At 66.1% G+C, this 230,686-nt stretch carries 187 protein-coding genes and 2 pseudogenes (1 of these 189 cut by a window edge); 94 read left to right on the forward strand and 95 right to left on the reverse strand.

Translation table 11 applies throughout. The features are described 5' to 3' along the window. Positions 1-256 (reverse strand): annotated as a pseudogene (locus tag E4P24_RS17005) (zinc-binding dehydrogenase); the annotation flags it as partial. Here E4P24_RS17005 and E4P24_RS19475 point away from each other — a divergent pair. Beyond that, positions 248-325 (forward strand): annotated as a pseudogene (locus E4P24_RS19475) (IS6 family transposase); the annotation flags it as partial. The pseudogenes E4P24_RS17005 and E4P24_RS19475 sit on opposite strands and share 9 nt — an antisense overlap. Positions 326-543: 218 nt before the next feature. Further along, positions 544-834, forward strand: a complete 291-nt coding sequence (locus E4P24_RS17010) for a hypothetical protein (RefSeq protein ID WP_188148908.1) — start codon at positions 544-546, stop codon at positions 832-834. 1,587 nt (positions 835-2,421) lie between these two features. Here the strand turns inward: E4P24_RS17010 and E4P24_RS17015 are convergent. After that, positions 2,422-2,574 carry a hypothetical protein gene (locus tag E4P24_RS17015; protein WP_162471306.1) on the reverse strand — a complete coding sequence of 51 codons (153 nt, stop codon included), beginning with the start codon at positions 2,572-2,574 and terminating at the stop codon, positions 2,422-2,424. A gap of 82 nt (positions 2,575-2,656) precedes the next feature. Beyond that, positions 2,657-3,292, reverse strand: coding sequence for a transcriptional regulator NarO (narO, locus tag E4P24_RS17020; RefSeq protein WP_004041376.1), 636 nt, complete (start codon positions 3,290-3,292; stop codon positions 2,657-2,659). 264 nt (positions 3,293-3,556) lie between these two features. Between narO and E4P24_RS17025 the strand changes: the two genes are divergently transcribed. From E4P24_RS17025 to E4P24_RS17080, 12 genes are all read left to right on the forward strand, one after another. Next, complete coding sequence (locus E4P24_RS17025; RefSeq protein WP_004041375.1) at positions 3,557-4,132, forward strand: hypothetical protein; 576 nt, start codon at positions 3,557-3,559, stop codon at positions 4,130-4,132. After that, complete coding sequence (locus tag E4P24_RS17030) at positions 4,132-4,785, forward strand: ubiquinol-cytochrome c reductase iron-sulfur subunit (RefSeq protein WP_004041374.1); 654 nt, start codon at positions 4,132-4,134, stop codon at positions 4,783-4,785. The genes E4P24_RS17025 and E4P24_RS17030 overlap by 1 nt, the downstream gene beginning before the upstream one ends. Continuing rightward, a complete protein-coding gene (locus tag E4P24_RS17035) occupies positions 4,785-6,233 on the forward strand; it encodes a cytochrome bc complex cytochrome b subunit (protein WP_004041373.1) in 1,449 nt (482 codons plus the stop codon). Before E4P24_RS17030 ends, E4P24_RS17035 begins: the two co-directional genes overlap by 1 nt. Continuing rightward, positions 6,226-6,438 carry a hypothetical protein gene (locus tag E4P24_RS17040; RefSeq protein ID WP_004041372.1) on the forward strand — a complete coding sequence of 71 codons (213 nt, stop codon included), beginning with the start codon at positions 6,226-6,228 and terminating at the stop codon, positions 6,436-6,438. The genes E4P24_RS17035 and E4P24_RS17040 overlap by 8 nt, the downstream gene beginning before the upstream one ends. Beyond that, complete coding sequence (locus E4P24_RS17045) at positions 6,435-9,386, forward strand: molybdopterin-dependent oxidoreductase (protein ID WP_188148909.1); 2,952 nt, start codon at positions 6,435-6,437, stop codon at positions 9,384-9,386. The genes E4P24_RS17040 and E4P24_RS17045 overlap by 4 nt, the downstream gene beginning before the upstream one ends. Then, complete coding sequence (locus tag E4P24_RS17050; RefSeq protein WP_188148910.1) at positions 9,383-10,453, forward strand: 4Fe-4S dicluster domain-containing protein; 1,071 nt, start codon at positions 9,383-9,385, stop codon at positions 10,451-10,453. The genes E4P24_RS17045 and E4P24_RS17050 overlap by 4 nt, the downstream gene beginning before the upstream one ends. A 57-nt stretch (positions 10,454-10,510) precedes the next feature. Continuing rightward, entirely contained in the window at positions 10,511-11,326 is an 816-nt protein-coding gene (locus tag E4P24_RS17055) for an ethylbenzene dehydrogenase-related protein (RefSeq protein WP_188148911.1), read from the forward strand. Positions 11,327-11,336: 10 nt separating this feature from the next. Then, positions 11,337-12,083: a molecular chaperone TorD family protein gene (locus tag E4P24_RS17060; protein ID WP_188148912.1), complete on the forward strand. Its 747-nt coding sequence runs from the start codon at positions 11,337-11,339 to the stop codon at positions 12,081-12,083. Then, entirely contained in the window at positions 12,080-12,979 is a 900-nt protein-coding gene (locus E4P24_RS17065) for a hypothetical protein (RefSeq protein WP_188148913.1), read from the forward strand. Before E4P24_RS17060 ends, E4P24_RS17065 begins: the two co-directional genes overlap by 4 nt. Further along, entirely contained in the window at positions 12,976-13,806 is an 831-nt protein-coding gene (locus E4P24_RS17070) for a HEAT repeat domain-containing protein (protein WP_188148914.1), read from the forward strand. The genes E4P24_RS17065 and E4P24_RS17070 overlap by 4 nt, the downstream gene beginning before the upstream one ends. 2 nt (positions 13,807-13,808) lie before the next feature. Then, on the forward strand, positions 13,809-15,107 hold the full coding sequence (locus tag E4P24_RS17075; protein ID WP_188148915.1) for a P-loop NTPase: 1,299 nt from the start codon (positions 13,809-13,811) through the stop codon (positions 15,105-15,107). Between the two features lie 276 nt (positions 15,108-15,383). Further along, positions 15,384-15,707, forward strand: coding sequence for a hypothetical protein (locus tag E4P24_RS17080; RefSeq protein WP_188148916.1), 324 nt, complete (start codon positions 15,384-15,386; stop codon positions 15,705-15,707). Here E4P24_RS17080 and E4P24_RS17085 read toward each other — a convergent pair whose 3' ends face one another. From E4P24_RS17085 to E4P24_RS17125, 9 genes are all read right to left on the reverse strand, one after another. Further along, on the reverse strand, positions 15,708-16,925 hold the full coding sequence (locus E4P24_RS17085; RefSeq protein WP_188148917.1) for an inorganic phosphate transporter: 1,218 nt from the start codon (positions 16,923-16,925) through the stop codon (positions 15,708-15,710). 956 nt (positions 16,926-17,881) lie between these two features. Beyond that, positions 17,882-19,870, reverse strand: a complete 1,989-nt coding sequence (locus E4P24_RS17090) for an archaea-specific SMC-related protein (protein WP_188148918.1) — start codon at positions 19,868-19,870, stop codon at positions 17,882-17,884. Between the two features lie 361 nt (positions 19,871-20,231). Then, positions 20,232-20,873, reverse strand: coding sequence for a rod-determining factor RdfA (rdfA, locus tag E4P24_RS17095; RefSeq protein ID WP_188148919.1), 642 nt, complete (start codon positions 20,871-20,873; stop codon positions 20,232-20,234). 120 nt (positions 20,874-20,993) lie between these two features. Continuing rightward, positions 20,994-22,250: a HAMP domain-containing sensor histidine kinase gene (locus E4P24_RS19405; protein WP_188148920.1), complete on the reverse strand. Its 1,257-nt coding sequence runs from the start codon at positions 22,248-22,250 to the stop codon at positions 20,994-20,996. Between the two features lie 236 nt (positions 22,251-22,486). Further along, entirely contained in the window at positions 22,487-23,446 is a 960-nt protein-coding gene (locus E4P24_RS17105) for an energy-coupling factor transporter transmembrane component T (protein WP_004062019.1), read from the reverse strand. After that, positions 23,443-25,284 (reverse strand): ABC transporter ATP-binding protein, encoded by a 1,842-nt coding sequence (locus E4P24_RS17110; RefSeq protein ID WP_188148921.1) that lies wholly within the window; start codon positions 25,282-25,284, stop codon positions 23,443-23,445. The genes E4P24_RS17105 and E4P24_RS17110 overlap by 4 nt, the downstream gene beginning before the upstream one ends. Before the next feature lie 18 nt (positions 25,285-25,302). Continuing rightward, the gene (locus tag E4P24_RS17115; protein WP_223174106.1) at positions 25,303-26,166 is read right to left on the reverse strand and encodes a hypothetical protein; all 864 of its coding nucleotides are present in this window, start codon (positions 26,164-26,166) and stop codon (positions 25,303-25,305) included. Positions 26,167-26,448: 282 nt separating this feature from the next. After that, positions 26,449-27,246, reverse strand: a complete 798-nt coding sequence (locus E4P24_RS17120; protein ID WP_188148922.1) for a sugar phosphate isomerase/epimerase — start codon at positions 27,244-27,246, stop codon at positions 26,449-26,451. Continuing rightward, entirely contained in the window at positions 27,239-27,976 is a 738-nt protein-coding gene (locus E4P24_RS17125; protein ID WP_006600132.1) for a 2-phosphosulfolactate phosphatase, read from the reverse strand. Before E4P24_RS17125 ends, E4P24_RS17120 begins: the two co-directional genes overlap by 8 nt. 693 nt (positions 27,977-28,669) lie before the next feature. Here E4P24_RS17125 and E4P24_RS17130 point away from each other — a divergent pair. From E4P24_RS17130 to E4P24_RS17155, 6 genes are all read left to right on the forward strand, one after another. After that, positions 28,670-29,113 (forward strand): DoxX family membrane protein, encoded by a 444-nt coding sequence (locus tag E4P24_RS17130; protein ID WP_004062010.1) that lies wholly within the window; start codon positions 28,670-28,672, stop codon positions 29,111-29,113. Positions 29,114-29,210: 97 nt separating this feature from the next. Further along, positions 29,211-30,185 (forward strand): deoxyhypusine synthase, encoded by a 975-nt coding sequence (locus E4P24_RS17135; RefSeq protein ID WP_004062009.1) that lies wholly within the window; start codon positions 29,211-29,213, stop codon positions 30,183-30,185. Between the two features lie 161 nt (positions 30,186-30,346). Beyond that, positions 30,347-31,450: an extracellular solute-binding protein gene (locus E4P24_RS17140; protein WP_004062008.1), complete on the forward strand. Its 1,104-nt coding sequence runs from the start codon at positions 30,347-30,349 to the stop codon at positions 31,448-31,450. A gap of 2 nt (positions 31,451-31,452) precedes the next feature. Continuing rightward, positions 31,453-32,391, forward strand: coding sequence for an ABC transporter permease (locus tag E4P24_RS17145; protein WP_115803367.1), 939 nt, complete (start codon positions 31,453-31,455; stop codon positions 32,389-32,391). Then, the gene (locus tag E4P24_RS17150; protein WP_188148923.1) at positions 32,388-33,287 is read left to right on the forward strand and encodes an ABC transporter permease; all 900 of its coding nucleotides are present in this window, start codon (positions 32,388-32,390) and stop codon (positions 33,285-33,287) included. The genes E4P24_RS17145 and E4P24_RS17150 overlap by 4 nt, the downstream gene beginning before the upstream one ends. Beyond that, positions 33,287-34,027 carry an ABC transporter ATP-binding protein gene (locus E4P24_RS17155; RefSeq protein WP_008605861.1) on the forward strand — a complete coding sequence of 247 codons (741 nt, stop codon included), beginning with the start codon at positions 33,287-33,289 and terminating at the stop codon, positions 34,025-34,027. The genes E4P24_RS17150 and E4P24_RS17155 overlap by 1 nt, the downstream gene beginning before the upstream one ends. Here E4P24_RS17155 and E4P24_RS17160 read toward each other — a convergent pair. After that, positions 33,949-35,253, reverse strand: a complete 1,305-nt coding sequence (locus E4P24_RS17160; protein WP_223174107.1) for a DUF6498-containing protein — start codon at positions 35,251-35,253, stop codon at positions 33,949-33,951. The genes E4P24_RS17155 and E4P24_RS17160 overlap by 79 nt on opposite strands. Before the next feature lie 151 nt (positions 35,254-35,404). On the opposite strand from E4P24_RS17160, the gene E4P24_RS17165 reads away from it, so the two are divergent. Further along, positions 35,405-36,832, forward strand: coding sequence for a DUF6498-containing protein (locus E4P24_RS17165; protein ID WP_188148924.1), 1,428 nt, complete (start codon positions 35,405-35,407; stop codon positions 36,830-36,832). 111 nt (positions 36,833-36,943) lie between these two features. Here E4P24_RS17165 and E4P24_RS17170 read toward each other — a convergent pair whose 3' ends face one another. The 3 genes from E4P24_RS17170 to E4P24_RS17180 all read right to left on the reverse strand — a co-directional run bounded on the left by E4P24_RS17170 (position 36,944) and on the right by E4P24_RS17180 (position 39,165). Beyond that, positions 36,944-37,255 (reverse strand): hypothetical protein, encoded by a 312-nt coding sequence (locus E4P24_RS17170; RefSeq protein ID WP_004041342.1) that lies wholly within the window; start codon positions 37,253-37,255, stop codon positions 36,944-36,946. 1 nt (position 37,256) lies between these two features. Next, complete coding sequence (locus E4P24_RS17175) at positions 37,257-37,628, reverse strand: helix-turn-helix domain-containing protein (RefSeq protein WP_004041341.1); 372 nt, start codon at positions 37,626-37,628, stop codon at positions 37,257-37,259. A gap of 352 nt (positions 37,629-37,980) precedes the next feature. Then, entirely contained in the window at positions 37,981-39,165 is a 1,185-nt protein-coding gene (locus E4P24_RS17180) for an outer membrane lipoprotein carrier protein LolA (RefSeq protein ID WP_188148925.1), read from the reverse strand. Between the two features lie 330 nt (positions 39,166-39,495). Between E4P24_RS17180 and E4P24_RS17185 the strand changes: the two genes are divergently transcribed. Beyond that, the gene (locus E4P24_RS17185) at positions 39,496-41,058 is read left to right on the forward strand and encodes a PAS domain-containing sensor histidine kinase (protein ID WP_188148926.1); all 1,563 of its coding nucleotides are present in this window, start codon (positions 39,496-39,498) and stop codon (positions 41,056-41,058) included. Positions 41,059-41,103: 45 nt separating this feature from the next. Here the strand turns inward: E4P24_RS17185 and E4P24_RS17190 are convergent, their stop codons facing one another. Together E4P24_RS17190 and E4P24_RS17195 are read right to left on the reverse strand one after the other, a co-directional pair. Further along, positions 41,104-42,216 carry an iron ABC transporter permease gene (locus E4P24_RS17190; protein WP_004041337.1) on the reverse strand — a complete coding sequence of 371 codons (1,113 nt, stop codon included), beginning with the start codon at positions 42,214-42,216 and terminating at the stop codon, positions 41,104-41,106. Between the two features lie 6 nt (positions 42,217-42,222). Then, complete coding sequence (locus E4P24_RS17195) at positions 42,223-43,419, reverse strand: ABC transporter substrate-binding protein (protein WP_008607371.1); 1,197 nt, start codon at positions 43,417-43,419, stop codon at positions 42,223-42,225. Positions 43,420-44,571: 1,152 nt separating this feature from the next. Here E4P24_RS17195 and E4P24_RS17200 point away from each other — a divergent pair. Next, positions 44,572-45,033, forward strand: coding sequence for a nucleoside deaminase (locus tag E4P24_RS17200; protein WP_255409753.1), 462 nt, complete (start codon positions 44,572-44,574; stop codon positions 45,031-45,033). An 862-nt stretch (positions 45,034-45,895) separates the two neighbouring features. Next, complete coding sequence (gene aceB / locus E4P24_RS17205; RefSeq protein ID WP_188148927.1) at positions 45,896-47,206, forward strand: malate synthase AceB; 1,311 nt, start codon at positions 45,896-45,898, stop codon at positions 47,204-47,206. Between the two features lie 80 nt (positions 47,207-47,286). Here the strand turns inward: aceB and E4P24_RS17210 are convergent, their stop codons facing one another. Together E4P24_RS17210 and E4P24_RS17215 are read right to left on the reverse strand one after the other, a co-directional pair. After that, complete coding sequence (locus tag E4P24_RS17210; RefSeq protein WP_004041333.1) at positions 47,287-48,051, reverse strand: IclR family transcriptional regulator; 765 nt, start codon at positions 48,049-48,051, stop codon at positions 47,287-47,289. A gap of 182 nt (positions 48,052-48,233) precedes the next feature. Continuing rightward, entirely contained in the window at positions 48,234-49,115 is an 882-nt protein-coding gene (locus tag E4P24_RS17215; protein ID WP_004041332.1) for a GAF domain-containing protein, read from the reverse strand. 153 nt (positions 49,116-49,268) lie between these two features. On the opposite strand from E4P24_RS17215, the gene E4P24_RS17220 reads away from it, so the two are divergent. Next, positions 49,269-52,295 carry an FAD-binding and (Fe-S)-binding domain-containing protein gene (locus tag E4P24_RS17220; protein WP_188148928.1) on the forward strand — a complete coding sequence of 1,009 codons (3,027 nt, stop codon included), beginning with the start codon at positions 49,269-49,271 and terminating at the stop codon, positions 52,293-52,295. A gap of 199 nt (positions 52,296-52,494) precedes the next feature. After that, positions 52,495-53,100, forward strand: coding sequence for a YqaA family protein (locus tag E4P24_RS17225; RefSeq protein WP_188148929.1), 606 nt, complete (start codon positions 52,495-52,497; stop codon positions 53,098-53,100). 16 nt (positions 53,101-53,116) lie between these two features. Here the strand turns inward: E4P24_RS17225 and E4P24_RS17230 are convergent, their stop codons facing one another. From E4P24_RS17230 to E4P24_RS17255, 6 genes are all read right to left on the reverse strand, one after another. Beyond that, positions 53,117-54,772, reverse strand: a complete 1,656-nt coding sequence (locus E4P24_RS17230) for a multicopper oxidase family protein (protein ID WP_115803684.1) — start codon at positions 54,770-54,772, stop codon at positions 53,117-53,119. 219 nt (positions 54,773-54,991) lie between these two features. Next, complete coding sequence (locus tag E4P24_RS17235; RefSeq protein ID WP_223174130.1) at positions 54,992-57,001, reverse strand: PGF-CTERM sorting domain-containing protein; 2,010 nt, start codon at positions 56,999-57,001, stop codon at positions 54,992-54,994. A gap of 451 nt (positions 57,002-57,452) precedes the next feature. Further along, complete coding sequence (locus E4P24_RS17240; protein WP_004041327.1) at positions 57,453-58,304, reverse strand: sugar phosphate isomerase/epimerase; 852 nt, start codon at positions 58,302-58,304, stop codon at positions 57,453-57,455. 95 nt (positions 58,305-58,399) lie between these two features. Then, entirely contained in the window at positions 58,400-59,362 is a 963-nt protein-coding gene (locus E4P24_RS17245) for a UbiA family prenyltransferase (RefSeq protein WP_188148930.1), read from the reverse strand. A 45-nt stretch (positions 59,363-59,407) separates the two neighbouring features. After that, a complete protein-coding gene (locus E4P24_RS17250) occupies positions 59,408-60,283 on the reverse strand; it encodes a sugar phosphate isomerase/epimerase (protein ID WP_188148931.1) in 876 nt (291 codons plus the stop codon). 3 nt (positions 60,284-60,286) lie between these two features. Then, entirely contained in the window at positions 60,287-61,066 is a 780-nt protein-coding gene (locus tag E4P24_RS17255; protein ID WP_006600115.1) for a TatD family hydrolase, read from the reverse strand. Between the two features lie 181 nt (positions 61,067-61,247). On the opposite strand from E4P24_RS17255, the gene E4P24_RS17260 reads away from it, so the two are divergent. The 3 genes from E4P24_RS17260 to E4P24_RS17270 all read left to right on the forward strand — a co-directional run bounded on the left by E4P24_RS17260 (position 61,248) and on the right by E4P24_RS17270 (position 64,132). Continuing rightward, positions 61,248-61,457 (forward strand): hydrogenase expression protein HypA/HybF, encoded by a 210-nt coding sequence (locus E4P24_RS17260; protein WP_115803354.1) that lies wholly within the window; start codon positions 61,248-61,250, stop codon positions 61,455-61,457. 81 nt (positions 61,458-61,538) lie between these two features. Then, positions 61,539-62,735 (forward strand): inositol-3-phosphate synthase, encoded by a 1,197-nt coding sequence (locus tag E4P24_RS17265; protein WP_081606137.1) that lies wholly within the window; start codon positions 61,539-61,541, stop codon positions 62,733-62,735. Beyond that, positions 62,732-64,132, forward strand: a complete 1,401-nt coding sequence (locus tag E4P24_RS17270) for a nucleotide pyrophosphatase/phosphodiesterase family protein (protein WP_188148932.1) — start codon at positions 62,732-62,734, stop codon at positions 64,130-64,132. Before E4P24_RS17265 ends, E4P24_RS17270 begins: the two co-directional genes overlap by 4 nt. Before the next feature lie 119 nt (positions 64,133-64,251). Here E4P24_RS17270 and E4P24_RS17275 read toward each other — a convergent pair whose 3' ends face one another. Continuing rightward, the gene (locus E4P24_RS17275) at positions 64,252-69,462 is read right to left on the reverse strand and encodes a PVC-type heme-binding CxxCH protein (RefSeq protein ID WP_188148933.1); all 5,211 of its coding nucleotides are present in this window, start codon (positions 69,460-69,462) and stop codon (positions 64,252-64,254) included. A 450-nt stretch (positions 69,463-69,912) separates the two neighbouring features. Here E4P24_RS17275 and E4P24_RS17280 point away from each other — a divergent pair, with 450 nt between their 5' ends. The 7 genes from E4P24_RS17280 (at position 69,913) to E4P24_RS17310 (ending at position 78,085) form a co-directional block, all read left to right on the forward strand. Continuing rightward, positions 69,913-71,124 carry a Tm-1-like ATP-binding domain-containing protein gene (locus E4P24_RS17280; protein ID WP_188148934.1) on the forward strand — a complete coding sequence of 404 codons (1,212 nt, stop codon included), beginning with the start codon at positions 69,913-69,915 and terminating at the stop codon, positions 71,122-71,124. 207 nt (positions 71,125-71,331) lie between these two features. Beyond that, complete coding sequence (locus E4P24_RS17285) at positions 71,332-72,762, forward strand: substrate-binding protein (protein WP_115803351.1); 1,431 nt, start codon at positions 71,332-71,334, stop codon at positions 72,760-72,762. Positions 72,763-73,044: 282 nt separating this feature from the next. Next, positions 73,045-73,986 (forward strand): branched-chain amino acid ABC transporter permease, encoded by a 942-nt coding sequence (locus E4P24_RS17290; RefSeq protein WP_004041317.1) that lies wholly within the window; start codon positions 73,045-73,047, stop codon positions 73,984-73,986. Beyond that, positions 73,983-75,137, forward strand: a complete 1,155-nt coding sequence (locus E4P24_RS17295; RefSeq protein ID WP_188148935.1) for a branched-chain amino acid ABC transporter permease — start codon at positions 73,983-73,985, stop codon at positions 75,135-75,137. The genes E4P24_RS17290 and E4P24_RS17295 overlap by 4 nt, the downstream gene beginning before the upstream one ends. Beyond that, positions 75,137-75,895 (forward strand): ABC transporter ATP-binding protein, encoded by a 759-nt coding sequence (locus E4P24_RS17300; protein WP_006600108.1) that lies wholly within the window; start codon positions 75,137-75,139, stop codon positions 75,893-75,895. The genes E4P24_RS17295 and E4P24_RS17300 overlap by 1 nt, the downstream gene beginning before the upstream one ends. Further along, the gene (locus tag E4P24_RS17305; RefSeq protein WP_006600107.1) at positions 75,892-76,635 is read left to right on the forward strand and encodes an ABC transporter ATP-binding protein; all 744 of its coding nucleotides are present in this window, start codon (positions 75,892-75,894) and stop codon (positions 76,633-76,635) included. Before E4P24_RS17300 ends, E4P24_RS17305 begins: the two co-directional genes overlap by 4 nt. A gap of 190 nt (positions 76,636-76,825) precedes the next feature. Further along, the gene (locus E4P24_RS17310) at positions 76,826-78,085 is read left to right on the forward strand and encodes a PQQ-binding-like beta-propeller repeat protein (RefSeq protein ID WP_115803349.1); all 1,260 of its coding nucleotides are present in this window, start codon (positions 76,826-76,828) and stop codon (positions 78,083-78,085) included. A 63-nt stretch (positions 78,086-78,148) separates the two neighbouring features. Here E4P24_RS17310 and E4P24_RS17315 read toward each other — a convergent pair whose 3' ends face one another. The 4 genes from E4P24_RS17315 to E4P24_RS17330 form a co-directional block, all read right to left on the reverse strand. Continuing rightward, entirely contained in the window at positions 78,149-78,982 is an 834-nt protein-coding gene (locus E4P24_RS17315; RefSeq protein ID WP_004041312.1) for a phosphoenolpyruvate hydrolase family protein, read from the reverse strand. Positions 78,983-79,102: 120 nt separating this feature from the next. Then, entirely contained in the window at positions 79,103-79,513 is a 411-nt protein-coding gene (locus E4P24_RS17320) for a cupin domain-containing protein (protein ID WP_004041311.1), read from the reverse strand. A 928-nt stretch (positions 79,514-80,441) separates the two neighbouring features. Next, on the reverse strand, positions 80,442-81,395 hold the full coding sequence (locus tag E4P24_RS17325) for an AEC family transporter (protein ID WP_188148936.1): 954 nt from the start codon (positions 81,393-81,395) through the stop codon (positions 80,442-80,444). 1,486 nt (positions 81,396-82,881) lie between these two features. After that, complete coding sequence (locus tag E4P24_RS17330) at positions 82,882-84,021, reverse strand: ABC transporter ATP-binding protein (protein WP_115803348.1); 1,140 nt, start codon at positions 84,019-84,021, stop codon at positions 82,882-82,884. Between the two features lie 210 nt (positions 84,022-84,231). Here E4P24_RS17330 and E4P24_RS17335 point away from each other — a divergent pair, with 210 nt between their 5' ends. The 4 genes from E4P24_RS17335 (at position 84,232) to E4P24_RS17350 (ending at position 88,134) form a co-directional block, all read left to right on the forward strand. Further along, entirely contained in the window at positions 84,232-85,611 is a 1,380-nt protein-coding gene (locus tag E4P24_RS17335) for an ABC transporter substrate-binding protein (protein ID WP_188148937.1), read from the forward strand. A gap of 63 nt (positions 85,612-85,674) precedes the next feature. Beyond that, on the forward strand, positions 85,675-86,550 hold the full coding sequence (locus E4P24_RS17340) for a carbohydrate ABC transporter permease (RefSeq protein WP_188149050.1): 876 nt from the start codon (positions 85,675-85,677) through the stop codon (positions 86,548-86,550). Next, entirely contained in the window at positions 86,543-87,418 is an 876-nt protein-coding gene (locus E4P24_RS17345; protein WP_008572806.1) for a carbohydrate ABC transporter permease, read from the forward strand. Before E4P24_RS17340 ends, E4P24_RS17345 begins: the two co-directional genes overlap by 8 nt. Beyond that, complete coding sequence (locus E4P24_RS17350; RefSeq protein ID WP_188148938.1) at positions 87,415-88,134, forward strand: hypothetical protein; 720 nt, start codon at positions 87,415-87,417, stop codon at positions 88,132-88,134. Before E4P24_RS17345 ends, E4P24_RS17350 begins: the two co-directional genes overlap by 4 nt. Positions 88,135-88,136: 2 nt before the next feature. On the opposite strand, the gene E4P24_RS17355 is transcribed toward E4P24_RS17350, so the two are convergent. The 5 genes from E4P24_RS17355 to E4P24_RS17375 form a co-directional block, all read right to left on the reverse strand. Beyond that, positions 88,137-89,471 carry a sialidase family protein gene (locus E4P24_RS17355; protein ID WP_188148939.1) on the reverse strand — a complete coding sequence of 445 codons (1,335 nt, stop codon included), beginning with the start codon at positions 89,469-89,471 and terminating at the stop codon, positions 88,137-88,139. A 78-nt stretch (positions 89,472-89,549) separates the two neighbouring features. Continuing rightward, entirely contained in the window at positions 89,550-91,085 is a 1,536-nt protein-coding gene (locus E4P24_RS17360) for an alpha-N-arabinofuranosidase (protein ID WP_188148940.1), read from the reverse strand. Between the two features lie 1,446 nt (positions 91,086-92,531). After that, positions 92,532-92,738: a hypothetical protein gene (locus E4P24_RS17365; RefSeq protein ID WP_008605919.1), complete on the reverse strand. Its 207-nt coding sequence runs from the start codon at positions 92,736-92,738 to the stop codon at positions 92,532-92,534. A 612-nt stretch (positions 92,739-93,350) separates the two neighbouring features. Next, a complete protein-coding gene (gene fdhF / locus E4P24_RS17370; protein ID WP_188148941.1) occupies positions 93,351-96,686 on the reverse strand; it encodes a formate dehydrogenase subunit alpha in 3,336 nt (1,111 codons plus the stop codon). Then, positions 96,683-98,107: an NADH-ubiquinone oxidoreductase-F iron-sulfur binding region domain-containing protein gene (locus tag E4P24_RS17375; RefSeq protein ID WP_188149051.1), complete on the reverse strand. Its 1,425-nt coding sequence runs from the start codon at positions 98,105-98,107 to the stop codon at positions 96,683-96,685. Before E4P24_RS17375 ends, fdhF begins: the two co-directional genes overlap by 4 nt. Positions 98,108-98,377: 270 nt before the next feature. On the opposite strand from E4P24_RS17375, the gene E4P24_RS17380 reads away from it, so the two are divergent. Beyond that, on the forward strand, positions 98,378-98,653 hold the full coding sequence (locus E4P24_RS17380; protein ID WP_188148942.1) for a hypothetical protein: 276 nt from the start codon (positions 98,378-98,380) through the stop codon (positions 98,651-98,653). Positions 98,654-98,768: 115 nt separating this feature from the next. Here the strand turns inward: E4P24_RS17380 and E4P24_RS17385 are convergent, their stop codons facing one another. Further along, positions 98,769-99,149: a Rid family detoxifying hydrolase gene (locus E4P24_RS17385; RefSeq protein ID WP_188148943.1), complete on the reverse strand. Its 381-nt coding sequence runs from the start codon at positions 99,147-99,149 to the stop codon at positions 98,769-98,771. A 395-nt stretch (positions 99,150-99,544) separates the two neighbouring features. Here E4P24_RS17385 and E4P24_RS17390 point away from each other — a divergent pair, with 395 nt between their 5' ends. Continuing rightward, positions 99,545-100,702, forward strand: coding sequence for a glutathione-independent formaldehyde dehydrogenase (locus tag E4P24_RS17390; protein WP_115861319.1), 1,158 nt, complete (start codon positions 99,545-99,547; stop codon positions 100,700-100,702). Positions 100,703-100,782: 80 nt separating this feature from the next. Beyond that, on the forward strand, positions 100,783-100,944 hold the full coding sequence (locus E4P24_RS17395) for a hypothetical protein (protein WP_004061967.1): 162 nt from the start codon (positions 100,783-100,785) through the stop codon (positions 100,942-100,944). Here the strand turns inward: E4P24_RS17395 and E4P24_RS17400 are convergent, their stop codons facing one another. Beyond that, the gene (locus E4P24_RS17400; protein ID WP_188148944.1) at positions 100,945-102,066 is read right to left on the reverse strand and encodes a GTP-binding protein; all 1,122 of its coding nucleotides are present in this window, start codon (positions 102,064-102,066) and stop codon (positions 100,945-100,947) included. It lies immediately after the preceding gene. A 279-nt stretch (positions 102,067-102,345) separates the two neighbouring features. Between E4P24_RS17400 and E4P24_RS17405 the strand changes: the two genes are divergently transcribed. Further along, positions 102,346-104,106, forward strand: a complete 1,761-nt coding sequence (locus tag E4P24_RS17405; protein ID WP_188148945.1) for an aldehyde ferredoxin oxidoreductase family protein — start codon at positions 102,346-102,348, stop codon at positions 104,104-104,106. Positions 104,107-104,157: 51 nt separating this feature from the next. Further along, positions 104,158-104,889, forward strand: coding sequence for a selenium cofactor biosynthesis protein YqeC (yqeC, locus tag E4P24_RS17410; RefSeq protein ID WP_115803339.1), 732 nt, complete (start codon positions 104,158-104,160; stop codon positions 104,887-104,889). Here the strand turns inward: yqeC and E4P24_RS17415 are convergent. After that, positions 104,886-105,497 carry a molybdenum cofactor guanylyltransferase gene (locus E4P24_RS17415; RefSeq protein ID WP_115803338.1) on the reverse strand — a complete coding sequence of 204 codons (612 nt, stop codon included), beginning with the start codon at positions 105,495-105,497 and terminating at the stop codon, positions 104,886-104,888. The two genes, yqeC and E4P24_RS17415, sit on opposite strands and share 4 nt — an antisense overlap. Positions 105,498-106,604: 1,107 nt before the next feature. Between E4P24_RS17415 and E4P24_RS17420 the strand changes: the two genes are divergently transcribed. From E4P24_RS17420 to E4P24_RS17435, 4 genes are all read left to right on the forward strand, one after another. Next, a complete protein-coding gene (locus tag E4P24_RS17420; RefSeq protein WP_004061954.1) occupies positions 106,605-107,369 on the forward strand; it encodes an SDR family oxidoreductase in 765 nt (254 codons plus the stop codon). Positions 107,370-108,437: 1,068 nt separating this feature from the next. Next, positions 108,438-109,673, forward strand: coding sequence for an MFS transporter (locus E4P24_RS17425; protein ID WP_223174111.1), 1,236 nt, complete (start codon positions 108,438-108,440; stop codon positions 109,671-109,673). A gap of 1,236 nt (positions 109,674-110,909) precedes the next feature. Further along, positions 110,910-111,713 carry an inositol monophosphatase gene (locus E4P24_RS17430; RefSeq protein WP_115861325.1) on the forward strand — a complete coding sequence of 268 codons (804 nt, stop codon included), beginning with the start codon at positions 110,910-110,912 and terminating at the stop codon, positions 111,711-111,713. 689 nt (positions 111,714-112,402) lie between these two features. After that, positions 112,403-113,200, forward strand: a complete 798-nt coding sequence (locus tag E4P24_RS17435) for an IclR family transcriptional regulator (RefSeq protein WP_188148946.1) — start codon at positions 112,403-112,405, stop codon at positions 113,198-113,200. A 64-nt stretch (positions 113,201-113,264) separates the two neighbouring features. Here E4P24_RS17435 and E4P24_RS17440 read toward each other — a convergent pair whose 3' ends face one another. After that, the gene (locus E4P24_RS17440) at positions 113,265-114,932 is read right to left on the reverse strand and encodes an aldehyde ferredoxin oxidoreductase family protein (protein WP_188148947.1); all 1,668 of its coding nucleotides are present in this window, start codon (positions 114,930-114,932) and stop codon (positions 113,265-113,267) included. A 158-nt stretch (positions 114,933-115,090) separates the two neighbouring features. On the opposite strand from E4P24_RS17440, the gene E4P24_RS17445 reads away from it, so the two are divergent. Both E4P24_RS17445 and E4P24_RS17450 read left to right on the forward strand, forming a co-directional pair. Continuing rightward, entirely contained in the window at positions 115,091-116,470 is a 1,380-nt protein-coding gene (locus E4P24_RS17445) for an aspartate aminotransferase family protein (protein WP_188148948.1), read from the forward strand. 15 nt (positions 116,471-116,485) lie between these two features. Beyond that, the gene (locus tag E4P24_RS17450; RefSeq protein ID WP_008097267.1) at positions 116,486-116,872 is read left to right on the forward strand and encodes a Rid family detoxifying hydrolase; all 387 of its coding nucleotides are present in this window, start codon (positions 116,486-116,488) and stop codon (positions 116,870-116,872) included. A 75-nt stretch (positions 116,873-116,947) separates the two neighbouring features. Here the strand turns inward: E4P24_RS17450 and E4P24_RS17455 are convergent, their stop codons facing one another. Further along, positions 116,948-117,601, reverse strand: coding sequence for a hypothetical protein (locus E4P24_RS17455; RefSeq protein ID WP_004041279.1), 654 nt, complete (start codon positions 117,599-117,601; stop codon positions 116,948-116,950). Positions 117,602-118,060: 459 nt separating this feature from the next. Between E4P24_RS17455 and E4P24_RS17460 the strand changes: the two genes are divergently transcribed. Then, entirely contained in the window at positions 118,061-119,695 is a 1,635-nt protein-coding gene (locus E4P24_RS17460) for a BCCT family transporter (protein ID WP_004061931.1), read from the forward strand. 181 nt (positions 119,696-119,876) lie between these two features. Next, entirely contained in the window at positions 119,877-121,241 is a 1,365-nt protein-coding gene (locus E4P24_RS17465) for an aminotransferase class III-fold pyridoxal phosphate-dependent enzyme (RefSeq protein WP_188148949.1), read from the forward strand. Positions 121,242-121,315: 74 nt separating this feature from the next. On the opposite strand, the gene E4P24_RS17470 is transcribed toward E4P24_RS17465, so the two are convergent. Together E4P24_RS17470 and E4P24_RS17475 are read right to left on the reverse strand one after the other, a co-directional pair. Further along, a complete protein-coding gene (locus E4P24_RS17470; RefSeq protein ID WP_188148950.1) occupies positions 121,316-122,611 on the reverse strand; it encodes a threonine/serine dehydratase in 1,296 nt (431 codons plus the stop codon). Then, positions 122,608-123,918, reverse strand: coding sequence for an amidohydrolase (locus E4P24_RS17475; protein ID WP_115803674.1), 1,311 nt, complete (start codon positions 123,916-123,918; stop codon positions 122,608-122,610). The genes E4P24_RS17470 and E4P24_RS17475 overlap by 4 nt, the downstream gene beginning before the upstream one ends. Before the next feature lie 129 nt (positions 123,919-124,047). Between E4P24_RS17475 and E4P24_RS17480 the strand changes: the two genes are divergently transcribed. Together E4P24_RS17480 and E4P24_RS17485 are read left to right on the forward strand one after the other, a co-directional pair. Next, on the forward strand, positions 124,048-125,016 hold the full coding sequence (locus tag E4P24_RS17480) for a D-2-hydroxyacid dehydrogenase (protein ID WP_188148951.1): 969 nt from the start codon (positions 124,048-124,050) through the stop codon (positions 125,014-125,016). Between the two features lie 6 nt (positions 125,017-125,022). Continuing rightward, positions 125,023-128,181 (forward strand): FAD-binding and (Fe-S)-binding domain-containing protein, encoded by a 3,159-nt coding sequence (locus E4P24_RS17485; RefSeq protein WP_188148952.1) that lies wholly within the window; start codon positions 125,023-125,025, stop codon positions 128,179-128,181. A 57-nt stretch (positions 128,182-128,238) separates the two neighbouring features. Here E4P24_RS17485 and gdhB read toward each other — a convergent pair whose 3' ends face one another. Together gdhB and E4P24_RS17495 are read right to left on the reverse strand one after the other, a co-directional pair. Then, on the reverse strand, positions 128,239-129,546 hold the full coding sequence (gdhB, locus tag E4P24_RS17490) for a glutamate dehydrogenase GdhB (protein ID WP_188148953.1): 1,308 nt from the start codon (positions 129,544-129,546) through the stop codon (positions 128,239-128,241). A 26-nt stretch (positions 129,547-129,572) separates the two neighbouring features. After that, on the reverse strand, positions 129,573-130,751 hold the full coding sequence (locus tag E4P24_RS17495; RefSeq protein WP_115861337.1) for a M24 family metallopeptidase: 1,179 nt from the start codon (positions 130,749-130,751) through the stop codon (positions 129,573-129,575). 345 nt (positions 130,752-131,096) lie between these two features. On the opposite strand from E4P24_RS17495, the gene E4P24_RS17500 reads away from it, so the two are divergent. Together E4P24_RS17500 and E4P24_RS17505 are read left to right on the forward strand one after the other, a co-directional pair. After that, entirely contained in the window at positions 131,097-132,119 is a 1,023-nt protein-coding gene (locus E4P24_RS17500) for an LLM class flavin-dependent oxidoreductase (protein ID WP_115803670.1), read from the forward strand. Between the two features lie 65 nt (positions 132,120-132,184). Next, positions 132,185-132,541, forward strand: a complete 357-nt coding sequence (locus tag E4P24_RS17505) for a hypothetical protein (protein WP_006600083.1) — start codon at positions 132,185-132,187, stop codon at positions 132,539-132,541. Between the two features lie 34 nt (positions 132,542-132,575). Here the strand turns inward: E4P24_RS17505 and E4P24_RS17510 are convergent, their stop codons facing one another. The 5 genes from E4P24_RS17510 to E4P24_RS17530 form a co-directional block, all read right to left on the reverse strand. Then, positions 132,576-134,453, reverse strand: coding sequence for a hypothetical protein (locus tag E4P24_RS17510; protein ID WP_188148954.1), 1,878 nt, complete (start codon positions 134,451-134,453; stop codon positions 132,576-132,578). A 7-nt stretch (positions 134,454-134,460) separates the two neighbouring features. After that, positions 134,461-135,285 carry a signal peptidase I gene (locus E4P24_RS17515; RefSeq protein WP_188148955.1) on the reverse strand — a complete coding sequence of 275 codons (825 nt, stop codon included), beginning with the start codon at positions 135,283-135,285 and terminating at the stop codon, positions 134,461-134,463. After that, positions 135,282-136,967 (reverse strand): TasA family protein, encoded by a 1,686-nt coding sequence (locus E4P24_RS17520; protein ID WP_188148956.1) that lies wholly within the window; start codon positions 136,965-136,967, stop codon positions 135,282-135,284. Before E4P24_RS17520 ends, E4P24_RS17515 begins: the two co-directional genes overlap by 4 nt. 153 nt (positions 136,968-137,120) lie before the next feature. Next, entirely contained in the window at positions 137,121-137,753 is a 633-nt protein-coding gene (locus E4P24_RS17525) for a TasA family protein (protein ID WP_004061909.1), read from the reverse strand. Between the two features lie 199 nt (positions 137,754-137,952). Further along, positions 137,953-139,941: a helix-turn-helix domain-containing protein gene (locus tag E4P24_RS17530; RefSeq protein ID WP_188148957.1), complete on the reverse strand. Its 1,989-nt coding sequence runs from the start codon at positions 139,939-139,941 to the stop codon at positions 137,953-137,955. A gap of 204 nt (positions 139,942-140,145) precedes the next feature. Between E4P24_RS17530 and E4P24_RS17535 the strand changes: the two genes are divergently transcribed. Genes E4P24_RS17535 through E4P24_RS17545 form a run of 3 tightly spaced genes read left to right on the forward strand, consistent with a single transcriptional unit; the run spans position 140,146 to position 142,670 of the window. Further along, on the forward strand, positions 140,146-141,852 hold the full coding sequence (locus tag E4P24_RS17535; RefSeq protein WP_188148958.1) for a histidine kinase N-terminal 7TM domain-containing protein: 1,707 nt from the start codon (positions 140,146-140,148) through the stop codon (positions 141,850-141,852). 57 nt (positions 141,853-141,909) lie between these two features. After that, a complete protein-coding gene (locus tag E4P24_RS17540; RefSeq protein ID WP_115803664.1) occupies positions 141,910-142,275 on the forward strand; it encodes a phosphatidate cytidylyltransferase in 366 nt (121 codons plus the stop codon). Beyond that, positions 142,272-142,670 (forward strand): hypothetical protein, encoded by a 399-nt coding sequence (locus E4P24_RS17545; RefSeq protein ID WP_188148959.1) that lies wholly within the window; start codon positions 142,272-142,274, stop codon positions 142,668-142,670. Before E4P24_RS17540 ends, E4P24_RS17545 begins: the two co-directional genes overlap by 4 nt. Before the next feature lie 266 nt (positions 142,671-142,936). On the opposite strand, the gene E4P24_RS17550 is transcribed toward E4P24_RS17545, so the two are convergent. Then, positions 142,937-143,908 (reverse strand): DMT family transporter, encoded by a 972-nt coding sequence (locus E4P24_RS17550; protein ID WP_006600075.1) that lies wholly within the window; start codon positions 143,906-143,908, stop codon positions 142,937-142,939. A 199-nt stretch (positions 143,909-144,107) separates the two neighbouring features. Here E4P24_RS17550 and E4P24_RS17555 point away from each other — a divergent pair, with 199 nt between their 5' ends. Next, on the forward strand, positions 144,108-144,896 hold the full coding sequence (locus tag E4P24_RS17555; protein ID WP_115803661.1) for a winged helix-turn-helix domain-containing protein: 789 nt from the start codon (positions 144,108-144,110) through the stop codon (positions 144,894-144,896). Between the two features lie 99 nt (positions 144,897-144,995). Here E4P24_RS17555 and E4P24_RS17560 read toward each other — a convergent pair whose 3' ends face one another. From E4P24_RS17560 to E4P24_RS17570, 3 genes are all read right to left on the reverse strand, one after another. Then, positions 144,996-145,157 (reverse strand): hypothetical protein, encoded by a 162-nt coding sequence (locus tag E4P24_RS17560; RefSeq protein WP_004041260.1) that lies wholly within the window; start codon positions 145,155-145,157, stop codon positions 144,996-144,998. A 67-nt stretch (positions 145,158-145,224) separates the two neighbouring features. Beyond that, on the reverse strand, positions 145,225-145,842 hold the full coding sequence (locus E4P24_RS17565; RefSeq protein WP_004061895.1) for a class I SAM-dependent methyltransferase: 618 nt from the start codon (positions 145,840-145,842) through the stop codon (positions 145,225-145,227). Between the two features lie 365 nt (positions 145,843-146,207). Further along, entirely contained in the window at positions 146,208-146,579 is a 372-nt protein-coding gene (locus E4P24_RS17570) for a hypothetical protein (protein WP_004061893.1), read from the reverse strand. 420 nt (positions 146,580-146,999) lie between these two features. Between E4P24_RS17570 and E4P24_RS17575 the strand changes: the two genes are divergently transcribed. The 4 genes from E4P24_RS17575 (at position 147,000) to E4P24_RS17590 (ending at position 151,083) form a co-directional block, all read left to right on the forward strand. Then, the gene (locus E4P24_RS17575; protein ID WP_188148960.1) at positions 147,000-148,589 is read left to right on the forward strand and encodes a MarR family transcriptional regulator; all 1,590 of its coding nucleotides are present in this window, start codon (positions 147,000-147,002) and stop codon (positions 148,587-148,589) included. A 113-nt stretch (positions 148,590-148,702) separates the two neighbouring features. Further along, positions 148,703-149,476 (forward strand): helix-turn-helix domain-containing protein, encoded by a 774-nt coding sequence (locus E4P24_RS17580; protein ID WP_004061890.1) that lies wholly within the window; start codon positions 148,703-148,705, stop codon positions 149,474-149,476. Between the two features lie 99 nt (positions 149,477-149,575). Further along, positions 149,576-149,878 carry a stress response translation initiation inhibitor YciH gene (gene yciH, locus E4P24_RS17585; protein ID WP_115803659.1) on the forward strand — a complete coding sequence of 101 codons (303 nt, stop codon included), beginning with the start codon at positions 149,576-149,578 and terminating at the stop codon, positions 149,876-149,878. 170 nt (positions 149,879-150,048) lie between these two features. After that, entirely contained in the window at positions 150,049-151,083 is a 1,035-nt protein-coding gene (locus tag E4P24_RS17590; RefSeq protein ID WP_004041254.1) for a transcription initiation factor IIB family protein, read from the forward strand. 141 nt (positions 151,084-151,224) lie between these two features. Here E4P24_RS17590 and E4P24_RS17595 read toward each other — a convergent pair whose 3' ends face one another. Both E4P24_RS17595 and E4P24_RS17600 read right to left on the reverse strand, forming a co-directional pair. Next, entirely contained in the window at positions 151,225-151,665 is a 441-nt protein-coding gene (locus tag E4P24_RS17595; protein ID WP_049896016.1) for a hypothetical protein, read from the reverse strand. Between the two features lie 93 nt (positions 151,666-151,758). Beyond that, entirely contained in the window at positions 151,759-152,277 is a 519-nt protein-coding gene (locus E4P24_RS17600) for a TRAM domain-containing protein (protein WP_004041252.1), read from the reverse strand. 149 nt (positions 152,278-152,426) lie between these two features. On the opposite strand from E4P24_RS17600, the gene E4P24_RS17605 reads away from it, so the two are divergent. Together E4P24_RS17605 and bioB are read left to right on the forward strand one after the other, a co-directional pair. Beyond that, positions 152,427-152,624: a hypothetical protein gene (locus E4P24_RS17605; protein WP_004041251.1), complete on the forward strand. Its 198-nt coding sequence runs from the start codon at positions 152,427-152,429 to the stop codon at positions 152,622-152,624. Positions 152,625-152,764: 140 nt separating this feature from the next. Continuing rightward, the gene (gene bioB / locus E4P24_RS17610; protein WP_188148961.1) at positions 152,765-153,823 is read left to right on the forward strand and encodes a biotin synthase BioB; all 1,059 of its coding nucleotides are present in this window, start codon (positions 152,765-152,767) and stop codon (positions 153,821-153,823) included. Positions 153,824-153,920: 97 nt separating this feature from the next. Here the strand turns inward: bioB and E4P24_RS17615 are convergent, their stop codons facing one another. After that, positions 153,921-154,685, reverse strand: coding sequence for an inositol monophosphatase family protein (locus E4P24_RS17615; protein ID WP_188148962.1), 765 nt, complete (start codon positions 154,683-154,685; stop codon positions 153,921-153,923). A gap of 114 nt (positions 154,686-154,799) precedes the next feature. On the opposite strand from E4P24_RS17615, the gene E4P24_RS17620 reads away from it, so the two are divergent. From E4P24_RS17620 to E4P24_RS17640, 5 genes are all read left to right on the forward strand, one after another. Beyond that, a complete protein-coding gene (locus E4P24_RS17620; RefSeq protein ID WP_115803656.1) occupies positions 154,800-155,477 on the forward strand; it encodes a glycerophosphodiester phosphodiesterase in 678 nt (225 codons plus the stop codon). A 131-nt stretch (positions 155,478-155,608) separates the two neighbouring features. Beyond that, positions 155,609-157,090: an ABC transporter substrate-binding protein gene (locus E4P24_RS17625; protein WP_115891533.1), complete on the forward strand. Its 1,482-nt coding sequence runs from the start codon at positions 155,609-155,611 to the stop codon at positions 157,088-157,090. A gap of 22 nt (positions 157,091-157,112) precedes the next feature. Continuing rightward, entirely contained in the window at positions 157,113-158,006 is an 894-nt protein-coding gene (locus E4P24_RS17630) for a carbohydrate ABC transporter permease (RefSeq protein ID WP_004041246.1), read from the forward strand. Positions 158,007-158,010: 4 nt separating this feature from the next. Then, a complete protein-coding gene (locus E4P24_RS17635) occupies positions 158,011-158,877 on the forward strand; it encodes a carbohydrate ABC transporter permease (protein WP_188148963.1) in 867 nt (288 codons plus the stop codon). Between the two features lie 10 nt (positions 158,878-158,887). Continuing rightward, entirely contained in the window at positions 158,888-160,021 is a 1,134-nt protein-coding gene (locus E4P24_RS17640; RefSeq protein ID WP_004041244.1) for an ABC transporter ATP-binding protein, read from the forward strand. Positions 160,022-160,068: 47 nt separating this feature from the next. Here the strand turns inward: E4P24_RS17640 and E4P24_RS17645 are convergent, their stop codons facing one another. The 9 genes from E4P24_RS17645 to E4P24_RS17685 form a co-directional block, all read right to left on the reverse strand. Further along, complete coding sequence (locus E4P24_RS17645) at positions 160,069-160,470, reverse strand: hypothetical protein (protein ID WP_004061875.1); 402 nt, start codon at positions 160,468-160,470, stop codon at positions 160,069-160,071. 111 nt (positions 160,471-160,581) lie between these two features. Then, positions 160,582-160,767 (reverse strand): hypothetical protein, encoded by a 186-nt coding sequence (locus tag E4P24_RS17650; protein ID WP_004041242.1) that lies wholly within the window; start codon positions 160,765-160,767, stop codon positions 160,582-160,584. 592 nt (positions 160,768-161,359) lie between these two features. Beyond that, entirely contained in the window at positions 161,360-161,710 is a 351-nt protein-coding gene (gene uraH / locus E4P24_RS17655; RefSeq protein WP_004061872.1) for a hydroxyisourate hydrolase, read from the reverse strand. Position 161,711: 1 nt separating this feature from the next. Further along, complete coding sequence (pucL, locus tag E4P24_RS17660) at positions 161,712-162,698, reverse strand: factor-independent urate hydroxylase (RefSeq protein WP_188148964.1); 987 nt, start codon at positions 162,696-162,698, stop codon at positions 161,712-161,714. Between the two features lie 97 nt (positions 162,699-162,795). Continuing rightward, positions 162,796-163,302: a 2-oxo-4-hydroxy-4-carboxy-5-ureidoimidazoline decarboxylase gene (gene uraD / locus E4P24_RS17665; protein ID WP_115803653.1), complete on the reverse strand. Its 507-nt coding sequence runs from the start codon at positions 163,300-163,302 to the stop codon at positions 162,796-162,798. 83 nt (positions 163,303-163,385) lie between these two features. Beyond that, positions 163,386-164,765: a dihydroorotase family protein gene (locus E4P24_RS17670; RefSeq protein ID WP_115861371.1), complete on the reverse strand. Its 1,380-nt coding sequence runs from the start codon at positions 164,763-164,765 to the stop codon at positions 163,386-163,388. Positions 164,766-164,851: 86 nt separating this feature from the next. Beyond that, positions 164,852-166,276 carry a uracil-xanthine permease family protein gene (locus E4P24_RS17675; RefSeq protein ID WP_115803651.1) on the reverse strand — a complete coding sequence of 475 codons (1,425 nt, stop codon included), beginning with the start codon at positions 166,274-166,276 and terminating at the stop codon, positions 164,852-164,854. Between the two features lie 359 nt (positions 166,277-166,635). Continuing rightward, positions 166,636-167,052: a DUF3830 family protein gene (locus tag E4P24_RS17680; RefSeq protein WP_004041235.1), complete on the reverse strand. Its 417-nt coding sequence runs from the start codon at positions 167,050-167,052 to the stop codon at positions 166,636-166,638. 26 nt (positions 167,053-167,078) lie between these two features. Next, positions 167,079-168,398 (reverse strand): Zn-dependent hydrolase, encoded by a 1,320-nt coding sequence (locus E4P24_RS17685; protein WP_008605993.1) that lies wholly within the window; start codon positions 168,396-168,398, stop codon positions 167,079-167,081. Between the two features lie 922 nt (positions 168,399-169,320). Between E4P24_RS17685 and E4P24_RS17690 the strand changes: the two genes are divergently transcribed. From E4P24_RS17690 to E4P24_RS17710, 5 genes are all read left to right on the forward strand, one after another. Then, complete coding sequence (locus E4P24_RS17690; RefSeq protein ID WP_115803648.1) at positions 169,321-169,797, forward strand: (2Fe-2S)-binding protein; 477 nt, start codon at positions 169,321-169,323, stop codon at positions 169,795-169,797. 1 nt (position 169,798) lies between these two features. Further along, complete coding sequence (locus E4P24_RS17695) at positions 169,799-172,162, forward strand: xanthine dehydrogenase family protein molybdopterin-binding subunit (RefSeq protein ID WP_188148965.1); 2,364 nt, start codon at positions 169,799-169,801, stop codon at positions 172,160-172,162. Beyond that, positions 172,159-173,028 (forward strand): xanthine dehydrogenase family protein subunit M, encoded by an 870-nt coding sequence (locus tag E4P24_RS17700; RefSeq protein ID WP_115891531.1) that lies wholly within the window; start codon positions 172,159-172,161, stop codon positions 173,026-173,028. Before E4P24_RS17695 ends, E4P24_RS17700 begins: the two co-directional genes overlap by 4 nt. A 116-nt stretch (positions 173,029-173,144) precedes the next feature. Next, on the forward strand, positions 173,145-174,287 hold the full coding sequence (locus E4P24_RS17705; protein WP_115861377.1) for an XdhC family protein: 1,143 nt from the start codon (positions 173,145-173,147) through the stop codon (positions 174,285-174,287). Next, positions 174,284-174,868 carry an NTP transferase domain-containing protein gene (locus E4P24_RS17710; protein WP_188148966.1) on the forward strand — a complete coding sequence of 195 codons (585 nt, stop codon included), beginning with the start codon at positions 174,284-174,286 and terminating at the stop codon, positions 174,866-174,868. The genes E4P24_RS17705 and E4P24_RS17710 overlap by 4 nt, the downstream gene beginning before the upstream one ends. 322 nt (positions 174,869-175,190) lie before the next feature. Here the strand turns inward: E4P24_RS17710 and E4P24_RS17715 are convergent, their stop codons facing one another. From E4P24_RS17715 to E4P24_RS17725, 3 genes are read right to left on the reverse strand one after another with little or no spacing between them, the layout of a single operon-like run. Continuing rightward, complete coding sequence (locus tag E4P24_RS17715; protein WP_008607967.1) at positions 175,191-176,183, reverse strand: ABC transporter permease; 993 nt, start codon at positions 176,181-176,183, stop codon at positions 175,191-175,193. Beyond that, positions 176,177-177,319 carry a glucose ABC transporter permease TsgB13 gene (tsgB13, locus tag E4P24_RS17720; RefSeq protein WP_188148967.1) on the reverse strand — a complete coding sequence of 381 codons (1,143 nt, stop codon included), beginning with the start codon at positions 177,317-177,319 and terminating at the stop codon, positions 176,177-176,179. The genes E4P24_RS17715 and tsgB13 overlap by 7 nt, the downstream gene beginning before the upstream one ends. After that, positions 177,316-178,944: an ABC transporter ATP-binding protein gene (locus E4P24_RS17725; RefSeq protein WP_115803643.1), complete on the reverse strand. Its 1,629-nt coding sequence runs from the start codon at positions 178,942-178,944 to the stop codon at positions 177,316-177,318. Before E4P24_RS17725 ends, tsgB13 begins: the two co-directional genes overlap by 4 nt. A 220-nt stretch (positions 178,945-179,164) precedes the next feature. Here E4P24_RS17725 and ade point away from each other — a divergent pair, with 220 nt between their 5' ends. The 3 genes from ade (at position 179,165) to E4P24_RS17740 (ending at position 183,317) form a co-directional block, all read left to right on the forward strand. Next, complete coding sequence (gene ade / locus E4P24_RS17730) at positions 179,165-180,844, forward strand: adenine deaminase (RefSeq protein WP_188148968.1); 1,680 nt, start codon at positions 179,165-179,167, stop codon at positions 180,842-180,844. 169 nt (positions 180,845-181,013) lie between these two features. Continuing rightward, on the forward strand, positions 181,014-182,189 hold the full coding sequence (locus tag E4P24_RS17735) for a BMP family ABC transporter substrate-binding protein (RefSeq protein ID WP_004041224.1): 1,176 nt from the start codon (positions 181,014-181,016) through the stop codon (positions 182,187-182,189). Positions 182,190-182,522: 333 nt separating this feature from the next. Next, a complete protein-coding gene (locus E4P24_RS17740; protein ID WP_008605613.1) occupies positions 182,523-183,317 on the forward strand; it encodes an IclR family transcriptional regulator in 795 nt (264 codons plus the stop codon). 387 nt (positions 183,318-183,704) lie between these two features. Here E4P24_RS17740 and E4P24_RS17745 read toward each other — a convergent pair whose 3' ends face one another. From E4P24_RS17745 to E4P24_RS17755, 3 genes are all read right to left on the reverse strand, one after another. Next, positions 183,705-184,472 carry an IclR family transcriptional regulator gene (locus E4P24_RS17745; protein WP_008605612.1) on the reverse strand — a complete coding sequence of 256 codons (768 nt, stop codon included), beginning with the start codon at positions 184,470-184,472 and terminating at the stop codon, positions 183,705-183,707. A gap of 109 nt (positions 184,473-184,581) precedes the next feature. Further along, positions 184,582-185,688: a Gfo/Idh/MocA family protein gene (locus tag E4P24_RS17750; RefSeq protein WP_008605611.1), complete on the reverse strand. Its 1,107-nt coding sequence runs from the start codon at positions 185,686-185,688 to the stop codon at positions 184,582-184,584. 84 nt (positions 185,689-185,772) lie between these two features. Further along, positions 185,773-187,887 (reverse strand): pectate lyase, encoded by a 2,115-nt coding sequence (locus E4P24_RS17755; RefSeq protein ID WP_188149052.1) that lies wholly within the window; start codon positions 187,885-187,887, stop codon positions 185,773-185,775. 377 nt (positions 187,888-188,264) lie between these two features. Between E4P24_RS17755 and E4P24_RS17760 the strand changes: the two genes are divergently transcribed. Both E4P24_RS17760 and E4P24_RS17765 read left to right on the forward strand, forming a co-directional pair. Continuing rightward, complete coding sequence (locus E4P24_RS17760; protein WP_188148969.1) at positions 188,265-189,413, forward strand: Gfo/Idh/MocA family protein; 1,149 nt, start codon at positions 188,265-188,267, stop codon at positions 189,411-189,413. Between the two features lie 23 nt (positions 189,414-189,436). Next, complete coding sequence (locus E4P24_RS17765) at positions 189,437-190,813, forward strand: DUF362 domain-containing protein (RefSeq protein ID WP_188148970.1); 1,377 nt, start codon at positions 189,437-189,439, stop codon at positions 190,811-190,813. A 46-nt stretch (positions 190,814-190,859) separates the two neighbouring features. Here the strand turns inward: E4P24_RS17765 and E4P24_RS17770 are convergent, their stop codons facing one another. From E4P24_RS17770 to E4P24_RS17780, 3 genes are all read right to left on the reverse strand, one after another. Next, positions 190,860-192,410 (reverse strand): glycoside hydrolase family 28 protein, encoded by a 1,551-nt coding sequence (locus E4P24_RS17770; RefSeq protein WP_115861390.1) that lies wholly within the window; start codon positions 192,408-192,410, stop codon positions 190,860-190,862. A 96-nt stretch (positions 192,411-192,506) separates the two neighbouring features. Beyond that, entirely contained in the window at positions 192,507-193,571 is a 1,065-nt protein-coding gene (locus E4P24_RS17775) for a S9 family peptidase (protein ID WP_115861392.1), read from the reverse strand. 566 nt (positions 193,572-194,137) lie between these two features. After that, complete coding sequence (locus E4P24_RS17780) at positions 194,138-194,380, reverse strand: hypothetical protein (protein ID WP_223174116.1); 243 nt, start codon at positions 194,378-194,380, stop codon at positions 194,138-194,140. 161 nt (positions 194,381-194,541) lie between these two features. Here E4P24_RS17780 and E4P24_RS17785 point away from each other — a divergent pair, with 161 nt between their 5' ends. Next, positions 194,542-196,632: an ABC transporter substrate-binding protein gene (locus E4P24_RS17785; protein ID WP_115803636.1), complete on the forward strand. Its 2,091-nt coding sequence runs from the start codon at positions 194,542-194,544 to the stop codon at positions 196,630-196,632. A gap of 205 nt (positions 196,633-196,837) precedes the next feature. Then, positions 196,838-198,964 carry an ABC transporter permease subunit gene (locus E4P24_RS17790; RefSeq protein ID WP_115803635.1) on the forward strand — a complete coding sequence of 709 codons (2,127 nt, stop codon included), beginning with the start codon at positions 196,838-196,840 and terminating at the stop codon, positions 198,962-198,964. A gap of 233 nt (positions 198,965-199,197) precedes the next feature. On the opposite strand, the gene E4P24_RS17795 is transcribed toward E4P24_RS17790, so the two are convergent. Next, positions 199,198-199,416, reverse strand: coding sequence for a hypothetical protein (locus E4P24_RS17795; protein WP_115803634.1), 219 nt, complete (start codon positions 199,414-199,416; stop codon positions 199,198-199,200). Positions 199,417-199,631: 215 nt separating this feature from the next. On the opposite strand from E4P24_RS17795, the gene E4P24_RS17800 reads away from it, so the two are divergent. Both E4P24_RS17800 and E4P24_RS17805 read left to right on the forward strand, forming a co-directional pair. Next, positions 199,632-200,693 carry an ABC transporter ATP-binding protein gene (locus tag E4P24_RS17800; protein ID WP_004041211.1) on the forward strand — a complete coding sequence of 354 codons (1,062 nt, stop codon included), beginning with the start codon at positions 199,632-199,634 and terminating at the stop codon, positions 200,691-200,693. Next, positions 200,690-201,805, forward strand: coding sequence for an ABC transporter ATP-binding protein (locus E4P24_RS17805; RefSeq protein ID WP_115861398.1), 1,116 nt, complete (start codon positions 200,690-200,692; stop codon positions 201,803-201,805). Before E4P24_RS17800 ends, E4P24_RS17805 begins: the two co-directional genes overlap by 4 nt. Before the next feature lie 137 nt (positions 201,806-201,942). Here E4P24_RS17805 and E4P24_RS17810 read toward each other — a convergent pair whose 3' ends face one another. The 6 genes from E4P24_RS17810 to E4P24_RS17835 all read right to left on the reverse strand — a co-directional run bounded on the left by E4P24_RS17810 (position 201,943) and on the right by E4P24_RS17835 (position 208,351). After that, positions 201,943-203,064, reverse strand: a complete 1,122-nt coding sequence (locus tag E4P24_RS17810) for a Gfo/Idh/MocA family protein (RefSeq protein WP_188148971.1) — start codon at positions 203,062-203,064, stop codon at positions 201,943-201,945. Positions 203,065-203,142: 78 nt separating this feature from the next. Further along, positions 203,143-204,177, reverse strand: a complete 1,035-nt coding sequence (locus tag E4P24_RS17815) for a Gfo/Idh/MocA family protein (protein WP_188148972.1) — start codon at positions 204,175-204,177, stop codon at positions 203,143-203,145. A 132-nt stretch (positions 204,178-204,309) separates the two neighbouring features. Further along, positions 204,310-205,494 carry an MFS transporter gene (locus tag E4P24_RS17820; protein ID WP_315851354.1) on the reverse strand — a complete coding sequence of 395 codons (1,185 nt, stop codon included), beginning with the start codon at positions 205,492-205,494 and terminating at the stop codon, positions 204,310-204,312. A gap of 147 nt (positions 205,495-205,641) precedes the next feature. Further along, on the reverse strand, positions 205,642-206,856 hold the full coding sequence (locus tag E4P24_RS17825; RefSeq protein WP_115803629.1) for a UxaA family hydrolase: 1,215 nt from the start codon (positions 206,854-206,856) through the stop codon (positions 205,642-205,644). Continuing rightward, the gene (locus E4P24_RS17830; RefSeq protein ID WP_008612426.1) at positions 206,853-207,164 is read right to left on the reverse strand and encodes a UxaA family hydrolase; all 312 of its coding nucleotides are present in this window, start codon (positions 207,162-207,164) and stop codon (positions 206,853-206,855) included. The genes E4P24_RS17825 and E4P24_RS17830 overlap by 4 nt, the downstream gene beginning before the upstream one ends. Beyond that, entirely contained in the window at positions 207,161-208,351 is a 1,191-nt protein-coding gene (locus E4P24_RS17835; RefSeq protein WP_115861404.1) for a UxaA family hydrolase, read from the reverse strand. Before E4P24_RS17835 ends, E4P24_RS17830 begins: the two co-directional genes overlap by 4 nt. A gap of 86 nt (positions 208,352-208,437) precedes the next feature. Here E4P24_RS17835 and E4P24_RS17840 point away from each other — a divergent pair, with 86 nt between their 5' ends. The 3 genes from E4P24_RS17840 (at position 208,438) to E4P24_RS17850 (ending at position 210,191) form a co-directional block, all read left to right on the forward strand. After that, entirely contained in the window at positions 208,438-209,121 is a 684-nt protein-coding gene (locus tag E4P24_RS17840; protein WP_115803626.1) for a carbohydrate-binding family 9-like protein, read from the forward strand. 100 nt (positions 209,122-209,221) lie between these two features. Further along, a complete protein-coding gene (locus E4P24_RS17845; protein WP_115803625.1) occupies positions 209,222-209,875 on the forward strand; it encodes a ThuA domain-containing protein in 654 nt (217 codons plus the stop codon). A gap of 70 nt (positions 209,876-209,945) precedes the next feature. Next, positions 209,946-210,191 (forward strand): hypothetical protein, encoded by a 246-nt coding sequence (locus tag E4P24_RS17850; RefSeq protein ID WP_115861406.1) that lies wholly within the window; start codon positions 209,946-209,948, stop codon positions 210,189-210,191. 57 nt (positions 210,192-210,248) lie between these two features. On the opposite strand, the gene E4P24_RS17855 is transcribed toward E4P24_RS17850, so the two are convergent. The 6 genes from E4P24_RS17855 to E4P24_RS17880 all read right to left on the reverse strand — a co-directional run bounded on the left by E4P24_RS17855 (position 210,249) and on the right by E4P24_RS17880 (position 217,108). Then, complete coding sequence (locus E4P24_RS17855; RefSeq protein ID WP_188148973.1) at positions 210,249-211,331, reverse strand: LLM class flavin-dependent oxidoreductase; 1,083 nt, start codon at positions 211,329-211,331, stop codon at positions 210,249-210,251. An 84-nt stretch (positions 211,332-211,415) separates the two neighbouring features. Continuing rightward, a complete protein-coding gene (locus E4P24_RS17860; protein WP_008608596.1) occupies positions 211,416-212,849 on the reverse strand; it encodes a hydrolytic enzyme lplD in 1,434 nt (477 codons plus the stop codon). A gap of 63 nt (positions 212,850-212,912) precedes the next feature. Continuing rightward, positions 212,913-213,362 carry a universal stress protein gene (locus tag E4P24_RS17865; protein WP_004041197.1) on the reverse strand — a complete coding sequence of 150 codons (450 nt, stop codon included), beginning with the start codon at positions 213,360-213,362 and terminating at the stop codon, positions 212,913-212,915. A 123-nt stretch (positions 213,363-213,485) separates the two neighbouring features. Continuing rightward, positions 213,486-214,622 carry a mandelate racemase/muconate lactonizing enzyme family protein gene (locus tag E4P24_RS17870; RefSeq protein ID WP_188148974.1) on the reverse strand — a complete coding sequence of 379 codons (1,137 nt, stop codon included), beginning with the start codon at positions 214,620-214,622 and terminating at the stop codon, positions 213,486-213,488. A 99-nt stretch (positions 214,623-214,721) separates the two neighbouring features. Further along, positions 214,722-215,963 carry a mandelate racemase/muconate lactonizing enzyme family protein gene (locus E4P24_RS17875; RefSeq protein WP_115891587.1) on the reverse strand — a complete coding sequence of 414 codons (1,242 nt, stop codon included), beginning with the start codon at positions 215,961-215,963 and terminating at the stop codon, positions 214,722-214,724. Positions 215,964-216,055: 92 nt separating this feature from the next. Then, positions 216,056-217,108, reverse strand: a complete 1,053-nt coding sequence (locus E4P24_RS17880; protein WP_115891586.1) for a Gfo/Idh/MocA family protein — start codon at positions 217,106-217,108, stop codon at positions 216,056-216,058. Positions 217,109-217,210: 102 nt separating this feature from the next. On the opposite strand from E4P24_RS17880, the gene E4P24_RS17885 reads away from it, so the two are divergent. The 3 genes from E4P24_RS17885 (at position 217,211) to E4P24_RS17895 (ending at position 221,525) form a co-directional block, all read left to right on the forward strand. Beyond that, positions 217,211-218,149, forward strand: coding sequence for a dihydrodipicolinate synthase family protein (locus tag E4P24_RS17885; RefSeq protein WP_188148975.1), 939 nt, complete (start codon positions 217,211-217,213; stop codon positions 218,147-218,149). 211 nt (positions 218,150-218,360) lie between these two features. Further along, a complete protein-coding gene (locus E4P24_RS17890) occupies positions 218,361-220,310 on the forward strand; it encodes a hypothetical protein (protein ID WP_188148976.1) in 1,950 nt (649 codons plus the stop codon). A 492-nt stretch (positions 220,311-220,802) separates the two neighbouring features. After that, a complete protein-coding gene (locus E4P24_RS17895; protein WP_115861415.1) occupies positions 220,803-221,525 on the forward strand; it encodes a ThuA domain-containing protein in 723 nt (240 codons plus the stop codon). Positions 221,526-221,727: 202 nt separating this feature from the next. Here the strand turns inward: E4P24_RS17895 and E4P24_RS17900 are convergent, their stop codons facing one another. After that, positions 221,728-222,153 carry a DUF5518 domain-containing protein gene (locus E4P24_RS17900; protein ID WP_115861417.1) on the reverse strand — a complete coding sequence of 142 codons (426 nt, stop codon included), beginning with the start codon at positions 222,151-222,153 and terminating at the stop codon, positions 221,728-221,730. Between the two features lie 252 nt (positions 222,154-222,405). On the opposite strand from E4P24_RS17900, the gene E4P24_RS17905 reads away from it, so the two are divergent. Further along, positions 222,406-222,759, forward strand: coding sequence for a hypothetical protein (locus E4P24_RS17905; protein WP_006600061.1), 354 nt, complete (start codon positions 222,406-222,408; stop codon positions 222,757-222,759). Positions 222,760-222,801: 42 nt separating this feature from the next. Continuing rightward, a complete protein-coding gene (locus E4P24_RS17910; protein WP_008608613.1) occupies positions 222,802-223,632 on the forward strand; it encodes a carbon-nitrogen hydrolase family protein in 831 nt (276 codons plus the stop codon). A 25-nt stretch (positions 223,633-223,657) separates the two neighbouring features. Here the strand turns inward: E4P24_RS17910 and E4P24_RS17915 are convergent, their stop codons facing one another. The 6 genes from E4P24_RS17915 to E4P24_RS17940 all read right to left on the reverse strand — a co-directional run. Beyond that, the gene (locus E4P24_RS17915; protein ID WP_115803614.1) at positions 223,658-225,961 is read right to left on the reverse strand and encodes a pentapeptide repeat-containing protein; all 2,304 of its coding nucleotides are present in this window, start codon (positions 225,959-225,961) and stop codon (positions 223,658-223,660) included. A gap of 237 nt (positions 225,962-226,198) precedes the next feature. Continuing rightward, positions 226,199-227,170, reverse strand: coding sequence for a hypothetical protein (locus E4P24_RS17920; RefSeq protein WP_115861421.1), 972 nt, complete (start codon positions 227,168-227,170; stop codon positions 226,199-226,201). Between the two features lie 16 nt (positions 227,171-227,186). After that, positions 227,187-227,711: a hypothetical protein gene (locus E4P24_RS17925; RefSeq protein ID WP_188148977.1), complete on the reverse strand. Its 525-nt coding sequence runs from the start codon at positions 227,709-227,711 to the stop codon at positions 227,187-227,189. Positions 227,712-227,717: 6 nt separating this feature from the next. After that, positions 227,718-229,544 carry a spermidine synthase gene (locus tag E4P24_RS17930; protein WP_006600058.1) on the reverse strand — a complete coding sequence of 609 codons (1,827 nt, stop codon included), beginning with the start codon at positions 229,542-229,544 and terminating at the stop codon, positions 227,718-227,720. A 69-nt stretch (positions 229,545-229,613) separates the two neighbouring features. Beyond that, entirely contained in the window at positions 229,614-230,339 is a 726-nt protein-coding gene (locus tag E4P24_RS17935; RefSeq protein ID WP_004041177.1) for a hypothetical protein, read from the reverse strand. A gap of 177 nt (positions 230,340-230,516) precedes the next feature. Next, positions 230,517-230,686 carry the final stretch of a hypothetical protein gene (locus tag E4P24_RS17940; protein WP_004041176.1) on the reverse strand. Its footprint extends 997 nt past the window's final position, so only the last 170 of its 1,167 coding nucleotides appear in the window; its start codon lies off the right edge, out of view; it ends in the stop codon at positions 230,517-230,519.

Here is a 230,686-nt window from a genome sequence, read left to right on the forward strand (position 1 = left end):
CGGCGGAGAACGAGAGGTTCTTGTAGAATATCGGCTGGAGGAAGTCGGCGGACTCGACGTGCGGGCCGCCCACGGCGCCGATGGAGCCGCCGGGACGGGCGACCTGTGCGGCGGTTTCGAGCGCCGACGCCGCGCCGCCGCATTCGAGGACGTGGTTCGCGCCGCCGTGGGTGAGTTCGAGGACTTCCTCGCCGGCCTCTTGGCCGCGGGACGAGAAGGTGTCGGTCGCGCCGCGTTCGCGGGCGACTTCCAAGCGGACTACAATTTTCAGAGACCACATCAAGCGCTCGATGGGCGAACACCGGTTGAGGAGGTCACTAACTAGACAGTGCCGGAGGGATCAATCCATTAAACACTGATTTGTCACCGAATGAAGAGCAATTCGTTGATACGATTTGGTATCAATATAATGGTGGAAGCTTAGCTGTCCCCACCAATATCGAACAAAGAATTGATTTTGGAAGTAAGTATCAAAAATCAAACCCTGCAGGGTTGAACGAACTATCTGAAGGGCAGTTTCGGTTACTGATTCGGGCAAGCAATATGCCACTTCGCTCAGATGAGATCCCTCTCCTTGGGAAACAACGTATCTCGCTTCCTGACGACCTCTTTGACGCAAAAGAATTCAATCCATATACGCAATCATTATTAGAGAAAGGACATGTCGCCTACGCATATGCAATAAGTCCTCACGACTGGGAACTCTACGTGCCTGAAGATTTTGACCTCCATAAATTAGCAAATATGCCCTTCTTGGACGAGGTACTATTTGACGAAGGGACTCTCGTTCCAGATTACAAGCGACCAGTACAGATACGGACCATTCAAAGTTAGCGAAACTCACTCCACGGAGAGTACGACTTGGTAGGACGAAGTCGACCCGTGTTTAAACGAGATTCTTACTTTTTCATATCCGCCTCGATCCCGTTGCCCAAGGGAAAATACAATTCTTACAGTGGACAACTTGAAACGCCGATGAAGCCGAACTCTGATGTGTGGATCTAGATTTACTCAACATCCAAGTCAATAGAATGTCGGCTTGCCAGAAATGACGCCGTTCGTCTGGCGAACGAAGTGAATCCAAAAGTACGACCTACTGACCATGCTGAAAATGTCTTGTACAGGCCCTCAGACACCTGAAATCTAGATCCCGTTCGTCCTCCGAACAAAAGCCCGTCGGGTCCGTTCGTTTTTCTGAACGGTGGTCGCCGCTGTACTGCGATTAGGTAGGATTCAAAGGAGGGAAATGGGTTTGTTAAGAGATGGTTTCGTGGGTGAGTTTCTCGACTTCATCCTTTTAAAGTGGAGACCTTAGCCAGTCAGATTGCTATTCAACAGGGCACTTTGAATTCGTCGTCGACAATCACACCCTCACTTTTCCACCTAAGCGAGGTTATCCGGACAACCACACCAATCAGCGATGTTCAGAAGCTCGTCACATCGGTTCAATGTCGTTCGTGTGAACGATCAGTGAACTCGACACTATCGCTCGGTGTATTCACTGCCGACTGAGCTAGAGAGCCGACAAACTGAGGACACAGAAGAAGTAGCACACAGAGGAAGACAGAGTGTTCTAAGGTCCCCCTTCGTTGGAATCACTAGTCGAGTCAACGGATACACCCTTGGCCAAAACTAGTGGAATTCTACATCCCTGAATTCGAGGGTGAACTAGATTCCGGGCTCTACACCCATGGTCTACAGGGGTGTACCCACGTCGATTTTCCGCAAGGGTGTACGCAGATCGGAACCAATCGAGGGTGAAAACGAATCACTATCGGCCCGATTTATTCGACAGTACTGATTTCTAATTTGCTTGTGTTTACCCACAGGAGTCCCGCTACTGCACGAATCTCATCCACATACAACACTGGCCAATGGAAACATCACCTCCTGTAATGCTCACCAAACACAACGTCAATACGCTAATTCGTCAGTACACCCTCTCGTTGGTGGGGTGTATCGACTGTATTCGATTGCCGTCAACGCCGAAATTGGGTGGGGGTTGACGACTGCTCGTATTGGGTTTTTCGACGACCACCCATCTTGTGCAATGGCGCTCCTGAGCGTACTCTGGGGGGCTTCTCGACGTGACACACGGGTTGTGTCTCTCGAATGGAGCGTGTGCTTTTGCTCGTTGATTTTGAGTTGCCCCAATTGAATCGACGAGTAGATTGTATTCCCGGGGGATTTCGAGGGTGTAGTTTGGTACTGTCGGACTCGGAGTTCCAACGAGGCTGGCTAGAGAGGATGAGCTGGCTTTGAGTTCAGCTGTCGACGAGACGGCGCGATGGTGCAAGCGCGTACGTGGTGAGTCCTCTCGAAGACCAAGGAATCGAGGCGGTGACTCTCGACCAAAGAATGAACGCGGCCACCGACAGAAATCCCCGTCGCCGTCCGCGAAGCGAGGGACGGCAGACCGGGTTACGACTTGCGCGGGTGCGGGTCGAATGCGTCCGTCTCGACTGGCGAGGCGCACAACACGCACCCGTCGTCCAGAATCCGCTCGCGGATGCCCGCGTCGACACACACCTCGACGCTGCACACCGGGCAGTCGAAGACGAACTGACCTGGCACGGCGATCACGACCGAAGCACAGACCCCAATCAGTATCTATCACACCCCATCATAGGGCGGGAATACATAGGCGAGTTATCAACTACACGTCGAGAATCGTATCGAGAAGCTTCGACTGGGCGGCCGAAAGGTGTTCGGTGAACGTCGAGCGGTTGATATCGAGCGCCGCGGCGACCTCCGTCGCGTTCGCCTCACGGGGGTGCTCGAAGTAACCCATCTCGTGGGCCGTCTCGAGGACTTCCCGCTGTCTCGCCGTCAGTTCGTCGCGGTCGACGAACACGAGCGAGCCGGTAGCGGAGTCCGGCTCTGACTGCGTGAGTCGCCGGAGTGACACGCCGTCGAACGCCGATTTGAGGTTGACGACGATGTCGCGGAACGACTCGAGGTCCGCGGCGACGAACGACAGCACGACCGCGCCGCAGTCCGCTTCGAGGTGGCGGACTGGACAGCCGTGACCCTCGATGAGTTCGCAGGCACACCGCGACTCCTCGGTGAAAGAGTGGGTGACGCGATAAATCGTCTTCTGTTCGTGGTGAAATATCTCGTCCGCGTCATCAATCGCGGCCGACGAGGGGGCGGTAAACTCGACTGCGGCGGTATCGCCGGTAGCGCCGACCGACCGCGAGACGGATTCGACTGCGGTCTCCTTCGACGCCTCCGACACCCGACAGATGGACGGGTCGGCCACGTGGATTTCACCGTGCACGCCCTCATTCATAGGCCGGCGTACGGTGGTGGTTCTGAAATATTCTTCGGCGAATCCGTTCGCAGTCACGCGGTTTCGCTTCGGATTCCCTCCGATTCCTCGACGAGGGCGGTATAAAGTCCCCGCACCCTATGGTTCGGGTGTTACTGGCCTCGGTGCAGATTTTCGAACGAATCGAAGTATGCTATATACGAGCTTGCTCGGGGCCAAACGGGTGAACGGATCGACGCCCGGTTGGAGTGTGAGGCGGCGCGTCGGTACGCGGGGTGAGTCACCGTGAGACGCGGGACGGTCGTCGTGTTGCTGCTCGTCGTCGCGGTGCTCCTGCCGACGTGGTACGTGGCGCTGCACGGCGAGCCGCCGAGCGAACAGATAGAAATCGACCAGAGCGTCACCGAGATGCGGCCGCTACAAGAGATCGTCGACACGCCGGAGAAGCTCGCGCCGAGTCAGGTGGGCGTCATCGTGTGGGTCGCGCTCTTCGCGCTCGTCGGCGTCCTCGCCGCAGTCCACCGGTTCATGGACACGGCGGTCAGAGCCGGCCCGAGCGACGAACCGACCGTCGCAGACGGTGGTCGGGTCGGGCTTCCGTGGTTCTGGACGGCGGACCGCTGGGTCGTCGAGTACGACGACGCCTCCGACGCTATCGAGGGAATCGTGGCGATGGGCGGGCTGACCATCCTCGCTATCGTCTTTGCGGCGCTGTTCACCGGCGAGTATCTGACGCTCGCGCGGACCCAGTACTTCGGCGTCTACGCCGCGGGGATGTTCACCGCGCTCGCTTTGCTCACCGTATCGTACTACGCGTGGTTCCTCCCCCACGTCGAGGTCGCAGAGCGGAGGGGACACTAATGAGACTCGACAATCAGCACGCATCGGACGACTGCGACGAGCACTGCGCTGACTGCGGGGACGACAGCAACCACCAGCCGAGTATCTTCTCCGACGACCGCGCCTCGCTCGCCCGCCGCGACTACGCGAAACTGCTCGCCAGCGTCGGGGGATTGACCGCCGTCGCGAGCCTCGCGGCACCGTTGGCGGGGCTGACTCGCGTCTTCGAGCGTTCGTACACCGGCCCCGTGTACTCGGACGGCATCTACCTCGTCGACGGCGACGGCGAGCGCATCGGCGAGAACGCCCTCAGTGAAGGTGAGAAGATGACCGTGTTCCCGGAGCCCCGGCCGGGCATCGAAAAGGCACCGACGCTGCTCGTGAGACACGCGGAGGACGCCTACGGTGGCGCAACGAACCTTGAGTACACGGTGTCGGGCTACGCCGCCTACTCGAAAGTCTGCACCCACGCCGGCTGCATGGTGTCGAACGAGGACGGAGCGACGCTCGTCTGCCCGTGTCACTTCGGCAAGTTCGACCCGACCGCCGGCGCGAAGGTGGTCGGTGGGCCGCCGTCGAGGGCGCTCCCGCAACTGCCAATCACGTTGTCGAGCGAGGGCAATCTCATCGCGACGGGCGACTTCAACGGGCCGGTCGGCCCGGGGGGCGAGTGATGTCTCGACTCGACCGCCTCGCCGACCGCGCCAACGACGCCGGCGACGAGGCGTACGACTGGGTAGACGAGCGGTTCGACCTCGACACCGGCCGCGCATTCCTCGGGAAGGCGTTCCCCGCCGAGGACTCCTTTCTCCTCGGCGAGGTGGCGCTGTTCTGCTTCCTGCTTCTCGTCCTCACCGGGATATTCCTCGGGATGTTCTTCGAGCCGTCGACGAGCGGCGTCGAATACGAGGGGAGCGTCGCGAAGTTCCAAGGCCAAGAGGTGCCCGAGGCGTTCGCGAGCGTCCTGCACATCACCTACGACATCCCCTTCGGCATGTTCATCCGGCGGATGCACCACTGGGCGGCTCACCTGTTCGTCGCGTCCATCGGGCTGCACATGCTCAGGGTGTTTTTCACCGGGGCGTACCGCAATCCGCGCGAGCCGAACTGGGTCGTCGGCACCGGCCTAGCGGGCCTCTCTATGGGCGCGGCCTACACGGGGTACGCGCTTCCCTTCGACGAGTTCGCCGCGACGGCAACCGGCATCGGCTACAACCTCGCCACGTCGATTCCGCTCGTCGGAGGCGTGGTCGGGAAGGCGTTCTTCGGCGGGGAGTTCCCGTCGAGCGCGACGATACCGCGGCTCTACTTCCTCCACGTCCTCGTCATTCCCGTGGCAATCGGGGGGCTCCTCGCCGTCCACATGGCGATTCTCGTCCGCCAAAAGCACACGGAGGCCCCCCGCGATGACGACGTGCGAGGACTCGAAAGCCGGGACCGACGCCCGGTCGAGGGGTCCCCGTCGAGCGACGGCGGCACCGAACAGACCGTCTCGAGAGACGACGACAGCGTCGTCGTCGGCCTCCCGGCGTTCCCCAATCAGGCGGCCGTGAGCGCGGTCGTGTTCTTCCTCACGCTGGCCACGCTGGCGATGCTGGCCGGGTTCCTCCCGGTCCACAACATCGCCGAGTACGGGCCGAACAACCCCGCTGGGACGCCGGAACTCATCATGCCCGACTGGTTCCTGATGTGGGTCTACGGCCTGCTGAAACTGCTCCCGTCGTGGATGGGATTCACCGTTCCGCTCACCGACATCCATGTCTCGACGGAGTTCGTCGGCGGCGTCCTGCTGCCGACGCTCGTGTTCGGCGCGGTGGCGGTGTGGCCGTTCGTCGACTACCACGACGAGTCGGTCCACTTCACGGCCGACCCACTCGACCGGCCGTGGCAGACCGCCGTCGGCGTCGCCGCGATTCAGTTCATCATGATTGCCTCCATCGCGGGCATGAACAACCTCCTCGGCCGGGCGCTCGGCGTCGGAACCGGCGTCGTCAATCCGATTTTGACCGTCGCGTTGTTCGTCGTCCCCATCGGCTCTGCAGCCCTCGTCTACCGCATGCTGGGCGACGACGCGGACGAGAGCCGAACCGGACGCGTTCCGGGGGAGGCCGGCGATGACTGACGCGAACACCGGCGGGGCTCCGCGGCGACGCATCGAACTCTCGCCTCGGACGTACCGACACCTCGACCGCGCGAGTAAGCTCCTCGGCGTGGCGCTCGTCGCCGTCGGCCTCGACGCGGGTGGTGACACGCTCGTGGGGATTTCGCTCGGCGTTCTGGGCGCCGGGCTGGCACTAACGACCGTCTTTTTACAGATAGATTCATGAACCGAACGAACACCTCGACCCCCGACGACGAGTCGGGAACGGACGAATCGCAAGCCGAACAGACGGACGACCCGCCGGCGGTCGGTGACCCGCCGGGAGAGCCGGCGACCGAGGGAACGAGCGTCTCCCGTCGTCGGTTCCTCGAAGGCGTCGGAATCGCCTCGCTTCTCGGCATCGGCCGGTCCGCTGCCGACGACGACCCGCTGTTCCAGATGGGCGGGCTGAACCCCGTCGACGACCCCATCGGGAACTACCCCTACCGGGACTGGGAGGACCTCTACCGCGAGCAATGGGACTGGGACTCGGTCTCTCGATCGACGCACAGCGTCAACTGTACCGGCAGCTGCTCGTGGAACGTCTACGTGAAAAACGGGCAGGTGTGGCGCGAGGAGCAGGCCGGCGACTACCCGCGGTTCGACGAGAGCCTGCCCGACCCGAACCCCCGCGGCTGTCAGAAAGGGGCGTGTTACACCGACTACGTCAACGCGGACGAGCGAATCAAACACCCGCTGAAGCGCGTTGGCGACCGCGGCGAGGGCAAGTGGAAGCGCATCTCGTGGGACGAGGCGCTCACCGAAATCGCCGAGCACGTCGTCGACGAGGTGCAGGCCGGTCGCTACGACGCCATCAGCGGCTTCACTCCCATCCCGGCGATGAGCCCCGTCTCGTTCGCCAGCGGGTCGCGGCTCATCAACCTCCTCGGCGGCGTCAGCCACTCGTTTTACGACTGGTACTCCGACCTGCCGCCGGGCCAGCCCATCACGTGGGGCACCCAGACCGACAACGCCGAGAGCGCCGACTGGTACAACGCCGACTACATCATCGCGTGGGGGTCGAACATCAACGTCACCCGCATCCCCGACGCGAAGTACTTCCTCGAATCGGGCTACAACGGGACGAAGCGCGTCGGCGTCTTCACCGACTACTCGCAGACGGCCATCCACACCGACGAGTGGCTCAGCCCCGATTCGGGCACCGACACCGCGCTCGCGCTCGGCATGGCCCGGACCATCGTCGACGAGGGACTGTACGACGAGGCCCACCTCAAAGAGCAGACCGACATGCCGCTTTTGGTCCGGCAGGACACCGGGAAGTTCCTCCGCGCGAGCGAGGTTCCCTCGGTCTCGACCGACGCCGACCGACCCGAGTGGATGTTGCTCATGCTCGACTCTGACGGACGCCTCCGCGAGGCACCGGGGTCGCTCGGTGAACGCGACGGCCAGAAAGACTACTCCAAGAGCATCGAACTCGACTTCGACCCGCAACTGGACGGCGAAACCACGGTCCGAACCGAAGACGGGCGCGTCCGCGTCCGGACCGTGTGGGCCGAACTGCGGGACGAACTCGATGACTGGGGCCCGGAGACCGTCCACGACGAGACCGGCGTCGGCGAAGAGACCTACCAGCGCGTCGCCCGCGAGTTCGCCGAGGCCGACAAGGCGAAGATAATCCAGGGCAAGGGCGTCAACGACTGGTATCACAACGACCTCGGGAACCGCGCGCTCCAGTTACTCGTCACGCTGACGGGCAACCTCGGCGAGCAGGGAACCGGCCTCGACCACTACGTCGGCCAAGAGAAGATATGGACGTTCCACGGTTGGAAGTCCCTGTCGTTCCCGACGGGCAACGTCCGCGGGGTGCCGACGACGCTGTGGACCTACTACCACGCGGGCATCCTCGACAACACCGACGCCGATACGGCCGCGAAGATACGGGAGTCCATCGACAAGGGGTGGATGCCGGTCTACCCCGAAGAACGCGACGATGGGTCTCGTCCCGACCCTTCGACGATGTTCGTCTGGCGCGGCAACTACTTCAACCAGGCAAAGGGGAACGTCGCCGTCGAGGAGGAGCTGTGGCCGAAGCTCGACCTCGTCGTCGACATCAATTTCCGAATGGACTCCACGGCGCTGTATTCGGATATCGTGTTGCCGACCGCGAGCCACTACGAGAAACACGACCTCTCGATGACGGACATGCACACCTACGTGCATCCGTTCACGCCCGCAGTCGAACCGCTCGGGGAGTCGAAGACCGACTGGCAGATATTCCGCGAACTCGCCGCGAAGATTCAGGAGGTCGCCACCGAGCGCGGCGTCGGACCGATTTCGGACCGGAAGTTCGACCGCGACATCGACCTCCAGTCAGTGTACGACGACTTCGTCCGCGACTGGGAGACCGGTGAGGCCGACGCGCTCGCCGAGGACCGCGCCGCCTGCGAGTACATCCTCGAACACTCCGAGGAGTCGAACCCGTCCGAGAGCGACGACCAGATAACGTTCGCCGACACGGTCGAACAACCCCAGCGGCTCTTGGCCGCCGGCGACCACTGGACCTCCGACATCGAGGACGGGGCGGCGTACACGCCGTGGAAGGACTTCGTCCAGGACAAAAACCCGTGGCCGACCGTCACCGGCAGACAGCAGTACTACATCGACCACGACTGGTTCCTCGAACTCGGCGAGCAGTTGCCGACGCACAAGGAGGGGCCGACGCAGACGGGCGGTGACTATCCGATGGAGTACAACACGCCCCACGGGCGGTGGTCTATCCACTCGACTTGGCGAGACAACGAAAAACTGCTCCGCCTCCAGCGCGGGGAGCCGGTGGTCTACCTCCATCCCGAGGACGCCGCCGAACGCGGCATCGAAGACGGCGATACCGTCGAGGTGTTCAACGACCTCGCATCGGTCGAACTGCAGGCGAAGCTCTACCCGAGCAGCCAGCGCGGCACGGCGCGGATGTACTTCGCCTGGGAGCGGTTCCAGTTCGACGGCGACACGAACTTCAATTCGCTCGTCCCGATGTACATGAAGCCGACGCAGTTGGTCCAGTATCCGGAAGACTCCGGCGAACACCTCTACTTCTTCCCCAACTACTGGGGGCCGACGGGGGTCAACAGCGACGTCCGCGTCGACGTGCGGAAAGGCGGGGGTGATGCCGAATGAGCACCGACGACGGGCCAGCAGCACAGACCGACGGCGACGGGGTCGACCTCGCCGACGGTGTCGACCATCAGGTCGCCATGGTGATGGACCTGAACAAGTGCATCGGCTGTCAGACCTGCACGGTCGCGTGCAAGTCGCTCTGGACGGAGGGCGGCGGCCGCGACTACATGTACTGGAACAACGTCGAGACGAAGCCCGGGAAGGGCTACCCGCGCGACTGGGAGGACTCCGGCGGCGGTTGGACGGACGCCGAACACACCGAGCGAAGCCCCGGCGACATCCCCGACCAAGCGGACTACGGTGACGCGTGGTCGTTCAACCACGAGGAGGTCATGTACAACGGCGGCGACCGGCCGCTGCGTCCCGACAGCGACCCCGAGTGGGGGCCGAACTGGGACGAAGACCAAGGCGCGGGCGAGTATCCGAACTCGTACTACTTCTACCTCCCGCGCATCTGCAACCACTGCACGCACCCGTCCTGCGTGGAGGCGTGCCCGCGGAAGGCCATCTACAAGCGCGAGGAGGACGGCATCGTCCTCATCGACCAGGAGCGCTGCCGCGGCTACCGCTACTGCGTCGAGGGTTGTCCGTACAAGAAGGTGTACTACAACGCGACGCAGAAGACCTCCGAGAAGTGCATCTTCTGTTACCCCCGCATCGAGGGCGAGGGCCCCGACGGCGAGACGTTCGCCCCCGCCTGCGCGGAGGACTGCCCGCCGCAGTTGCGACTCGTCGGGTTCCTCGACGACGAACAGGGGCCGATTCACAAGCTCGTCGAGGAGTACGAGGTCGCACTCCCGCTGCATCCGGAGTACCAGACGCAGCCGAACGTCTACTACATCCCGCCGTTCGCGCCGCCGCAGCACTCCGAAGACGGCGAGACGGTGGACGTGGACCGCATCCCGCGGAACTACCTCGAAGAGCTGTTCGGCGACCGCGTCCACGACGCGCTCGACACCATCGAGAAGGAACGCGACAAGGTCGACCGCGGCGGGGAAAGCGAACTGCTGGATATGCTGACCGACACCAACCCGGCCCGAAAGTACCGGTTGGAGGTGTTCGACTGATGCGAGCAACGCGAGCGAAGTCGGGCTCGCCGGGACTCGTTCCGGAGGTGTTCGACGATGAGTGAACGTCGAACGGCCGCAGTCGCCGCAGTCGCCGTCGTGGTGCTGCTCCTGCTCGTCGCGGTGGCCGGCCCCGCGGCGGTGTCCGCGCGCCCCGCGAACGAGATTCCCGTCCAATCGGTCGCTGCCGACGACCGACCCCAGCGGCCGACGAGCGAGGCGTGGGACACCGTTCCGTCGGTGAACGTCCCGCTGACGAGCGCGCCCAGTGGCGTTCCGAACGCGAGCGACACCTCCGTCGAATCGGTTCGCGTCCAGTCGGCCCAGACCGACGAGCGGTTGTATCTCCGACTCTCGTGGGCCGACGGAACCGCCGACCGCAACGCCACCAGTCCGAGGTCGTTCCTCGACGCGGCCGCGGTGCAGGTACCGGTCAACACCTCGGTCCGCCCCCCGATTTCGATGGGGAGCACGCGGAACCTCGTGAACGTCTGGTACTGGAGCGCCGACGGGGAGACCGAGGAACTGCTCGCCGGCGGCCCGGGGTCCACGACCGAGTTCGAACGGACGGCGGTGGAGACGACGGCGAGCCACGACGACGGCCGGTGGACGGTCGTCATGTCGCGCCCGCTCGATTCGGATGCCGCCAACCGGACCTCGTTCGCCACCGACAACGACGTGGACGTGGCGTTCGCGGTGTGGAACGGCTCCGAGATGGAGCGCTCCGGCCGGAAGTCGGTCAGCGAGTGGTATCACTTCCCGTTCGGCCCCGGACCGCAGGGGCCGCCGTACGAGTCGATACTGTGGACCGTCGCCGGCCTCGCCATCGTCGGCGTCGCGCTCGTGACTATCGAGGCGGTGCGGAAGAACTGAGGACACTGAGATGGACACGAACACCAACGCGGAGACGCGAACTGACGACACGAACCGCGACACCGACCGAGTCGATTCGAGCGGGGTCGACCGACCCGCGGCGGCGCGGGCGGCGATCTATACCGCGCTGGCGACGTTGCTCGACGAGCCAGACGAGCGACTCTACGAGCGGCTCGCCGCCGGCGAAGTCGACGAGACCGTCCGGGGGCTCCTCGATGCGACCGGACTCTCGGTCGCCCCGCCGGAACTGACCGTCGACGACGACTACGAGACGGCCTGCGCCCGGTTCAACGACCTGTTCACGGTGGGCTACGCGGAGTACGCGGACCGGACGGACGGCTCGCTCGACAGCGAGGGGCCGCGTATCTCGCTGTACGAGTCGTCGTACCGGCCGGACGCGGCGTGGAACGACGTGAATCTCGACCTCGCACGCGCCTACGACTACTTCGGGCTCGAAATCGACCGAGAGGCCCGCGACAACCACGACTACCTCCCGTACGAACTGGAGTTCGCGAGCTACCTCGCGCGGCTGGAGGCCGCGGCCGACCCGGGTGACGGGCGCGCCGACGACGCGGCGCGGGCACGGCTCGATTTCCACGACCGTCACCTCCACGTCGTCGCCGGGGGCTTGGCCGAACGAGCGGCCGACACGCCCGGGTCGGGTCTGTACAGCGAAGTCGCGAGCTTCCTCGACCGGTTCGTCGCCGCCGACCAGCGCGCGCTCGCCGCGCGGTTCGAGGGAGGTGACGAGCCGTGAGCGGCCGGGGCGTCGAGGACGCCGTCGGCTCGAACTCACGGCCGTCCGGAGTCGCCACGCTCCGATCTCGAGCATCCGACGGGGTGCTTCGAACACTCGCGGGCGTCCTCGCAGTCGTCCCGCTCGCCGCGGTGACGGCGTACCGGGTCGGCCACAACGTTCCCGGCGGTCTCCCGGCGGGCGTCACGACGCTCGCGGCCGACTGGTCGGCGCTGGCCGTGGTCGGTCCGGCGTTCGCGGGGCTGCTCCTCGCGGCGACCGCCGACAGTGGAATCGAGCGCGTGGGACTCGCCTTCGCCGGCGGGTTCGGAGTGCTGGCACTCGGGACGGCGACCGCGGCGTGGCAGCCTGCTGCAATCGGCGTTTCGGTCGGGGTCGCGGTCGTCGCGGCGGACCGGTTCGTCGCGCCCGGACGGAAACGAGAGTGGAACGGAGTCCGACGAGCCGCGCCGGTCGGCTTCGCCGCGGTCAGTGTGGTGACCTCGCTCGCGGCGGCCGCCGGCGTGTGGCCGGCGACGCTCCGACCGCTCGGCTCCGGGGTCGCGCTCGCCGCGGTCGGCGTCGTCCCACTCGCTGTCGGCTGGGATAGAATCAGTGCGCTAGCCGGCATAACCGCGGGACTTGCCACATTCGGAATCGTCGCAAGCGCCCCGTACGTCGCGGGTGCGGTACTGCTCGTCGGCGGCGGTGTCGTCGGCGTTCCGACGAGTCTCGTCGCCTTCGCCGCGGCCGGCGGAACCGCCGGCGCCGTCTCCGCGCTCCGCGACGGTCGGCCCGCCGTCGCGCTCGGAGCCGCGTTGTTCTGCGTGGCCGGCGTCCCCGCGACAGTGCTCCGAGCAACCGGGGTCGTCGTCGCGGCTGCGTTGGTCGCGTACGACGGGGGTGAGCGAGCGTGAGAGACGAAGAAGAGGCGACCGACGGGCCGCCGGACCCCCAACTCCACCCCGAACAGAGCCCCGGGTTCGGTGTCGACCCTGCGGGCCTCGAAGACATCGAGGTCGACCGCGACGTGACCATCGGCGAGGCGACGCTCTCCGACCTCGGCGCAAGCGACACGGAACCCGTCGAGGACCACCCGGTCTCTGACCTGCTTGCGTCGCTCGCCGGCGACGACGCGGTCGAGCGTCGGCGGGCCGCACTCGCGCTCGCCGAACGGGAGGGCGACAGGGTCGTCGTGGAGGCGCTGTCCCGCACGGCGACGACAGACGAGGACGCCGAAGTGCGGCAGTTCGCCGTGGAGGCGCTGGCGAAACACGGCGGCGACCTCGCGGCCGAGACCGCGCGGGCGCTGACCGACGACCCCGACCCGTGGGTTCGGGCCGAGGCCGTCGTCGCGCTCGACCGCCTGGACCGGGGAGAACACGAAGCGGTCATCGAAGCCGCACTTGACGACGAGCACCACGCAGTCCGGCGAAACGCGCTCGTCTCGCTTTTCAAACTCCGCGGGGAGGACGCGTGCGATGCGCTCGTTGCTGCCGCCGACGACCCGAGCGAGCGGGTGCGAGAGTGGGCGGCGCACCTGCTCGGCGGGGTCGAAACCGACCGGGCGGCCGAGGCGCTGTCCCAACTCGCGGACGACGAACAGAGCGTCGTGCGAGAAACGGCGGTCCGGTCCCAAGCGGTCGATTCCGGGAGCTTCCGACGCCAGTTCACGGGCGTCCTCGACGAGACCGACCGCACCCTGCCCGGCGAAGACGACCTCAATCGAACGCCGAACCTCTGACCATGAGCGAACACGAACCGACGAACCACGAACCGGCGAACGACGAGCCAGACACCGAGCCCGAGCTTCGAGACCGCGCCGAATCGGCGCTCCGAGCCGTCCGAGACCCCGATGCCGACCTCAACGTGTTCGAGGCCGGACTGGTCGAATCGATAACCGTCGACGGGGCGAGCGTGACCGTCCGCGCGGCCGTGACGGAGTTCGACGACGCGAACGCGACGCAGGTCATGCGCGCGATGGCGCAGGCGGTCCGCGACGTACCCGCGGTCGAGAGTGCGCACGTCGAACCCGTCTCGCCGTCGTCCGGCGGCGGTGCGACGGGCGTGGACGCGTTCGATACCGTCATCGCCGTCGCCAGTGCCAAGGGCGGCGTCGGGAAGTCGACCGTCTCGACCGGCTTGGCGTGCGCACTCGCCGGCGAGCACTCAGCCGGGCTGTTCGACGCGGACATCCACGGCCCGAACGTCCCGTCATTGCTCGACGTCGAAGGTCCCGTCCACTCGGACGACGAGGGCCACCCGCTTCCCGTCTCGGTGGCGGGGCCCGACGCCTCGCTCGACGTAATGAGCGTCGGATTGATGGAGTCGGGCGCGCCGCTGGCGTGGCGGGGCGCGATGGCGCACGACGCGCTGACCGAACTGTTCGCGGACACCGCTTGGAGCGCCGACGACACGCTCGTCTTGGACCTTCCGCCGGGGACCGGCGACGTGGTTCTGACGACGCTTCAAGAGATTTCCGTCGACGGCGTCGTCGTTGTGACGACGCCCTTCGAGTCAAGCCTGGAGGACACGGCGCGGAGCATCGAACTCTTCCGGGACAACGAGGTTCCGGTTCTCGGGGCGGTCGTCAATATGCGCGAGTTCGCCTGCCCCTCCTGCGGCGACACTCACCGGCTCTTTCCCGGTGAGGCCGCCAGCGAACGGCTTGACGCGACGATGCTCGCCGAGCTACCGTTCTCCCCGCAGTTTCAGGAGACACCCGCGCCCGGCGACGCCGCACCGGCGTTCGAGACACTCGCGGAGTCGGTCTCCGAGGCGGCGGCGACCGCGTGGGATGTCGACGCTCCCGACGGCGCACTCGACATCCGCGGGGACCCGCCGGAACGACGGAAGGAGCGGGTCGCAGAACGGTTCACCGCGCTGGCGAGCGGCGAAACGTTCGCACTCGTCAGCGACCGCGACCCGACGCCAGTCCGGCGGTTCCTCGGCGGGCTGACCGACCGCGCCCCCGCGGAAATCGACGGGTTCAGCGTCGAACGCCGAACGCCGAACGACTGGCTGTTGACTGCGACGAAACCGTAAGCGAGAGCCGATGGAACGACAGCCACCGGTGACCGGTATCGCGCTCGTCGCCGGCCTCTGTGCCGCGCTCGACGCGGAGAGGTGGATGACACACGCCCTGACCGGCATCCCCAGAACGTGGCCCATTTCCGTGTCTCGGAATCTATCCGGCTCCGACGAGTCCTCAGGCCCTCCGGTCCGACGAGGTGCGAACCGGACGCGGGGGCCGTGTGTCTCCTCGAACTGACGCCAGTGACTGGTCGTGGCTTTTACCCGCGTCGAGACGCCACCCCCGCTATGGAACTTCAGATTACCGAACTGGAGGACCTCGAAGAGAGAGTTGGGAGTGCGCTCACCCGAATTGGCGAACTGCAAGCAGGCACTTGGGTCCAGTCGGACGCCTTCTTCTCGCAGTCGTTCATGCGCGACCACACCGAGTTCGACTCGTTCGCCGGGTTCTGTGAGCAGAGTCCGTGGGAATTCGACGACATCGACGACGCCCAAGACATCTCGCGTGACCGCCTCAACGAGTATATCGTCGCCACGACCGATTTCGAGACGTGGGAGGGGATGAAAACGCAGGCCGCGGAGGAAGAGATTATCGACCAACTCGTCTCCTGACTACCCCACGACCGGGGCCGCGTTCAACAGGAGGTACAGGCCGTAGCTGATGACGCCCGCGCCCAGCATCGACCCGACCCACGACCCGATCGTGATGCCGACTTTCCGCGGTGAGACGCCGCTTCCGCCCGACGAACTGGCGGCGAGTCCGCTTCCGACGATACTCGCAATCATCACTTTGTTGAACGAGATTGGAATCCCAAGGACAATCGCGAGCTGTGCGATCAGAAAGGCGGGAATCAGGGCGGCTATCGACCGCCTCGGCCCGAGCGACGCGTATTCGTTCGAGACGGCTTGAACGAGTCGCGGCCCTCGAATCCACGCCCCGAGGAGGATGCCGCCGCCACCCAGCGCGAGCAGGTAAATCGACGAGAGCTGGAGGTCAGTCTCGAACACGGCTTCCAGCGGACCGGTCGCCAGGCCGACTTGCGTGCCGCCGCTCGTGAACACGACGACGAGCCCCAGCGCGACGAGGAACTGATTGATGCCCGCGGTCTCGTCGCGGTGGAGCAACGCCCGTGTCCCGACGAGCGCAACGAGCCCGCCGACCACGCTCACGACGACCATCCCGAGGGTGTACGAGCCGCCGACGACCGTCGGAAGGAACTGGTACGTGGTGGCGAGGTATCGGGCGACTGACCCCTGTGTACCGGCTGCGGTTGGAATGACCGTGAGCTGGATGTTGGCCAACGCGTAGCCGACCGCGCCACCGAGGACGGGAATCCCGACGGTTTCGGGGATGGCGTCGCTTCGAAGGCCGCGCGCGAGTCCGTACGCGAGGACGCCCTCGACGAGCGGAATCGCGAACCAGAACCCGAGGATGACGACGTACTCGTTGACGGCGAAGCCGCCGCCGAGGGCGAGACCGGCCCCGATCATCGCCCCCGTGACGGTGAACGCCGACGGGATTGGATAGCCGTAGGTGTTGCCGATTGTGATGAGCGTCGCGGCGGTCAGCAGGGCCGCCGCCGCCGCGAGCGGCGTAATCGACACGCCGGTGACGAGGTCCTTGCCGATGGTTTCCGAGATACTGCCACCTTGGAGAATCGCTCCGAGTCCGGCCACGATGCCGACGAGGAGGGCCGCTCGGAGAACCGAAAGAGCGTTCGCGCCGACGGCGGGCGCGACGGGTGCCGAGTTACTGTTTGCACCGACGGTGAACGACATAAACAGAGCCGCCAAGAGTGCGATTGCGAGAACGGCGATGACCGACGCCATGCTGTCAACGCCCCCTCCTCGGTCGCTGGCGGTAAGAGGGAGACTGCCACTGGCTACAACGACGTATGCCCATGTATGAGAAAACCGTGGTAGGGGACGGATGAACCCACCGAATTCGGGTATATCGACTGGTAATGAGCGAATCGTCTGGATAACTAATGCAGTTCATAGCGGGACTGACCCCGGCCGTCCGCGACGTGATTAGTCACTAAGAGTATTGATTACTAATAGCATTATTACCGGCGGGAGGAAACGTATGATATATTCTGAAAAATCTAAATAAGTTGGATAATTTGGATAAATACATATAGTTGTGTCTCAAACCGGATTTAAGCTTATATTTTGTGCTTTTGATGTACTACTACATCGGGTTATGAGATACTGATATATTCTCACTCCACCCGGGCCTATATTAGAAGTGCTAGTTATCCACATGACTGATGACAAACAGGCCCCCGTAGTAACCTCGCCTCGGCGTTTCTCTCGGTGTCAGTCGTTGACGGACTCAGCGCGCTGCACCGTCGGTACACGACGAATCATCTCTCACGCCATCGACGACGCTGGCCCGCACGGCAAAAGGAATACAATGGAACTACTACCAGCACGGGGAAAACGGAGGCAACGTCGTCGAGTTCCCCCACGTTCTCGGCCAAGAGTACGACCTGAAGGGGTCGTTCAGGTTCAGTAACACGGACCCCACGGCCTCGACGGGGGACAGATAAATTCTATTAATGGTGGAATCACACCGAGAAATCGGTAGCTACCGCAGTCGACACCGTTGCACGTGGGTTTGACTCTCGCTGCCGTCGTACCGATGAAGACCGGCCGTGCATAACAGACCCACCCGTGTACCCCCTGCGTGGCTTCGGGCTGCTCCCCGAGTACTTCGTTTGCAGCGGTTGTGATTACAGACATAGGCCTGTCAGGTCTGGCTCTTTCGAACCGGCAGTTCAGAGTCACAGAGCCCGAAGTCGTCGGTACGACTCGGAGAGCGCTCGCGCGCTCTCGCCGGACACATCAACGACGAGATAGTCGGTGTGCGGGCGGACGTAGTTGAGGAGTCGGCGGACGCGCTCGGCGTCGACGGCTTCCAGCGAGTCGAAAACGAGGAACGGAACGTCGTCGGACACCTCGTGGACGAGGTAGCCGGCGACGGCGAACACGAGGCCGACGAGTTCGCGCTCCGACTCCGAGAGGTGGTCGATAACGTCTTCGTAGGTCTTCCCGTCGTCAGTCCGGCGCTCGATGTGGAGGACGAACCGTCCGGTCGAGAGCGCGTCGTCGTCGCCGTCTCCGTCGTTCCGGTGTTCGACCCAGACACGGGCGAGTCGGTCGTGTTCGAGGGCGTCGAGAACGTCCGCCATGCGGTCGTTGAACGCCGACACCGTCGCGCGTTCGAGCCGTTCGATGCGGTCTCGGAGGCCGTCGATTCGGTCGTCGATTTCATTCTTCCGCGTTTCGAAGTCCGTCCGTCGGTCGAGTTCGGCGTCGAGGGCTTCGAGTTCGTCGACGACGGCGTCGCGTTCCTCGCGCCGCCGTTCCAACTCGAATTCGACGCGGTTGACCTCGCGGTGGGCGTCGAGGAGCGCGGCGCGGTCGCCCTCGCCCGCCTCGGCGTCCTCGGCGTCGCGTTGCAGGTCGACGATGTCCGATTCGACATCGTCGCGTCGGGCTTGAAGGTTTTCGACGCGGGACCGACGCTCGGCGCGCTCGCGGCGTAACTCCTCGCGTCGGGTTTCGAGGTCCCGTCGTCGCTCTCGCAGGGCTTCGAGTTCCGACCGGCGTTCTTGGAGCCGTTCGATGCGGTCTGCGAGTTCGGCACGCTCCTCGCGGCGGTCGTCGCGGAGCGCTCGGAGTTGGTCGAGCGTCGATTCGATGCTCGCTTCGGGAACCGACGTTCCGCACGTCCAACAGACGACGCTGTCGCCGTCGTCCGACTCGCCGTCACTTTCGTCGTTCTCGCTCTCGCTCTCGCGTTCGACCTCGCTCGCAGCGGCGACGGGCGATGTCTCCGACGTGAGGAACTGCTCGTTGAACTGGAGCGTCCGCTGCACGTCCGTGATGTCGGCATCCAGTCGTCGTTTTCGCGCCCGTGACTCCGCGAGTTCGGCGGTCAAGTCGTCGAGTTCGGCGGCCGGGTCGGCGGGACGCGAGTCCAGTTCCGATTCGATGTCGTCGATTTCTGCGTCGAGCGCGTCCAGCGACTCTCGCTCTGCTTCGAGTTCGAACTCGATGTCGTCGAGCGCCGCGTACAACTCCCGTCGCCGGCCCTGTCGCGCCTCTGCATCGGACCCGTTAGCGTCGGGTTCGGGGTTCGCCTCGGCGTCGGTGTCGCCGTCGACCGCCGCGGATTCGATTCCGTCGAGGGTCGCCTGCCGGTCCGCTAACTCGGCTTCGAGTCGCTCGATAGTCGCGTCGAGTTCGTCGCGGCGGTCGCGGAGCCCCGGCCGCTCGGGTTCGAGCGCCGCGAGCGCCTCGATTCGGTCGTCCAACTCGGCGCGTTCGGCGCGGAGGTCAGCGATTTCCTCGTTGACGGCGTCGATGTCGACCGAATGCACGACGAGTTTCCGTAGGTCGCGTTCGGCCGTGACCGCCTGTCGGGCCTCGTTCGAGCCGAGGAGGAAGGCGAACAGGTCGGCGGCCGCCGGGTCGTCGAGATACGGGTCGCCGGACGCGACGACTCGGTCGCCTTCTCCCGCGAACGTCCGCACGTACCGCTCGCCCTCGACGGCGAGTTCGACCCGGCTGTCGTCGGTATCGGCGTCGCAGTCGGGCGAGTGCTCGTCGCTTCCCAGCGCGGTCACGAGACCCCGAAGGAGCGACGTTCGGTCGGCGGCGTCCCCCGCCGTGAGGACGGTGACGCCGCGTTCGAACGCGACGGTGGTCTCGTCGAAGCCGCCGATTCCGGCGACGGTCAGGCGGGCCGGTCCGTTCGTCGTGGCCATACGGTGTCCACACCGGGGTCCGTGAAAACAGTTGGTGACGAGTCCGAAACCCGTTCCATAGATATCTTTGGAACGTGTTTCTCGCCCCGAGTTCGAATCCGCGTATCGGCGTCTTGAGACCGCGGTTTGAGCCGTCTCGGGAAGTCAATCGTCGATTCAGTCGTCGATTCGTCCGCGACGGCCTTCGTGCCATTCGTCTTTCTGCCTCGTATCTCCGTCTGACGGCGGTGGCATACAATCCGTTCCACAGACATCGGTGGAACGTGTTTCGAACCGCGGCGGGCTTCGGAACGGCTTTCGAACTCGGAACCCAGTCGCTTCGGGATGCTCGATATCGGGGAGGACGAAGCGCGAAGCGGCGTTAGTCGCAGTCGCAACCGCCGCGGTCGATGAGGGATTCGACGGTGTAGTGAGCGTTACAGTCCGGGCAGTGGACGCGAACGTCGACGTACACCTCGGCGGTCTCGGGGTCGACGTCGAGTTCGTCGGCGGCCGCGAGGTCGGACAGCGACTTCTCGGTGACGCGCTCGACGCGACCAAGCAGGCGTCGGATGGTTTCGGTGCGGTGCTCGCGGAGGTCGCCGTCGTCGCAGTCGGTCTCTGAGGGCGGCGTCACGCCGCGGTACGAGGTGAGATAGGTGCGCATCGCCCGATGCGAGACGAAGTCGGCCTCCAGTCGCTCGACGTCGACGCCGGTGCGTTCGAGTCGGTGGACCGCTTTCGTCCGCGCCCCGCTCGAAACGCCGTCGTCGGTGAGCACGCGGTACAGGGTCTCGATTTCGCCGTCGAGGGCGCGCTCGTTTCGCCCGTCGAGCGCCGCGCGGAGGAGCCGACGGTTGAACGCGTCAGCGAGGTCGCGGAGGCTCGACCGCGCGCCCGCCTCAGCGGTCCAGCGGCGTTCGAGCTCCGCGCCGAAGCCGTCGAAGCCGCGCTCGCGGAGCAGTCGGCTGACCTTGCTCTCGGGGCCGCGTTTCCCGCCCGGGGAGTCGTGTGAGTCGCTCACTACCGACTGCTATTCGGTGCGTGCACATATGCTTGACGCGGGGGGAGACGTGATTCCGGGCGAGGGTGCGAAGGTGGAGACGGAGGACGGCGGGTGCAAACGAGAAGCCGAGACGGAGCCTCAGTAGTTGGCGGCGTCGCCGCGACCGGCCGACGGGCCTCGGCCGGCCGACGATTCGCGGTCCGAATGTACGGCGGCGAAGTCGTCTCGGGCGTCCCCGCCGACGCTCGTCGCAGGCGACCCCGCGGGCGTCGATTCGGCGTCGCCGGCGTTCTCAGCGACCCGGTCGGTGGGAGACTCCGTCGCGTCCTCGGCGGTTCTGAGGGTGACTGCGACGGTCGTGCCGCCGTCGGGGTCGTTTTCGACCGCAATGCTCCCGCCGAACTGATCGACGAGCGCGGCGACGAGCGAGAGACCGGTTCGGGAGTCGGGCGTCTCCGCGACGGTCTCGCCCGCGTCGAGGCGGGCGTCCTCGGGGAACGACGCTCCGTCGTCGGAGATGCGGACGGTCACGGTCTCCGCGCCGCAATCGGCGCGCAGACGGACCTGCGGGCGCTCGGCGTCCGCCCGCTCGACCGCCGTGACGAGGAGGTTCCGAAAGACCGCGGAGAGCATGCTGTGGGCGAGGACGTTTACCTCGGGGAGGTCGCCGGCGACGACCACGTCGGCGTCGTACCCGGCGCGGACCTTCTGAAGCTCGGTCTCGACGGTTTCGACAAGCGGCTTCGGTTCGAGGTCGGCGGCGCGGTCCGAGGTGAGCACGTCGGTGAACTGCGCCGTGCTCTCGGTGAGGTCGATGATGCCGTTGCTCGCGGCGACGATGTTCTCCAGTCGCTCGTCGGCCCCTGACCCGGCCTCCTTCCGCACGACCGACGCCCACCCGCGGATGACCAGCGCGTCGTTGCGGATGTCGTGTTGGAGGACGCGGTTGAGGACGGCGAGCTGTTCGCGCTGTTGGCGGAGTTCTGTCTCCCGTCGCTGGCGCGCGACGGTCCACCGATAGAGGCCGAACACGAGGAGCACCGCGCCGACCGCCTGCGCGCCGTCTTCGAACAGGTAGCTGAACCAGACGGGCTGTTCGACGAACTCGTCGAGGAAGTCGGTCAGCGCGAACAGGTACGAGGCCGCGACGCCGCCTGCCAACGGATAGAAGACCGATGGGTCGCGGATTCGTCGCACCACGAACAGACACGCGAAGAGCACGGCGACGACGACGCCCTCGCCGACGAGGTCGAGCGCCGTCGTCGTCGGGTCCGGCGGGAGCGCCGCGAGCTGCGCGACGACCGGGATTGCCGACCCGGCGGCGACTGCCCACGGGAGGTATCGATGCGTGGCTCCGGCGGGTTCCTCGCTTGCCTCCGCTGATTCGTCGTCCACTCCTCGCGTCCGTGTTTCGGGTTTCATCTCGGTTCACCACACCCCGAGCGTCTCCCGCGTCCGACCGGCGGCGTCTGTCTCGCTTGCATACTCTCGTTGACGGCGATGTCCGATGAAGTGGTTGCTATGTGGATTGTCTGCCTCACTTTCCGTTCGGTAGCCGTCCCCCGTGTTCGGTAGTCGTACGGAGTCGAAAATAGTTCGCGGGTCGACGCGTGCCGACGCGTGCCGTCAGCTCAGGTAAACACCCAGACTGCGGCGACGAACAGCAGCGACCCGAAGACGAACGTGACGTCTCGGGTCCGCACCATCATGCCCTCGGTCCGGAGGGCTTGGCTCTGTTCGTCGCCCAGCGAGCGCGAGAACCCCTTCGTCTCCATCGCCTCGACGGTGACCCGCGAGCGCTTCGCCACGTTGAAAATCAGCGGGTAGAACGCCTTGACCGAGAGCGTCAGCAGGTAGGAGAAGTAGCGCCACCTGAACAGTCCCTGTTTTTCGGGAACCTTGCTCCGGAGGCGGAAGGAGTTGATGAGCGCGTGGTACTCCTCGACGAGAAGCGGCATCATCCGGTAGCCGTAGGCGATGGCGAACGTGAGCTGACGGGGGACGCCCAGACGCAACATCCCCTTGCTGAGCTTCTGCGGGCTCATCGCCGAGAAGACGGCGAGGCTGATGACCGAGATAATCGTGAGTTTGAGGAAGAACGGGACGAGCGCCCCGACGGCGTCGATTCCGACTTCCTGACTGGTCGTGGCGGTGTGGATACCCCGACCGACCGCGGCCGCGACGATAGTTCCGGTCTCGGCGAACACGCTCACATCACCCGTCGTGACGCCTTCGACGACCCGACCGGCGTTGTCACCCAGGTGGCCCACCGCTCGCATCGCCCCGCCGATGAGCGGGACCAACACCACGAAGAAGCCGACGTTGGTGACTTGGCCGAACAGGAGCAACGCGAGGAGGTATTTGCTGACCTGCGAGAGCGCGGCGAGCGCGAAGGCCGCCGCGAGCAGGATGGCCAGCGGGAGCGTGTCGTAGAACAGCCACGGAATAATCATGAACAGCACGGTCCACACGAGCACCACGCGCGGGTCGAAGCTGTTCAACAGGGCGTCCTCGTTGTCGTAGGCGGTCCGCATCAGGTCCACCTTGATGTCGGTGACCGAGATGTCGGTGAGCGCGTCGACGTACTTCATCGCGCCCCTCCGTCCGACTCGGCTTCGTCGTCGCTATCGCCGGCCTCACCGATGCCGCCGCCACCGCCAGCTTCGACCACGTCGTCACCGAGCGACCGAGCCAGCGTCTCGCACATCGCGTCGGTGCTGAGGGCGGGGGATTCCAGCCCGAGTCGCCGGCTCAGTTCGACCACCTGCGGCTGGCGCAGGTCGGTCTCGGCGAGGAGGTCCGGGTCGGAGAACACCGCCGCCGGCGGCGCGTCCGCGAGCACCTCGCCCTCGCCCATGACGAGGACGCGGTTGGCCCACGCCGCGACCAGTTGCAGGTCGTGCGAGGCGACGACGACGGTTTCGACGCGGCTCTCGGCCTTCCGGAGCATGCCGGTCACCTCGCGGCGGCTCTGGAGGTCGAGACTGCCCGTGGGTTCGTCCAGGAGGACGACCGTCGGGTCGGTCGCGAGCCCGATGCCGAGCGACGCGCGGCGCTGTTGGCCGAGGCTCATCAGGCGACCGTCACGGTCCGCGAGGTGTTCGAGGTCCAGATACGCGAGAATCTCGTCGACGCGGTCGTCCACGTTCGGGGCGTCGCGGTTCTCGAGGTAGTAGGCGATGTCCTTGCGGACGGTGTCCTCGACGAACATCTCCTCGGGGTTCTGGTGGATGTAGACGGTGTCGTCGGCCAACTGCTCGGGAAGCGTCTCGCTCGTGTCGCGCCCGAGAACCGTCACCGTCCCCCGGTTGGGGGACTCTAACCCCGTCAGCAACCGCAACAGCGTCGACTTCCCGGAGCCGTTGGCACCGACGAGGGCGACCCGGTCGCCCGCGTACAGTTCGAGGTCCAGCCCATCGAGGACGTGGTTGTACCCCTCTCGAAGCGTGGGGTAGCCGTGACCGACACCGCGCATCGTCACCAGCGCGTCCCTATCCTGTTCACCGTCGGTCGGCGCGCCGCCGGTGTCCGCGCCGGCTGTCGCCACCGCGCCGCCGTCGACCGCGGCCCGCGACCCGCGCGCCGTGGCGGGCTGAAACGCCGTTGCCGCCTCGTCGACGGTCACGGGATACCGACCGCTGGGTAGGGTGCCCACCTCGGTCGGCAGGCCGTCAGCGATTTGCGTGACCTGCGGCGGGTGGATGTCGTGGGCGAGCAGGTCGTCGAGCCTGTTGAGGCCGACTTCGACCGGTTCCTTCCAGGCGACGCCGCCGTCGGAGACGAGCACCATCTCGTCGCAGTAGTCGGCGATGAACTCGGAGTGGTGTTCGATGACGATGACCGTCTTGTCGCGCTCCTCGTTGAGTCGTCGGAGCTGTTCGTACGTCTCGCGGGCGTTTCGGGGGTCGAGCTGTGCGGCCGGCTCGTCGACGAAGATGAACTCGGGGTCCATCGCCAGCACCCCCGCGAGCGCGACGAGGTGTTGCTGGCCGCCGCTCAGCTCCCAGATGAACCGGTCTTCGAGGTGGTCGAGACCGAGGGTTTCGAGCGCGCGGGTCGCCCGCTCGGCGTAGTCGTCGAGCCCGTGGTTGAGGGGCGCGAACTCCACGTCGTCGCGGACCGTCTCCTGAACGAGTTGGTTCTCGAAGTCCTGAAAGACGTAGCCGACCGTCTTCGAGAGTTCGGCCACGTCCGACTCGCGGGTGTCGGTGCCGGCGACGCTGACGCGCCCGTCGAACGTCCCCTCGAAGAAGTGCGGGATGAGGCCGTTGAACGTCTTACACAGGGTCGTCTTGCCGCTGCCGTTGCCACCGACGACGGCCGTGAACTCGCCCGGCTCTATCGTCACGCTCGCGTCGCGCAGTACCGCCTCGTCGCCGCCGGGGTACTGAAACGTCAGGTCCTCGACGACGATGTTGTTGCTGCTCATGAAAACAAAAGATGGGGTTCAGTCCTGCAAGCCGTCGACCTTGCGCTGGCGGTAGGCGACGAGCCCGAACGAGATGACCGCCGCGATGGCAATCGGCACGAACAGGAACGCTTGGCCGTACGTTTCGACGAACTCCGGCGTGAACGTGACGAGCCCGCCGCTGGTCTCGCTCAGCGTCTCGAACGCGAACGCGACGGGTATCAGCGCCACCCACGCGATGAGTCGCTTCAGCGACGTGCGCGTGAACATCGGGCCGTCGCGGCCCTCGACGGGGCTCATGCCGAGCAGCGGTTCGATTTTCCCGCGGAGTCGCGGGTAGAGGAACAGCGTCGGAATCGCCCCGAAGACGACGCCGGCGATGATAATCTGAAGCAGCGCCCCGATTCCCTCGGTTGCCCACACGGTCTCGGGGAGCCACGAAATCGCTTCGAGCTCTTCGACGCCGACGTAGAACTTCCCGACGTCGATGAACCACGCCGCGGTCTCTTCCATCGCCTTCGCGAGGAAGCCCACCGCCGCGATTTGCTTGACGTTCTTCGGGTCCGTGATGAGCGACATCGCGAAGAACCACGACAGCGTGATGACGATGAGGCCCTCGACCGCGCCGAGCGCGCTGAAGTCACCGATGAGAATCTCTCCGAAGACGATGCCGCCGACCGGAATCGCGAGACAGGCCCAAAACGACCGGAAGAGGAGAACGACCGACATCGCGACGAACCAGAACGGTCCGATAGAGACGCCTAACCCGCCTATCGAGAACTCCGGCAGGAGTTCCGTAATCATGCTCTGCAAACCGTGCAGCGACATGACGAGGATGAACGCCATCATGTCCCTGTGGTCGAAACTGAACGCACTACTCGAGTTGTTGGACGTTGTCACCATCCGGGTGGTGGTCGTTAAGCGGATTGGTTAATCGTTGGTATGAGCACAGCGTACGACTGTATATCCGACTATACTCTGTGGAGTAATCGGTGGCAGTACATAGCAATCGCATCAGTATATCGCGCTCCGGACGCCGACCGGCCGCGGCGCTCGCGAACCGCTTCGGATGCGACTGCACGAACTGCTCGCGTCAAAAAAAAGAACGGCACGGAACCGGGAATCGAGCGGTGGCGATGCCGCCGACGCCGACACCGACGCTGACGCCGATACCGACCCCGACCGTCAGGTGTCGGTCCCGCTCACGCAGCGCTCAACGTCAGCGCGGGACTTCATCTCCAAGACGTTGTACGGGGCGTCGATGTCCGCGGCGACCGACCGGAACGACGGGAGCGGTTCGTGCGCGTCTTCGGTGCCGTCGTTGTCGTGGAGGTGCGCGACCTGAATGCGGTCGCCGAACCGCTCGACGAACCGCTCGTAATCGACGCCGGTCGCCTTCGCGTGCCCCACGTCGAGCGTCAGCTTCAGGAACTCGTCGCCGACGCCGACGTCGTCGAGGAACGCGGCGAGTCGGTCCGGAGTCGCCGTGTGCCGACGCGTGCCCGGTTTGTCGCGCTGGTTTTCGAGGCAGACCGGGACGCCCACTTCGGCGGCGAACTCGGCGCACTCGCGGAGCGTTCGAACCGCCTGCTCGCGGGTGTGCTCGCGGACGTGGTCGGGGTAGCGCGTCCGAACCGACCCCCCGTGGACGATGACGCCGCCGGCGTCGATTGCCGCGGCGAGCTCGATTGCCTCTTTGGTCGCCGCGACCGCGGCGTTCCGAAGGCGCTCGTTGACGTTCCCGGGCGCGACGTCGAGGTGCGGGCCGTGGACCGTGTAGCTCACGTCGAACTCCTCGGCGACCGCCCGCAGGCGCTCGGCGTCTCGCTCGCCCGGTTGCACGTCCAGATACCCCGCGCGGAGTTCGACGTGGTTCAGGTCGAACCGCCGGAGGAACCCGGCGAACGAGGCCACCTCGTCGGCGTAGCGGATGTCCATCGACGCACCGAACCGCGGTCGCTGGACGGGCGTCGCCTCAGACATCGACCCGGCTCGCGGGGACGAGTCGGTCGCCGCGGAGGACCGGCACGACCGACCGGGAGTCGATAGCCGTCTCGAACTCGTGGAGGTCGCGCCGCCGAATCTCGTGTTTCTGCTCGTATCGCGGCCCCTTCGCGGTCACGAGGAGGCGCGCGTACCGCTCGCGGTCGCGGTCGGTGAGGCCGTCGCCGTGGAGGCACTCGTCGATGAGCGCCGCGCCGAGGGTGTCGTCGGGCGTCGGCTGGCCGCTCGACCCGCTGGCGACGATAGTGACCGGCCGCCCGCGAGCTTCGAGCAGGTCCGCGACCGCCGCGGCGTTCGTGTAGCCGCCGACGAACACCTCGACGTCGGACCCGCCGCGCTCGCGGAGCGTCGAGACGGCGCGCCCGCCGTTCGTGGAGGTCATCGCGGTCGGTCGCCCGTCGAGGTCCAACTGCTGGACGTAGCTCGGCGAGTTGAAGAAGTCGTAGCCGGGGTTCGGCTCGTAGTCGTCGGTCTTGCCGCCGCCGATGAGACAGTCGGGGTGGTCCTCCTGGTACGCCGGTTCGTCGCCGCGCTCGTCGGTCACGTGGACGTACTCCGCACCGAGCGCGAGCAGTTCCGCGACGGTCGCCGAGAAGTGGGTCACGTCCACCACCACGTAGTCGCCCGGCGTCGGCTCCGCCGGGATGTTCTCACAGCCCTCTATCAACGTCTCTACGAACGGCTCTGTCTGTCGTCCATCTGCGGACATAGCCCAGGCTCTCGACAACACCCACAAGTCAGTTGCTAGTAGCGATATATATCCGACCGTACTATCCGTAGTTCGGACGCCGCGTTCGACGACGCCGAATTCGCGGCGAATACTCGGAAAACAAACTATTTTCTACTAGATATTATGATAGTTCTCCCTCGCCGGTCGCGGTCCCGACCGCGGCTTGGAACGACGACGTTCCTCCGACGAATCGTCTGTCTCACCCCCTGTCGATTCGGGGGCGTACAGCGCCACACTCGGCGTTTCTTCGTTCGAACGAGCCGAGCAGTCGGGAACGTCCCACCTCGGTCGTGATTTGGACGCGTTCCCGAACTGTTGGATGCCCCGAAACGCACCCGCTCCACCGCGGCGCGTGCGACCGCGCTCACACCGCCACGAAGATATCACCGTAACACTCTCAATCGCCCGAATCTCACCTGTTCGTGGCAAACGACGCCGTCGTCGTGGGTGGGGCTATCGACGCGGGAGTCCCGTGGTCGGCTCCCAGCCCGCCGGCGGTTTGCCCCGACTTCGGTCGCTTCGGCCACGAGACGGACGGACGAAATTATCAGTATATCTACTGTCTTACTGTTTGATTAGTGAGCTTCGAAAGCGTCCGTGGCCGCCGTGTCGTTGCCGCCGCGTCGTTGCCGCCGACAGCGTCTTCCACCGCCGGCCCAACGTCGATTCGAGATGACTCTCGCCACCGAACGACTCCGCCGATTCAAGACGCCGCTCCGGTACGCGATGGGTTGCCTCTACGTCCTCGCCGGCGTGATGCACTTCGTCGTGCCGAACGCGTACGCGCAGGTCGTTCCGCCCGTCTTCCCGGCGGCGCTCGCGCTCGTCTACGTCTCCGGCGTCGTCGAAATCGCCCTCGGCGTCGGCGTCGTCGTCCGCCGCACTCAGCGCGTCGCCGCGTGGGGGCTCATCGCACTGCTGATTGCGGTCTTCCCCGCGAACGTCTACATGGCGACGAGCGACATCGTGCTCGACGGCGTTCCGGCGGCGTTTCGGGAGCCCTCGGACGCCGCGCTGTGGCTTCGCCTGCCGCTTCAGGGCGTACTCGTCGCGTGGGCGTGGTGGTACACTCGCCCCGAGTCCGTCGAGGCCGACGAGTCGCGTTCGGTGCGGTGACTGTCTCCGAGCGAATTGGTGTGAATCACCACGCTGTCACGCGGTTTTTCGCGTCCAAACGGAACTGATTCAAGCGCGCCGGTGCGAGCCGTACCCGATGACCGAAGATGACACTCACGACCGCGTCGTCCCCGGAAGCGACGAGGCCATCGACTCGGCCGACGTTCGGGGCTACGACTTCGACGGCGCGTTCGACTTCGACGAGTTCCTCGACGCGTACGCGACGACCGGCTTTCAGGCGACGCAGCTCGCCGAGGCCATCGACATCGCGGAGGAGATGCAGGAGGCGGACGCGACCGTCTACCTGACGTTCACCTCGAACATCGTCTCGTCGGGCCTGCGCGAGGCCGTCGCCTACCTCGTCCGCGAGGGGTTCGTCGACGTGCTCATCACGACCTCTGGGTCGCTGACCGAGGACGTCATCAAGACCGCCAAGCCGTTCAAGATGGGCTCGTGGGACGCCGACGAGGGCGAACTCCGAGAGCGCGGCATCAACCGCCTCGGCAACATCTACGTCCCCTCCGACCGGTACGTCTGGCTCGAACAGTACCTCTACGACTTCTTCGAGGACTTCTTCGCGGAGGAGAAAGTGCGGACGCCGACGGCGTTCGCCCGCGAACTGGGCGCGACGCTCGACGACGAGCACTCGGTGTTGAAGCAGGCGGCCGACAACGACGTGCCGGTCTACTGCCCGGCGCTCACCGACGCCGAGGTCGGTAACTTCCTCTACTACTACCGGCAGGGCTACGACAAGGAGGTCGGTATCGAGATTCTCGACGACTACGACTCGCTCATCCAGGACGGCCTCCTCGCGGACGAAACCGGTCTCATCGCCGTCGGCGGCGGCGTCCCCAAGCACCACGCCATCATGACGAACCTCTTCCGCGGCGGCGCGGACTACGTCGTCTACATCTCGACGGGGATGGAGGGCGACGGATCGCTGTCGGGTGCGCCCCCGAACGAAGCCGTATCGTGGGGGAAAATCAAGGACCACGACACGAACTACACGCAGGTCGAAGCCGAGGCGACGCTGGTCTTCCCGCTCCTCGTCGCCGGCGCGTTCAAGAACTAGCGCGCCGCCGCACCCTATTGTTCCCTTCGGAGCGCTATGTAGGTGTCCCAACCGTCGAAACGGCTACGTTAGGCTCATAGCAATCCCCTTTAACGGACAGTCATGTTGACCGGGTGATGGTATCAACCAGGAGAAGTTTCATCGGAGGTTCTGCCGCGGCGGTGGCGGGTCTCGCCGGCTGTCTGACGACGAGCAGTTCCGAGAGTGACGCCGACGCGACGGGGTCCGGTGGCGGCGACGCGGAAACGTACGAGGTCGGCTATCGGGACTTCCAGACGAACATCGAGGCCACCGCGTTCCCCGATATGCTGTACTTCTACTGCGTCCAGTCCGGGTGGATGAACTGGCCGTCGCTGATGCAGTCGTTCGAGGACTCCTACGGCGTGGCCGTCCACGACGACGACCGCTCGTCGGGCGAGGCGCTCCAGCACATGCGCTCGCACTCGAACAACATGACCCACTCGGGGTACAACGGCGGCTACACCTACGGCATCGTCGCCCGGAACGAGGGCTTCACCCAGGCGTACAAGCCGCAGGGGTGGGACAAGGTGCCTGACTCGCTCAAGACCGACGACGGCCACGTCACGGCGACCCGTCGAGTGACGACGGCCGTGACCTATCGGAAGGACATCTACGAGGAACGCGGCCTCGACGAGCCGACCACGTGGGAGGACCTGCTCCAGCCCGAACTCATGCAGGACCTCGCGCTCCAGACCCCGCAGGCGGCGGTCGGACTCGCGGCGGCGCTGTCGATTAACAACGCCCGCGGCGGTAGCATGAACGACCTCCAGCCCGTCATCGACTACTACGAGCGGATTCAGGAGGGCGGCGCGGAGTTCACCGACAACTTCCTCGCGCAGTTCTCCCGCGGGGAGTACGCCACGTTCATCCGGTACGACTACTCCGGCCTCGACCTCAAGTACAACAACGACGAGGTCGCGGAAGAGAACGTCGGCGTCGCGCTCTTGGGCGGCGAAAACGGGAACAAAGGCGCGCTCAACATGCCGTACGGCTACGCGCTCTTGGAGGGCGCGCCGAACCCGGCGGCCGGCAAACTGTTCATGGACTACGTCCTCTCGCTGGAGGGCCAACAGCAGTTCCTCGACGCCTACGTCAGGCCGATTCGCTCCTCGGAGCTGGAGCTTCCCGAGGAGTTCATCGACCCGGCAGAGTACGACCGGACGGAGTTCCAAGTCGACTACGGCCAGTTGGTCGACCAGCAGGAGGACATCATCCAAGAGATAACGCGCGGCGCGAACATCTGAGGATGTCCGACCGACACGCCGAGAACAGCTCGCTCTCGACAGTCCGGGCGCTCACGGCGCGAGTCGTCGGCGCGGTCGAGACCGTCGCGAACCCCGTCACCGAACGGGAGCGCGAGTACCGCCGCATCGTCGCGCTGTGCGCGCCGTTTGCCGCGTTGGTGGTCGTCGCGGGGCTGTATCCCCTCTCCGAAGTCGTTCGCATCAGCGTCTCGACCGCCCAGTATCGGTCGGTCGGGTTCTCGCTCGACGCCTACGCGACGCTGTTCGGGGACCCCTATTACCGCCGGGTGGCGTTCGACTCTCTGTGGCTGACCACGGGAACGACGCTCGTCTCGGTCGGGCTCGCCGTCCCCATCGCGCACGCCCTCGAAAAGTACGACCTCCCCGGCGAGGACCTCCTCGTCACGCTCGTCTCGTTTCCCATCAGCCTCCCCGGCATCGTCGCCGCGTTCATGATTCTGGTGCTGTTCGGAAACAACGGCGTCGTCACCGCGGTCGCGGCCGCCCTCACCGGGAGCCGCCCTACCGACCTCGCCTTTGCGGTCAGCGTCCCGGGGCTGTTCGTCGCCTTCGTGTACTCGATGGTGCCGCGCGCGACGCTCATCCTCCGCGGGACGTACGCCGAGGTCGATTCGGCAGCCGAGGAGGCCGCCCAAGCCCTCGGCGCGACGCCGTTCGAGACGTTTCGGTACGTCACGCTCCCGCAGATTCGACCGGGCATCACCGGCGCGCTGATTCTCACGTTCCGGACAGGGCTGGCGATTTTCGGGACGCTCGTCGTCATCCAGACGCTCGTCGTCTGGACGCTCCAACTCTCGCGGGAACTCGGCGTCGGCTACGACGTGCAGGTCGCCGGTGCGATGGCGACCGTCTACTTCGCGTTCACGTTCCTGTTCACCGTCCTCGGGCTTCGGTACACCAGCGCGGAGGTCGGCATATGAGGCCGTCCCCGTCCCCGTCCCCGTCCCTCTCGCGTCGGCTCGGGCGGTCTGTCGTGGCGCTGACCCTGTTCGCGACGGTCGCGTTCCTCATCGCGCCCATCGTCCTCACCGTCGTCGCCTCGTTCGCCGCGAGTTGGACCGGCGTTCTCCCCTCGGGCTTCGTCACCTTCGAGAACTGGCGGGCGGTGCTGGGGCTCGCGGACACGATTGGTTCCCAGCGCAGTATGGGATGGAGCCCGCTGTTCAGGCTCCCGCTCGGCGGCGAGACGCTGACGGTGTTGGTCCCGGCGGAGTTGGCGTTCAGCATCGGGCTGGCGCTCAGCGGCGTCCTCATCAACCTCGTCGTCGGCGTCCCCATCGCGTACGCGGTCGCTCGATACGAGTTCCCGGGCAGAGAGTGGGTCAACGCCGTCTCGGTGCTCCCGCTCGTGCCGGGCGTCATCCTGGGCGTCGCGTTCCTCCGGGCGTATCCGGACCTCTCGGCGACGAGTTTCGGGCTCATCGTCGGCTACTCCCTGTTGAAAGCGCCGTTCATGGTGATGGCAGTCCAAAGCGAGTTCGAGTCGATGCCGCTCCGGCAACTGGAGGAATCGGCGCGCTCGCTGGGCGCGTCGTGGCCGCGGACGTTCCTGACGGTCATCGTGCCGAACGCCCGCTCGGGCATCGTCTCGGGAGCCATCATCTGCTGGGCGCTCGCGGCCGCGGAGTTCAACTTCTCGTACATCGTCTGGGCGAACGGCACCCAACCGCTCGCGCTCTTCTTGCAGCGACACATCTCGAACAGCTCGTTCACCAAGGCGGCGGCCGCCGTGTCGATGTTCTTTTTCATCATCGTCGCGGTCACCCTCCTCTTGCAGCGGGTCGGTCGCCGCGGCTTCGACATCAGGGGTGGCTAATGGCAGACGTGACACTAGACGCGGTTCGGAAGGACTACGACGACACGACGGCGCTGGACGGCGTTTCGCTCACCGTCTCGGACGGCGAGATTCTGGGCGTCCTCGGCCCCTCGGGGTGCGGGAAGACGACGACCCTGCGAACCGTCGCCGGCTTCGAGACGCCGACCGACGGGACGGTCAGGTTCGACGGCGAGGACGTGACGAACGTCCCCCCGGAGAACCGCAACGTCGGGTTGGTGTTCCAGGAGTACGCCCTGTTCGACAACATGACGGTCACCGAGAACGTCGCGTTCGGGCTGAAGATGCGGGGCGTCGGGAAGCGCGAGCGACGGAACCGGGCCGCAGAACTGCTCGACATGCTCGACATCGACGAGATGGGCGACCGCGACCCGACGACGCTCTCCGGCGGCCAACAACAGCGCGTCGGGCTGGCGCGCGCGCTCGCCATCGAGCCGAACGTCCTCCTGTTGGACGAGCCGATGACGGGACTCGACGCCCAACTGAAGGCGCGCCTGCGGACCGAAGTCGGCGCGCTCCTCGCCGAGTTGGACGTCACCGGCCTCTACGTCACCCACGACCAAGCGGAGGCGATGGTGATGTGCGACCGCGTCGCCGTGTTGAACGAGGGTCGCGTCGAACAGGTCGGCACGCCCCGAGAGATCTACGAATCGCCGGCGACCGAGTTCGTCTCGGAGTTCGTCGCGCTCGACGCGCCCGACCTCCCGTTCGTCAGCTGGTGACTCGGCCGTAGCGGCGCGAGTGCGACGGCGTCCGAGGAGAGGTGCGGCAGTCGGTACACGCGGTCATCGCGTTCGAGGCGGAGCGTCTCGGTTCCGAACAGGCGGTCGGTGACGCTTCGGACGCGCTCCAGTTCGGCGCGCGACTCGGAGGCGAGTCGCCACTGCGGCCCGAACAGGCGGTCGTAGCCGACGACTCGCCCGGGGTCGGCGTCCGCGTCGTCCGCGTCGTCGACGCGGTACTCCATCGCCAGATACCGGAACGACCAGTCGAAGACGCCCAGCGCGGTGAACGCTCCGGCGACGACCACCGCTCCCCCGAGCAGTTCGACCGCGACGCCGGGGGTCGTCGCGGTGCTGAGCAGGCCAAGCAGCGTCAACGAGGCCACCAGCAAGACCGAGAGCGGAGAGCTAAGCCCGCGGACGACCCCGCCAACGACGACCGCCGACGGCTTCGGACGGACGATTTCGGACCCGTCCCGCGAACTCTCGATTCGCTCCCACTCGGGGGTGTCGGGAGCGAACCCGAGTTCGACCGACGTGCGCTCGTCGAACGCCTCCAGTCGGTCGCGGTAGACGTCGACGATATCGGCGAGCAGTTTCACCGCGAGGACGAACGCAAGCACGAACGGCGGCGGGGCACCCGAGATGACGAACCCGCCGCCGACGAGGAGCGCCGAACCGGTTCCGGCCATGGACGTGAGCGCCGACCGAAGCGGCTGCTGCGGCGGGACCGACGCGTGGGTTCCGCCGAGCAAGTACCGACCCACGTCGACGGCGCGGCCGAAGATGACGGCGAGCACGCCCAAGCCGACGGAGAGCGATTCGGCGTCGGTCATCGTCGCGCCCGTGGTCTCCCCGACGCCGCCGACCCCGATTGCGCCGAAAAGGGCCCAACCGACGCTGCCGACGGCAAGGGTCATCATGATGGCCGGGAGGTTCGCGACCTGAATCGACAGCGGCAGGACGGGAAGGCTGATGCGGCCGCGCTTTTCCGACAGGGCACCGAACACGAGCCACGAAAAGCCGTTCGCCTCGTAGGTCGGCTTACCCTCCGCGAACAGCGCCTTCACCGCGGCACCGACGAGGCACGCGCCGAGTTCGACCCAGTAGACCGCCAACAGCGCCACGAGCGACCAGTCGAGCGCGAGCACGCCGACGAGCGGCACGGCGTTGACCGCCAGCAACACCGCCACTTTCGCTCGCCGCCTCTCGCTGGGAGTGAGCATTGTCGATACAGGGACAGTTCACTCGGGACAGTTAGGTGGTCTGACTCGCGTCGGGCGTCGGAGTCGCTTCCCGAGTCGTCGCGCGCCGCCGGGCCGATTCGAGCGCGGGTTTCAGCAGTTATATGATTGGATGCGTAAAACGACGCATCCGATGGCCCCTCCACGGTACGGTGACGCCTCACCGTCGTCTCTCCCCGCCGGCATCGGGTTTCTCCCGGTGCTCTCCGCGAACCTTCTCCCCCTCGTCGGCGTGCTGTGGTTCGGCTGGAACCCCGAAACCCTCCTCGCGGTCTACGCGCTCGAACTGCTGTTGTTGTTCCCGCTTTCGGGTGTGAAAGCGCTGTTCGCCGGCCGACCGCCGACCTTGTCCCGCGAGGGCGGCGTGCTCAGCCGGTCCGAAAGCGACCTCGTGGATAAGCGCGGGAGCGTCACTATTCACGACCGACTCCCGCCGGTGTATCCCCGCAACGTCCCCTTCGCGACGGCCGTCGTCGGCGGCGGCGCGTGGGTCGGCGTCTTCCTCCTCGCGCCGCTCTCGGAGGTCGTCTCGGTGCTCGACGTGCTCGCCCGCCCGGAGGCGGTCGTCAGCGTCGCCGCGCTCGTCGTCGGGCAGGTCGGCGAGACGGCGGCCGCGTTCCTCCGCGGCGACCGATACGCGGAGCGCTCGCCGTACGCCCTCGTCGAAATCCCCGCCCGGCAGGCGATGTTCCTCGCGTGTTTCCTGTTCGTCGTCGTCCTCGGCGGCGCGACGGTCACCCTCGCGGCGTTCGTGCTCGTGAAACTCCTCTTCGAGTGGTCCGGCTTCCGCGCGGACCGGGGCGGCGGCGGTCGGCTGACTGGCTGGCTCGCCGGCCCCGACAGCGAGGCGACCCGCGAGGTGCTCGACGTTCCCGACGGCCGACCCGCGGCCGAAATCGACGTGGACCGCCGTGCGGTCGTCGCGGCCGCGGTCTGGCGCGCGGTCACGACGACGGGTCCGTTCTACGTCACCATGGCCGCGATGGTCTGGATTGGCGGGACCGCCTTCGTCGCCGAGGAAGCCTCGCTCGCGGTCTGGGTCGGATTCGGCCTCTTCGGACTCGCCCTCCTCGGGTTCATGCTCGCCGGCGACGTGGTCGAGGACACGCTCGCGAGCGGGTGGCTGACCTACCGGCGGTTCGGCGGCCGACTCGTCGCTCACGACCGCTTGACCGGCAAACCGCAGTGGGCGGCGGCGGTCGGTGACTTCCGCGACGCCGAGGTCGTGGCGACCCGTCCCACAGACCGCTATCTCGGAACGCGAACCATCGCGGCGACGGTCGGCCGGGGCGACGACGAGACGGAGCGCGCGTTCGGGCCGGTCGCGGACGCCGAGAGAGTCGTCGAGGCGTTCGATCTACCGGTCGAGTCCACGACGCTCCCGCCGCTCGACCGGCGCTTCGTCTGGGCCGCCGTCGCTTCGGTCGTCCTCACGGCGGTCGGCGTCGTCACCGTGGTGGTCACCCCGCTCGGCCCGTCCACGAGTTGGCTGCTCGCGTTGTTCCTGTTCCCGGCGTTCGCCATCGTTCCCAAGGGGTTCTGGACGCTCGCGCACTCGTGAGGTGAGACGACCAGAGCGGTGTTTGTGACGAACGAAAAGATGAGAAGCAGAAAGCGCGTGAGTGAACGAGTAGCGTCACGACGAGGTCGCCCGCGACGGCCCGCGGACGGACTACCCTCGCGAATGTAACGAGTAGGCGATGAGCACCACGCCGCAGAACTGGAACAGCCGCGTGACGAGCGTGAGCGGCTGTTGGTACTGGAGGCCGATATAGCCCTGACGCAGGAGCACCGAGCCGACGAATGCGACGCCGAACGCGACGGCCGTGAGGAGGAACAGGCCCGCGGACAGCGCCCGCATCGTCCGGCTGTCGTGACGGCGGTAGCCGCGATAGGCCTGATAGCCGACGTAGCTCCCGACGAGCGTCGACCCGAGGGCGAGCGAGACGATAAGCCAGTCGAGGACGGCCGACAGCGTCGCCATCTCAGAGGTCCTCCCACATCCGTTTGAAGCGGTCGGCGGTGTCGGATTCCCCCTCGCCGGGGAACGACTCGTCGTCGGTACGCGTCAGCGACGCCTCGAACGACCCGTCGTCTAGCGCCACGGAGAACTCGGAGAGCGTGGCGGTGTAGACGCTGTAATGGTTGTTACTGGTTCGAATCTCGGTCTGCTCGTCGAGGAGTCCGTACGCTTGTAATCGTTCCACCCGGCGGTAGACCGTCGGTTTGGACATCTCACACTCGTCGGCAAGCTCTTGTGCGGACATTGGTTTGGTACTCGTCGCTGCGAGGATGTCTCGGGCGTACTCGTCGCTGAGGAGGTCGAGAATATCGCCCAGCGCCGGATCCTCACTCACGGTGGTCGAATGACTGCTCGTCGGATTAATAGGCCCACGGGTTTCCACCCCTGTTGGTCGCGGCGACCGAGTTGGAGTCCGAATCGGGGCTGGAGCACGGCGGGGCTGTCGAGAGAGCACGATGGTACGGGTTAGTGCGTCGATACTGCGGGGTAGTACGGCGATGCTGTGGAGGGGCTGCTGCGTCAGCGATGACCGCGATGGGCGCCGGGGTGCTGTCAGAGGGCACAGTCCGGTACTGCTCGGGAGGGCAGTCCGGCGTCAGTTCGGCGGGGCCCATCGCAGTTCGACCGACGCGCCGTTAGCCCATATAAAACGGGGGCCAGTTTCTGACCCAGAAACTCGCCCGTTTTCAGGCGGGACAGCCGACCGAGCGACCGACTTCGACGAGGCGGTCCGTCTCGACGCCGGTCCCGCGGACGGTGTACCCGTAGCCGTCGCAGTTCCACGACACCGAGGTGGTCGGTCCGTAGTCGATAGTCGCCGGCCGGCCGCCGACCGTCGCGTCGCGCTCGTCGGCGTCGATGTCGAGGGTGTAGTTGAACTTCGCGACCGTGAGTTCGCGGCCGCCGGCGGCGTAGCGGAGTCCGACCCCGTCGATGCGGCCGGTGGTCCGCGTGGCGTAGACCAGTTCGTACGCGGACGGAACCGTCGGCTCGGGAACCGAAATCGAACTCCGCGCCACCAAGTCGGCCCTGCTCCGGAACCACGACGTGTTCGGCGTCTCCTGACGCTCGACGGTCGTGCCGGCGCCGATGTCCGGGCGGAACGTGTCGGCCGACACCGCCGCGTCGAACGTCACGTTCGTGTACGTCGTCGTCACCGACCGCCGAGTCCCGTCGGCCGTCCACGCCGTCTGCTTGCGAAGCGGGTAGAACCGCTCGGTGTCGAGCCACAACCGCTGGCGGTAGCCCGCCTCGCTCCGGTTCGTCTCGGGTACGATGTCGAGGACGTACGCCTCGCGCCCGCCGACGGTGTCGGTCTCGACGAACTCGACGGTGTAGCTACGGTTCGCGTCGGCTCCGGGGGCGACGCCGGCGTGCCGCGGTACGACGGGGAGCGGTGACACGCCGATGGACTGCGGACGACCGGCGTCGTCGGTCAGCCCCGCGGCCGCGACGAGCAGTTGGAGCCGTTCGGCCGTCCTCGACTCGGTCGGCGGCCCCGTCAGTTCGATGACGGTCACCGCATCCCTGTCTGTCTCGTGAAGCCAGAGCGTCGACCCGTTCGAGACCTGCCGGTCGTACTGTCGATTCGCGGCGTTCCGGAAGTTCACGCGCTTTCGCTCCGTCTCCGGGACGAGCGTCACGTCGGCGACGGTCCGAGACGTAACCGTGTCGTCGGCTCGGACCTCGACCGTCTGTGTTCCGGTGAGCGCGTCGATGCCGCGGTAGCGCTCGGTCACGTTCGCGTCGACTGCGGGGCTCGCGTCGCCTATCGCGCCCCCCGTCGTCCAGAGGACCGCGGAGAGCGCGACGGCGACAAGCACGAACGCGGCGAGCGTGCGTCGGTTGAGTCGGAGTGGAGGGCGGGTCATACTGGAAGCACTCTGGCGGAAGTTCGACTGCGTGTCGGAGTGCCGACGGCTAAATACTTCTGGACGCCGGGCCGAGCGCCCACCGGACCGATAGCTACACGCGCAAGGCGCGAGACGAGTCTGATATGTCGCCCTCCACGACGCCTTCGACGCGAACGCGGGCGTTGGTCTGCGCCCTCCAGTGGGTCTGGTGCAGACGTTCGTCGCCGAGACGACGCTCGTTGCTCGACTCGCTGACGGGTGACTCGACGACCGGTCGACGGCGCTTCCGACCGTACACGCCTCGAACGCCGGGGAGTTTATGCGCGTGCGGATGGTACTCAACCAATAATGTCAAGCGAGCGGAGAGAGCTGTTCGAACACATCGAATCCGATCTCATCCTACGAGAGTTCTTTCAGGAGGTAACTGAATACGCGATATTTCTCCTCGATGCGGACGGATACGTCGCAACGTGGAACGAGGGCGCGAGACGAATCAAAGGCTACGAGCGCGACGAGATTCTCGGCCGCCATCTGTCGGTGTTTTACCCCGACAGCGACGACGGTACGTCGCCCGAGACGGTGCTCGCAGTCGCCGAAGCGGAGGGGAGCTACGAGGAAAAGGGGTGGCGCGTCCGGAAAGACGGGTCGCGGATTCTCGCGCACGTCACGGTTCGCGCGTTGACCAACGACCGCGGGGAGCTCCGCGGGTTCACGAAAATCGTCCGGGACATCACCGAGACCTACGAGTACCGACAAGAGCTGGAACGGAATCGAGACCGGCTCGAACGCACCGAACAACTGGCCGATATCGGGGGGTGGGAAGTCGATTACGGGACCAACGACTTACAGCTGACCGACGGGACGAAACGACTGGTGGATCTCCCGCCCGACACGGAACTGACGCTCGAAGAGCTCAGACAGTTCTTTCACGAGGACGACCGGACGATTATCAATGAGGCTATCGAGAGCGCGCGGGCCGACGGCGAGTCGTTCGACATCGAGATGCGGGTGATTACGGCTTCGGGTCGAACGCGGTGGGTTCAAATCCGAGGCGAGGCAGCGGATGACGGCATGAGCGTCCGCGGCGCGGTGCGCGACATCTCGAACCGAAAAGAGCGCGAAGAGCGACTCATGGTGCTGAATCGGGTGCTTCGGCACAACCTGCGGAACAATCTTAATATCGTCAGCGGGTACGCACGAGAATTGCGCCGAGACCTCGACGCAGTCGACCTCCCGACGGAGAAGGGCGACTACGACCAGTTGGCCGAGACGGTGACGAACCTCAGCGAGACGACCAGCGGTATCGATGCCGAACTTCGAGCGCTCGACGAGATAGTCACCGCGGCGAGTCAGTTTTCGGTCGAGGCGATGGTCTCGAAGACGGACCGAATCATCGAGAACGCCGACGACCTCATGTCGACCGGCGAGAAGGCCCGGCGGTTCGAGAACGTCGTGGAGGAATCCACCGACAAGCAGCCGGTCCGCGTCGACGACGTGTTGTCGGATATCAAGCGGACGTACGAGCGGCGATATCCCGATGCGACGATTCGACTCCGGCCGGGCGAGCAGACCGTGCTCGCGAGCGCGCACTCGCTTTCCCTCGCGCTCGACGAACTCGTGCAGAACGCCATCGTCCACAACGACGAGGATGACCCCGTGGTCACCGTCGCGTCGCGCCGCATCTCGGGCGAGCGAGTCGAAATTACGGTCGAAGACAACGGGCCGGGAATCCCGCAGACGGAACGCGAAATCTTGGAACGCGGGGAGGAAACGCCGCTGTCGCACGGGAGCGGGATGGGACTGTGGACCGTCTCCTGGTTCGTCACGCAGTTCGACGGCGAGGTTTCTATCGTCGACCGCGCCGGCGGTGGGTCGACGGTCGAAGTCAGGCTCCCCACGCCGGAGCACTGACGCGGCTGTATCGGCCTCGCCGCCCGAGAACGCGGGGCGACGGCCTCAGACCGACCCGATGTCCTCTTTTTTCCGCATGAGGTAGAGGAAGTACGGTCCCCCGACGAGGCCGGTGATGATGCCGACCGGGAGCTGAATCGGACTCAGCGCGAGTCGCGCGCCCACGTCGGCACCGACGAGGAGCGCCGGCCCGAGGAACGCACAGCCGATGAGGAGCCGCTTCGAGTTGCTACCGACGAGGTTCCGGACCATATGCGGGACGATGAGGCCGACGAAGCCGACCAGTCCCGCGACGGCTATCGCCGCCGCCGTCGAGAGGATGGCGATACCGGCGACGGCGAAGCGGACCTTCTCGACGGGCATGCCGAGCGACTGCGCGGTCTCCTCGCCGAGGAGCAGCACGTCGAGTTCCTTGGTGACCGCGAGCGCGAGTCCGAGCGCGACGATGGTGAACGGGAGCGCGATACGCACCTGCGCCCAGTCGGTTCCGAGCAGCGACCCGGACAGCCACGCCTGCGCGGACATCACGACGCCGAGGTCGTTGATGAAAAAGAACATCGCGCGCTGGACGGAGCCGAAGACCGTCCCGACGACGACGCCCGCAAGGACGAGTCTGACCGGCGAGGTGCCGTTCTTCCACGCGATGAGGTAGACGAGGAGGAACGCGATTGCGCCTCCGACGGCGGCGAGCACCGGCATGAGCGGGAGCAGTCCCGACAGGAACGTCAGCGTGACGAGCACGACGAGCCCCGCGCCGTCGCTGATGCCGAGGACGTACGGACTCGCCAGTTCGTTTCGGGTGACGACCTGGAAGATTGCGCCCGAGACCGCGAGGTTGGCACCGACGAGGACGCCGACGAGAACCCGCGGCAGGCGAATGTTCCAGACGACGAACTGGCGCTGGGTGAACCATTCGGGGATGTCGCCGCCGAGCAGGAACGCACGCCACACGTCGGCGTCGAACACGACCGCCGAGTCGAAGACAGCACCCCACGCTTCGGAGAGGGTGAGGGGGTACGCGCCGAAGCTCACCTGTAAGAGCGTCGCCCCGAGGAGGACCGCGAGGCTGCCGACGATGACGAGGGCGAGCATCGAGTCGGCGTACCGGTCGCGCCACTCCGCGCGAACCGCACCGACCGCGTCTGTAACCTTGCTCATCGGGCGTCAGAAGTTCCCGTTGACGATGTCGACGAGGCGCTCGCGGTCGAACAGCTGTTCGTCTTCGGGCACGTCTCCGACCGCACCCGGCCACTCACCGAACTGGTCGGGATACACCATCTTGGCGACGGCTTCCGTCGAGAACATATCGACGATTGGGCCCATGTACTGCCCGGCGCTTCGGATGAGGTTGCCCTCCTGAACGGCCGTGAGCCGCTGTCCGCTCTCGTTGTTCTCGAACGGCTCAACGACGGTGTCGACGAACTCCTCGTGGGTCGAGGAGGTGAGCGCGCCCACCGCGCCGATGTAGTCGGGGTCGACGTTGATGAGCTCCTCGTAGCCGATGGGTCCCTCGGGGTAGCGTCCCTCGAAGGCGTCTTTCATGCCGACCCGGAAGTACGACTTGGTGTTGTTGCCGAGGCGGTGGAGGGGCGCGACGCGGAACTGGCCGGAGTCGGGGCTGACGCCGCGCCAGATGGCGGCGACGGTGGGGCGTTCGTCCTCCGGCGGGAGACCGGCTTCGATAGTGCTCATGAGGTCGTCGTGGAACGACTGCCACGCCTGGAACTGCTGTCGGCGCTGGAACACCGTTGCGACCTTCTCGAACGCCTCGTAGAGCGTGTACGGATTCGGCTCGTTGCTGACGGCGGCCGTCGGGGCGAACCGGAGAGTCGTACCGAGGAAGGGTCCGGTCTGGGATTCGACTTCCTCGTAGTCCGAGGCGTCCCAACTGACGTAGCGGCCGAGCGTGGCGCGGGCGATGAGCCACACGTCGGCGTCGGCGGCGTAGAAGTTCTCCTTGTCGAAGCCGGATTCCGCACCGCTCGCGAGCTTGGTGATTCGACTCTCGTCGAATTCGAGCCCGAGGAGGTCGTAGAACTTGAGCGGCGCGCGTTCGAGGCCGGTGGTCGCACTCGGATGGATGCCGAGCGCCATCCCCATATCGAGGAAGGGCCCGGAGGCGACGCCGTACGTCTCCGGCACTGCTTCGAACGTGTACGGGTCGTTCGGTTCTATCTCGACGGTGTACTGCCCGGCGCTCTCGGTCGTCTGTTCGGTCGTCGTCGACTCGGTGGCGGCCTCGGTTTCGGATTCCGCGGCGGCCGTCGACTCGGAATCCGCGCTCCCGCCCGCGGTACAGCCAGCGAGAGCCGATGCGAAGAGTCCTGCACTTCCTGCGAGTATCTGTCGTCTTCGAACCATATTATTTAGGCCTGCCTAAAGACAGATAACCGTTTCGAAGTTTAGGCAAACCTAATAACAGGATATCGCACGACAATGTCGGGCCACACGCATATTTCGACCGTAGACATAATGATTATAACTGTGGTATCACCCATCTCTAATCCGGGTTGTCCAGCTAGCGAATATCCAAATTATCAGATGGGGTTACTAACACTCTCGCGTCGGTTTTCGACGCTCGCGTCCGCGGTGACGGGCGTTCGGTCGTGTTACGTCGTGCTGTCGCGTCGAATGGCTCGTCCCCTCCCGGGAGTTAGCCGGTGGACCGGTCGCAAACTGCTGTCGAAGTTGGGCTAATCCGTTCTCGCGTTTGTCGTCACCGCGCCGCCGTCCAGTCCAGCGCGACACGGTGCCAGTCTCAACCCTCCCCACGGAGTGTATTCGACCGACCACATCCACCCTATCTGAGTAATTCGAATAATTTGAATTTCCCGAACTACCTCGATTTGTGAATTATGTGGATTGTCTGGAGTACTTCGGTAGTGTCGGTACTGTCGATACGGTGCCCCATCGGGTCGATGCATAATTCGACAACAGGCCATTATCGACCAACTTTACAGTATTTAGATACTCTATCTAAGCCACATACTTCACATTATCTGAATTACACACAGTCTCGAAGTGTATCACCGCGGCCGCGGATTCGGGCGCGCGGAGTCAGCTGCCTAAACGTGCGTAATAAGGATATTGTAGATAACCTAAATTATCTATATTCGTCGAGTAATTCAATTAACTGCAATTCTGTGGCTCGTTCGTCGTCGTCGCAGTATCCACCCAGATGAGAGGAGATACATAATCTGTCTACTTCGGCTTATCATTATACGTCTCGTTATTCAGATTATTTCGCTATCGTCGGTTACCTCGATGGCCCACAGTCGAGATACTGTTCCACATCCAGATACTGTAAATTATTTAAATTACCAGAATTGCTCGGATGTCCCCCGGAACTGCACATCGTTGAGGAATCCGGTGGCGTTCGATTTTCCGGAAAATCCTACTAGCTCAGAATATCGAAAGAATCCACGGAATCAGAATAATTTAGATAACTCGACAAACCCGAATTACGACCCGCCGTTCGATTTAACTCGGTCTCGGGAGTGAGCACAGGCGACCGTGACGACGCACTTCGACGACTTCGACCACGAGAGACACATGCGCGAGAGTTTCGAACTCGCCCGAAAGGCGGCCGCTCGCGGCGACGAACCGTTCGGGTCCGTACTCGTCCGCGACGACGAGGTCATCATGCGCGACTCGAACCGAATCGTGACGGAGTCCGATATCCGACGCCATCCCGAGTTACAACTCGCCTATCAGGCGTGTCGGGAGTACGACGCCGACGAGCGAGCGGCGATGGTGATGTACACCAGCACGGAGCCCTGTCCCATGTGCGCCGGCGGAATGGCGACCGCCGGGTTCGCGCGCGTCGTGTACGGTGTCGGCGGCGACGAAATCGGGGAGTTCACGGGTTCGAATCCCGGCGTTCGGTCGGCCGCAGTTCTCGACGGCGTCACCGAGGTCGTCGGCCCCGTGCTGAACGACGAGGCCCGGCGGGTTCACCGGGAGTACGAGTGGTAGGAGCTAGCCAACCACCGCGACGAACGCCGACTCAACCGGAGCGCGAACGCCCGGAGCATCGGGCGTTTCGAACAGTCAGAAATTCAATAGTTCATTCGAATACCCGTATCAAATATCAATCACAGCTACATTCACAGGTCGACACCGTATCGACGAGCGTTCGGGCCCACTCGCTGAATCTGAATGTCGATACCGGCGGCGTATCTCCTCTAGCTGTATATTCACGGCTGACGAGGGCGCGTTCGAATCGAGCGACGTGTTCGGAACCGCTCCATCTCGTCTCCGAATCTCTCATTCGTGCACCAAACGCTGTTTGTGCTCTGTAATGGGTGTACTACTCAGTTCGGCGGTCGATGAGGTACGTTCGACGACGGCCGTCGTTCGCAATCCGAGCCTCCTGTATCTGACTATCTAATTGTTCTCTTAGTAATATTGAAAATTGATACGAACGGGCAACTCGGTGAAGCCACGTCAAGCTACGGACCGACCCGTCGTCGGCCGGTATCGAGACGAGACGTTGCGCTTGGACTGAGCGACAACGAGTATTTACATAATTCGAACGATGGTCTACCTCACGGCGAACCACCGCAAAGCATTACAACCATATGCTTGTAATCAATTTTCACTTAATCCCATATATCTGTATAATGTGCACACATGACATCATACACATTTACATAATGTAAGTTAGTGATGATAGTGGTGATGAGGCGGTGCGGTGACCGAACGGTGGGGTGTATCGTCGGTCGCACTCGTCGGGTGAGCTCAGGAACGAAATCACGGCGAACCGCCCGAGTTCGACTCGAAGTTGGGCGAGTCTAAATATTTAATATGTTTCGCAAGAGACGTTTCGACTGTCGATATGAGTAGCGACAGAAACTACGAACGAGAGTTCGTACGGACGTTTTTCACCTCGCCGACGGCGGTCAGCGGCGAGAACTCGGCGAAGATGTTGCAGAGCGCGGCCCAACTTCGGGGGATGCAGGCCCCCGACACATGGATTCCGGACAACGAGGACGCCACGGCACCGACGATGCGGGCCGAGGGCGTCCAGAACCTCGTCGAGGTCGTCTCCGAACACGGAGCCGACTTCCCCGGCGAGATTCACCCCCGCGTCGTCTGGCACCGCGACGACCCCTCGACCCGCTACGAGGGCTTCAAGCAGATGCTCGAAATCACCGACCCCGAAAACGGTGCGGTCGAGCACATCGACGGGTTCGTCATCCCCGAGGTCGGTGACCTCGACGACTGGAAGAAGGCAGACGAGTTCATCACCATCATCGAGAACGAACACGGTCTCGACGAGGGAAGCCTCTCGATGTCGGTCATCATCGAGAGCGGCGAGGCCGAACTCGCGATGAGCGACCTCCGCGCGGAGAAGGGCAAGCCCTCCAACAACCTCGAACGGCTGTTCCTCCTCGTCGACGGGCAGGTCGACTACACGAAGGACATGCGCGCCATGACGCCGACCGGCGAGCTTCCGGCGTGGGCCGAACTGCGGCACAACACCTCGCGCGGGGCCAGCGCCGCCGGCTGTATCGCCGTGGACGGCCCCTACGACGACATCCGCGACGTGGAGGGCTACCGCGAACGCATGGTCGAGAACCGCGCCATGGGGATGACGGGTATCTGGGCGCTCACGCCCGGGCAGGTCGTCACCGCCAACGAGGCACCGCTGCCGCCGAAGACCGGCAGTTGGCTCCTCGAACTCGACGACGACGAAATCGAACTCGACGCCGAGGACGGTCGACAGGTGTACGACGGCGACGAACTCTCGCTCGAACAGGTCGGCGACGACAGCTACGTGCTCCGCGTCGACGGCGACGAACAGGAACTCGACGGCGGGGAACTCCACGAGGAGCTGTTGGGCCTGACCACCTACGTCCCGAGCATGGACGACATCGTCGACTCCATGGAGGAGTTCGAGGCGGCCAAGGAGGCCGGCAAGGGCGCGATTGCGATGACGCAGGCGACGACGCTCGTCATCGACGGCGTCGAAGTCGACATCGCCAAGGACCGCATGTGGGACGAGGCGACCTATCAGGCCGCGATGACGCCCGTCGCCCTGTTCCAAGACGTGTACGAGCACCGCCCGGACCAACACGACGCCCTCGAGGAGATGTACGGCGAGGGCATCGTCGAGCGCGCGATGGCCGTCGGGACGGACGACTAACGACCAGCAGTCAGCCTGACAACGCCAGCCAACCCGCACCCGCCATTTTCGCGGTTGGTACCTGAGACGGCGGTGTTTGCCTACGAGAGCGCCGCTTCCAGCGACTCGACGGCGTTCAGCAGTTCGTCGGCGAATTCGCGTTCGAGTCGCGTCATATCCACCTGATACTTCGGGCCGCCGACGCTGAGGCCGCCGACGATACGCCCGTCGCCGTCGTGGACCGGCGCGCCGACGGCGATGAGATTCGGCGCGAACTCCTCGTCGACGACGGCGTACTCCTGAGTCGCGATTTCGTCCAACGCGTCGAACAGCCGGTCGGCGTTCGTAATCGTACCCTCCGACTCCCGCGGCAGGCCCCAGTGGTCGACTATCGACGCCACCTCGTCGCGGTCCAGTTCCGAGAGGATGGCTTTCCCCGCGGCCGTGTTGTGCAGATGGTACTCCGACCGGTAGCGGATGCCGTTCGCGTCCCGTCCCTCGTCGGTCGACGAGCCGTAACACATGAGCAGCCGACCGTGTTCGAAGATAGTGAAGTTCGCCTCTTGGCCGGTCGCGTCGGCCAGTTCGTCGACGACCCGCTCGACGACCTCGTCGCTCGGATACCGATGTCGGGCGCGCTCGCCCAACAGCGCCACCCTGAAACTGACGCGGTAGACGCCGTCGCGCTTGACCAGATACCGACTCTCCAAGAGCGTGTTGAGGTGACTACAAATGGAGCTTTTCGAACTGTCGACCATCGTGTCCAGTTCAGCGAGTGTGAGACCGTCGTGTTCCAGAATGAGGCTGAGAATCTCCAGCGAGGCCTGGGTCGTCTTGAGCCGTCGCCCGGTCACGTTCTCAATCATACACCAATTATTATCATGATGGTTCATAACTGTTGCCATAATGTAAATCAGCTGAACTGCCCCGCCAGCCCGGTCAATCCGGGCATGTTTCTCTCGTATTCCCGCGGGAACAAACGAAATAGAACGGTGGGATGCGTCGAACGCTGTTCGGTTCGCGTGCGTCGTGGCTGTTCGGTCGGCCGTCAAATCGCCCGCGACCGTTTCACCCAGCCGATTCGCGTGATTGCCTCCGCGCCGAGTTGGCCGAGGAGGCCCGCGGCTTCGAGGTCGTGTTCCTCGAACGCGTCGACGACCACGTCGCCGGCGCTGAGCACGCCGTGGCTCCCGATGGGGACGTACAGCCCCGATTGGAGCGCGCCCCGACTGTGGTCGTCTTCGGTGTGCTCGTGGTTCGCGTGGATGACCGGCTCGCCCGTCCGGTACGTCCGCGCGGCCGGCGTGTCCTCGCTGACCGAGTAGTTCGGCCGGTCGCCGGCGCGTTCCAGACACTCCTCGGTCGCTTCGATGGTTTGGAGCATGTTCCGGTTCTCGTCGACCAACCGGACGGTCGTGTTGACGAGGCCGAGGACGTTCTTCGCCGCGTCGGCCAGTATCTCCGCCACCTCCGCCTTCGAACTCGCGTTCCGTAACTCCTGGCTCGTCCGGCGAAGAATCTCGATGCGCTGTTCCTGACGCTTCGTGTCCGTCACGTCCCGCACGACACCGTAGAGCGTGACCGTCTGACCGTCCTCTACCAGCGGGTCGCACGAAAGCCGTATCGACCGCTCGGTCGTTCGCTCGCTCGCGTACCGCACGTCGATAGCAAAGGGCTCGCCGTGTTCGATAGCGTCGCCGAGGCGAACCAACACGCCGTCTTGGTCGCCTTCGGCGTACTGCTCGACGACGTCCGAGACGGTCGGCGTCGCCGCCGCGTCGAACCCGTGTATTCGCTTTGCCTCGTCGCTCCACCACAGTTCGTCGCGCGACACGTCGTAGGACCACACGCCGATACCGGTCAGTCGCTGGAGGCTCGCGAGCAGTTGGTCGACCTCCGTCTTGGACGCCGTCGGGATGGCGCGCGCCACGTCAGTTTGATTCCAGTTCGGTGACCTGACCATGAATGAAGATACGTACCGAGGACGCGACTATAAATCCCCACGTCGGTCGTGAGAGCCGTTCGGGGGACGAGAACGTGTCGCAACACCAGAGGATTTAATCCGTGCGTATGTGTATCATTGATGATGGCAGTTGAAGACGTGCTCGACTCCCCACGGGGAGGAGAGACATCGGCGACGACGCTCGACGTGGACCGTCCGGACGCGACGGCCTACACCGCACTGGCGACGGAGTTACGGGACCGCGTCGACGGCGACGTGAAGTTCGACGAGTACGCGCAGGTGCTGTACGCGACCGACGGCAGCATCTATCAGGCGCGACCCGCGGGGGTCGTCCTGCCGAGGGACGCCGACGACGTTCGCGCCACCGTGGAGACCGCGGCAAACCACGGCGTCCCCGTTCTGCCACGCGGAACGGGCTCCTCGCTGGGCGGTCAGACCGTCGGACGGGGCTGCGTCGTCATCGATTTCACGAAGTACATGGACGATATCGTCGATATCGACCCGCAGGCGAGGCGTGCCACCGTCCAGCCGGGGTGCGTTCAGGACCACCTCGACGCCGCGCTCGCGGACCACGGCCTCAAGTTCGCGCCGGACCCCGCCTCCTCGAATCGCTCGACCGTGGGCGGCGGCATCGGCAACAACTCCACGGGCGCGCACTCGGTCCGCTACGGCATCACCGACGCCTACACCGAGGAGTTGGAAGTGATTCTGGCCGACGGCTCGCTGATTCACACCCGCGAGGTCGTCCTCGACAGCGACGAGTACGACTCGATTCTCGCCCAAGACGACCTGGAGGCGAACATCTACCGGACGGTCCGGACGCTCGTCGAGAACCACGAGTCGGAAATAGAGAACAAGTATCCGAGCCTCAAGCGCTCGGTGTCGGGGTATAACCTCCAGAAAGTCATCTACGAGAACGACGACGGAGAGGCGGTCATCAACCTCTCGAAGCTGTTCGTCGGCGCGGAGGGCACCCTCGGCGTCATCGTCGAGGCGACCGTCTCGCTCGTCACCAAGCCGGACGAGACGGCGCTCGCGCTGTACTGCTTCGACGACCTCGTGGACGCGATGGAGGCCGTCCCGGAGGCGCTCGAATTCCCCGTCAGCGCCGTCGAACTCATGGACGACGAGGTGTTCCGCCTCGCCCGCGAGTCGGAGGGCTACGCCGAGTACGCCGAACCCATCCCCGAGGGCGCGAAGGCGGCGCTGATGCTGGAGTGGGACGACGAACTCGTCGACGACTTCGAGGCCGCGGTCGCGGACACGAACGCCCACTTCGTCGACTCCGGCGCGGCGTTCGACGTGCTCGAAGCCTACTCCGAGGAGAGCCAAGGCCGACTGTGGAAGCTCCGCAAGGCGGCGATTCCGCTGTTGATGAGCCTCGAAGGCGACCCGAAGCCGTACCCGTTCATCGAGGACGCGACCGTCCCGCCCGAAGAACTCGCGGAGTACGTCCAGAAGTTCGAGGACGTCCTTGAGAACCACGGCACGTCGGCCGCGTACTTCGCCCACGCCGGGTCGGGGACGCTCCACATCCGCCCGATTCTGAACCTCAAGGAGAACGAGGGCATCGAGAAGATGCACTCCATCACCGACGACGTGACCGACCTCGTCGTCGAACACCACGGGGCCTTCTCGGGCGAGCACGGCGACGGGATGGCCCGGACCGAGTTCAACCCGAAGATGTACGGACCCGAACTCTGGGGCGCGTTCAAGGAACTGAAGACGGCGTTCGACCCCGACTGGCTGTTCAACCCCGGAAACGTCGTCTACCGCGACGGACCCTCGGACCCCGGCCCGGACAGCGACCGGGGCGTCGGCGCGGACATGCGCGAGAACCTCCGCTACGGTCCTGACTACCAGTCCGTCGAGCCCCAGACCGACCTCGACTTCGACGACGAGGGCGGCTTCTCGCACCTCGTCGAACTCTGTAACGGCTGTGGCACTTGCCGGCAGACCGACTCGAACACCATGTGCCCGACCTACCGCGCCTCGAAGGAGGAAGTCCAGACGACCCGCGGGCGCGCAAACATGCTCCGGGCCGCCATCTCGGGTGAACTCCCCGAGGACGAACTGTACTCCGAGCGCTTCCAGACCGAGGTGATGGACCTCTGTGTCGGCTGTAAGGGCTGTCAGAGCGACTGTCCGACCGGCGTCGACATGGCGAAGCTGAAATCCGAGGTGAAACACCAGTACCACCAGAAAGAAGGCACCAGCCTCCGCTCGCGGGTGTTCGCCAACGTCGACACGCTGTCGAAACTCGGGAGCAAACTCGCCCCGCTTTCGAACGTCGCCGCGGAGCTTCCGGGGAGCCGTCTCCTGCTGGAGAAGGTTCTCGGCATCGCCAGCGAGCGCGACCTGCCGAGTTTCAGCAGCGAGTCGCTGGAGGAGTGGTTCGAGGCCCGCGGCGGGTCGTCGGTGCCGCCCGCCGAGGCCCGCGGGAAGGTGCTTCTGTTCCCCGACACCTACACCAACTACAACTACCCCGAACCCGGCAAGGCCGCGGTCGAGGTCCTCGAAGCCGCGAACGTCCACGTTCGGATTCCGAGCGACCTCGAATCGAGCGGTCGCGCCGCGTTCTCGATGGGGATGCTCGACACGGCCCGCGACCGAGCGCGACACAACGTCGGGCGACTTCGCCCCTACGTCGACGACGGCTGGTCGGTCGTCTTCGTCGAGCCCTCCGACGCGGTGATGTTCCAAGACGAGTATCTCGACCTCCTCGACGGGACGGCCGTCGAACTCGTCTCGGGGTCGGCCTACGGCGTCATGGAGTACCTCGACGCCGCGCGCGCCGACGACCACCTCGACTTCGACGCCCCCGCCGAGACGCTGACGTACCACGGCCACTGCAACCAGAAGGCGACGAACAAGGACCACCACGCCGTGGGCGTCCTGCGACGCTCCGGCTACGCCGTCGACCCGCTCGACTCCAGTTGCTGCGGGATGGCCGGGTCGTTCGGCTACGAGGAAGAGCACTACGAACTCTCGAAGGGCATCGGCGAAATCCTGTTCGGACAGGTCGACGACAGCCCCGGCGACGTCGTCACGGCACCCGGCGCGTCGTGTCGCTCCCAACTCGGCGACAGACCCGGCGAGTCCCGCCCGCCCCACCCCATCGAGAAGATGGCCGAAGCCCTCGACTGACCACGCCACCGACAGCCGACAGCCGATAGCCTGACGCGCTCCCCCCGGACCAGCCAGCCTGACGCGGTTCACGAACCAGCACCGAACTCGCCGCCTTGCACCCGCGGCGACGTTTCGTGCCGCCGGTTCCCACCCGCGGAGCCGACGTTCACGGCCGGCGATACTTATTACTGACAGCAGCGGCTGCGTAGAGACGACGATGCTAGACGTACTGGAGACCGTCGAACTCTCGACCGCGTTTTTCGCCTCGCTCGGCGCGCCGGGGCTGCTGCTCGTGGCGTTTCTCGAATTCTTCTTGCTACCCGTCCCGCCGGACTTGGTGCTGGTCCCGCTGTCGGCGACGAACCCCGGGTTCGCGCTCCCGTACGCAGTCGTTGCGACCGTCGGGTCGGTGTCGGCGGGGCTGGTCGGCTTCCTCATGGGCAAGAAAGGAGGCCGGCGCGCGCTGGACTCGCGATTCGCGGGCGAGCGGATTCACAAGGTGGAGCGCTACTTCGAACGCTCGGGGTTCGTGACGGTCGCGTTCGGGGCGTTCGCGCCGATTCCCGAGGGGTACGAACTGCTCTCCATCGGGTCGGGCGTGTTCGACCTCGACCTCCGGACGTACCTCGCGGCGTCGGTGCTCGGCCGCGGCGGGCGGTACGCGCTCGAAGCGATACTGGCGGTCTACCTCGGTGAAGCCGCCCGGTCGCTCACCGAGGTCGACGTGTACTCGATTATCGGCGTCGCCACCGCGGTCGTCCTCGTCGCGTACGTCGTCCGCAATCGGTGGTTCTCGGACCGCTCGGCCGAGCCGGTGCAGTAAGTCGGCGGAACCGCGGTCAGGCGACTTCGTCGCCGCTTCGCCACTGGTCGATGACTTCGAGCAGCACCTCGGTTTCGAGGGTTTCGTTGCGCCAGTCACCGACCGCGTCGGTCAGCCCCGTCGCGTCGACGACGTTCTCCTCGTTCGCGTAGTCCGCGACGGGGTTCTCGACGACGAACGGAATCATCATCTTGTTGTCCTCGTGTTCGAGCATGTGGCAGTGCCACGGGAACTGTCCGGTGTAGCCCTCGAACGTCACGAGTATCCGCACGCGTTCGCCGGGGTCGACGCGGACGGTGTCTTTCGGCCCAAGTTCGTTGGGGTCCGGCGGTTGCGTCCCGTCGGGTCCGCGGCCGATGACTCTGAACGTGACCAGATGCAGGTGAATCGGGTGTCGCCCGCCCGACTCGTTTTGCAGTTCCCATATCTCGGTCGATCCGAGTTGCGGGTAGACCGGCGCGTCCTCGTCGCCGAAGACGTGGCCGTTCAGCGTGTGCGTGATGAGGCCGTTTCGAACCTCGGTCCCGAGCGTCATCTCGCGGGTCACCCGCGCGTCGCTCTCGTCGTACGAGGCCGGCGTCGGAAGCGACAGACTCGTCGGGTCGGCGCTCGCGTCCTCCGGCGGCGTCGACGGGTCCGAGACGCGGAACTCGACGAGGTCGGTCAGTTCGGGACCCATGTCGGCCCCGTTGGCGAGCGTGAGCGTCTCGCCCGCGTGGTCGGAGAAGTCGACGACGAGTTCGCCGCGCTCGAACGGCGTGAGCAGCAGGGAGTCGAGGTCGCCGTTCGGGCCGATGGGGACGACCGATTCGAGGAAGCCGTGACCGGGGGCGAACTGGTACATCGTCGGGACGCCCGACCCGCCTTCGCTCTCCAGTTGCAGGTCGAACGAGCGGTGATTCGCGCCGTTCAGGATGCGGAACCGGTACCGCCGCGGTTCGACCTCGACGTACGGCCACACGGCCCCGTTGACGACGGCGGTATCGCCGAGGAACGCCGAGACGAACTCCTCGGGGTAGTGCAGCGAGCCGTCGTCGTTGAACTCCTTGTCTTGCAGCAACAGCGGGATGTCGTAGTCGCCCGACGGCAGGCCGAGTTCGCGCTCCGCGTCGGTCGTAATCGAGTAGAGACCGAGAAGCCCGGCGTAGGCGTTGAGTCGCGTGATGCCCAGCGTGTGGTCGTGGTACGTCGACGTCGTTCGCCCCTGTTCCATCGGAAGCTCCTGCCACGCCGAGTCGAACCGCGGTCCCTCGACCCCGCCCGGCGAGGTCCACATATCGGACTGCCCGTCGTTCGCGGGGTCGAGTTCGAGGCCGTGGAAGTGCGTGACGGTCCGAACCTCCGGCACGGGACCGTCGTAGCCGGGGTGGTTCTCCGCGGTCGTGCCGCCGAGTCGGTCGTCGACGGGAAAGAGGTGTTCGCTCGGGAGGCCGCTGTTGTCGAAGCGAACGTGGACCGGGCTCCCGGCGTCCGCCTCGATGGTCGGGCCGGGATACGACCCGTCGAACCCCCAGACCGTCGTCTCCGGCAGGTCCGGGTGAAGCTGTTGGGTGAACTCGGTGACCGCTATCTCGTACGCGTCCGCGCCGTCTCGCTGTCCGTCGGGCTCTCGAACCGACGGAATCGGAAGCGGTTGGACGAACTTCTCCAACGTCGGTGACGCCGCCGACACCTCCGTCGTCGTCTGCGGGAGCGTTCCGGCGATGCCGAGGGCTGCGCCTGTCTGTAAGAACCGCCGCCTAGACCAGTCTGTCATGATGGACCCTGAACTACGACTTGGGAGTTATTATATTAAATCTTCTGAATGTCCGAATCAGGCCCGAGAACGGGCGTCGAGAGCGTGGCTGACCGCGGCGATTCGAGTGCGAGACGGGCGGGCCGTCTCGCTTCGCTAGGTCGCTCGCCGGCGCGCGAGGAGGACCGAGCCGATTACCAGCGCGGCGAGCGCGACCGAGACGCCGAACCCGGGGACGGGCGTGTCGGTCGTGGTCGTCGCGGGCGTGTTATCGTCGGTCGTCGTCTCCGGAGTCCCTCCCGAGTCGCCGTCCGACCCGTCGGAATCGTCGCCTGCGTCGTCACCGTCGTTCGAGTCGTCGCTGTCGCCCGAGTCGTCATCGCCGTCGTTCGAGTCGTCGCTGTCGCCCGAGTCGTCATCGCCGTCGTTCGAGTCGTCGCTGTCGTCACCAGTGTCGTCATCGTCGCCGTCGTCCGGGGAGTCCGTGGACTCGGGCGTATCGGAGTTCTCGTCGTCCGTATCGTCATCATCACTCTCGTCGTTATCGTCGTCATCTCTATCGTCGTCGTCATCGTCACCGCCGCCGCCGCCACCACCACCGCCGCCACCGGCGTCGTCGTCGGAACCGACCGCGAGCGTCTCGACGCCGTCGACGCTCATCTCCTTGCCGTCGGCGTCGAACTGGGTGAACCCGTTGAGCCGGTACGAGGCGTCTTCGTCCACGTCCTCGCCGGCGGTCACGCGATACTGGAGCGTGACGTTCTCGCGGTCGCCGTAAGTGGCGAACAGTTCGTCGTTGGCGTCGCGCACCCCGGAGAAGTCCGCGCCGTCGGCGTCGACGATTTCGACCGACGCGAAGCCGGGGTTGAACTCCTCGACGACGGTGAAGTTCGTCGCCTCGTCGCCGGTGATTTCGACCGAGACGACGGCCGATTCGCCGGGGTCGAGCGTCTCGTCGTCGACCGACCGGGTGAGGTCCCAGTTGTCGTCGTCGTCGGACCCGCTTTGGACGTTGAGCTCGTCCGTCCCGCCGGTCGTCGCCTCGGAGCCGTTGACGTCGGCGAAGCCGTCGAACTGATAGGCCGTTCCGGCGTCCGCGTCGTCGGCCGCTGTCACCTCGTAGACGAGCGAGACCGTCTCGCGGTCGCCGTAGGTCGCGAACAGTTCGTCGTTGGCGTCACGGACGCCGGAGAAGTCCGCGCCGTCGGCGTCGACGATTGCCACCGAGTCGAACGCGGGGGTGAACGCCTCGACCAGCGTGAAGTTCGCCGCCCGGTCGCGGTTGACCTCGACGCGGACGGTCGTCGATTCGCCCGGCGCGAGCGTCTCGTCGTCGACCGACCGAACCGCACCGGCCTCGTCGCCGTCCGACGGCTGCACGCTGATTTCGTCGGTGCCGCCGGTCAGCGATTCAGAGCCGTTGACGTCGGTGAAGCCGTCGAACTCGTAGACCGTGCTAGTCGTCGCGTTATCGGCCGCGGTCACCTCGTAGACGAGGGTGACGGCCTTCCGGTCGCCGTAGGTGGCGAACAGTTCGTCGTTAGCGTCACGGACGCCGGAGAAGTCCGCGCCGTCGGCGTCGACGATTTCGACCGAACCGAACGCCGGGGTGAACTCCTCGACGACGGTGAAGTTCGCCGCCGCGTCCCGTTCGACATCGACCCAGACGGTCGCCGGTTCGCCCGGTTCGAGCGTCGCCTCGTCGACCGACCGGACCACGCTCGCGCCGGCGTCGGACGAGACGCTAATCTCCTCGTCGCCGGTCGTCGAGGCGCGAATATCTTCGAGCCCGAAGTCGCCGTAGCCGGTGAGGTCGTGGGTCGTCGCGGTCGCGTTATCGGCCGCGGTCACCTCGTAGACGAGGGTGACGTTCTCGCGGTCGCCGTAGGTCGCGAACAGCTCGTCGTTGCCGTCGCGCACCCCGGAGAAGTCCGCGCCGTCGGCGTCGACGATTTCGACCGACGCGAAGCCCGGACTCAGCTCTTCGACCACCGTGAAGTTCCCCCGTTCGGAGGCGTTTATCGCCACCGTGACCGTCGTCGACTCGCCGGGCGCGAGCGACGACTCGTCGACCGTCCGAGTGAGCGTCCCGCCGTGGGCGTCCGCGGCGACCGGCGCGATAGCCGCCCCCAGCCCGAGCGACCCGACCACCAGAAGGGCCGCCATCACGACGACGGGGAGCGCACGTCGCACCTCCGACGACAGCCTCGGGCGTGAACTGTCCGGTCTCATGGTGAGCGAGCGGGGTTCGGTCCCGACGGGTCACTCGTTCCGCGAGCGACGTGCGAAGCGGCCGTCGGGGGCTTCGATTCGCCCCGGCGGGTCGCGGTCGTGTGACGGGTCGCGGCCGCCGGCGGTGTCTGTTCGACTCGTCGGTCTGGAGACGGGCGTCTCGGGCGCGCGCTACCTCTGAACGCCGATAGCTGGCTCTCGCTGGAACGCATGCAATCAGCGTGTGAATCGAAATCGGCATGCAAATAGTTAACGATTATCTGACTCAGTCCCGCGCTCGGCGGGCCGCGACGCCACTCGCGGGACGCCGCTCGTCGGAGTCCGAGCCCCATTCGGGGCGATATTCGGTGAGTCGCGCCGCGAATCCGCGCCCGTTTTCGGCGTTTCAGCGGACGTAGTCGGCCAGTTCGTCTCGCGCGCGCCGGGCCGCGTCGTCGGGGTCGTCGGGGTAGGTGTACAGTTCGAACGTGGCGAAGCCGTCGTACCCGATGTCGTCGAGCGCGCCGAAGACGGGGTCGAACTCGATGTCACCTTCGCCGGGGACGAGGTGGTAGTGTTTCCCGCCGCGGCCGCCCGCGATGTCTTCGAGGTGGACGCCCGTGATGCGGCCGGCGCACTGCCGGATGCTCTCGGCCGGGTCCTCGCCGCAGACGGCCGCGTGGCCGACGTCGAAGTTGACGCCGAGCGCGTCGCTCCCCACGTCGTCGATGAGGGTGAGCACCTCCTCGGTGTCCTCGACGAGTAGTTCGGGTTCGAACTCGATGCCGAGGTCGACGCCGACGCGTTCGGCGTAGTCGGTGAGTTCGTCGAGCGAGTCGAGCAGGTGGTCGTAGGCCTCGTCCGGCGGCGTTCCGGGGAGCGCCGACCCGCTCGCGACGCACGCCGCGGGCGCGCCGACCAGCGCCGCGAAGTCGAGCGCGGCCTTCGTGTAGTCGATGCGCCACCGGCGGTCCTCCTCGTCGCCCGAGATGAGCGTCGGGTCGAAGAACGCCGAGGGCGGCGCGTCGTCGTAGTAGCCGCGGGTCGTGTTCGCGTTGACGTTCGACACGGAGAGGCCGGTCTCGTCAAGCGCGGTCAAGACGCGCTCGCGGTCGCGCTCGTCGAAGTCCGCGAGGAACGCGTGCGGCACGTCCGCCAGTATTTCGACCCCGTCGTAGCCGTGGTCTGCGATTCGTCTGATTGCCTCCGGCAGGTCGAAACGCGTGTACGCGTTCGTGGAGAAGGCTAACTGTACCATACGTCGTGGTACAGTCACACATGAATAATTGTTTTGGTACTGTCACTCATTCGGGCCGAAAAACGTGAAGCGAGCCGCCGAGAGAGCCCGTCGGTTCACGACACGTCGAACGCCGACGAGAGGCCGGCCGCCGGGACGACGAACGCCGCCGCGACGACGCCCCACACGGGAGTCAGCAGTCCGGAAAGCGCCCCGTTGAGGACGACGAGACCGAGGACGCACGCGCCGACGGCGGGGCCGATAGTGCTCGGTCGAGGGTCGGCGTAGGCGGTCAGGAGGTCGCGGCCGGTCCACGCCGCGAACCAGCAGAGCAAGCCACCGGCCACGACGACCGTCGCGGTATCGCTCGGGCCGACGCCGACCGCCGCGCCGGCCGCGACCACCGACCCGGCGGCGAGTCCGACACCGGCCATTCCGACCAGCACCGCCCGCGAGTCGCCCGCACCGGTCTCGCGCTCGGCCATGTACGTGACGCCGGCGATGTAGAGCGCGACGACGACCGGCACGAAGAACACCCACGCCGGGAGCGTCAGGGTCGTCGGGGCGGAGGGCGACCCAGCGACGACCGCCATGCCGAGGGCGACGTTCGCCCCCCGACAGCCACCCATGGCGGCGAAGCCCAGCGGCGTGCCCTTGAGCGCGCCGTCGTAGAGCGCGATGAACGAACCGAGGACGGCGGCGACGATTCCGGCGGTCGGTCCCCCGGCGGCCGCGGCGACGACGACCCCGGCACCGAGCAGCGCGATGCCGAGATTTCTCGCTCGCGTGCGCGACACGTCTCCCGACGGAATCGGTCGCTCCGGGCGGAGCCGGGCGTCCTCGTCGGCGTCGGCGTAGTCGTTGAGCGTCGTGCCGGCCGCGTAGAGCAGCACCGAGGCGAGCGCGGTGCCGGCGAGCGACGAGAGCGGAACCGCTGGGCGGCCGCCGCTGACCAGCACCGCCCCGAGGATAACGTCGGGCGGCGCGGTGAACAGGTTCGGGACGCGGACGAGTCTGGCGAGGCTCGAAAGCGAGCGTCGAAGACCGCCGGTCGCGGGTGTCGCGTTCGTTCGGTTCATCGTCGGCCAGTCGCTGGGTTGGGTGCTCGCGTTCGAGCGAGGCGGTCAGGTCCACCCATGGGCTTCGAGGTACTCCATCGCGGTTCGGGCCGTCTCCGCCGCAGTCTCCTGATAGGGGTACAGTTCGACCGTGACGTGGCCGTCGTAGCCGGTCGCCTCGACCGCGTCGAGGAAGCCGTCGATGTCCATCGCCCCCTCACCGAGTTGGGTGTGTTCGTGGGTGCGGTCCGCGGGGATGTCTTCGAGGTGATAATGTGGCGTGTGGGGTTCGAGCGTCTCCACCAGTTCGACCGGGTCCTCGCCGACCGAGTAGAAGTGTCCCGCGTCGAAGTTACAGCCGATTCGGGGCGAGTCGACCCGGTCGACGAGGTCGAGGAAGTCCTCGGAGGTCTCGATGAGCAGGTGCGGTTCGGGTTCGACCAGCACGTCGACGCCGAGTTTCTCCGCGGTGTCAGCGACCTCGCGGAGCCCTCGGACGAAGGCGTCGAGCGCGTCCGCCCGCGTCATGCGCTCCGGGACGGGGCCGCCCGGCGGGACCGAGATGCTGTCCGCGCCGAGCGCGGCCGCGGTGGCGAGCGCGTTCTGCGTGTGCTCGACCCGCGCCTGTCGGTCCTCGGCCGCGAGTTCGACGAACGAGGGGTGGTGAAACGCCTCGGTGTCGCGGTTGAACGTCGCCGCCCGACTCGCCGCGGAGGGCTCGATGGCGCTGAGCATGAACGCGTTACAGTTGCTGACTTCGATGCCGCAGTCGTCGAGAAGCGTCCGAACGCGTTCGAAATCGTCGCCGTCGGCCGTCCCCGGGAACAGATGCGGGTCGTCGAGCAGGATTTCGACGCCGTCGTAGCCGGCGTCGGCGATTGCCTCGACCCCCTCGGTGAGAGTTCGCTGGCGGAACGCGTTCATCGAGAAGCCGAACTCCATCGGTCACACCTCGTAGTGGAAGTTCGGTGACTGGCCGAAGAACTCCCGGGGGTTGTCGTAGACGACCTTCCGGACCTCGTCTCGGTCCCAGCCCCGGTCGAGCATCTTGTCTCGGGCCTTCGGGACCGCGAGCGGGTCCGAGGGGTCCCAGTCGGCGGCGCTGTTGAGCAGCATCCTGTCGGTGCCGTACTCTTCGAGGATGTCGATGGTCGTCTCGGCATCTATCTTTCCGGGGTAGAGGGTGAAGCCGAGCCAGCAGTCGGTTTGCAGCGAGATGTCGACCGTGTTCTCGGTGTTGTGGTCGATGACGATTCGCTCCTCGGTCACGTCCTCGTCTTGAATCATCTCGACGAGTCGCTCGGTCCCCTCGGGCTTCTGGGTGTGCGGGGTGTGGATGATGACCGGCAGTTCGCGCTCCTCCGCCATCCTGAGTTGGCGTCTGAACGCGTACTCCTCGGCCTCGGTCCCCTGGTCGAGCCCGATTTCACCGAGTCCGACGACGTGCTCGCGGTCGAGGTACTCGGGGAGGCCGTCCATCACGGCCTCGGCCATCTCGGGGTAGTTCGCCTCCTTCGGTTCGAGGCCGACCGTGACGTAGTGGTCGATGCCCGCCGCCCGCTCCGCGCGGTCGGTCTCGAACTCGATTATCTGCTCGAAATAGTCGAAGAACGACGCCGCGTGCTGCTTGTCCGTCCCGCTCCAGAACGCCGGTTCGACGCAGCATTCCACGCCCGCGAGTCGGGCGCGCTCGTAGTCGCTCGTCGAGCGAGACACCATGTGCATGTGCGGGTCGATAATTGGTATCGACATGTGACCTACCTCTCTGATGGTAGTTAATCATTGTTTCGGTGGATTCGGTGACGGCCGGGGGGCGGGGGCGCCACGGCCGCGCAACGCCCGGCCGACGCGGCCGCGAGCGACGGCGGAGACAGCTATTTACTCGTCCGCGCCGACGCCGTAGTCGATGCCGGAACACTGTCCGTTCTGCGGCGAGCCGATAGAATCGACCCGCGTCACGCCCGAGGACGGTCGCCCCTACGAGGAGTGGCGCTGCGCCGACTGCGACGAGACGTGGCGACACCCCGAGGAGACGGTTCTCGACCGGTCTCTCGATTTCAGCAAGCACGGCGACCAACTCGACAGGCGGGACGTCGACACCGACCTCGACTGGTGAGCGGTCGCCCGCCGGTACCGACGCGGAAACAATCATGATTGACGGACAAGGTTATGTATCGGCCACCGCAATCGTGAGTCGATGACAGTCGGAGTGTGGATTATCGGAGCCAGAGGTAACGTCGCGAGCGTCTCGATGACCGGCGCGCGCGCAATCGCTCGCGGAGTCGCGGACACGACCGGGATGGTGACGGCCCGCGAGCCGGTGGCCGCGCTGGACCTCCCCGCCGTCGACGACCTCGTGTTCGGGGGCCACGACATCCGGTCCCAGCGAATCGAGGAGACCGCCGAGGAGATGGCGGGCCACGGCGGCGTCGTGGCACCAGACACCCTCGACGCGGTCCGCGAGGACCTCCGCGAAATCGACGAGCGCGTCGAACTCGGGACCGCCCGGCGGTGCGGCGAGGCGGTCGAAGGGATGTCCTCGGAGACGACGGGAGAGGACGTGTCGGTTGCCGACATCGTCGAGGAGATACGGGCCGACTACGCCGCCTTCGCGGACTCGCAGGGCGTCGACCGGTTGGTCGTCGTGAACGCCGCGTCGACCGAGCCGCCGATTCCGACGCCCGGCGACTACGACACGCTGGCGGCGTTCGAGACGGCGGTCGAGCGCGACGACCCGAACCTCCCCGCGAGCGCCTTGTACGCCTACGCTGCGCTCCTCGACGGCCACCCGTACGTGAACTTCACCCCCAGTACCGGCTCCTCGCTCGGCGGCCTCCGCGAACTCGCGGAGCGAAACGAGGTGCCGCACATGGGCCGCGACGGGAAGACCGGCGAGACGCTGATGAAGTCCGCGCTCGGGCCGATGTTCGCGGGGCGGAACCTGCGGGTCCTCTCGTGGGAGGGCCACAACATCCTCGGCAACAGCGACGGACTCGTCCTCGAAGACGACGCGAACAAGGCGGGGAAGATAGAGAGCAAGGGGAGCCTGCTGGACGACATCCTCGGCTACGAGACCCACAACGCCGTCCGCATCGACTACACGCCGTCGCTCGGTGACTGGAAGACCGCGTGGGACCACGTCCACTTCGAGGGCTTCCTCGGGACGGAGATGAAGATGCAGTTCACGTGGGAGGGGGCTGACTCGGCGCTCGCGGCCCCGCTCGTTCTCGACTTGGTTCGGCTGGCCGCCTTTGCCGACGAGCGCGGAGAGGGCGGGACGATGTCCCACCTCGCGTCCTTCTTCAAGTCGCCCGAGGGCGTCGACCGCCACGAACTCTCCGAGCAGTTCCGCCTCCTCTACGACTACGCGGAGCGCCACGCGGAGGGAGCGTGACGACTCGCGACCCCTCAGCCGCGGGCGCGTCCGGTGCCGGGCGCGTCGTCGTCCTCGATATCGTCGGCCTCCAACAAACGCACCTCGAGGAAGGGCTGGCACCGAACGTCGCCGACTTGCTGGCCGGCAAGCCGTCCGGCCCGCTCGAACCCTCGTTTCCGAGCGTCACGGTGCCCGCGCAGACGACGCTCTCGACCGGGCAGTCGCCCGCGGCCCACGGCGACGTGTCCAGCGGCGAGTTCGACCGCGAGCGACAGGTCGCCGAGTTCTGGGAGCGCGACCGAGGAGGCCGAACCCGGCTGTGGGAGGTCGCGAGCGACGAGGCGGGCCTCACCACGGGCGCGCTGTTCTTCCAGCACCTCATCGGCACGAGCGCCGACGTGGCCGTCACGCCGTCGCCCATCGAAGACGAGGACAACACCCTCATCGAGATGGACTGCTGGACGACCCCCGACGGCTTCTACGACGACCTCCGCGAGGAGTACGGCCACTTCCCGCTGCACAACTACTGGGGGCCGGTCGCCGACGAGCGGAGCAGCGAGTGGATTCTCGCGGCCGCGCGGGAGTCGATAGCGCGGTACGACCCGGACCTGCTGTGGGTGTACGTGCCGCACCTCGACTACGACGCCCAGCGGCACGGCCCCGACTCGCCGGAACTCCGGGAGGCCGTCGGCGTCGTCGACGACCTCGTCGGGGAGTTCCTCGACCGGCTCGAAACGACGCCCCGCTGGGCCGAGACGGCGGTCGGCGTCGTCAACGAGTACGGCTTCAACGCGGTCGACACCCCGGTGTTTCCGAACCGGGCGCTCCACGAGGCGGGCCTGCTCGCCGTGCGCGACGACGACGCGGGCGGCGAGGAAGTCGATATCGCCGGGTCGTCGGCGTTCGCCATGGTCGATCACCAAATCGCGCATGTCTACACCGACCGCCCGACGGCCGCCCGAAAGGTGCTCGAATCGCTCCCCGGCGTCGACGCGGTGCTCGAAGGGGAGGCCCGGGGCGACGCGGACCACCCGAACGCCGGCGACCTCGTCGTCGTCGCGGACGCGGACGCGTGGTTCCAGTACTACTGGTGGACCGACGACGCCGACGCGCCGTCGTACGCGACGGAGATGGACATCCACGCCAAGCCCGGCTTCGACCCGTGCGAACTGTTCCTCGGCGACGAGGGACTCGTGACGCTCGACCCGACGAAGGTGTCGGGGTCGCACGGCCGCATCGACCCAGACACGCGCGGCTTCTACGGCTTCGGCGGGCCGGCGGCACCCGACGGCCCGTCCGACCGAATCGTCGATGCGCGGCGGTTCGCGCCGACGGTCGCGGACCTCCTCGGCATCGCAGAGGACGTGTCGCTCGCGTTCGAGCGCCCGTCGCTGTTCGCCGGGCCACAGGCGTAGGTTCGGCACTACCGCGACGCGCTCGAAGTACTGATTTTCCGCGTCGCTCGGTTCGAGTTCGAGAGTACGATACAAAAGAAAAGCCGCCGCGGACCGCGGTCGGAACGCGTCTCGCCCGCTCAGTTCCCGCCCGAACTCGCGATTTCGATGGTGCCGCGCATCCGTAGCTGGTGGGCGCGACAGACGTACTCCGCCATCGCGTCGGTGACGGTGAACGTGACGGTCTGTGACTCGCCCTGCGTCGAGAGGTACGACGTGGAGATGTCGTTGACGGTGGAGTCGTCGCCGTTGACGATTTCGAAGTTGTGGGGCGCGCCGTTGCGGTTCGTCCACGTGAGCGTGTACTCGCCGCCGGCTTCGAGGGTGAGCGTCGGATTCGTCGCGTCCGCGATTCCGGACGGCGCGACGCCGGTCCAGCCCTCGTTGCTCTCGGCTTCGAGTTCGATGGTCGAGCCCGACGGGACGACATCGCTCCCGTCGTCGTCGCTGCCGCCGTCGTCGCCGCCGCCGCTCGTCGCCTCGACGTGCGCAGTGACGCGGTCGTAGACGAGCTCCAGCCCGTTGCCGGAGCCGCCGATGCGCGTCAGTTCGGTGTCGTCGAACCAGACGGTGCCGGTGGCGTCGCCCCAGCCGCCGAACAGCAGGTTAAGCTGGAACTCGCCGGGCGACGCCCCGGTCGAGAACGTCGTTTCGAGCAGTTGCCAGCCCTCGACGGGCTCCGTGTAGTAGTCGGTGACAGAGCCCTGTCCGAGTGAGTGGACGTTGATGGTGACGCCGTAGGAGCTTCCGATTTCCCCGGTTCCGTCCTCGGAGTTGCTGAAGTCGTCCGAGGTCCTGACCCACGCCCGGAAGCGGTACTCCGAGTTCGGTTCGAGGTCGTCGCGGTACTGGGTCCACGACGCATCCGCACCCTCCGTGGAGTCGACGCGGACGCTGTACTCGCCCGTCCGCGAAACGTCCGAGGTGTAGGTGAACTCGGCCGTGCCGCCGTAGGTGATACCCTCCCAGTTCGCCGGAGTCTCGGGGTCCGACGGGGAGTCGGTTCCCGCTCCCTCCTCGAACGACGCGTTCGGCAGGAGGTTGTTCCCGTCGGGGTCGGTCAGCGAGACGTTGTCGAACCACGCCGTCCCGGTGGCCGTGCCGTAGCCGCCGAACAGGCAGTTAATCTGGACCGTCGTGGTGTCCGCGCCCGTGGTGAACGTGGTACTCACCTCCGTCCAGTCGTTCGTCCCGGTCAGCGGCTCCGTCTCGAAGTCCGTGCTGTGGACGTTGAACAGCGCGCCGCGGGCAGAGTCGCTCGCCTGCACGTTCTCGGTCCGTATCCAGCCGCTGAGGGTGTACTCCGTCTCGGGCTGGACCGAGATGCCGTCGACGAGCCAGACCGCGTCCGCGCCCTCGGTGGACGAGATTTGGACGCTCTGACTGCCGTCTTGGCCCGCGTCCGCGTAGGTGTACTCGGCGGTGCCCGTGAACGTGTTCGTCGACCAGTCGGCGGGCATCGCCGGCTCGCTGCTGCCGGTGCTCTCTTCGAAGGAACCGTTCGAGAGCACGTCGGTGCCGTCCGGGTCGGTCAACGAGACGCTGTCGAACCACGCCGTCCCCGTCGCCTCGCCGTAGCCGCCGAACAGGCAGTTAATCTGGAGCTCTTCGAGGTCGCCGCTGTCGATGGTGGTGCTCAGTTCCGTCCAGTCGTTGGTGCCGGTCAGTCCGGACGGGATGGTGTCCCACTGCGTGCCCGAGTCCGTGTTCGCTATCTGCTCGACGTTGATGGTCGCGCCGAGCGGTCCCTCACCGATTGCGGTCCCGTCGACGAGTTCGAGGCCGTCGGTCCTGACGTACGCGGAGAGGGCGTACTCGGTGTTCGGGTCGACCGCGACGGTCGTGTTCCACGAGGCGTCCGCGCCCTCGGAGGACGACACCTGGACGCTCCGGTCGCCCTCGTAGCCCGTCTCGGCGTACGAGAACTCGGGCGACCCGGAGTAGTCCGTGTTCGACCAGCCGGCGGGCATCGCGTCGGCGTCGCCGGTGTCGCCGCCGGCGGGCGTCTCGAACGAGGGGTTTTCGAGGAGGTTCGGCAGGTCGTCGCCGCCGTCGCCGCCGTCGCTCGTGTCCTCGTTTGCCTCGTACGCCGGGATGAAGCCGTCGGCGTGGGTCGCGCCGGCGAGCGACGCCGCGTCGACGAGAACCGTGTCCCGGTAGTTCGACTCGTCGCTAATCATCTGGTAGACCGCCTCGCCGGACGCGTCGTCGGCCGGCGTCTGCGCGAGCGCGACGAGCGCCCACATGGCGACTCGCCCGTCTTCGTCGTCGAGGAGGCCGTTGTCGAGAATCGCCCCCCGCGTCTCCGCCGTCGACGGGAGGACGCGGAGCGCGGTGAGCCTGACGCCCGCCGAGGAGTGGGTCAGCGCGCCGAGCGCGGCCTGAATCGCGGTCGCGTTTCCGGCGTCGGCGTCGAGCGCGCCGAGGCCGTGCATCGTCCACAGCGCGTGAATCGCCGCCGGGTCGAGGCCGGTTTCGTCGAGCGTCTCCGTCGCGACGAGGTCGACGAGCGCCGAGAGCGCGCCGGTCTCGTTCCGTTCGACCAACAGCCGTTGGGCCGTCTGCCGCCAGAACATGTTCGTGTTCGACAGCGCCGCCACGAGTTCTGAGACGCTCGCGTCCGAGAGGTCGGTCGGCTCGTAGCCGTCGTCGTCGCCGTAGACGACGCGGAAGAGCCGGGCGGTCGCGTGGTCGCGAACCTCGGACATGTACGCGTTTCCGGGGCCGTTCTCGAAGCCGTCGGGTGTCGGGTTGTGCTGGTAGATGTAGTTGTACCAGTCGATGAACCAGAGCATGCCGTCCGGGCCGACGGAGGAGTACGACGGTGCGAACCACGCATCTGTCGCGGCCGCGATGTTGTGGGCGTAATGGTTGGTGTAGCCCGCGCCGTCCTGCGAGAGGAAGAACGTCCCGAGCAGGTTACCCGTTCCGCCGCCGACGAAGCCGGTGTTGTTCCAGTACTTCTCGGGATATTCACGCGCCGTGTAGATGGTGTGACCGGTCGCCGCGGTGTAGCCACCGTGGAGGTCGACCTGCCGGACGCGGTCCGTGACCGGAAGGAATCGGTTCGTGTCGGACGCCGCGCCGAAGTCGTTCGGCCCGGTCCCCTCGATGAGGTCGTAGTACTGATGCGGGATGGCGAAGTAGTTGCTCGGTCGCCCGGAGGTCGCCGCCGAGCCGAAGGCGAGGCCCTCCTCGGTGAAGCCGAGGCCGGCCTGGTTCCCCGGGAGCGTGCCGACGATTTCGAAGTCCGTGACTGAGCCGTCTTCCAGCTTGAATCGGAAGACTGAGGAGCTGAAGTTTCGCTCCTCGCCGGCGACGGTGCCGCTGAAGCCGGAGTAGCCGACCTGTCCCCAAATCCAGTTGTCGATGCCGTGGGCCAGTTCGTTGGGGCCGGCGTGGGTGTCGCCGTTGCCGAACCCGGAGAACAGGACCGTCCGCTCGTCGGCCTCTCCGTCGCCGTCCGTGTCAGCGAGGTGGACCATCTTCCCGCTCTCGCCGGGGTCGTCGAGGTCCGCAACGACGACGCCGTCGTCGACGACCACCATGCTCGTCGGAATCGAGAGGCCGTCCGCGAAGACGGTGAACTCGTCGGCCTCGCCGTCGCCGTCGGTGTCCTCGCAGACGACGATTTTGTCGCGGTTCTGCCCGAGTTCGTTCGGGTAGTCGCGGGTGACAGACAGCCAGACGCGACCCCGCGCGTCGAACTTCGCGTCGAGGATGTTCCCCCGCGCGTCGTCCGGCAGGTCGGCCTCGGTGACGAACGGTTCGAGGTCGAACCCCTCCGGCGTAATCGTCCGCCGGACCGTCTCGCTGGGGTTCAGCGCCCGCTGCATCCTGTTCCAACTCGTCCCGCTGCCGACCTCCTCGGGGACCTCCGGCGTCAGGAGGCTCCCCTCCGGCGGCGGATAGTACGGGATGTCGGCGTCGATGAACTCCAAGTCGTTGAGAACCGTGGTGTCGTCGGCGATGGTATCTTCGTTCTTCGTGACCCAGCGAATCGCGTTCTCGATGAGCGCCTTGAAGCCGTCGGTCGCCCACGGCGCTCTGCCGTGACCCCACGCGGTGTAGAAGACGCGGCCGTCGCCCTGAGTGCGGGTCCACGACCACGGTTCGCCTTGGTCGCGTCCCTCGTCGTACTCGGGGATGCTGTCGCCCTCGGGGAACTGCGCGTAGGCGAGTACGTCGATGTCGTCGTTGAGGTTCGTGTGGCGATACGTCTCGTCTTCGACCGTGATGGGGTCGAGGGTCGACAGGATGGGGTGGCTCGGCTGGGCGAAGTTCGTCGTCATCTCGCCGTAGTTGTGGGCGGCGAACTCGCCGCCGACGAGGTTCATGTAAGCGTCCGAGCCGGTGAAACAGGCCGAAGCGCTGTGAATCGGGATGAAGCCGCCGCCGTTCTCGACGAACTCGACGATGGACTGCTCCTGTTCCGCGGTCAGCGATTGACCGTAGTTCGCGCCGCGGTTGTCTATCATAACCCACGCGTCGTAGCGGTGGAGCACGTCGGGTTCGAGGTCTTCGAGTCGGTCGGTGTACTGGACCTCGATACCGCGGTTCAGCATGTACTCGGTGAGCTGGACCTGCCGTGCGGGCGCGTTGTGACTGCCGCCCTGCGGGCCGCCCATCATGAGGACGCTGATGGTGTCCTTGGCCGGCGGCGGCGTTATCTCGACGCTTCCCCGCATCTGCTCGGGGTGTTCCTCGGCGTAGTACATCGCCATCGACGACTCGGCGGTGAAGCTGACCGTCTCCGAGTCGCCGGAGCCCTCCATCGTGGAGAACGACTCCATCACCTCGCCGGTCGGGTCCGCGAGCATGAACGTGATGTCCTCGTCCATGGCGTTCGAGAGCTCGATTTCGTACTCCTCGCCCTCGTGCATGACGAGCGTCGGATTGGCCGTGTCCGCCATCTCGTCTGGCTCGGTCGCGACCCACGAAAACGAGTCCGCCGCGGTCTCGATTTCCGTCCCGTTTCGCCAGCTGTTGATGCCCGTCAACAGGGAGTTGGTCGTCAGGTCGCCCTCGCGCCAGTCGGATATCGCGTCCGCGAGACCCGACCCCTCGATGACGGACTCCTCGTTCGTGTACGCCGCGAGGACGTCGCCCTCCGTCGCCACGAGGCGAATCGTGTCGTCGGCGGTGAGCTGTTGCGCCTGCGCGACGCCGCTGGCCCCGAGGAAGTTCGCCGCCCCCGCGCCGCTTACCTTCATGAAGTCGCGTCTGTTGATGTTCAGTCGGTCGCCGTCGTCGTCCGGGTTCGATTCCCGTGTCGTGTCGTCGTGTGTCATAGTGTTGCGTCGGTCGCTGTCGTCGGTTACCGTTCGATTCAGGGTTGCGCTGCTCTCGGGGAGCGCACCCCGGCCGCGTCCCCCGCCAACGGGCCGAGCGGACAGACGGCTCTCCCCCCGCGCGCTCGCCCGAACCGCTCGACGAGGTGTGACGGGTGTATCGCCGTTACGTCCGCAGGCTCATTGTGGTGGGCTACCGAATTTCATGAACTAACATTACTTGAATGTACTGTCCGGCGGCAAGGAGCGACCGCCCGGTTCACCGCCTCAGTCGCCGGTGAACGTTGGCCTAACCCCAATGTTAATTATTGTCTGTCGTGTTGCTTCAGTTGCACGTATGAACCGCGCACACACACAGTCTGTCGTACCGGCGGCGACGCCAAGGGGCGTCGCGGGTTCGAACCACGGGGGCGGACCGACCGGGCGCGAGCGGCCCGAAGCGGGTGGCCGATGAGCGTCGTCATCGTCGGCACACTCGACACCAAAGGCGAGGAAATCGGGTTCGCCCGCGACGTGCTCGAAGAACAGGGCGTCGAAGTCCATCTCGTCGACGTGGGCGTGCTGGGCGAGCCGGAAATCGAACCGGACACCGACGCCGCGGCCGTCTCCGAGGCGGGCGGGAGCACCCTCGAAACGCTTCGGGAGGCCGGCGACCGGGGCAAGGCCATCGAAATCATGGGCGACGGTGCCGCCGTCGTCGTGTCCCGACTCCACAGCGAGGGCCGACTCGACGGCATCCTCGGGCTGGGCGGCGGGGGGAACACGTCGGTCGCGACGGCCGCGATGCGCGCGCTGCCGATGGGCGTTCCCAAACTGATGCTGTCGACGATGGCGTCGGGCGACACGGAGCCGTACATCGGCTACCACGACATCGCCATGATGTACTCCGTCGCGGACATCGAGGGGCTCAATCAACTCTCGCGGACCGTCATCTCCAACGCGGCGCTCGCGATGGTCGGCATGGTGTCGAACGAACCGGACGTGGAGACCGAGGAGAAGCCCACCATCGGCATCACGATGTTCGGCGTCACCACGCCGTGCGTCCAGAGGGCGCGCGACTGGCTCGAAGCGCGCGGCTACGAGACCATCGTCTTCCACGCGACCGGGACCGGCGGTCGGGCGATGGAGTCGCTCATCGAGGAGGGCGTCATCGACGGCGTCCTCGACGTCACGACGACCGAGTGGGCCGACGAACTGGTCGGCGGCGTCCTCGCGGCGGGGCCCGGCCGACTCGACGCCGCGGCCGAGCGCGGCATCCCGCAGGTCGTCTCGACCGGCGCGCTCGACATGGTCAACTTCGGGCCGAAAGACTCCATCTCAGACGAGTTCGACGGCCGGCAGTTCCACGTCCACAATCCGCAAGTGACGCTGATGCGGACGACGCCCGAGGAGAACGCCGAACTCGGCCGCATCATCGCGGAGAAACTCAACGCCGCGACCGGGCCGACCACGCTCGCGCTCCCGCTCGGCGGCGTCTCGATGCTCGACGCGGAGGGCGAGGCGTTCTACGACCCCGAGGCCGACGACGCGCTGTTCGACGCGCTCCGCGAACACCTCGACGACGACGTCGAAGTCATCGAATCGCCGGCGAACATCAACGACGACGAGTTCGCGCTCACCCTCGCGGAAGCTATCGACCGCCGGATGCGGGCGGCGGCGTGAGACGACCGACGTCGACGTGAGGCCGCCTTCGACGACCCAATAGCTCCACCGAGACGGCCGCGTGTCGCCCCGCGAGCAGCGACGCTCGAAACACCGACCGGCGGAATTTCCCGCTCGCAGTCGGTCGTTCGACCTGTTTTCTACCTGTATAATCACAAAGTTTAACTATACCATGCCACCATGTCACTACCAGCGTTCCGAAGAAACATGACTGATCAACCAGCGCTAACTGACGAATCCAGGCGACGCTATCTGAAAGCAATCGGGACGGCCGGACTCACCGCCGGTCTCGCGGGCTGTTCCGGCGGGGGCGGCGGTAACGGCGGCGGCGGTGACGGCGGCGGAGATTCTGACGGCGAGAACAACGCCGGGGGCGGCGGGGGTGACGACTCCTCCGGCGGCGGCGAAGACTACGAGGCAATCGGGAACTTCCCGCCCGAGGGGAACTCCGTGAGCATCGGTTTCAACGGGCCGACCTCCGGCGCGTTGGGTCCCGACGGCCAAGACCAGGAGAAGGGCTTCGACCTCGCGGTGAAGCACCTGAACGAGGGCGGCGGCCTCGTCGACTACTGGGACCGACTGAGCGGCGACGGCATCATGGGCCACCAGGTCGAGCCGACGAAGGCCGACACCGCCGGCAGCGCCGACACGGCACAGGACAACATCGAGCGGATGATTCAGCGGGACAACATCCAGTTCTGGACGGGCGGGATGTCCAGCACGGTGACGATGGCGATGCAGAACGTCGCCCAGCGGGAGAAGGTCCCGTTCATGGGCGGCAACTCCACGTCCGCCGGCATCTCCGGCGAGAACTGCTCGCGGTACTACTTCCACCCGACGTTCCATGCGGAGATTATCGGGATGGCGATGGGCGAGGCCGCGCCCTCGGTCCTCGGCGAGGACCGCTCGCTGTTCCACATCTACATGGACTACTCCTACGGGCAGTCGAACCGCGACGCCGCCCGGAAGTACCTCACCGAACAGGGGCCGTGGGAGGACGTCGGCGGTGCCGCCATCGCGGAGGGCGAGACCGACCACAGCTCGCAGATTCAGGCGCTCGAAGACTCGGGAGCCGACACGCTGTACTTCTCCAGCTTCGGCAACTTCGCCGCCAGCGGCCTCGCGCAACTGCGAGACGCCGGCCTGACCGACGACATCGACGTCATCATCCCGCACGTCAGCGCGTTCACCCTCGACCCGCTCGGCGCGGACGCCGAAGGCGTCCTCGGCATGGAGCCGTGGAACCCGAACGCCGACAACGAGGCGAGCCAAGCGTTCGTCGAGTCCTACCAGGCGGAGTACGACGAGACGCCGAATCAGAGTTCGCTGCACACCTACGAGTCGATGATGGTGTACGCCGCCGCCGTCGAGGAGGCCGGCACGTTCCACCCGCCGACCGTGGTCCGAACGCTCGAAGACTTCGAGTGGAGCCTCGCGTGGGGCGACTCCGCGTTCCGGACGTGCGACCACCAGGTCGAACGCCCGTGGTACATGGTGCAGGGCGTCGGCGACGAGCGCGCCGAGGAGCTCGGTATCCGAACCGAAATCGTCGAGACGACCGACCCGCTCGTCTACGAGTGCAGCGAGTTCCCGGCGTCCAACTGCGCCATGGGCGACAACGAGTACGGAGACGAGTGACAGCCTGACAGCGCCTCGATACGAATACAACGTACCAACTCCATTTTGGGCAGTCGAGGCTCCCTCCGCGGTCAGTTCACCCGCGTTCGACTGCTCGAACGCCGCTTTTTCTCGGTCGCACGGACCTCGCGTTGACGCCCGGAGACGACCCGCGCCGCACCCGGAGAGCGGGCCGCTGCCGTGTCAAAAGTCAGCGAAACGCAAGATTAACATACTGAAGAATTCATGAATAATCGTGCACACCATGAACTGCTTACTCACAGCTGTACCGAGGTGGCTGCGATGAACGTCGACGGCGTCGTCGGATTCCTCTTCATCGCGCTGAGCGTCGCGTCGCTGTATCTGCTCGTCGCGGTCGGACTGTCTATCGTGTTCGGGTCGCTCAAGTACGTGAACATGGCCCACGGCGTCCTCTACCTGAGCGGCGCGTACATCGGCCTACTCATCGCGTCGAGCGAACAGTACGGCGGGCTGTTGAGCGACTTCGGGCAGGTCGGCCTCGACTGGGGGTTCGTCCCCGCGCTCGTGTTGACGCCGGTGGTTATCTTCGTCGTCGGCGTCGCGATGGAGCGCTGGATTGCGAAACCGTTCTACGAACGAGAACTCCTCGACCAACTGCTCGTCACGTTCGGCATCCTCATCGCCGCCCAAGAGCTGGTCGCCATCCTCTTCGGCCGAACGGGGACCATCTACCCGCGCCCGGAGTGGCTCACGGGCGCGATATCCCTTCCCGTCATCGGAACGCCGCCGGGGATGAGCGCGGCTTCGACGATACGCGTCCTCGTCGTCGCGCTCACGCTGTTGCTCGTCGCCGGTATCTTCGCGTTCTTCAAGTACACCGATTACGGCCTCGCCGTCCGGGCGGGGACCGAAGACTCCGAGATGACGCAGATGCTCGGCATCCGTATCGGGCGGCCGTTCCTCCTGATATTCGCCGTCGGAGCCGCGTACGCCGGGCTCGCGGGCGTTCTCGGCGGGTCGCTTTTCAACGTGACCTCCGAAATCGGCATGGAGATAATCATCCCGTCGCTGGTCATCGTCATCATGGGCGGCGTCGGCAGTTTGCGCGGGACCGTCGTCGGCGCGCTCCTCGCCGGGCTCACCTTCGCGGTGGCGACGGAACTCGAACCGAGCATGACGCAGGCCAGCATCTACCTGCTCGCCATCGTGGTGCTGACGATTAGGCCGAGCGGTATCTTCCCCTCGGCGGAGATCGGACAATGAGCACGGACAACATCCACAAGACCGTAGCCGAAGCATCGTCGTTGATTAGCTGGGACACCTGGGACCGAATCAAACACACCGAGTCGTTCGTCCTCCTATCGTCGGTGCTTTTCGTCCTCCTGTTCTCGTACGCATTCGGCCGCGCGCCGGTCGTCTCGGACGTCTTCCAGGGCTATCACGGGCTGGCGATTACCATCCTCATCTGGTCGATATTCGCGCTCGGATTCAACCTCCTTTTAGGACAGACCGGCCTCCTCTCGTTCGGCCACGCCATGTTCTTCGGGACCGCGAGCTACGCCGCGGCGCTGTTTGCGATTCACGTGTACAACGACCCGCTGGCGGTCATCGTCGTCGGGACGCTGGCCGCGGTCGCCCTCGGGGCGGTCGCGGCGCTGATTCTCCTGCGCCTCCACACGGTGTACTTCTCCATCGTGGCGCTCGCCATCGGGCAGTTCCTCTACTTCCTCGCCCGCGAGCCGCTCGTGGAAATCACGAAGGGGATAAACGGCCTCGAAGTGCCGCGGTCGGCCGTTCTCGGGGTCTTCGAGCTGGAACACCAGTACGGCGGCCTCCTCGGGGAACTCGTCGTGAACAACCTCTATCTCTTCGTCGGCGTCTTCTTCGTCGCCGTCGTCGCCTCCATCACGCGCATCCGCAAGTCGCCCTACGGGCTCATCTTCAAGGCGATTCGCGAGAACGAGACGCGGACGGCGTTCGTCGGTCTCGACGTCTGGCGCTACAAGTTCGCGGCGTTTCTCCTCTCTGCGGCCATCGTCGGCCTCGCCGGCGGACTGATGGCCGTCAACACCCAGTTCGCGGGCGTCGAGCGCCTCTACTGGTCCGTCAGCGGCGACGTGGTCGTCATGACCGTCCTCGGCGGCCTCGGGACGCTCGCCGGCCCGGTCATCGGGACGTTCGTGTTCTTCTACTTCAAGGGCATCGTCAACGGCTTCCCGACGCTCGGCAACTACTGGCTGCTCCTGCTGTCGCTTTCCTTTACCACGGTCGTGTGGGTCTACCGCGACGGCATCTGGGGGATGATTACCGCGCTCACCGGCGCGCTCCGCGACCCCCGAGAGCTGGTCGCCGCGATCACGGCCCGAGTCACGGGCGGCGACTCGACCGGCGACGCCCCGGGAGGTGAGGACTGATGGCGCTGCTCGAAACCCGCGGACTCACCAAGGAGTTCGGCGGGCTCACGGCGCTCGACGACGTCGACATCGACGTCGAAGAAGGCGAACTCGTCTCGCTCATCGGCCCCAACGGAGCGGGTAAATCCACGCTCATCAACACGATTACCGGACGCCTGCACCCGACCGAGGGCCAAGTGTCCTACGCCGGCACCGAGCTCGTCGGGATGAAACCGTTCGAAATCGCACAGCTCGGGGTCGGCCGGTCGTTCCAGACCGCGTCGATTCTCCCCGAACTCACGGTACGCGAGAACGTGCAAGTCGCGTCGTTCGCGGCCGAACACGGCTCCTTTCGGGTCAACTTCTTCCGCCGACGGGACTCCTTCGACGAGGTCCAATCGCGAACGAACGACATCCTCGACACCATCGGCCTCGACTCGAAGGCCCGGATGGAAGCCGGCTCGCTCCCGTACGGCGACAAGCGGCGCTTGGAGGTCGCCATCGGGCTGGCGACCGACCCCGACCTGCTGTTCATGGACGAGCCGACCGCCGGCATGTCCCCGACGGAGACGCAGATGACGGTGAACCTCATCCACGACCTGCTGGCCGACTGGGGGATGACCATCTTCCTCGTCGAACACGACATGGACATCGTCTTCGACGTGTCCGACCGCATCTTCACGCTCCACCAAGGACGGCTCATCGCGCAGGGGACTCCCGAGGAGATTCGGGAGAATCCGGCCGTCCGCGAGGCCTACCTCGGAGGTGGGGAGCAATGAGCCTGCTCGAACTGGACGGCGTGCACGCCTACTACGGGCCGAGCCACATTCTCCGCGGCGTCTCGCTTGATATCGACGAGGGCGAGGTCGTCACGCTCCTCGGCCGCAACGGCGCGGGGAAGACGACGACGGTCCGCAGCATCGCCGGGACCGAACCGCCGGCGATTCGGTCAGGGTCGATTCGGTTCGACGGCGACGACATCACGGACTGGCCGGCCGACAACATCGCCATGGGCGGCATCGGCGTCGTCCCCGAGGGGCGGCGGCTGTTCACCGAACTGACGGTCGAGGAGAACCTCGAAATGTCGAAAATCACCCGCGGTTGGTGGAACACCATCCGCCGGGGCGGCCTCGGCGGCGGCGAGAGCACGATGTCGATAGACGAGTTGTACGACCTGTTCCCGCGACTCGACGAGCGTCGCACCCAACAGGCGGGGACGCTCTCGGGCGGCGAACAGCAGATGCTCTCCATCGCGCGGACGCTCAGGCTGCCGAACCTGAAACTGCTGTTGCTGGACGAGCCGACCGAGGGACTGGCCCCGCAAATCGTCAAGGCGGTGGGCGACTCCATCACGGAGATTGCCGACCAAGGGCTGACGGTGCTTCTCATCGAGCAGAACGTCCGCGAGGCGCTCCGCATCGCGGACCGCGGCTACGTGCTCGACCAGGGCGACATCGTCTACGGAGGCACCGTGGACGAACTCGAATCCGAAGACCTCGACGAGTACCTCGTCGTCTGACCGCGCCGGCCTCGCGCTCCTCGGCGCGACCGACCGCGCTCCGTTCTATCCCACCTCGATTCCGTTTCGGTCCGTTCTCGTTCCGACTCCTACCTCGGCGCTCAGTCTCGAATTTCGAAGTCGGAACCCAACCCGCAGCCGCCATCAATCAGTCGACAATATTATTTTGTGACACTCGAACACACGGGACATGAAACGGACCAATCGACGACGGTTTCTCGCCGCGTTCTCCTCGTCGGCGTTCGCGTTCACCGCGGGATGTCAACGCCCGGTGGCGTCCGCGTCCGAGCGCCACCCCGTGTCCGAGCCCGTCACCTCGTGGCCGACGTTCCGCGGAGGGCGCTACAACACCGGCTACATCGGCGACGTGTCACCCCTCGATTCGGAGCCCTCGGTAGAGTGGACGTTCGAGGCGGGCGACGCGTTCTGGGGGAGCCCAATCGTCGCCGACGGCACCGTCTACATCGGGAGCGCTGACAGCGCGCTGTACGCGCTCGACGCCGAGACCGGCGAGGAGCGCTGGTCGTTCGAGGCCGGACACCGAATCGAGGGAACGCCGGCCTACGCCGACGGCGTCGTCTACGTCGGGTCGTACGACAAACATCTGTACGCGCTCGACGCCGAGACCGGCGAGGAGCGCTGGTCCCGTGGGTTCGGCGGCCTGATTCGGGGGAGCCCGACGGTCTGGGACGGCACGGTCTACACCGGCGTCGGGTGTCACAACCTCGCGTGCGCGTGGTACGCCGAGGAGGCCAACGTCTCGGAGACCGGCTGGGTGTACGCCCTCGACGCCGAGACGGGGGAGACAGAGTGGCGGTACGAAGTCGGTGACGAGGTCGTCAGCACGCCGGCCGTTACGAACAACCGCGTGTACGTCGGCACCTCCGACGAGGCACTGTACGCGCTGTCGCGGTCGACCGGCGAGGTCGAGTGGACCTACGAGACCCGCGACATGATATGGTCGAGCCCGGCGGTCGCCTACGGCTCCGTCTACTTCACCGACTGGAACGGGAACGTCCACGCCGCCGACGCGGCGACGGGCGAACAGGAGTGGCTCGCGGACACGGCGGGCCGATACATCTCGGGGTCAGTCGCCGTCGGCGAGGAGGCCGTCTACGTCGGTCACACGCCGTACAACACCCTCGACGACCCGACGACCAACCACGCGAAGGTGTTCCGCTTCGACCGCGAGAGCGGCGCTGAGAACTGGAGTTTCGAGACGCCCGCGCTGGAGGTCGGAAGCAGTCCCGTCCTGACTGAAGACGTGCTCTACGTCGGAACGCACCGGCAGTCAGACGGCGACGGCGTCGGCGTCCACGCCATCACGACGGACGGGCAAGAAGAGTGGTTCATGGAAATCGACGGGCGCGGCGTCGGGTCGAGTCCGGCGCTCGTCGACGGGCGACTGTACTTCGGCGGGACGGACGCGAAGGTGTACGCAGTCGAGTAGCTTGACGGCGCGGGACAGCCCTCACGACGGCCCGTATTCGGTAGCTGTGGCTTGGAGACCCCTCTAGAACTCGATTTCCTTGAACTCGCGCGCCTGATTCTCGATGGCCTCCTCGGTGGCGAGGCGCTCGATGCTCGACGCGCCGAAGAAGCCGACGACGCCCTCGGTGTTGTTGAGGACGTACGCCGCGTCGTCGGGCCACGCGATGGGGCCGCCGTGGCAGATGACGTGTACGTCGTCGCGGACCGCCTTGGCGGCGTCGTGGTGCGCCTGCACGCGCTCGGCCGCGTCGTCGAGGTCGAGCGCCGTCTCCGCGCCGATGTCGCCCGAAGTCGTCAGCCCCATGTGCGAGACGATGACGTCCGCGCCGGCCTCGGTCATCGCCGCGGCCTGTTCTTCGGTGAAGACGTACGGACACGTCAGCATCCCCTGCTCGCTCGCCTCGCGAATCATCTCGACTTCCTTATCGTAGCCCATCCCGGTCTCTTCGAGGTTCTTCCGGTAGCTGCTGTCCTCGTCGATGAGTCCGACCGTCGGGAAGTTTTGGACGCCCGAGAACCCGCGGCGACGCAGGTCTTCGATGAACACGCTCATGTCGCGGAAGGGGTCGGTGCCGTTGACGCCGGCGAGCACCGGCGTGTCCTCGACGACCGGAATGACCTCGTGACCCATCTCGACCACGATTTCGTTGGCGTCGCCGTACGGCAGGAGGCCGGCGAGGGAGCCGCGACCGTTCATCCGGTAGCGTCCCGAGTTGTAGATGATGAGGAGGTCGACGCCGCCGCGCTCCGCGAACTTGGCGGAGATGCCGGTACCGGCACCGGCACCGATGACCGGGTCACCGGCTTCAATCGTGGCTTCGATACGGTCGAGTGATTCAGCACGTGTATACTTCATCCGGGTTGACAGGCCATCGCGTGCGACTTTAATATTTCGGAAGAATCGACCGGCAGCCGAATGTCCGGCGAGCGACCCGGCCGCGACGAAGTTCGGTACGAGGGCGCTCGACCGCGCGAATCAGTTGCCCGGGAACTCGCCGGGCGGGAAGACCGTCGCGTCGTCGTCCGCGCGGATTTCGGCTTCCGGGCCGGGCGGGCAGTAGACCGCGAGGAACCGAAGCGGCTCCCACGAGGTGTTGATAGTGCTGTGTTCGACGCCGCTCGGGATGTGAACCATGTCGCCCGCGCCGACCGTCCGGGTCTCGTCTTCGATGGTCTGTTCGCCCTCGCCGCCGAGGAAGTACAGTATCTCCTCGCTGTCGGGATGGGTGTGTCGCTCGTGGCCCTTCCCGGGTTCGAGCAACACGACGCCGGCGCTGAACCCCTCGGAGCCGGTGACCTCGGGGGCGTTCATCCACTTCAGCGTGCCCCAGTCTAATCGAATCGTCTCCACGTCGTCCGGCTGGACGAACCGCTTTTCGGATACCATGACGTGTTGAGTCAAACAGTATCAATTATTAAATATTTTGGTGGGCCGAACGCGCTTGCCGGACCCGCAGAGCGGCCGTGGCCGAGCCGCGGTTTTCGAGAGGGAAACAGTGGCTCGGAGCAGCAGGTCGTGGATTTTTGCCACTGAACCGATGGAAGAGCGGTTCAAACCCCGGTTCGTCCCCAGTCGACCAGTCGGCACTCGCGTCGGCGGCTGCTCCGTTCTCGTGTTGTAAATTATTAATACAGAGGTACATTCGAGGGCGACGCGAGCGCGAATCAGTCGGTGACTGACAGAGAAACGCCGCCGAAGCGAGGGTACCGTGCCGACATCGGCGGACTGTCCCGCCTCGTCGACCCGAACGATTTTCGCCTCGCGCGGCAGATGCGGATTCCGACCGCCACGAACAGCGTCGCTCGCGTGTCGAACGCGAGTCGCGTGAGGGGTCGAGGGCGACTCCTCGAACACGGATTTTCATATCGAAAATGAGGTGAGCAGGCGCGCGGGTTGCTCGGCGTCGTGTCAGTACTCGCCCGCACCTTCGGTCGGCATTACTGACGTACGTTCGTCACACAACCATTACAAGCATATGTCTGTAATTACTACACCGTTACCAAGCGTTTACGAGACGAGGAGGGGTCAGTCGTGGTCGCCAGTCGAGTTCCGTTCTGTGCGTCCGCCGCGCGTGAGCGCTGAGCGATGTCGTGACGGTGGTACGCCGGCAGTACTCCGAATACCCGCAAGACGTGGCGACCGCTTGGGCCCACCCCGTTTACGAGAACACAACCAGCACCGACTCCGCGTCGGGTGACGAGACGCGTATCCGAGAGTGCACGAGATGCAAGCAGCGCACCACAGAGGACGTTTTCGAGACGTGAATCGGCGCGGTCCGACGGCGACGGCCCGAATACGGCCGTCGCGAGTCGGTTCAGAACAGCGCACCGGCTTGGAGGACCGCCACGAGGACGGTCAGGACGCCGACGCTGGCGACGGTGGTGGTGAAGATGGTCGTACTGAGGTACTCGGGTGCAGTGATGCCGTCGACCGTCGTCTCGTCGGCGTACTCGATGGTGAGCGCCAGCGGGATGACCGCGGCGGGCGTGGCGCATTCGAGGACGAACACCTTTGCGACTGTCGGGTCACCGAAGCCCAACGCGAGCGCGAGGCCGAACCCGACGAGCGGCGCGACGACGAGCTTCAGCGCCGACGGGGCGACCGACCGCGATATCGCGGACACGTCGGTCTCGGCCAGTTGGATGCCGAGGATGAGCAACATCACCGGAATCGACGCGTCGCCGACGAGGCCGACGGTCTCCATGAGCGCCGCGTCGGCCGGCGGGACGACCCCGAGCGCGCGGGCGATGACGCCGGCGACGATGGCGTACAGCAGCGGGAGACGGAATATCTCGGTGACGGCGTCGAGTGCGCCCGCGTCGGAGCCGTTGGACGCGATGTAGACGCCGAGCGTGTAGACCACGACGTTCTGGATGGTGAGGTAGATAACGGCGGTCGTCCGTCCGACCTCGCCGAAGGCGAATCCGGAAAGCGGGATGCCGACGAAGCCCGAGTTCGGGAACGCCGCCGCCAGCATGAGCGCGCCGAGGAGCGGGCCCGATTCGCCCGCGAGTCGGCCGACGCCCCACGCGATGACGATCATGAGAAGGGAGTAGCCGACGACGCCGAGGCCGAGTTTGAGGACCTCCCCGCCGCCGAGGGTCGTCGTGGCGATGCTGTGGAACGCCAACGCCGGGATGAGCACGTACAGCCCGAGCGTGTTTATCGGTTCGACATCGATGTCCGTCGTTCGCGCCAGGAGATAGCCGACGACGGCGACGCCGAGTATCGGGAGAATCGCGTTCGTGAACGCCCCCGTCAACGACATGGTCGGTCTCCCGGGGAAAGTCGCTTCGGCGGTCGAACGGGTTCAACTGAGACTCTACGCTGTCGCTGTGGGCCCATGTCAGTCCAATATCGCTTCTGGTATAAATAGTATCGGAGACGGTTACGTGCGGGTCAAAACCCGTTGCCGACGAGAGTGACCGCCATAGCGATGCACCCGGTCTTTCCCCTTCGGAAACCTCGTGGCCATGCATGTATTATGCAATGATACTATCGGAAAATCAAAGGACAGAGAGAAACGACAGCCCACAATCCTGATTTTCTCAAAGATTATCCATGAGAGCGTACTGAAAGGAGTATCGCAGGTCCATAGCTACCACAGAACAACCAGTATTTTAAATTATTCAAATAATACACAGTATTCGCAACATTTGGATTTCTTCACAGACCAGTGCTATTTCAGTAGAGTCGCAATATAAAGTACCGAAACCTGTTCGGGAACGACACCGCGATTCGCTGAGCGGGGGATGCGACCATGACCATGGCAGGACGACTATCGGCTTCACCTCCGGTCGAGTGGAGGCGTACGCGGCAAACGTCGTCGAGAGCGGAGTTGTGAGTCGTGAGGCCATTACGGGAACTACGACAGTTCGACGACACGCTCTCCCGGTTCGTATCCGAAGTTTGACCGACGTCGACCCCGCGGCCTGCGTAGCCACCTCTCACTCCACGTCGACTCGCAACCGGACCACTCCTTCGGGGGGTACGTCCGGTGGGACGCTCGTCGGACGGTGGCGGACCGGTATGGATACGGAAGTATATTCCGAATTAGAGAACAGCTTCGAGAGATAGGACTTTCAGCCTTCTATGGCCTCTTCAGTGCCAACCGAGAGGGCAAAGATGAATTAGATTACAACGTTATGAGTGTAATGAGATTGCGCTGAACGGACTTACTGATGACCGAGAGGAGAAACACAGCGTGAGTATGGAAACTACTTTCTGAGAGTAAGAACACTGTGGAGACTGTGCTCATCGGCGTACCGCTCGATGGTCAGGAGTCGAACCGACGGAGACAGTCGGCCGTAATACGACCACCGGTCTCGTGCCACCCACCGGAGAAAGGGAGTGTGTATAGTCGTTCTTACACTATCTTCGGTTTCGTGTCTATGCACGTACAGTGTAGCCATCGTTCACCGGAGTAACCGACGGCTTCTACTAGTTCGTTGCAGGCGGTCCCGCCGGGTCAGTCCGGGCGGAGTCTATTCTGTATTTCAGAATGCAGTTGTTCGTCCCAAGACTACGGGGCGGGCATGGGCGGTTCAGTCATCCACGGGTTGTATCGGCGGCGATTCGGGAGGCGTCGATAGCGTCGCCGCACCTCGCCGGAGACGAACCGCAGTGCCGACTACGGCCTTCACCGACGAATCGAACCGACGCGTCGCTCGCGTCTCCCCTCCGATAAAACTAGCTCCAAGTATCAGCCGTGGCTCTCCGACAAACCGGGTTCGTTGCGTTTCACAGGGCCGCTATCAGGTGTTCTGCCCAGCCGTCGCCTCTAACGGTGGTTCTTCTTGTGCGAGAATGTTGATGCCGTCAGACTGCCGAAAGAGATGCAACCGCTCCTCGTCGAAGGCGAGCGACAGCTCTTGGTTCGTGTCGGGTTTGACATCGCCAGGCACGCGGACCCAGCACTCCTCGCCCTCGATGTCGAAGTGGAGGTAGTTGTCCGACCCCACCGGCTCGCGGACGTCGAGGAACGCTCGAACCGCGTTGGGCTCGTCGCTGTCTGTGAGGGTGATGTTCTCGGGCCGAATGCCGAGCACGAACTCGTCTACGCCATCGGCGTACTGCTTGATATGTTCGAGAACTCGCTCGGAGAGGTCGTAACTGAAGCCGTCGGCGACCAGCGACGTGCCCGACAGTCGTACCTCGAACTGGTTCATCGGCGGGTTCCCGACGAAGTCGCCCACGAACAGGTTCCGAGGTTCGTTGTATATCTCCTCCGGCGTCCCTATCTGCTGGAGTTCGCCGCCGTCGACAACAGCGATGCGGTCGGACATCGTCATCGCCTCCTCTTGGTCGTGAGTGACGTACACCGTCGTCGTCCCGAGCGTGTCTTGGAGCTGCTGGAGTTCCGTCCGCATGTGCAGCCTGAGCTTGGCGTCGAGGTTCGACAGCGGCTCGTCGAACAGGAAGACGGACGGCTCGCGCACGATGGCGCGGCCCGTGGCGATACGCTGTTGCTGTCCTCCAGAGAGGTTTCCAGGATGCTTGTCGAGCTGGTCCGTAACACCCATCATCTCCGCCGCGTCCATCACCCGCTGGTTTATCTCGTCTTCGGGGAGGTCGGTCGTCAACTGCAACCCGTAACTCATGTTCTTGCGCGCGGTCATGTGCGGGTACAACGCGTAGTTCTGAAACACCATCGCGACGTCCCGGTCCTGCGGCTGGACGCCGTTGACGACCCGGTCCCCGATACGTATCGTCCCTTCTGTGATATCTTCCAGACCCGCAATCATACGGAGCAACGTCGACTTGCCCGACCCCGAGGGACCGACGATAGTCAGAAACTCACCGTCCGCTATCTCGAAGCTGATGTCGTCGACGGCGACAATATCCGAGTCGCCACCGTAGACTTTTCGCACGTTTTCGATGCTAACAGTACTCATTGTTCGTGGGTTGCCAAGAGAACTAATAATAGTTGTGGTTACCTCCGCTCGAAGTCGCGTCATTCGGGGACGCGAGCGCAGTCTGGACGGCGCTCGCTCTCCGCGCCGCCACGACAGACAGGCGAGCGAGTAGTGCGTCGGATTTCATCTACCGGCAGAATTAGTCACGGAAAATAGTTTAATCCATACCCCTACATATACACATGACACATGGTTCGAGAAGCTATCACTAGCAGTACCCGTCGGAGGTTTATCAAATCTGCCGGAGTCGCGGGGACCGTTGCACTCGCGGGCTGCGCCGGTAACAGCGACAACAGCGGAGACGGCGGAAGTAGCGGCGGTGACGGCGACAGCAGTGACGGCGGTAGTTCCGGCGACACCCGGAGCGAGTCCTACGAGCTCACCTTCTGGGAACTGTTCAGCGGTGGCGAAGGGCCGATTATGGAGAGCATCGTCAACAAGTTCAACGAGGAACAGCCGCTCGACACGGACGCGGAGGTGACGATTAATCGACAACGGACGCCGTGGAACGAGTACTACAACAAGCTGTTCACCGCCCTCTCCGGCGGCGAAGCGCCTGACATGGCAATCATGCACGCCGCGTATCTCCGAGCGTGGGACGGCGGTATCGATGCAATCGGGTCCTACGCCGACACGGCGTCGATTAAGGGCGATTACACCGAAAGCCACTGGGACCTCGTCACCGTCAACGACAACGTGAACGCGCTACCCATGGACATGCATCCCATCGGCGTGTACTACAACAAGGACCTGTTCGAGCAGGCCGGCTTAGACCCCGAGAGCCCGCCGACGAACTGGGAGGAATTCCGCCAGGCGGGTGACGCGGTCGTCCAAAACACCGACGCCCACGCGTTCACGCAGTCGCCGTACAACGACGGCTTCGGGTCGTTCCGTACGTGGAGTTCCTGGGTCAAACAACAGGGCGGGAGTCTCTACGACGACGAGTGGAACCCGACGTTCGACAGCGAGGCCGGGATGAACATCGCCCAACTCTTCTCCGACATGACCGGCGACATGGGATGGGCCCCCGCCACGAGCGAGGACACCTGGGGGAACAACGCCTTCCAGAACGGGACGTGCGCGATGGCGATGAACGGGACGTGGTACGTCGCCGCCCTGTCCGGCGTTGACGACCTCAACTGGGGCTTCTTCGAGCCGACCGTCGGCCCGAACAAACAGCAGGATACGGTCTGGGCCGACGGCCACTCCATCGTCCTCCCGAAGAAGGAGGGCCGGAGTGACGCCAAGTCTGAGATCGCCGCCGAGGTCGCCCACTGGATGACCACGCAGAACCCCTCGTGGGGTGCCGAAGCCGGTCACCTGCCCGCCGCGAACAGCATCTACGAGTCCGACACGTTCCAGAACAGTCCGTACTACGATAAGACGCTCAACAAGTACGTCGAGATGGCCGAAGACGGCGATTACTTCTACCACCCGAAGGTTCCGAACGGCGACCCGAACGCGCAGAACTGGTACACGTGGCTCGTCGACATCTGGGCGCAGAACTCCGAGCCGCAGGCAGCTATCGATTCCGGAATCCAGACGGTCTCGAACGGTATCTCGGAGTAATCGAAGATGGGGATAACAGAACGCATCATGGGAGGTGAGACCGCAGCGAACAGCAAGACCGTGATGGGTCTGCGTAAAGAGACCATCGAGGGCATCGTCTGGTCGCTTCCGTACCTCGCCGTGTTCACGGTGTTCCTCATCTGGCCGGCCCTGAAGGGGCTCTACATGAGCCTCCACACGTACCCGAACAAGTTCGACCTCACCGAGACGGAGTGGGTCGGCCTCCAGAACTACGTGGAACTGTTTCAGGACCCCGTGTTTTACAACGCGATGGAGGGAACGCTCCTCTTCGTCGCTATCTCGGTTCCGGCGCTGGTCATCCTCGGCTTGGTAATGGCACTCGGCGTAAACCGAGACGTGGCCGGGAAACGCACCCTTCGGGCCATCTACTTCAGCCCGTACGTCCTCACCGTCGCGGTCGTGACGCTGGTGTGGGGACAGGTGTACTCCCAGAGCTACGGCCTGATAAACTACTACCTCGGCTTCTTCATCGACAACCCGCCGGGGTGGCTCACGTCGCCGGACCTCGTCATGGCGGCGCTCGCGTTCATGACCGTCTGGTGGCTGGTCGGGTTCAACTTCGTCATCTTCCTGGCGGCCCGACAGAGCATCCCCGAACGGCTGTACGAGGCCGCTCGGCTCGACGGTGCGACCGGCTGGCGAGCCTTCAGGGATATCACGCTGCCCCAGATGCGAAACTCGGTCGTGTTCGTAGTGATGGTGCAGTTCATCCTCCAGTTCCAGGTGTTCGCACAGCCGTACGTGATGACGCAGGGCGGCCCGAAGGACACCTCGGACACGCTCGTCTACTATCTCTACCGGAGCGCCTTCTCCCAACAGCAGTTCGGCTACGGCGCGGCGATGGGGTACGTGCTGGTCGCCATCCTCATCATCATCGCAATCGTGAACTTCAAAGTAATCGGTGATTCAAATGACTGAAACGACATCGCAGGACTCGATACGGGCACGGCTCGACGGCGACACGGTTCGGAACGTGTTGCTCCACGCGTTCCTCTACGGTCTCGCCGTTCTCATGGCGGTCCCGTACCTGTACACGCTCTCTCGGTCCTTCCAGCCGACCGAGCTGTTGCGCGACCCGCGACCGTACTGGATACCGCCGCTCGCGGGCGAGCCGATAACGCTCGAACACTACCAGTACCTCCTGAACAACACGCTCGTCGTCGAGTGGACCATCAACACGTTCATCATCGCCGCCGGAGCGACGCTGCTCATCGTCGTCATCGACTCGATGATCGCCTTTTCGCTCACGCGGCTCGACTGGCCCGGTCAAGGGCTGGTCATGGGGGTTATCCTCGCGAGCTTCATGGTCCCGTACTACATGAACATCGTCCCGCTGTACCAAATCGTCTCGGACCTCGGCCTCATCAACTCCTACTGGGGTGTGATACTGCCGGCCGTGGCCAGCCCGCTCGGCGTGTTCCTCCTCTACCAGTTCTTCAAGGACATCCCGGCCGAGTACGAGGAGGCGGCGAGGCTCGACGGGTTCACCACCTTCCAGGTGTACACCCGAATCATCCTCCCGCTCGCGAAGCCGATTCTCTCGGCGCTGGCGCTGTTCATGTTCGTCTACAACTGGAACGCGTTCCTCTGGCCCCTCCTCGTGCTGTCGAACGAGACGGCGTACACGCTTCCCATCGGACTGGTGAACCTCTATCAGGGGAACATCGACACGCCGGGACTCCACATGGCGGTCGCGATTCTGGGGTCCTTGCCGCTGTTCATCATCTACCTCATCTTCCAGGGACAGATCGTGCGAGCAGTGCAGATGCAGGGCGCGACGGGATGAGCGAGTCAGCGGACGGGACCGTCGGCGTCCACCGCGCGCTCGTCGCCGCGGTTCGAACGGTGTTCCATCACCCCGTTCGGATGGTCGCTATCAGCGTCGCGTGGGTGCTCGCATCGGTCCCGCTGGTCACAATCGGGCCGGCGACGTTGGGCGTCTACGGCGCCGTCGCTTCCGTCCGCGAACATGGCCACGTCGACCGCGACGCCGTCAGAGAGACGCTTTCGGACCACTGGCTCGACGCGCTCCTGTTCAGCGGACTCCTGGTCGCGTTCCCGGCGCTCGCCGTCTTCTATCTCGGCCGGTTCTCCGCCTCCGGGTCGGCGTTCGCGGGCCTCCTCGGGATGGTCGGGTTCTATCTCGCGTATCACGCGTGGGTCGTCTTCGCGCTGGGCTTCGTCGCGCTCGCGCAGGGCGACGACGCGTTCGACGCCGTCACCGACGGCTACCGGTGGTCCGTCGAGCGGCCGGTGGCGACGGTGCTGGTCGGCGTCGTGACCGCGACGCTGTTCGTCGTATGTCTGGTCTTGACGGTCGCACTCCCGCTCGTGTTTCCCGCGCTCGCGGCCGCGTTCCACACGGAACTGGCCGCCCAAACGCGCGACCGAAAAGAGGATGCGGCCGACGCGGCCGACACAGCCGACGCGACCGCGCCGACCGACCGTCCAGTCTCCGGTGAGAGTCCGAAAAACGAGTTCTCCGCGACGTTTCGACGGTGACGCTACGTCCCGTCGTCGAGGGGTAGCGACTGGACGCCGTAACTGATTTCACAGAGATTCGGGCCGTCCGCGACCGACGTGAGTTGCAGTAGTTCGTCCCCGTGGCGCGAGGGCAGCAGCGGTGTCGTCCACCCGACGAACGCCCGACCGCCGAGGTCGCCCTCCGTCTCGAACGACAGCGGGGCGTCGACCGCCTCCCAGTCGCCGCTTCCGTCGAGGTTCGAGTTCGCGAGCACGACCTCGCCGTTCCCCTCCGCGAGGTCGCGGTTCCCGTCGACGAGCTGTTTTCCGGACACGAGTATCGTTCCGTCTTTGCCGCCGGCCCGTGTCCACGTCACGTACGGGCCGTTGATGAACCGCCGACCGTCGGCCGTCGAGACGAGGGTCCCCACGTCCGTCGGGTCGCCCCACTCCCGCCCGTCGGGCGAGGTCTTGACGTGGACCTCGCCGTACAGGTAGTCCGGCCCGATGACCTCGTAGCTCATCACGTACGTGCCGTTGGGGAGCGGGGTGACGGTGGGCATCCCCGGGCGCGTCGTCTCGTCCGGGATGGCCGCGACGAACTGCTCGTCGCCCCACGACTGGCCGCCGTCCTCCGAGGCCTTGTACGCGACCAACTGATTGTAGTCGTCGTCGCTCCCCATCCGCTCGTCGGCGAAGTAACAGACGAGGTTTCCGTCGTCGTCCAGCCCCAACTCCGGCTCCCAGACGGGGCTGTTCCCGTCGTAAGGGACGGCTTTGCCGCCCGTGACGACGGTGCTCACGAACTCCCAGGACTCCCCGCGGTCGGTGCTGGCGTACAGGTCGATGCTCGTCTCACCGAGTTGGCCGACCTCACCTTCGGGGACGTCTTCGGGGTCGTCGAGGATCGGAATGGAGTTCCCGGCGGCGAGGACCGTCCCGGCCGGCCACGGACCGACGGCGTGCGGGAGTTCAAACAGGGTCGGCTGGTATCGAAGCCCCCAGTCCTTCCCGCTCGTGTCGTGAATCTCGGAGAACTTCGACCAAGTCTCTCCCCCGTCGGTGCTTCGGTAGACGGGGAAGTACGGCTTCGACCCGCCGCTCATCGACGGATAGTACTCGAACGTCGCGAGCAACTGCTTCTCGCCGCCTTTCCCCGACCCGCGTTTCAGTCGCGTGACGCGGGGATACAGCGACCCGGGAGCGGGCGCGCCCGACGGGGGCGAGTACAGCGTCCCTTCGACGTCTGTCTGTTCGTCGTCGCGTCCGCGGCCCGCGATAACGCCGGTTGACCCGACTGCTGCGACCCCGGCAGCGCCGACCGCGGCGAGGTACTTCCGGCGGCTATGCTGGCGGCTTGAATTGCGTTCGCTCATGACGCAGCCGCATGTTAACACGGGACTACAATAACTGTACCTCCGCCGTCAGCTCAAAATAGAACGGTGGCGGCGCGGTTACTCGGTCAGCGTCAGACCGACGACGGACGCCGGCGGCGCGTCGAACGTGACCGTGCCGTCGCCCTCGTCGGTGACGTCCAAGACATCGGCTTCGAACGAGTCCGCGTTCTCCTTCGTCGAGTACTCTCGGATGTCGTTGCCTTCGAAGAGAACGGTCGCCGACGACACCGAGTACGCCGACGACCCGACGTCGACGGTGAGCGTCTCCGGTTCGTCGTGGCGGCGGTTCGAGGCCGTGACGAACAGTTCACCGTCGCCCTCAGAGGCCGACGCCGAGACCATCGGTACGTCGTTTTCTTCGCCTTCGATAGTGCGCTGTTCCGTGTCGACGCTCGTTTCGAGCGCCGTCCGGCCGACGTGGTTCTCGTACAGGTCGAAGACGCGATACGTCGGCGTCCGCCACGCGTCCTCTTCGTCGGTCTGGACGAGACACTGCAAGACGTTGACGAGCTGTGCGATGTTCGCCATCGAGACGACGTCGGCCCGCTCGTGGATGAGGTCGAGGACGCCGGCGGTCGTCAGCGCGTCCCGAACCGTGTTCTCCTGCTCCAGTCCGTTGTCGCTCCGCGCCTCCGGATGCCACACGCCCCACTCGTCGACGATGATGCCGATTTCGTCCTCCGGAACGTACTGCGAAATCGTCTCGGCGGCTCGGTCGATGTCCCCGCCGACCTTCTGTGCGCGCGCGAAAATCTTGTAGTACTGCTCGTCGGTGAAGTCGGTGTCACCGCCCGCCTGATAGTAGCGGTGGACGGAGAAGTGGTCCATCAGGTTGAACGGCGACCCCATGCCGAGGAACGAGCCCGGACCGTACTCCATGCCGCCGTTGAGGCTGTCGAAGAAGACCTTGTTCCAGTCGTCCGTGAGGTGTCCGCACGCGATGAACTCCGTCGACTCCTCGTTCATCAGCTTGTCGAAGCCGTTGAAGTAGTTCGCGAACCGGCGGTATTCGTCGGCGTACTCGTCGGGTGCGAACCGGCCGCCACAGCCCCAGTTTTCGTTCCCGATGCCCCAGTACTTCACCCCGTACGGCTCTTCTTGGCCGTTCTCTCGCCGTCTGTTAGCGAGTTCCGTGTCGCCGCCGTAGTTGCAGTATTCGATCCAGTCGAGCGCCTCCTGCGGCGTCGACGACCCGACGTTGACCGCGATGTACGGGTCGGTATCGAGGAGTTGGCAGAGGCGGAGGAACTCGTCCGTCCCGAACTCGTTGGACTCCTCGGGGATGTTTTCGCGCCCCTGGGTCCACCACAGATTCCGCCGTCGGGGACGCTCGTCGCGCGGGCCGACGCCGTCTTCCCAGTGATAGTCGTCGGCGAAACAGCCACCCGGCCAGCGAAGCACCGGCATGTTCAGTCCGCGGAGCAGCGAGACGGTGTCCATTCGGATGCCGTCTTCGGTCTCGACACTGTCGTCGTCACCGACCCAGAGACCGCCGTAGATACAGCGTCCGAGGTGTTCGGCGAAGTGGCCGTAGATGTTCTCCGAGATACGGTCTATCGGCTCGTGACTGCTAACGCGTACTTCACTCTGCATACGTTCTCCCATCAGTACCCGGTTAGATAACTATTGTGCCTTGTTCCCTGCTTACACGAGATGCGCTGTGGAACGGTCCGGATAAGCGATGAACCCGCGTCAAGCGTTGTGAGCGCAAGTCGGTGAGAGACGCGTTCGGTGCAACCGCACCAAGGTTCCCTATTTCAGAACTAGCTAACGTCGTTCCACGCATTACAATTACAAAGGTAAATATGTAATCTCCGTGGCGCCCAAAGTGGATACTCTCCGAAACCGGTCTGCTCGGCCGGTTTCGAGGGACCCGACGTGTTGTTCCAGCATAGTGAATAGCGGCAAATAACCGGGAACCATCGTCGCGGATGGGTAGTTCGACGACAGTCGTCGTTCTCGGAGACATCCAGCGGACTCCTCGTGAAATCTATCCTCACCGAGCGACGAGCCGACGCGAGATACGAGCCGTTCACGGAACGTCGCGGAGACGTTCAGAGGTTGACGCACCGAGAATCCGCAGGGACTCGTCAATGTCGATGGCGCATCCGCGCTCGCGAAAACCGTATCTCAGTCACGCAGCCGTCTCCAGACTGTAACGCGGATGGTTTCTGGAGCGCTGACAGGCGGTTGCGGTCGGGCTTTTGTCCGTGGAGAGCGTTTTGACCGACTCAAGGACGCGACACGCGTACGTTTCAATTCACACATCGGGGAAGGAGCCCCGTGTTTCTGGTATCGAAAACAGCAGACCGGCTGGGGCAAACGGGACGGAGCCGTCATCGTGAACTCAGGTGAGTCAGGCGACCAACTGGTCTGCGACCCGGTCGGTTGCGAGCGCGCACAAGGGTTCGACCTCAGTATAGCGTCGGTGCTGGAACCGGTACGACGTTCCAAAAAATGATGGCAGCGGGTGGTGTGCTGAGCTCGACGTGGAGTGCTGTCAGGTGTTCATGAGCTTCGGTCGGGACAGACCGACTCTGCGCATATCACCACGTCTGTGACATGACTGATACGTTAGTCTCTTGGTCGGTTGCGCTATCGACCATATGGCTTGACGACTGAGTTCGACATTAATTTTTTCGTCTCTGCAAATATTAATATCGGGGCTGAACGCAACTACTCTTCGAGCGATACGACAATCGTCGTGGTAAGGGTTAAGTGACTATCGAATGGTTACACGAAACGCATGCGTTGCCCAAAGTGCAGTCACAGTCTCGCCATCTACGATTCGTTTTACGACATCGCCTTCGTCTGCGACTCGTGTGGGTACGTCCTTCCGCGGGGAGCAGATTGAACAGACAGCCGAACCGATAACCGACCAACCACACCGCTTAGCTGAATCGCGGCCGCGGACCGCAGCGCCGGAAGAGGAGTCACAACGATGTGTGAACACAATCTCGGAGGCTGATTTTGCTGCGTGACTTATTTGCAGCGTCGGTACGGAAAATCAGCCGTTTAATAGAGAAGATGTACGGGTATTCATCTTCTAACGCTATCGAATGTCTTGTTCAAAATCGGAGTGATAACAATAAATCCGATGAAGATTGCAATAATGGAGAAGATGAACTCGACACCAATCGTGACTGGGTCGGCAGTATCGCCAGTGTAGGTGTTGTAGATTGTGAATATGGTCGCAGCAACTACGGCGTTTGGAAGGTAATCGGAGACCAACTTTCGTAACTCCATATCCGAACTCGTCGGTGGATCCCCAAATTCGCATCGGTTAGGACGTAGTTACCAGAGAATAGACACGGGTAGTGTGCACCCGACACTACTCAGCTAATGCACACCAGATAACGCTGCAAGTAGCAACGCATCAAACCGATTCCCCTAATGAGAAGCAGGGGAAGAATCGCTCAGTTCGAACTAAATCCCGCTACAAACGGTTCGAGAGTCCGATATCCGCTCGATTTACTCGTGGACCCGCTGTGTAGCCAGTCGGTATTTACTCTTGAGTGTGAGGAAGGGAGACCAGAGCAAGAACGAACACCAGAGCTCACCTAATAGAGATACAAACGGATGGTCACCTACACGCCTCGAATAACCGATACGTCCGCTATCTCGCTTGTATATAGCAGCCTCGCCGTTCAGTTCTGACGTGAGACACCGGTTCCAGAACTACCCTCCGAACTGTGAGTGAAGCGGGAAATAGATATAGCGATATACGATGTATAGACGTTGTCGAGCCTCGCTCGCGGGCCGAAACGGAGTACAGACAGGAGTTCCGTCACAGACACGCTTGCAGGGGCAGTCAGTTCACTCCGGAGAGGAGTACAGCGAAACGTAGCGCCCCGTGGGTCAGTCGTCGCCGCGTGCGGCGCTCCCAGCGCCGGCGTCCGGGGTCCGCAGCACGTCCGGGTCGGCGTCCGGGCCGAGCGGTTCCACGCGCACGCTCGACACTTTGAACTCCGGAATGCCGGCCTGCGGGTCGAAGACTTCCTGCGTGAGTTTGTTGACCGCACCGGCCGCGAAGTGCATCGGGATGAACAGCGTCCCGTCGCCGACGCGGTCGGTCACGGTCGCCTTGACGACGATGTCGCCACGCCGGGACTCGACCCTGACGTACTCGCCGTCCGAAACGTCGAGTTCCGCGGCGGTCGTCGGGTTGATTTCGATGAAGCTCTCGCCGACGTGGCTCATGAGGCCCTCGACGCGTCGGGTAATCTGTCCGGTGTGCCAGTGGTAGAGGACCCGCCCGGACGTGAGCGTGAGGGGGTACTCCTCGTCGGGGAGTTCGCCGGGGTGGCCGCCGTCCGCCGGCACGAAGCGGGCCAGCCCGTCGTCGAAGTTGAAGTTCCCCCCCTCGTAGTCGTAGAGATACGGCGTACCGGGGTGGTCGTCGTCCCAGCACGGCCACTGGAGTCCGTGCTCGTCGCCCGAGTCGAGTCGCTCGTAGCTGACGCCGCCGTAGATGGGCGTCAACTCGCTAATCTCGTCCATGACTTCCCGCGGGTGGTCGTAGCCCCAGTCGTAGCCCAGTCTGGCCGCCAGCTCCTGCGTGATTTCCCAGTCCTGGCGCGCCTTTCCCGGCGGCTCCGCGGACGCTCGAACCCGCTGGACCCGACGCTCGGTGTTGGTGAACGTGCCGTGTTTCTCCGGCGAGGTCGCCGCCGGCAGAATCACGTCCGCGTGCTCTGCGGTCTCCGTCATGAAGATATCCTGAACGACGAGGAAGTCTAAGCTTTCGAGCGCCTCGCCGGCGTGCTGGATGTCTGGCTCAGAGAGCGCGGGGTTCTCCCCGACGATGTACATCCCGCGGAGATTGCCCTCGTGGGCCTCCGAAAGCATCTCCGGCACTTTGAGGCCGGGTTCAGCCGGTGGACGCTCGCCCCACACCTCGGCGAATTTCTCGCCGACCTCGTCGTCGGCCGGGTCCTGGTAGCCGGGGAGGCTCCCGGGCAGGGTCCCCATGTCGCCGCCGCCGCCCTGCACGTTGTTCTGGCCGCGGAAGGGCGACAGTCCGGCACCCGGTTTCCCGACCTGCCCGAGGGTGAGCGCGAGGTCGGCCATCGCGAGGAGATTCTCCGTCCCGTGGCTGGATTGGGTCATCCCCATCGCCCAGCCGAAGACGACGTTCTCGGCGTCGGCGAGCGTCTCGGCGGCCGACTTCAGTTCGTCGGGCGAGACGCCGGCCAGCTCCTCGACTTTCTCGGGGGTGAACGCCTGAACTTTCCGTTTGACCTCCGCGAACCCTTTCGTATTCCGTTCGATAAACTCCTCGTCGTGCAGGTCGTGCTCGATGAGATATCGGATGAGTCCGTTGAGCCACGCCACGTCGTAGCCGGGCGTCGTTCTCGTGTACTGGTCGGCGTGCTCGGCGATGCCGATTTTCCGGGGGTCGAACACCACGAGGTCGGCCCCGTCGCGGACGTTCTGCTTGATGCGAGTCGCCAACACCGGATGCGACTCGGTCGTGTTCGACCCGCTGATGAGGTAGGCGTCGGCCTCGCCGATGTCCTCGTTGATGCGGTTCGTCATCGCGCCGTAGCCGAGCGTCTGTTGGAGCGCCGCCACCGTCGACGAGTGACAGAGCCGGGCGCAGTTGTCGATGTTCTTCGTGCCGAGCACCTGCCGCGCGAACTTCTGGACGAGATACGCCTCCTCGTTGCTCCCCTTCGACGACGCGAGGCAACTGACCGCGTCGACGCCGTGTTCGTCCTGAATCTCGCGGAGTCGGCCGGCAACGTAGTCGAGCGCCTCGTCCCACGAGGCCGCCTCGAACTCGCCGTCTTCGTTTCGAATCAGGGGCTTCGTGAGCCGCTTCTTGCTGTTGGCAAAGTCGTGGCCGAACTTCCCTTTCACGCACGTCGAGAAGTTGTTCGCCGGGGCGTTGTCCGGGTCGTCGACGGGCTGGACGCCGATGGCGTTGCCGTCTTTGCCCCACATCTCGAACCGACAGCCGACCGCGCAGAACCCGCAGGTCGTCTCCGCTTTGTCGAGGTTGCCCAGCCGGTAGTCGCTGACGAGCGACGCGACATCGAACAGTCGGCCCTCCGGCAGCGTCCGCGCCGCGAGGTTCTCGGCGGTGTGTTCGCCCGCGAGCATGGCCTTCCGGCCGTATGTTTCGAGGAAGTCGGACGCTCGGCGCTTGCTCTGGGCCATGTATCGGGCGACGCCGCTCCGTTTCTCCCGTCCCGCCCGTCCCGACTCGGCTTCGCCCCCAGCGGTCCCAGAACTGCCGGGGTCCGGCGAGCGGTTGGGTGCCGTCGTGTCGTCGAGGGTCTCGACATCCTCGTGTTCGATGACTCGCCCGACGGAGTTCCGCTGCGTGAACCCCGGAAGCGGGAGCGTCCCCGCGCCACCGATGTCTTTCTCGGTCAGGGCACCGGTCGGACAGACCGTGGCACAGTGCCCGCAGGAGACGCAGTCGGAATCCGCCATCGTCTCGGCGTCGGACTGGAAGCCGATGCGGGTGTCCTCCCCGGAGCCCTCGATACGGAGGACGCCTTCGACCTGCACGTCGTTACAGCCCTCGACGCACCGGTTACAGAGGATACACTTGTTGCGGTCGATTTGGATGAACGAGGAGCTGTCGTCGAGCGGTTCGTACTCGCTTCGGTCGTCGAAGACGCCGTAGCGCGGGTGGTCGACCCCCTCGCTGACGGCCGTCTCCTGGAGTTCACACCGACCGTTCCCGTTACAGGTCGTACAGCGTAGATTGTGGTTGGAGAGGACGAGGTCGAGGTTGACGCTCCGGGATTCCTCGGCGGCGGACGTGTCGGTCTCGACCGTCAGCCCGTCGGTGGCCGGGAACGAACAGGAGGGGACGACCCCGTGTTCGTCGGTCTCGACCATGCAGGTTCGACACTCGCTCCGAGGGCCGATTTCGTCGCTCGCGTCGCCCCCGCGGTCGTAGTAGCAGAGCGCCGGCACGTCGGCGTCCTCGTCGAGGCTGTCGGCGCCGGGGTCCACGCTCACGACCTCGTCGTCGACGGCTTGCATGGCGTCGATGACGGTCGACCCCGGCGGGACGGTGACCTGTGTGCCGTCGACGCTGAGTGTCGTCGGGGCCTCGCCGTCGGTTCCGACGGGCGGGTCGTTCGCGGTCCCGGTCTCGAACTCCGCCGTGACCGGCGTCTCGTGCTGCGGGTCGTCTATCTCCGGAACGCCCGGGAGTGGGTCGTCAGTGCTCATAGTTTGTCAGAACAGGTGCCGCTCGGACAGCGGCCGTCGGCGTGTGCTTCGAAACTCGATTCGAACTCGTCCATCGCGGTCAGCACCGGACGCGGTGCATGAGCGCCAAGCAGGCAGTTGCTCGACCGGGACATGACCCGACCGAGTTCGCGTATCTTCGCTCGGTCGAACGAGCCTCGGTAGACCGCTCGCAGCAGTTCGGTGAGTTGGACGGTTCCCTCCCGTCCCGGTACGCACCGCCCGCTGTTGGCTTCCGAGGCAAAGCGCGCCCGCTCTCCGGCAGTCGCGACCGCACACCGCTCGTCGTTCAACAGTTCGACGACGCCTTCCGTTCCGAGGCCGGCCGCGGTCAGTGCGACGTCCAACGTCCGGGTGAGACCGCCGAACACCCCGCCGACGCAGGCCATCTTGAACGACCCCTCCAGTTCGACGGCGTTCCGAACCGTCGAGAGGCGGGCGTCCGCGCCGACCTCTATCGTCGCGGGCGCGGCTACGTCGCCGGTGACGGTCAGGAGTCGCGTCGTCGATGCGGCGTCTCTATCGGTGCCCTCTGGGTCCGCGAGCGCGAGCCGTACCCGGGCGAAGGTCCGCGGCGTGTGGATGACCGTCGGGCGACCGTAGAGCCCGTACTCGGCCGGCGTCGGCGGCTGGAGACGGGGCTCGATTCTGTCCGCCCCCTCTATCGCTTCCAGCGCCGCCGTCGGTTCGCCGGCGCGGTACTCGTCGGGACCGGTGACGACGACCGGCACGACCGGGAGTTCGTCCGCGGCGGCGTCGATAGCCTCCCGAAGATGTGCTTGCAGTTCGGTGTCGGTCTCGGCGACGTGGATGACCACGTCGGTCGTGCCGAGGTACTCGGCGACGGCCGCCACGCCGTCGAGCACCGACATCGGCGACCCGGCGAGGAGCGTTCGGTCCGCGCGCTGGCGGTCGTCCGCGTCGTTCGCGTTCACGACGACGACCGGGTCGCCGTCGGTTTCTCGCGCGCGTCGCCAGGCGTCTGCGACCGGGTCGTCGGCGGCGGCGTCGCATCTACCTCGACCGACGAGCTCGGCGTCCGCGACGGCGCTCGCGTCCCTATCAAGCGAGTGAAACTGATACGCTGTCGGGTCCAGCGGGTCGAGCCACCCACAGGGGCCGAGGACGCGCCGCGTTCCCACCGCGAGCGGCCCGTCGGTCGGAACTGGCAGCGTCGTCCGCTCGGCGTCGTGGTCGACGACTGCCGCAGCACCGTCCGTCGGTAACTCCCCGTCTTCCATGGCGGTGACGAGGTCTCGGACTCTCGATGTCTCCGCGGTCGGGAAGAACGCGGTCCGCCCCGCGTCGGTCGCGAGAACCAACGGGTCGTACTCGCTGATTCCGGTGGGTCCCGTTCGGAGGACCGTGACGGAGTCGGCGGTGCGACGTGCGGCGCTCAACACACGCGCTCCGCGCTCCGTCCGCCCGGCTCCCGAGACCCGAAGTACCGGCGACCGGACTGCGTTTCCTGTGCGACTCATTCTCACAGATGAAGAGACACGGCGGGGTTAAAAAATCACCCCAACCCACTCGCGTCGGAGTGCGGTTTCGAGGCGTTCGGGAAGCCGAACACGAAGTCGGTGCGAGCGCGAGTGGGCGGGAGACGGGTGACCGCTCCAGACGGGACAGCGAGCGGAGCAAAGAGCTAAGGCGGCGACGCGTCGTCTATCGTGATGATGACGAATCCACGGTTCGACGACGTGCGAGCGAAGGCGGCCGACGCGACTCGCGAAGACGACATCCAGTCCGTGTACACCGGACTCGTCCACGACGACGGTCGACAGGAGTACTACTTCGCCAACGACACCGAAGAGGCGTCGGAGTTACGCGAGACGGCGGCCGTCCAACTCGGAATGTTGGTTCGCGTCCTCGCGGACCGCTCCGAGAGTGACATCGAGGAAATCACTGAACTCGCGGCCGAGCGAGCCGAGAACATGCGATTGGAGTAGCCGACGATTGTAACACCGGCTGCTCGGAAGTGCATTCTCTCGGGACGTGTCGGCTCGAAAAATGCCGGGCGCGTCGGAATCGTCGAGCGCCCTTCAGAGGTCAGCGGCGGTTCGCTTATTCGGTCACCGCAACCGCTTCGATTTCTATCGCGGCTCCTTTCGGCACGTTGCCGACTTCGACCGCGCTCCGCGCCGGCGGCTCGTCGTCGAAGAACTCGCCGTACACCTCGTTGAACTCCTCGAAGTCGTCGATGTCGTCGAGGAAGACTGTCGTTTTGAGCACGTCGTCCAAGGACGCATCCTCGGCGGCGAGAATCGCCGCCACGTTTTCGAGACACTGCTCCGTCTGGTCACCGACCGAGGCGTCGTCGAGTAGCTCACCGTCGGGCGTCAGCGGGAGCTGTCCCGCGGTGAGAAGTAGTTCGCCGTTCGTCGTCGCTTGGCTGTACGCGCCAACAGCCGCCGGAGCGTCCGAAGTGCTAATCGTGCGCTTCATAGCAGGACCTTCCGGTCGGTTCCTATTAAATCCAGTTCGGGGACGGAAGCCGCCACACGTCGTGTGAGAAACCGGAGCGTTTGTGGAATGCCTCGGCGCACGCGCGAGTTGACGACGACCGTTCGGCGGCCGGGGAGTGGTGCGTCACCGGACGGTCCGGCAGGGAGCGCCGAGCGTGGCCGGGACCGGCGACTGCGATGCGGAACCGGGTCGTTCGGGTGTGTCCTCCAGAGAGTACGACGTGAGAGAACACAGCTAGTAACCTATCTGGTAGTTTGAGAATGCGCTACGCCACTCTACCCAACCGTAACGTGTCAGATTATGTCAAAATAGAGCCCACCCGAGCTATAAATAGTGACTGTTCGCAGATGTCGAGTGGAGTCCACACAATGTCTATGGACGCAGTCGTCTACAAAGGCGAACGAGAGGTCGCAGTCGAAGCGGTCGAAGAGCCCCAGATTCAACACCCGAACGACGTCGTCATCGACATCACGACGACCTGTATCTGCGGGTCCGACCTGCACATGTACGAGGGGCGGACGGCCGCGGAGCCGGGAATCGTGTTCGGCCACGAGAATATGGGTATCGTCGAAGAGGTCGGCGATGCCGTCAGCAGTCTCGAAGTGGGCGACCGCGTCGTCGCGCCGTTCAACGTCGCCTGTGGCTTCTGTGAGAACTGTGAGAACGGCTACACCGGCTTCTGTACGAACGTGAATCCGGGCTTCGCCGGGGGAGCGTACGGCTACGTCGCCATGGGGCCCTATCAGGGAGGACAGGCCGAGAAGCTCCGCATCCCGTACGCCGACTTCAACGCGCTCAAACTGCCGGACGGACGGGAACACGAGGACTCGTTCGCGCTGCTCGCGGACATCTTCCCGACGGGCTGGCACGGCACGGAACTCGCCAACCTCGAATCCGGTGACTCCGTCGCCATCTACGGGGCGGGTCCGGTCGGCCTGATGGCCGCTTACAGCGCCAAACTCAAGGGCGCGGCCGAGATTTACGTCGTCGACCGCGTTCCCAGTCGCCTCGCGCTCGCCGAGGAACACTGTGACGCCACGCCCATCAACTTCGAGGAGGGCGACCCCGTCGAACAGATCAAAGAGATTCACGGCGGCGGCGTCGACAAAGGCGTCGACGCGGTCGGCTACCAGGCCATCGACCCGGAGAAGGAAGCCGACTCCGCGTACGACCCCGCCCGGGAGAACCCGGCCGTCGTCATCAACAACCTCATTCGGACGGTCCGACCGACCGGCGAACTCGGTATCCCCGGTCTCTACGTCCCCGACGACCCCGGCGCGCCCGACGAGATGGCCGCGCAGGGTCGCCTCGGCATCGACTTCGGCCTCCTGTTCGAGAAGGGGCAAGCCCTCGGCACCGGCCAGTGTAACGTCAAGGAGTACAACCGTAAGCTCCGCGACATGATAATCGAGGGACGCGCCGACCCGAGTTGGGTCGTCTCCCACCGCGTCGACCTCGAAGACGCGCCCGAGATGTACGAGAAGTTCGACAACCGCGAAGAGGGCGTCACGAAGGTCCTGCTGGAACCCTAGGACTAGGGGCAGCGGAGTCTCCCGCTCCCAACTCGGTTCCCACCGATACTCCTTTGCCGGTTTGCCCGGTATCCCGTTCTATGTGTCAGTACTGCAGTTACCGGTACCACGACGGCTGGACGCAGTTGTTGGAGTACGACGAGGTGTATCAGACGGTCATCGGCGGTGAGTCGGAGTCGACCTACGGCTTCCACGAATCGTGGGACGAACTCCGAGACGAGGTCGACCTCGGCGCGGCCTAGTCAGGCGGACTCGCGGGGAAACGGGTCGTCCGGATACGCCGCCTCTCGCTCGTCCGTCGTCGCCAAGCACTCGTCGAGTTCTCGGGTCACTGCGTCCTCGTCGAGGTCGCGGCCGATGAACACGAGTCGCGTCTGGGGGGTATCGTCTCCCCACCGACCGATGGGGCCGGCCTGCACCGACGGCCCCGCCTGACTCACGCCGAGAACCGTCTCGGGACGACTCGCGACCCACGCGAACCCCTTCGCGCGGACGACGTTCCCCCGCCAGTCGTCGAGCCACGCGTCGAGGCGCTGCGGGTGGAACGGACGGTCTCGACGGTAGACGAAGGACTCGACGCCGTGGGCCGTCGCTGCCGAGACGCCCTCGTCGTGGATATGGTCGTGGTCGTGGCCGTGGTCCGCCTCGACCCCGTCGCTCGCGAGGGCCTGCTTCCAACCCTGATGGCGCTTCGCCGCCTCGAAATCGAAGCGCCCCGTGTCGAGAACCCGCGTCGGGTCGACGTCGCTGTACGTCGTCCGGCGGATGCTCGCGCGCGGCTGGAGTTCCCGAATCTCGGCTTCGACGGCGTCCAACGCGTCGTCGGGGACCATATCGCACTTGTTCAGCAACAGCACGTCGCAGAACTCGACTTGCTCGACGAGCACCTCCGTCAACGGGCGCTCCGGGTCGGGGGCGGCGTCCGGAAGCGATTCCGCCGGGTCGAACGCCTTCCAAAACCCGTAGGCGTCGATGACCGAGACCGTGGTGTCCAACCGGAGGTGGTCCGGCAGACCGCCCTCGTTCGACTCGCTCGCCAGCGTGCGTGCAATCGGGAGCGGTTCGCTGATTCCCGAGGCCTCGATGAGCAGATAGTCGAACGAGCGGTTCTCCGCTAGCCGCGTCACTTCGGTCACGAGGTCGTCCTGAAGCCGACAGCAGATACACCCGTTCGAGAGGTCGATAACCCCGTCGTCCGATTCGGACGCGACTAACTCCGCGTCGACGTTCAGTTCGCCCATGTCGTTGACGACGACGGCTATCTCCCTGCCACCGGGGTCGTTCAGGAGTCGGTTGACCAGCGTCGTTTTCCCCGCGCCGAGCGGACCGCTGACGACCGTAATCGGTATTTCCGTTGTGGACATATCGATGCTGTGTGACGCCTCGCGGGTGGTCGTAATGAAGACTGGGTCGGTCGACCAACACGGGAGACAGAACCCGCCGTGCTCCGGACTCCCGCCGTGAAAACACAAAATATATTATAATTGTCATGTATGATTTCCCGTCTGTTCGCGTCGGGCACCGCGACCCACCGAGCGAACCGCAGAGTACGGCTTTGGCGGAGGCGTTCGCGCCGCCGCACTCGCTCGGTGGTCCGCGAGAACGGCACATCTTTTTGGTCGCCGGCGCTGACGAACGACCAGATGGCACCTCCAATCGCTGACCGACTCCTGCGGGTCGACTTGTCCGCCGGCTCGGTCGAGAGCACGCCGATTCCGGACGAGTGGCGACGGCGATACGTCGGCGGCAAGGGGTTGGGTGCCCGCTATCTCTACGACGAACTCGACGCCGGCGTCGACCCGCTCGGCGAGGAGAACGCGATGCTGTTCGTGCTCGGCCCGCTTTCGGGCTATCTCCCGGGCGAGTCGAGATACGCCGCCATCACGAAATCCCCGCTGACGGGGTGTTTTCTCGACTCGTACGCGGGGGGCGAGTTCCCCGACTCGCTGGCCGGCGCGCTCGGGTCGCACATGGGCCTGCTCGTGACGGGTGTCGCGTCCGAACCCGTTCGCCTCGTCGTCGAAGACGGGGACGCGACAATCGAACCCGCCGAGACGTGGGGGTCTGGGACGGTCGACACGGCGCGGGCGTTCCCGAACGCGGCTGTCGCGTGTATCGGCCCCGCGGGAGAACGACAGGTCGCATACGCCACCATCGCCTCCGACGCCGGCGACCACCACGCGGGCCGCGGGGGAGCGGGAGCAGTGATGGGCTCGAAGCGACTGAAGGCCGTCGTCGCGCGGGGAGCCCCGCCCGACGCCGACGGGTTGGACGACCTGCGAGACGCCTACGCGGCGAAGTACCGAGAGACCGACACCGGACGGTGGCTACGGGCCAGCGGAACCGTCGAGACGATCGATTTCGCGAACGAGATCGGTGCACTCTCGACGCGAGGCTGGAGCGACGGACAGTTCGAAGCGGCTGAGGAGTTGGGCATCACGACAGTCGAAGACCGGGCCGTCGGCCGCGAACGCGCCGACACGGAGACTCCGGGCGGGTATCGTGTGGCCACGGAGGACGGCGACCACGTCCCGCGCGGTGCCACCGCGATGACGCTCGGAGCCGGACTCGACATCGACGACTTCGACGCCGTCGCAGTGTTGGGACGGACCTGCGACCGCCTCGGGATGGACCTCATTAGCGCCGGAAGCGCGGTCGCGTGGACGGTCAAGGCCAACGCCGCCGGCGTGCTCGACCGCTCGCTCTCGTTCGGTGAGCCCGACGGCGCGCGGGCCCTCTTACAGGAGATTGCGGAGCGCGAGTCGGAGCTCGGTGACGCGCTCGCGGACGGGGTCGAGGCGGCGGCGACGCGGTTCGGCGGGCGCGACCTCGTCCCCACGGTGAAGTCGATGGAGCTACCGGCATACGACCCGCGCGGCGCGCAGAGCATGGCACTCGCGTACGCGACCAGCGACCGGGGTGCGTGCCATCGGCGGGCGCGACCCATCGAACGCGAGGTGTTCGACGGCGACTGGGGAGCCGACCGGACCGCGGCGGAGGTCATCCGCGAACAGGACCGGCGGTCGACGCTCTGGAGCCTCATCGCGGATGACTTTTTCGGCGACGCGCTCGACGACCTCGGCCGGGAGTGGCTCGAATCGGTCGGCCTCGACCCCGCCGGCGGACTCGCCACAGTCGGCGAGCGGATTTGGAACGTGACGCGGCTGTTCAACGTCCGCGAAGGCATCTCGCGCGAGGACGATTCCCTCCCGGCCGCGCTCCAAGAGCCGCTCGAATCGGGGCCCCGGGCCGGTGCGACCGTCGACCGCGACGACTTCGACTCGATGCTCGACGCGTACTACCGCCGCCGCGGCTGGACCGACGACGGCGTGCCGACGGCGCAGACTATCGACCGCCTCGGACTTGCTGCCCTCACCGATGACTTCGACACCCTCGATGACTGAACACCGAACGAACGGCTGGACGACGAACCGCGCGCGACCCGGAGAACGAACATGACGCTCGCTGATGCGCTCTGCGCTCGACGCGGCGTGGTCTGCGTCGTCGGCGCGGGCGGGAAAAAGTCCACGCTGTACGCGCTGGCGCGTCGGCTCGGCCGCGCCGTCGTGACGGCGACGGTCCGCATCCCCATCTTCGACCAGCACGTCGCCGACGTGGTCGTAACCGACAGGCCGGTCGCCGCGCTCGAAAAGGCGACCGACTGGCCGATGGGTGTCGTCCCCGACCGTGACCGCGACGACCGCTACCGCGGCTACGACCCCGACGTGGTCGACGCCATCGGGGAGTCGGGCGTCGCCGACGCGGTGCTGGTGAAGGCCGACGGCGCGCGGATGCGCGAGTTCAAGGCCCCGGGCGACCGCGAACCACAACTCCCGGCGACCGCCGACACCGTCCTCCCCATCGCGAGCGTCCACGCCGTCGGTGAACCGCTCACCGAAGACTGCGTCCACCGACCGGAACGGGTCGCCGCCCTCACCGACCTCGAAGTCGGTGATACGATTCGTCCGTCGGATATCGCAACCGTGCTCATCAGCGGGCGCGGCGGCCGCGCGGACGTTCCCGACGGTGCGACAGTCGTGCCCGTGCTGAACAAGGTCGACGATGCGACCCTCGAAGCTGTCGCACGGGAGATTGCATCGGACATCCTCGCTCGGTCGAACGTTCCACACGTCGTACTGACGCAGTTGACGGCGTCCGAACCCGTCGTGGCCGTCGTGGAGCGCTAGCGCAACTGTTCCGCCGCGTGAGCGAGCTCGTCGGGGGTGTTGATGTTCTCGAAGGTGTCGAGACTCGCGTACTCGCGCACTTCGCTCTCTTCGAGGACGACGTAGTCGAGCGTGAACAGCGGGTCGATGATTTTGTGACTCCCCTCGGCCAGCGCGGCTTCGCAAGCGTCGGCCATCGACGAGGCCCGGTACACCGCGTGCGTCGGCTGGAACCAGCCGTCACCGACCCGCGGCACGGCGGCGTCGTGGCCGGCCGCCCGCTCGAACAATCTGTCGATGAGCGCGGGTTCGAGAAAGGGCATGTCGCAGGCGGCGACGAACGCGTACTCCGTCTCGACGGCCCGCAGACCCGTCATAATTCCCGCCATCGGGCCCTCGTCGCGCTCCGAATCTTCCGCAATCGTTATCGGGTGGTCGTAGCCGTCGAGCGCGGCTCGGAGCGCAGCCGTCTGCTCCGGTCGGCAGTTGACGACGAGAGCGTCGACGACGCCGGCCATTCGGTCGGCGACGCGGCGGATGAGAGGTGTTCCAAGGAGGGATGCGACTGCTTTGTCCTCCTCACCGAATCGCGTCGAGTATCCGCCGGCAATAATGACACCAGTTCGCATACCGGCAGTGTTCACGTTCGTCGCGCAAAGCAGTTGTGCTACGAGTCGTATAGTCCGTCATCGTTTCGCGTCGGCTCGACTATCGCACCGCGCGGTATCTTCGGTCTACCGTCGCTCGAATTTCGGGAGGTCGACGCTTTTGAGGGTCAAGGCTTCGATTTCGGGACGTGAGAGTCGGTGAAAACGCACACATTACACAGCTAGCCGTGTTATTCAGAGTTTCAATGTATTTAAAGATAACGGGAATTGGAACTGACTGGCGGTGATAACTGCTGAATCGTAATTGTGCACTCGATGCTCGCTGCCGCAGTAGAGGTGTGTTGACCCCTCGTACGACGTTCTTCACTACTCAGTCGCCGCTCGTGCTATCACGCCGGTTCGTCAGCCGGAGACGAAGCAATAGATATTGCGCCATACAGTTTATGAAATTGACGACTGTCGGTTTGCAGTACGAGACAAACCCCCCGTCAGCACCGAGTCACCACAGTCGTGAGGGCCGAACCGGTCCAGTTAGAATAATCTGCTGCGTCACGTTTCGACAGTGAGTTGCAGCACTCTGGCGGTGTACCGGGAAAGTTCATCGACCTCAGTCCATCTCTCATCCGCGGGTGTTCATGCGGCTCGTACCCTGGAGTCGAAGCACCCAAAGCGGCCCTCTGCCGACCAATCCGAAACTGAATACACGATTTTCGAGACAATCAGCGGTGGTGAAATGTATTTGAGAAGAATACGAGTGTCGTTGTCTGCTATGGACAATGAGTTTTAGTAAACAACTGATGGAAGCGCGTACAGACTAAATGAATTGTATATCGCTATATTAAATTTGGAGAGTCGGTCGGAACACGGTTCGACGGAACTGTCGTTTTCGCGTTGTTCCCCGGTGGTGGCTCGACCGGGCGTTACTGATGGAGAAAACGGAGTAACGACCGCCAGACCGTCGAATCGAGGATTCGATTAGCGCACTGAGCTCACCCGACGGTCGCTGTGCAGCGACGTATCGGTTCAGTACTTCGCTCCGCTGGCGAGCACCGCTCGGAGACAGCAGTACTTAAACACCCATTGTAGATAGCATAACCGGGAAGTCAGTAAAGAGACTACTAACAATTGATGTCAGAAGAATTCGGTTCGGAACTGGACGGAAAGGTCGCAATCGTCACCGGCGCGTCGTCGGGTATCGGCAGCGCGACGGCCAAATCCCTCGCCTCTCGCGGGGCCAGCGTCGTCGTCGCCGCCCGCCGCGAAGGCGAACTCGAAGAACTCGCCGCAACTATCGAAGACGACGGCGGCGACGCCCTCGTCGTCCCGACGGACGTCACCGTCGACGACGACATCGACGCCCTCGTCGAGGCGACGCTCGACGAGTACGGTCGCATCGACATTCTCGTCAACAACGCCGGCCTCATGCCGCTTGCACACATCGGCGAGGCGGACCGCGAGACGCTCCAGACGACCATCGACGTGAACCTTACCGGTCTCATCACGCTCACCCACGCGGTCGTCCCGACGATGATGGAACAGGAAAGCGGCCACATCGTCAACCTCTCGTCGGTCGTCGGCCGGTTCCTCCAGGCGAACAGCTCGCACTACAACGCCGCGAAAGCGGGCGTCAAGATGTTCAGCGACTCGCTGCGACTCGACGTCGCCGAAGCGGGCATCCACGTCTCGTCAATCGAACCCGGCGCGGTCGACACGGAACTGCTCGACCACATCCCGGACGAGGAAGTCCAAAAGAACGTCAAGGACTACGTCGGCACGATGGACGCGCTCGCGCCCGAAGACATCGCGCGGACGATTACGTTCGTCGTCACGCAACCGGAGCGCGTCGACATCAACGAAGTCCTCATCCGCCCCCTCGACCAGGTCCAGCCCTGAGCCGCGTCGAACGACCAACACCTCACCTCTCGTTCGGCGTCTCGATACCGCGGTGACGTTTCGATACCGCGGTGACGGCGCGACGAGACGCGACGGTCCGAACCATGTTATCGGGTGCGTGTAGAGTCGTCGTTCGGTCCGAAGGCGACGTTCGGACGGCACGCTCGGGATACTGAGCCGCCGCGTGCGTGAGCGTCGTAGGAGCCGTCCGACGAAGAATACTGTTACTAAAACGGATACCGGGCGGTCACGCGCCGAAGGGTAATGATAGCATTACTGGCAATGACAACCGACATGGATTCTGCGACTTCAACCAAGAAAGATTACACGGATAAGTCTGTAATTTATTGGTCGGAACGACTCGGGGAAGCTGTTTCGCGGGCGAGAGCGAATCATCTCGAATCGGCGTAGGACACCGCCCGTGAGTCGTCTATCGGACGTTGAGTCGGCGTGAATCGAGAGTAAGGAGAGTATTACTAACCGGCCACGAACGCAGGTGTGGGACATTCGTTGGTCGGTGTCGTCACCGCCGCGCTGGGCGGTCGACCGACACGACACGGAGCCGCTGTTCCCGTTCGGTCACGGCCTGTCGTATGCGACCATCGAGTACGGCGACGTGACCGTGTCCGAGCGCGAGACCGGTGACGGCTTCGAGGTCGCCGTCGACCTCCGCAACGCGAGCGACCGGACCGGAACGGAGGGCGAGGTTTTTCGAATCGGTGGGAACGCCGGGCCACGACGCTCGAGGCGGAACCAACGCGGAAAAACGCGCCGCCGATGGCCGGTTCGAACCGACCGAGACGGTCGTCTTCGGGAGCGTCGCCCAAGCGGGGGTCCGGAGGCACCCCGCCAGGTACGTTCGTTCGTGACGCCTGAGATGAGCGAAACGCTAACCGGATTCGAAAGTATTTATTATCCAGAATCCGAACTCGGTAAAGAGGTCAGGTAGCACACGGCGCAGAACGGACCAGACCATGATATTCGAAAACACATCCACAGTCGGTAGTATCGAGTGGCGTTTCACCCCGTCTCGGTATCGAGATGCGTCCCGCCGGTATGGAGGGTCCAATGAGTAGCTCAGTGTCCGAATCTGACTCTCCACTCAAGGTCGCAACGTTACTGTTTGCGACGACCTTGGTTGCGCTCTCGGGCGCAATCGTCAATCCCGTGTTGCCGGCAATCGAAAGCGCGTTCCCGTCGGTTCCGAACGCGGGGACTTTGGCGCAGCTCGTCAGCACGCTGACTGGGCTAATCATCGCTATCTTCGCCCCGATAATCGGCGTGATAGTCGACCGATACGGTCGGAAAGCGGTGTTGGTCGGGTCGCTGGCGCTGTACGGAGTCGGGCCATCACTGGCGTACGTCGCCGATTCGCTCTACGTAATTCTCGGGACGCGAGTCCTGCTCGGCATCGCCGTCGCCGGCATCATGGTGAGCAGTACGACGTTGATCGCTGACTACTACTCGGGCAAGCGCCGGGAGAAGGTGCTGGGCTGGCAGGGGGCCATCATGCCGTTCGGTGCAGCGGTCGCGGTGATCGCCGGCGGGGTCATCGCTGACCTCAACTGGCGGACTGCGTTCCTCACGTATCTCGTCGCCCTGCTCGTGCTCCCGGCGGTAGTCCGGTATATCGACGAACCGGACCGAGGAGATAAACAGCAGGCGGGGTCGATTCCAACGTGGACGGAGCTCCGAGAAATCCTGTCGACGCTCCCGCTCGCGTTCCTCGCGGCCCTCTATCTGATCATGTTTGCGGGGATGATCGGCTACAATCAGATTAACGTCGAGATTCCCTTCTATCTGCGGACGGTGACATCCGTCGGCGGACTGATGACCGGGGTCGCGCTCGCGGCGATGATGATTATCTCGGGGCTCGTCACGATGAACTTCGACCGAATCCGCGAGCGGTTCGACCCGGTCGTGATTCTGGTCGGCGTCTTCGTCGCGACGGGCGTCGGGTTCACCGTCACGAGCCTGACCACCAACTACTGGGCTATCGTCGTCGGAATCGTCATCGCGGGAACGGGACTCGGCCTGCTCCTCCCGACGACGAACTACTGGGTGTCCGCGCGGGTCGACGAGCAGTATCGCGGGCGGGCGCTCAGCGGCGTGACGACGACGCAGTTCCTCGGGATGTTTATCTCCCCGATAGCCGTCGCGCCGCTCATCGAGATGTTCGGAACCGGCCGAACCTTCCTCGTGCTCGGCGCGGTCGGGCTCGTGCTTGCCGGCGTCTTCGGCGCGGTTGCCGTGCGCAACCAGTCTTCGCTGACCGAAGCGACGCCGGCCGGCTCGGACGATTAGTCGCACGAGAGGACGAGCGGGCGCGGATTGCTCCCGGTCGGGCGATAGCTGAGCGCAGTTGGCGCGGCCGCGACGGGACCGACCCGCTTGGACCCGTCCCGACCCGACCCGGCCCGACAGCGGGTCGGTCGGCCCGCTCCCTCGTTGGACGGTGTCCGCACAGCGACGTCGAAGGCGGACCGCCCGCGGAGAGGCGAGAGCGGTTCGTAGCGGTCTGCCGGAATGCAACAGAGAAAACTCGCCGCCGCGGACATTACGGCTGGGCTGCATCGTTAGCTATTCGGGAGTAGTATTGTAAATAAGATTGAATTCTATTGGTCGGCCGCGTAGCTGTCAGTCCGCGAACGGTGGAGACGCTCCGCTCGTGGTTTTCGGGCGTGAAACTGCGCTCGACAGGATTCTATCGAACGATCAGCTCGAAAAACGGGGAGTAATCGAACGCATGCAGCCGAATGGGTCTGCAACTGTCGGAGTTCGGGTTCGCTGAAGACCGCGTGTCTCCGAGAGTCGGAAAGATGAACCGGCAGCGTCGTCTCTTGCCGTCGAATCGATTGGCCGTCGAAGACGAGTTGAACCCAACTAATATTGTCCTTGATAAGCAAGTCACTATGATGAGTCGACGAGGAGTTCGTCGACTGTACTCTCTCCGTCGGCTTCGCTTTCGACGGGGTGTATCAGATGGGATAATTCGACGGTGAAGAACGGAACCGTGAGAAAAACGCGTTCGGCCGACGAGTACCTGCGGCGACGCGGCCGACGACACGGTGAAGATGTACTTATCCTACAATACCGAGTTCGAGAACGGATACGGTCGGTGACCGGCGACGACGTGCCGGACCGACCGCGTCAGTCGCCCGAGACGCTTTCATCGAACTGGTCGATGAGAGTCGGAACGCTCGCCCAACTCAACGCTCGGGGAGGTAGATAATCTGCCGACACAATGCGCTAACGGGCCAGCATGAGACGGCCAGTGAGCCAAGAGGATTCCGGCCTCGCTGACGACGGCTGCCGGCAGTGAGGTCAATTATCACCTGCACGCGGAATCCGCGCTCAACCGCCAACATCTGGCCGCGATAGTGAATCGCTATTCGAACAATACTCCGTGACGCGTCGGTGCGACGGCGAGCGACGCGGGAGCCGAGACGGACCCGGTGGCTCGGCGGTCACCGACGAGGGAGAGACAGAAGCGCTGTCCGCTGTCCGAGGCTTTTTTTCGCCGTGGGGAGATGTTCGGGCATGGATGCAGACCCGCGCGAAGCAGTCGCAATCGACGCCGCGGAAGTGGGAGCCGACCACGCGTCGGCGCGTTTCAGAACCGAACTGGACATCGAACAGAAAGGCGACGCAATCGACCTCGTGACCGAGGTCGACCGCGAGACACAACGGCGCGTCATCGCGGCGATTCGAGAGCGGTTCCCCGACGACGCGGTCGTCGGCGAGGAGGACGACGAACTGAAGACCGTCCCCGAGTCGGGCTACGCGTGGATTATCGACCCGATAGACGGGACGCAGAACTACACGCGGGGGGCCCGCGAGTGGGTGACGAGCGTCGCCGTCGTCGAGGACCAGACGCCGATTGCGGCGGTGAACGTCTCGCCCGAGACGGGAGACACCTACGTCGCGACGGCGGCGCGCGTCGAGCGGAACGGCCAACCCATGACGGTCAGCGACGAATCGAACACCAGCGCCTTTCTCGTCTCCTCGACGCTCCGGTATCAGGTGGGCGACCGGCCGGGAATCGAACGGCTCTCGGGCGATATCTTCGGGACGTTCGGTGAGATGCGAAAGCTCGGGACGACGCAGCTGACGCTGTCGCGACTCGCCGACGGGTCGATAGACGCGGTCATCGGATTCGACGAACACCCGAACGCGTGGGACACGGTCGCGGGGGTCTACCTCGTCGAGCGGGCGGGCGGAACGGTGACCGACATCCACGGGAACGCCTGGGGACCGGGACAGCCCGGTCTCGTCGCGTCCAACGGGCACGCACACGACGAGGTGCTCGAAGCGGCGCAGGCGGCGTTCGAGGAGACCCGATAACGGCGCAAACGGCATCACGCGGCATCGCGCCGACCCAAACCGAGTCCGTGGCGACGTGGGCGTGACCGCGACCTCGACCCTGAGCCCCGACCGACTGAATTACACGGTTACGCCTGTAATGGAGATGCGGACGAGAGACCGACGACGACGGGGAACCGTCAAGCGACCGGGAAGATATATCAACTCAAATATATTTCTGAGCGCGGGAAGCCGCACAGGGGACCGACCTCGGACGGACGGCGCGGCCGCAGCGCGCCGACGGATGAGACGGCAAACGAGCCGGGTTGTTCACCCGCCGACGGACCTACTTAAACGTTCACGCGTCCGAAAACCGAGCCGAGAGCGGTCGTCTCAGCCGCTCAGTCGCCCGTGAAACCGACTCTCACGCGTCTCGGAAGACTCGGCGTTCCTAACTCCCGAATACGTATATATGAACGAGCCGGTCACCCCGCAGCGGCCACGATGATTCCGACTCGAACAGGTCGTAATAATCATAGAGAACCATGTTAACTATTGACAATCAAAGCGCGAGCACATAAACGTTCGACTCCGCGGAACGCTCGGAGCACCGACCAGTCGGGGAGTGTCACGGGTACGCGAGCGTGCAGCGCCGGTGTCGCGGCCGTCGTGAGGGCGACAGTAGTCGTGACGGAGGTACATCTTTAAGCCCAGACCGTAGATTCCCCTCCATGAATAGACACGACCCGTCCGGCGTGCTCAAGACGACAGCCGCCTCCTTGGCGCTCGTCGACCACATCCTCGAACTGGAGGGGGCCACGATGGGCGAACTGGTCGAGGCGACCGACCTCGCGAAGAGCACCGTCCACGCTCACCTCAAGACGCTCGCGGAGTACGGCTACGTCGTGAACGTCGACAACGAGTACCACCTCGGGGCGAAGTTCTGCCACCTCGGAGACTACGTCAGGACGCGAAAGGACTACTACCGCGTCGCCCAAGAGACCGTCTCGTGGCTCGACAGCGAGTCGACGATGGACGCGGACTTCGCGGTCGAAGAACACGGTCGCATCGTCTCGCTGTACGGCGACCTCGAATTCGCCAACACGCCGCGCTTTCTCATCGACGGCAGCCCGTTTCACGTCCACACGACGTGTTCGGGCAAGGCGATTATCGCCGAGTACCCGGAGACGCGAGTGCGGGAGATTATCGACCGCTGGGGACTCCCGGCGGCGACTGACGACTCCATCACGACCGAAGACGAGCTGTTCGCGGAGTTGGCGACCGTCCGCGAGCAGGGCTACGCCGAAAACAGCGGCGAGGCGGTCGAGGGGTTTTGGGCCATCGGCAAAGCCGTGAAGTCGCCGCGCGGCGAGGTGTACGGGTCGCTGAATCTGAGCGGTCCCGCCTACGTCATCGACGAGGAGACGCGGGCGACGCAGGTCGAACTGCTCGAACGCGCCACCGAGCGGTTCGAACAGGGCGTCGCGGAGCTGTACCGAACACAACAGGACGAACTCGGAGAAAGATGACGGCGGTTGGGTGAGAGAACAGCGATTCGGTGAGAGAACAGCGATTCAGCGGGTCGGGCGCGCGTTACGCCGGGACGTTGCCGGACGGGACGATACCGTCGTCAGTCCACCCGCGACGCTCGTAGTACGCGTCGAGCGCCGCCTCGAACCCGTCTAGCTCGTCGGCGTACGGGAGCGTGTCGTCGCCGCGGTCGAAGCCGCGCTGGTTGTTGAAGTGGCGTTCGAGCGTGACGATGCGGTCGCCGACGGCCAGCAGGTCCTCGAAGTCGGCACCGAACAGCATCTCGTAGCGCTCGGGGGTCATGAAGTCCCGCGAGAACTTACAGACGATGCCGCTGTCGTTGAGCGCCATCTGGTTTTCCTTCTCGATGAGGCGCTTGGGCTTGCCCTCGAAGCCCTCCGGCGGGTAGGCGTCGTCCTTGCCGACCAGCGGGTACTCCTGCGAGTAGAACACCGCGTACATGTGGTCCGCGCCGCGGTTGGCGACGGCGTACGACAGGCCCTGCCCGTGGAGGACGCGGCCCTCGTGGGCGGCGAAGTCCATCCCCTTGACCGTCCAGTTCTCCACGCCGAGGTCGTCGTGGACGCGATCGATGCCCTCCGCGAGGTCGTCGCCGACGCCCTCCCGGAGCGCGATTTTCTCCACGAGGTCGTGGATGAGGTCGGTGTTGCCGAACTCGTCTTCGCTGGCGAGGTAGGCCGCGACGGTGTTGCCGGCCGAGATGGCGTCGAGTCCGTAGCGGTCGCACAGCTCGTTCGACTTCATCACTTCCACGATGTCGTCGACGCCGGAGTTCGACCCGAACGCCATGGTGACTTCGAACTCGGGCCCCTCGGTCTCGACGCCCGCCGCCTCGTCTCTCGTGGGGAGCTTACACGCGAACGCGCAGGCCGAGCAGGTTCCCTTCTTGTACTTCTTCTGCTCGATGGCGTCGCCGTTGATGCCCTCCGCGCCCTCGAAGTGGCGCTCGGAGAAGTAGTACGACGGGAGACCGTCCATCTCGTTTGCGAGGTCCAGCACGGCGACCGTCCCTTGACGCTTCATGATGTGGTCGTCGGTGGCGGCGTCGCGGTGAATCTCCATCTGCGACGCCGGAATCTCGATGTCGGGCGCGGCATCGCCGCCGAAGGTGAGCGCCTTCACGTTCTTCGACCCGAGGACCGCGCCGAGGCCGCCGCGGCCGAACGCGCGCTCCTCGCTCGTCATGATGGAGGCGAAGCGCACGAGGTTCTCGCCGGCGGGACCGACGACCATCGTCCGGTCGGCTTCGATGCCGTGTTCGTCGTCGAGGTACGCGACCGTCTCGGGGACCGTCGCGCCGGCGAGGTCCGGGACGGCCTCGAACTCGACGCCCTCGTCTGTGACGTGGAGGACGACCAGTTCGTCGCTCGCGCCCGCGAGTTCGACCGCCGAGTAGCCCGCGTCAGCGAAGTTCCGCGAGACGAACCCGCCGGCGTTCGACGAGCAGAGGCCGCCGGTCAAAGGCGAGACGCTGGTGCAGTTCGTGCGGCCGGTGAAGCTCATGGTCGACGCCTGCATCGGGCCGGTGCTGAAGTACACCCGGTTGTCCGGGCTGAACGGATCCACGTCGAAGGGAACGCGCTCGTGGGCGAGTCGAGTGGCGACCCCGCGCCCGCCGACGTAGGATTCGAGAATCCCGTCGATGTCTTCCGTCCGACTCGTCTCGTCCCCCAGGTCGACCGTGAGAAGCGGACCTTTTGCGTGTAACATTGGAAAAAGAAGGAGTTGCCTCGCACAAATCCATTGTGGTTACTGTTGTGTCGCTAACCAAATCACCGCGGGAGGTCGACTTCGAAACCGGATACTGTGTACGTTATCAATAGGAATCGTGGACAAATTATTTATGACTGTTCTGCATGGGTTGAGGCATGGTCGCAGGTCCGCCGATTCACGAGTTGCACTTCGACGACGCGCCGAGCGTGGACGACGTTCCGGGGCCGAAGTCGACGCGACTCCTCGAAAAGCAACAGCGAATCGACAGCAGCGCCGTCTCGTACCCCGAAGACATCCCCATCGCGTTCGACAGCGGGAAAGGCGCGACGGTGCGCGACGCCGACGGCAACACCTTCATCGACATGTTCGCCGGTATCGGCGTGCTGAACGTCGGCCACTCGAACCCGTACGTCCTCGACGCGGTCCACGAGCAGACGGACAAGTTCGTCCACACCGTCGACTTCCCGACCGAGGCGCGGCTCGACCTCATCGAGAAGCTGGACGAAATCGCGCCCGAGGGGCTGCGCGGGAACAACCGCGTCGTCTTCGGCGGCCCGACGGGAAGCGACGCCATCGAGGCCTCGATTAAACTCGCCAAGTACAACACCGAGGGGACCGGTCTCGTCGCCTTCCGCGGCGCGTACCACGGCGCGACGAGCGGCGCGATGAGCCTCACCGGCAACAAGAAGTTCAAAGGCGACTACGCGCCGCTGCTGCCCGACGTGGTCCACGCGCCCTACCCGAACACGGTCGAGATGGGCAAGGGCCCGCAGGAGGCGGTGGACCACTGTCTCGAAGAGGTCAAGGCCATCTTCGAGGACCCCTACGGCGGCCTCGCCAACCCGGCGGGCATCTTCGTCGAGCCGATTCAGGGAGAGGGCGGCGTCGTCACCCCGCCGAAGGGATTCCTGAAGGGTCTCCGCGACATCGCCGACGACAACGACGTGCCGCTCGTGTTCGACGAGATTCAGAGCGGTCTCGGGCGCACCGGCGAGTGGTGGGCCAGCGAGTGGTACGGCGTCACGCCGGACGTGATGACCTCGGCGAAGGCGCTCGGCGGGACCGGCTTCCCGCTGTCGGCGACCATCTACCACGAGGACCTCGACACGTGGGGGTCGGGCGACCACGCGGGAACCTACCGCGGCCACGTCGTCGGGATGCGCGCCGGCACCCGCGCCATCGAGTACATCCAGGAACACGACCTCCTCGCGCACGCCCGCGACCTCGGCCAGTACATCCGCGGCCGGCTCTCGGAGGTCGCGGAGGACAACCCCCGAATCGTGGACGTTCGCGGGAAGGGCCTGTTCATCGGCGCGGAGTTCGTCGACGCCGAGGGCAACCCCGACGGCGACGCGGCCGACGCGCTCCAGCAGTACTGCTTCGAGCGCGGCGTGCTGGTGTGGAAGGCCGGCCGGCACGGCAACATCCTGCGGCTGCTCCCGCCGCTCGTGCTCACCCGCGACCTCGCGGAGACGGCGCTCGACGTCATCACCGACGGCATCGAGTCGGTCACGGCCGAAACGCAACGAGTCTAACCACCCTCACCACCGATGCCACCGGAACGAGTCATCACGGACGACGCCCCGCGCACCGACAACCCCTACTCGCAGGGCGTCGTCGCCGGCGACACGCTCTACGTCTCGGGCTACGGCCCGGTCGACCCCGAGACGGGCGAGGAGGTCGACGGCGACATCGAAGCACAGACCGACCGCGTGCTCGACAACATCGCGGCCGTCGTCTCCGAGGCCGGCGGCGACGGCCTCGACGACGCGGTGAAACTGACGGTGTACGTCACCGACCTCGACGACTACGAACGGGTGAACGAGGCGTACGGCGCGCGGTTCGACGAGGTGCCGCCGGCCCGCGTCTGCGTCGAGGTGGCGCGACTCCCCGGCGACGTGCGAGTCGAGATGGACGCGATAGCGTATCTCGGATAGGTCGCGGATGCGGGGACGGGGCGCGGGGACGCACCCGCGCGACAGCCGAGGTTCCGGGGACCGGCGACCCGCCGGTCAGTCGTTCAGGTCGTCGACTCGGCGGTCGCGCCGCTCGTTCGCGGCGTCGATTCGCTCGACGAACTCGGACATCTGCGCTTTCATGTCGGCGCGCAGGTCGGTCGCAGAGAAGTCGTCGGACTCCGCGAGGAGCCTGACGAACGCCTGTAACTCCTCGTCTGTGAGCTGGTCGAACGCGCCGCGTTCGAGCTTGTCGATGACGGCGTCGACGTCGATTTGGCCGACCGGTTCGACGTTGAAATCGACCGTGACCATCCGGTAGTCGGAGCCGGCCAGTTCCTGTTCGGCCTTGTTGACGCCCTCGGCGAGCATGTCCTTGAACGGGGTGTAGTAGCCCATCGTCCCGAGGTGGAGGAAGGCGAGCATGTCGGTGATGCCCCGCGTGTACGCCTCGCGGTCGGCGGCGTCGGGGTTGAACACCGTCTCGCGGTCGCGGTCTTCGAGCGACTCGAACAGGATGGTGAAATCGAGGATGGCGTTGCGGAGGCGTCGTCGAATCCGGTTTCGCTTCTGTTTTTTCGAGTGGTCGGTGTAGTCGGTCTTCCGGCCGAGCAGGAACTCGCGGTCGCTCGGCGTGAGGATGCCGCGGCCGCGGTCGGCGGCGTAGGCGAGGTCGTCGGTGCCGTCCGTTCCGTCGGCGTCGTTTGCCATATACAGAACGCGTGTACGAATTCGATTAAGCGTTACGAACGAACCGGAAATTCGGCAGATACGGGCCGGAAACCCGGGATTCCTCGGATTCTGTCTACAATTCGTGTGAGAACGCCGGGAGCGCGCGAACGAGGCGGCACCGTTCGGAGCGAAGCGCCCGGCCACGGCGCGACGACCAACCGAAATCGAACCGACCACCGATTTTTCGACCGTTTGTAAACGGATTCCGTTCTCGGCGTCACCGATAACCACAAATTTTATGGTAATGTTTGCACTTGTCGTGACGTAAGACACCAGGTAGCATGGTGTCCGTCGGAGCGATAGCATGACAGACCACATTACAGCACACGGGTGCAACGGTCATCGTGGCGCACAGTTCGGGGCGCGGGCCTCGACCAGTCAGTCGGGAGGTGACGGCTCCGTGCGCACGGAGTCGAGAGGCGCGGTCACTCACGGGGGGTGTCGGCGGTGAGTTCCTCCAACGGCGCGGTCAGCGAGTTCCTCGACGAAATCGAGCCGGTGATATTCGCGTTCGGCGCGGCGATAACGCTGCTTTTCGTCGGCGCGTTCAGCCTCAATCCCGAAGGCTCCTACGAGTTCGTCCTCGGAATTCGCCGGTGGATTCTCGCGACGTTCAACTGGTTCTTCCTGATAGCGATGCTCGGGTTCGTCCTGTTCTTGGGCTTCGTCATCTTCGGGCCGTGGGGGAACCTGAAGCTCGGTGACGAGGACCCCGAGTACGGCTTCCTCTCGTACTTCGCGATGATGTACTCCGCCGGCCTCGCGGCGGGCATCGTCTTCTGGGGCCCCGCGGAGGCGCTGTTCCACTACTCGACGGTCCCGCCGCTGTACGGGGCCGAGGCCCAGTCCTCGGCGGCGATGCCGCTTGCGGTCCAGTACTCCATCTTCCACTGGAGTCTGACCCAGTGGTCGTGTTTCACCGTGATGGGCCTCGCCATCGGCTACTTCGTCTACAACTACGACGCGCCGCTCCGCGTGTCGGCGGTGCTGACGCCGATTCTCGGCGCGGACAACGTCGACGGCGCAATCGGGAAAGTCGTCGACATCCTCGCCGTGTTCGCGACCCTCGGCGGCGTCGCCACCTCGCTTGGCTTCATCGGGAGCCAGTTCATCACCGGCCTGAACTTCCAGTGGGGTATCCAGCTCGGTGACGTGGGGACCATCCTCGTCATCACGGGCATGGTGGTCATCTTCACCATCTCGTTGGTGTTAGGCGTCGACAAGGGGATTCGCCGGCTCTCGAACTTCAACATGGTCGTGTTCGGCCTATTGATGCTCGCGACGCTGATATTCGGGCCGACCTTCCGCATCCTCGAACTCGGTACGCAGGCGACCGGCGGCTTCGTCGGTGATTTCTTCCAGATGAGCCTGTTCACGCAGGCCACCGCGACCAGCGCCAGTAAGTGGGTCAACGCGTGGACCGTCTTCTACTGGCTTTGGCCGCTCGCGTGGTCGCCCTTCGCGGGGCTGTTCATCGCCCGCATCTCGCGCGGTCGGAGCGTCCGCGAAGTCGCGTTCGCCGGCATCGGCGCGACCTCGCTCGCGACGGTCCCGTGGTTCGCCATCGTCGGCGGCGCGGGCGTCATCATGCAGCACACGGGCGCGGCGAACGTCCTCGGTCCGGTCTCGGAGTACGGCGAGGCGGTCTCGGGGTACGTCCTCTTCGGCAATCTCCCCATCGCCGGGCCGCTCCTCCTGTTCGCGTTCCTCGTGCTCGTGACGACGTTCTTCGTCACCTCGGCCGACTCCTCGACGCTCGCGGTGTCGATGATGACCACCGGCGGGAAAGAAGAGCCGTCCGCGCTCAACCGCATCTTCTGGGCCGTCCTCCAGGGCGCGGTCGCGTCCATCCTGATGGTCGTCGGCGGCGTGAACGCCTTGCAGTCCGCGGCGATTATCACGGGCGCGCCGTTCGCGATTATCTGCGTGATAGCGACGCTCGGACTCATCCGAACCTTCCAACAGGACTACGGCAGCCTCCTCCTCCAAGACGAGACGCGCCTCTGGGGGAAGTCGGAGTCGACCGGCGGGCAAGCGCCGGCCGTGAACGTCTCCAGCCACGACGACGACTGACGCCGAGTCCAGCCGACCGCAGTTCCGTCCCCGTCGCCGTCCGTCTCCGTTCTCTGCGCTCGGTTCCCATCGCGAGCGCCGCCGGCGCGGTCGATACGGCCGACGCGACCGACGCGAATAGACCAACACGGTCGTCCCTGAGATACCAAGTTTTAATGTATGCCATTAACAAATCCTGTGTATGAATCGGGATACCGCAGAGCCGGACGCAGCAGCGCTGCCCGGACCCAACGCCGAGAAGTGGGTCGAGTTCCACCACGAACACGCCGCGCCCAGCGAGTACTCCCACGAGTTCGTCTGGGACGTGACCGCCGAGGCCGACGGCCCGTTCGTCACCGACGTGGACGACAACGTCCTCTTGGACTTCACCTGTCACATCGGGGCCGCCCCGCTCGGCTACAACAACGAGAAGGTGCTGTCGAAACTCCGGGAGTTCGACCTCGTCGAGCCGATGAAAATCGCCGGGCAGGACATGTACTTCGGAGCCGGTTCGGACCCCGAGACGGCCGAGTTCCCCGGGGCGAGCCACCTGATGGACAAGCTCACCGACGTGTCCTCTCACTACGGGATGGACACGGTGTTCCTGTCGAACTCCGGGGCCGAGGCCGTCGAGAACGCGATGAAGATAACGCACGACCACGAGGCCCCCGCGAAGTACGGCTACGCCTTCGAGGGGAGTTTCCACGGCCGGACGCTCGGGACGCTCTCGCTCACGAAGTCGAAGGAGGTCTACACCCGCCACTATCCGCAGGTCGCGGGCATCGAGACGGTGCCGTTCTGCGCGGATTCGGGCTGTTCGGGGGGCGACGACGCCTGCGACTGCGGCTTCTTCGCGGGCGACGGCTCGCGGTTGCGGAACTCCCTGTCGCCGGAGGGTGGCCACGTCAACCCCGACGAGGTCGCCTTCGCGATTCTCGAACCGATTCAGGGCGTCGGCGGCTACCGCTTCCCGAGCGAGGCGTTCATGGCCGAGGTGGGCGCCGTCTGCGACACCTACGACATCCCGCTCGTCGTGGACGAGATTCAGTCCGGCGTCGGCCGCACCGGCGAGATGTGGGCCGCCGACCACTACCCCATCGAACCCGACGTCATCGCCAGCGCGAAGGGACTCCGCGTCGGCGCGACCGTCTCGCGGTCCGACGTGTTCCCGACCGAGAAGAACCGCCTCGGGTCGACGTTCGGCGGCGGCGACCTGCTCGCGTCGATGCAGGGCGCGCTCACCCTCGACGCCATCGAGGAGTACGACCTGCTCGACAACGCGACCGAGCGCGGCCGGCAGGCGAGGGAACTCCTCGCCGACGACGCGCCCGACCACGTGGTCGACGTGCGCGGCAAGGGTCTGATGCTCGCCGTCGAGTTCGACACCAAGAAGCGCCGCGACGCCGTCGTCGAGGCGGCGCTCGACCGCGGCCTGCTCACCCTCGGCTGCGGGAAGAAGACGATTCGCCTCCTGCCCCCGCTCGACTCCACCGAGCGCGAAATCGAGCTGGGCGTGGGTATCTTCTGCGAGGCGATGGACGCCGTGGCGACCGAAGCGGTCGCGTGAGGGTCGGCGTCGCCAGCGAACAGCACAGAAAAGATGCAGGCCCGAGAGGGGCCACCCCCGTTTTTCCGGACGCGTCAGGATGACTCAGTAGACTCGCCGCGCTCGTCCAGCGAGTGCGAAGCGACTTCGACTCCGTCAAGCGCCGAAAGCGAGTCGAGCGCGTCCGCGAGGTGGTCCGGGCCGCTCCCGTCGAGTCGGACCTCGACCGGAACCCGATTCAGCGCGTCGGACGCGGTTCGGGCGGCGCGCTCGACGCTGTCGAGTTCGGCCCCCGAGGCAGCGACTGCCTCGGAGAGGTCGCCCAGCGTCGCCGGCCAGCCGTCGAGTTCGAGGCGGGCTTCGACGGCGCGCCCGAGCGCCTGCATCCCGACGCGAGTCAGTTCGGCGTGTTCGGAGAGGCCGACGTTGCCGCCGGAGACGACGGCCGCGACGCGCTCGTCCTCGACGTCGACCGCGCCGGAGAGCAGCGCGGCGACCGGGGCCGCGCCGGCCGGTTCGGTGACCGTCTTCGCCCGCTCCGCGAGGACCGTCGTGGCGACCGCGAGGTCCGTGTCGTCGACCGAGACCACGTCGTCGACGCGGTCGCGGACGACCGCGAAGGTCCGCTCTAACAGCCGCGCGTCGGCGATACCCTCGGCGACGGTATCGACCGCCGAGAGCATGCGAATCTCGTCGGCCTCCAGCGAGGGCTTGGCGTGGGCCGCGCCCTCGGGTTGGACGCCGATAACTCGCACCTCGGGGTCCCGCGCCTGCATCGCGGTGGCGATGCCCGAGATGAGGCCGCCGCCGCCGATGGAGACGAGAACCGCGTCCACGCCGGGCGCGTCGGCCGCGATTTCCCGCCCGACGGTTCCCTGCCCGGCGATGACGGCCGCGTCGTCGAAGGGGTGGACGAACTCCAGTCCCTCGTCCTCTGCGAGTCGCAGGGCGTGTTCGTACGACTCCTCGTACAGTTCTCCTTCGACGACGACGTCCGCGCCGTAACCGCGGGTCGCGTCGATTTTCACCGCCGGCGTGATTTCGGGGACGACGATGGTCGTGTCGATGTCCAATAGGTCGCCCGCGAGCGCGACGCCCTGCGCGTGGTTGCCGGCGCTGGAGGCGACGACGCCCCGCTCGCGCACCGACTCGGGGAGTTGCGCCATCGCGTTGTACGCGCCGCGAATCTTGAACGACCCCGTCCGCTGGACGTTCTCCAGTTTGAGGTCGACCCGCTCGGCCCCGCAGCGGTCGGCTATCGTCCGCGAGCTATCGAGCGGCGTCCGGTGGACCACGCCGTCGAGGCGCTCGTGGGCGTCCGCCACGTCGTCGGCGGTGACGATTTCGGACGCCGGCGGTGCCGACTCGCCGGTGACGCGCCCGTCGCTCATCGGTTCGCTCCCGTCCCGACTGTCGGTGCCGACTCGACCCCCACGACCGACAGAATCGACCGCGTGAGCACGTCGACGCCGGTTTCGAGGCTTCGTTCGTCCACGTCGAACGTCGCGGTGTGGTGGCTCGTCGGATGGTCGGTCCCGACGATAGAGTAACAGGCGAGGCCGCCGTCGCGCTGGACGCGCTCCATGAGGAACGTCGCGTCCTCGCTCGCGCCGAAGTCGGCGGTCTGGACGACGCGGTCGACGCCCTCGACGGTCTCGGCCGCGTCGGCCACAGCCTCCACGAGTTCGGGGTCGCTGTCGGCCCGGGGACTCTCGCTGACCACGTCGACCGTCGCCTCGCAGCCGTGCAGTTCGGCGGCCTTCTCGAACCGCCGGCGGAGTTCGGACTTCGCGTACTCCATGAGTTCGGTCGTCTCGCCGCGCGCCTCGGCGACGGCTTCGACCTCGTCGGCGATGACGTTGCTGGCGGTGCCGCCTTCGACCCGACCGACGTTGACGCGAGTCATCCCGTCGGAGTGTCGCGGGATGCCGTAGACGCTCTCGATGGCCGTTCCGAGCGCGTGGATGGCGTTCGCGCCGGCCTCCGGCGCTTTTCCGGCGTGGGCGGTCGTCCCCTCGATTTCCGCGTCGATGTGGCACATGGCGAGCGGTTTCTCGATGCCGGCGACGACTTCGCCCGTCGGGTGGTCGAGGCCGACGTGGACCGCGAAGAAGTAGTCGATGCCGGCGGCGTGCTCGCTTTTCGCCATGGGCGCGCCGCCCCCCGAAACCTCCTCTGCCGGCTGGAAGAACACGACGAGGCGACCCGAAAAGTCGCTCTCCTTGACGGCTTCGAGCGTCGCCAGCCCCCACGTCATGTGGGTGTCGTGGCCGCAGGCGTGCATCGTCTCGCCCGTCTCCGAGCGGAAGCCCTCGGCGGCGGGGTCGTGGCCCGCGTCGGCCGACTCCTCGATGAACAGCCCGTCGATGTCGACGCGGAGCCCGACCGTCGGTCCCTCGCCGCGGTCGAGAACGGCGACACAGCCGGTCGTCCCGCCGCGGAGGGGTTCGAGAAGCTCCGGGTCGGTCCCGCGGTCGAGCGCCCGCTCGTACCACTCGTCGAGCCGGTCGTCGCTCGGGACGGCCATCCGGTCTGCGGGGTCGTAGGCGTCCGCGCCGACGGCGAGTTCGTCCACGCCGATGGCGCGGAGTTCCTCGACGAGCCGCGCGGTCGTCCGGAACTCGCACCAACCCGGTTCGGGGTGGCGGTGGAGGTCTCTGCGAAGCTCCGCTAATCGCGCTCGAACGGCGTCAGCCATGCGTACACGTACCACCCGCCACCCACTTAAGCATAAACGGTATCCGTGGACACCGGCTACACAAAAAGACTAAGGGAGCGTCACCCAATCGATGTAGCAACCGCGCCCGCGACGCGCGCGACCGATATCATGACCGAGACAGACATCGTCGTCCTCCGCGAGGGGACCGAGGGCCTTTCGATGGAATCGTACGCCGACGCGCTCCGCGAGCGCCTCCCGGACCGGACCGTGACGCTCGCCCGGACGCCGAAACAGGAACGCGAACTCGTCGCCGACGCCCGCGTCGTCACGGGCATCACGATAGACGAGGACCTGCTGGACCGCGCCGACCGCCTCGAACTGTTCGCCTGCACGTTCGCCGGCACCGACCACGTCCCGATGGACGCGCTCGCGGACCACGGCGTCGCCGTCACCAACGCCGGCGGCATCCACGCGCCGGGCATCGCCGAGCAGGCCATCGGCAACATGCTCGTGTTCGCCCGCCGCCTCCACGAGGGCTGGCGGCGCAAAGAGCGCGCCGAGTGGCGGCACTTCCAATCGGGCGAGTTCACCGACAGCACGGTGACGATTATCGGCCTCGGCTCCATCGGGCAGGCCGTCGCTCAGCGGTTGCAGGGCTTCGAAGTCGAGACCGTCGGCATCCGCTACACCCCGTCGAAGGGCGGGCCGACCGACGAAGTCGCCGGCTTCGAATCCGACGCGATTCACGACGCGCTCTCCCGGAGCGACTACGTCGTGGTCGCGTGCCCGCTGAACGACCTGACCCGCGGGCTCATCGGGAACGCGGAGTTCGCCACGATGCCGACCGACGCGGTGCTCGTCAACGCCGCCCGCGGCGGCATCGTCGACACCGACGCGCTCGTGTCGGCGCTGCGGTCGAACAAGATTCGCGGGGCCGCGCTCGACGTAACCGACCCCGAGCCGCTCCCCGCGGACCACCCGCTGTGGGGGCTGGAGAACTGCCTCATCACGCCTCACACGGGCGGCCACACGCCGAAACACTGGGACCGCCTCGCCGACATCGTCGCCGGCAACCTCGGGCGGCTCGACGAGGGCGCGGAGCTGGAGAACCAAGTGCTGGCCGCCGAGTCGAACTGACTCCCGATGGCGACGCAGGAACGCCCCGACGACCCTCGCGGCGACCGGCGGGCCGACTCGCAGGTCGACCGGCGTGTCGACCCAAGCGACGACCCGCGCGCCGGCTACGACTACGCCGGCGGCGACACCGACCGCGAGGCGCTCGTCTCCGACCTCGACCGCCTCGTCGACGGCGACGTTCGGTTCGACGAGTACACCCGACAGCTGTACGCGACCGACGCGTCGGCGTACGAAGTGCTCCCCGTCGGCGTCGTCATGCCGACCTCGACCGCCGACGTGGCGGCGGTCGTGGAGTACTGCGCCGACCGCGAGATTCCCGTCCTCCCGCGCGGCGGCGGCACGAGTCTCGCCGGGCAGGCCGTCAACGAGGCGGTCGTCCTCGACCTCTCGCGGCACATGGACGGGGTCGAATCGGTGGACTCCGAGGCGGCGACGGCGACCGCGCAGGCCGGGGTTACGCTCGCGGAGCTCAATAACTCCGCGGCCGACCACGGTCTCACGTTCGGCCCGGACCCCGCCGCGGGCGACCGAAGCGTCCTCGGCGGCGCTATCGGCAACAACTCCACCGGCGCGCACTCGCTGAAGTACGGCAAGACCGACTACTACGTCGAAGAGTGCGAGGTCGTCCTCGCGGACGGGAGCGTCCACCAGTTCGGCGAGGTGGGCGTGGACGACCTCCGGGAGAAAGCCGACCCCGACAGCGACGCGTGGGGTGCCGACGGTCCGGAGAGTCCGCTTCTCCCCCGAATCTACGCCGAGGTCGTCCGCGTGCTCGACAAGAAGCGCGAGGAGATAGACGCCCGCTACCCGGACCTCAAGCGCAACGTCTCGGGGTACAACCTCGACGCGCTGGTCGACGAGGCGCGCGGGGAGCGCCCGCTTTCCGACGGGACCGGCACCGACCCTGACTGCGAGGCGGGGTCCGTGAACCTCGCGCGCCTGCTCGCCGGGAGCGAGGGCACCCTCGCCGTCGTGACCGAGGCGACCGTCTCGCTCGAACCGCTCCCGGAGACGAAGGCGGTCGCGCTCCTCACCTACGAGGACGTGTTCGACGCCGCCGCCGACGTGGCCCCCATCCTCGACCACGACCCCGCGGCGGTCGAACTCATCGACGACGTGCTCATCGACCTCGCGCTCGACACGGCCGAGTTCCACGACGTGGCCGCGTCGCTCCCCGACGGCACCCGCGCGGCCCTGCTGGTCGAGTTCTACGCCGACTCCGACGCGGACGGTCGGCGGAAAGTCGCCGACCTGCTGACGGCTCGCGCGCCATCGGTGACGCCGGAGGCGACGCCGTCTTCGGGCGTCGGCGTCGCTGACGACGCCCGCGCGTTCGACGCGCTGGAAGCCCACGACGAGGCGGCGCGCGCGGGGCTCTGGGAGATGCGCAAGGCCGCCGCGCCCATCCTGCTCTCGCGGACGACCGACGAGAAGCACATCTCGTTCATCGAGGACTGCGCCGTGCCAGCCGACGAACTGCCGGGGTACGTCGAGCGCTTCCGCGAGGTCATCGACGACCACGACGCGAACACGAGTTTCTACGCCCACGCGGGGCCGGGCGTGCTGCACGTCCGCCCGCTCGTCAACACGAAAACGCTCGACGGCCTCGACTCGTTCGAGACCATCGCCGACGAGGTGACTGACTTCGTCGTCGAGGCCGGCGGGTCGGTGTCGGGCGAACACGGCGACGGCCGCGCGCGGACCCAGTGGAACCGCAAACTGTACGGCGACCGCCTCTGGAACGCCTTCCGCGACCTCAAGACCGCGTTCGACCCCGACTGGCTCCTGAACCCGGGGCAGGTCTGCGGCGACGTGTCGATGACCGAGAACCTCCGCTTTTCCCCCGACTACGAGTTCGACGCCGGCTTCGACCCCGAACTCGAGTGGGACACCGAAAACGGCTTTCAGGGGATGGCGGAACTCTGCCACGGCTGCGGCGGCTGTCGGGGCGACCAGTCGACCACCGGCGGCGTGATGTGTCCGACCTACCGCGCCACGGAAGAGGAAGGATTGTCGACCCGCGGCCGGGCGAACATGCTCAGACAGGCGATGAGCGGCGACCTCGACGCCGACGCGACGGACACCGAGTTCATGCGCGAGGTGCTGGACCTCTGTGTCGGCTGTAAGGGCTGTGCCCGCGACTGTCCGAGCGAAGTCGACATGGCGAAACTCAAAGCCGAAGTCGAACACGCCCACCACCAGCGCGAGGGTGCGAGCCTCCGAGACCACCTGTTTGCCGAGGTGGACCGGCTGAACGAACTGGGGTCGCGACTCGCTCCGCTTTCGAACTGGGCGGCGAAGGTGCCGGGCGCGCGGACGGTCATGGAGAAGACCGTCGGCATCGCCCGAGAGCGGTCGCTCCCGACGTTCCACCGCGAATCGCTGGAAGACTGGTTCGAGGCGCGGGGCGGCGCTCGCGTCCCCGAGGCCGAGGCGACCGACAAGGTGCTTCTGTTCCCGGACAGCTACACCAACTACAACCACCCCGACGCGGGGAAGGCCGCGGTCCGCGTCCTCGAAGCCGCCGGCGTCCACGTCTCGATTCCCGACGACGTGACCGCTACCGGCCGCCCGGCCCACTCGAAGGGCTTTCTCGACCGGTCGCGGGCGCGCGCCGAGACGAACGTCGACGCGCTCGCGCCCCGCGTCGAATCCGGCTGGAGCGTCGTGCTCGTCGAGCCCTCGGACGCGGTCATGCTCCAGTCGGACTACCTCGACCTGCTTTCGAGCGAGGACGCCGAGCACGTCGCCGCCGAGACCTACGGCATCATGGAGTACCTCGACGCGAAGCGCCTCGTTGAGGGCCTCGACTGCGACGCGGCGGCGGGCGCGGCCGACGAGACGCTGACGTACCACGGTCACTGCCACCAGAAGGCGACGCGGAAGGACCACCACGCTGTCGGTGTCCTCCGGCGCGCCGGCTACGACGTGGACCCGCTCGATTCCGGCTGTTGCGGCATGGCCGGGAGCTTCGGCTACGAGGCCGAACACCACTCGCTGTCGACGGCCATCGGCGGCATCCTCGCGGACCAGATTAGCGGGAGCCGCGGCGACACCGTCGTCGCCCCCGGCGCGTCGTGTCGGACCCAACTGGAGGACATGGACGGCGCGGCCGACGACCCGCCGCACCCGATAGAGAAGGTCTCCGAAGCGGTCGCTAACTGAGACGCGCGCCGAAAAAGAACCGCGAGTCGTGTCAGCTTTCGCCCGACGCGCAGTCGCTCAGGGCCAGAGGCCCCGCGTCTCCTTCGCGCCGCCGATGCGAGAGAGCGCGACGACGTACGCCGCGTCGCGCCACGTCAGGTCGCGTTCTTCGACGTGTTCGCGGACCGCGTTCCACGCCTTGAGCATCTCCTCTTCGAGTTCCTCGTGGACGCGTTCGAGCGACCACTGGCGGCGGTTGATGTCCTGCAGCCACTCGAAGTACGAGACGGTGACGCCGCCGGCGTTGGCGAGGATGTCGGGGACGACCGGAACCCCGCGCTCTTCGAGGACGGCGTCGGCCGCGAACGTCGTCGGCCCGTTCGCGCCCTCGACGACCATCTCCGCCGAGATGGAGTCGACGTTCTCGGTCGTGATGACGTTCCCGATGGCCGCCGGGATGAGCACGTCCACGTCGAGTTCGAGCAGTTCCTCGTTCGAAAGCGACTCGGGGGCGTCGTAGCCCGACACCATGCCGGGGCGCTCGTCGTGGCCCTCGACGTCCTGCGTGTCGAGGCCGTCGGGGTCGTAGATGGCTCCGTCCACGTCGGAGACGGCGACCACCTTCGCGCCCCACTCGTCGAGGAGGCGGGCGGCGTTCGCGCCGACCGAACCGAACCCTTGGACCGCGACGGTCGTGTCTTCGATGTCCCAGTCGTAGAAGTCAACGGCCTCGCGGGTGACGATGGCGACGGAGCGACCGGGGGCTTCCTCGCGGCCGTACGACCCGCCGATGACCGGCGGCTTGCCCGTCACGACGCCGGGCGTCGTCTCGCCCTGCTGCATCGAGTAGGCGTCCATGAACCACGCCATCTCCTGCGGACCGGTTCCCATGTCGGGCGCGGGAACGTCCTTCTTCGGCCCGACGACGTTGCGAATCTCCTCGGCGAAGCGGCGCGTGAGTCGCTCGCGCTCCTCGTCGGAGAGCGTCTTCGGGTCGACCGCGACGCCGCCCTTGCCGCCGCCGAACGGCAGGTCCATCACGGCGCACTTCCAGGTCATCCACATCGAGAGCCCGATGCACTCGTCGGCGGTCACTTCCGGGTGGTAGCGAAGTCCGCCCTTGTACGGCCCGCGCACGTCGTCGTGCTGGGCGCGGAAGCCGGTGAACACGTCGAGCGAGCCGTCGTCGCGGCGGAGCGGGACCGACACCTGCTGGACTCGCGTCGGGTGCTTCAGGCGCGCGACGACGCCGTCGTCCACGTCGGCGTGACTCGCCGCGCGTTCGAGTTGCCGTCGCGCGGTCGCCAGCGCCGTCTCGGGTTCGGACCCCGAGCCGCCGTCGGTGACCGCCTCGCCGTTTCGATTTTTGCCATCTTCGTTCATCATATTAGGGCTGTGACCCGGAGTCATAATTAAGTTGTGAATAGCCGGCGGGGGAAGTCGGCCAGCGGTTCCGCCCCGTCGGACGTGACGACGAACGTCTCGCTGAGTTCGACGCCGAAGTCGTCGAACCAGAGACCGGGGATGGTGTGGAACGTCATGTTCTCTTCGAGGACGGTCTCGTCGCCGGGGCGGAGGCTCGCCGTGTGTTCGCCCCAGTCCGGGGGGTAGCCCAGCCCCATCGAGTAGCCGATGCGGTCTTTCTTCTCGATGCCGTACTGGGCGATGGTGTCGCGCCACGCCTTCTCGACGGCCTCGCAGGTCACGCCGGGTGCGACCGCGTCGAGGGCGGCTTCCATCCCCTCGACGACGATGTCGGCCCGCCGAGACAGCTCTTCGGGCGGGTCGCCGACGAACGTCGTCCGCGCGAGCGGCGAGTGGTAGCGGTGTCGACAGCCCGAGAGTTCGATGATGACCGGGTCGCCGTCCTCGAATTCGCGGTCGGTCCACGTGAGGTGCGGCGTGCCGGTGTGGTCCCCCGAGGGCATCAGCGGGACGATAGACGGGTAGTCGCCGCCGTAGTCGTCGGTTCCCTCGATGAGCGCCGAGTAGATTGCCTCGGCGGCCTCGTACTCGGGGACGCCCTCCTCGATGACGTCGAGGCCGGCCTGCATCGCGTTCTCGGAGATGCGGGCGGCCTCGCGCATGTAGTCGAGTTCGGCGTCGGACTTCTTGATGCGCACGCGGTTCACGAGGAGCGTCGTGTCCTCGAAGCTCGCCTCGGGGAGATTCTTTTGCAGGCGCGTGTACGACTTCGCGGTGAAGTAGTAGGCGTCCATTTCGAGGCCGACGCGAGCGTCGTCGACGCCGAGGTCCTCCAGCACGGCCGCGACGAAGTCCATCGGGTGGAGGTCGTGCGGCGACTGGACGTGGTCGTCGCTGTACGGCCGGATGCTCTCCTCGCTCAGCGTGGTCGTCGCGCGCGCGCCGTTGGCGTCCATGTCGCGGCCGACCCACACGGGTTCGTCGCGGTCCCGCGTGACCACGACGCCCTGATGGACGTAAAACGACCAGCCGTCGTAGCCGGTGAGATAGTTCATGTTCGCGGGGTCGCTCACGAAGAGCGCGTCCAGTCCCCGCTCGGCCATCCGCTCTTTGGTCCGGGCGATGCGTCTGTCGTACTCGGCGCTGTCGAATACGGCTCTTGGCATGGGAACCTCTATCGAACCATCGAATAGGGCCCGTAAAAATTTTTTGTGGACCACGGTCACGGATACTGTGTACGTCAACGCCGCGGTGGCAGTTAGTATTGTATATTATCCACATGACTATATCCGATGCAGAGGGCCACAGGTACCGGTCGTATCTCATTACAGCCATATTAAGCCTCCAGAAATTTGAATTATCTAAACTATGTGACTTATATAGATAATCTAGATTATTTCACCAAGCTATTGTGTTCCACAGATACAATTCTAACTGCCACCAGCTCACCGAAAACAGTACGCATCTGCTGGGAGCCCAATCGTTATTCCTCGCAGTCTCGGAGCGGGGGTATGGACTTCTCTATCGTCGACCTCTCGCCGGTTCCAAAAGGTGGGACCGCGACCGACGCGTACGCGAACACCGTCGAAACCGCCAAGCAAGCCGAGCGACTGGGTTACTCGCGCTTCTGGGTCGCCGAGCACCACGGCATGGCGAACACCCTCGCGGGGACGACGCCCGAGGTGTTGCTCGGCCACCTCGCCGCCGAGACGGACTCGATTCGGCTCGGTTCCGGCGCGGTGTTGCTCAACCATTACAGCCCGTTCAAGGTCGCAGAACAGTTCGGCGCGCTCGACGGACTCGCGCCCGGCCGCATCGACGCGGGACTCGGGCGGGCGAACGGGTCGCCGGCGGCGGACCAGGCGCTCGGGACGGACCGGCACGTCGAGGACCCCGACGGCGACCACGCGGAGAAAATCGAGGCCGTCGTCAACCACCTCTACGACGACTACCCCGACGAACACCCCTACGCCGACCTCGAAATCCCGCGGGGCGACGGCGACCTGCCGGTTCCGTGGGTGCTCGGGTCGAGTCCGTCGAGCGCGACCATCGCGGGCGAACTCGGACTCCCCTACTGCTTCGCGGGCTTCATCAGACCCCAGTTCGCCGTCCACTCCTTCGAGGAGTACCGCGAGAGCTTCCAGTCGTCGTCGCTCGCCGGCGGCATCGACGAACCACACGGCATGGTCGCGGTGAACGCCGTCTGCGCCGAGACCGACGAGGAGGCCGCGCGACTCCGCGCGGTGGCCGAGGCGTCGTACAAGCGGATGCGCCGCGGCGAGGTCGGCACGCGACCGACCGTCGAGGAGGCGATAGACGAACTCGGCGGCGTCCCCGAGCCCACGCCGGCGACCCTCGGAGCGAAGGAGTGGCCGCGCGCGATTTCCGGCAGTCCCGACACGATTTCGGGGCTGTTGGACCAGCTCGCGGAGCGCGTCGGGGCCGACGAGATGATGATTCAACACGTCGTCGGCAATCACGAAGACGGCCTCCGCTCGCACGAACTGCTCGCAGAGGGCGTCGGCCTCGTCTGACGCGCCGGTCTCCGAGACAGTCCGGCTCCCGGTCGATTCATATCCCAGTCCCCGAAATGAGAGGTGTGTCACGCCTACGTCATCTCCGGCTCGAAGACACGCCGTTCGAGGCCAGAGAGTTCTCGCTGCTCTGGCTCATCGCGCTGGCGACCTACGGCGTCGGCGACATCGTCACGACGCTGACGATTCTCTACTACGAGCGCCGGTTCGACGAGGCGAACGCCCTCCTCGTGGCGAGCACGGACGCTCTCGGACGGTGGGGGCTGGTCCTCCCGAAGCTCGCGGTGTTCCTCCTCTGTCTCGGCATCTGCGTCTACGGCGCTCGCGCCGGCGATAAGGTGCTGTACTACCTGCCGCCGGTCACGCTCGCCGTCATCGGAGCGTTCGCCACGGCGTTCAACCTCCGGCTCTTCGTCGGCTGAGCGGCGAGCGACGGAAAAACGAGGCGCGAACGGCTCAGTCGGTCGCCTGTTCGAGCGTGAAGACGAACTCCACGTCGACGCTGTCGGTCTGTATCTCGTTGCCTGCCGCCTCCCGAATCTGCCACTCGACGACGAGCGACAGCGACTCCCCGCCGTCGAGGCGGCCGAGCGCGACGGACTCGTTCCACACGTCGGCGAAGTCGAGATACGTCGTCTCGTCACCGAGCACGTAGGTACTCGTCCCGTTCGCCCGCTCGACGCGAAGCCGGACGGCGAGCGCCTCGTGGAGTTCGCCCTCGTCGGCTCCGCCGGTCGAATCGACCGCTAACTCGGGGCCGGAGCGACCGTTTTCGGCGGACTCGAACGGCATCGACACCAGCGTCAACACGCCGGGGTCGCGCCCGCGGTTGGTGAGCGTCCCCGTCGAGTTGCCCGCGGAGCCGGGTGCGACCGACTGGGTGTCGAGAAGCGAGACGCCCGCCCCGCCGGAGCCGAGTTCGAGGTCGACGCCCGCCGGGGCGCTCCCGGCGGTGTTCTCGACGGTCACGTCGAACGACGCCGTCTCCTCGGTTCGGGCGACCTCGGTCGAGTCGCGGAAGAACACCGCGGTCACGGAGACGTAGCCCGTCGTGACAGTCGTCTCGCCGTCGTCGGTGGCGGCGAAGCCGGCGGTTCGGTTCCCCTCGGCGTACGTCACGTCGGAGCCGAGTGCGGTGGCGATGTCCACGGGACTCGACTCCCGGAGCGTGACGCGCCGCTCTTCCTGCCAGCCGTCGTCGGGGACCCACGCGTTCACCACGAGCACGACGCTGTCGACCGTGCCGGTCCACGAGAGCGTCCCGGTCACGGGGCCGCTGAGCGTCCCGACCGTCCCGTCGACGCTGCGGACCGTCGCCGGGTCCGCGGCCTCGACGGTGAGCGTCGGGTCGGGCGACACCGACGATTCGGCCGTCGTCGTCGTTTGACTGTCTCCGGAGCCACCACCTCCACCGCCACCGCCACCGCCACCGCCGCCTCCAACGCCACCGCCAGTTCCAGCGCGTGCCGTGGTGGTCGGGGGTGGACTGCTCGTCGGCGCGGGCGTTGGCGTGGGAGACGACGGGGTCGGGTTCGGCGTTGTGGTCGCGCTCGGCGTCGACGCGGGTGTCGGAGTGTCCGGGTCTTCGAACTGGTTCGTTTCCTCCGGTGGGGCGTCCGGCGTCGGCGGCGGCGGGGGGGTCACGGTGACGGTCGGCGGCGACGGCTCGGGGTCGTCGCCACGGAGGTCCGAGAGCACGTCGTTGATACCGCGGTCGTCGAGGAAGCGTTCGATGCTTCCGGGAGCGGCAAAGCCGGTTCCGACCAGCACGATGCCGATGACGACGAAGACGATAAACACCCGGCCGACGACCTGCGAGAACTGCGGCGAGAGCGTGCCGAAAAGTTTCGCCGGCAAGAGCGAGGCGAGCGACAGCGGAAGCGGGAACAGGCCCGCACGCGGCGGGCGGTACTCGACCACCAGCGCCGTCTCGGTCGGCCGGTCGCCGGGTTCGACTTCGTCGCCGACGTCGACCGGACGCGTCTCGGTTCGCGGCCCGTCACCCTCGTCGGAAGAGGACCGCTCGCGCTCGCGTTCGACGAGCGTGGCGTCACCGTCGACGCCGACGAACGACGCCGACGACGGGTCCCAACGCCGGACCGCCCGGACGACGCCGTGGACGGGGAGGCGCTCGCCGGGGAGACAGAGGACGCGGTCGCCCCGCGAGAGACGGTCGAAGTCGACCTCCTCGAAGCGCTCGGCGTCGTCGTCGCGGTCGGCCGCCGACGCGTCGACGAGGCGGCGACACCGCGTCGCGTCGGCGAGCAGGAGTTCGGGCGACCGCTCCGGCGTCCAGTCGAAGTCGAACGCGTCCCCGTCGTCCGAGCCGGTCACGAGAAATTCACCGCCCGTCCTCGGAGGGCTCGTCGGTCGCCGCCGCGTCAGAAGCGCGGTCGACGGGGTCGGTCACCCACACCATGTCGCCGGGCGAGTCGGAGGACGCGGAGGCGGAGACGGAGGCGGACGCCGAGGGCGACGGGTCGACGACCGCAACGGGCTCCGAGAGACGGACGCCCGTTCGCTCGGGGGAGAGCGTGACGCCGCCGTCGGAGGCGCTGACGTAGCCAGTTCCGGTCTCGGTCCCCGCGTCGGGCGACCCGTCGCGTCCGGCGCTCTCGTCGGACTCGTCGGAGTCGACCTCGACGAGCGCGTCGGCGTACAGCGAGTAGAGTTCGGTCACGACGAGAAGTACGCCGGGGATGATGACGAACAGGACCAACCCGAGTTGCGACTGGGCGAACTGCGCGGCGAGGCCGAGGTACGGGACGCGGAACCAGACGCGGCCGACGACGCGGTCGGCGGCGACGGGGTCCGAGTCGATATCCTCGTTGGCGTCGCCTTTCGTCCGGAACACCGGGCTGTCGCCGCTTCGGTCCACCGCGACGACCCGGTGGGTCACGCGGTCGGTCCGCTCGTCGGTGATGGCGCTCCCGGCCGCTCGGTAGGTGATGATGTCGCCCTCCGAGATGTCCGCGGGCGACACGTCGCGGACGACCACCACGTCGCCGGCGTCGAACGTCGGTGACATGCTTCCGGAGAGGACAGTGTAACTGGCGTCGGCCCCGAAGGTCTGCGGCGCGGCGAGCACGACGACGAGCGCGACGGCGACGAGGAGGACGACGCCGCCGAGGACGCGGGCCGCCGCGGCGAGGCGAGACCAGTTCATTGGTCAGTCGTCTCCGTCGTCTCCGTCGTCATCGCCTGCTCACCGTCGTCGTCGCTGTCGTCAGCTTCGGTCTCACCGTCTGCATCCTCGCCCGGGCGACGCTTCTCGTCGGTTCCCTCGTCTGCTTCAGCTGTGCCGCTCCGGTCGGGCTCTCCGGCTGTGTCGTTGACCGTGCCGCTCCGGTCGGGTTCGTCGCCTGCGTCGTCGCCCGTGCGACTCTCGTCGTCTCCGCTTGTTTCGTTGACCGTGCCGCTCTCGTCAGCTTCGGCTGCGTCCTTTTCCTCCGGGCGAGGCTCGTCGTCTCCGCCTGCCTCGGTGAGTTCGTCGCTCTCGTCGTCTTCGTCGCCTTCGGCGGCTTTTTCGACCGGGTCGCGTTCGTCCGCGTCGACTTCAGCCGCTTCGATATCGTCTTCGGCGCTGGTGTGGTGATGGTGGCCGCCGTCGGTCTTGACGTCGACGCGCATCACGAGGTCGTCGGGGTCGGCGTGCGAGTAGTGGTGCCACGAGAACCGGAGTTTGCCGGTGAGCGAGAACGACCCGTCCATCTCGCGGCGAATGCGGACGTGGTTCGTGCCGGTCGCGTCGACCGAAACGTCTGCGAGGCTGCTCGTCCGCCCGTCGGCGGTGAGTTCGAGGTCCGAGACCGCGACCGACGACCACGCAGCCGAGGCGGAGACCGTGACGCCGAGCGCGACCACGTCGCCCGCGCCGACGCCCTGTCCCTTCTGGCCGTATTTGTCCGGGTACTCCGTGTCGCCGACGGTCATCGTCACCTTGCTGCCGTCGAAGTCGACGCGGAACGATTCGGTTCGGCCCGAGACCCACGCGCGCTGCCAGTCGTTGTTCTGCTTGTGGAGGCGGGTCTCGAAGGGACCGGAACGCTTCAGCACCGCGATTTCGTAGTTCTCCGGCTCCGAGTTGCCGTACACGAAGCCGTCGTAAGGCTCGCCGTAGCGGGCGACCGTCGCCCAGTCCCAGCCGCCCATCGCGTCGCGGGCGTCGCCGGAGCCGGACTCCGAGTCGTCGTCGCCGGCCTCGCAGGTCGCGCCGCCGTCCGAGTCGGCTCGCTGGTCGAGCGCGAACCGGAGGTCGACGCCCGCGATGTCCGAGGCGACTTCGTTGCCGGCGCTCGACGGGAGTCGCCACGCGATGGAGAACTCCACCGACTCGCCGGAGGCGAGTTCGTAATCGAGGTCGAACGTCTCGTCCGCGACGAAAATCGAGTCGAGGGTCGCGTAGTCCGAACGCCCGCAGAGGAACGTCTTCGACCCGTCGGGAGCTTCGAGCCACGCGCGGACTTCGAGCACCTGCGCGAGTTCGCCGTCGCCGACGCGGGGGTCGTTCTGCGACGGAGGCTCCGACTGGCCGTTTTCGTCGTCGGTGACGCCGAGCACGTCGATGTCGAGGAAGCCGGTGAGCGACCCGCGGTTGCGGAGCGTCACCGACGCGGTGCCGCTGTCGCCGGGCGCGACGTCGACCTCTTCGAGGAACGTGAGTTGCTCGTCGTCGCCGTCGACCGTCAGGTCGAGCGTGCCGACGCCGAACGACGCGTCGGCGCGCTCGGCGTCGGAAAACGCCGAGTAGGTGCCGACGCCCGCGGCGGCGCTTCCGGCGCTAATCGTGAAGAGCCCGCCGAGGAAGCGGCGTCGAGTGAGCGTCAGCGTTGGCGTCTGTTTCGGCATTGAGTGGCGTCGATGAGTGCGTCCGAACGGCCGGGACGAAAGAGGAGACTCGGTCGGAGTGGCTGCGACCGAGTCGCGTCGTCCCCGTCGCCCGCGAACGAGGGTGATTGCTGGCTGTGCTGCGGGGTCGTTACCGGCGGTTCTGCCGGGTCGTTACTGGCTGTCCCGCTGGTTCAGTTCGAAGTCGAACTGGATGTCGAGCCCGTCGGCCTGGAACTCGTTGCCGGCGCTTTCCTGCATCGCCAGCGCGAAGGAGAACGTCTTCGTCTCGCCGGATTCGAGGTCGATGTCCTGGACGTTCGAGTCGTCGTCGCCGTCGGCCGCGTCGCTGTTCGCCGCGACCACGTCGGCGAGGGTGGCCGAGCCGCCGAAGCGGTCGTCGAGCACGTCGAGGCTCCCGACTTCGAACGTCGTCACGTCGAGGACGCCCGCGAGGTCCGCCACCGAGGCGTCCGCGTCGCCGTCGTCGCCGGCCGTGGCGTCGCTGTCGTTTTCGGTCAGCGTGAGGTCGATGTCGAGACTGCCGTCGAGCGACCCGTCGTTTTCGAGGTCGACTTCGAAAGTGTCGGTCTCGTCGCCGGGCGCGAGACCCGTGGCGCTGAAACTCGCGGAACTGGCTCCGTCGGCGAGGCTCAGCGTCCCCGCCTGAAGCGTGTTCTCGGTGCTCGATTCGGTGTCGTTAAAGAGGGCGAACGTGCCCACGCCGGCGGCGGCGCTTCCCGCACCAATCGTGAGGAGCCCCCCGAGGGCGCGGCGTCGCGTGAGTTTGAATACTTTGTCTGCCATTGAGTTCTCCGTGCGGCCCACCGTACACCCACTCCCGTCCGTGATATTCTGGGTGGGGTGACCTTCAGACATCTCTACTCGATTACGCGGCAATAACCCGATACCACCACTATGCGGTATCCGACAAGAACCGAGCGACGTGATAGCGCTCGGCACGTGAGCGCGGAGGAACCGACGAACGCGTATCGGAGCGGTCGGTTCACCGACCGCCGCGCTCGCCGTCGAACAGTTCTGCGAAGACCTTCCGCTGGGCCGCCCGGAGGTGTTGGGTGAACGTCGACCGCGAGACGCCGATGGCCTCGGCGACTTCGGCGGCGCTCCGGCGTTTCGGGCGCTCGAAGTAGCCCGTCCGGTACGCGACTTCGAGCGACTCGCGCTGTCGGTCGGTGAGGCCGGCCAGCACGCTCGCGCCGATATCGGACTCGACGGTCCGGTGGCTCCGCGCGGTCATGGTGACGCTGTCGAAGACGGCCGCGAGCGCCTCGACGAACGGGCCGGCCGGTCGCCGCCGGGGGAGGTCGACGACGACGGTCGCCTCGCCGGCGGCCACGACGACGCGGTGGAGGACGCCGCCCGCGTCGGCGACGGCCGTCCCCAGCGAGGGGGCGGCCGTGTCGAACTGCGCCCGGACGACCCCGCCGTCGGCGGTCACGGCACCGGCGGTCACGCCGTCGAGGCTCGAAAGCACGTCCGTCACCGCGGCCTCGGACGCGCCGCGAACCGTCACGAAGTAGCGCTCGCTGTCGCCGCGTGGCAACACCGTGTGGACGACGAGTTCCGCGTCGCGGCCGAGCGCGTCCACGACCGCCAGAACCCCCGCGTCGGCGTCGCGGACGCGGAGGCTGACGCGGACGACCTCGTCGGCCACGAGCGCCTCGCGGCTCTCGGCGGTGCTGAGGGCGTAGCCGAGCGTCTCCGCCAACTCTTCGAGTCGCCGTCGCTCCCGGTCGTCGTCGGCACCGCGGTGGTAGACGCCGAGAACGCCGTAGTCGACGCCGCCGTACCGAAGCGGGACGGCGACCGCGGTTTCGATACCGTCCGCGCCGGCGGCCGCCGTCCACCCGGCGTCGGGGGCGGTCGCCGGCGCGTCGGACTCGCGTCCGTCGACGCCTTCGACGCCGCGGACGACCGTCGCGCCCTCGCGGAAGGCGGTCAGGCTCGGTTCGGTCGAGTCGCGCCGGGCCGCCGCGTCGGCGTCGAGAACGCCTGCTGTGCGCAGGTACGACTCGTCGCCGACGACCGCGAGCGGGTCGAGCCCGCCGCCCGCGGTCCGCTCGCCCACCCACGCGACGACGGCGTCGGGGTCGCTCCCGATGTACCGACAGAACGACTCCGCGACCTCCACGCGCGAGGACTGCCGGACGAGAATCTCCCGAATCGCCTCCTTCGTGTCGCGTTCGCGTTCGAGTCGGCGCTGGTGGTGGACCTGCGCCGTGATATCCCGGAGGACGCCGATGGACCCCGGCAGCCCGTCGTCGACGACGTAGTCGACATCGAGGATGCAGTGGCGCGTCTCGCCGGCGCGGTCGCGGATGCGAATGTCGAGCGACCGCGGGGCCGACAGGTCGAGCGCGTCGCGGACGCGGGCCCGGTCGTCGGGGTGGACGACCGTCTCGACGATGTCGCCGTCTGTGAGCGCCGCGCGGTCGTAGCCGGTGAGCGTCGTCGCCGCCTCGTTGACGAGGACGGCGCTGCCGTCGCGGGCGACGAAGATGGCGTCGCGGACGTTCTCGACGAGCGTCCGGTAGCGCGCCTCGCTCTCGGCAAGCGCGCGCTCGGTCCGGTGCTTGTCGACGGCCGTTCGGACGCGCGTGGCGAGCGCCGCGGCGCTGTCTCCGACGCTCGTCTTGACGATGTAGTCGTTCGCGCCGGCCGACAGCGCGCTGCTGGCGAGTCCCTCGTTGCCAGCGCCGGTAAAGAGGAGAAACGGGATGTCCGGTCGGTGCTCGCGGACCTCGGAAAGCAGCTCGATGCCCGTCCGACCGGGCATGTAGTAGTCGCTGACGACGCACTCCACGTCGTCGGTGAGGCGGTCGAGCGCGCCCTCTGGACTGTTGGCCTCCCGAACGTCGAAGTCGGGGGCCTCCTCGCGGAGTCGCTGCACGACGAGCGCCAGCCAGTCGCGGTTATCGTCGACGAGGAGGACCGTGACGGGGTCCGCACTCGTCTCGTCTGTCGTCTCGGTCACGGCGGTTCGGCCGTCCGTGGCACATCGACCGGGATAAGCTGTTCGGGTAACGGGTCCGGGCGGCGGCCCGAGAAACATGGAATGCTCGTTTGGTTTGCGCCGACAGCGACGGGAATAATCGCTCGCAAACAGACACCTCTAAATACCAGAGCGGGCACAGAACACGCACCGATGGACGCGAGCAGCGGTCGGGCCCGGTGAGAGATGGACTGGCAGTACACCGTTTTGGTCCTTCCGACCCTCTTTGCGATGAGTACCGCGGTCCTACTCGGGGCGTACAGCCTCCGGCACATGCAGGCCCACGGGCAGTCGTCCGAGCTCGTTACCTTCTTCGCCGTGAACGTCGGACTCGCCCTCTGGACCGGGTTTGCGGCGCTCAAACTCCTGCAGACCGACCCGGCGCTGAAGCTGCTTTTCTACCGGTTTCTCTACTTCGGCGTCGCGCCGCTCGGCGCGCTCGCGTTCCTCTTTACGCTCCTCCACACCGACCGGGTCAGCCGAATCACGCCCGGACTGGTCGCGGCGGTCATGACCGTGCCGGCCGTCTTTCTGGCGGTCCTGTTTGCGAATCCGAACGGCCTCGCCATCGAGGCGACGCGCCTCGTCGAGACGAACGGTCTCGTCGTCGTGCGGGTCGACGTCGGTCTCGGTCACGTCGTGTTGCAGTTGCTCTACAACGCGGTGCTCTCCGTGCTGGCTATCGTGCTCATCCTCTACGAAGCGGCCCGACTGGGTCGAACGTACATCCCGCAGGCGGTGTTGGTGAGCGTCGGTCTCGCCGCCCCGTTCGTCTTCGTCGCGTGCAGTTCGCTCGGAATCCCGCCGTTCAACAGCGACGGCGTGAACCTCGTTCCGACCTCGGCCGCAGTCACCTCCGCGGCCATCGGCATCGCGCTCTTTCGCTACCGGTTTCTCGACTTGCCGCCCATCGCCTACACGACCGCGATGGAGGAGTCGCCCGACGGCGTGTTCGTCCTCGACGCGGACAAGCGAATCGTCCACGTCAACACCCGCGGTGCGGCGCTCTTAGAGCGCTTCGGCGCGGCCGTCGGCGACCCGGTCACCGCGGTCTCGCCGGACCTCGACCTGACGACGGAACAAAACGACAGCATCGAAACCACCCGAGAGGGCGGCGAAGCGGTGTATCTCAGCGCCCGCTCCCAGCGACTCGAACGGGGCGACCAGACCGTCGGGTGGGTCATCGTCCTCCGCGACGTGACCGAGTTACACCGCCAGAAACAGACGATTCTCTCCCAAAACGAGAAGCTCACGCTCCTCAATCAGATCGTCCGTCACGACATCCGAAACGACATGGCCGTCATCCTCGGCAACGCGCAACTGGTCGAGGAGTCGGTCGACGACGAGGCGCTGCGCGAGCGCCTCGACACGATAATCAGGAACGGCGAGCACGCCACCGAACTCACGGTGAACGTCCGGAACCTCATGGCGACGATGCTCGACGACGAGGAGACGAATCGCCCGACGACGCTCGCCGGACCGCTCTGGGCGGAAGCGAGCGCGGTCCGCGACGGAACCGCCGACGCGTCGGTCTCGCTCCCCGACGAGCCGTCGACCGTGACCGTCGTCGCCGACGACATGCTGGGGACCGTCTTCCGCAACCTCCTCACGAACGCGGTGCGGCACAACGACACCGACCGGGCCGAAATCGACGTGTCGGTCGAGGTCCGCGACGACGACGCGCTCGTCCGCATCGCCGACAACGGACCGGGCATCCCCGACGACCGAAAAGAGGTGGTGTTCGGCCGCGGCGAAAAGGGACTCGAAAGCCCCGGAACCGGCCTCGGCCTCTACCTCGTCGACACCATCGTCAGCGGCTACGGCGGCGACGTGTGGGTCGAGGACAACGAGCCCCGCGGCGCGGTCTTCGTCGTCCGCCTGCGGAAGGCCTGAGAGCGGGACGACCGCGCTCCCAAACACTCAAAAAGTCAGCACGTCGATAGGAAGGCGATGCCCTCCACCGTTCTGCCCGCCGGCGTCAGCCGGTGGCGAGTGGCCGTGCTCGCGGCCGTCGCCGCCGTCTTCGTCGGTCTGGCGACGCTCATCGACGGGCCGGTCGACCCGGTGCTCGCCGCCATGGGTCTGCTCACGCTCGTCTACATGGCCGCCGGCGCGGTCGATACCGTCCGTGAACACCCCGCCTTCCCGCTCGCTTCCGCGGTGTACACGACGTTCCTGTTCGCCGGCGGATACGTCAGCGGCGCGCTGTCGAATCTCCTGTGGGCCGTTCTCGCGGTTCTTTCGGCATTCGGCGTCGTGGTCGAGGCGTACAACTACCGGCACGGAACGAGCTATCTCCGGCTGGATTTCGAATGACGGGACCGAGCGAGACCGCCGTTTCAGGGGCGATAGCCGCCACGTCGGTCTTCGTGGGACTTGCCGTTGCCTTCGGTGGCCCGCAGGTCAACTTCGCGGCCGGCGTCGTCTGGACCGTTGCGACGGCCATGGTGCTCCTGCATCTCCGCGGGAAAGTCCGCGACGCTCGGAGCGACGAACCGCCAGAACCGGGACCGCTCCTGCGTCTGGCCGAAATCGACTACGACCCGCGGTACGACCGCTATCTCGGTGTCCTCCTGTTCGCCCTCGGTATCGCGGCGTTCGCGGCGCTCCTCGTCGTCGATACGTCCGATTGGAACGCGTTGTTCCTCGTCGGCGTCGGGAACTGCTGTCTGATTGCCGCGCTCGGGGCGGTCGCGCTCTCCGATAGATAGTGCGAAAATCGGAAGGACCACGTCGCAGTCCGCTGGTTTTCGAGGCGTCGGCCAAAAAGACTACTTAGGGAGCTGGCGATTTCCACATGTCCGCACGACGCTGTCTGGTCGGCGGACAGGTGACATATCTGCACAGACAGGCGGCCCATCCCGTGCCAACGGTACTCCGACCCTGCCCCCTCGGACTGCCGCCCGATGGTCCGCCCCTACATTTCTACCCGGTCATCGTCGTTCAGCGAGCGACCGGTCTGCGACTCGTCAGCGACTCAGTCGCGGCCCGGAGCCGCGGCCCCGGCGAGACCGGCCACGCGGGACCCGAGTTCGTCGTAGACGCGGACGACCGTACCGCGGAGCGACTCCGTCGCGAGGACGGCGAAGCCGGTGAAGATAGTCGCGAAGCCGACGACGGTGAGCGTCGAAATCGACTCGCCGAGGAGCACCGTCCCCCCGAGCGTCGCGACGATGGGCACGGCGTAGAAGACGAGGTTGCCGCGAATCGGCCCCACGTCGTCGAGGAAGCCGAAGTAGGTGAGGTAGGCCACCGCGCCGGCGAAGACGCCGACGTAGGCGAGCGCGACGAGCGCCGTCGGAGACCACGTAGCCGCGGCGAGCGACTCGCCGGAAGCGACGCTCATGCCGTGGGTGAGCGCCGCGCTGACGGGGAGCGCCCACGCCGTGCGGACGGTGCTCGAAAGCGACGTGTCGGCCCAGCGGATGAGCACGGTCCCGAGCGCGCCGCTGACCGCGCCGAGGAAGACGACGCCCTTCCAGAGCGCCTCGCCGCCGAGCAGGTTCGCGGGGTCGACGCCGACGACGAGGCCGACGCCGAGCAGGCCGATGAGCATCCCGAGCGCGCCCCGGGTGGAGAGGCGCTCATCCGCGAGAAGCGCCATGGCGAACACGGGCGTCAGAATCGGATTGAGGCTGAAGATAATCGACCCGACGCCGCTGGAGACGTGCTCCTGCCCCACGAACAGGAGGGCGTTGGCGAGGCCGATGACGAACACGCCGGTGGCGAGGATGCCGACCACGTCGCGGACCGACCGCGGGAGCAGTTCGGCGCGGGAGCGGGTGGCGACGACGTAGCCGACGAGCAGCACCGCCGCGATGTCGAACCGGAGCGCGACGAACAAAAGCGGCGGCAGGTAGTCGAGACCCGCCTTCGCGGCGACGAACGTCCCGCCGAAGAAGAACGCCGTCAGCACGAACAGGACGAGCCGCCGGCGCGTCGCCGTCACCGACCCACACCTCCGAGCGAGAGACCGAACGCAGAGTGAAGTGAACGCATCTTGGATACACGTACGACTCCCCCACGTATAGTTTGATTCAGAAATTAATTCATGGCAAGAAAAGTTCGCGGCGGTCGAGCATGATTCATGGTGTGAAATTATTTCGAGACGCGAAAAGGGTTTAATGGAGCGCGCACAACGTCGCCGCATGGAGTCGGCATTAGACGAAATCGAGTTCCTCGCGCTCTCGCAGAACCGCGTCGACGCGCTCAGATACCTCGCCGAGCGGCCGCACTCCAGACGCGAACTCGTCGAGCGAACCGGGGCGTCGCAGCCGACGATGGGGCGGATTCTCAGCGACTTCGAAGACCGGTCGTGGCTCGTCCGCGAGGACGGCGCGTACCGGGCGACGGTGACGGGCGAACTCGTCTCGCGGGGCTTCGACGACCTCGTCGACATCCTCGACACCGACGCCAAGCTCCGGCCGGTCGTCGAGTGGCTCCCGACCGACGCCATCACGTTCGACCTCGAACACCTGACCGAGGCGACGATTACCACGCCGAGTCAGGTCCGGCCGAACGCGCCTGTCAAGCGCGCCGTGACCCTTCTGAGCGAGGCCGAGGACGTGCGAATCTTCTCGTACGCCTTCAACGAACAGAACCTCGACATCGTCAGGGAGCGGACCGCCGCCGGCGACCAGCGGTTCGAGGGCGTCTTCTCGTCGGACGCCATCGACGCGCTCGCCCACGACTCCCAACTGCGCGAACAGCTCCGCGACCTCCTCGACGCCGACGCGGCCGCCGTCCGCATCACCGACGAGCCGATTCCGATGGCGGCGACCATCGCAGACTCGACGGTCCACCTGTTCCTCCGCGACGACAGCGGCATCCTCCAAGCCTCTATCGACGTGACCGAACCGGAGGTGCTCACGTGGGCCGACGAGCTGTTCGAGCGCTACTGGGAGGCGGCGGAGCCACTCGACCTCGACCGACTCTGAAAGCGGGTATCACGACCGACCGCGTCGTCGCCCCGTCAACCGACTCACGAGACATATCGGCGGCCTGCGAGATGCCAGCAGATGCCCTCGTCCCACCCGTCAGTCGAGTTCGTCGAACGAGTCGACCTCGTCCCAGCAGGAACACGGCAGGTCGTCCAGAGAGGTGACTTCGTCCGGGAGGCTGGTGATGGGAATCCCGGACCCGGCCTCGTCGCAGTCCTGTTGATGAACGCTGAAGTCGTCGCTGGACATCGTGTACATGGTCAGCACGCCCTGTTCGCCGGCTTCATTGAAACAAGTTGTGAGTGTGGCAGCCGAGCGCGGGGCGTCAGAGAACCCGGAAGACGCGAACCGTGTCGCGCTTGCCCGGTTCGCAGAGCAGTTGGGCGAGGCCGAGGTCCGAGAACTCGTCTTTCCAGTTGCGGTGATACAGCGGGAAGTCGTCGTTGACGTAGCTCACCTCGGAGCCGGCGCGCCCGCGCGTCGGGCCGTTGCCCTCGTTTTCGGCGGTTATCACGAGGTCCGAGGAGACGCGGGCGATTTCCTCGAACACCCACGTGTCGTCGGGGTGGACGTGCTGGAGCGTCTCGACGGAGTAGATAACGTCGAACTTGTCGTCGGGGAAGTCGGGGAGCAGGTCCTCGATTGCGCCGGTGAGGAACGTGCCGGTATCGACGAGTTCGGGGAAGTACTCGGCCATCACCTCGAAGGAGTCGTCGTTGATGTCGATGCCGGTGATGTCCTCGTAGCCGCGGTCGTGGAGGTGCGCGAGGTGGCGACCGGAGCTACATCCGAGTTCGAGAATCGACGCGTCCTCCGCCGCGTAGTGCTCGAACACGGTCGCGAGCGTCTCGCTGACCTCGTTCGGGCCGATTTGGGCGTAGTACTCCGGCGAGAAGTCGCCGGAACGCTCGGCCCATCCGCGGTGGTTGTCGTCTGCGTCCATACCCCGAGTAGCGAGCGGGCGGGTAAATGTTCCGCGGAGTGTGCGCCACCGGGACGGAACGCGATTGGGGTCCGAAAAGTCGGTGACTGCACGTCGGTCGAGTGCGCTGGAGGGCGCAGGGAGCGTGCTGGAGGGCACAGGGGGAGCGTGCTGGAGGGCACGTCGAGGAGGTGTGCGTCAAGGGGACCGAACGTGAAGGGTGCGTCAGGGGGGATTCGGCTGTCCCGCGAAGGGACAGGGAGCGAGTGTGTCGTGGGGGGCTGGAGGGGTGAGCGCCGCCGCGGGCACGAGCAGTCGGGTGTACCAGTCGAGCGTGCCGTGCCTCGCTCGCGGCGCGTGCGCCAGCGGGTCGTCGACCGCGGTCGTTACGCCGAGTCGTCGGTCGTCGTCTCGTTCTCGGTCGTTTCGTCGTCGGTCGTCGTCTCGTCTTCCGTCATCTCGTCGTCGGTCGTTCCGTCGTCGGTCGTCGATTCGTCTTCCGTCGTTTCTTCCTCGGTTGTCTCTATCGTCGTCGTCTCGTCTTCTGTCGTCGCTATCGTCGTCTCGTCCTCGGTCGTCGTCCCGACACCACCGGTCTCGGCTGTCGTCTCGGTACCGCCGACCGCGGGTTCGCCGTCCGTGCCGTTCGTACCGTTCACGGGACCACCACCACCGCCCGTGTCCGTACAGCCGGCGAGTGCGACGGTCGCTACCGCGACGCCGACACCGAACTGCCGTCGAGTGAGCGTTTCGCGCATCGCAGTCAGCAGTCTCGCTCGGCGGATGATAATGGGGGAGAGTCGTCCCGACCGTTCTCCCCCTGAACAACCGTTTCGAGCGACTGTTTCGACCGTTTCAGTCGGATTAACGGAACGTTCGCCAGCCAACCGAGGGCCGACGAGGGCGGCCCAGTACGGCGATTGTCTCGTCGCTGCGGAGCGACCCGGCGAGAGACGACGGCGAGCGGTCGCGGACGGCGACGAACGACATCGAGAAGCGATAGACCCGCCTGTGAACCCCGGTGGCGACTGTCGATACCGACGACCCGGACCGGGAGAAAATACAGTATATGAAAACATTCAGACCGAATTGACTGTCCGAATAGTTGTAAAAATGTTCAATAAACAGATAAACAAAACATTATACACTAGCAGAGTCGACAGATAAAGAACAAACACATGCCAGTCAAACGCGTCTCGGGGGTCGGATGGACGCTCGTCGCGGCGTTACTCGTCGTCGCGGTCGCCGTCTCGCCGGTCGTCGTCGCCGCGGATGGCGTCGAAGTGCGTGCGGTCGACCACGGCGGCCCGGGCGTCGTCGCGACCGAGAACGGCCGGCCGTACGTCGCCTCGTGGCAACCCTCGACGGTTTCGGTGACCGTCGCGGGAGACGGCAACGACACCGAGGTCTGCTTGCAGACCGACCGCGACGACGGCTCGACGATGCTGTTGGGGTGCGAACCGCTCGGAAGCGAGGGGGCGAACGCGACCGGTGAACGGCGCGTCGGCTTCGAGTTCGCAACGTGGCCGGCGAACGCGACCGGCGACCGCACCGTGACAGCGGTCGTCAGACCCGGGGACGGCGGCGAGCCGGTCGCGCAGGCGAGTCGCGGTGTCACGGTGCTCGCGCCGGCCGGCGACGCCGACGGCGACAACCTCGGCAACCGGGACGAACTCGGCCGCGGCACGGACGTGCTCGTCGCCGACACCGACACCGACGGCGTACCCGACGGCGCGGAGGTCAACCGCTACGAGACCGACCCGACGAGCACGGACACCGACGGCGACGACCTCAGCGACGGCGTCGAAATCAACGAGCAGGGGAGCAACCCGACCGAGACCGACACCGACGGCGACGGCCTCGACGACGGCGCTGAGGTGACGACCCACGGCACGGACCCGACGACCGCCGATACCGACGGCGACGGCCTCGAAGACGGCGCGGAGGTCAACCGCTACGAAACCAACCCGACAGCCACCGACACCGACGGCGACGGCCTCGAAGACGGACCCGAGGTCAACGTCCGCGAGACGAGCCCCGCCGCCGCCGACACCGACGGCGACGGCCTCGAAGACGGCCCCGAAGTCAACCGCTACGAGACGAATCCGACCGAGGCGGACACCGACGGCGACGGTCTCGACGACGGGCGCGAAGTCAACGTCATCGGGACCGACCCGAACCGCGGCGACACCGACGGCGACGGCCGCGGCGACGGTGCTGAGGTCGAAGCGGGAACTGACCCGAACGCCGCGCCGGGGGCGGTCGTCGGGTCGCTGGAACTCGGCGGCGAGGGCTGGCTGCTCGTCCTCGCGGTCGCGGCCATCGCGGTCGCCCTGCTCGTCGTCGGCGTGCGAGTCCGCGACAGCGACGCGCGAGCGAGGCTGTCCGACGTTCGCGCCCGCGCGGCCGACCACGTCGACGGCCGAGGCGACGGAGCGTCGGCGGACGCGGTCCAGACTGGCGGAGGCGACGGTTCGGCGCGTGCGCAGTCGGCCGCCAACAGTTCCCCCGCCGACGGCTCCCCCGCCGCCGAGGAACTCCTCGACGACGAGACGCGCGTCCTCAGGCTCCTCGACGACAACGGCGGCCAACTCCGGCAGTCGAAAGTCGTCGAGGGAACGGAGTGGTCGAAATCGAAGGTGAGTCGCGTCCTCTCGCGGATGGCCGACGAGGGAACCGTCGCGAAGATAAATCTCGGCCGAGAGAACCTCATCGCCCGCCCGGAGAGCGTTCCCGAACACGCCCGGTCGCCGTTCGACGAGTCCTGAGCGGGCGACGCGGCGACCGGGACGACCCGACCCGCGAGTTGGAATCCCGAACCGCGGACGGAGTTGGAACATACCAACCAAGAATATAGGCCTCGGGGAACTAGGGAAGACTCATGCGAGAATTCGTCTTCACCGTCGAGTACGAGCGGGGTGCCGACGAGGTGATGGACCTGTTCATCGAGAACCCGGATTTACACTCCAAGACCATGGCGATACACGCCACGAGCGAGTCGATGTGGCGACTCGACCGCCTCACCGGGCCGACGGAGGCGCTCGAAGCGTTCGACGAGGTCATCGAGCAGGCCACCCGGTGCAACGGCGTCCTCGGGATGTGCGGCGCGCCGGTCGTCGAGTGGGAGTACGAGGTGCTGTCGGAGACGCCAAACGGGCGCATCGTCTACTCCTGCCGCGAGGAGGGCGACGGGATTCAGTCGATTCCCCACGTCGCCGCGAAGCACATCGGCGACGGCCTCCTGATGCAGGCCGAACGCCGGGGGGCACAGAACCAGTGGCGACTGCTCATCTCCGACGACGACACGGTGAGCGAGATTTACGAGGAGGTCAAAGACAGCCTCAGCGACGGCCTCTCGCTGAGCGTCCAGCGCATCAGCGAACCCGAGTGCTGGCTCGAAGAGAGCGTCTCCGCCGACGGCCTCCCGCCGGAACAGCAGGCCGCGCTCGAAGCCGCCGTCGAGTTCGGCTACTACGAGACGCCGCGCCAGCACACCGTCCAAGAAATCTCGGAGGAACTCGACATCCCGAACTCGACGCTCCAGTACCGCCTGACCCGCGCCGAAGCGTGGCTGGCCCGTCAGTTCGTCACCGGCACGCTCGGCACCGAAGTCGAAGACCGCGTCGACCCCGAAAAGCTCGAAGCGAGCGCCTGACCGGCGACTCCCGGGCCGGACGCTCGACGAGAGACGGCCGCAGAACGGTTGGAACATTCCAACCACACCCTGATACGCCGCGGACGCGTACGTAGATGCGTGGGAAAGGACACTTTCAGCGACATCACCGGCCTGCCGGACGACCTCGGAATCGGCGACGACCTCGCGCGGGCGGACCAGCGCGCGTCGATTTGCGTCGACACCCGACGGTACGGCAAGCCCGTGACGGTGGTCGACGGTCTCGACCTCCCGGCCGACGAACTGGACGCCCTCGCGTCGACGTTGAAGCGACGGCTCGCGGTCGGCGGGACCGTGACCGACGGGCGCATCGAACTGCAGGGCGAACACGGCGAGCGCCTCGAAGCCGCGCTCCGCGACGAGGGCTTCGGCGTCGAGCGCTGAGCGTGTTGTCGTGATTCGATAGCTCTCGCGGCCGAAAAGGGCGGATGACTGACGCGGCAACCGACGTGCGAGCGGTCGATGTCTCCCGGTCGCGTATTCCGGGAACGAACACAGTTGGTATATTCCAAACGAGAGCCCATTACCCTGGGTCCGGAATACAGAGGTACTCAATGGACACGAAACACGTCGACTGGCGTTCGATGCGAGACGAGTCGGCACCGGCGGCGGGACCCGAGGCCCGACAGTCCGGCGACGAGCGCGACGAGGGCGAGGCCGAGACCGAATCGGCCGAGGCGGCGGTCGCGGAGCGGACCGACCTCGTCTACGACGAGCAGCACGGCGAGTGGGTCGACCCCGAGACGGGCGAAATCCTCCGCGAGGACGAAATCGACCGCGGCCCCGAGTGGCGCGCGTTCGACGCCGCGGAGCGCGACCAGAAATCCCGCGTCGGATCGCCGACGACGACGATGATGCACGACAAGGGGCTGTCGACTAACATCGGCTGGCAGAACAAAGACGCCTACGGCAACTCCCTGTCGACGGGACAGCGCCAGAAGATGCAGCGCCTCCGGACGTGGAACGAGCGGTTCCGCACCCGCGACTCCAAAGAGCGCAACCTCAAGCAGGCGCTCGGCGAGGTCGAGCGGATGGGCTCGGCGCTCGGGCTTCCGGACACCGTCCGCGAGACCGCCTCGGTCATCTACCGCCGCGCGCTCGACGACGACCTGCTGCCCGGCCGCTCCATCGAGGGCGTCGCCACCGCCGCAATCTACGCCGCCGCTCGGCAGGCCGGCGTCCCGCGCTCCCTCGACGAGGTGCGGCGCGTCTCCCGCGTCGACAAGATGGAACTCACCCGGACGTACCGCTACGTCTCCCGCGAACTGGGGCTGGACATGAAGCCGGCCGACCCGGCGCAGTACCTCCCGCGGTTCGTCTCCGAACTCGACGTGAGCGACGACGTGGAGCGCCGCGCTCGGTCGCTCCTCGACAACGCGAAGCGGCAGGGCATCCACAGCGGCAAGAGCCCCGTCGGGCTCGCGGCGGCGGCCATCTACGCCGGCGCGCTCCTCGCCGACGAGGAACTGACGCAGTCCGAGGTGAGCGACGTGACCGACATCAGCGAAGTGACCATCAGAAACCGCTACCGCGAACTCCTCGAAGCGACCCAGAAATCGGGCGAAAGGGCCGTCGGGTCGACCGCCTAAGCGGACGTTTCGAGCGCGAGAAGACGCTTCTTTCTTCGATTCGCGTCGTTTTCAGACGCCTCGTTCGGACTGTTCGACCCGTTCGACCCATTCAGACTGTGCGGGTTCGGCCGCGGGCGACGCGACGCCGTTCTCACGCCGTCAGCGGTTGCACGAACACGACGACGACGCGCGAGTCGAACTGCCGCGACCCGGCAGCGCGTCGCGGACGCGGTCAGCGAGTGCGCCCGCGGTTTCGCGGACTCTCCCCTCGGCGCTCGATTCGGCGCGTCGTTCCCGGTAGTCGAAGTAGAGCGCCGTCGGCAGGAGAAGCGAGGCGTACACGCCGCTGATAGCGACGGCAATCTGCATCGGATGGTCTGCGGGGATGACCGCCCAGCCGACCGCGATAATCGCCCACAGCGCGATTCCCTGCCGGATGGTCGGACACCATCGGTTCGTGCGCGCCGACCGCGACTGCACGTCGGCGGCGTCCATGTCGGCGTCATCGCCCGATTCGGACGCCGGGCGGTCCGTTCGATGGGACTCGGCTCGCGCATCGTCGGATAGCGTAGAGGCGTGACGGAACGTTCGTTCGGACATAGAATGGTATCGGCGGCTACGGTTCCGAGCCTAATGTGGTCTCGTTTGGAATATACCAACCACGAGGGCAGAGCCGGCGTTCGGACCCGCGGGTCAGACGCTCGCGCCGTCCACCGGTTCCGCGAACGCGACGGTCTGTTTCACGTCGGTGACTTCGACCTCGACGCGGTCGCCGGGTTCCGTGCCGGGGACGATGATGACGAAGCCGCGTTCGACCTTCGCGATGCCGTCGCCTTGGTCACCGAGCGTGTCGATGATGACGGACCGAACGTCGCCCTCCGCGACGGGCGGTTGTCGCGGCTGAGAGTGCGCTTCGCGGGGTCCAGACGCGGTGTCGGCGGCGGATTCCCGAGCGGGGTCCGAATCGATGTCGCGGTCGTCAGCGGTCGTCGTCGCCGTCGTCTCCGTCGTCGTCGCCGCCGCCGATTCGACAGCGGCCTCGGTCGCCGACGCGGCGTGCGGACTCGAAAGCAGCGCGACGCGGTACAGTTCCTCCGTCGAAATCGACCCGTTTTCGACGAGTTCGGTCGGAATCGACACCACGTAACGGTCGCCGTCTCGCTCGACCGACGTCTCGAAAAGGAGCCGAAGAGAATCTGAGATATCAGTCACTACCGCTACTTCGACTCAAACAAAATAAAAGGTGGTGAAAGTGACTACCGTTCCGGTCGCCGAGACACGATAGAATCCCCGGAAATCCGATTCGACCCGACCGGAATCGTTCCCGAAGACACATGTCAACCCAATGCTAACTATCGGGCATGGCACGCGACACACTCGTTTCGTGGCAGACGTTCGCGCTGTTCGTCCTGTTTCCGCCGGCGGCGCTCGTCGCTCTCGTGTTCTTTCCCCTGACGCTGCTCGTCTTCGGGTGGCTGTACTACCGCGGCAAGTACGAGTCGATACAGGAGTCCGACGACGAGCAGACGGCCGTGGAACCGAGCGACGCCGCTCGGTGAGTGACGCATCCGCGGGCGCGAACGTGGCCGGGCGGCCCCCGAGGGGTCGGCCGTCCCACACACGGGCGAGCATTTCTCGTCGGGAAGACGGATGTCGACGAGACAACGGATTTTTGAGTTCGTCAACTAAGTAGTTGAGCATGGTTTACGAGACTGGGAACCCGACTGTCGACGACGCGGTGCGGCGGGTGCTCGACGGCGACGAACTCGACCGGACCGACGGGATAGCGCTCATCGCGCAGTCGGTCGAGCCCCTCGCGGCGGGTGCCGACTACGTCCGCTCCGTCCGCTCCGACGGGACCGTCGACGCCTGTTCCATCGTCAACGCGAAGGCCGGCGACTGCGCCGAGGACTGCGGCTTCTGCGCGCAGTCGGCGCACTTCGACACCGGCATCGAGACGCACGGCTTTCTCGGGCCGGAAGCGGTGTTAGACGCCGCGCGGCGCGCCGAACGCGACGGCGCACAGCGGTTCGGCATCGTCGTCGCCGAGAAGGGCGTCTCGAAGGAGCGCCGACCCGACGAGTGGGCGGAGGTGCTGGCGGCGATTCGACTCGTCCGCGACGAGACGAGCGTCGAAATCGACGCCTCGCTCGGGCTGCTCACCGAGGAGGAGGCGCGAATCCTCTCTGCGGAGGGCGTGAACCACTACAACCACAACATCGAGACCTCGCCGCGGTACTTCGACGAAGTGGTCGGAACCCACGACTTCGAGGACCGACTCGTGACGCTCCGGCGGGCGAAAGACGCCGGGATGGACCTCTGTGCCGGCGTCATCCTCGGGATGGGCGAGACGCCGGCGGACCGGGTCGACGCCGCTCTCGAACTCCAGAAAATCGGCGTCGAGTCGCTCCCGGTGAACGTGCTCAACCCCGTCCCCGGCACGCCGCTCGGCGACGCCGACCACGCCGACATCACGACGACGGAACTCGTCAAGACCGTCGCAGTCTACCGACTGCTCCACCCCGACGCGCGCGTCCGTTTGACCGGCGGGCGGGAAGTGAATCTCGCGCCCGACGAACAACACCTGCCGTTCGAGGCCGGCGCGGACGGCGTCCTCACCGGCGACTACCTGACGACCGACGGCCAGTCGCCGGCGGCCGACATCGAGGTCGTCGAGCGGGCGGGCCTCGAACCGAACCGCGCGGTCAACGACTTCGACGTGGACGCCGTCAAGCGCCGAGAAGCGAGAGACGGCTGAGGGGCTGACGAACCGCCGAGCCGTCGAACCCTGAACCGCCCAATCGACGAACCGCCGAACCACCGAACCGCCGAACCGCCGCCCGAGACGCGCCACATCACCCGAGCGCGCTGTGCCGGGACATGAGCGAGATGACCTGCCGGTGGAGCGCCTGATTGGACGCGACGACGGTGTCGCCGGTCACGTCGTCTATCGCCTCGACGTGCGTCACCTCGCCGCCGGCCTCGCGGACGAGAAGCGGGCCGGTCCGCGCGTCCCACATATCGAGGTTCTGCTCGAAGTACACGTCGAAGCGGCCGGCGGCGACGAGCGCCAACTCCGCGGCGGCCGACCCCATCCGGCGAACGCCTCGCGTCGACTCGCAGAGCGCTTCGAGGTACGCGCCGTCGCCGTTCGCTCGGGCCAGCGAGTCGAACCCGGTCACGACGAGCGCCTCAGACAGCTCGGCGGCGTTCGAAACCGAGAGTTCCCGCCCGTTGACGAACGCGCCTTCGCCCTCGATTGCGACGTACAACTGGTCCGCCGGGACGTAGTTGACGACGCCGACGTCGGGCCGCGTCGCCCCCTCGTACATGACGGAGACGGAGAAATGCGGCACGCCGTTGTGGAAGTTGACCGTGCCGTCGAGCGGGTCGACGACCCAGCGCGGCTTCGGGCGGAACTCCGGGGAACCCTCCTCGGAGACGACGTTGTCGTCCGGGAACGCGGCGGCTATCACGTCGGTGATTCGCGCTTCGGCGGCTTCGTCCGCCGGGCGGTCGCGGAACCGCTCGCGCGAACTCGACTCGAACCGGGCCCGTAACTCGTCGCCGGCGACCTCGGCCGCCCGAATCGCGGTCCACAGGTAGCGGTCGTTCACCATGCACCGACGTGGCCGGGGCTCGTATATTGTGACTGCTATGTTGTCTCAATAGTAATCTGTTCAGTACGTTGCTATCATAGTACGGTTGATAAGTCGTTGTCGATGACGTATCGTATGCTCACTATCGGGCATCGAGGCTGTGCGGGCCAGTATCCAGAGAACACGATTCCCGCAATCGAGGGGTCCGCGCCCCACGTCGACCTCGTCGAGGTGGACGTGATGCGCTGTGGCTCCGGGGAGCTGGTGGCGTTTCACGACGACGACCTGTCGCGGCTGACGACGGCCGCGGGTCGACTCGACGAAACCGCCGTCGACGACCTCACGGCGCTTCGCGTCGACGGCTCGGAGGCGACGATTCCGCGGTTCGACCAGGTGGTCGAGGCGTGGCCCGCGGGCACCGGCATGAACCTCGACACCCGCGACCCGGGCCTCGTCGAAGACGCCTTAGCGGCCGTCGAGGGACTCGACGAGCGGGTCGTCTTCTCGTCGCCGTCGCGCGAAGCGGTCGATATCGCGCTGGAGACGCCGACGCCGGCCGAGGTCGGCTACTCGTTCCGCGACGACGCGTCCGCGGAGTTGACGTGGGCGGCAGAACGAGGCTGTGAGTTCGTCCACGTCGAACACGGCCTGTGTACCTCCTCGGACCTCGTGGAGCGCGCGCACGACGCCGGCCTGCTCGTCGACGCGTGGACCGTCGACGACGAAGCGACCGCGACGACCCTCCGGTCGCTCGGCGTGGACGCCCTCACCGTCGACCGATGGGATGTCGTCGCCCCGGAGGCGTGCTCGTGAACCCGACTCGACGCCCGAGGCCGTCGACCACCTTTTTATACCCCAATCAGAGCGGTACGAGCCACACCAGAGAACAACATATGTCTAAGTATACTCCAAATAATAGGAAAATTTAAATTATGTGTTCGGATATGTCCCAGTACATGCCTGAAAATGGCCCTATCGGCGAGCGAGCCGAAACGACGAACCGAGCTATCGGACGCACAACCAGTCGGCGCGGATTCCTCGCGACGGCGGGGGCCGTCGGCGTCGCGGGACTCGCGGGCTGTTCCGGCGGCGGGGGCGACTCACCGACCGGGACCGAGGGCGGAAGCGGGAGCACCGAACAGTCGGGAACGACGGCCGGGACATCCGGCGCGCAGGACGTGACCGTCTCGTTTTGGCACATCTTCGGCGGCGAACTCGGCCAGACGCTGGGAGACATGGCCGCCGAGTTCTCACAGCAGAACGACGGAATCACCATCGAGGCGGTCAACAACGGCGGCTACCGGCAGAACCTCAACCAGTCGTTGCAGGCGTCGCGGGCCGGCGACCCGCCGGGTATCGTCCAGATATTCGAGGTCGGGACGCGACTCGCGCTCGACAGCGGCTCGTTCACGCCGGTCGAGGAGATTCTGCCGGAAGAGGAAATCGACTTCGACGACTTCCTGCCGTCAGTCTTGAACTACTACCGCATGGACGGGACGCTGAACTCGATGCCGTTCAACTCCTCGAACACCATCATGCTCTACAACAAGACCGCGTTCGAGCAGGCGGGCCTCGACCCCGAAACCCCGCCGCGGAGCCTCGCGGAGGTCCGGCAGGCCGCACAGACCATCGTCGACCAGACCGACATGGAGAGCGGTATCAGCTGGCCGAACCACACCTGGATGCAGGTCGAACAGCAGTTCGCCAAACAGGACCAAGTGCTCGTGAACCAAGAGAACGGCCGCGACGGTCGACCCGACCAGACGTTCTTCAACTCCGAGGCGGGCCGCAGCGTCTACTCCTGGTGGAAGGGGATGGCCCAAGACGGCCTCTATCTCAACCCCGGAATCGAGGCGTGGGGCGAAGCGCGACAGGCGTTCCTCACCCAGAAGGTGCCGATGCTGTGGGACTCCACGTCGAACATCGTCTCGATGCAGTCCGGCGCGAAGGAGAACGGCTTCGAACTCGGCTCCGGCTACCTGCCGACGCCCGACGGCGCGAACACCGGCGTCGTCATCGGCGGGGGGTCGCTGTGGGTGCCCGACGCCCTCTCCGACGAGAAAAAGCAGGCCGCGGGAGAGTTCATCGCCTACGTCACCCAGACCGAGCAGCAGGCGCGCTGGCACCGCAACAGCGGCTACTTCCCGGTCCGACAGAGCTCCATCGACCAGCTCACGGACGACGGCTGGTTCGAGAACAACCCCAACTTCAGCACGGCGTTCGACCAGCTACAAGACACCGAAGACACGCCCGCGACTCGCGGCGCGGTGATGGGCGTGTTCCCCAAGACCCGGTCGATTAACGAGGAGATATCGGTCAGCATCATCAACGACCAACTCGGCGTCGAGGAGGGACTGTCGCGGATGGACACGCAGGTCGGCGAGGCGCTCGCCGGGTACAACGGCAACTACGACGGGAGCCAGTAGGCTCCCTCGACACGTCAGTCACATGTCTACTGCCACAAAACCGTACGATTCGACGCTTCAGGCGGCGCTGTTGTTGCTCCCGACAGCTGCGGTACTCGTCGCGTTTCTGTACTACCCCGCGCTCGAAACGTTCCGCCTCAGTCTCTACGAGACGCTGTTTCTCGGACAGCGACAGACGTGGACCGGGCTCGGGAATTTCGTCACCCTGCTCACGTCGGGCACCTACCAGTACAGCTTCTTCATCACGGTCGCGTTCGCGGCGGTCGTCGTCTTCGGGACGCTCGGCGTCTCGCTGCTGATCGGCTACCTGATATTCTCCGTCGACGTTCGGTCGTCCGTCTATCTCGTCGCCGCGATTTGGCCGTACGCGCTCCCGCCGGCGGTCGCCGCGATTCTCCTGAACTTCATTCTCCACCCGAATCTCGGCATCTTCACCCACTACCTCGAACTCCTGACGCCGCTCACCTTGGACTGGTTCAACGACGGCCCGCAGGCGTTCGCCATCCTCGCGGTCGTCGCCGTCTGGAAACAGCTCGGCTACAACATCATCTTCATCGTCGCCGCGCTGAACAACATCCCCGAGATACTGACGGAGAACGCGCGCATCGACGGCGTCGGTCGGTTCAGGATGCTGTACAAGGTGTACGTGCCGATGATTGCGCCGACGATGACGTTCCTCGTCGTCATGAACACGATATACGCGTTCTTCTCGACGTTCCCGCTCGTCGACCTGATGACGAGCGGCGGGCCGAGCGACGCAACGAACTTCCTGATATTCAAGCTCTACCGCGACGCCTTCCAGTTCAACAGCCTCGGGCTGGCGTCCGCGCAGTCCGTGATTCTGTTCGTCGTCGTGTCGGTTCTGATGTACATCCAGCTTCGGTTCGCGTCGGGCTACGGGCGGTACGGAGGATAACGAGATGGCCACAGAGACAGACACCACGACGTTCGACGCGAGAAGACTCGCGCACCGACTGCCGGACGACGCGCTGCTGCACGGCGGCATCGTCTTCGCAATCCTCCTGATGGCGTCGCCGCTGCTGCTCGCGATTATCATGAGCACGCAGTCGACGACGGAGGTGTATCAGGTGACGAACCTCGGCCTCGGGTCGAGGGGGCTGTCGAACTACTCGGACGCGCTCGTGAACTACGAGTTCAGCACGTACATGCTGAACTCGTTCGTGATGAGCGTCGTCGTCGTCGTCGGGAAGGTCACACTCTCGCTGTTCGCGGCGCTCGCGCTCGTCTACTACCGCTTCCCGTACGAGCGGGCGGTGTTCATGTTCATCCTGCTGACGCTGTTGTTGCCGGTGCCGGTTCGAATCGTCCCGCTGTTCCAGCTGATGGCCGACCTCGGCTGGACGAACTCCCTGTTGGCGTTGACCGGACCCTACATCGCGAGCGCGACGGCCGTATTCCTCTTTCGCCAGCAGTTCACGGGGATTCCGGCCTCGCTCGTCGAGGTCGCGCGCCTCGACGGCGTCGGCCCGCTCACCTTCCTGTTCAGGGTGCTCGTCCCGATGTCGAGAGGGATGATTGCCGGGGTGTGCGTTATCACGTTCATCTACACGTGGAACCAGTTCCTCTGGCCGCTGGTCGTCGTGACCGACAAGAGCAGTCAGGTCGTCCAAGTGGGGATTCGGTACCTCCAGGGCTCCGCGCAGGCGGGGCTGACGCAGTGGGGGCTCATCATGGCCGGCGCGGTCCTCGCGTTGCTCCCGCCGCTCGTCGTGCTCGTCGTGCTGCACCGACCGCTCCTGCGAACGCTCACCATCCAACAGAAATAGCGAACCCACCATGTCAGACATCACGATTCAGAACTTACGGAAGACGTACGACGACGTGCGCGCCGTGAAGGGTATCGACCTCGAAATCGAAGACGGCGAGTTCCTCGTCGTCGTCGGCCCCTCGGGGTGCGGCAAATCGACGACGCTCCGGATGCTCGCCGGCCTCGAATCGGTGACGGACGGCTCCATCGCCATCGGCGACCGCGTCGTCAACGAGGTGCCGCCGAAGGACCGAAGCATCGCGATGGTGTTTCAGAACTACGCGCTGTACCCGCACATGACGGCGGCGGAGAACATGAAGTTCGGCATGAAATCGGCCAGCGAGTTCTCCGCCGACGAAATCGAACGGCGCGTGGAAGACGCCACCGAGACGCTCGGTATCGCACACCTCCGCGACCGGAAGCCGAAGGAACTCTCGGGCGGGGAGCGACAGCGGGTCGCCATCGGTCGGGCGCTCGTCCGCGAACCGGACGTGTTCCTGATGGACGAGCCGCTGTCCAACCTCGACGCGAAGCTCCGGGTGCAGATGCGCGCCGAACTGCTCAAACTCCACCGCGACCTCGATACGACGACCGTCTACGTCACCCACGACCAGACGGAGGCGATGACGCTCGGCGACAGGGTCGCGGTACTCGAAGACGGGAGGCTCCAGCAGGTCGCACCGCCCCAAGAGCTGTACGACTACCCGACGAACCAGTTCGTCGCCGGCTTCGTCGGCGAGCCCGCGATGAACTTCGTTCCCGTGGCGGTCCGCCGGCAGAGGAGCGAACTCGTCGCCGAAGCGCCGGGCCTCTCGCTCACGCTCCCTGCGGGCTCCGGGCTGGACGACGTGGACGACGACGGCCTCACGCTCGGCGTCAGACCCGAAGACGTGTCTCTCGTCTCGAACACCGCCGGGGCGTCGGAGTCGTTCACCGCCGAGGTGACGGTCACCGAACCGCTCGGCGAACTCCTGCTTCTGCACTGTCGCCTCGGCGACGAGGAGATTCGGGTCAAAGTCGAGCCGCGAAGCCGAATCACGGCCGGAGACACCGTCGAACTCGCCGTCGATACGGACCGCCTGCACCTGTTCGATGCGGACGGCGACGCCGTCTACCACTCGTCGGTTCCCGAGCGGGCGACCGAGAGCGTCGTAGCCGACTGACGAGGCAGGCGGCGAGGCGAGCGGCGAAGCGAACGCAGGGCGCGTCGCTACCGCCCGTCGAACGCCTCGGGCGACAGGTCGAGTCCCGCGCGCTCCTCGTCGGTGAGTTCTTCGAGGACGCTCGTGCCGGACCCCGGTTTCGAGTCCCACGACCAGTCCTCGTGAAGGCGGAGGCGGCCGTCTTCCAGTCGCTCGATGCGGTCCGTCGAGTGGCCGGTCGCAGTCGTCCCGTCGTCGGTGACGTGAGAGTACCGGAAGTCGAGCGTGTCGCCGCGGTGGCGGCCGACGAGGTGGCCCAGCCTGACGGTTCCGCCGCGGTACGTCGCGTGAATCAGGTCGCCGGACTGGTCGAACCAGAAGTGGGTGTCGCCGCCGACATCGCCGCTCTCGGCGTTGGCGACCGATTTGAAGACGCGCCCGTCGAGGGACGGCGCGTGAGATTCGGACATAGTCCGTGTGCGAGGCGGACCGTTATGAGTGGTCCGCCGAGAACTGCGAGCGGCCGACTTCCCCCGGTCGACCGCCCGTCGCGGCCCCTGCACCACCACTACCACCAGCGGTCAGTAGCTACTCCGATCTCCCGAACCGGAGTCAGAGCCGTTTTTGACCGCGTCAGTCGCCTTTTCGATGCCTTTCTTGGCTTTCTCCTCGCTCACCTTCGTCCGCTTGCCGACCTGTTTGGCGACTTCGTCTTCGTGGCCCTCTACCAGTCCGAGCAGCCGTCGAAGCTTGCTCATCACGCCCATGGCGTCGGCAGTAGCGACCCCTCGGAGGAAAAGGTGGTGGCCCCGAACCGCGGAATCGACACCCGAGAGAGACGGCGGCCGGCTTCGGGTAGACGGTGAATCAACAGTCGAAAGAACGGCATATCTATAAATCCAATATATAATAAAATCTGAGAGGTGTGCGAGCAGTCAATCGTCTTTCTCTACGGTAGGAGAGGAGTGAACGGGTCGGTCGATACGGCCCGTTCGAAGGAACCAACAGACAAAAAAAGGAACTAGACGCAGTCTTCAGGCCCGCGAGGGTCGAGCTTTCGATACGTGCCGTTCGGAGCGACTCTCGCGTCGTCAGCACGAACGACGGCCTCGCGTGATGTTCGAGTCGGTAGCGCCAGTACGGTCGCTTTCGTCGGGTACAGTGATTGAGCGTCGGTTGTACTCTGGCAGCAAGGTCTCGAAACCGGCGAGTATCCGACGGCGGGCTCCGAGACGAGTGGGTCCATCGTCCAGTCCCGAAATTGATACGGAATATGGTATTTTTTCGATACTCCCGAATTTCTGTTAGTTCGTTCTGGCGTTCCTGTCGGGGCGACGAGCCATGGTCCCGATCGGCGTCTCAGCTTCCCCGGTAGGTCGTGTAGCTCCCCGGCGACAGCAACAGGGGAACGTGATAGTGCTCGCTGGCGTCGTCGACGACGAACCGGACCGGAACCGTCTCCAAGAACGACGATTCCGTGGGGCCGTCGCGGTAGTACGGGCCGACTTCGAACAGGAGTTGGTAGGTTCCGGTCTCCATCGCGTCGCCCGACAAAAGCGGCTCGTCGACCCGTCCGTCGTCGTTGGTCGTGCCGCGGCCGACCGTCTCCGCCTCGCCGGACGAATCCAGTTTTTGAAGCGTCACGTCGACGCCGGCCGCCGGTCCCTCGCTGCTGGTGTCGAGGACGTGCGTGGTTACTCCTTCGCTCATCTTACTGCTCGTCGAGGTCGCCGCGGTCCATCGAGAACTGCTGGAAGCCGGTCGGCGCGGGCGGCTCCCGCAGGACGCTGGCGTCGCCGTCGAGGTCGTCGCGGACGCTGAGCCAGGTGCGGTTGTTCGCCTCGAACCGAACGGACGCGAGCTGCGGATAGCGTTCGAGGACGCGCAGGCCGATTTGGTAGATGAGGTCCTGAATCGAGTTCGAGTCGACCTCGTCGAAGACGACGTGGGCGATGTCGCGGACCTGCTCGGACGGCACGTACTGTTCTGGGTCCTCCCCGAGCGCGTCTTCGGGGTCGTCGTAGCTCCAGAAGATATCGAGCGAGATGTAGAGCGTTCGGTCCTCGCGCTCCGGGAGCGTCGTGTACTCGTCTTGGACGTAGCCGGTGAACGAACTCCCATTGACCTTGACCAGTTCGAGGCCGGTGACGCCGCTCGTCTGGTCGGTGATGACGGGTGTGCCGTCGTCTCGCGTCAGCGAGATGGACCCGTAGCCGGACTCGTTGTCGGAGACGCGGAAGACGAGGTCGCTCGCCTCGTACCCGTCGCCGTCGTCCTCTGGGACGGGCAGTTCGTCGAATCGAATCTCGTCGGCCGACACCTCGACGGCGCTCATCTGCGAGTAGGTGTCCAAGAACCCCGACCCGACGAACTCCAGGAAGCCTTCGAGGGTGGCCCCGTCGTACTCGCCGGCGTGGTGGAGGATGAAGTTCTTCATCGAGTCCGTCGCCACGACCTTCGTGTTGTCGCCCTCGCTGAACGACGGCAGGAACTCCTCGCCTTCGACCTGCACGCGAACGTCGAGGCCGAACAGCACGTTGTCCCGCCCGTCGAACGACGACTCCGGAATCGTGCGAACGCCCTCCAGCGGGGTCGCGTACGTCCGGTAGACGGCGACGTTCTCCTTCCCGTAGTTCATCGTCCGCTGTTCGCCGCTGTCCGGGGCGTCACCGTCCACCGGTGACTGTTGCGCTGTCATAATTCGTCTATGAACGGTGCATCGTTAAACAAAAATCTTTGCGTTCGCGTGACATACGCGACTCGTTTCGGCTTTGATTCAGACAGACAGTCGATTCCTATTCTGACGAGAACCGCTCCGCCAACCGGAGTTCCGCAATCGTGTGGACCTCGTCCAGCGCGGTCCGAAACTCCGTCGACTCCGAGTGGTCGACCCGGCGTTCCATCGCCGCGGCAATCGCGTCGGGGTTCTCGTCTTTCACCGCCATGACGAACGGGAAGCCGAACCGCTCGCGGTACGTCTCGTTCAGTCGTTGGAACGTCTCGTACTGGCTCCGCGAGAGCGAGTCCAGCCCGGCCGACGCCTGTTCCGCCTCCGAGGCGTCGGTCATCTCGGTCCGCTCTCCGAGGTCGGGGTGCGCCCGGAGCAACTGGAGTTGCTTCTCGCGTGAGGCGTCCTCGACGGCGCGCTTCATGGCCGACCGAAGTTCGTCCACGGACGAAAACGGTCGCGACGACCGCGCCCGCTCGGCGACCCACGGCGAGTGTTCGTATATCTCCCCGAGCGCGTCCACGAACGAGTCGTCGTCGAGGCGGTTCACCTGCTGGAGCGTGAGTTCGTGCATCGTTGTTTGGCGTGCGTGACCTCGACACTTCAACCTACTCGTGAACCTCCCTCCTTCCGCGTCGAATCGGCGGGGGGCCCGACTCACGCGCTCCAATCGGGGCGCTCGCGCTCCACGAACCGGCCGTGGCCGGGGTCACCGACGACCTCGCCGTCGGCCGCGACGACCTCGCCGCGGACGAGCGTCTTCGTCACCCGGCCCGTGACTTCCCGACCCTCGTAAATCGAGTAGTCCGCCTTCGAGGCGTTCGCGTCGGCGGAAATCGTGTACGTCTCGTCGGGGTCGAACAGGACGATATCGGCGTCGGTTCCGGGTTCGAGCGTGCCCTTGTTCGGGAGGCCGAACGTCTCGGCCGGGTTCGAACACATCACGCGGACGAGGAAGGGGTACGAGAGCCCGCGCTCGTTGACCGCCTCGTCGTGGAACACCGGGAGGCTGACCTGCACGCCGTTCGCGCCGAACGGGCCCTCCCACCACGGCCGGTCGACCTTGTCGGCGCGCTTCGAGGCGACGTGGTCCGTCGAGACGACGCTCAGCACGCCGCGGCGGAGGTATTCGAACATCGCCTCCACGTCGTCTTCCTTGCGGATGGGCGGCGCGATTTTCGGCAGGTTCCCCAGTTCCGCGTAGACGGAGTCGTCGAGCGTCGTGTAGTGCGTGCAGGTCTCCGCCCTGACCCGCGACCCGTCCTCGCGGTGGCGGGCGAGCGCGTCGGCGGCCGCCCGGCACGTCGTGTGGATGCCGTAGTATTTCGCCCCGGCCTCGGTCGCGAGCGTGACCGCGTCGGACGCGGCCATCGCCTCGGCGTAGTCGGGGCGAGACTGCGGGTACGTCTCGGGGGCGTCCTCACCAGCGGCCCGGAGTTCGGCGGTGAGCGCCCGGCAGACCGAGTCGTCTTCGCTGTGGACCACGCCGACCGCGTCGTGTTCGGCGAGGCGGTCGAACACCCGCTTGAGAAAGCCGTTCGAGACGCCGAACTCGTAGGCGGTGTACATCTTGAACGAGGTCACGCCGTCGTCGACGAGCGCCGGAATCTCCTCGAAGACCGCGTCGTCCTCCCTGAGAATCCCGCCGTGTAATCCGAAGTCGACGAGCGCCTGCTCTTGGTTGGCGCGTTTGCGTTCGAGGCCCTCCGAGAGGGTCGCCGGCTCGTCCCACGGACTGTCCGCACCCTCGTAGGCCTGCCACGCGAAGTCGATGAACGTGGTGACCCCGCCGAGCGCCGCCGCGCTGGACACGGTTCGGTAGGTGTCGATGGAGACGTGGTCGTCGACGTGGACGTGCGGGTCGACGACGCCGGGCATGACGACCTGTCCAGTCGCGTCGATTCGGTTCCGTCCAGCGGGGAGGGCGTCCTCGTCGCCGACGCCGACGATGCGACCCTCGTCGACCGCGACCGCTGCGTCGAGCGTCCGCGAGTCGGTGACGACGGTCCCGCCGGCGAGTATCGTGTCAATAGTCATCACGACACACTCCTCGGTGGAGCGAATTATACGTACCGGTAGACCGCGGGTCGAACTGGGGCGAGAAAGCAGCAGACGGGGCGAACTCAGTCGTCGACCGGCGCGGAGGGCGACGACTCAGAACTCGACAGTTCGGTCAGGTCTTCCGGGTCGAGGCCGTCGGTGTGCTCGGTCGGGCCGAGGCCGACGCCGCCGCCGGGGAGCACGACGTTGAGCGCGAGCGCGGTGAAACCGCCGGTGACGAGCGCGGAGCCGAACAGCGTCTGCACCTCGGCGGGGAAGTTCTGGAGCACCTCGGGGCGGAACGCCACGCCGAGGCCGAACGCCATCGACAGCGCGAGAATCGTCGAGTTCCGGTGGTCGAGCGTGACGTTCTGCGTGATGATGCGCGCCCCCGAGGAGAAGATCATCGCGAAGAGGATGAGCGCGCCGCCGCCGAGGACGGCGTCGGGCATCACGGAGACGACCGCGCCGACCTTCGGGACGAAGCCGAGCACGACGAGGACGACCCCGCCGATGCCGACGACGTATCGGCTCGCGACGCCGGTGAAGCTCACGAGGCCGACGTTCTGCGAGAACGACGTGTTGGGAAGCGCGTTGAACAGCGCGGCGAACGCGCTCATCACGGCGTCGGCGACGAGGCCGCCGCGGAACTCCTTGCGGGTCGGGTTCCGGCCGGTCGCCGACACCGTGCCGGAGATGTCGCCGATGGTTTCGAGGCCGGTGATGACGTAGAGGAACGCGACCGTGAGCACGGCGCTGGGCGGGAATTCGAGGCCGAACCTGAGCGGCGTCGGCACGGTTATCCACCCCGCGGTCGCGACGGCGGTGAAGTCGACCATCCCGAGCGCGATGGCGGCGACGTAGCCGACGACGATGCCGACGAAGACGCTGATGACGCGGAGGAAGCCGTCGAAGAACTGGTTGAGAACGACCGTGACGACCAAGACGAGCCCCGCGAGGCCGAGGTTCGCAAACGAGCCGTAGCCGGCGGCCGAGGGGCCGGCGGACGCGCCCGCGGCGTAGTTCATCCCCGTCGGGATGAGCGTCAGCCCGATGAGCATCACGACGATGCCCGTGACGAGCGGTGGGAAGTACTTCTGGAAGCGGTCGAGCGTGACGCCCATCACCAACTCGACGGGCGCGGCGAGAAGTGACGCGCCGAAAACCGCGGCGATGCCGAACTGTTGGCCGATGCCGATGAGCGGGCCGAGGAACGCGAAGCTCGTTCCCATGACGATTGGGAGTCGCGCGCCGACGGGACCGATTGGGAAGGCCTGCACGAGCGTCGCCGCGCCGGCGACGATGAGCGCCATCTGCACGAGAAACGTCGTCTGGCCCGACACCGAACCGACGGCGCCCGCGAGGATGAGCGGCGGCGCGACGTTGCCGAGGAACATCGCGAGGACGTGTTGGATTCCCAGCGGGACCGCCTCGCCCAGCGGCGGTCTGTCTTCGATATCGTACAGTACGACCGAGTCGCTCTCCGCATCGGCGGATGTGCTAGTCATCAGCTCACACGACACGAGACTGGCTTTTGAAACTACCCCTTATTCACCTAATATATCTATGAATGATGTTTTCCTTCGAGCAAGAACACACGTACAGACAGCGCTCGCTCGTCGAGCGAGACAGTCGCAGAAATCATCGAGGGAACGTATGCAATCGCGCGGCTCATCGAGGGCGCGCGCTACCGGTGCGACCGCCTGTGGCGTCCCCGCCTACGGACGGGCCGATACCGACGGTCGGGAGCGCGTTGAACGTCCGCTCGTCGACGAGGCCGCGCGTCGTCTCGGTGAGGGGCACGCGAGTACGAGGTAGTCGCTCCGCGCGGCGGCCGAAAGCACGTCGTGAAGGACCGCGATGTCGGTCACTCCGATACCTCTCGGATGACGACGTCTTGGACGCCCTCGCGGAGCGTCAGTTCCTCGATTGCCTTCAGCTCCTCCGCCGTCGCGTCGATGGTCGCGAAGTGGTTCCCGGCGAGTTCACCGGCGGGGCTCTTGAAGCACGTCGGGCCGCAGGGGACGAGAATCTCCTGTTCGTTCCGGTAGCCGGGGTAGAGAAGCAGGTCGCCCCGCGACGGGTAGACGGTGTGGTTCTCCCGCGGAATCTCGGGGAGGTCGATTTCGTCGATGTTTATCCACGTCGCGATGCCGCTCCAGCGGACGTGCATGAGCTCCGACTCCAACGGGAGGAACTCTCGAACCGCCTCGACGGAGGCGGGCGCGCGGTCTTCGTGCAGTTCTGCGGTGAACGTCCGGTCTCCGATTTCTAGCTGTAACATGGGTGTAGTGGTTCGTGTGATGGTGGTTAGTTTCGTTCGGTGTCGTCCGTCTCGGTGTCGCCCGTCGTCGCCAGTCTGGCGAGCGTCCCCGCGAGCACTTCGGTCGCGGCGGTGCAGTCGGCCCAGTCGGCCCGCTCTCTCGGTGAGTGCGAGTGGCCGTTCTCGGAGGCGACGAACACGAGCGCGGCGTCGGTCACGTCGGCGACCTGCATCGTGTCGTGACCCGCGCCCGAATGGAGCGACAGCGTCTCGATGTCGCACGCGCGGGCCGCTTCGGTCGCGACCCGCCGACAGCGCTCCGACAGCGGCGTCGGCGGAACGTCGTAGGTGCAGTCGAACGAAGTCGTCACGCCGCGGTGGGTCTCGACCGCGTCGAGCGCCCGTTCGACCGCGTCCAACTGGAGGCGTATCTCCTCGCGGTCGACCGACCGGAGGTCGAGGCGGAGCGAGGCCGCGCCGGGGACGACGTTGACGACGTTCGGTTCGACGTCGAGTTCGCCGACGGTTCCGACGGCGGTGCCGCTGCCGGTCGTCGCGATGTCCGCGGCGCGCCGCTCGACCTCCAAGACGAGTTCGCTCGCGGCGGCGAGCGCGTCGTGGCGCGCCGTCATCTCGGTCGTACCCGAGTGGTCGGCCTGCCCCTCGATACCGACGTGGCACCGCGCGGTTCCGGTGATGTCGGTGACGATACCGAGAGGGACGCCGGCGTCTCCGAGGCGCGTGTTCTGTTCGATGTGGAGTTCGACCCACGCGTCCCACGCGCTCGCGTCGAGGCGGCCCGAGCCGCGGTAGCCGACGCGGTCGAGGGCGTCTTCGAGCGTCACGTCGCCGTCCGTCAGCGCGAGCGTCTCGTCGACGCCGCGTTTCCCGGCGGCGACCGTCGACCCGAGGACGCCGTCAGCGAAGCGCGTCCCCTCCTCGCCGGTGAAGCAGACGACTTCGAGCGGGCGAGCGGGCGTCAGGTCGCTCTCGCGGATGCTTCGGACGGCCTCCACGGCGGCGTAGACCCCGAGCGGTCCGTCGAAGATGCCGCCGTTCGGAACCGAATCGAGGTGGCTCCCGGCGGCGACCGGGGCCGCATCCGGGTCGACGCCGTCCGGGGTCCACCGACCGGCGATGTTGCCGACGGCGTCGATACGGACGTCGAGACCGACCGCTTCGAGGCGGCTCACGAGGTAATCGCGGGCCCGCCCGTTCGCCGCGTCGGCGGGGAGCGCGGTTCGACCGCGCCCGTGTTCGGTGTCTACCGAGCCGAATACCGCCGTTCGCTCGATGTCTTCGCGGAGAGAGTCGCCGTCGATGTCGAACGAAACGCGACCCGCACTGCCGCGAGTCGGGGCCGTCACGGTCCCCCGTCACGGCGACCGCTGCGCCGTCGATTCCGCCGCCGGGTGACACCGTGTCGCGGCGAGGCAGGAACGTCCGCGACCGAACCGCCGCCCGTCCCCGTCGTCCGGAGCCGGCGGTCGGCGGCTGTCGGCTTCGGTCTGAAAGGTATCATTGCGTACTTACCCCGAGAGTAACACCACTTGTTGATAAACATTTCGTGAGATGGCGATTTGGTGGCCAGAATACTCGATATTTTTCAAATTTAGTGAATACATACACAGTTCCAACCGGAGGGCCGGATTAGAATGTTCGACTATTTCAAACGCCGACGAGACAAGTGCGTCCGACAACCGCCCACACGACCAGCTCGAACCCGATTACTCATCCCGTCCGAGCGAGACATCGAGCGCGCTCGACGAAAGTGGGGTGATACCGCTCCGTTAGCCACCGCCGAGCGACGGTGGTTACCTCGGCTCGTCCAAGATGCTCGAACGCGCGACGGGGGACAGCGACACCACGGCGTGCGCTCCCGTCCTTGGGTGAACTCCTCGCGATGGATTACAAACTTACGGTTGTAATTTCCTATTCCAGACGCACGACCCCCGTGATGACAAACGGTATCGTGTCTCTCGCGAGCCGCGAGCGGTCGCCACAGCGCGCTCGACCTCCCGCGGAACGCGTTCGACTATTTCAAACGGGAGCGTCGAATCGGGAATCAGGCGGGGTCGGTGCGAGGCGGGGTGAGGCTGGGGAGACGACGAACGAAACGACCACACCGGCGACATCGAGACCGCTCCCGAAGACCGCGCTCGTGAACCGGACAATCGAGGGGATGCTGGCACAATTATGCCCCCTACCAGAATATTTAATTGCGTATAGGAGCCGATATATTCAAGAATGATTCAAGATAGCACGTCAACTACCGTAATCCGAGCGAGCGTGAACGGTGAAGACGAACAGTTCGCCGTCTCGTCCGGCGAGACGCTCATGGAGACGCTCCGCGGGGCGGGGTACTACGGCGTCAAAAACGGCTGTGACGAGGGCGTTTGCGGGGCATGCAACGTCATCCTCGGCGACGAGGGAGTCACCCGGTCGTGTCTCGTTCCGGCGGCGAGTTGCGACGGAGCGGAGGTGATGACCGTCGAGGGACTGGCCGACGACGACGGCGGCCTCCACCCCCTTCAGTCGGCGTTCCTCGAACACGGGGCCGCCCAATGTGGCTACTGCATCCCCGGCGTACTGCTCGCCTCGTACGACCTCCTCCAGCGGAACGACGAGCCGACCGAGAGCGAGGTCGCAGACGCGCTGAGCGGCAACATCTGTCGCTGTACGGGCTACGTCCAGCAGATAGAGGCGGTGCAAGCGGCGGCCGACCGCCTCTCCGGGTCGGACGCGTCGTCCGAGGGCTCCGGGTAAGATGCCTCGGTCCGACACCGGCGACCCCGAGACGGCGGCGAAGTCGACCAGCGAGGCGCGCGGAGACGACGCCCCCGTCGGCGAGAGCGTCGAGAAAGTCGACGGCTGGGGGCTCGTCACCGGCAAGGCACGCTACACCGACGACGTGCCGACCGACGACGCCCTCGCCGCGAAGGTGCTTCGGAGCCCGCACGCGCACGCTCGCGTTCGGTCTATCGACACCGAGGCCGCGGAAGCGATAGCCGGCGTGAAGGCGGTGCTCACCCACGAGGACGTTCCCGAGGACCGCTTCACGCGAACCGGTTTTCCCTACCCGGCCCCGGCCCCGTTCGACGAGCGCGTCCTGAACGAGACGGTCCGGTTCGTCGGCGAGCCGGTGGCCGCCGTCGCCGCGCGAACCGCCGAGGCCGCCGCGGCCGCGGTCGACGCCATCGAGGTCGACTACGAGCCGTACGACCACGTCCTCGACGCGCACGAGGCGATGGGGGCGGACGCGCCGACGCTCCACCCTGAGCCGTACGAGAACCCTCAAGAGAACGCGGCTCCCGAGCGGAACGTCGTCTGCGAGACCCGCCACGAGGAGGGAAACGTCGAACGCGGGTTCGAGGCGGCCGACGAGGTCGTCGAGGGGGAGTACGAGACGCAGGCCGTCCACCACCTCCCGATGGAGACGAACACGACCATCGCGTGGGTGGACGACCGAAGGCGGCTCGTCCTGCGGACGACGACGCAGGTCTCGCACATCTGCCGCGACAAAATCGCCCGCGTGTTCGGCCTGAACCGCACCGACGTTCGAGTCGTCAAGCCCCGCGTCGGCGGCGGCTTCGGCGTCAGACAGGACACGCTCCCGAACCAGTTCATCGGCGCGGCGCTCGCGCTCGAAACCGGCGAGAAGGTCCGGCTGAAAAACGACCGGAAGGAGGACCTCCACGGGGCGCAGACGCGCCACGCCCAGACCGTCCGCGTCAAGACCGGCGTCCGGGAGGACGGGACGCTCACGGCGATGCACGTCGACGTGACCTCGAACACGGGCGCGTACGGCTGTCACGCCTCCGCGGTGCTGATGAACGCCGCCCACGAACCGCTGTCTGTCTACCCCTGCGAGAACCGGCTTTTCACCGGGCGCGCGGTCTACACCAACGTCACGCCCGGCGGGGCGATGCGCGGGTACGGGGCGGTACAGGGGACGTTCGGCATCGAGAGCCACCTCGACGAGGTCGCCGCGGCCATCGGGATGGACCCGGTCGAGTTGCGGCGGCGAAACGCGGTCGAGGAGGGCGACGAGAGCTTCGAACCGGAGTACAGCGAGAGCAAGCGAACCCTCGAATCCGTCGGCGTCAAGGAGTGTCTCGAACGCGCCTGCGAGACGCTCGGCTGGGCGGACGGCCCCGAGGAACCGGCCGACGACCGCTACCAGCGCGGCTACGGCGTCGCGCTGGCGATGGCGAAATCCGGCGTCCCGAGCAGCGAGTTCTCCCGGTGTAACATCACGCTGGAAGATGACGGGACGCTCACCGTCCGGGTCGGCGTCGGAGACACCGGACAGGGCTCTGAGACGGTGATGGGCCAGATTGCGGCGAGCGTGTTCGGACTCGGCATCGAGTCGGTCCACGTGAAGGCCGACGACACCGACGCGACCCCGTGGGACAACGGGGCGTACGCGAGCAGTACGACCTACATCAGCGGGAACGCGACCGAGAAGGCCGCTCGCGACCTCGCGGCGAAGGTTCGCGACCTCGCGGCCGAGTGGCGCGGAGTCGCCCCGGACGACGTGGAACTGGCCGACGGCGAGGTCCGGTTCCCCGACGGAGAGTCGATGGCCCTCGAACGGTTCGCGTCGGAGGCGTTTCAGGGGATTCACGGGCCGAAGCGGCGACTCACCGGAACCGGGAAGCACCACACTGCGCTCTCGCCCAAGCCGTTCGCGGCGCAGCTCGCGGCGGTCGAAGTGGACACCGAGACCGGCGAGTTCGAAGTGCGCCGACTCGTGAACGCCGTCGACTGCGGACGGGCGATTAATCCCGCGGGCGCTCGCGGCCAAGTCATCGGCGGCGCGGTCATGGGACTCGGACAGACGGTCTCCGAGGACCTCCCGCTGGACGACCGGGGCGCGCCGGAGTTCCGCGGGCTCCGCGACTACGAGGTGATGCACGCGCCGGAACTCCCCGACATCGACACGGAGTTGGTCGAAACCGACGAGCCGACGGGGCCGTTCGGCGCGAAGAGCGTCGGCGAAGTGTCGATACTCGGCCCGCCCGCCGCGATTGCGAACGCGATACACGACGCCGTCGGCGTCCGGGCGACCGAACTCCCGATTACGCCCGAGACGGTGTGGACCGCGCTCCAGGAGGGCCGGGACCGATGACGGCGTTCGAGTCGGTCGAGTACGTCGAACCCGAGACCGTGTCGGAGGCGGTCGAGCGACTCGCAGACGCCGACGAGGCGCGCGTCATCGCCGGCGGATACAGTCTCGTACCCCTGCTGAAAGACGGCATCGAGACCCCCGACCGGCTGATAGACGTGAGCGGCCTCAACGAGCTGCGCGGAATCACGGAGCGGGGCGACGGAGTCGCTATCGGCGCGCTCGTGACCCACGACGAGATTGCAACCGACGCGACCGTCGCGGAGCGCGCGCGGGCGCTGGCCGACGCGACCGATTCGGTCGGCGACTTTCAGGCGAGAAACCGCGGGACGATTGCGGGGAATCTCGTGTTCGCCGACCCGAAGTACGACGCGCCGGCGGCGTTTCTCGCGCTCGGTGGTCGAGTCGTCACTCGCGGGCCGGCCGGCGGGCGAGCGATAGCGGCCGACGACTGGTTCCGCGGCCCCGGAACGACCGCGCTCGACGCGGACGAACTCGTCACTAGAATCGAGGTGCCGGACGCCGAACGGAGCGGCTACGTCCGAACCTCGGAGTACTCGGGGTACGCCGTCGTCGGTGTCGCGGCCGCGTTCGAGACGGACGACGGGGTCGTACGCTCGGCCCGAGTCGCGGTGAACGGGGCCAAGCCGTATCCGGTTCGGCTCCCGAACGTCGAACGCGCGCTCGTCGACGAGGCCGTCGGCAGGGTCGTCGACGGCGACGGTGCGACCGAGGCCGCGACCGCCGCACTCGACGACGTCGAGACGGCGTCGCTACTGGCGAACGACGCGGCGACCGAGGAGTACCGGCGACAGCTCGTCCGGACGTACTGCCGACAGGCAATCGAGCGGGCCGCTTCGGAGCCGTGAACCGCCGGCCGAGCGGGGCGTGTGGGCGTGTTCGTCCGACCGTCCCGTGCGGCGGGGCCACCGAACCGACCGATAAATCAATACTGCTGACGGGAGTACGGGAAGGCGACTGAACGATGCGAACGACAGACGACCCGTGGAGCGCGACCGCAGACAGCGTCCGGCAGTCGATGCGCGAGCAGCGAGGCTCGGGGTCGGAGGCGGTCGTCGCGACCGTCGTGAACGTCGAGGAGTCGGGCTACCGCCGACCGGGGGCGCGGATGGTCGTCGTGCCCGACGGCGAGCGACTCGGCGCGGTCACCGCCGGCTGTATAACCGAGTCGGTGACAGAGACCGCGCGGCGGGTGAGCGCGAGCGGGACGCCGCGACTGGAGACGTTCGATCTCCGGGGAGGCGACGGCGACGCGTGGGGGCTCGGACTCGGCTGCAACGGCGTCATCGACGTGCTCGTCGAGCCGGTCGACGCGAGTTTCGACCCCGCGTTGAGCGAACTCCGCGAGAAACGCGCGGCGACGGTGCTCACCGCCGTCGAGACCGACGACCCGGCAATCGGCGTCGGCGACCGGACGGTGATAACGCGGGGACGGGGCGAACGGCTCTCGAAGGGCCGTCCCGGCCTTCCCGAGGCGGTCGTCGCCGAGGCAGAATCGCGGCTCGACGGGGCGGCGTCAGGCGCGGCGGCGACGCTCGACGTGCGGACGAGCGACGGCGACGTGCGGGTGTTCGCAAACGACCTCGCGCCGACGCCGGAGCTGCTCGTCTTCGGCGGCCACGGAGACGTCAACCCCGTCGCGTCGCTCGGCGCGCAGGCCGGCTTCCGCGTCCGCGTCGCGGCCGCGAGAGGGGCGCACGCCGGCGAGAGTCGGTTCCCGGCGGCCAGCGAAGTGACCGCGGTACACCCCGCCGAACTCGCGGCCCTCGTCGACGCGCCCGACCACACCTACGTCGTGCTCATGTCGCACAACTTCGTCGACGACCGACTCGCGCTGGAGTCGATACTCGGGACCGAGGTTCCGTACGTCGGCGTGATGGGCCCGCGGCGGCGGTTCGACCAGCTCCGCGAGGCGATGGACCGAGAGCTTGACGCGACCGACCGCGAGCGAATCGCGGCCCCGTGCGGGCTCGACATCGGCGGCGACGGGCCGTCGACCGTCGGGCTGAGCGTCGTCAGCGAACTGCTCGCGGTTCACAACGGCCGCAGCGGGGCACGGCTGACCGACCGCGCGGGCCCGATTCACGGGCGGCCCGAGCTCGGATGACCCGGGTGGGCATCCTGCTCGCCGCGGGGGCGGGAACCCGGTTCGAACGCGGGAACAAGCTCTGTCAGCCGCTCGACGGCGAGCCAATCGTCCGCCGGGCGGCCCGGCGGCTGGTCGAGTCGCCGGTCGATGAAACCGTGGTCGTCCTCGGACACGACGCCGAACGGGTCCGGCGAACGTTAGAACCGCTCGAAAGTCGGCTGACGGTCGTCCGTAACGAGCGATACGACGCTGGACAGAGCGCGTCGGTTCGGCGCGGGGCGGAGGAGGTGCTGTCGCGCGACGGGTCGGTCGGCGTGTTCGCGCTCGGCGACATGCCCGCCGTCGGGAGCGCGACCTACGACGAACTCCTCGCGGCGATTGACCGCGACGACCGACACGTCGTCGTCCCGGTGTACGACGGGCGGCGCGGAAACCCCGTCGCGTTCGACGCGGCAGCGCTCGACCGGTTCGGGAGGCTCACGGGAGACGCGGGTGCGCGCGCCCTGTTCGAAGCGATGCCAGTCGCTCGAGTCGCCGTGGACGACCCCGGAATCCACGCGGATATCGACACGGTGGCCGACCTCGAAGCGCACCGCTGACGCCGGTCGTCGAGGCGTCTCCCGACCGCCGCGAGTTCGGCATCGTGGAGGGCTGACCGGGCACGCGGGACCGCCGGAGCGACGCGGGGGCCACACCACCGCCCTCGGAATGCAGTAGACGATTATATTCATTATATCCGCGGGGTGAGAGGGAGGAGATACTAACAACATTACGACGGTACTACTGTAACGAGTCGCGGGCGCGGCTCGGCGTGACCGAACGACGGGCGACACGAGTGAAGGCGGCGTGAGCGGTGAAAAGAGGGGTGACGGCGCGAGTCAGGGCACGGCCAGTGCCACGGTCGCGGCGTCGAACGCCGGGTCAGTCCATCTCGCGGTTGTACGACTGCAACAGCGCGGAGGGGACCGCGAGTCGGACGCTCTCGGTCCGGATGACCGCGTACGAGAGGACGGCAATCGTCGTCAGGTAGGGGTACGTCGACATAATCTGCGGGTTCGTGAGCGTGTTGACGAGCGGGTTGAGGACGCCGGCAAGGGGGGCGTTCGGGTCGAGGGCCAGCGAGAGCGACTGCGACCGGAGTTGAAGCGCGTCGAGCAGGCCGAAGAGGTACGCGCCGACGAGCATCCTGCTGGGCCGCCACTGGGCGAAGACGACGAGTGCGACCGCAATCCAGCCGCGGCCCACGGTCATGCCGGGAACCCACAGTTGGGAGAACGCCAGCGAGAGGTGCGCGCCGGCGGCCCCGGCGAAGCCGCCGCCGATGATGACCGCGAGATAGCGAAGTTTGAACACCGGCACACCCATCGTGTCGGCCATCTCGGGGTCTTCGCCGACAGCGATGATTTCGAGACCGAGGTTCGACCGATACAGGAAAAACCAGACGACCGGCACCGCGAGGAGCGCGAGGTAGTCGGTTGCGGTACTGCGGAAGAACGCCTCACCGACGAGTGGAAGGTGGACGAGGTAGCGGCCGACTATCGGGAAAGTCATCTGGGGGAAGCCGGTGATGGACTCTTGGACCCACCCGGACCCGAAGAACGTCGTCAGGCCGGTCCCCAACAGCGTCAGCATGACGCCGCTTATGACCTGGTTCGACTTCAGGGAGATACAGAGGAACGCGTGGACGGCCGCGAGCGCCATCCCGCAGGCGATGCCGGCACCGAAGCCGAGCCAGTAGTTCCCCGTAACGGCGGTGACGACGAACCCGCCGAGCGCGCCGACGAGCATCATCCCCTCGACGCCGAGGTTGAGGACGCCCGCGCGCTCGCTGATGAGCTCTCCGAGCCCGGCCAACAACAGCACCGTCGCGGCCTGCACCGTCGCGTTCAGGAGGCCGGCGGCGAAGCTCACCACCGCGCATCACCGCCTGTGGCGTCGGCCGGCGCGTCGTTCCCCCGCCGGTCGAACGCGATGCCGACTCGGTAGCGCTTGAAGAACTCCGAGGTGATGAGAAAGAGGATGACGAGCGCCTGAATGATTTCGACCAACGCCGCGGGGACGCCGAAGGCGACCTCGACGCTCGACCCGCCGACGAACAGGACGGCGAAAAACAGCCCGGCGAGCATGACCTTGACCGCGCTGTTGCGGCCCAGGAGGGCGATGGGAATCGCGGTGAACCCGTAGCCGGGGGCGAAGGCGGCGCGGAACCGCCCCTGCGAGCCGGCGATTTCAGCGATGCCGCCGAGCGCCGCGAACGCGCCGCCGAGGAGGAAGACGAACAGGTACACCGTGTACCGGCTCATCCCCGCCTGCCGGGCGGCCTCGTCGTTCGAGCCGACGAACGTGACCTCGAAGCCGAGGCGCGTCTTGGTCATGACGACGTACGTGGCGACGACCGCGGCGACGGCGACCAACAGGCCGGCGTGAACGTCCGCGAAGAGCGGTATCGACTCGCCGCCGGGCACGAGTCCGGCGAGCGGCGGGAGGGTCGCGGCGTCCGAAAAGCGAGCCGACTGCGGGAAGTTCCCGGTGCCGCCCTGCATGGGCCCGCGGAGCAGGTAGCTCTGGAGTTCCTGTGCGACGAACGTCAACAGAAGCGAGGTGATAATCTCGTTGACGTCCCACTTCGCGCGGAGCCACGCGGGGATGCCCGCCCAGAACGCGCCGGCGACGCAGGCGGCGAGAATCATCAGCGGGAGCAACGCCACGGCGGGAAGCGAGACGTTTACGGCGACCCACGTGCCGGCGAGCGCGCCAAGGAGGAGCTGTCCCTCGGCACCGATGTTGAACAGCCCCGCCTTCAGCGGGAGATACACCGCGAGGCCCGCCAGAATCAGGGGGACCGCCCTGACGAGGACCTCCGTGAGGCCGAACTGGCTGGTGAGCGTCTCGACGAACATCACGGTGTAGGCGTCCACCGGGTCGACGTTCAGCGCGACGAGGGCGACGCCGCCGACGGCCAAGGCCGCAAAGACGGTGAGTACCGGTGTGCCGTAAGCCAGCCACGCGGGGATGGTTCGCCGGGGGTCGAGTTGCAGTTCGACGTTCATGAGCTCCCACCGAGTCCTCGGACTTGAGCGCCCGCGGTCGCGGTGGCGTCCCCGCCGCCGGTCATTTCGAGCCCGATTCGCTCGCGGTCGGCGTCCTCGGGCGTCGTCTCGTAGACGACCTCGCCCTCGTAGACGACGAGGATGCGGTCGCTCAGGTCGATAATCTCGTCGAGGTCCTCCGAGAGCAGCACCACGCCGGTCCCCTCGGTCCGCTGGTCGAGAATCGCCTCGCGGATGGACTCTATCGCGCCGACGTCGACGCCGCGGGTGGGCTGGTTCGCGACGAGGAGGTCGGGGTCACGGGAGATTTCTCGGGCGAGAATGAGCTTCTGTAAGTTACCGCCCGAGAGGTCGCCGGCCGTCGCGTCGGTCACGTCGTGGACGCCGCGAACGTCGAACGCCTCGACGAGCGCCTCGGCGTGCGCCCGGAGTTCGCCGTAGTCCAGCGTCACCCCGCTCCCGAAGCGGTCCTCGCGGAAATCCTTCATCGCCGCGTTGTGCATCACAGAGAGGTCCCCCGCGGAGCCGTAGCGGTTTCTATCTTCGGGGACGAACGAGACGCCGTTGTCGATAAACGTCCGGGGCGAGGCGTTCGTGAGGTCCGTCCCGTCGACAGTCAGTTTGCCCGCGGAGACAGTGCGGAGTCCGGCGATGACTTCCGCGAGTTCCTTCTGCCCGTTACCGCTGACGCCGGCGATGCCGACGACCTCACCGCGGCGAACCGTGAGGTCGACGTTCGACAGCGCCTCGATGCCGCGGTCGTCCGTGGCGGAGACGTTCCGCGCCCGGAGGACTGGCTCGCCGGGGGCGACGCGTTCTCTGTCGACCGTGAACAGCACTTCGCGGCCGACCATCATCTCCGCGAGGTCGGCTCGAGAAACGTCTGACGTGGAGACGGTGCCGACGTTCTCGCCGTCGCGGAGGACGGTCACGCGGTCGACGACCGCTTCGACCTCCTCGAGCTTGTGTGTGATGAAGATAATCGACACGCCCTCGTCGGTGAGGCGTTCGAGCGAGTCAAAAAGGCGGTCGGCCTCGGTCGGCGTCAACACGGCCGTCGGCTCGTCGAGGATGAGCAGGTCGACATCGCGGTACAGCGCCTTGAGAATCTCGACGCGCTGTTGCTGGCCGACGCCCAGCTCCCAGACTTTCGCGCTCACGTCGATGTCGAAGCCGTACCGGTCGGCCAGCTCTTGGATGCGCCGCTCCGGAACGTCGAGGCCGAGCGAAAACCGCCCGGCGAGCGACTGGACGAGCGAATTGGAGCGGACGGCGTCCGGGAGCCATCCGCCCGCGTCCGCGTCCGGGCGAAACAGCGTCGCCGGCTCGCGCTCGCCGAGGACGACGTTCTCCGCGACGGTTAGACGGGGAATCAACATGAAGTGCTGGTGGACCATCCCGATTCCCGCGTCGATAGCGTCCTGCGGGGAGTCCAGCCGAAGCCGCGTTCCGGAGAGGGAGATTTCGCCGTCGTCCTGCGAGTAGAGACCGTACAGAATCTTCATGAGCGTGCTCTTTCCAGCGCCGTTCTCGCCGAGCAACCCGTGGATTTCACCGCGCTCGACGGTGAGGTCAATGTGGTCGTTGGCCACGACGCCCGGAAACGCTTTCACGATGTTCTCCATCCGGAGAAATGGTTCCCTTGTCATGTGGTATATTCACAGGAGTGTATTGAATCCACCAAGATAACTGTTCTCATGACCGGAATATTTGTTTTGACGTGCCCATCTGTTCGGGGGTGTTCGGATGACGTGGGGAAATTCATAAATCCCGCCTCCGACAAGAGCGCCTATCGATGTGGACACCGACCGCCTCTCGGATAGCCGAATCGAACGGAGCGCAACGATGAGCGACGAACCGGTTGACCTCCTCGTCAGCGGGAACCTCGTCAACGTCGACACGGGGACCGTCTCGGAGTCGTTCGTCGCCGTGGACGACGGGCGAATCGTCGCGCTCGAAGAGCGACCGGCGGCCCGCGAACTCGACGCGGAGTACATCGCGCCCGGTCTCATCGACGCGCACATGCACGTCGAGTCGTCGATGGTGACGCTCCCGCAGTACGCCGACGCGGTGGTGCCGCGGGGCGTCACGAGCGTGGTTCACGACCCGCACGAGATTGCGAACGTGAGCGGCGTCGCCGGCGTCGAAGCGATGATGGCCGACGCGACACGGACGCCGCTGAAAGTCCGCTTTACCGTTCCGTCGTCGGTCCCGGCGACGACGTTACAGGACGGGGGCGCGACGCTCGATGTCGAGGCCGTCGACGCCCTGCTCGGGGAAGACGAGGTCGTCGCGCTGGGCGAAGTGATGAACATTCCCGGCGTCGTCGCCGGCGACGACTCCGTCCACGAGAAGATTCGGGCCGCGAGGGACCGCGGGCTGACGGTCGACGGACACGCGCCTCGGGTACGCGGAAGCGACCTCCAGACGGTCGCCCGATACCTCGACAACGACCACGAGAGCATCGGTCTCGCGGAAGCCCGAGAGAAAGTCGAGGCGGGACTCCGCGTCTACCTCAGGGAGGGTTCCGCGAGCAAGAACCTCGCGGACGTGGTCGGTCTCGTCGACGAGGTGGACAGTCGGCGGCTCTCGCTGTGTACCGACGACAGAGACGTCGTCGACCTCGTCGAGCGGGGCGGCATCGACTTCGCGGTTCGAAAGGCCATCCGGTTGGGCGTCGACCCGGTGGAGGCGGTGCAGATGGCGACCGTCAACACCGCCGAGAGCTACGGGCTCCCCTTCGGGCGGATTCGGCCGGGGGCACCGGCTGACCTCGTCTTGCTCTCGGACCTGCGAACGTGGGAGGTGGACCACGTCGTCGTCGACGGAGCGGTCGACCCGACGAAGGGTGGTGGCGCGCCGCCGGCGTCGGCCATAGCGACCGACACCGTGAGGTTCGAACCGGTGTCGGCGGCGGACCTCGCGGTGCGACACGCGGGGGACTACCCCGTGCGAGTCAGAGTCATCGACGCGGTCGGCGGACTCCAGACGGGACGGGCGGAAGCAGACGTTCCCGTCGCGTCGGTCAACGAGGAACGGGTCCTCACCGCGAACGCGGACGACGACGTGCTTCCACTCGCCGTCATCGAACGGCACGGGGAAGCGGGCGGCATCGGCCGCGGATTCGTCCGCGGGCTCGGGCTGGAGCGGGGCGCTGTGGGGTCGACGGTGGCCCACGACGCGCACAACTGCATCGTCGCCGGCGTCGACCACGACTCGATGGCGACCGTGGCGAACCACCTCCGGGATGTCGGCGGCGGCGTCGCGGCGTACGACCCGGAGGACGACGCCCTGTCGTCGCTGGCGCTTCCGATGGGAGGGTTGATGTCGGACGAATCGCTGGGGACCGTAAAGGAGACGTTCGAATCAGTCGAGGCGACCGCCGACGACCTCGGACTCGACCGCGACGGTGGCCTGATGGCGCTGTCGTTTCTCGCCCTCGAAGTGATTCCGACGTACCGACTCACCAACAACGGACTGGTCGACGTGGAGTCGTTCGAGTACGTGCCGACAGTTATCGACTGACAGCAGAACGACCGCCGCGGCGCGTGGAGTCGATATTCGTCCACAGAAACATCGTATTCAGCGACATGCGATTGCAAAACGTGGCGGAACCGACCCGTATGACAGATATATCTAGAAGATTATGAAAATATTTAAGTATAAATTACAATGACAAGTAAGCGGTTACGCGATGTTAGACGAGGAATCTTCGATTCAGCGGAGAGACGTACTGAGTGCGCTCGGTGCCGCCGGCGTCACCACGCTCGCGGGTTGTACCGGTGGAGACACCGGAGACACCGACGACACGGAGGCGAGCGAAACGACGGCCAGCGAGGGAACGACCAGTGGAACGACGACCGGCGACGTCGAGACCACCGACGGCGGGGGGCCAAGCGAGGGAGAGACGGTCAACGCCGCGTGGGTGTACATCTCCGAAATCGGTGATCTCGGGTGGTCGTGGGCGCACGACCAAGCCCGGCAGGCCGTCGACGAGCAGTACGACTGGTTGGAGACGGAGTACACGGAGGCCGTCGCGCCCTCGGACTCCGAGCGGGTCTTCGAGCAGTACGCCCAAGGGGACGTGGACGTGATATTCGGAACCACGTTCGGCTACCAGGACCCGATGTACGCGGTGGCGGAGGACTACCCGGACACCGTGTTCGAACACGCGACGGGCTACCGGACGCGGGAGAACATGGGTCGCTACATGGGTCGCATCTACGAGCCGCGGTATCTGGCCGGACAGGCCACCGGAATGGTCACCGAGAACAACACCATCGGGTACGTGGCCGCGTTCCCGATTCCGGAGGTCGTTCGGTCCATCAACGCGATGGCGCTGGGCGCGCGCTCCGTCAACCCCGAGGCGACGTTCAAGGTTCGCTGGGTCAACGCCTGGTTCGACCCGCCGACGGCCAGAGAGGCCGCGAACGCGCTCATCGACGAGGGCTGTGACGTCATCGCCCAAGAGCAGGACTCGCCGGCGGCGGTCAGGGCCGCCAGCGACGCCGGCGTCTGGACCTCAGGGTACAACGCTCCGATGGGGCAGTTCGGCGGTGAGAACTACCTCATCTCTCCGATTTGGGACTGGACCGAGTTCTACGGTCCGACCCTCGAATCGCTCCACGAGGGGTCGTGGGAAGCCGATGCGTTCTGGGGCGGGATGGAGACGGGCGTTCCGATGCTCGACGAGTGGGGACCGAACGTCTCACAGGAGGTCAAAGACCAGGTCGCCGCGACGGAAGAGCAAATCCTGAACGACGAACTCGACGTGTGGGCGGGCAGCGCGTTCGAGGGGGAAAGCGACGAGTTCCTCTTCCAAGAGATGAGCAGTTTCGTCGAGGGCGTCGAAGGCGAAGTGCCGAGCTAATCCGCGTCTGCCGGGGATGCGCGGCGGAGCACGACGACGGTCGACCGGCCGACCGACGGACGAGTATGCCAACCCACAGCGCACTTTTTGCGGCCGCGAACTACCGCAGACGACGAGGGCCACCGGACCCCCGCCGGTGGCGGCGACCCGGAGTCACTGCGTTCGGCTATGGTAAACGAATTTCGCGGATTCCGAGAACGGACAGACCCGCCCTTAGACCGGAATATGAGAATAAGGCCAAATATAGTGTATTTACCGTACGTACATATTCATGTAGCATCGTATAGTTAACATAGGCGAACGTTAATACGGGAGGAGTGACACAACCACACTATGAAACAGACGGGGCAAAAAGGGGGGCCACGGACGCTGAAGACGGTCACGACGGCGTCACGGGTTCTCGACGCCGTCAAAGACTGCGATGGAATCGGTGTTTCGGAGCTCTCCGACTATTTGGACATCTCGAAGAGCACGGCGTACATCCATCTCAGGACGCTGGAGGAAAACGGCTTGCTCGTCCAGCGCGGGGACCGCTACCGGTTCGCGTTCAAATTCACCGTCCTCGGAGAGTACGCGCGGAATCAGAGCCCGCTGTACCGATACGGTAAGCCGGAGGTCGAAAAACTCGCGGCGGAGACCGACCAGTACACGCACATCGTCACCGAGGAGAACGGCTACGGGGTCAACCTCTACCAGGTGAAAGGGGACACGAGCGTCGATGGAGAGTACCAGACCGAGAAGGTACAGAGCCAAGACCACCTCCACTACACCGCCTCCGGAAAGGCGATTTTGGCCGCCCTTCCCGACGAGCGAGTCGAGGAAATCATCGAACAACGCGGACTCCCTGCGCAGACGAAAGCCACTATCACCGACCGCGAGGCGCTGTTCGACGAACTCGAACAGATTCGCGAGCGCGGCTACGCGTACAACGACGAAGAGGAGATCAGAGGGTTTCGCGCCATCGGCGCGCCAATCGAAGACCCGAGCGGGCAGGTGCTCGGTTCGGTGAGCGTGTCGGGCCCGACCAGTCTCCTGCAAGGCGAGCAGTTCCAAGAGCACGTCCCGAAACTCGTCACGCAGTCCGCGAACGTCATCGAGGTCAACATCAACATGAACGCGCAGTCGTAGTCGATGGGACGGGACGTTTGTAATGCTCGAACGCGCTTCCAAACGGGAGTCGTGTGAGGATATTGTTAAATACCCGCGATATTCACCTTGCACTGTCTTGGAGAACACCTAATACCACCGACAGAAGCACGCTCTGTTGGATTTGATTCAGCACACCCACACAAATGTGTTATTACCGTACAATACACCGTGCGCGATGACACGGATGCGAGAGCGGCAGATAATTTTACACATCTACGACCGTAATCCGCTGCGACGAAGTGCTGAAATTGTGTCATTAGATAGTCACGATTCGAGAGCATATAAAGTTCGGCAGAAACGAACGTAACCGTCGGGCGAGCCAGGAGAGCGGGCGAAGACCGCGGGTTCGGCTCGCTCGAACCCGAGTCACGCGAGCGCGAGTTCCAGTTCGAACTCGCTGACGATGTCCTTGACCGTATGTGCGAGTTCGGCCTTCCGGTCCTCGCCGGTCACCGAGTGGGCCGGGCCCGTGACGCTGAAACCGCCGATAACGTCGCCCGAACGGCGCGTCGCGGCGACGCCGATGGCGTAGAGTTCGTTGAAGTTCTCGGCGCGGTTGACGGCGTAGCCCTGTTCGCGGACGCGCTCCAGTTCCTCGAACAGCGTCTCGCGGTCAGTCGTGGTGTTTTCCGTCTCCTGTGGGAGGCCCCATCGGTCGAGTATCTGTTCGATGCGCGGCTCCGGGAGTTCCGCGAGAATCGCCTTCCCGACGGCGGTGTTGTGCAGGAACAACCGATTGCCGAGTTGCTCGTGGGACCACCCCATCTTGCTCCCCGAGGCGGTGTGCAGGAAGACGGCCTTCCCACCCATCTCGACGGTGAAAATCGACCGAAGGCGGGTCTCTTCGAACAGTCGTTCGGTGAACTGCCGCGCGAGGACGAACGCCGGTTCCCGCGTCCGGACTTGGTTCCCTAACCGAAGCAGTTCCGGGCCGATGAAGTAGAAATCGCCCTCCTTGATGACGAACTGTTCCTGCTTGAGCGTCGCGAGGTGACCGTGAATCGTGCTCTTGGGCTTGTCCATCCGCTCGGCGATTTCGGAGACTCGCGCGCCGTCTATCGCTTCGAGTTGCTTCAGAATCGCTATCGAGGTGGCGGTCGTCCGGAGCGTCTTTGGTGAGTTATCCGTTGGCATACCTCAATATTTTCGGCTATGTATTTAAAATTCGGGATGGTCGAACGACTAAGCGGACGCGGTCTCAGCGAGACGGTGTTGGGCGGCGTCCGGGCGGCGTCGACCGACGTCACCCCTCGACTTCGACCCACCCGCCGCGCTCGCCGGACTCGTACGCCGCGTCGAGGACGCGCAGCAGTTGCACGGCGTCGTCGACCGTCGCGGGCACGTCGCCGGTCTCGTAGCCCGCGAAGTAGTCCTCGAAGTAGTCCTGCACGAAGTCGCCCCACGCCGGGAAGCGGTCGTACGTGAACTCGAACTCGACGGTCCGCTTCGGCGCGGCGGTCCAGTCGGGGTGCTCCGAGGTGATATCGAGCGGGACCGTGGGTTCGTGCTGGAGCGAGTCGTGGTGCAGCGGCGTCAGCGCCTGTCCCTCGGTGCCGTAGAGCCCGAGGTGCGTGTCCTTGCCGCGGTCGCTCAGGTAGTAGCCGGTGTGGTACGTGCCGAGCGTCCCGCTTTCGGTCTCGAACTGGAGGACGGCACCGGCTTCCACGTCCGCCTCGACCGCGTCGTGGAACCGGGCGTTCACCCGCGCGATGGGGTCGTCGAGAATCCACGGCATCACGTCGACCCAGTGCGGGCCTATCCATTGGAGCGCGCCGCCGCGGCTCGTCTCGCGGTCGTAGAGGTAGTGGTCGGTGTCGCGGTAGGAGAGTTGGCTGGCGTTGAAGCGGCCGTCGAGCGTCCACACGTCACCGAAGAAGCCCTCCGAAACCCGGTCGCGGAGCGTCATCGCGACGGGGTTGCGCCGGTAGTACATCGTCGGTGAGACGGTCACGCCGAGCTCGTTGGCGCGGTCAGCGATATCTTCGAGGTCGGCGGCGGTCCGAGCGATGGGTTTCTCGCTGATGACGTGAACGCCGTTCTCGACGGCGCTCTCGATGATTGCCGGCGTCTCGTCGCTCCGGTAGGTTATCCACGCCACGTCGACGTCGGCGTCGGAGACGAGTTCGTGAGGGTCCTCGTACACCGCCGCGCCGCCGACGAGGTCCGCCATGTCCTGTCCCTCGGTCGTGATTTCGTCGGGCCGGTCGTCCATCGCCGCGATGTTCCCCACGTCGACCCGTCGTCCGGGTTCGCAGACCGCGGTAATCGTCGCGTCCAACTCGCTCGCGACGGCGAAGTAGGGGTCCCGGTGGTGGTGGTCGATACCGATGTATCCGATGTTCGCACCCATACACGTAGTTCACCGAAAATGATGTAAAAAGATGCGGGTACAAGCAATATAGCCGGTCGCGGGCGGCGCGTCGGCTCCGCGCAGTCAGCCGTCGGGCGATTCGACCCGCCGAGACCACGACCGAAGCCACTGTCGGGTCCCGCCGTTCGGGACGTTCAGTTCGTGGCTGTTGACCGGGAGGTCCGGGTAGCCGCCGACCTGCTTTTGGCTGTCGACGAGATAGCTCGCGCCGAGTTCGACGTGTTCGAGGATGCGCTCGTCGGTCGCCGTCCGGTCGGCCGGGCGCGCGCCGACGTTTTCGAGGTTGTGTTCGAACGTCCGGTCCGACGGCATCGCCGCGAGTCCGTCGGGCCACAGCGGTCGCTCGTCGACGACGGTCACGTTCTCGTCGACCATCGGCACGTCGTCGTCGGTGACGTTGTCTTCGAGGTACGCGGTGGCCGTGTCCACATCGTCCTCGGCGAACACGTTCGCCTTGTCGGAGTTGGGGTTGCGGTAGGCGTTGCCGACGATGCTCGCCTCGGTGTCGGGGTCCAGCCACGTTCCGTCCTCGAAGTCGTACATCACGTTGTTGACGACGACGCTCTCGGTTCCCTCCTTGAGTCGGGGGTGGCGGTCGGTGTTGAACGCCCAGACGTTCCCCAGCATGGCGACGTTCGTCGCGTCGTTGCCGATGAGCGACCCGTAACCGTGTTCGCCTTTCGGGTGGACCGAGTCGTCGAGCGCCTCGGCGACGAGGCAGTTCGAGACGGTCGTGTCCGCGGTCTCGTAGCCGACCGAGAGACACTCGTCGACGCTCCACGAGGCGGAGACGTGGTCGATGACGTTGTTCTCCGTCTCGTCGGCCGTGTTGACCGTGTCGAGCGCCCAGTCCTCGGTCGGCTCCTCGATTCCCGCGTCACCGAGTCGGACCCGGACGTGCTGGAGGACGCAGTCGCTCGCCGCGACGTTCACGCGGCCCCTGACCAACGTGACGCCCGGCGAGGGCGCGGTCTGCCCGGCGATGTAGCACTTGTCGTACGGAATCGGCAGGTCGCGCACGCCGAGGTCGACCGTGCCGCTGGTCTCGAAGACGACCAGTCGCTCGCCGTCGACGGTGACCGCCTTTTCGAGTTGACGGCGCGTCGGTTCGGTTATCACGATGACCGGCGTGTCGTCGTCGAGCCACGGTGCCGCGTCCGCGAACCCGTCGCTCGGTCCGAACTGCGACGCGCTGTCCGGACCGGCATGGTCCGAGCCGGCGCTGTCTGGGGCCTTGCTGTTCGACGGGTTCGGCGTGCTGAACGTGGAGACTGCGCCTCTCGCGGTGTCTCCGTCGGCCGTGTCGGCCACCGCGCGCACCTCGTAGTAGCGGCGGTCCGTCAGGTCGTCAGCCTCGACGCTGAACGCGCCCGGCGAGGAGCGTTCCGTCGATGCCGTGGTGTTCCACGACTCGGTCGGGACCTCCCGGTACTCGAAGTAACACGCCGCGGAATCGGCACCGCCGAGGTCGCTCAGTTCGCCGGTGAGGGTCGCGGCGTCGGAGGCGATGGCGGTCACGTCGCCGGTCGAGACGAGCGGGACGCCCGCCGTACTCTCCACGCTTCCCGCGACATCGACGTCGCCGATGTCTCGGTTCCGGTCGGGGTCGGCCCCCGAGAGGTTCCGGAACGTCGCCGTCGCGAGCGTCCCGGAGAGGTGGCTGGTGACGGCCAGACCGACGTAGACGCTGTCGCCCAGCGAGATGTCGTCGCCGCCGAGCGTGGTAATCGAGGTCCACGTCTCGCCGTCCGTGGAGTGGTACGTCTCTATCGTGTCGCCGCTTCGCGCGAGGCGGAGCCAGTCGGCCGGTGTGCCGCCGACGCTGTTCGTCTCGGCCCCGTCTTCGGGTCGGTACTGCATCGACGCCTCGCCGTTGGGGCGGCGGCGGACCATGACGTTCTTCGCGTCGGGGTCGAGCGACTCGCGAACCATCGGGCCCGCCTTCGTCCAGCTTTCGACGTTGTCGATGCCGGTGTTCTGGACGGCGACGTCGAAGTCGCCGCTCAGTTCCGTGTAGTGGTAGTGGAACGCGTCGGCCGTGCCCCAGATGTCGTCGCCGCCGCCCTGCATCGAAATCACGGTCGCGGCCGCAGCGCCGCCACCGAAGAGGCCAGCAGTCGTCGCGCCGATACTGCCTGCTCCGAGCACGCGGAGGAACGTTCTCCTGTCAGGTGTCATGAGCGAATTACTCACCAGATAACATATTCAACGATTGTTATAATTTATGGTAGCCCCGAACTGGGGCGACGGCAGTAGATAAAGTTCGAGAGTGGCGAACGAATGAAACGGTGTCTGTGACGAAATGACGAGGTGAAACCCAATATATTACAAGCATATGTTTGTAACACGTCGGAGGATGCATATAAAGTTCGGCATACCCGAATCGGAGTCGCCCGAGTCACGCACGTCGTCGGCTCCGCGCTCACATTCGGCGTCGAATCGGCTGTTCACGGGTGCGGGCGACGGTCAGACGCGCGAATCGTTCACGGCGGAACCCGAAACCATGCAAAAGGTTATTACACTCCGACCAGCAGATTGGTGCAACGAGTTAGCCCATGCAAGAGCTAGGTATCATCATGAACGGCGTGACCGGCCGGATGGGAACGAATCAGCATCTCATCCGCTCTATCGTCGCGCTGCGCGAGGAGGGCGGCGTGGAACTCCCCAGCGGGGAACGAGTCATGCCGAACCCGCTTCTCGTCGGCCGCAACGAGCGCAAACTCCGCGAACTGAGCGAGGAACACGGCATCGACCGCTGGACCGTCGACCCCGACCTCGAAACGTGTCTCGACGGCGACGACGAGGTGTACTTCGACTCGCAGATAACCCCCCGCCGCCCTGACAGCGTCATGAAGGCTATCGACGCCGGAAAGCACGTCTACTGCGAGAAACCGCTGGCGAGCGACCTCAGCGCCGCGCTCGACGTGGCCGGGATGGCCGAAGACAGCGACGTGAAACACGGCATCGTCCAGGACAAACTCTGGCTCCCCGGACTGTTGAAGCTCCAGCGGCTCATCGAACAGGACTTCTTCGGCGACATCCTCTCGGTGCGCGTCGAGTTCGGCTACTGGGTGTTCACCGGCCACGGGCAGGAGGCACAGCGCCCCTCGTGGAACTACCGCGCCGAGGACGGCGGCGGCATCGTCGACGACATGTTCTCCCACTGGAGCTACGTGCTGGAGAACCTGTTCGGTGAGGTGGAGTCCGTCCGCTGTCTCCAGAAGACCCACATCGACGAGCGAATCGACGAGGACGGCGAACCGTACGAGGCGACCGCCGACGACGCCGCCTACGCCATCATGGAGTTGGAAGACGACATCGTCGCCCAACTCAACTCCTCGTGGACCGTCCGCGTCAACCGCGACGACCTCCTCGAAATCCAGGTCGACGGGACCGAGGGAAGCGCGGTCGCCGGCCTGCGCGACTGCAAGACGCAGGGCCACGCGAACACGCCGAAACCGGAGTGGAACCCCGACACGCCGAAGGAACACGACTTCTACGAGGACTGGACGGGCGTCCCAAACAACCGGGTGTTCGAGAACGCGTTCAAGCTCCAGTGGGAGAAGTTCGTCCGCCACGTCGTCGCCGACGAGCCGTTCCCGTGGGACTTCACCGCCGGGGCGCGCGGTGTCCAACTCACCGAGGCGAGCTATCGGTCCTCCGAGGAGGGTCGCCGGGTCGTCCTCGACGACCTCAGCGCGTAGGAACGCCCCCGACGAACAGTTTTATGTCGAACTCGGCCGTCGGGTGCGGCATGCACACAGATGACAACGAGAACCCCGCAGACTGGCTCTCAGTCCCGGAAGACGTTATCCTCGAAGCGTGCGGCAACCCCCCGCTCCCCGAGTTAGGTATCGTCGAACAGGTCTGGGAGACGGACCCGATTCCGACAGACGACGTGCCGGAGGCGGCCGCACGGGCCGTCGACACGCTGTCGTTCGCGGACGTTCCCGAGGGCGGCGAGGTCGCGCTCGGCGTCGGGAGCCGCGGTATCGCGAACCTGCCGGACATCGTCGCGGGCGTCGTCGACGCCGTCTCCGAGGCGGGGTACGAGCCGTTCGTCTTCCCCGCGATGGGGAGCCACGGCGGCGCGACCGGCGAGGGACAGCGGGAGATGCTGAACGAACTCGGCGTCACCGAAGCGCGAATCGGCTGCGAGATTCGGTCCAGCATGGAGGTCGTGGAGGTCGGGCGCACGCCGGACCGCGACGTACCCGTCGTCGCCGACGCCAACGCCGCGGCCGCGGACGCCATCGTCCCCGTCAACCGCGTCAAACCCCACACCGACTTCGACGGCGAGGTCGAAAGCGGGCTGTCGAAGATGCTCGTCATCGGCATGGGCAAACAGCGCGGCGCGCAAATCGCCCACAAGTGGGCGGTCGACTGGTCGTTCCGACGGATGATTCCCGAGATAACCGAGCAGCTCTTGGACTCGCTTCCCATCGTCGGCGGCGTCGCTATCGTGGAAGACCAGCACGACGACACCACACTCATCGAGGGCGTCCCCCCGTCGGGCTTCCTCGACCGCGAGCGCGAACTGCTCGAAACCGCCTACGAACTGATGCCGAAACTCCCGTTCGATGAGCTCGACTTGGCCGTGTTCGACCGGCAGGGCAAGGAGATTAGCGGGCAGGGGATGGACACGAACGTCATCGGCCGCCGACCGTTCTCCATCAACGAACCGGCCCCGGAAAAACCGAACATCAAGCGCATCTACACCCGCGGGTTGACCGAGAAGACCCACGGCAACGCGATGGGCGTCGGGTCGGCGGACGTGATTCACGAGGACATCGCCGCCGAGTTGGACGCGGGGACGACGCTCATCAACGCGCTCACCGCGAGCACCATCCGCGGCGTGAAGCTCCCGCCCGTGGTCGAGACCGACCGCGCGGGCGTCGTCGCCGCGCTCTCGACTATCGGCGTCGTCGACCCCGACACGGTCCGAGTCGTCCGCGCGGCCGACACCATGCACCTCCACCGGCTGTACGCCTCGCCGGCGCTGGTCGAGGAGGCCCGCGACCGCGACGGCCTGCGCGTGGTCGAAGAACCCTCGCCGATTGCGTTCGAGAACGGCCAGTTCGCCGCGCCGTCGCTCCGGGACTGAAGCGCACAGGAGCGTTTTTCGCAAAAACGAGTGCGTCGGGCGTCGCCTACCGCTCGACCGTTTCCGGCTGGACCGAGACGACGGCCTCGGCCATGTCGCCGTAGTTGCCGGCGAGGAGCACCGAGGACTCCCCGTCATTCGCGCCAGCCGCGCCGTCGCGGACGTGCGCGAACGGTTCGCCGTCGTCGGGGGCGACACAGCCGCCGATTCGGAGGTGCTCGACGCCGTCAGCCACGACGGCCGGCCCCTCGTCGGCCTCGGTCTCGAAGCCCTCGAGGACGACGGTCGAACTCGCTTCCGCGGTCAGCGGGGTCCCGCTCCCGTCGGGGACCGTTACGCGAACGTCTCGGAACGAGACGCTGCCGAGCGACTTACAGAAGACGCCGTGGCGCTGGTCGTAGCCCTTCGCCATCGCCGGCGAGAGGTCCGACGCGTCGAACGGGCGGGTCGCGTCGATGTCCACGTCGGTAAAGGAGATGCCCTCGAACCGCTGTTCGGGGAGGCCGGCGAGGAACGCCGCCGACTCGACCTCCTCGGCGGTGATGTGGTGGAAGTCGACGTTGCGGACGTTCGGCGTCGCCTCGGTGACTGGCTCGGGGTCGCTGTCGATGTCCGTCTGGTAGTAGCCGTTGATGACGAACGGGCAGGCGACGCGGCGCATGACGATGGTGTCGAACCGGAGGTCCTCGACCGTCCCGCCGCGGCCGCGCTTGGACTTGATGCGGATGCCGCGGTCGGTGTCGGTGAAGGTGCAGTTCGTGACGGTGACGTGCCGCACGTCGCCGGCCGTCTCGCTCCCGATGACGACGCCGCCGTGGCCGTGTTCGACCGTGCAGTTCGTCACGACGACGTTCTCCGTCGGGCGACCGACTTCGCGGCCCTCCTCGTCCTTGCCGGACTTCAGGCAGATGGCGTCGTCGCCGGCGTCGATGTGGGTGTCGCTGACCCTGACGAATCGCGAGGAATCGATGTCGATGCCGTCGCCGTTCGGGGCGTCCGGGGGGTTCCGAATCGAGACGTCGTGAATCGTCACGTCGTCGGAGTAGACCACGTGCGTGTTCCAAAACGGGGAGTTCCGGAGCGTCACGCCGGAGACGGTCACGTTCTCGCAGCCGTCTATCTGGAGCAGCGGCGGGCGCACCGTGAACGTGCTCACCGCGTCCTGTTTGTTGCCCCTCCGAATCTCCTCGAGGCGCTCGGTGAGTTCGGAGGGGTACTGCTCGGGCGGTACCGACACGAACTCCCACCAGTAGGAGCCGCCGCCGTCGATGACGCCCTCGCCGGTGATGGTGACGTTCGCGGCGTCGGCCACGTAGAGACACGGGTGGAAGCCGTCCTGGTTCCACCCCTCCCAGCGGCTCTCGACCGTCGGGAACGCGGTGAAGTCCTGGACGAACCGGAGTTCCGCGCCGTTGGCCAGCCTGAACGTCGTGTCGTCGCCGACGCGGAGCGGGGCGCTTCGGTACGTCCCCGGCGGGAGATACACCTCGCCGCCCGTTCCGGCGCAGTCGTCGAGCGCCGTCTGAATCGCCGCCGTGTCGAACGAATCGTCGTCGTCGATACCGTAGTCGCGCACGTTCCGCTGTTCGAGAGTCACGCCTGAAGCATCCGCGAGCGCGTTGATAAACGTTGTGCCGAGGTACCACGGCGCAGTACGGCCGGTCGCCCGATGGGAGGAAGACGGCAGGTCGCCTCAGAGCCGGTCGCGCAGGAAGGGCCACGCGCCGGCCTCGAAAAAGCGGTGGCCGCCGTCGCCGACGTAGAGACTGCACTCGCCGTCGGCGTCCGCGGCGCAGTACCGCTCGCGGATGCGGTCGAACGCGCGTCTCGTTCCGGCAATCGGGAAAATCTGGTCGGCGTCGCCAGCGACGACGCGGAGCGGCCGCGGAGCGACGAGGCCGGCGATGTCCCACACCTCGCCGAGGCGTCGGAGGCCCGGGACGTAGTTGCACAGGCAGTGGTCGATGGGGACGATGGAGTCCTCGAACGGGCAGACCGACGCGCAGGCGACGACGGCCCCGAGTCGCTCATCGAGCGCGCCCGCGAGGAGTGCGACCGTCCCGCCGCCGGAGTGACCGCAGACGGCCAGTCGGTCCGCGTCGAGGTCGGGGGCGTCCGCGACGAAATCGACCAGCCGGCACACGTCCCAGACGCGCTCGCCGACGAGCGACCGGCCGACGAGTTGGGCGCGCTGCTGCCAGTACGTACACGCGCTGACGGCGTTGGACGCGTTCGATTCGTCGGCCGCGTCGGGGGCTAGCTCACCGAAGGCGCGCATGTCGGGGGCGACGACGGCGAAGCCACGGCGAACCGCCTGCCGCGCGATGTCCCGTCGGTCGTCGGTGATGTGACGGCGGGCCGCCTCGCCATCTGCGACACCGGCGGCGAGGTCCTTGCCGTGTTCGGTGTGGCCGTGAAGCGCGACGACGACGGGATACGGCGGGTCCACCGAGTCGGGGACGAGCAGATAGAACGGGACGCGGAACCCCCGTTCCGTGCGGACGCTCCACGTCTGTCGCTCGTAACTCCGGTGTTGAACCGACCCTCCCGAGCGCTCCCGTCGCCTCGGGTCGATGCCCTCGACGGCGCGGTCACGCATCGCCGGGAATCCGAGTACATCGCGCAGTTCGCCGCGGAACGACGCCTGCCACGCCGCGAACGCCCGGCCGGGGGTGCCCGCGGACGCGACCGAACTGTCGCTCCCGTCGCTCGCTCGGAGGACGCCGTCGAACCAGTCGTCGTAGTCGAAGCCGGTCATTCGGTGTCGTTTCGACGAACGCGACGACCTCACAAGTGCGTGTCGACGCCGTAAACGGGGTAAATCGTTCCCCGTGGGCGAACAGAACAGAGAGAAGCGATAGCTCGCATCTGAGGCCGTCTACGACCCGTTTTCGGACATATCTGGCGGGTAACGAAACGAGCAGAACGCGGGGAAACGAGCATTACGGTTGTAGCGGCGTCACGGCAATCGACAGACGCCCACCGACCGCAGTCCTGCCGATATGAGTCCTGAGAGCGGGGATTCTCGAACACGGGGCGCTGACAGAGCGTCGGTTCGGGGGGACGCCCGCTCGGCCGACGGGTCTGAGTTCCCCGTACGCGAACAAAAACGGCCGTCTCAGAGGTGTACTCGACGCCGAAATCAATAGACAGCGGAATGATAGCGTCAAAAATATCAGCGTGGTATGGAGAACAGGACATTGTAGTATGAAGAACGGTGGCGACGCGAGTCGAGAGCGAGGGCGAGAAAGAAACCGAGACCGGCCGGGACGGACCGAAACGGAACGGGCCAGACCGGACGAGACCGGGCCGAGAGTCAGTCGGTCAGTCGAGCGCGTCGCTCAGGTAGCCGCACCGCCAGAAGACGACGCCGACGGTCGCGAGAAGCACGCCGGCGAGGGCGAAGTCCATCATGAGGACGACGTACGAGGCGGTCCCGCGCTCGATGCCCGTCATCGCGAGGAGTCCGAGCACGACGATGAGGAGCGTGAACGAGAGCACGGTCGTCCACAGCATCTTCTTCCGGCAGATCCAACATTTGAAGTACGACCGTTCTGAGGTTCCCATTACCGTCGATTTCGGGAAACGCCATAATAGTCCTTTGGGGACACCGTCCCGCGGTTCGGCCTCCAGAGTCGCAAGCGCGTCCGCGCAGTCAAACTTAATGTCATTAAATAATCAGCATTATCGATGGGTATATATAGAATAGTCGTAATGAGTACTGTGTGATGGATTCGCAAAGCAGCGCTGAGTCCGACAACTGGATAAGCGACGGTGAATGGGAAGACGTGTCGCCACAGACGCGACGTCGTCTGCTTCGAAACGCGTTCGGTGCCACCGCCGGCGCCGCCGCGCTGGCAGGATGTAGTCAGGGCGGGGACGAGGACACGCCGACACCCCTCGAAAACGAGGGCGGCGGTGGAAGCACGACGACCGACGGCGAGTCGGACGGTCAGTCGTCGGGACAGACGCTCGACCACATCATCTCGCTCGCGCCGACGAACGCCCGGTTCAACCCTTACGGGAACGCCGCGAACTTCTCGTTTCGGTGGTACTGGGCGATGTTCGACCAGTTGGCCGTCCACGACAAGGTGTCGAACCAGACGAAGGGGATGGTCGTCGAGGACTGGGAGTACGCCGACAACGGACAAGTCGCGTGGAACATCCGCGACACCTACACGTGGCACAACGGCGACGACCTGACGGCGGAGGACGTGACGACGCAGCTCAAAATCGGTCAGCTGATGCAGACCGTCCACAAGGGCTACGGCGCACAGCCCCTGTACGAGAACGTAGAGCAGACCGGGACGTACGAACTCACCTTCGACCTCGTCGAGCCCAGTATCAGCCGGGAGATATTCGAGTTCGGTCACATGAAGCGCCGGGCGTGGCTCTGGGCGCACCGGGACATCTGGGGGCAGTACGCCGAGATGTTCGACGACGCCACCACCGAATCGGAGCGAACCTCCGCCCAACAGGAGATGATGCAGGCGATTCAGCAGGACGTCTGGGACAACGCGAACGTGCCGGGGAACTCCGTCTGGGAGTTCGTCAGCGGGGAGGAGAACGTCGCGCACTTCGAACCCTACGACGACTACGTCAGCCCATTCAGCGACGCCGAGTGGGCGAACGGCGAAATCACGGGCGACATGATAGACTACAACCTCGACTGGCACCGTTACCCGAACCAGCAACAGCGGACGAGGGCGATGCAGGAGGGCGTCATCGACGTGAGCTACCCACCCGAATCGCAGTCCGCCCGGGACCAACTCAGAGAGGGCGGATGGGGTCCCGCCGACGACCTCTCGGAAGACCAAATCACGCCGCAGATGCGAAGCGGGTCGATGGGAGTCCTGCTCAACTGCCAAAGCGATATCACCGGCGACCCGCGCGTTCGGAAGGCGATTCACCACATCGTCCCCCGGAGACCGCTCGTCGAGTGGGTCCCGGACTACGGCACCTACTGGGTCGAAGACCGCATCCCGACCGGAATCGGCCAAGACAAGGAGGTGCCCTGGTTCGGCGGGAACTCGGAGTGGCCGAGCGGCGCTCTCACGCAACTCGACCGATACGCCCACACGGAAGACGACGTGGACGAACAGCGGGCGACCGAACTCCTCGAAGCCGCCGGCTTCTCCCGGTCGGGAGGTCGCTGGCAGGACCCGAACGGGGAGAACGTCACCCTCCGGTTCTACACGGCGACGTCCGACGAGGAGCCGATGGCCCTGCGGTTCGCCCAAATCGCGAAGACCTATCTAGACGACTTCGGTCTCCAGACCGAAGTGACCGCACAGGAGGCGACCATCCGCGCCGGAAATACGCTCGAATCCGGCGACTGGGAGATGCTGTTCGACAGTTGGGGCGGAGCGAAGTCCGGCCCGCCGTTCCTCGGCTTCTCGAACTCGTTTAGGGTTCAGGAGTCGCTGTCCGGACAGCCGCTTCCGACCAACGACAACTGGGCGATGGACCGCACCGTGGAGGTTCCGTACCCCATCGGGAACCCCGACGGCGACCTCCGAGAAGTCGACGTCATCAACGAACTCAACGAACTCCGAACGCAGATGTCGGACGAAGAGCGCAGACAGAAAGTCGCCGAGGTCTCGTGGATATTCAACCAGACGCTGCCGATGATGCTCATAAACGAGGAGGGCGGTACCGGCGGCTACTGGCTGAATCACGACAACTGGGGGACGATGCCGCCGGACAACAACCGGAATCCGGCGTATCGCTACGAAATCGTCGAGGTCGGTCAGTACTCCTACTGCCAGTACATGGCCAAGATGGGAACCGAGTACTTCCACCCGGCCGGAGGCCAGTAATCTCACCGAGCGCCGCCATCTGAACCGGAACCCGTCGTCTCACCGAGACAGCCACACGTCTCAGCCATGCGGTGAACTCCCCGTACGGAGGCGGAACTAATCGCCCCGGACGCGACGACGGCGAGGCCGGTTCGGTCGAGTGCGGTCGAAAGTGGCCCGATTCATAATGATTAAGTACACACATGAGAGCTAACAACTAGCAAGGATGGTCGAGAAAAATTACTACGTGCGCCGGATAGCGCAGGCCCTGATAACGGTCTGGGCGGCAATCACGTTCTCGTTCGTGACGGTTCGGCTCATTCCCGGCGGGCCGATGGACTACATCGCCGCGCAGATTAGACAGCGCTCCGGAGGGGCGGTTTCGACGACCCGTCTCAACCAGATGGTCGAGATGTACTCGAACGTCAACCCGGACGAACCGATGTTGCAGGCGTACGTCGAATACATCATCTCGGTCGCGCAACTGGACTTCGGCCGGTCGATATTCTACGCGGACCCGGTCTGGAACGTTCTCGGACCGGCCATCCCGTGGACGATGTTCGTCTCGCTTTTCGCCCTCGTCATCGGCACCATCATGGTGTTTCTCATCGGCGGCTTCCTCGCCGTCCACGAGGGAGACGCCTGGGACATCGTGGGAAGCTACTTCGTCATCTTCTCCGACGCCGTCCCGTACTACATCGTCGGCCTCGTGCTGCTGTTCATGCTCGGGTTCGGCACCGAGTTCTTCCCCAACGGCGGGCGCTACGACAACGCGCTCACGCCCGGGTTCAACATCGAGTTCATGGCTAGCGTGCTGCGACACGCCGCGCTGCCCATCATGTCGTTCGCGCTGACCTCGTGGGGCGGCCTCGAATTCCGGGCGCACTGTACCCGCATCATCGGTGAGGACTACGTCGACGTGGCGGAACTCAGGGGACTGCCCGACAGCCGGATTCAACTGCGGTACATCGGGTGGAACTCGATGCTGCCGATGTACACCGGCCTCATGGCCGGGCTCGCCAGCCTGTTCGGCGGGTCGGTCATCATGGAGCAGATATTCCGCTACCGCGGCATGGGCTTTTACTTCTACGAGGCCACGATGGCGCGGGACTACACGACGGTCATGGCGGCGGTCATCCTCTTTACCATCGTCACCGTCGTCGGCCTGCTCATCGCCGACTTCACCTACGGCTTCATCGACCCCCGCGCCGGGCACACCCAGCGCGAGTCCTACTCGCGGTCGTACCGCGAAACCCTCCAGCGATTCGTCAACCGCCTGCGGGGCGGCGGCGCGGACGAGACCGAAACCATCGACGACCGCATCGAAGGCAACCGCATCTCGTCCAGCGGCGCGATGAGCTTCGACGTCGATAGCTCCGACTTCTCGCGCGGCGAGTACATCAGAGAGCGAATCGACCAGAGCCTCCTGACCCCGTTCCGCATCATCTGGACCTCGCCGCGGGCGCGCGTCGGCGCGATAATCCTCGGCATCTTCGGCTTCCTCGGGCTGTTCGGACCGTACCTCGTCCCCGAGGTCAGGCCGATGCAAGGGCCGATTCTCCTGCAACCGCTGGAGAACATGCGCTACCCGCTCGGCACCGACGACATCGGCCGCGACCTCCTCGCACAGCAGGTGCTCGCGACCCGTCCGATGCTCATCATGATGCTGTCGGGCGCGGCGGTGACGCTCGGCCTGGCCATCCTTCTCGGCGTCACGGCCGGCTACCTCGGCGGCGTCATCGACAAGGTGCTCATGACGGTGACGGACGTGATGATGAACATCCCCGGACTGGCGCTGGTCATCGTCCTCGCCGTGATTCTCGAACCGAAGAGCCCGGTGTTCGTCGGGTTCGTGCTGGCAATCGACAACTGGCCACGGTTGGCCCGACAGCTTCGGTCGCAGGTGCTCACCATCCGCAGTGAGTCCCACGTCGAGGCCTCGCGGGTGCTCGGACTGCCCACGTCGAGCATCCTCTCGAAGAACGTCATGTCCCGGCTCATGCCGATGCTGACGATGGGGACCGTCGGCTCCATGCGGAACATCCTGATGGAGTCGGTCGGCCTGTACTTCATCGGCGTGCTGCCGTTCACGACGAGCAACTGGGGCGTCATCCTCAACATCGCCCGCAACGGCGGCGCGCTGTCCGGCATGGACCGCTTCCACTGGCTGCTCGCGCCGATACTGTTCATCGTCACGATGACGTACGGCCTCCAACTGTTCGCCCAGGGGACGGACCGGCTGTTCAACCCCCGCCTGCGCGCCCGCCACGCGGCCACCGTCTCGACCGACGACATGGAAGGCGGTCGCGGCGGCTCGGAGGGCGGCGACGGTGCCGCGTCCGCTGCGGACTGACGAGCACACCCCAGTCGGTCGATTTCGCGTCGCTGTTTTTTCGGTCGTTTCGCGCCGAGCGTATCCGTGCCACTCGATAGCAGGGAAAAGATTAACACACGCGCTATCGACCTATCAAACGGACTTCAACCATGAAAGTGGAGAAAGAAGGAAATACGACGCGGTACCTGCTCGGCCTCGTGATACTCGTACTCCTGCTCGTCGGGGTGTACTACGGGTTCACCATGATGTGATCAGACCAGCCGGTACGCCCAGATAAGGACCCGGAACGCGACGGCCACGAACACCAGCAATCCGCCGATTATTCCGAACATTCCCGCCCAGACGCCGGTCTGGAGGACCGCGCCCAGGAGAATCAACAGCGCGCCGATGAGAATCACCGCCGAGGTGATACCGCCGAATTTGGAGCGAACTGTCCACAGGACGTTCTGTCGCGTCTGCGCTTGCGCCATGTCAGCACGGACATCGCGGACGAACTTATAGTTTGCCGGTATCGCGGGTCGAACTACCCGAAGCCCACGGAATCGGCACGCGACGACTGCGCCGGCGGAAAGTGTTAAGTAGGATTGAACATGATAGTTTCCCACTACGGTCACATGTTGACGATAGGCACGCGTAACGGGCGGGGTCGCTCGCCCGCCGTACGAACCGACGAGAGGGACTGACCATGGCGACGCAACACACCAAACGGAAGACGCGGGACGAGCCATCTGCCGAGCACAACGTCTTAGAGATAACGAACGCGAGCGTCGCGTTCGCGATGGAGCGCGGGGACGCGCGGGTCCTCGACGACGTGTCGATAAACGTTCGCCGCGGCGAGGTGCTCGGCGTCGTCGGCGAGTCCGGCTCCGGCAAGTCGATGCTGGCGGACTCCATGCTCGACGCCATCGACTCCCCGGGGACGCTCACCGGCGACGTGGTGTTCAACCCGCCGGAGGGGGGCGAGCCCATCAAGGTCAACGAGCTGAGCAAAGAGGAGCTTCGCCGGTTCCGCTGGGAGCGCGTCTCGATGGTCGTACAGGGGGCTCTCGACTCGTTCAACCCGACGCTCAGCATCGGTGACCACTTCGTCGAGACGCTCCGAGCGCACGACTACGACATTCAGGAGGGGATGGAACGCGCCCGACAGCTCATCTCCGACGTACACCTCGAACCGGACCGCGTCCTCGACGCATACCCCCACGAGCTTTCGGGCGGGATGAAACAGCGCGCGCTCATCGCGCTGAGCCTCATCCTCGACCCCGATGTGCTCGTGATGGACGAGCCGACCGCCGCGCTCGACCTCCTGATGCAGCAGTCGATTCTGAAGCTCCTCTCGGAGCTGAAAGCCGAGTACGACCTCACCATCGTCATCGTGACGCACGACCTGAGCCACGTCGCGCGCATCTCCGACCGCCTCGCGGTGATGTACGCCTTCGAACTGCTGGAACTCGGCCCGGTGCAGGACATCGTCATGGACCCCGCCCACCCCTACACGCGGGAGCTCCTCAACTCGATACCCGACATCGACGCCGACCTCGACGAGATGGCGTCCATCGAGGGGACGAGCCCGGACCCGTTGAACGTCCCGAAGGGCTGTTCGTACCACACCCGATGCCCGCTCGCCGACGAGCGGTGCCGGGCGACGAACCCGGACCTCATGGAGGTGTCCGACGACCACGGGGCCGCGTGCTTCTACACGGACGAGGCCCGCGAGACGATTCCCCTCAAGAAGGAGGTCTCGAAATGAGCGCCGACCCCCTGCTCCGCGTCGACGACCTGAGCGTCCACTTCGGCGGCAACGAGGGCATCCTCGACCGCTTCCTCGGTGACGACAAAGGCGTCGTCCGCGCCGTCGACAACGTCTCGCTCGACATCGGCGAGAACGACGTGGTCGCGCTCGTCGGCGAGTCCGGCTGCGGCAAGACGACGCTCGGAAAGGCCATGATCGGCCTCCAGCGCCCCACCTCGGGAACGGTCCGCTTCCGCGGACAGGACATCTGGAAGTCCGACCTCGAAGCCGGCGACATCCCGTACAAGGAGATTCGGAAGTCGCTCCAGATGGTCCACCAGGACGCCGGCAACTCGCTTGACCCCAACCGGACGATATTCAAGAACCTCAACCCGGCGCTGAAGAAGTGGCGGCCGGAACTCAACCTCGTCGAACGGCGGGAACTCGTCCACCAGATGCTCGATACGGTCGGACTCACCCCCGCGGACGACTACGCGTCTCGGTATCCCCACCAACTGAGCGGCGGGGAGGCCCAGCGGACCGTCATCGTCCGGTCGATGCTGCTCGAACCGGACCTCATCCTCGCCGACGAGGCCGTGAGCGCCCTCGACGTGAGCCTCCGGGTGAACCTGATGGACCTGCTTCTCGAACTCCAAGAGATGTTCAGCACCTCGTTCGTCTTCATCTCGCACAACATGGCGAACGCCCGGTACCTCGCCGGCCGCGCCGACGGCCGCATCGCCGTCATGTACCTCGGCCGCATCGTCGAAATCGGCCCGGCGGACGAGATTATCAAGAACCCCCAGCATCCGTACACCAAGAGCCTCCTGTGGGCGACCTCCGGCCTCTCGGAGATAAACGACCCCATCGAGACGCCGCCGGTCAGGAAAATCGACATCCCGGACCCGGAGAACCCGCCGAGCGGCTGTCGGTTCCACACCCGCTGTCCCGAGGCGCGGGAGTACTGCACGTCGAACACGCCGGACCTCTCCGGCATGGGCGGCCCGTCTGACCGCCACGAGGCGGCCTGCTTCGACGCACACGACAGAGTCGACTACCGGAACAGCGAGCCGCTCACCGACGACCTCGACATCGACGTCGCGGACGACGCGGAACAGCCGGCCGACTGAAAGAGAAACCTCGATTGAGACTGCTGTTCAGACGGCGGCACCAACACCGAAACCGGTACCGGCACCGATGCCAGTTTTCGCTCCCGTACTAACGCCCGTTTTCGCTCCCGCACCGATGCCTGCGCTCACTCCCGAGTTCACTCCGCGTCGCCCGCCGGACCGACATCAGTCGGGAAGCCGTCGGGGACCGACGGCGGGCGCTCGCACTGCGCCGAGAGTTGGACGTACGCGCCCTCCTCGGCGGACTCGCGGATGCCGTCCATCGCTTCGAGGACGTGGAACCCGAGGTCGCCGCTGGTCCGGTGGTCCCAGTCGGAGCGAAGCGAGTACGCGAGGTCGACGAGGCCGAGACCGCGCTGTTGGCCGGGGTGGTCGCGCTCGACGGAAACCTCGCGCCACTCGCCGTCGTCGTCGTCGCTGAGGTGGACGCGAGGCGTCCCGTCGAACCGGTTGGGGTCGGTGACGCTCAGCGTCCCCTCGGTGCCGTAAATCTCGAACCCCGGCAGTTCCGACTCCCACACGTCGAAACTCGTGAGGAGCGTCCCCGTCGCGCCGTTTTCGAAGGTCACGACGGCCGTCTCGTGGGTCGGCACCGACACCGGAATCCGCTCGCCGCGGCGCGGTTCGCTCGTTATCTCGCGCTCTGCGAACGGGGTGTTCGCGGTCCCGGCGACCGACTGAATCGGGCCGAGGAGCGTCACGAGCGACGCGAGGTAGTACGGCCCCATGTCGAAAAGCGGGCCGCCGCCGTCCTCGTAAAATCCGTCGGGGTCCGGGTGCCAGTGTTCGTGGCCGTGGTTCGACCAGAGCGCCGTCGCGCCGACTGGGTCGCCGATGCGGCCCTCGTCGATGAGGTCGCGGCAGGTCTGGATGCCGGTGCCGAGGACGGTGTCGGGCGCGACGCCGACGGTCAGTCCGCGCTCGGCGGCGGTCTCCAAAATCGCCTCGCCTTCGGCCTTCGTCGCCGCGAGCGGCTTTTCGGTGTAGGCGTGTTTGCCCGCCTGAAGCGCGGCCGACACGAGGTCGCCGTGGGTTCCCGCCGGAGTGAGCACGACCGCCACGTCGATTTCGGGGTCGGCGAGCAGGTCCTCCGTCGCGAGGACGCGAGGCACGCCGTACTCGTCCGCCTTCGACTCCGCGCGGTCCGCGTCGAGGTCGGCGCAGGCGGCGATGTCGAGGGCGTCGAAGCGGTTCCCCGCCTCGAAGTAGACGTCGCTGATGGCTCCACAACCGATGATACCGAGAGTCACGCGCTCCATACCGGGGCGACGCGGGAGAGGCCCAAATAGCTGTTGCCGGGCGCGGGCGCGAAGGGGTCGTCGGTCAGGGAAGCGCGCTCAGTCGTCCGCGTCTTCGAGGTTGCCGCGGCCGCCGATAGACGACACCGACACCCACTCGCCGCGGCTGTCCGATACCTCGGCGGCGAAGGCGATGTCCAGTCCTTTTCTGGCCGCAGCGGGTGAGACCATCGGCGGTCGCCCCTCGGAAACGGCCGCGACGAAGTCGCGTATCTGGGCGACGTGCGGGCCGTCGGGGCGGGGTTCGGGGAGTTCAACGGGCTGTTGTTCCCCGTTCACTTCGAACAGTTCGACGCCCGTCTCGGTGACGCGAAGCGTCCCCTCGGTTCCGTTGAATTCGAGGCTGATGGGCTGTTGGGGCCGCGTCGCCGTCGTCGCCGACACCTGCCCGAGCGCGCCGCCCTCGAATCGGAGGGAGAGCGCGGCCGTGTCGGGGGCGTCGATGTCGTGGTACAGCGCGTCGCCGGTGCCCGCGACCCGTGACACGTCGCCCGCGACCCACTGGAGCAGGTCGATGCCGTGAAGCGCCTGCGTGAACAAGACGCCGCCGTCGAGGTCCGCGCTCCCGTGCCACGAAGACACGTCGTAGTACGAGCGGTCGCGGTGCCACTTCACCCGCACGTCGGCGAACACGAGTCGTCCGAGCCGGCCATCGCGGACCACCTCGCGGGCGAACTGCATCGTGGGGAACAGCCGCCGTTGGAGGATACAGGCGAGGGTGACGCCCGCGTCGCGGCAGGCGGCGACCATGTCGTCGACACGGTCGGGCGTGATTTCCAGCGGCTTCTCGCAGAGCACGTCGATGCCGTCTGCCGCGGCGTCGACGACGATGTCGCGGTGGGCACCGTTGGGCGTGCAGACGCAGACGGCGTCGAGGTCGGCGTCGGCTAACAGGGCGGCGTAGTCGGTGTACGACGGACAGCCGTATGTCTCACCGAACGAACGAGCGGTCTCCGCGGTGTGGTCGGCGCAGCCGACGAGGTCCGCGCCGTCGACGGCGGCGAGCGCTTCGGCGTGGGACCGGCCCATGCTCGAACAGCCGACGATACCGACCCGAACCGGCGTCTCGGTCATCGGCGCTCACCGTCGGACGAGAGAGTGGCAGTGACTGTGACTGTGGGCGTCATCGATTCGAACGTCAGCGGGCGGCGTGATAAGCGTTTACGAGCGGGGGTCGGGGTCGCGCAGTCGTGCGGTCGCGCGGCCTCACTCGGGCGAGAAGCTCTCGGTGAGCGTCCGCCCGACGAGTCCGGCGGCGACGAACGCGAGGACGCTGGTGCAGACGAACGCCGTGGCGTAGTCGAACCGGGTGGCGAGCACGCCGACGACGAGCGGGCCGAGCACGCCGCCGAGGCCGCGAGCGGTCGAGCGAAGGCCCATCAGTTCGGACTCGCGGTCGACGGGGGCCACGTCGGCGACGAAGGCGATAGTGCCCACGGTGAGCATGGAGAACGTCACCGCGTGGACGACGAAGGCGGTGCTGCTGATACCGATGCGGGCCAACTGTCCGTCGGGGACGAGCGCGAGCACCACGACGAGCGCCTGCACGCCGCTGCCGGCGAGACCGCCGACGATGAGCTTCTTCCGCCCGATGCTGTCGCTCAGGCGGCCGAAGCCGTACATCGAGACCACGCGGACCGCGGGGCTGACCGCGAGGACGGCACCCATCACGACGTTCGAGAGGCCCACGTCGGCGACGAGGAACACCGGGACGACCGAGATGAACCCCTTCTCGGTCATGTTCCGGAGGACGATACCGACGTACAGCCAGCCGAGTCCGGTCCGCTCGAACAGTTCTCGCCGCGCGCCGCCGGGGAGGAGTCGGCCGCGGACTTCCCCCAGGAGTCGGCCCGCGGTCAGCGTCGCCTCCGACGGCGGCGTCGGGTCGCTGATGCGGAGCGTGAGGAGGGTCGCCACGAGTCCGAGGCCGACGACGACGAGATAGAGGTCTGTCGGGACGAGCACGCCGACGAGATAGCCGACGAACAGCCGACCGCTGATGGCTCCCGAGGAGCGGGCGCTGCTGTAAAAGCCGATGGAGCGCCCGCGGCCGGACTCGCCGCCCGACTCGCTCACGATGGTCAGAATCACCGACTGGAAGCCGGCGGTGAACACCGCGAACAGCCCGCGACAGGCGATTTGGAGCGGGACCGACGCGGTGACGGTCAACGGGGCGACCGCGAGCGTCGAGAGGAACGCGGTGCCGATGAGTATCGCCCGCCGGCGACCCGTGATGTCGGCGATTGCGCCCCAGACCGGGGCGAACACGAACAGTCCGAAGGAGAACGCCGCGTACGCGAGGCTCACCGCGAACGGCGACCCCTGTTCTCCGATGTAGAGCGCCATCGCCGTGCCGAAAAGCGACCCGCACGCGACGCGCGAGACGCCGATGAGCGCGAGTGCGCTCCGCTGCCCTCGACTCGCTGGTCGAGCCTGCTGATTGACTCCCACTACGACCGGGTGTGACACTACCACCCAATAAAGATTGGCGAGACGGAAGGCGGCGCGTCCGACCCGGCGAGCGGACTCGGTGGTGCGTCAGGTCGACGGGCCGGCGCGGGCGATGGCGAACTCCGTGAGTCCGTGTCGCTCGGCGCAGGCTCGGTCGCCGTCCGCGACGGCGAGAAGGAGCGATTCGAGGTCGTCCGCGTCGGCCTCGCGAGCGTCGAGGTCGATGTCGTCGGGGACCGCCGCGAGGGTGTCCGCGTCACCCGAGAGTTTCACCACCGGGACGACGGGATGGCCGGCCGGCGTCCCCTGTCCCGTGACGTGGAGGACCAGATGCGCGCCCGCGGCGGCGAGGCCGGTCGCGGCCTCCTCGACCCGGGAGGGGGCGTCGAGAATCGTCACCCCGCCGTCGGCGTTCGTGCCGTTCGCGGCGTCCACGTCGCCTCGGTCGTGCCCGGCTCCGACCCGCTCGCCGTACGCCACGACACCCGTGACCGGCGCGTCACCGAGGAACCCCGTCGCCGCGTCGAAGCCGCGGGTCGCCGCCTCCGTGCCGACGCGCGTCGCCCTCGCGGGCCTGCCCGCCGCGTCGAGCAGTCGGTCGGCGGCCGCGCCGCCGACGAGCGCCCGCGTCTCCTCGGGGTGCGCGGCGAACCGTTCGTTGCCGGCGACGACGACCCGCCCGCCGGCCGCCGCGACTCGCTCGACGAACGCGGCGACCAGCGGGTGGGCGTGCCGTCTGGTCGAGTCCGCGAGGTCGTCGACGACGACGCCGACCGTCAGGTCCCCGAGCGTCGCCGCCGAGTCGTCGGCCGTCGCCGTCGAGTCGTCCGCCTCCGCTGGCTCCTGCGGGGCCGCCGACTCGCGGAGGTCGGCGACGGCGGCCGCGCCGCGGTCGACGCAGGCGTCGGTCCCGCCGGCGTCCTGTATCGTGAGTTCGCGGACCGGAAGCCCGCGTTCCTCGACCGCGGCGGCGACGGCGTCGCTGCGGACCGTCTCGCAGCCGAGGCCGACGACGACCGTGCCGGCGACGTTGGGGTTGCCGGCGAGACCGACGAGCGTTCGTTCGGTCTGCTCGGCGTCCGCGCCCAGTTGCCCGCAGCCGTGGTCGTGGGGCGCGGCCACCGCGCCCGGCGAGCGAGCGGCTATCTCCTCGGCGACGACGTGCGAGCAGATGACCGACGGGAGGACGAGCACCCGGTCGCGGATTCCGAGGCGGCCGTCGGGTCGGCGGGAGCCCGAGAACGAATCGCGGCCGGTTCGGTCGGGTCGGTCGGGTCGGTCAGTGAGGCGGTTCTCGGTCATCGCTCCGCCTCCGTTGCCGCCACGTCGCCGCGGCCGCGGGTGCTCTCGCAGTTGTGCGTGTGGACCCACTCGCCGGCCGCGACCGCCTCCGTGGCCCGCCCGATGACCTCGCCGTACTTGCGGACCGCCTCGCCCGCCGACAGCGGTTCGAGGGCGAACTTGTGGCCGAACGGAACGTCGTCCGCGAGCGTCACCGTCCGGTCTCCGTCGCGGACCTCGCGGCCGTCGTCGAGGTCTCCGAGCGCCGTCGCCACGCTGTCGCCGTCGGCCAGCACGAGGGCGGCCCCGTCGAGGACGCGGCCCTTCACGCGCCACGCACCTCCGCGAGTTCGCGCGGGTGGACCTCGGTGATGGCGAACTCCTCCATCCGGCGCGTCTCGGCCCCGGTGCGCTTCCCGTCGGCGACGGCGAGCACCTCGTCGAAGACGCGCTCGCCCGCCTCGGCAATCGTCGCATCGCCCTCGACCACTGCCCCGGCGTTCACGTCCACGTTCGCCCGCATTCGCTCCCACGTCCGGGGGTTGCCCGTGACCTTCACCACGGGCGCGACGGGGTTGCCGGTGGTGCTCCCGCGGCCGGTGGTGAAGACGATAATCTGCGCCCCGCCGGCGACCTTGCCGACGACGCTCTCCACGTCGTAGCCCGGCGTGTCCATCAGGACGAGGCCGCCGCCGACCGGCAGGCGCTCGGCGTAGTCGACGATGCCGCGCACGGGGGTCGTGCCGCCCTTCGAGATGGCTCCGAGGCTCTTTTCCTCGATGGTCGTGAGGCCGCCGTCCTGATTGCCGGGCGAGGGCTGTGCGCCCCGGAGGTCGACGCCCATCAGGTCGGCGGTCGCCTCGCGTCGTTCGACGCGGTCGAGCAGTCGACGGCGGGTCTCCTCGTCGGCGCATCGCTCCGCGAGGACGTGCTCCGCGCCGATGAACTCCGGCGTCTCGCTGAACGAGGCGGTTCCCCCGGCCGCGACGAGACGGTCGCAGGCGTCGCCGACGGCGGGGTTGGCGGCGATGCCCGAGGTGGCGTCGCTCCCGCCGCACTCGACGCCGACGACGAGTTCGCTCGCGTCGGCCGACTCGCGGCGGGCGTCCGCGACCGCCTCGTTCAGCGAGTCGAGGGCGGTGCGTCCGCGCTGGAGGGCCGCGGCCGCCCCGCCGACCTCGCGGACCGACAGCGTCTCTACCGGCTTCCCGTCGCGGGCGATTCGGTCGGCGATATCGCCGGCGTCGATGTCCTCGGTTCCGAACTCGACGACGAGCGCCGCGCCGACGTTCGGGTTGCGTCCGACGCCGACCAGCACTCGCTCGGTCTGTTTCCGCGCCGCGTCCGGTTGGCTCGCTCCCATCTGGTGCGGCGTCGCACGCGCCCACGCCCCCGCTTCGGCCGCGACGCCGCGGGCGACGCAGGACGACGCGACCGAGGTCGGAAGGACGGCGACGTGGTTTCGGACCCCGACGCGGCCGCTCTCCCGGCGGTAGCCGGTGAACTCTCGTCTCATACCACGGGATTCGGTAGCGCCCGACAAAGTGGTTTCGTCGGGCGCGGGCGGAACGCTCTTGCGGGCGGGTCGAGTGAGTGAGTCGTATGCGAACCTACGAGGTCAGCCGCATCGACGCGGCCAGAGCGGTCCCGCTGACCGGGACGGTCGACGGGACGGTGTGGGAGCGGGCGAACGTCGCCCGGCTGGACGAGTACGCGTGGGGCGACGAACCCGGCCCGGAGACGACGGTCAGGGCGCTGTTCGACCCGGCGGCGCTCTACCTCCAGTTCCACGTCGAGGACGACGAGATAACCGCCGACGTGACGGAACTGAACGGGCCGACGTTCGAGGACAGTTCGGTCGAACTGTTCGCCACGCCAGAGCCGCCAGACGACGGCTCGCCGGGGCGGTACTGCAACTTCGAGGCGAACTGCTGCGGCGCGTTCAAACTCGCGTGGCAGGAGCCGAACTGGCGCGAGCGCGACATCGGCCGCGACCTCGTCGCACCGACCGACGCGGCGGCCGTCGAGGTCGAGACATCAGTTTCCGGCCCGACGAAGACCGCGTCCCCGGACGACGACACCTGGTGGCTCGCGGCGCGGCTCCCGCTTTCGACGCTCCGGTCGCTGACCGGCCTCCCGCTCGAACTCGACTCGGGGGCGGTCTGGCGCGGGAACTTCTACCGGAGCGGCCTCCCCGACGCGCAGAAGGGGACGTGGAACCGCATCGACCTACCGGAGCCGACGTACCACTCGCCGGAGTTCTTCGGGCGCATCGAGTTCGAGTGAGCGGTCGTCGCCAGTTGGCGAGGCGGGTGGTTATCCCGCGCAAGCCGTGGTGGGTGGTGGCACCGAAACGGCTTTTCGCACGGGTCGCGAACGGCAGCCCATGCGACAGCCGTCAGCGTTAGTCATCGGAGAGACGACCTTCTCGTTCCACGACTTCGAGGAGATGCGACCGCACATCGAGTCCGCCATCGGCGACGCCGCCGCGGTGACCGCGACGACAGACAGGGACGCCCTCGCCGCCCTCGGGGGCTACGACCTCGTCGTGGACTACCTGACCGACGCGACCCTAACAGACGAGCAGTTGGACGGCCTCCTCGGGTTCGTCCGCGACGGCGGGGCGTACCTCGGTCTCCACTGCGCAGCCGACCTCATCAACGTCCACGACGGCGACGGCGGCCTCGACAAACGCGACGAGCCGTTTCCCGACCTCCGCGACCTCCTCGGCGGTCACTTCCTCACCCACCCCGAGCGCTCGACGTTCGGCGTCGAAATCGTCTCCGACCACGCCGTGACAGACGGCGTCGGCGGCTTCGAGGTGTTCGACGAGCCGTATCAGGTCGACGTGGACGACGACGTGACCGTGCTCGCGCGCATGGCCCACCCCGACCTCACCGACTACCCGGTCGCGTGGGTCCGCGAGTACGGTTCGGGGCGAGTCTGTTACGCGTCGCTCGGCCACACCGCCGAGGCCTTCGAGAACGAGGACTACCGGCGACTGCTCCGCAACGCCGTCGGCTGGCTGGTCCGCGACTGAGCGGGTCGACCGCGGCGTCGCCGGCGTCACCGTGTGAACGTTTATCCCGGTCGATTCCGAACGTCGGGGCATGAACCTTCGAGCCGCCGACCTGACCGTGTTCGTGTTCGTCCTCGGCGTCCTGCTCTCGGGGATGTGGCTGGCCCAGCAGTTCGGCATGCAGTGGTCGCCGATGCTGTTCGCCATCGTCGCCGTCGTCGCGGCCGTCTGGACCGTCTACTACCGGTTCGGCGTGGAACCGCGAATCGACGCGAGCAGAGCGGACGACGGGACCGACCGACAGGAGGCCGCTGCCGGCGACGGCGCGGGGGAGTGACCGACCTCACCGAGTCGCACCGCCGGAAAACAGCGTTCTCAGATGCCGCTTCGCCCGCTATCGCTCGCTGAAGTACGGGATAATCTCGTCTTCGTAGTGGCGCATCGTCGTCTCGTAGTCACCGACGGGGATGAGAACGAGGTTGTCGACGCCCGCCTCGCGGAACGCCTCGATGCGCTCGATGGCGCGCTCGGGGTCGCCGGCGACGCAGATGTCGTCAACAGCCTCGTCGGGAATGCGCTCGGCCGCCGCCGACAGTTGCCGTTCCTGTTGCTCGTCGAACGCCATCTGCCACATAACCGGCGTCGACGCCGCGATATCCTCGTAGCCCATGTCGGCGAGGAGCGGCGGCCGGAGCGCGAGGTTCACGCGGTTGCGCTCGATACCGGCCGCGCGGGCCTCGTCGCCGTCGTCGGAGACCGTCGTCGGGACCATGACGGCGCGGTCGATGGCATCGGGGTCGCGGCCGCGGTCCGCGGCCACGTCGAGGACTTTCCGCAGGTCGGCCGCGTACTCGTCGGGCGAGTAAATCCACGGGAACCAGCCGTCAGCGACCGCGCCCGTCAGGCCGCGCATGCTCTCGCCGTAGCCGCCTATCCAGAGCGGCGGCCGCGGCTCCCGTACGGGCTTCAGCCCCATGTGCGCGTCGTCGAGGTCGAAGTAGTCGCCCGCGAAGGAAAACGGCTCGTCGGCCGTCGAGTTCCACAGGCCGTCGATGACGGCGACGCACTCCCTGAACCGGGTGTACGGGTCGTCCCAGTCGATGTCCGCAACCGGCGCGAAGTTGAACGCCTCGCCGGCCCCGATGCCGAGACCGGCGCGACCGTCCGTCATCCGGTCCAGCGTGGCCGTGACGTGCGCGAGTTCGGTCGGGTGGCGGCGCACCGAGTCTGCGACGCCGGGCATGAGAGTCACTTCCTCGGTGCGCTGGGCTATCGCCCCGAGGACGGAGAACGCCTCCCACGGCGGGTCCACCAGATACTCCTCGGAGCCGGTCGGGTGAAACAGGTGGTCCGGGACGGTGACGGTGTCGAACCCGGCCGTCTCGGCTCGGACCGCTCGCTGGATGGTTTCCTCGACGTTTCCGTAGCTGACCACTTGACAGCCGAAGCTCAAGCCGCGGCTCGGTGTGCTCGACATCGCGTGTACCGACTGAACGGCGGGATAAATAGCTGCCCCCGAAAGCGGGGAAGTGACGTGTTCGCGGGGGGTCGAAACGCCGACTTACGCCCGCAGGACCGACGCGTCGAGGTCGTAGTCCGTGAAGTACTCCCGCTCCAGTTCGACGAGTTTCGCGAACAACTCCTGTGCCTCGTCGCGCGAGACGGTGACGAGCGGTTCGTTGAGGAACGCCTGAAACGCGAGGTCGAGGTCGCCCTCGAAGCCCGCGCGGACGAGCGTCTCCTGATTCGTGACGTGGGTTTGCACCATGCTCTCGACCTCGTCGGGCAGGCCGCCCGCACAGAGGGGCGTCACGTCGTCGCCGGAGAGGAGCGCGTTCGTCTCCACCACCGCGCCCTCGGGGAGACCGTCGACCTGCCCCTCGTTGGGGTAGTTGAGGTGCGTGACGAACGTCCCCTCGCCGGAGAGCGCCCGCATGATGTCGACCGCCTCCTCGCCGGACTCGCGGAACTCGAACGCCGCGTCGCCTTCGAGGTAGCGCTCCATCTCGTCCGGACCCTCGTCGTCGGAGACGCGGGCCGAACTCGGCGTGAGTCGGATGCCGTAGCGCTGGATTTCCTCCGGTTCGTCGATGCTCAGATACCACGGGACGAACTCCACGAGGTGACGGTCGCCCGCCGCGCCGAGGACGCCGAAGCGGTCGTAGAGGTCGAAGGCGACCGCCTCGTTGTTCACCCAGTAGGACTCGCCGTCGAGGTCGCCCGGGTCGCGGTCGAAAAGCGGCTTCCGGCGGTCGAGTTCCTCGTCGAGGTACTGGAACACGTCGCGGTCGCGCCACCGCGCCTCGTCGACCCACGTGAAGTGGTTGACGCCCTTGACGTTCACTCGAATCTCGTCGCGGGCGACGTCCTCCGCCTCGTCGATGTAGCGCTCCGCCATGTCGGCAAACAGCTCCTGCGTCTTGAACACCTCGTGGCAGAGCCCGATGGCGTTGATGTCGGGGAATTCCTCGTAGAGCGCCCGCGTGCAGACCGTCATCGGGTTGGTGTAGTTGATAACCCACGCGTCCGGGCAGCGCTCGCGGACCGTCGCGGCGATGTCGCGGTACTGCGGAATCGCGCGCAGCGCCCGAATCGCCCCGCCGGGACCGACGGTGTCGGCGACCGTCTGATAGATGCCGTACTCCTGCGGCACGTCGATGTCGTGGACGAATGTCTCGCCCGGCGGGTCCTGAATCGAACAGATGACGAAGTCGGCCCCGTCGAGCGCCTTGTCCATGCTCCGGGTCGCCTCGAACGACCAGTCACCGGCCGCCTCCTCGCGGTCCATCACGCGGTTGCCGAGGAGAGCGTTCTTCGACGCCATCTCGTAGTTCACGTCGTACAGCGTGACGCTCCCCGCGAGGTCAGGACACTGCGCGAGGTCGTTGATGAGCGTGTGGGCCCACCCCTGACTCCCGCCGCCGATGTAGCCGATGTCGATGGTTCGGGACGAACCCGACGGTACAGGCTCCGCCTGCTCCGACAGCTGATACATGTGATAACATATGACGAGTCAGGGTCGCAAATAGCTGTCGTTTCGGGGGGTCCGGATGCTCCGTCACTCGGTCAGGATGGTGACCGGTCCGTCGAAGTTGAGGACGACGCGCTGTGCGGTGTCCCCGAACAGCGCCTTTCCGGTCGGCGAGCGCTGTCGGCCGGCGACGTAGACGTGGTCACAGCCGCGCTCGGCGGCGACGCGAATCACCTCGTCCGCGAACTCGCCCTCCTCGGCCACGACGGTGACGGCGTCGTACTCGACGGTTCCGTCCACCGACTCGAACGCCTCGTCCGCTGCCTGCGACGCGAATCGGGTGGCGACCTCCCGCGCGGAGTTCGACTCCAGCGGCGTGTTGGCGGCGTCGCTCATCGCCTGCAACGTCTCGGCGTTCTCGACGATTTCGTCCTCGGTGATCCGCGTGAGGAGTACGAGCGGCGTGTCCGTGCCGGCCGCGATTTGCCCCGCCTCGGCGAGGAGGCGCTCGTTGGAGTCCGTACTGTCGACTACCACTAGCGATGACTGCATACCGGTGCCACGGTGCTTTGACGCATAAAACTATCCCGCGAGTCGGAACAGCGCGGGGTCGGTTCGGCGGCGCGGTGAGGAAGGAGACGAGCGGGCGAACGGCCCGACTCAGTTGTCGGCGCGGTACCGCTCAAGCGCGTCTTCGTCGATGTCGACGCCCAGTCCGGGGCCCTGTGGCACGTCCACTTCGCCGCCGGTCGGGTCGAACGGCGACTTGAGAATCTCGTCGCGGAGCGGGTTCTCGCTCCGGTCGAACTCGACCATCATCGGGTCCGGGACGTGCCGCGTGTGCGGGTAGTCCGAGACCGAGGCCGCGAACTGGACCGCCGCGGCGAGGCCGACAGCGCTGTTCCAGACGTGCGGCCGGACCGCCACGTTCTCCGTGCTGGCGAGGTCGGCGATGCGACTCGCCTCCGAGAGCCCGCCGCACCGACCGAGATTGGGCTGGACCACGTCGACCGTCCGGTCGTCCACGAGACGCTTGAACTCGAAGCGGCCGTAGTGCGCCTCGCCGGCCGCGAGGGGCACGTCGACGCCGCGTTTGACCTCGCGGTAGCCCGAGAGGTTCTCCGGCGGGACGGGCTCTTCCATCCACGTGATGTCGAACTCATCGATGGCCTTCGCGGTTCGAATCGCCTGTCGCGGCCGGTAGTTCCCGTTGATGTCGACCATCAGTCGCGCGTCGTCGCCGAGGAGTTGGCGGGCGGTTCGAACCCGCTCCACGTCGGAGTCCGTGCCGGTGCCGATTTTTATCTTGGCCGCCGAGAAGCCCTCGTCGACGGCGTCTCGAATCGGCGCGGCGATGTCGCGGTCCGCCTCGGTGAAGTACATCGTCGAGGCGTAGGCCGTGAGCGTCTCGCGGGGCGTCCCGCCGAGGAGGCGGTGGACGGGTTTGCCGGTCGCCTTGCCGACGAGGTCCCACAGCGCCACGTCGATGCCGCTGAGGGCGCTCTGGACGAAGACGCTCCCGCCGAAGTGGTACGGGTCAGTGTACGACTCCTCGGCGAGCCGCCGCACGTCGAAGGGGTCCATCCCGACCACGTCGTCGCGGAAAAACTCGTCGACGACGGGCGCGACGACGCTCCCCGGCGCGAACGCCTCGCCCCAGCCGACCTCGCCGGTGTCGGTGTCGACGCGGATGAGCGTCGTCGCCCTGTCGTGGCCGAACCCGCGCGCGTCGCCGAGGCCCTGCCCGTCGGGCAGGCGGTGCGATATCGGGATGACTTCGATGTCGGTTACGTGCATGAAAAGTGTACCACGGAGAGACGCATTATAGCTTGTGCAGACGGCGAACGCGGCGCGGCGGACGAGACGAGAGCGACGAAGAACCTTCGAATCGCCGGCTCAGTCCCCGTCGTAGTGGAACTCGGTCCACGGCCCCTCCTCGAAGGGGTAGTCGTCGAGCACGTCGAGGTTCACCTCGACGCCAAGCCCCGGCGCGTCGGACAGCGAGAGGACGCCGTCCTCGACGGTGGGTTGACCCTCGATGATGTCGAACGCGAGGTCGAAGGGGTACATGCCGAGGTCGGTGTCGGCGTCGAGGAGCGGGTCGTCCTCGAAGACCGGATATTCGAGAAGCGACACCTCGGGCGCGGCCGCGACGAGGTGCGCGTTCGCCAGCAGGCCGACCCACGTCCCGAAGTTGTGCGGGACGAACTCCACGTCGCGGCCGACGCAGGACTCGACCGCGGGACGACAGCCGGTGTAGCCGCAGTGGTGGCGAACGTCGCCCTGGAGGAAGGCCACCGCACCCGTCTCACCGAGCGCGACGAGTCCGTCTGGCGTCGGTTCGCTCTCGCCGCCGGCCAGCGGCGCGCCCGTCGCCGCGAGGTCGACGTAGCCCGCGTGGTCGTCCGGCGAGACCGGCTCTTCGACCCAGTAGCAGTCCCGCTCGGCGGCGAAGGTGACGAGGTCCTCGACCGTCTCGCGGTCGTAGCCGTCGCGAATCTTCCACCACGTGTGCACGTCGAGCATCACTTTCATGTCGCCCGCAATTTCGGAGAGTAGTTCGATAGTCCGGCGGTCCCCGTCGGGACCGATGCCCGGTCGGTACTTGTAGCCGAAGAAGCCGAGGTCGCGGATGGTCGCCGCCTGTTCGGCGTAGCCCTCGGGTTCCATGTACATCCCGGCGCTCGCGTACAGGGGCATCTCCGTCGTCGGGTCGGTGCCGTAGTCGTCGGCGAGCAGTTCGTAGATGGGCGCGCCGACCTGCTTCCCGCGGATGTCGTACAGCGCCACGTCGAGCGCCGAAATAGCCTCGTGGCGGAGTCGGTCGGGCAGGTCGGTGTCGCGGAGTATCGCGTGGGCGTCTTCGACTTCCTCGATTGGCTCGCCTTCGAGCGCGTCGGCGACCGCACCGTTTACCACGTCCGCGAAGGTCCCCTGCGAGTCGCCCTCGAAGTACTCCCGCATCGCGGAACTGCTCGCGCCCGCGGTGGCGATGCCGCGGGTGCCGTCGGCCGACTCGACGACGACGAGCACCACGTCGCGTTTGAGGAGGCGACGGGTGCCACCGTGGAAGGGGCGGTCCTGCGGCGGTTCGATGGGTGACGAGAGAGCGTAGCCGCTGATAGTCGCGATTCGCATATCTCAACAGACTCGGCCATCACGATAAAACTCCGCCTCGCAAGCGGGACTCGGGGAGGGAGCGGAGACAACCGGGAGAGAAAGGCGGCGCGCTACTGGAAGACGTCGGCGGCGAACGGGTAGAGGTCGTCGAGGGCGACGCGCTCGTTGCGCCGGCCCGACTCGTAGGCCGCCATGGTGATGAGCACCGCCTTGAGGCCGTCGCGGGCGGTCGCGGGCGGCGTCTCGCCGGTCTCGATGGCGTCGAGGAACGCGGTTCCCTTGCTCAGCCACCGCTCGTAGCCGTCGTAGGGGTGGTGTTCGGTCCCCTCGTCGTCGATGACGTAGCCGGTGCGGTCGTCCCACTCGTGGCCTTCGAGGTATATCGCGCCCTCGTCGTCCCAGATGTGGACGTGCTCGCGGGTCCGCGCGACGACGCCCGTGTCGGAGACGTTCGCAACCGCTCCCTCCGCGAACTCGATAATGATGGAGGACTGGCGGTCGAACACCTGCTCGTCGTCGTGGAAGTCCACGTAGGCGTTGACGTGCGTGGGCGTGAGGCCGGTCGTCCAGAGGATGGCGTCGATGACGTGCGTGCCGACGTTCAGGAGGTGGCCGCCGCCGCTCAACTCGGGGCTCATCCGCCAGTCGTCTTCCTTCTCGTAGTAGGACTGCCAGTCGTGAGTCACCTCGCCGGTGATAAAGCGCGGGACGCGGTCGCCGTCGGCCCACTCGTCGCGGGCGCGCTTGTAGGCCGGATTGAAGTGTCGCTGGTAGCCGACCATCACGGTTTGGTCGCTCGCCTCGGCGCGGGTCGTGAGTTCGTAGGCCTCCTCGGCGTCGGTCGCGAGCGGCTTCTCGCAGAGGACGTGCAGGCCGCGGTCCAACACGGCCGAGGTCTGTTCGTAGTGGAGGCCGTTGGGCGTCGCGACGGCGACGGCGTCCATCGGGGCCGAGTCGAGGAACGCCTCGAACGACCGGTAGCGGTGCGCCTCGGGAACGTCGAAGGAGTCACCGACCTCGGTGAGGCCGTCGGGGTCCACGTCGGAGATGGCGACGAGGTCCGACCGGGGGAGTTCGACGAACTGTTGGCAGAGCCGACGACCGAGGCTACCGAGGCCGACGACGCCGACGGCGATTGGAGACGGGTCTGTCTGACGCGGCATGGATGCGATTACAGAGATAGGGCAGATAACTGTTGTGACGGTCGTCGGGCGCGCGACCCCCCTGTCCGAAGATTTTATGCGCGAGTGCCCGGTGGTTCGGGTATGCCACTCGCAGAGAGCGGTGTGCGCGAGCACCTGCGCGGCGTCGCCGCCGGGCTCCTCACCCCGTTCGACGACGACCTCGACATCGAACACGACGAACTGGCAGCGAACGCGACGACGCTCTACGACGGGGGAATCCGCACGTTCCTCGCGTCGGCGAACATCAGCGAGTACCACTCGCTGACCCGGCAGGAACGCGTCGATGTGACGGCGACGGCGGTCGACGCGCTCCCGTCAGACGTGTGCGTCCTCGCCGGCGTCGGCGGGAGCACGGCGAGCGCGCGCGAACTCATCGACGCCTACGACCGCATCGGCGTCGACGGGATGATGATAATGCCGCCGGACCACACCTACGTCCACGAGCGCGGCCTGCTTCGCTACTACGAGAAACTAGCCGAGGCCTCGACGGCCCCGCTGGTGCCGTACGTGAAGGGGTTTAATCCGTCAATCAACTATCTCCGTGACCTCGCGGGACTCGACGGCGTGGTCGGCATCAAGTACGCCATCGAAGACGCCGTAAAACTCGGCGCGGCCGCCAGCACCACCGGCGACGGCGTGGTCTGGGTGGACGGCCTCGCGGAGCCCTTCGCCGTCTCGTTTTGGAACGAGGGCATCGAGGGGTTCTCGGCGGGCGTGAGCAACTTCCGCCCGGAAGTCGGCCTCGCGCTGTTCGAGGCGCTCACCGAGGAGAACTGGGGGCGCGCCCGCGAGCTTCGAAACATCTGTCTGCCCTACCAGAACTTCCGCGACCAGACCGGGCAGAACAACAGCCTCGACGGCGCTATCAGCGTCCCAGCGGTGAAGAAGGGGCTCGAACTGGCCGGCCTGCGCGGCGGGGCAGTCCGCGAGCCGATTCGGTCGCTGTCGGCCGACGACGAGCGCCGCGCCGAGGAACTGTACGACCAACTCGACGACGACATCGAACGTCTCATCGACTGAGTGGGGACGACAGAAGACGCCGACGACCGACAGCGGCGAGAGCGACGGCCACGCACGAGGTCGAGTGCGTCGCTATCGGCGCGGAGAGTGACGACTGAACCGACGGTTCAGCGACGAGACGGCCGGCCTGCGCACCGCGGGCCGGACCGGACAGCCACCAGTATCTCGCGCGACCCAAATATTCATCACCCGAGACGCGGGGTATGTTGGCATGCGCGAGTTCGAAGCGACCGCCGAGGCGACTCGGCCGCCGACGTGGGCGCACAAACAAAGAGCGCTGTTCGACCTGACCGCCGACGCGGTCGACCGGTTCGTCGCCGACTACACCGGACCCGACGGAGAGCCGTTCTGGCCGCCGGACGACCACGTGGGCGTCGACGGCTTCGACGACGTGGTCGAGGGATTCTACAACTGGCCGCTCGTGTACGCGATGGGCGGCGAGGAAAGCCTGCTCGACCACGCCCGCCGCGTGTACGAGGCCGCGCTCGAACGCGGCGCGGAGACGGAGACGCCGTTCGGCCATCCGATGGTCGTCGACGAGTTCGAACAGTGCCGCGACTGGTTCCACCTCGGGGAGGGCAATCTCTACACGTACAACATGGGCCTCGCCGCGCCCGACGACGAGGCGGTCGTCGACCGGGCGAAGAAGTTCGCGGAGCTCTACACCGCCGACTCGGAGGCGAGGAACTACGACGCCGACGAGCGGGTGGTTCGCGGGCCGATGAACGGGAGCATGGGCCCGGAGTTCTGCGACTTCTCCGCCTACGAACACCACCCCTACGGCGCGGACTACCGCTGGGCCAGACACGGCCTCCCGTGGCGGGACTTGGAGTTCGACGAGGCCGCAGACCTCCTCGACCCGGCGAACGAAGAGCGCCTGTTCGAGGTGTTGAACGAGCGCTGCGCGAAGGGCGACATCCCGCTGAACCTCAACATCACGAGCCTGATGACGAACGCCTACCTCCACACCGGAGAGGAACGCTACCGCGAGTGGGTGACCGACTACCTCGGCGCGTGGCGGGAGCGGACGGCCGAGAACGGCGGTATCATCCCCGACAACGTCGGGCGCTCCGGCGAAATCGGTGAGTACACCGACGGCTCGTGGTACGGCGGCTACTACGGTTGGTCGTGGGGCGGGTGGCACTACGTCGGCATCGGGCCGACGGTCGCCGCCGAGAACGCGGTCCTGCTCGAAGGCGACAGAGAGTATCTCGACTTCCCGCGGTCGCAGCTCGACGTCCTCATGGAGAACGGCATCGAAGTCGCCGAGGACGACGTACACAGCACGCTCTACATCCCGCACAAGTACGGCGGCGAGGGCGACTACCACTACGACGCGTCGGGCGTCCTCACGGAGGACGACGGGGAGGTACTGTGGCGGGACGGCTGGTACGAGTTCCAGCCGCACACGGACGACCCCTACGCGGTCCACCTCTGGTATATGTCGATGCGCGACGAGGACCGAGACCGGATTCGTCGGCTCCGCGACTGGGAGAAACAGGACTGGCGACGCGTCGACCCGCGGGCGAAGACGAAACACGGCGACGGCCACGAGTACGCGTGGCTCGCCTATCTCGACGGGGAGTTCCCGGACTACCCGGACCGAATCCTCGACGCGACGCGCGAGCACGTCGACGTGCGACTGCGGCTGTTCGATGCCGAGGGGAACGAACCGACGACCGTGGACGAGGACTACCTCAGGGACCGGAACCCGGCGTTCCACAAGGCGCTCCTCCAACTCACGATGGGCGCGCCACAGCCGGTCTACTACGGCGGCCTCGTGATGGCCCAAGTGCGCCACTTCGACGCCCGAAGAGAGCGGCCGGGGCTCCCGTCCGGCGTCGCCGCGCTCGTGGAGTCGGTGACGAGCGACGGCCTCGAACTGACGCTCGTCAACACCGGCGCGAGGCGGGAGGAGGTCGTCGTCCAAGCCGGCGCGTACGGCGAACACCGGTTCACCGCGGTCGAGACCGACGGGGCGGAGCGCGGTGTCGACGACGGCGCGGACGACTCCGACAGCGCGAGCGACGGGGAGGACAACAGCGCGGACGCGCTCCGGGTCCGACTCCCCGCCGGAAGCCGGATGTCGATTCGCGCCGGCCTCGACCGCTTCGTCGACGACCCGAGTTACGACCACCCGTGGTCGGAGACGGAGCCGTAAGCGACACGCCGACCGGGCCGCGCCGGGTTCGGAAGGCGCGTACGAGGACTGGAAAAGCGTCGATTCGTTCCCGTCACGGGAACGACAGTAGTCGTCGCGTGGCATCTCAGTATTCGAGAGGGCGACTGAAAAGCCTCGAAACCGATGATTAGCTATCAGGTCGCCCTGCGACGGAAACACCGGGAGAGACGGTGTTCCCGTGTTGGGAATTATTAATCGAGATATATTCTACGAGTCCGGAGCGAGGGCCGTGGGAGGAGCTACCAGACACAGATTACACCCATACGTCTGTAACGAAAATGGGTCGGGAAATCGGGTCAGCATCTCGTAGTTCGTCGGCTCCGAACGCAGGAGTGGCTGATTCGTCGCTGATAGCCGTTCTTCTTCGATTATACACATTGTTCCCTTTGAGGGAACGGGCTTTGCGCGTGAACGAGGACCGCAGTCACGAGTGGTGAGAGAATTTATCACCGGGGGCGAACACTATGGCGCATGCCCACACGAGTCACCGTCTGGAACGAGAACGTCCACGAACGGGAGGAACCGGCCGTTGCGGAGCGGTATCCGACGGGAATCCACGGAACCATCGCGGCGCATCTGGAGGGACCGGACCGCGAGGTACGAACGGCGACGTTACAGGAACCCGAACACGGCTTAGACGAGGCGACGCTGGACGCGACGGACGTGTTGGTCTGGTGGTCCCACTGCGCCAACGACGAGGTGACAGACGCCGTCGCGGAGCGCGTCGTCGACCGCGTCCACGAGGGGATGGGCTTCATCCCGCTGCACTCTGGGAAGAACTCGAAGCCGTTCACGCGACTGATGGGGACGACCTGCAACATCAAATACCGCCACGGCGGCGAGCGCGAGCGGGTGTGGGTCGCGGACCCCGGCCACCCCATCGCTGACGGCCTCAACGAGCAGTTCGTCATCCCGGCGACGGAGACGTACGGCGAGCCCTACGACATCCCTGAACCCGATAGAACCGTCTTCATCTCGTGGTTCGAAGGCGGCGACGTGTTCCGCTCGGGCGTCTGCTACCGCCGCGGTCGCGGACGAATCTTCGCCTTCCGACCGGGCCACGAGGAGTATCCCATCTTCCACCAAGACGAGGTCAAACGCGTCATCGACAACGCCGTCGAGTGGGCGACGCCGACCGAGGGCGCGTCGGCGCGGTGGGGGAAGACCGACCCGCTCGAACACGTCGAGGAGTGAGCGGAGCGGCGCGCGTCGGCGCGGAGACTGTTCCCCACTGAAGAACGACGACCACAACTGCTGCTGAACGAATTCGCTCTTTGGTCACTGGGAGAACTGGGAGGATGTTCGACCTCGGGGTCGAGCAGCGGGACGGCCACACATACCAGATTTAGATATATATTTGAAGATTGGTAATTCAACGTAGAACAGCAACAGGAGGCTACGACGTGCTCGCGGTGGGGTTCCACCGTGAGCCGACAGTCCGCATCAGCCATCCGCCGATTCGACCGCACCCCAGACCGAACATGGAGGCGAGACAGACGACGACCCCGCCGGCGAATGCGAAGAACGCGACTCTGGACAGCGGCCACGCCACCGTCGTTCCCGTCGTCACCGCGAATATGACCAGTTCTAGAACGCCGCCAAGAAAACCGGCGTAGAGTCCGGCGGCGTCCGAATCCACCGAGCGGACCGCGGCGACGACTCCCGCGGTGACCGCCCCGAATATCATCATCCCGGCACCGACGGTCGCCTCCGAGTTCGGGAACCAGTTCACCACGGCACTGATGGGAAGCGAGGCTATCGCCCCGACGAGCGCGGCGTTCCATTCCGGAGAGAGGGCACCGAAGCGGGGAATCGAGACCATACGCGCGTATGTAAGGCGGCTAAGAAGTCATATATTTGGCGGGGTTTGACCGCGGGGGTCGAACTGTACTCGGCGTCCGGGCCGTTCGTGGTACTGTTCGCAGACTGTGGGGCCGGCGATGACGACAGGACCCTCGGAGCGATAAATATCATAAGTAGTAGATGAATATAATCTATAAAGTATTTTGATATATTGTAATCGGGGGTTCGGTTCCGACGCAAGAGATACTACGATGCCCGCAGGACGTGTTTCATGGCAGACAGTACAACAGTCGACGAACTGGTCGTCACGAAGCTTTCCGACGCAACCTCGACAGCACTCGAAGGCGGTCGCACGGAGTCGGTCGAACTACGCGGCGTGTCGGTCACGCGAGCGACGCTGGAGCCGGGGTGGGGAGCGGAAGCCGACCGCGACGGAACGGAACCCGACTACTGTCAGAACGCCCACGACATCTACGTCGTCTCCGGGACGCTCGGTCTCGAACTGGACGACGGGGCGCGGACGGAGATTGCCGCCGGCCGTGCCGCGACCATCCCGCCGGGGCATCGCGGCTGGACGGTCGGAGACGAGCGACTCGTCTATCTGGAGTTCGACCCGAGCGAGTAACCGTGACTACCATACCGCCGGTCCGCGTAGCCTCCCGACGAGATGTCCCGATTCGTGGCGGCCGCGTGCCAGCTAGACTCCCGAGACGACAAGGCGGCGAACGTGGAGCGGGCGCTCGGCCTCCTCGACGAGGCCGCGGCCGACGGCGCTGATTTCGTGGCGTTCCCGGAGATGACGACCTTCATCGGCCCGGAAGAGCGGTTCGCAGAGGTCGCGGAGGCGCTGGATGGCCCGACGATACAACGGTTCTCGGAGAAGGCCCGCGAGCACGGCGTCTTCGTCCACACGGGCAGTTTCTTCGAGCGGATTCCGGACAGCGACCGAGTCTACAACACGTCGGCGCTCATCGGCCCGAGCGGCGAGGTGCTCGACACCTACCGGAAGGTCCACCTGTTCGACATCGAACTCGACGGCAGCGTCGAACACCGCGAGTCCGACTACGTCGCCCCCGGCGATAGGCCGGTGACGGTCGATACCGACCTCGCGACGTTCGGCCTCTCTATCTGCTACGACCTCCGGTTTCCGGGGCTCTACCGGGCGATGGCGCAGTCCGGCGCGAACGTCCTACTCGTCCCGTCGGCGTTCACGATGCACACCGGAAAAGACCACTGGGAGCCGCTCCTTCGCGCCCGCGCCATCGAGAATCAGGCGTACGTCATCGCGCCCGGCCAAATCGGGGACAAGCCGTCGTGGGTCGAGACCTACGGCCGCACGCTCGTCGTCGACCCGTGGGGGAACGTGATTTCGAAGGCGCGGGACCGCGAGGAAGTCGTCACGGCGACCATCGACCTGTCGCACCTGGACGATATCCGCCGCGACATGCAGACGCTCCAGCACGCGCGACCGGACGTGTACAAGCGGTCGGACGAGTGAGGACAGGACCGCGGACCCGGCCCGATTAGCTCCCGCCGAGGACGCGCTTGAACAGCGTGAACGTGAGCAGGGTGAAGAACAGCCCGTTCAACATCCCCTGACTCGCCGCGAGCACCCGCGCCGCCGGCCCGAGCGGGTTGATATCGCCGTAGCCGACCGTGCTGAAGCTGATGTAGCTGTAATAGACGTTGTCGAAGAGCACTTCCATCGTCGTTTTGTCGACGGCGGCGGGGTCGAAGACGCTCCCCGCCTGCGTCAGGAACGGCCCGCCGAGGGCGTAACACAGTCCGAACAGCGCCGGGAGGAGGAACGTGAACGCCGCGATTCGCGGGAGTCGGTTGCCGTAGCCGCAGGTGACCTGCATGAGCGTGTTCAGCCCCACGCTGGCGACCTTCTTGCCGCGGGCCCACGTGTTCAGCGAGTACTCGTTGAGGATGATGTCGAAGTTCTTCTGGCGGTTGTAGTAGTAGCGCTTGAACTCGAACTCGCGGCTCGCGGGGGTGTCACCGACGGCGTTGGCGCTGTCCTGCGCCTTTCGGTACGTTTCTTCGATGATATCGGGCGTCAGTTCGACGGCGAACTGGCCGGTCGCGCCGTTGCCGACGAAGTCGTGGATGGTCCAGTCGTTGCGTTCGAGATAGCCGTGGTGGTCGCTGAAGTCGAAGCGGTCGAACTCGGTGAGGCAAAAGCGGAAGTGGTCCAAAAGCTGGTGTTCGTTGCCGTCGCCCTCCAGCGTCAGGTCGCCGATGGTCGCGCGGGTGAGGTCGTACGGCGTCGGCTCGCCGGAGCCCTGCGAAATCGTGCCGCCGTCGAGCGTCGCGTCGGTGAAGTCGAGGTAGGTGTCGCGGTCGCCGACGAGCACGCGGAAGCGCGCCGTCTCGAAGTCCGACTGCCGGAAGTCCGCCCGGTCGTGGAACGTCGTCTCCCAGAACGACGCGCTCGTGAAGTTCGCGGCCTCGAACTCCGCGCCGGCCTCGAAGGTCGCCTCGTTGAACGAGGCGTTGGCTTCGAGATGTTGCAGTTCGCCCTGGAAGAACGCCCCGCGGAAGGACGCGAGGCCGCGGAACGTGGCGGCGTTGAATCTCACGTCCTCTTCGAATCGGGCCTCACCGAACCGGGCGTTCGATTGGAACTCGACCGCCTCGAACGAGGCATCGGAGCCGAACGTCGCCTCCTCGGCGACGACGGCGTCGTGGAACTCGCTGTCGTCGAAGTTCGCTTGCCCGCCGAACGACGCCAAAGAGAGGTCGAACGCGCCGTCGACGCGGAGGCGATAGCAGTCGGTGCGGGCGGTGAACGTCGCGCGGTCGAAGCTGACCGCGCCCTTGAACACGGCGTCTTTGAAGTCCGAATAGCGGAATCGCGCGAGTTTGTAGTCGGCTTCGCCCTCGAACGTCGCGCCCTCGAACGTCACGTCGTCGTGGGTCGTCCGGCTGCCGCCGTTGAACTCGACGCCGCGGAACTCGGCCAACTGCATGAATCGGGCGTTTGCGAAGCTCGCGTCGTCGTCGAACCGCGCCTCGTCGAAGTCGGCCATCTCGTCGAAGCGGACGCCGTCGAACCGCGCGTCGCCCTCGAACTCGACGTGTTCGAAGTCCGAGCCGGCGGTGAACCGCGCGCCGTCGAACGTCACGTAGTCGAAGATGGCCTGTCTGAAGCTCGCGTCGTCGCGGAACGTCGCGTCCGCGAAGGTGATGTGGTCCTCCAGAACGTGACTACTCCCGCTGGTCTCGACGTTTCGGAAGCGCGCCGTGCCGTGGAACGTGGCGTCCGCGAAGCTCGTGTCGCCCTGAAACACCGTCTCGTCGCACCGGACCTCGCCGCGGAAGGTCGCCCCGGAGAAGCGAACGTCCTGTTCGAACGTCGCCTCGTCGGCCGTCACCGCGCCGGTCACGGTGACTTCCCGGGCGTCCACGTCGCCGGTGACGACCGCCTCGTCGAGTTTGAGGCGGTCGACCGTCGCCTCGCGGAGAATCAACCCTTGGTCGAGGCGGCCGTGGGTGAGGTCCAAGCCCTCGATATCGGCGTGCTGGAAGTTGAGGACGTGGTTCGTCGCGCCGTTGATGTCCTGATAGGTGAGCGAGAGATGCGGGAGGTCCGCGCCGACGTACTCGTTGACGCGGGTGTCGGGCGACTGGAGGTTCGCCCGGAGTTCGTCGACGATGTCGTCGCCGGTCACGTCGAGCGATGCGCGCTCGTCGCGGCTCATGTGGAACACGCAGAACTCGCTTTCGGGGTGGGCTTCGTGCGGACACTCCCACGTCGTCTGGAGGTGGGCGTCGGTCTGCACCGACGGGTCGAACGTGTACCGACACGACGAAGAGGACATCAGCGCCGGCGTGGACTCATTTCTCGACATGGCTGGGAAGGGGCGGATGGCTGGGGAGGGGCGGATGGCTGCGGTGGGCGCGCTGAGGACGGCGGGCGTGGCGGATGCCGCGAGTCCGGCGGCCGAGCCGAGTGCGGCGAGCGCGCTCGGGCGTCGGGGCGACGCTCGACCGCGCGGACGGTCGTATGTGCAACATTGTCCGACGTGTTGATATATATCTTCGGACCGCCGCCGGCGTCAGTCGAATATCTCGCGGCGCTCGGACGCCGAGAGTTCGGCGTGAATCGCGTTGGGCGAGCAGTGTTCGCACTCGCGGGCGGGATTAGTGCTCTGCTCGAAGGTCCAAAGCGGCCACCCGAAGAGGAAGAACGCCTCCATCTGGTGGCGCTCGATGATGGCTTCGGCGGGCTTGCCGCAGTTCGGACACCACTCGTCGCCGTCGGCCGGCTCTTGGAACGTCACTTTCCGGCGGCCGAACCCGGCGTTCGAGTACGCCTCGCTTCTGGACATCTCGACGAGGTCCTCGGCTGGATACGGGTCGGAATCGACCGCGTTGTCGAAGCCGGTGTCGGTCTCGACGCTCGACGCGAGATACGGCCCGACGCTGACGGTGTTGTCGTAGCCGACGAAGTGAACCGAAACGGCCGCGCCCCGACCCTCGACGCGCACCTCGTGGCCGTGGCCGACGAGGTAGAGCTCCACGTCGGCGGTGACTTTCGTGAGGTCGATGTCGTGGGCCATGCCGACCGCGTAGACGCCCGTGTCCGGGTCGGTCACGCTCCCCGACTGCTTCCAGCCGAAGGTGGACACGTCGTAGTCGTCGGGGGCGGCCGCGGGCGTTGCCTCGCCAGCGTAGACGTTCTCCGCGCCGGGTGCCGAAACCGCGCCGTCGGCGGCGTCCGCGGCGATGAACACGTCTTCGGCGTCGCCGAGAAGCACGTCGCCGGCGACCGACTGGACGTAGCCGTCTTCGAGACTGCCGCGGATTTCGGTCTCGACGGCCGCGTCGCCGCCCGTCCCATCGCCGACGGCCGCGTCGTCGGTCACCGGCGCGTGGGTGAAGACGTACTCGGCGTTCTGCACCGCGAGGTCGCCGGCGACGCTCGCGCCGCCGACGAACACGTCCGCGGGGTCGCGGAGTTCGACCGGGGGTCGTTCGGAGCCGTTGAGCGTCACGTCGCCGTCGTAGGTGGAAGCGTTTCGGGTCATCGGTGGGTGTTGAGCGTCATCGGTGGGTGTTGGGCGTCATCGTCGTCTCCGTGTGCAGCGCGAGGTCGTACTCCGGGTAGGTGTGGTACGTCTCGTAGCCACCGTCTGCGATGCGGATGGTGGTCCACGCCTCCGGGTCGAACCGGTAGGCGACCGTCGCGTCGTCCGGGCCGGGGAAGGCGTCGAGCGGCCGACCCTCCACGACCGTTCGGGCGTCGAGCCGGTCGCTCTCGAAGCTGAACTCGCGTTCCGCGCCGGCGGACAGCGGCGTCCGATGCGTCCGTTCGTGCGGCAGCGGCTTGCACGAACACAGCTCGTGGAAGTCGAGCGCCGGCAGGCCGACGTAGTGGGACTCGCCGATGACGGTGAGGACCGCCGGTTCGCCCGCGAGCGTCGCCGGGGCGACCGTCTTCACGTCCACGGTCGTCAGGTCGGGGACGTCGGCGCTGTAACCGAAGTACAGTTCCGTCGGTGTCTCGGCCGGCGGCGACGGGTCGGCGGAGGAAGGCGATTCGGTCGTGGAAGGTGGGTGGGAGGGCATGGGAAATCAAGTGTCGACGAGGATGTCGTAGTTCGGGTGGAAGATGGAGTTCTCGCGGACGCCGCGGTAGTGCGGGACCGCGTGCCACTCGACCGCGCCGTAGTGTTCCTCGCGGGCGCGGACGTACCGGGTCGCGCCGTCGCCGGTGAGTCGGGGGCGGTCGCCGGGGGCGAGCACGTAGAACTGCTCGACGCGCTCGGTCTCGCCGTCGTCGTCGAGGTCCTCGCGCACCCAGTAGGAAAGCTCTCGGGTGAAGCCCGCGGCCCCGACGGTGTTGACGAACGCCTTGTGGTGTTCGGGGTAGGCGTCGGGCGAGTAGCCCCACGTCACCGCGACGCCGTCCTCGGAGAGGTGGGTTCGGACGGAGCGGTAGAACTCCGTGGAGTAGAGGGTGAGCAGGTCGTCGTCGGTCGCGCCGGGGATGTCGAGCAACACGAGGTCGTACGTCTCGTTCGTCTTTTGGAGATAGCGGTAGCCGTCCGCGACCGTCGTGTTCAGCCGGTCGTACTCGTAGGCGTCGTCGTGCCAGCGGGCGAAAAACGGGTCCGTCTTCGCGTCGCGCATGAACTCGCCGTCGAGGTCGACGTGGTCGACGGTGACGCCGTACTCCCGCAGGTGGTCGACGGCAATCCAGTCGCCGCCGCCGACGACGAGCACCTTGGTGTCGGGGCCGGGGTCGACCAGCGACATCGGCACGTCGACCAGCCCCTCGTGGTAGCTGTCGGCCCAACTCTCGCAGAGTTGGACGGCCGCGCCGAGGCGGAGGCACCGTTCTGTCCGCCCGTCGAAGTGCGGGTTCGGGCCGGTGCCGGTCCAGGTTCGGTCGTACCGAATGACGTGCTGGTAGGCGGTCGTCTCCTGTGAGGTGACCGTCGCGCGTATCGCGCCCGGCGGGTACTCGTTTTCTATCTGCTGTTCGAGGTAGAGCTGCGACAGGCGCTCGTCGGCGGCGTCGTGTTTGGCGACGACGCCCGCGTAGGTCGCCGTCAAGAGGAGGCAGACGACGAGGAGCGTCTTCGAGACGCGGGCGGCCGAAAGCGAGCGGTCGGAGCCGTCCGTTCTGGCGCTGGCGGCCGCGTTCCCGCCGGTGCCGGCGCTTGCGGACGCCTCGTCGCCGCCGAGGGGCCACCACGACCACGCGCCGAAGTGGGCGACGAAGACGAGCGCGGCGACCCCGTTGAGGAGCGCCAGCACGAATATCGTCGGGATGAGGCCGATACCCGGGTAGAGGACGCGAGCGTAGACGACGGCACCGGCGAGGCCGCCGACGTAGTCCATCGCGAGGACGACCGAAAGCCCGCTTCTGCGGCCCTCGGTCCGCTCGACGGTCCAGAGGGTGCCGACGGCGGCCACGACGAAATCGTGGATTCGCGTGCCGGCGGTCCGGAGCCACGAGGGCGTCGACGACCCGTCGTCGTCGAGGTCGTCGAACATGCGGGTCAAAAGCGGGAGTTCGAACCCGGAGAGGAACCCGACGACGACGACCGGCAGGCGGGCGACGGTCCAGACGAGTTCCGCGGGCACCGCCTGCGGGATGCGGACGCTGTTGAGGCCGACGATGAGCAGGAAGCCCGCGGGCGCGGCGGCCGCGAGAAGCACCTCGGTGCGGAAGAAGTTCCCGCCGAGGGTCTCGCCGTCGAGGTCGTCCGAAAGCGCCGCGCCGATGCCGAGGCTGAAGAAGTACAGCCCGACCGTGATGACGTACTGGGTGACCGTTCCGCCGTACATCACCGTCAGCAGCTCCGAGTAGACGAACTCGTAGGCGAAGCTACAAAAGGACACCACGAAGGTGAGCGTCAGGAGCGTCGCCGTGTCGGTTCGTGTGTTAGACATCGATGGAAGGCGAGTCGGTCGCGGCGGACGCGACGATGTCGCCGCGGCGGTCGTCGTGGTTCGTCCCGGTCAGATGCGCGGGGAGACTTTCCACTCTTCCTCGATGGAGTACCCCGCGTCACCGATGCCGTCGGTGACTTCGAGGTCGTAACACTCCCAGCGGAAGTCGTGGTTCACGTCGTCGCCGACGATGTGCGCGCCGACGCGGTACCAGCCGTCGCGACCCAGTTGGCTCCCGTCGGACATGTCGTACTCGGCGGTGCCGCTCGGGTCCTGTATCTCGCGGTCCCACGGCACCGGGCCGGCGTCGGGCGCGTCGTCGCGCATCGCCGCGGTCGACCCGAGGTAGGCGATGCCGAGCGCGGCGACGCCGACCGGGAACCGGCTCACTTTGCCGGCGTTGTTCTCGTACCAGTCGTCGGCGTAGTCGCCGCCGTGGTACCACGCGTGGCCGTGGACGGTCCGCGGAGCGGAGGCGTAGCCGCCCGTGCCGCGACCGGTCGCACCGCGGCCGCCACCGCCGCCGCCCTTTCCTTTCGCGCTCGCGACCCCGACGGGACTGAGCGCGGCCAGCGACTGCGGGTCGAACCCTGACAGCGACGACTGGTCGGCGGCTTCGTAGCGGGACATCACCCACGTCTGGTCGGCGAGGTCGACGACGAGCGAGCCGTCGGACACCTCGAAGTCGGAGACGACGCTGGACTTTCGCGGGGGAGGGGAGTTCGAGCCGAGACAGCCGGCGAGCCCGCCGGCGGCCCCGAGACCGGTCAGTTGGAGGAACGTGCGGCGCTTCATGGGGACTCTCGTCTCTGTCAATCAGAAAACTAGGATAACAGTCTTGTGGTTCGATACGTTCGGCGTGAGAGAAAACCGCGCCGGCCGGTGCGTATCTCGGAACGGGGCCGCGGTGGGCCCGCGGTGGGCCCGCGACCGCGCCGACCGCCTCGTGTCGCGGCGAACGCACACGAGCGGCTACGCGGCCAGCGGGATGATGATAACGAGGAGCTTCGCGTAGACGACCATGAACAGGAGCGCGAAGGGGTAGGTGTTACCGTAGCCCGCCGCGACCTCGTCGGCTCCGGTGGCGTCGACGGCGGCCGCGAGACCCTTCGTGTCGGTGTGGCCGCCCGTGATACCGCCGG

This window comes from Haloferax sp. AS1 (genome assembly GCF_014530665.1).
Classification (GTDB): domain Archaea; phylum Halobacteriota; class Halobacteria; order Halobacteriales; family Haloferacaceae; genus Haloferax; species Haloferax volcanii.

What these genes read in the sequence shown, in the direction of transcription:
- E4P24_RS17575 (WP_188148960.1), top strand. Translation starts at nt 147,000, where the DNA reads ATGCCAGTCAAACGCGTCTCGGGGGTCGGATGGACGCTCGTCGCGGCG.
- yqeC (WP_115803339.1), top strand. Translation starts at nt 104,158, where the DNA reads ATGACGCTCGCTGATGCGCTCTGCGCTCGACGCGGCGTGGTCTGCGTC.
- uraD (WP_115803653.1), bottom strand. Translation starts at nt 163,302, where the DNA reads ATGCACGAACTCACGCTCCAGCAGGTGAACCGCCTCGACGACGACTCG.
- E4P24_RS17030 (WP_004041374.1), top strand. Translation starts at nt 4,132, where the DNA reads ATGAGACTCGACAATCAGCACGCATCGGACGACTGCGACGAGCACTGC.
- E4P24_RS17365 (WP_008605919.1), bottom strand. Translation starts at nt 92,738, where the DNA reads ATGGAGTTACGAAAGTTGGTCTCCGATTACCTTCCAAACGCCGTAGTT.
- E4P24_RS17360 (WP_188148940.1), bottom strand. Translation starts at nt 91,085, where the DNA reads ATGCAGAGTGAAGTACGCGTTAGCAGTCACGAGCCGATAGACCGTATC.
- E4P24_RS17615 (WP_188148962.1), bottom strand. Translation starts at nt 154,685, where the DNA reads ATGGTGAACGACCGCTACCTGTGGACCGCGATTCGGGCGGCCGAGGTC.
- E4P24_RS17630 (WP_004041246.1), top strand. Translation starts at nt 157,113, where the DNA reads ATGTCTACTGCCACAAAACCGTACGATTCGACGCTTCAGGCGGCGCTG.
- E4P24_RS17800 (WP_004041211.1), top strand. Translation starts at nt 199,632, where the DNA reads ATGGCGACGCAACACACCAAACGGAAGACGCGGGACGAGCCATCTGCC.
- E4P24_RS17090 (WP_188148918.1), bottom strand. Translation starts at nt 19,870, where the DNA reads ATGGCCACGACGAACGGACCGGCCCGCCTGACCGTCGCCGGAATCGGC.
- E4P24_RS17320 (WP_004041311.1), bottom strand. Translation starts at nt 79,513, where the DNA reads ATGGTATCCGAAAAGCGGTTCGTCCAGCCGGACGACGTGGAGACGATT.
- E4P24_RS17835 (WP_115861404.1), bottom strand. Translation starts at nt 208,351, where the DNA reads ATGAGACGAGAGTTCACCGGCTACCGCCGGGAGAGCGGCCGCGTCGGG.
- E4P24_RS17045 (WP_188148909.1), top strand. Translation starts at nt 6,435, where the DNA reads ATGAACCGAACGAACACCTCGACCCCCGACGACGAGTCGGGAACGGAC.
- E4P24_RS17185 (WP_188148926.1), top strand. Translation starts at nt 39,496, where the DNA reads ATGTCAAGCGAGCGGAGAGAGCTGTTCGAACACATCGAATCCGATCTC.
- E4P24_RS17880 (WP_115891586.1), bottom strand. Translation starts at nt 217,108, where the DNA reads ATGCCGCGTCAGACAGACCCGTCTCCAATCGCCGTCGGCGTCGTCGGC.
- E4P24_RS17195 (WP_008607371.1), bottom strand. Translation starts at nt 43,419, where the DNA reads ATGGTTCGAAGACGACAGATACTCGCAGGAAGTGCAGGACTCTTCGCA.
- E4P24_RS17900 (WP_115861417.1), bottom strand. Translation starts at nt 222,153, where the DNA reads ATGGTCTCGATTCCCCGCTTCGGTGCCCTCTCTCCGGAATGGAACGCC.
- E4P24_RS17810 (WP_188148971.1), bottom strand. Translation starts at nt 203,064, where the DNA reads ATGGAGCGCGTGACTCTCGGTATCATCGGTTGTGGAGCCATCAGCGAC.
- E4P24_RS17260 (WP_115803354.1), top strand. Translation starts at nt 61,248, where the DNA reads ATGCCGGAACACTGTCCGTTCTGCGGCGAGCCGATAGAATCGACCCGC.
- E4P24_RS17080 (WP_188148916.1), top strand. Translation starts at nt 15,384, where the DNA reads ATGGAACTTCAGATTACCGAACTGGAGGACCTCGAAGAGAGAGTTGGG.
- E4P24_RS17450 (WP_008097267.1), top strand. Translation starts at nt 116,486, where the DNA reads ATGCCACCGGAACGAGTCATCACGGACGACGCCCCGCGCACCGACAAC.
- E4P24_RS17795 (WP_115803634.1), bottom strand. Translation starts at nt 199,416, where the DNA reads ATGGCGCAAGCGCAGACGCGACAGAACGTCCTGTGGACAGTTCGCTCC.
- fdhF (WP_188148941.1), bottom strand. Translation starts at nt 96,686, where the DNA reads ATGAGCACTGACGACCCACTCCCGGGCGTTCCGGAGATAGACGACCCG.
- E4P24_RS17160 (WP_223174107.1), bottom strand. Translation starts at nt 35,253, where the DNA reads ATGCTCACTCCCAGCGAGAGGCGGCGAGCGAAAGTGGCGGTGTTGCTG.
- E4P24_RS17455 (WP_004041279.1), bottom strand. Translation starts at nt 117,601, where the DNA reads ATGGCAAACGACGCCGACGGAACGGACGGCACCGACGACCTCGCCTAC.
- E4P24_RS17725 (WP_115803643.1), bottom strand. Translation starts at nt 178,944, where the DNA reads ATGGAGAACATCGTGAAAGCGTTTCCGGGCGTCGTGGCCAACGACCAC.
- E4P24_RS17060 (WP_188148912.1), top strand. Translation starts at nt 11,337, where the DNA reads ATGGACACGAACACCAACGCGGAGACGCGAACTGACGACACGAACCGC.
- E4P24_RS17125 (WP_006600132.1), bottom strand. Translation starts at nt 27,976, where the DNA reads ATGTCCGCAGATGGACGACAGACAGAGCCGTTCGTAGAGACGTTGATA.
- E4P24_RS17135 (WP_004062009.1), top strand. Translation starts at nt 29,211, where the DNA reads ATGACCGAAGATGACACTCACGACCGCGTCGTCCCCGGAAGCGACGAG.
- E4P24_RS17130 (WP_004062010.1), top strand. Translation starts at nt 28,670, where the DNA reads ATGACTCTCGCCACCGAACGACTCCGCCGATTCAAGACGCCGCTCCGG.
- E4P24_RS17330 (WP_115803348.1), bottom strand. Translation starts at nt 84,021, where the DNA reads ATGAGTACTGTTAGCATCGAAAACGTGCGAAAAGTCTACGGTGGCGAC.
- E4P24_RS17040 (WP_004041372.1), top strand. Translation starts at nt 6,226, where the DNA reads ATGACTGACGCGAACACCGGCGGGGCTCCGCGGCGACGCATCGAACTC.
- E4P24_RS17905 (WP_006600061.1), top strand. Translation starts at nt 222,406, where the DNA reads ATGGCAGACAGTACAACAGTCGACGAACTGGTCGTCACGAAGCTTTCC.
- E4P24_RS17875 (WP_115891587.1), bottom strand. Translation starts at nt 215,963, where the DNA reads ATGCGAATCGCGACTATCAGCGGCTACGCTCTCTCGTCACCCATCGAA.
- E4P24_RS17035 (WP_004041373.1), top strand. Translation starts at nt 4,785, where the DNA reads ATGTCTCGACTCGACCGCCTCGCCGACCGCGCCAACGACGCCGGCGAC.
- E4P24_RS17705 (WP_115861377.1), top strand. Translation starts at nt 173,145, where the DNA reads ATGCGAACGACAGACGACCCGTGGAGCGCGACCGCAGACAGCGTCCGG.
- E4P24_RS17670 (WP_115861371.1), bottom strand. Translation starts at nt 164,765, where the DNA reads ATGACTATTGACACGATACTCGCCGGCGGGACCGTCGTCACCGACTCG.
- narO (WP_004041376.1), bottom strand. Translation starts at nt 3,292, where the DNA reads ATGAATGAGGGCGTGCACGGTGAAATCCACGTGGCCGACCCGTCCATC.
- E4P24_RS17055 (WP_188148911.1), top strand. Translation starts at nt 10,511, where the DNA reads ATGAGTGAACGTCGAACGGCCGCAGTCGCCGCAGTCGCCGTCGTGGTG.
- E4P24_RS17190 (WP_004041337.1), bottom strand. Translation starts at nt 42,216, where the DNA reads ATGAGCAAGGTTACAGACGCGGTCGGTGCGGTTCGCGCGGAGTGGCGC.
- E4P24_RS17580 (WP_004061890.1), top strand. Translation starts at nt 148,703, where the DNA reads ATGCGAGAATTCGTCTTCACCGTCGAGTACGAGCGGGGTGCCGACGAG.
- E4P24_RS17335 (WP_188148937.1), top strand. Translation starts at nt 84,232, where the DNA reads ATGGTTCGAGAAGCTATCACTAGCAGTACCCGTCGGAGGTTTATCAAA.
- E4P24_RS17150 (WP_188148923.1), top strand. Translation starts at nt 32,388, where the DNA reads ATGAGGCCGTCCCCGTCCCCGTCCCCGTCCCTCTCGCGTCGGCTCGGG.
- E4P24_RS17050 (WP_188148910.1), top strand. Translation starts at nt 9,383, where the DNA reads ATGAGCACCGACGACGGGCCAGCAGCACAGACCGACGGCGACGGGGTC.
- E4P24_RS17465 (WP_188148949.1), top strand. Translation starts at nt 119,877, where the DNA reads ATGAATCGGGATACCGCAGAGCCGGACGCAGCAGCGCTGCCCGGACCC.
- aceB (WP_188148927.1), top strand. Translation starts at nt 45,896, where the DNA reads ATGAGTAGCGACAGAAACTACGAACGAGAGTTCGTACGGACGTTTTTC.
- E4P24_RS17075 (WP_188148915.1), top strand. Translation starts at nt 13,809, where the DNA reads ATGAGCGAACACGAACCGACGAACCACGAACCGGCGAACGACGAGCCA.
- E4P24_RS17855 (WP_188148973.1), bottom strand. Translation starts at nt 211,331, where the DNA reads ATGTCGAGCACACCGAGCCGCGGCTTGAGCTTCGGCTGTCAAGTGGTC.
- E4P24_RS17765 (WP_188148970.1), top strand. Translation starts at nt 189,437, where the DNA reads ATGTCGAACTCGGCCGTCGGGTGCGGCATGCACACAGATGACAACGAG.
- E4P24_RS17860 (WP_008608596.1), bottom strand. Translation starts at nt 212,849, where the DNA reads ATGTATCAGCTGTCGGAGCAGGCGGAGCCTGTACCGTCGGGTTCGTCC.
- E4P24_RS17170 (WP_004041342.1), bottom strand. Translation starts at nt 37,255, where the DNA reads ATGGCGACGCTGTCGGCCGTCCTCGACTGGCTTATCGTCTCGCTCGCC.
- bioB (WP_188148961.1), top strand. Translation starts at nt 152,765, where the DNA reads ATGGTTTACGAGACTGGGAACCCGACTGTCGACGACGCGGTGCGGCGG.
- E4P24_RS17805 (WP_115861398.1), top strand. Translation starts at nt 200,690, where the DNA reads ATGAGCGCCGACCCCCTGCTCCGCGTCGACGACCTGAGCGTCCACTTC.
- E4P24_RS17560 (WP_004041260.1), bottom strand. Translation starts at nt 145,157, where the DNA reads ATGTACACGATGTCCAGCGACGACTTCAGCGTTCATCAACAGGACTGC.
- E4P24_RS17475 (WP_115803674.1), bottom strand. Translation starts at nt 123,918, where the DNA reads ATGGCTGACGCCGTTCGAGCGCGATTAGCGGAGCTTCGCAGAGACCTC.
- E4P24_RS17840 (WP_115803626.1), top strand. Translation starts at nt 208,438, where the DNA reads ATGCGAACCTACGAGGTCAGCCGCATCGACGCGGCCAGAGCGGTCCCG.
- E4P24_RS17750 (WP_008605611.1), bottom strand. Translation starts at nt 185,688, where the DNA reads ATGGGTGCGAACATCGGATACATCGGTATCGACCACCACCACCGGGAC.
- E4P24_RS17590 (WP_004041254.1), top strand. Translation starts at nt 150,049, where the DNA reads ATGGACACGAAACACGTCGACTGGCGTTCGATGCGAGACGAGTCGGCA.
- E4P24_RS17915 (WP_115803614.1), bottom strand. Translation starts at nt 225,961, where the DNA reads ATGTCCTCTTCGTCGTGTCGGTACACGTTCGACCCGTCGGTGCAGACC.
- E4P24_RS17105 (WP_004062019.1), bottom strand. Translation starts at nt 23,446, where the DNA reads ATGAAGTACGTCGACGCGCTCACCGACATCTCGGTCACCGACATCAAG.
- E4P24_RS17495 (WP_115861337.1), bottom strand. Translation starts at nt 130,751, where the DNA reads ATGCCAAGAGCCGTATTCGACAGCGCCGAGTACGACAGACGCATCGCC.
- E4P24_RS17935 (WP_004041177.1), bottom strand. Translation starts at nt 230,339, where the DNA reads ATGAAGCGCCGCACGTTCCTCCAACTGACCGGTCTCGGGGCCGCCGGC.
- E4P24_RS17305 (WP_006600107.1), top strand. Translation starts at nt 75,892, where the DNA reads ATGAGCCTGCTCGAACTGGACGGCGTGCACGCCTACTACGGGCCGAGC.
- E4P24_RS17110 (WP_188148921.1), bottom strand. Translation starts at nt 25,284, where the DNA reads ATGAGCAGCAACAACATCGTCGTCGAGGACCTGACGTTTCAGTACCCC.
- E4P24_RS17290 (WP_004041317.1), top strand. Translation starts at nt 73,045, where the DNA reads ATGAACGTCGACGGCGTCGTCGGATTCCTCTTCATCGCGCTGAGCGTC.
- E4P24_RS17565 (WP_004061895.1), bottom strand. Translation starts at nt 145,842, where the DNA reads ATGGACGCAGACGACAACCACCGCGGATGGGCCGAGCGTTCCGGCGAC.
- E4P24_RS17250 (WP_188148931.1), bottom strand. Translation starts at nt 60,283, where the DNA reads ATGGAGTTCGGCTTCTCGATGAACGCGTTCCGCCAGCGAACTCTCACC.
- E4P24_RS17890 (WP_188148976.1), top strand. Translation starts at nt 218,361, where the DNA reads ATGCGCGAGTTCGAAGCGACCGCCGAGGCGACTCGGCCGCCGACGTGG.
- E4P24_RS17515 (WP_188148955.1), bottom strand. Translation starts at nt 135,285, where the DNA reads ATGAACTGGTCTCGCCTCGCCGCGGCGGCCCGCGTCCTCGGCGGCGTC.
- E4P24_RS17420 (WP_004061954.1), top strand. Translation starts at nt 106,605, where the DNA reads ATGTCAGAAGAATTCGGTTCGGAACTGGACGGAAAGGTCGCAATCGTC.
- E4P24_RS17680 (WP_004041235.1), bottom strand. Translation starts at nt 167,052, where the DNA reads ATGTTACAGCTAGAAATCGGAGACCGGACGTTCACCGCAGAACTGCAC.
- E4P24_RS17180 (WP_188148925.1), bottom strand. Translation starts at nt 39,165, where the DNA reads ATGACCCGCCCTCCACTCCGACTCAACCGACGCACGCTCGCCGCGTTC.
- E4P24_RS17760 (WP_188148969.1), top strand. Translation starts at nt 188,265, where the DNA reads ATGCAAGAGCTAGGTATCATCATGAACGGCGTGACCGGCCGGATGGGA.
- E4P24_RS17790 (WP_115803635.1), top strand. Translation starts at nt 196,838, where the DNA reads ATGGTCGAGAAAAATTACTACGTGCGCCGGATAGCGCAGGCCCTGATA.
- E4P24_RS17255 (WP_006600115.1), bottom strand. Translation starts at nt 61,066, where the DNA reads ATGCACATGGTGTCTCGCTCGACGAGCGACTACGAGCGCGCCCGACTC.
- uraH (WP_004061872.1), bottom strand. Translation starts at nt 161,710, where the DNA reads ATGAGCGAAGGAGTAACCACGCACGTCCTCGACACCAGCAGCGAGGGA.
- E4P24_RS17545 (WP_188148959.1), top strand. Translation starts at nt 142,272, where the DNA reads ATGACGGGACCGAGCGAGACCGCCGTTTCAGGGGCGATAGCCGCCACG.
- E4P24_RS17415 (WP_115803338.1), bottom strand. Translation starts at nt 105,497, where the DNA reads ATGCGAACTGGTGTCATTATTGCCGGCGGATACTCGACGCGATTCGGT.
- E4P24_RS17780 (WP_223174116.1), bottom strand. Translation starts at nt 194,380, where the DNA reads ATGGGAACCTCAGAACGGTCGTACTTCAAATGTTGGATCTGCCGGAAG.
- E4P24_RS17240 (WP_004041327.1), bottom strand. Translation starts at nt 58,304, where the DNA reads ATGGTACAGTTAGCCTTCTCCACGAACGCGTACACGCGTTTCGACCTG.
- tsgB13 (WP_188148967.1), bottom strand. Translation starts at nt 177,319, where the DNA reads ATGAACGTCGAACTGCAACTCGACCCCCGGCGAACCATCCCCGCGTGG.
- gdhB (WP_188148953.1), bottom strand. Translation starts at nt 129,546, where the DNA reads ATGATGAACGAAGATGGCAAAAATCGAAACGGCGAGGCGGTCACCGAC.
- E4P24_RS17435 (WP_188148946.1), top strand. Translation starts at nt 112,403, where the DNA reads ATGAATAGACACGACCCGTCCGGCGTGCTCAAGACGACAGCCGCCTCC.
- E4P24_RS17910 (WP_008608613.1), top strand. Translation starts at nt 222,802, where the DNA reads ATGTCCCGATTCGTGGCGGCCGCGTGCCAGCTAGACTCCCGAGACGAC.
- E4P24_RS17555 (WP_115803661.1), top strand. Translation starts at nt 144,108, where the DNA reads ATGGAGTCGGCATTAGACGAAATCGAGTTCCTCGCGCTCTCGCAGAAC.
- E4P24_RS17745 (WP_008605612.1), bottom strand. Translation starts at nt 184,472, where the DNA reads ATGCCAACGGATAACTCACCAAAGACGCTCCGGACGACCGCCACCTCG.
- E4P24_RS17620 (WP_115803656.1), top strand. Translation starts at nt 154,800, where the DNA reads ATGCTCACTATCGGGCATCGAGGCTGTGCGGGCCAGTATCCAGAGAAC.
- E4P24_RS17325 (WP_188148936.1), bottom strand. Translation starts at nt 81,395, where the DNA reads ATGTCGTTGACGGGGGCGTTCACGAACGCGATTCTCCCGATACTCGGC.
- E4P24_RS17235 (WP_223174130.1), bottom strand. Translation starts at nt 57,001, where the DNA reads ATGGCGGCCCTTCTGGTGGTCGGGTCGCTCGGGCTGGGGGCGGCTATC.
- pucL (WP_188148964.1), bottom strand. Translation starts at nt 162,698, where the DNA reads ATGACAGCGCAACAGTCACCGGTGGACGGTGACGCCCCGGACAGCGGC.
- E4P24_RS17710 (WP_188148966.1), top strand. Translation starts at nt 174,284, where the DNA reads ATGACCCGGGTGGGCATCCTGCTCGCCGCGGGGGCGGGAACCCGGTTC.
- E4P24_RS17385 (WP_188148943.1), bottom strand. Translation starts at nt 99,149, where the DNA reads ATGAAGCGCACGATTAGCACTTCGGACGCTCCGGCGGCTGTTGGCGCG.
- E4P24_RS17440 (WP_188148947.1), bottom strand. Translation starts at nt 114,932, where the DNA reads ATGTTACACGCAAAAGGTCCGCTTCTCACGGTCGACCTGGGGGACGAG.
- E4P24_RS17645 (WP_004061875.1), bottom strand. Translation starts at nt 160,470, where the DNA reads ATGTCCGAATCTCACGCGCCGTCCCTCGACGGGCGCGTCTTCAAATCG.
- E4P24_RS17500 (WP_115803670.1), top strand. Translation starts at nt 131,097, where the DNA reads ATGGACTTCTCTATCGTCGACCTCTCGCCGGTTCCAAAAGGTGGGACC.
- E4P24_RS17405 (WP_188148945.1), top strand. Translation starts at nt 102,346, where the DNA reads ATGGCACCTCCAATCGCTGACCGACTCCTGCGGGTCGACTTGTCCGCC.
- E4P24_RS17540 (WP_115803664.1), top strand. Translation starts at nt 141,910, where the DNA reads ATGCCCTCCACCGTTCTGCCCGCCGGCGTCAGCCGGTGGCGAGTGGCC.
- E4P24_RS17920 (WP_115861421.1), bottom strand. Translation starts at nt 227,170, where the DNA reads ATGACCCGAAACGCTTCCACCTACGACGGCGACGTGACGCTCAACGGC.
- E4P24_RS17605 (WP_004041251.1), top strand. Translation starts at nt 152,427, where the DNA reads ATGGCACGCGACACACTCGTTTCGTGGCAGACGTTCGCGCTGTTCGTC.
- E4P24_RS17445 (WP_188148948.1), top strand. Translation starts at nt 115,091, where the DNA reads ATGGTCGCAGGTCCGCCGATTCACGAGTTGCACTTCGACGACGCGCCG.
- E4P24_RS17470 (WP_188148950.1), bottom strand. Translation starts at nt 122,611, where the DNA reads ATGAGCGACGGGCGCGTCACCGGCGAGTCGGCACCGCCGGCGTCCGAA.
- E4P24_RS17115 (WP_223174106.1), bottom strand. Translation starts at nt 26,166, where the DNA reads ATGGTGACAACGTCCAACAACTCGAGTAGTGCGTTCAGTTTCGACCAC.
- E4P24_RS17400 (WP_188148944.1), bottom strand. Translation starts at nt 102,066, where the DNA reads ATGTCCACAACGGAAATACCGATTACGGTCGTCAGCGGTCCGCTCGGC.
- E4P24_RS17815 (WP_188148972.1), bottom strand. Translation starts at nt 204,177, where the DNA reads ATGACCGAGACGCCGGTTCGGGTCGGTATCGTCGGCTGTTCGAGCATG.
- E4P24_RS17300 (WP_006600108.1), top strand. Translation starts at nt 75,137, where the DNA reads ATGGCGCTGCTCGAAACCCGCGGACTCACCAAGGAGTTCGGCGGGCTC.
- E4P24_RS17595 (WP_049896016.1), bottom strand. Translation starts at nt 151,665, where the DNA reads ATGTCCGAACGAACGTTCCGTCACGCCTCTACGCTATCCGACGATGCG.
- E4P24_RS17350 (WP_188148938.1), top strand. Translation starts at nt 87,415, where the DNA reads ATGAGCGAGTCAGCGGACGGGACCGTCGGCGTCCACCGCGCGCTCGTC.
- E4P24_RS17845 (WP_115803625.1), top strand. Translation starts at nt 209,222, where the DNA reads ATGCGACAGCCGTCAGCGTTAGTCATCGGAGAGACGACCTTCTCGTTC.
- E4P24_RS17155 (WP_008605861.1), top strand. Translation starts at nt 33,287, where the DNA reads ATGGCAGACGTGACACTAGACGCGGTTCGGAAGGACTACGACGACACG.
- E4P24_RS17210 (WP_004041333.1), bottom strand. Translation starts at nt 48,051, where the DNA reads ATGATTGAGAACGTGACCGGGCGACGGCTCAAGACGACCCAGGCCTCG.
- E4P24_RS17755 (WP_188149052.1), bottom strand. Translation starts at nt 187,887, where the DNA reads ATGACACCTGACAGGAGAACGTTCCTCCGCGTGCTCGGAGCAGGCAGT.
- E4P24_RS17870 (WP_188148974.1), bottom strand. Translation starts at nt 214,622, where the DNA reads ATGCACGTAACCGACATCGAAGTCATCCCGATATCGCACCGCCTGCCC.
- E4P24_RS17930 (WP_006600058.1), bottom strand. Translation starts at nt 229,544, where the DNA reads ATGTCTAACACACGAACCGACACGGCGACGCTCCTGACGCTCACCTTC.
- E4P24_RS17010 (WP_188148908.1), top strand. Translation starts at nt 544, where the DNA reads ATGCCACTTCGCTCAGATGAGATCCCTCTCCTTGGGAAACAACGTATC.
- E4P24_RS17695 (WP_188148965.1), top strand. Translation starts at nt 169,799, where the DNA reads ATGCCTCGGTCCGACACCGGCGACCCCGAGACGGCGGCGAAGTCGACC.
- E4P24_RS17275 (WP_188148933.1), bottom strand. Translation starts at nt 69,462, where the DNA reads ATGACACACGACGACACGACACGGGAATCGAACCCGGACGACGACGGC.
- E4P24_RS17430 (WP_115861325.1), top strand. Translation starts at nt 110,910, where the DNA reads ATGGATGCAGACCCGCGCGAAGCAGTCGCAATCGACGCCGCGGAAGTG.
- E4P24_RS17315 (WP_004041312.1), bottom strand. Translation starts at nt 78,982, where the DNA reads ATGAAGTATACACGTGCTGAATCACTCGACCGTATCGAAGCCACGATT.
- E4P24_RS17700 (WP_115891531.1), top strand. Translation starts at nt 172,159, where the DNA reads ATGACGGCGTTCGAGTCGGTCGAGTACGTCGAACCCGAGACCGTGTCG.
- E4P24_RS17885 (WP_188148975.1), top strand. Translation starts at nt 217,211, where the DNA reads ATGCCACTCGCAGAGAGCGGTGTGCGCGAGCACCTGCGCGGCGTCGCC.
- E4P24_RS17785 (WP_115803636.1), top strand. Translation starts at nt 194,542, where the DNA reads ATGGATTCGCAAAGCAGCGCTGAGTCCGACAACTGGATAAGCGACGGT.
- E4P24_RS17775 (WP_115861392.1), bottom strand. Translation starts at nt 193,571, where the DNA reads ATGACCGGCTTCGACTACGACGACTGGTTCGACGGCGTCCTCCGAGCG.
- E4P24_RS17345 (WP_008572806.1), top strand. Translation starts at nt 86,543, where the DNA reads ATGACTGAAACGACATCGCAGGACTCGATACGGGCACGGCTCGACGGC.
- E4P24_RS17525 (WP_004061909.1), bottom strand. Translation starts at nt 137,753, where the DNA reads ATGGCAGACAAAGTATTCAAACTCACGCGACGCCGCGCCCTCGGGGGG.
- E4P24_RS17285 (WP_115803351.1), top strand. Translation starts at nt 71,332, where the DNA reads ATGACTGATCAACCAGCGCTAACTGACGAATCCAGGCGACGCTATCTG.
- E4P24_RS17635 (WP_188148963.1), top strand. Translation starts at nt 158,011, where the DNA reads ATGGCCACAGAGACAGACACCACGACGTTCGACGCGAGAAGACTCGCG.
- E4P24_RS17085 (WP_188148917.1), bottom strand. Translation starts at nt 16,925, where the DNA reads ATGGCGTCGGTCATCGCCGTTCTCGCAATCGCACTCTTGGCGGCTCTG.
- E4P24_RS17925 (WP_188148977.1), bottom strand. Translation starts at nt 227,711, where the DNA reads ATGCCCTCCCACCCACCTTCCACGACCGAATCGCCTTCCTCCGCCGAC.
- E4P24_RS17395 (WP_004061967.1), top strand. Translation starts at nt 100,783, where the DNA reads ATGTGTCAGTACTGCAGTTACCGGTACCACGACGGCTGGACGCAGTTG.
- E4P24_RS17675 (WP_115803651.1), bottom strand. Translation starts at nt 166,276, where the DNA reads ATGACTAGCACATCCGCCGATGCGGAGAGCGACTCGGTCGTACTGTAC.
- E4P24_RS17265 (WP_081606137.1), top strand. Translation starts at nt 61,539, where the DNA reads ATGACAGTCGGAGTGTGGATTATCGGAGCCAGAGGTAACGTCGCGAGC.
- E4P24_RS17380 (WP_188148942.1), top strand. Translation starts at nt 98,378, where the DNA reads ATGATGACGAATCCACGGTTCGACGACGTGCGAGCGAAGGCGGCCGAC.
- E4P24_RS17650 (WP_004041242.1), bottom strand. Translation starts at nt 160,767, where the DNA reads ATGGGCGTGATGAGCAAGCTTCGACGGCTGCTCGGACTGGTAGAGGGC.
- E4P24_RS17310 (WP_115803349.1), top strand. Translation starts at nt 76,826, where the DNA reads ATGAAACGGACCAATCGACGACGGTTTCTCGCCGCGTTCTCCTCGTCG.
- E4P24_RS17640 (WP_004041244.1), top strand. Translation starts at nt 158,888, where the DNA reads ATGTCAGACATCACGATTCAGAACTTACGGAAGACGTACGACGACGTG.
- E4P24_RS17740 (WP_008605613.1), top strand. Translation starts at nt 182,523, where the DNA reads ATGAAACAGACGGGGCAAAAAGGGGGGCCACGGACGCTGAAGACGGTC.
- E4P24_RS17220 (WP_188148928.1), top strand. Translation starts at nt 49,269, where the DNA reads ATGATGGCAGTTGAAGACGTGCTCGACTCCCCACGGGGAGGAGAGACA.
- E4P24_RS17895 (WP_115861415.1), top strand. Translation starts at nt 220,803, where the DNA reads ATGCCCACACGAGTCACCGTCTGGAACGAGAACGTCCACGAACGGGAG.
- E4P24_RS17340 (WP_188149050.1), top strand. Translation starts at nt 85,675, where the DNA reads ATGGGTCTGCGTAAAGAGACCATCGAGGGCATCGTCTGGTCGCTTCCG.
- E4P24_RS17535 (WP_188148958.1), top strand. Translation starts at nt 140,146, where the DNA reads ATGGACTGGCAGTACACCGTTTTGGTCCTTCCGACCCTCTTTGCGATG.
- E4P24_RS17295 (WP_188148935.1), top strand. Translation starts at nt 73,983, where the DNA reads ATGAGCACGGACAACATCCACAAGACCGTAGCCGAAGCATCGTCGTTG.
- E4P24_RS17145 (WP_115803367.1), top strand. Translation starts at nt 31,453, where the DNA reads ATGTCCGACCGACACGCCGAGAACAGCTCGCTCTCGACAGTCCGGGCG.
- E4P24_RS17520 (WP_188148956.1), bottom strand. Translation starts at nt 136,967, where the DNA reads ATGCCGAAACAGACGCCAACGCTGACGCTCACTCGACGCCGCTTCCTC.
- E4P24_RS17825 (WP_115803629.1), bottom strand. Translation starts at nt 206,856, where the DNA reads ATGACCGAGAACCGCCTCACTGACCGACCCGACCGACCCGACCGAACC.
- E4P24_RS17570 (WP_004061893.1), bottom strand. Translation starts at nt 146,579, where the DNA reads ATGCGCGAAACGCTCACTCGACGGCAGTTCGGTGTCGGCGTCGCGGTA.
- E4P24_RS17120 (WP_188148922.1), bottom strand. Translation starts at nt 27,246, where the DNA reads ATGTCTGAGGCGACGCCCGTCCAGCGACCGCGGTTCGGTGCGTCGATG.
- E4P24_RS17245 (WP_188148930.1), bottom strand. Translation starts at nt 59,362, where the DNA reads ATGAACCGAACGAACGCGACACCCGCGACCGGCGGTCTTCGACGCTCG.
- E4P24_RS17165 (WP_188148924.1), top strand. Translation starts at nt 35,405, where the DNA reads ATGGCCCCTCCACGGTACGGTGACGCCTCACCGTCGTCTCTCCCCGCC.
- E4P24_RS17480 (WP_188148951.1), top strand. Translation starts at nt 124,048, where the DNA reads ATGACCGAGACAGACATCGTCGTCCTCCGCGAGGGGACCGAGGGCCTT.
- E4P24_RS17625 (WP_115891533.1), top strand. Translation starts at nt 155,609, where the DNA reads ATGTCCCAGTACATGCCTGAAAATGGCCCTATCGGCGAGCGAGCCGAA.
- ade (WP_188148968.1), top strand. Translation starts at nt 179,165, where the DNA reads ATGAGCGACGAACCGGTTGACCTCCTCGTCAGCGGGAACCTCGTCAAC.
- E4P24_RS17425 (WP_223174111.1), top strand. Translation starts at nt 108,438, where the DNA reads ATGAGTAGCTCAGTGTCCGAATCTGACTCTCCACTCAAGGTCGCAACG.
- E4P24_RS17850 (WP_115861406.1), top strand. Translation starts at nt 209,946, where the DNA reads ATGAACCTTCGAGCCGCCGACCTGACCGTGTTCGTGTTCGTCCTCGGC.
- E4P24_RS17280 (WP_188148934.1), top strand. Translation starts at nt 69,913, where the DNA reads ATGAGCGTCGTCATCGTCGGCACACTCGACACCAAAGGCGAGGAAATC.
- E4P24_RS17735 (WP_004041224.1), top strand. Translation starts at nt 181,014, where the DNA reads ATGTTAGACGAGGAATCTTCGATTCAGCGGAGAGACGTACTGAGTGCG.
- E4P24_RS17225 (WP_188148929.1), top strand. Translation starts at nt 52,495, where the DNA reads ATGCTAGACGTACTGGAGACCGTCGAACTCTCGACCGCGTTTTTCGCC.
- E4P24_RS17355 (WP_188148939.1), bottom strand. Translation starts at nt 89,471, where the DNA reads ATGAGCGAACGCAATTCAAGCCGCCAGCATAGCCGCCGGAAGTACCTC.
- E4P24_RS17485 (WP_188148952.1), top strand. Translation starts at nt 125,023, where the DNA reads ATGGCGACGCAGGAACGCCCCGACGACCCTCGCGGCGACCGGCGGGCC.
- E4P24_RS17390 (WP_115861319.1), top strand. Translation starts at nt 99,545, where the DNA reads ATGGACGCAGTCGTCTACAAAGGCGAACGAGAGGTCGCAGTCGAAGCG.